Raw genomic sequence first — 221841 nt, 5'->3', positions numbered from 1 at the left:
CCTTGTCGGCGTATCGGTGCAGCAACCGGCATCGCGTTTGCGGCCGTGGATCGTCGATGTCGCCGCGCGCGGCGCCGAGGTGCTCGGCATTTCCACCCGCCTTGCCGAGAACGATTTCGACATGATCGAGATGACCGGCCCCGGCTATGGCGTGCCGTCGCCCGAATCCATCGCCGCCGTGCGCCTTGCGGGCCGCACGCAAGGGCTGGTGCTCGATCCGGTCTATAGCGGCAAGGCGCTGGCGGGCTTGATCGCCGGTCTCGCCGACGGGCGCATTCCGAAAACCGCCGACGCGCTGTTCCTGCATTCGGGCGGCGCACCCGGCTTGTTCGTTCACGCCGGCGTGTTCGAAGGTGACGCATGAGCGGCCCCGCCGAACTCGATATCCCGCTGGAACGGCTCGGCCGGGTTTTCGGCGCCATGCGTTTGCCGTGGTCGCACGACGAATCCGCCTATGGCCAGATCGTCATTCCGGTGATCGTGATCAATGGCGCCCCCGGGCCCACGGTGCTGGCGACGGCGGGCGTGCATGGCGACGAATACGAAGGCCAGGTGGCGCTGTCCGACCTCGCGCGCGATATCGAGCCGTCGTCCTTGCGCGGGCGCCTGATCATCGTGCCGGCGGCGAACGCGCCCGCCGCCGCGATCGGGCGGCGCACCTCGCCGGTCGATGGCGGCAATCTCGCGCGCGTGTTTCCGGGCAAGGGCGACGGCACGCCGACCGCGCAAATCGCCGAAGGCATCACGCGGCTGCTGCTGCCGCTCGCCGACTACGTGCTCGACTTGCATTCGGGCGGGCGCACGCTGGAATACATGCCCTGCGCCTGGGCGCGGCTGCCGGCGGACAAGGATTTACGCGCGCGCACGCTCGACGCGTTGATCGCCTTCGGCGCCCCCGATGCGGGCGTGGTGGCCAAGCCCCAAGCCATCGGCACGTTTTTGTCGGCGGCGCAATCGGCGGGCAAGGTCGCGATCTCGGCGGAGCTGGGCGGGGCGGGCAGCTTGACGCCCTATTCGTTGAGCGTGGCGCGCGACGGCGTTTCGCGCTTCCTCGCTTTCGCGGGCGTCACGGTGCCCAAGCCTTTGGTCAAGCCCGTGCGGCTTCTGGCGGTCGAGCCGCGTCATTTCGTGCGCTCGCCCGGGCGGGGCTTGTTCGAGCCCGCGACGTCGCTGGGCCAAAGCGTGGCGGCGGGCGATATCGCGGGGCGCTTGCACGATATCGAGCGGCCGGACCGGGCCCCCGAAACGATCCGTTTCGAAGCGCCCGGCATCGTGATGTGCCGCCGCGTGCCGGCGCGGACCGAGGCGGGCGACGTCGTCGCCCATCTCGGCGCGCCCAGCACGCGCGACGCGCTGCTTTAGCCCTGCAACAGGCGCTGCGTGCGCCGCGTCAGGTCGTCCATCGCCGCGCGCGGCGTCTTCATGCCCAGGATGGCGGCTTCCGCCTCCTCCTTGAACAGATCGGCCGCCCGTTGCGCGTTGTCGAAGGCGGGCATCGGCACGCGCGCGACGCGCAGGACTTTGCGCTCCTCCTCGGCGAAGGGCAGTTTTTCCTTGATGCGCGCATCGTCGTAGGTCGAGTTGCGCACCGGGCCGTTGCCGTTCAGCGCGGCCTTCAGCGTCGACTCCTTCGACAGCATCTGGCGCATCAGGCCCCAGGCCAGTTCCTTGTTCTTGGTGTTCTTGGGGATCGCCATGCCCCAGAACTCGACCTTCGCGGGCGCCACTTCGAACTTGTTGGCGAATTCGCGCGAGATCGGGATCGTCGTCGTCTTGAACTTGCCGGGGAACTGCGAGCGCGCGGGATCGTTGTAGATCGAGTTGCGGCCCATCGAGTTGATGACCATCGCCGCACGGCCCGTCTGCATCCACACATTCACGTCCTCGGTGCTGATCGAGGCGAAATTGCGCGGGAAGGCGCCGGCGACGAACAGATCGCGCAGCAGCGTGATGGCGTTGACCATCGGCGCTTCGTTGGCGACGACGCGCATGTCCGGCGTGATGAACTCGCCGTCCCAAGCGCGCGCGATGTCGATGACGTTGGGGTAGGTCACGCCCGGCAGCACCAGGCCGACGACCGGCTGGTTGTTGCGCGTCCAACTCGTGCGCTTGGCGAATTCGGCCAGGTCTTCGATCGTCTTGGGCGCGCCCGACAGGCCGCGCTCCTGGAAGAATTCCTCGTTGTAGTGCATGCCCGACGACGCGTGGCGGAAGGGCAAGCCGTAGAGCTTGTCCTGTACCGTCAGGCCCGACAGCATGCCGGGGAACACGTCGGCCTTATCTTCGATCGGCGCCTGACGCATGAAATCGTCCAGCGGCTCGAACAGGCTCGCGATGCGCGGTGTCGCCTGGGTGTTCAGGATGAAACCGACATCGACGGCGCCTTCGGCGAGCGAGGCTTCGCGGAACAGGCGTTCCTGCAAGGGGCCGGTGTCGAACGTCACCCATTCGACGTCGACGCGGTTTTCCTTGGCCCACGCCTCGATGATGTCGCCGCCTTGGCCGGCGGTGACGGTCTTGTGGACGCGATGCCCGAACACGTTCAGGCGGCGCGTGGCTTGGGCGTGAACGGCGGGGGCGGCCAAAACGGCGGCCGTCCCGGCGAGCAGCGTGCGGCGGGTGATACGCATGGCGGTCACTCCTTCAGGGTCAAGGTGAGAAGCATTTTGGCCGACGCGCCCTTCGGCATGTCGGCGACGACGCGCAGGAAATTGCCGAAATTCGTCAGGCGCGCATGCGCGATGGCGCCTTCCTTGGCAGGAAATTTGAGCTTCGTGCCTTCGTCGATCCAACGCATGCCGTCGGGCGAGATCTGCACGCGGGCTTTTGCCGTGCCGGGCTTGCCTTTGACCGCACCCAGGCAGCGCAGCCACACGATGGCTTCGCCCGCCCAGCCGCATTCATAGGGCTCGCTCGCCGCTTTGCCCGACCACACTTCGTTGCGCGAAACGATGGCGGTGACGCATTGGCGCATCATGCGAATTCTCCCGAAAGGCAGACGGAGTCGAGATAGAAGAGGGCGCGCTTGTCGGTATCCGCTTCGGCGAAGAAGCAGATATTCAGCATGCACCACAGATTCCGCATCGCCGGGATCACGATCGGATCGACGCCCGACATGTCCCATTGGCGGTCGTTGCACTGAAGCGAGATCGCCCGCATCGTGCGCAGATCGAAATCGTAGCGCACATAGTGCCAATTCACCTTGGTCGGGATCTCGTTGTAGCAGAGCTTCTGCTCGCCGTTCTTGAGATCCTCCCAATCCGTCGGCGACAGATGGTAATGCGTGACGGTCTTTCCTTCCGTGCCCAGCGGCAGCATCGCGGTGGTGCGCGACTTGGTCTGCCATTTCTGCAAATGCTCGCCGTCGAGCGCGTTAAGGAAGCGCACATGCGGCATGACGCGCGTCCCGCCCTTCTCGAAACCGGTTTGCAGATCGTAGAGGAAGCCGATCGAGCGCACGTCGGTTTCGGATAGGCGCAGCTCGTTCGCCTCGGGCTTGAAGGTGAAATAGAATTCAAGGCGGATCGGGCCGGGCTCGCGGAAGGTGAGGCGCTTCAGCGCCACATTCTGCGCGCCGCGCTTGGGGCGCGTCTGGATTTTCAGCGCGTAATTGCCGTCGAAGGATCCGTGCGTGCCGGAATCCCAATTCGCCAGGTTGGAGAGCTGCGGATGCGTGTGCTGGGCGTAGCCCGCCAGCATCGAATCCAGCGTGTGCTCGTAATTGCCGACGAGCTGGGTGTAGCCGCAGAAACCGTCGTCGAAATCGTCGAACGCGATGATTCGGCTCATCGGCGAGAAGCGCGAGAGCTTGGGATTCGCCAGACGAAGTGCTGTCAGCGTGTCCATAACCTATCCTTTCGTGGCGCCGGCGGTGAGGCCGGCGATGAGGTATTTTTGGGCGAGCAGGACGAAGATCAGCACGGGCACGAGCTGCACCGTGGTGGCGGCGAACAACACGCCCCATTCCACGCCGTCGACCGCGCCGGTCATTTCCGACAGCACCAGCGGTGCGGTTTTGGCGGCGGAGGTCGTGAAGATGAAGGCGAACAGGAACTCGTTCCACGCATAGACGAAGACGAACACGCCGACCGCGATCATTCCTTGCGCGGACAAGGGCAGGATCACGCGCCAGAACACCGACCACACACCGGCCCCGTCGACCATCGCGGCTTCGTCCAACTCGCGCGGGATCTGGTCGACGAAGGCTTTCAGGATCATCGTGCCCATCGACACGAAGAACGTGGCGTAGAGGATCACGAGGATCAGATGCGTGTCGTTGAGGCGCAGCGCGTTGACCAGCGGGAACAGCGGCAGCGTCACCACGATCGGCGGGAACAGTCGCACGAAGATCATGAAGAAGGCCGAGCCCGCCAGATACGGGTTGCGCTTGCGCGAATAGACGTAGCCCGCCATCGCGCTGACGATCACCGCGAGCGCCGTGGCGCCCAGCGTCACGATCAGCGAATTCCCCAGCGTGCGGAAGAAATCGGGCCAGCGCAGCCACAGCCCCGCATAATTCGCGAAAGTGGGCGTAAACGCCCAAGTCGGCGGAAAGACGAAAATATCGCGCGCCGGCTTGAACGACGACAGCACGACCAGCGCGATCGGGAACGCCGACCAGAAGGCGATGGCGAGCAGCGCGAGGCCGCGCAGGGCCTTGATGTAAAGCGGCCTACGCATCGGTCAGGGTCCGCTTATAGAGCGAGCGCAGATAGGGAATGGCGAGCAGGATCGAACCCGCCACCATCAACCACCCGGTCGCCGAGGCGATGCCGAATTCGTTGTAGCGGAATGCTTCTTGATAGAGATAAACGGCCAGCACTTCAGTCGAGCGCGCCGGGCCGCCGCCGGTGACGAGCCACACTTCGGAGAACATGCGGAAGGCGAAGATGTAGCGGAACAGCACCGCGACCAGGATCGCGGGCATCAGCACCGGCACGGTGATGTGGACGAACTGCTTCCAGGGCGACGCGCCGTCGATGCGCGCGGCCTCGTATAGATCGGCGGGAATGGCAAGGCGGGCGGCGTACAGGATCAGGAAGGTGAAGGGCAGATGCAGCCACACCGACAGCGCGCAGACGACAGCCAGACCGTGGGCGGGGACGACCGACCATTCGATGGTCGGCAGGCCGAGGGCCGTGAGGGTTTGGCTGACCATGCCGATCGACGGATCGAGCATGAAGCGCCACATCACCACCGCCGCGACTTCCGAAATCGCGTAGGGGGCAAGGACGATGGAGATCATCGTCTTGCGGAAGGGAATGCCGGTCGCGAAGAGCAGCGCCATCGCCATGCCCAGCGCCAATTCGACATAGACGACGATGTTGATGACGATCGCCGTGTTGACGAAAGCGCGCCAGAAATAGGGATCGCTCAGCACTTCGACATAGTTGCGAAGCCCGACGAATTTGGGCGCCACGCCGAAGCTCGATTCGTTCAGCGACAGCCAGAACACGTATATCGACGGCAGGAAGATCGTCGCGATCAGCAACGCCTGCACCGGCACGATCATCGCCAGATGCATCGGATGCAGGCGGTTGGGATTGCCGGGCGCGTTCATAGTCCGAGCCCCCCATCGACGGGGATTTCCGCACCGTTGATATAGGCGCACGCATCGCCGCACAAAACGACCGCGATGCCGGCGCAATCCTCCGGCTGCCCCAAGCGCCCTGCCGGAATGCGCGCGATGATATTCGCGCGGAACGCCGGATCGGCGAGCTTGGCGGCGTTGCGCTCCGTTTCGATGGCGCCGGGGCGCAGCGTATTGAACGTGACACCATTGCGCGCCGCGTGGCGCGCCAGCGTGCGCATCATCGAGGTCTGCGCCGCTTTGGTCGCGGTGTAGACGATCGCGTCTGGATTGGGATGGATCTCCTGCACCGAGCCGATGGCGATGACGCGGCCCCAGCCTTGCGCTTCCATCGGCGGCACGGCCAGCGTCAGCAACCGCAAACTCGCGGCGATATTCACGTCGAGCTGCGTTTGCGCCGCCGCGTCGGTGAGGGTGGCATGCGTCTCGCGGATCTCGGCGGAGGCGCACAGGATCAAGATGTCGATCCCGCCCATCTTTTGGCGCGCGGCGTCGAATAGCGCATCGGCCGCCCCCGCTTGGCCCAGATCGTTGGCGAGGAATCCGGCGAAGCCGACACCCATTTCGGCTTCGACCGAAGGGGCGGGGGCAAGCCCGTGCAGAAACACCTTCGCCCCCGCCGAAGAAAGTGCACGCGCGATCGCCCGGCCGATCCCTTGGGTCGAGCCGGTGATCAACGCGCGTTTGCCGCGCAAACTGGCGGCCGTGTCGCTCACAGCAGCGCGCGTACGCGCCGGGCGGCATCGGCCATCGCGCGCTCGGCGGGCTTCATGCCCAGCACCGCGGCTTGGCTTTCCTCGACGAACACGTCGTGGGCGCGGGCTTGGTTGTCGAAAGCGGGCAAATGGATGCGCGCGGTTTTGAGCGCCACCGCTTCCGCCGCCGCGTAAGGCAACATCGAGGCGAAGGCGGAATCGGCATAGGTCGACACGCGCACCGGCCCGTTGCCGTTGCGCGCCTGGGCGAGCGTGCCCGCCTTCGACGACAGCGCGCGGATCAAATCCCACGCCGCGCGCTTGTTCTTGGAATTGCGCGGAATGGCGAAGGACCAATATTCGGTGGTCGACGCGTAGGGCGTTTTGCCCGCCAGCGCCGCCGTCATCGGCATGACCGAGGCTTTGATCTTGCCCGGATAGCGCGACAGCGCGGGGTCGTTGTAGCTGACGAGACGCGCATAGGGGTTGATCGTCATCGCGGCCCGGCCTTGCTGCATCCAGGTCGTGATTTCCTCGTTGTTCACGGTGGCGAAATTGCGCGGAATGGCGCCGGCCTTGAACAACTCGGCCAAAGCCTCCATCGGCTTGACCATCGACGGCAGGTCGCACGTCACCTTCATGTCGCCGGTCATGTAGTCGCCGTCGAAGGCGCGCGCGACCGACAGGAAGTTCGACGCGAACACGGCCGTGAAGGCGAGGCCATAGACTTGCGTGCCGTCGGGGCGCGTGAAGGTCAGCTTCTTCGCCGCGTCGACGAATTCCTCGAAATTGGCGGGAACTTTGACCCCGCGTTCTTCGAACAAGGCTTCGTTATAGACCAGCGCGTTGGTCGCGTGGCGCATCGGGATCGCGTGCAAGGCGCCATCCAGGCGCATCGGTGCGACCAGCCCCGCCGAGATATCGTCGAAATCCTCGATCGGCGCTTCGCGCTGGAACGCATCCAGCGGTTCGAAGAGCCGCAGATTGCGCGGCACCGCGCGGCCGTTGAGCAGATAGGCGAGGTCGAACGCCGTTTCCGGCAGCGTCAATTCGCGCAGCAAACGCTCGTTGATCGCGTTGACGTCGCCCAGCGTCACCCAATTGATGTCGAAGCCGGAGGCTTGACGCCACGCCGCCGTGGCGTCGCCGCCGGGGCCTGTCGTGGCGACATTCTGATGCACGCGATGGCCGAAAGCGGTCAGCGTTTTGGCTTGGGCGATGGCGGGCAGGGCGGCGCTGCCGATGATCGCCGCACTTCCGGCAAGGAAGGCGCGGCGGCGAAGGACTGGAGCGACGGCGTTCATATGCATTTCCTCCCGAGATATTTTTTTTGGGTTAGCTTGCGCGATATTTGGCGAGCATTTTGCGGTCGACTTCGACGCCGAGGCCCGGCGCGGTTGGTACGTCGAGCATGCCGTCCTTCAACATCGTGCGCTCGCCGACGATCGGATGCGTCAGCGCATCGCGCAGCGGATTGTCGAACACCATGCATTCGTAGATGCGGAAGGCCGGCATGGCGCTGGCGAGATGCATGCTGGCGGCGGCGCACACCGCCCCCGACCAGCCGACATGCGGCGCGTAGCCCACGTTATGCGCGAAAGCGAGTTCGGCGATGCGGCGCGTTTCGGTGATGCCGCCGGCGCGCGCGACGTCGGGCTGGATCAGATCGACGAGGCGTTCGGCGACCAGATCGCGCGCCTGCCACACGGTGAAATCGCTTTCGCCCGCCGCCATCGGGCAATAGCCGAGGGAACGCAGGCGGCGATAACCGGCGATATCCTCCGGCACGATCGGTTCTTCGAACCAGCGATAGCCGTTGTCGCGCAAGGCGGCCGCGACTTCGATCGCCTCGTCGACCGTGTAGGCCCAGTTCGAATCGACGAACAGCGCCGCACGGCCGTTGGCGACATTCGCAAGCTGGGCGATGCGCGCCTTGGCGCGCGCGACCGGCGCGCCGATCTTGACCTTGATCGTCTTGAAGCCATGCGCGATGGCGGCTTCGGTTTCCTCCGCCGCCCCCTTGTCGTCGGTCCAATTGATCGACGAGGCATAGGCTTCGATGCGCGGGCGCGACATGCCCCCCAGCAGGCGGAACACCGGTTCGCCCGCGCGCTTGCCCGCGATATCCCACAGCGCGATATCCACGCCCGCGATCGCTTCCAGCAGCATGCCGCCGGAACGTCCCGTGAGGATGCGGCGCATTTTTGCGTGCAAGCCAGCGATGTCGCGCGAGTCTTGGCCGATCAGCAGCGGGGCCAGCAATTTCTCGACGATCGCGGCATAGGCGGGCGAGCCCGTACGGCCCAAGCATTCGCCCCAGCCGACGATGCCGTCGGCGGTTTCGACCTCGACGATGACGAGTTCGATTTCCGGGAAGGCGCGCTGGCCGGTGGTCTGCGTCTTGGGCAGCACGCATTTCAGCGGATGCGCGACGACGCGCGCGATGGCGTTCGAAGCCAAGATGACGATCCCTCCCTGCGGGGCCTTCGAAAGGCGTAGTTTTCCCGATTATGGAGGGCGGTTTTTCGATTGGCTACGTAGTTTTACGAACATGGCGGCGTTTGCGCGTAGTGCGCGGGCGCGGCCCTTCATGCATGCGCTGCTCGGCCAGGCTGTCTTTCACCCGGCGCAGTTTCTCGTGCAGCGGCTCGCCCATGGCGAGGCCGACACCGGTCACCAGAATGTCGATGACCAGATTATGCGCGATGCGGCTGACCATCGGGGCGGTCAGCTCGGTGTTTTCCTGCGCCGCGACATGCACGACGACATGGGCGTGCCGGGCGAGCGGGCTGTCGCGCCGCGTGATCGCGATGACTTGCGCGCCGGCTTGGAACGCGACTTCCGCCGTGCGCACGATGTCTTTCACGGCACCGGTATGTGAAAAACAGAGCGCGACGGTGCCCGGGCCGGTCGCCGCCGCCGACATGGTTTGCAGATGCCCGTCGAGATAGGCGATCGCCGGAATGCCGTAGCGCATGAATTTCTGTTGCGCGTCGAAGGCCAAGCCGTTGGCGGGCCCCACGCCATAGCAATCCAGGCGCTTGGCTTTGGCGATGATGTCGATCGCGCGGCGGATGGCGCCGGCATCGAGCGTGGCGCGCAGCTCGTTGATCGCGAAGACGGTCGAATCCAGCACCTTGGTGGCGACGACATCCAGCGCGTCACCGGGTGCAATCTCGCGATGCAGATAGGGCAAGCCGCGCACCAGGCTTTGCGCGACGCGCAGCTTGAACTCGGGATAGCCCCGCAGGCCCAAGGCCCGCACGACGCGCAAAACCGTGGGCTCGCTGACCTTGGCGGCGGCGGCCAGCGTCTTCATCGGCATACGGGTGATGTCGTCGGGATGGTCGAGCGTGCGGTCGGCCACCCGGCGTTCGGCCGGGGCCAAACGGTCGCGCAATCCCGCCAGCCGTTCCAGAATATTGTCCATCGTCGGCGCGAGCTTACACCAATCGCATCGCTTAAAGATTGGACAGGGCGGTGCCCGGATGGTGTGCGGGCACCGCCGCGGCCGGTTACCGGTCCCGCGCGACAGGGCTCTTGCGGAAAGTTTCCGGGCCGGTCACAAATTTGCAACGGAGGCGCCATAACCTCCCCCGCGCGTTCCGGCTCTGCCGGAGGCGTGAGGAGACCCATCAATAAACCGGCGAGGCGGACACATGAACGACACCTTCCATCGCGGCTTCCGGCCGCTCGCGATCGCGGCGACGGCCATCACGGCCCTGCTCGCGGGCGCTTCGGCGGACGCGCAGACGCGCACGCGCATCACGGTCTACACCGCGATCGAGAACGAACAGCTCCAGCCGTTCAAGGAAGCGTTCGAAAAGGCCAACCCGGACGTCGAACTCGCCTGGGTGCGCGATTCGACCGGTACGATCACCGCGCGCTTCCTGGCCGAGAAGGACAATCCCCGCGCCGACGCCATCTGGGGCTTGGCGGTTTCGTCGATCCTGAATTTCGAAAAGCAAGGGCTGCTGGCCGAGTACACCTCGCCCGCCGCCGCCGCGTTGAAGCCGGCGTTCAAGGATTCGGCCGCGCCGATCACTTGGCACGGGATGGACGCGTTCGCCGCCGCCGTTTGCTACAACAGCGCGATCGCCAAGCAGCGCAATCTGCCGGCGATCACCAAGTGGGACGATCTGCTGAACCCCGCCTTCAAGGGCGCGTTGGTCATGCCGAACCCGGCTTCGTCGGGGACCGGCTATCTGACTGTCTCGTCCTGGATCGCGATCATGGGCGAAGCCAAGGCTTGGGACTACATGACCAAGCTGCACGAGAACGTCGCCGTCTATACGCATTCGGGCTCTGCCCCGTGCGTACAGGCCGCGCGCGGCGAAGCGGTGATCGGCATCTCGTTCGACATGCGCGCCGCCCAGGAAAAGACCAAGGGCGCCCCGCTCGACATCGTCGTCGCGACGGACGGCGTGGGCTGGGAAATGGAAGCCTCGGCCATCGTGAAGGGCACGCGCAATATGGCCGCTGCCCAGAAGCTGATGGATTTCTCGGCCAGCAAGGCCGCGAACGAGGTCTATTCGAAGTACTACAACATCGTCGCCCATCCGGACGTGAAGGGTGCGGCGCCGAACTATCCGGCCGAAACCGAAAGCCGCCTGATCAAGGCGGATTTCGCAGCGATCGCCGAAATGCGCGATCGCGTTCTGGCCGAATGGACCAAGCGCTTCGACAGCAAATCCGCGCCGCGCTAAGCGCGAAAGCGGAATGATCGGCCGGGGTGGCGGAGGGAACTCCGCCACCCCGCTTCGTTGAAAAGAGTCCGGTATTCGAAATGGCCCATCTGGCGGTCGACAAGCTCAGCAAGTCCTTCGGCGCCTTCCATGCGGTGCGCGAAGCGAGTTTCACGGTGGCGCAAGGCGAGTTCGTCTGCCTTCTCGGCCCCTCGGGCTGCGGCAAGACCACGCTGCTGCGCATGATCGCCGGGCTTGAAACCGCCACATCGGGCCGCATCGTTCAGAACGGCGTCGACATCACGAATTTCCCGCCGTCCAAGCGCGATTTCGGCATCGTTTTCCAAAGCTACGCGCTGTTCCCGAACCTGACCGTGTTCGACAACGTCGCCTACGGGCTGCGTTCCAAAGGTTCCTTGCGCGCCGATACGCGCGCGCGGGTCGAGGAATTGCTGACCCTCGTCGGCCTGCCCGGCGAGACCAAGAAATATCCGGCCCAGTTGTCCGGCGGCCAGCAGCAGCGCGTGGCGCTCGCCCGCGCGCTCGCCATCCAGCCGGGTTTGCTTCTGCTTGACGAGCCGCTGTCGGCGCTCGACGCGCGCGTGCGCCAGCATCTGCGCCACGAAATCCGCTCGCTGCAACGCCGCCTCGGCGTGACCACGATCATGGTCACCCACGATCAGGAAGAAGGCCTGACCATGGCCGATCGGATCGCGGTGATGAATGCGGGCGAGATCGAGCAATTCGCCGCCCCGCACGAGTTGTACGCGCGGCCCGCCACGCCGTTCGTGGCGGATTTCGTCGGCACGACCAATTTCATGCCCGCGACCTTCGTGGCGCCGGGCAAGGTCGCCGCGGGCGGGCGCGAATTGGCCGCCGATACGCCCGGCGGGCTTGTCGCCGGCGCCAAACTGCGTATCTGCGTGCGCCCCGAAGACATTCTGGTGCGCAACGTCGCCGAGAGTGCGGCCAACCGCATCGACGTGTCGGTCGACGAACTGATCTTCATGGGCGCCTTCAGCCGCGCGAAATTGGGTGTGGCGGGCGGTGTGGCTTTGCAGGCCGATTTCTCGGCCAATCTGCTGCGCGACGTGGGCGTGCGCGAAGGCTCGCGCCTGACCGTCGCCTTGCCGCCCGATCGTTTGCGCGTTTTCGCGGACTGACATTCCTTTGCGCACCCGTCTCGACACCGACGCGCTTTTGCAACGCCTCGCCCTGCTGGGCGTGGTCGCGTATCTCGCCGTTTTCCTGGCGCTGCCGCTCGGCACGCTGTTCGAAAAAAGCTTCCGCGACCAGAACGGCGCCTGGGTCGGCCTCGCCAACTGGCTGCGTTATATGGAAACGCCGTCGCTGGTCGCGTCGCTGTGGAACACGATTTGGGTGTCGCTGCTTGCGACCGCGATCGTCGTGCCGCTCGCTTTCATCTACGCCTATGCGCTGACGCGCACGACGATGCGCTTTCGCGGCACATTCCGCGCGATCGGCTTGCTGCCGATTCTCGCCCCCTCGCTGCTGTCGGCGATTTCGTTGATCTATCTGTTCGGCAATCAGGGCTTGGCGCGCTGGGTGCTGATGGGCAACAGCGTCTACGGGCCCATCGGCATCGTGATCGCGCAGGTCTTCTACTGCTTCCCGCACGCGTTCCTGATTTTGGCGACGGCCTTGTCGATCGCCGACAAGCGCCATTACGAAGCGGCGGAAGTGCTGGGCGCTTCCAACGCGCGCATCTTCCTGACCGTCACGCTGCCCGGCGTGAAATACGGCCTGGTCAGCGCGTTCTTCGTCGTGTTCACGATGGTCGCGACGGATTTCGGCATTCCCAAGGTGATCGGCGGGCGCTTCAACGTTTTGGCGACCGATATCTACAAGCAGGTCGTCGGCCAGCAGAATTTCGAAATGGGCGCCGTGGTCGGCATGGTGCTGTTGCTGCCCGCGTGCCTGGCCTTCGCCGCCGACCGCTGGGTCGCGCGCCGCCAAGTGGCGCTGCTGACCGCGCGCGCGGTGCCGTTCACGCCGCAAGCCAACGCGATGCGCGACTGGCTGCTGTTCGCCTTCTGCACGGCGATCGCGCTGTGCATCCTGACGCTGCTGGGCATCGCGGCCTGGGCCAGTTTCATCCAGTACTGGCCCTGGAACATGACGCTGACCTGGCGGCACTACATCTTCTCCAATGCCGACGCCTCGGGCTGGAGCGCCTATTTCAACACGCTGCAAATGGCGGCGTTGGTCGCGACCTTCGGCACCTTCATCATCGCTTTCGGCGCGTGGCTGGTGGAGAAGACCAAGGGTGCCGAGATCCTGCGCGGCGTCGTGCAGTTTTTGGCGATGATCCCGCTGGCCGTGCCCGGCCTCGTGCTCGGCATCGCCTATATTTTCTTCTTCAACAAGCCCGGCAATCCGCTCGGCTTTCTTTACGGCACGATCGGCATCCTCGCGCTCAACACGATCACCCATTTCTACACCGTCGCCCATCTGACGGCGCTGCAAGCGCTGAAGCAGATGGACCCGGAGTTCGAAAGCGTCTCGGCGTCGCTGAAGGTCTCGGTCTGGCGCACGGCGTGGAAGGTGACGCTGCCGGTCGTCTCGCCCGCCATGCTCGACGTGTGGTTCTACATGTTCGTCAACGCGATGACGACCGTGTCCGCCGTCGTATTCCTCTACGGCCCGTTCTCCAAACTCGCCTCGGTCTCGATCATCAACATGGACGAGGCCGGCTTCACCGCCTCCGCCGCCGGCATGGGCATCGTGATCGTATTGACCTCGGGCTTCGCGAAGATCCTCCAATCGCTGCTGGCCGCGCATTTGGCCAAGCGCACCCAGGCGTGGCGCACGCGATGAGCGTGCTGCCCGCGAAGACCAAAGCCGTCCTGTTCGACAAGGACGGCACGCTGGTCGATTTCGACCGCACTTGGGCGGGCACGATGATGGCGGGGGCACTGCATTTCGCCGACGGCGACCGCGCCAAGGCCGAAATGCTGTGCGAGGCGGTGGGCTGGGACAAGGCGAAGGGCACGTTCGCGCCCGACGCGTTTTTCGCCAACAACCCCAACGCCGCGATTGCCGAACGCTGGGCGGCGTTGCTGGGCCGCAAAAGCTCGGCGCACGACGCTGGGCGCCTCGACGCGATCTTCGCCAAGGCGATCCTCGCTTCCGTCTCGCCGCTCGGCGATTTGAAGGGCGTGGTCGGCCGCTTGCGCGCGCGCGGATTGAAGCTCGGCGTCGCCACCAACGATTCCCGCGTCTCGACCGAGCAGCAATTGATGGCGCTGGGCGTGGGCGATTGTTTCCAATTCGTCTCGGGCTATGACGGGCCGTGCGCGCCCAAGCCGAATCCCGAAGCGGTGTTCGAATTCGCGCGTCTCGCGCGCTGCAAGCCCGACGAGATCGTCGTCGTCGGCGATTCCGACAACGACATGAATCTCGCCCGTGCCGGCGGGGCCTACGCCATCGCCGTGGCCGCCGATGCCGAACACCGCGCGCTGCTGGCGCGCCGCGCCGACGCCACGATCGCCTCGATCGACGAGCTTAACTGATCACTCGGCGGCGTATTTCTTCTCGGCGTCCCAATAGGCGGGGAAGCCGACCGCTTCCTGCAATTCGGGGAAAGTGATCGCTTGCGGCAGTTTCGTATCGTCGCCCGCCTTCAACGCGCCGAACGTCGCGCGCATCGTTTGGATGATCGCGGCGAGGGCGATGACGGGATAGACCGCCAAGCGATAGCCGATCGCCTCCAGCTCCTTGGGCGGCAGAACCGGCGTCTTGCCCTGATGCACCATATTGGCAAGGCAGGGGCGCGGGATCGACGCGCAGAATTTCTTCATCTCGTCGATGTTTTCGGGCGCTTCCAGGAAGATGATGTCCGCCCCTTCGTCGACGAAATCCTTGCAGCGGGCGAGGGCGTCGTCGAAACCGTTGACCGCGCGCGCGTCGGTGCGCGCCAGGATCAGAATGTCGCCGGCCCCCGTGCTGCGTAGCGCGTCGCGCGTTTCGCAGGCCGCGCGGATTTTCATTTTCGCTTCGTTGCGGCTCACGACCTGCTTGCCCTTGGTGTGGCCGCATTTCTTGGGGCTGACCTGATCTTCCAGCATGATCGCGGCGGCCCCGGCGCGCGCGTATTCCTCGACCGTGCGGCGCACGTTCAATGCGTTGCCCCAGCCCGTGTCGCCGTCGCCCAGCACCGGCACCGCGCCGGCGGCGGCTACGCAGGCGCGCAGCGTGTCGAGCATTTCGGACATCGAGATCAGCCCGGTGTCGGGCTGGCCCAGGCGCGCGGCCGACACCGCGAAGCCCGACATGAACATGACCTCGTGCCCGGCTTCGCGTACTAGCTTGGCCGACAGCCCGTCGAACACGCCGGGCATCACCGCCAGGCGCTTTTCGGCCAAACGCGCGCGCAGAACGTCGGCCTTGTTGATCAATGTCGTGGGCATGACGTGCCTCCCCGAAAAACCCTATTTCGGGTGGGAACTTAGCGCCGGTCATGGACGCAAGCCAGCCTTGCGGGCGCTTGACCCCGGGCCCGGCCTCGCCTACCTAAACGCCTATGGCGATACGCGAAATCCTGGTCGCTCCCGACCCCAAGCTGAAGATCAAGGCCCGCCGCGTCGAGACCTTCGACGACGAGTTGCGCAAGCTGCTCGACGACATGGTCGAGACGATGTACGCGGCCAAGGGTATCGGCTTGGCCGCACCGCAGATCGGCGTGCCGCTGCGCGCCATCGTCATGGATTTGGCGCGCGACGAGGAAGACGCGGCCCCGCGCAAATTCTTGAATCCCGAGATCGTCTGGGAATCGGACGACGAAGTGCCGTGCGAGGAAGGCTGCCTCTCGGTGCCCGGCCAATACGCCGAAGTGACGCGCCCCGCGCAATGCCGCGTGCGCTATCAGGACGAGAACGGTGTGCGGCACGAGATCGATTGCGACGGCTTGCTCGCCGTGTGCATCCAGCACGAGATGGACCATCTCGAAGGCGTGTTGTTCGTCGACCATCTGTCGACGCTCAAACGCAATATGATCCTGCGCAAGGTCTCCAAGGCCCGCCGCCAGCAGGCGTCCTAAGCGGTGACCAAGCTGCGCCTCGCCTTCATGGGCACGCCCGATTTCGCGGTGGGCGCGCTCGACGCATTGGCCAAGGCCGACCACGAGATCGTCGCGGTCTACACCCAGCCCCCGCGCCCCGCCGGGCGGGGCCAGCGCGAGCAACGCTCGCCCGTGCACGAGAAGGCATTGGCGCTCGGCATTCAAGTGCGTCATCCGGCCTCGCTCAAATCGCCGGACGAGCAAGCGGCCTTCGCCGGTTTGGCGCTCGATATCGCCGTGGTCGCGGCTTACGGGCTGATTTTGCCCAAAGCGATCCTCGAAGCGCCGCGCCTTGGCTGTCTCAATATCCACGCCTCGCTGCTGCCGCGCTGGCGCGGGGCGGCCCCCATCCAGCGCGCGATCGAAGCGGGCGATGTGGCGACCGGCATCACCATCATGCAGATGGATGCCGGGCTCGATACCGGCGCCATGCTGCTGAAGGCGCAAATCCCGATCGGGCCCGACACGACCGGCGGCAAATTGCACGACGAACTCGCGGCGATCGGCGCCAAGGCGATCGTCGATGCGCTTGCGCGGCTCGACGATCTGCGCCCGGAAGCTCAGCCCGAAGCGGGCGTCACCTACGCCAAGAAACTCGACAAGGCGGAGGCGAAGCTCGATTGGTCGCTGTCGGCCGACGAACTCGACCGGCGTATCCGCGCCTTCGATCCGTTTCCGGGCACGTGGTTCGAGGCGAAGGGCGAGCGCATCAAGGTGCTCGCCGCCAAGAAGGTCGACGGCAAGGGCGCGCCCGGCACGGTGCTGAGCTCGCCGCCGGTCGTGGCGTGCGGCGACGGCGCGTTGGCGCTCACACGGCTTCAGCGCGCGGGCGGCAAGCCGATGAACGCGGCCGCCTTCGCCAACGGATTCGACCTGCCGCCCGGCACGGTGCTGTAGCGATGCCGCGCTACAAGCTGATCCTCGAATACGACGGCGGCGGTTTCGTCGGCTGGCAGCGCCAGCCCAACGGGCCGTCGGTGCAGGAAGCGCTGGAAGCCGCGTTCCCGAAATTCTGCGGCCATGCGGTGGACGTCGCGGCCGCCGGGCGCACCGATGCGGGCGTGCATGCGCTGGGGCAAGTGGCGCATGTCGATCTCGAGCGCGACTGGGACCCGCTCAAAATTCGCGACGCGCTGAATTGGCATTTGCAGCCCGCCGGCGTCGCGGCGATCGACGTGGCGGAAGTGCCGCCCGATTTTCATGCGCGGTTTTCGGCGGTGAAACGCGCTTATCTCTATCGCATCTCGGATCGCCGCGCGCGGCCGGTGCTGGAGGCGGGCCGCGTCTGGCATGTGCCCCATCGCCTGGACGCCGAAGCGATGCATGTCGCCGCGCAAGTGCTGGTCGGCCATCACGATTTCACGTCCTTCCGCGCAACCGAATGCCAGGCCAAAAGCCCGGAGAAGACGCTCGACCGTCTGGACGTGCGCCGCGTGGGCGACGAAATCGAGATCACGACCGAGGCGCGCTCGTTCCTCCACCACCAAGTCCGCAACATGGCGGGGACGCTCAAAATGGTGGGCGAAGGCAAATGGTCGGCGCAGGACGTTGCCGACGCGCTGGCGGCGCGCGACCGTTCCGCCGCCGGGCCGACCGCGCCGGCCGAAGGCCTCTATCTCGTGCGCGTGGGGTACTAGACGCGGCCGATCGCCGCGACCGGGCCGCCGCCATCGGGGCCTTGATGTTCCGCGCCGCCCGACACGAATAGCCGCGTATCGCCGACCGCCCCCGCCAGCACGCCGCCGACCAAAGCGCGCGCATGGCGCGTGGCGTTGATGTCGCTGTCGTCCCACATGATATGGCGCCGCCCGCGGATATTGCCGGTGCGTGGCGGCTCGGCCTTCGCCAATACGGCGACGAGGCGTTTGCGCGCGGCTTCGTCCAACTGCCCTTTGCCCTCGATGCCGAGATCGGCGAGCGCCGCCCACAAGGCGGGCGCGTCGATGCCGTCCTTCATCACCCGATGCGAAATCGCGAGGTCGCCCGACCAAGCGTCCGAGTTGCCCAGCACCATGATTTCGTTGCGCAGCAACTCGATCCCGGCGGACGTGCTGGCGACCCCCGAATGCAGCGCCCAGTCGCGGCACACGGCATCGTCGGCCGGCGGGGCGGCGATCTCGCCCAGCGCGAGCGCGACGCCCAGCGCCGAGGCGCCGCGCGAATAGCCCATCGATTCGTAGGTGTCGTGGGTGACGACATCCGCACCCGCGATGCGTTCAGCGGTCAGCAGCGGGCATTTGATCTGGACGTAATGCACGTCCTTGGCGCCCGAAATACCCGCTTGCTTCATCGCGTCGCGCACCGCTTGCGCGGTCGCTTCGATCTGCGCGCGCCGCCCCAGTTCCGTCGCGGCGAAATCGCGCGTGAAGCCAGTGCCCATCGCGAGGCGTTTGGCGCCCGGCTTCGGCGGCGTGGCGTCGTCCGCCGTCGCGAACACCAGCATATGCGGATTGAGCCCGCCTTCCGTGCCGCCGGACATGACCAGCGCTACGCGTTTGCCGACCTGCTCGGGCGTTTCGCCGGTCGCCGCCGCGATGGCGAGTTTCATGCCGAGTGTGGCGTAGCCGCGCGTGAAATCGTTCACGCAGCCATTGCCCTCGGTCTTGCCCAGAATCGCGACGATGCGTTTGGGATCGAGCGATCCGTCGGCGAAGGCGGCGGACAGCGCCGCGCAATCCTCGGGCCCGCGCATCGAAAAATCCCGGACGATCGCGCGCATGGTGCTTCCTTTCAGGTGTAGAGCCGTTCGACAATCCGCGATTGGGTCAGGCTCAACGCCAGATCCATCGCGACCAGAACCAGTGCCGGCAACGGATCGACGCGCAACGCCACCCGCGCGATCCGGAAATGAATCGCGATCGCGAGCGACACGACCGCGACGGACACGACGAAAAGCAAACCGGGTGCCAGATCGAGTTCGTAGAGGACGGCCGCGGGAAAATAGAGGCCCATCTGCAGCACGTTCGCCCAGTTATACGCGGCGATGTAGTCGTACCAGTCGCGCGTATGGCCCAAACGTTGGCAATAGAAATGCGAGGCGACCGGGAACAACGTCCAGCCGACGATATAGGCGAGCGGCTCGATCAACAGCATTTGGGCGGGGTCGGGATCGATCCCCATCGAGTCGAAACGCTGGCCGGTCAGATAGGCGTAAGGGGCGAGGACCAGCAGCGCCGGGATCACGAAGGACGCGATCAGCCCGGCATTGGTCGCGTGGCCGAGTTTCGCGACCCCGCCGCGATCGCCCCGCAGGATGTCGGCGACACCCGACAGCGGCGCGATCAGGGCGGGCAGGGCCATCGCGTCAGGCCCAGCGCGAGGCGGGGGCGGCGAAAAACGCGTCGAGCATGCGTTCGTAGATCGCGGCGAGCTTGCGGATGTCGTCGACCGCGCAACGCTCGTCGGTCTTGTGCATCGTGCGCCCGACCAGACCGAACTCGATCACCTTCCAATGGCGCGAGATGAAGCGCGCGTCGGAGGTGCCGCCGGTCGTGGACAAGGCGGGCTTGCGGCCGAGCACGGCCTGGATCGCATCCGACACGAGATCGGAAAGCGGGCCCGGCGGCGTGATGAAGGATTCGCCCGATACGCGGTACGTGCGGTCGATCTTGCCGCCCAACGCCGCGATGCGGGCGTCGAGCCACTCGATCAGCGATTTCGACGAATGGATGTCGTTGAAGCGGATATTGATCCGCGCCTTGGCCTGTTGCGGGATCAGGTTTTCGGTCGGATTGCCGACATCGATCGTCGTCACTTGCAGCGACGACGGCTGGAAATGTGCGTTGCCCGCGTCCAGCGGCTTGGCGGTGAGGTCGGCCAGCAGCGCGATCAGCGGGTGGATGGGATTGTCGGCGAGATGCGGGTACGCGACATGGCCTTGCTGGCCGTGTGCGAGCAGATTGATGTTCACCGAGCCGCGCCGGCCGATCTTGGCCATGTCGCCGAGCGTCGTTTCGTTCGTCGGCTCGCCGACGAGGCAGATATCGGCCTTCTCGCCCTTGGACTTCATCCAATCGAGCATCTTGACCGTACCGTTGATCGCCGGGCCTTCCTCGTCGCCCGTGATCAGGAACGAGATCGAGCCGGGGATCTTGCCGCCGTTCTTGGCGGCGAAGGACGCGGCGGCACAGGCGAACGCGGCGATGGCGCTTTTCATATCCACCGCACCACGGCCGTAGAGATAGCCGTCGATGATCTCCGCGCCGAACGGATCGACCGTCCAGCCCTTCAATTCGCCGGTCGGCACCACATCCGTGTGACCGGCGAATTGGAAATGCGGACCGCCGGTGCCGATGCGCGCATAGAGATTGTCGATATCCGGCGTGCCGGCATCGCTGAATTTCAGCCGATGGCAGTCATAGCCGAGCGGCTTCAGGAACGCTTCGAGCGTGCCGAGCGCGCCGTCGTCGGCGGGCGTCACCGATTGGCGGCGGATCAGCGCCTGGGCGAATTCGACGGGGTCCTGCGCCGCCATCGTCAGTCGCGCAGCAACTGGTTGATGGCGGTCTTGGCGCGCGTCTGCGCGTCCACGCGCTTGACGATCACCGCGCAATAGGTCGACGGGCCCGGCGTGCCGTCGGGCAGCGGCTTGCCGGGCAGATTGCCGGGCACCACGACCGAATAGGCGGGCACGCGGCCGATGAAGACTTCGCCCGTTGCGCGGTCGACGATCTTGGTCGACGCGCCGATGAACACGCCCATCGACAACACCGCGCCTTCTTCGACGACCACGCCTTCGACGACTTCGGAGCGCGCGCCGATGAAGCAATTGTCTTCGATGATGACGGGGCCGGCCTGCAACGGCTCGAGCACGCCGCCGATGCCGACGCCGCCGGAGAGATGCACGTTCTTGCCGATCTGCGCGCAGGAACCGACGGTCGCCCAGGTATCGACCATCGTGCCGCTATCGACATAGGCGCCGATATTGACGAAGGACGGCATCAGCACCACGCCCGACGCGATGAACGCGGCGCGGCGCACGGTGCAATTCGGCACGGCGCGGAAACCGGCCTTGCGGAACTTGGCTTCGTCCCAGCCGTCGAATTTGCTGGGCACCTTGTCCCACCACACACCGTTCGAGCCGGGGCCATGGGCGATCAGCGTGTTGTCGTTCAGGCGGAACGACAGCAGCACCGCCTTCTTCAGCCATTGATTGACGACCCAGTTACCGCCGGTCTTTTCGGCCACGCGGTACGACCCCGAATCGAGACCCGCCAAAGCGGTTTCCACCGCGTCGCGCACCGCGCCCTTGGTCGTGAAACCAAGTGTATCGCGGTCGTCCCAAGCCTTGTCGATGGTCGCGGCGAGATCGGCGGTCATGGTCGATTTTCCGTCGTTTTGAGGGCTCTAAAACCGGGCGGAAGATGCGGGTGCGGCGCCGCGCTGTCAATGTTTGCGGTCGAGCCGTTCCGCGCTAATGTCGCGGCCTTCGAGGAGCGAAGTTTTGAGCGCCAACGCCAAGGAAAACGGGAGAGTTCCGCCGATCGCGGCCGAGTCGACCCCGGCGATGGCCTCGCCCTACGACCGCTTGGTCGCGCATTGGCCGGGCCCGGCCGCGCGGCTGGCGCAAAACGGCGCCGTGCTGGGGGCGAATGCCGCCGCCAAGGCGATGCTGAGCGAGTTTTCGGCGCGCACCGGCGATCTTTCCGCGTTGGCCGCCGAGATTTCCGGTGGCGGTGCCTCGCGCCTGGATACGGTTGTCGTCCCCGGCGCGGCCGCGCCTGTAACACTCGATGTGAGCTTGGTCCCGGCCGGCGATACGGTGCTGATCCTGGCACGCGATGTCAGCCTCGCCGCCAATATGCGCAATGCGCTGGCGGACTCGCGCAAGCGCTACAAGGATATCGTCGAAATCTCCTCCGATTTCGCGTGGGAGACGGATGCCGACGGCGCTTTCGCCTTCGTCTCGCCGCAAGGGGCGCTGGGCTGGCGCGCGGACGATCTGCTGGGCCGCAAGCCCACGGTCTTCGCGCATATGGAAGGCGACAACTCGGTCGCCGAGCCGTTCCTCACCCAAGTGCCGATCGAGCAGACGGAATTGTGGCTGCGCCGCGCCGACGGGTCGGACGCGTGCGTGCAGATTTCGGCGTTGCCCTTGTTCGCGCCCGACGGACGCTGGAAGGGTGCACGCGGTCTCGCCCGCGACGTGACCGAGGCGCGCGAGCGCGAGGCCGAACTCGCCGAGGCGCGCAATCGCGAACGCCTGATCGCGCATGTCGTGCGCGCGGTGCGCGACGAGGTCGAGGCCAAGGCGCTGCTGACCGCCGCCGCGACCGAAACCGCGCGCGCCTTGGGGGCGGGCTGCGCCATCTGGCGTGTCGTCGACGACATGGACGGCATTTCGCAATTCGTGTCCGGCGCGCAATTCGGCGGCAAGTTCCCCGAGGATATGGATATCGAACGGCGCTTCGCGGCCAAATTGCGCCTCGACCGGCCGGATACCGAAGGGGCGGATGCGCTGGTCGAGTTGCGCTCCAAAGGCGGGCGCGCGCTCGTGGCGCCGACCGCGTTCCGCCGGCGCATCAACGGGCTGGTCGCGTTGTTCCGCGATCCCTTCGCCGACGATTGGACGGAAGGCGAGCGCGACGTGCTGGCGGAGATCGCCGCGCAACTCGGCATCGCGCATGCCCAGCTCGACCATATCGAAGCGCTCGACCGCCAAGCCTCGACCGACGCGTTGACCGGCTTGCTCAATCGGCGCCGCTTCGTGTCGGAATTGGAAGCGCGCATCGCCGCGTGCAAGCGCAGCGGCACCCAAGGCGCCTTGATCTATGTCGATCTCGACAATTTCAAGGCGGTGAACGACATCCTGGGCCACCAAGCCGGCGATACGGCTTTGAAGCAGGTCGCGCGCACCTTGCGCAAGGCGACGCGCATCAACGATCTGGTCGCGCGCTTGGGCGGCGACGAATTCGCGCTGTGGCTCGACCAGACCGATCTCGACGGCGCGATCGCCAAGGCCAAACACATCCTCGATATGCGCGGCGAATTGCTGGGCGTGTCGGCGAGCCCCGAAAAGCCGCTCGGCTTCTCCGCCGGCGTGGCGCTGCACGATCCCGCGAAGCCTGAAACCGTGGACGAGTTGCTCGTGCGCGGCGACGGCGCGATGTACGAAGTCAAACGCAAAGGCAAGGGGACGTATGCGGTGGCGCTGGATGCAGCACCCGCGTTGCCCCCGAAGAACTGATCCGAACATGGACCAATCCGAATACGAATCCGCGAAACGCATGCTGAACGATCCGGATATTTTCGTCCGGACGAATTTGGCCAAGCGCACCGATTTGCGGCCCGAGCTGCTGTATTACCTGACCGACGATAACGCGCCGGAAGTGCGCCAGGCGCTCGCCGACAATTCGGCTCTGCCTTGGCAAGCGGATATGAAGCTCGCCGGCGACCGCAGCGAAGACGTGCGCGTGGGCCTCGCGGGCAAGGTCCAGCGCGTTCTGCCGGGCCTGAAGCCGGGCGAGCAGGACGCCGCGCGCCAGCACATCATGCAGACGCTGGAAGTGCTGGCGAAGGACACGGCCGCGCGCGTGCGCGGCGTGGTCGCCGATACGCTGAAAGACGTCGCCGACGCGCCGCCCGAACTCGTCAAGAAGCTCGCGCGGGACGCGGAGCTCGCCGTCGCCGCCCCGGTCCTGCAGTTCTCGCCGCTGCTGACCGAAGAAGATCTGATCGAGATCGTCAAAGGCCGCTTCGCCGAAGGTGCGACCGCCATCGTCGCGCGGCGCGAAGGCGTCACCGAGCGCCTCTCCGACGCGATCGTGGCGAGCGACGATACCGATGCGGTGGCGACGTTGCTTGCCAACAATTCCGCGCAGATCCGCGAGGAAACGCTCGACCTCGTGCTCGAAAAAGCGCCGTCGCGCCCGTCCTGGCACGGGCCTCTGGTCGATCGGCCCAAACTGCCGAATCGCATGGCGCTGAAGATCGCGGCCTTCGTCGCGGAAGCTTTCGCGCAGCGTTTAGCCGCACGCCCCGATCTCGATCCCGCGACGCGCGAGGCGGTCACGGCCGAAGTGCGCAAGCGCATCGCCGAAGCGGCCGACGCGGGCGAAGAAGGCGGCGGCGGTCCGGCGACGCGCAAGCGCCCGGTCGCCGATCCCGATTGGGCCAAAGGCGGCGAGGGCGAAGAACCGGGTGAAACCGTCGGCGACAAGGTCAAACGCCTGCGCCGGGAAAAGAAGCTCGACGACGCGGCGATCACCGCGGCGGCGCAAGGCGGGGAAAAGCTGTTCGTCAAATTGGCGCTGGCCGAACTCGCCGCGATCCGCGCCGATGCGGTCGACAAGATTTTGACCGCGCGCTCGGCCAAGGGCGTGATCGCCTTGTGCTGGAAGGCGAAGCTCAAGCTCGCCACCGCCGTCGCGATCCAGCAGCGCACGCTGTCGCTGCCGCCCAAGAACGTGCTCAACCAGCCCAAATGGGACGGCTGGCCGCTGACGGAAGAAGAGCTGAAATGGCAGCTCGAATTCTTCGGGGCGTGATTTTGAGGCAGCCGACCGGCGTGATATAGTCGGTCTATGAGTGCTGTGAGCCTCGAAACGCTGATCGTTACCGATCCCGAACGCATGGGCGGTGCCCCTTGTTTTCGCGGGACACGCGTGCCCGTTTCGGTCGTATTCGACAATCTTGCCGACGGCATGACCGTCGATGAAATCCTGGTGAATTGGCCGACACTCGATCGCGCCGATCTGATCGCGGTTCTTCGCTAACCCGCATCATGGTTCGACAGGCTCACCATGAGGCGGATTAAGTTCGCCTCATCCTGAGCTTGTCGAAGGATGAGGCTGCGGTTTAGCGCAGAAATTCGAACCAGACAATCAGCGCGACGATGAGTGCCGCGATCGTCCAGCCCAAGGCACTCGCGTAGCGGCGGAACCAGCGCTCCAGCACCGAGCCCTGGTGTTTCAAGAGCCACGCCATCGCGTAGAACTGAATGCCGCGCGCGAAGACCGACGCGATGAAGAAGGGTAGCAGCGGATATTGCGCAAGGCCCGCGCCGATCGTGACGATCTTGAACGGGATGGGTGTGAGGCCCTTGCCCGCGATCAGCCAGAAGCCCCATTCGGCGAACATCTCGCGGAACGCGTCGAGGTGATGGGCGTAGCCGTATTTCTCGACCAGCCACATCCCCACCGTCTCGAACAGCAGATCGCCGATCGCGTAGCCTAGAAACGCGCCGATCACCGAGGCGACGGTGCACAACGTCGCGAACCAATAGGCGCGCGTGCGGTCGGCCATGATCAGCGCCGCCAGGAACGGGTGCGGCGGGATCGGGAAGAACGAGGAATCGGCGAAGGAGATCGCCGCCATCACCGCGGGGGCTTGGCGCGTGCGCGCGGCGGCGATCGTCCAGTCGTAGAGGCGTTCGAGCAAATCGGCCGGCGTTCGGTTACGCGTCGCCGACGATCATCGTGCCGACACCCTTGTCCGTGAAGACTTCGAGCAGGATCGAATGGCGCACGCGGCCGTCCATGATGATCGCCCCCTTCACGCCGCGATCGACCGCCAGCAGGCAGGTCTCGACCTTCGGGATCATGCCGCCGGAGATCGTGCCGTCGGCGATCAGCGCGCGGACCTTCGCGGCCGACAGACCCGTCAGCAGGTTCTTTTCCTTGTCGAGCACGCCCTTCACGTCGGTCAGCAGCAACAGGCGTTCGGCCTTCATCGCGCCCGCGATGGCGCCGGCCACCGTGTCGGCGTTGATATTGAACGTCTCGCCGTTCTCGCCGACGCCGATCGGGGCGACGACCGGGATGATGTCCGACTTCGCGAAATTATGCAGGAAATCCGCGTCGATCTTGTAGGGATCGCCGACGAAGCCGAGATCGAGCACGCGCTCGATATTCGAATCCGGATCCTTCTTGGTGCGCGTCACTTTGCGCGCGACCATGAAATTGGCGTCCTTGCCGGACAGCCCCACCGCCTTGCCGCCCGCGCGATTGATCGTGGCGACGATTTCCTTGTTGATGGCGCCCGACAGCACCATCTCGACGATTTCCACTGTGGCGGCGTCGGTCACGCGCAGACCGTCGATGAATTCGCTTTTGACCTTCAGGCGTTCGAGCATCTTGGCGATCTGCGGGCCGCCGCCATGCACGACGATCGGGTTGACGCCGACCTGCTTCAGCAGCACCACGTCGCGCGCGAAATCGGCCGCGACCTTCTCGTCGCCCATCGCGTGGCCGCCGTATTTCACGACGATCGTCTGCCCGGCATAGCGCTTCATATAGGGCAGCGCTTCGGACAGCATGCGCGCGGTCATATGCGGATCGGCTGGGGTCGTTTCCATGGTCTTTTCCGTACGTTTTTGGCGCGGGGTCTTATATCTCGTTCAAACGGGCTTCGCGAGGGAGGCCAATTCGCAGCGCAATTGCTCGATCCCGATATTCTTCTCCGACGATGTCGGAACGATGACGGGATGCGCGGCCGGGCGCTTGGCGATTTCGGCCGCGCATTCGGCGATTCGCTGTTTGAGGCCGGAAGTCCCCAGCGCGTCGCATTTGGTCAGCACGAGCTGCCAATTGACCGCCGCGGTATCGAGCAGCTTGAAGACTTCGCGGTCGCTTTCCTTGATGCCGTGGCGCGCATCGACCAGCACGAGCGCGCGGCGCAAGGTCGGCCGGCCTTTGAGGTAGCGGCCGATCAACTCGCTCCACAGGATTTTGGTGCCCTTGGACACGGCCGCGTAGCCATAGCCGGGCATATCGACCAGCGACAGCCGGTTCGACAGGCTGAAGAAATTGAGCTGCTGCGTGCGGCCGGGATGCTTCGAGACGCGCGCGGTGTTGCCGCGATTCGTCAGCGCGTTGATGAGGCTCGATTTGCCCACGTTCGAGCGGCCCGCCAGCGCCACTTCGGGCAGCACCGGGCCGGGAACGGCGTCAAGCGTCGCGGCCCCGGCGAGAAACTCGCAAGGGCCGACGAACAGCTTACGCGCTGCCTCGATCGCTTCGGGGGTCAGGCTTTCGCCTTGCCCGGCGGGGCCAGCGGCGTCCCCTCCAGGCGTTTCATGATCAGCCATTGTTGCGCGATCGAAAGGGTGTTGTTGACGGCCCAGTAGATCACCAGACCCGCCGGGAACGAGGCCAGCATGACCGTGAAGATGAACGGCAGGGCCAGGAAGATCTTCGCCTGGATGGGGTCGACGGGCTGCGGATTCAGCTTCTGCTGCAGGAACATCGTGATGCCCATGATGATGGGCCACACGCCGATATGCAGAACCTGCGGCACCGCGTAGGGCAGCAGGCCGAACAGATTGAACAGCGAGGTCGGGTCCTGCGCCGACAGATCGTGGATCCAGCCGTAGAAGGGCGCGTGACGCATTTCGATCGTCACGAACAGCACCTTGTACAGCGCGAAGAACACCGGGATCTGAATCAGGATCGGCAAGCAGCCCGACAGCGGATTGGCGCCGGCGCGCTTGTAGAGCTGCATCATCTCCTGGCTCATGCGCTGGCGATCTTCGCCGTACTTCTCCTTCAGCTTCTCCATCTCGGGCTGGAGCAGCTTCATCTTCGCCATCGAGCGGTACGACTTGTTGGCGAGCGGGAAGAACAGGATCTTGATCGCCACCGTGAACAGGATGATCGCGACGCCGAAATTGCCGATGAAGCGATAGAGGATGTCCAGCGCCAGGAACATCGGCTTGGTCATGAAGTAGAACCAGCCGAAATCGATCGCGCGGTCGAACAGCGGAATGGCGTGACGCTCGGCGTAGCTGTCGAGCAGATGCACTTCCTTGGCGCCGGCGAACAGGCGCGACGTCGATTCCGCCGTCTGGCCCGGCGCCACGGTGGCCGCCGGCCCCAGATAGTCGACCTGATAGCGGTCCGCACCGCCCGCCAGCGTGTGGGTGAAGCGCGCCTTCACGTCGGCCTTCTGATCGGGGATCAGCGAGACCAGCCAGTATTTGTCGACGATGCCGAGCCAGCCGCCGCGGCTGTCATAGGCGATCGCTTTCTTGTCGCGCAGATCGGAATAGCTCGGCTCCTGGAGCTTCTCGTTGAATACCCCGATCGGGCCTTCGTGCAGAATGTAGTAGCCGCCCAGAATCGGCGTGCCGAAGCGGCTGGCGAGCGAGAAGGGGTGCAAGCTGACGGGGGCGGCACCGTTATTGGTCACGCGCTCGTCGATGCGGAACAGATAGGTGTCGTCGATCGAGATCTTGCGCTCGAAGCGCAAGCCCTGGCCGTTGTCCCAGCTGAGCGTGACGGGTGTCGCCGGCGTCAGCTTGTCGCGATCGGCGGTCCAGCGCGTATCGGCACCGGGCAAAGCGGGCGTGCCGCCGGCCGCGACCCAGCCGAATTCGGCGAAATAGGTGTCGGCCGCGCCGCGCGGCGACAGCAGCACGACGGGCGGCGAATCCCTCTCGACCGTCTGACGGTAATTGACGAGCTTCAGATCGTCGATGACGCCGCCTTGCAGCAGGATCGAGCCCGACACGCCGGGACCTTCGATCGTCACGCGCGGGCCTTGCGCGATCACACTGGCGCGATCGGGGTTCGGCGCGTTGGCGAGGCCGGCGATGACCGAGCCGGGGACGGGGGCCGCACCCGGGGCGGACGGCGCGTTCGAACCTTGGACGGTTTCCGCGCTGGCCAGGCGTTCGGCTTCCGCCGCGCGCTGCTTTTGGATGCGCGGCTGATTCCACAGCATCTCGAAGCCGAGCACGATGGCGATCGACACGATGATCGCGACCCAAAGGTTTTTGTTGTCCAGCTGCATGGGCGGGGATGCGTCCTAGAAATTCGGCGGCGACGAGGAACGAGGGGGGACGGGATCGAACCCGAACCCGCCCCAGGGATGGCAACGGCAAATGCGGCGCGCGGCGAGATAGGAACCGCGCAGCGCGCCGTGCTCGGCCAGCGCTTGGCGCGCATAGTCCGAGCAGCTCGGCAGATAACGGCAATTTGCGCCCAAAATCGGGCGCAGCGTCCATTGATAGACGACGACGAGCGCGTCGAGAAGCCGCGCGATCATGGCGTCTTCCTCTGCGGGCCGGCGGCGAGCTTGGCGAGTGCGCGCTCGAAATCCGCGATCAGGCGCGGGAAGGGCAAATCGCCCGTTTCCGCGCGCGCGATGGCGACGTAATCCCAGCCCGCTTGGCCCTTGTTGGCGAGGGCGATCCGCGCGGCTTCCTTCAAGCGGCGGCGCGCGCGGTTGCGCACGACCGCGCCGCCGATCTTGCGCGTGGCGGTGAAGCCGAGGCCGATGACGGGGTCGTCGTCGCCGCGCTTCATCCCTTGCAGGACCAAGCCGTCGACGGCGTATTTACGACGCGCACCCGCCACCGCAAGGAATTGCGGGCGGGTTTTCAGGCGTCGAGAAGGAAGATTCGCCGGCGTTTGGGACATAGGAACGCGTACCCCACGCCGGATCGGGAAACCGGCCGTGCGGCCGGGCGGCCCCCTTAGGCCGACAGGCGCTTACGGCCCTTGGTGCGGCGACGCTGCAAAACCTTGCGGCCGCCAACCGTGGCCATACGCGAACGGAAACCGTGCCGGCGCTTGCGGACGAGCTTGCTGGGCTGATAAGTGCGCTTCACGGGTCGAACTCCAAAGGTAATCCGGTCGAAATCGAGGGGGCGTTATACGGGACCACCCGCCCCTCGTCAATCGACCGATTGCATCCCTGGAAATCCAGAAATTAACAACCGTTTCCAGGTGTTTAGGGGTAACTTGGGCGTCCCGAACCGCGAATTAGCCGGGAATGACGCCGCTGTCCAGCCCGAACCCCACGCCGCTCTGGCGCCGACTCTTGCCCCTGGCGGTCTTGCTGGCGGCCGGCGCGCTGGTTTTCGCTTTGGGCCTCGACCGGTATTTGAGCTTCGACGTGCTGGCCGAGAATCGCGCGCGACTGCTCGCTTGGACGGCCGAACATGGCGTGCTGGCCATCGCGCTCTACATGCTCGTTTATATCGGCGTCGTGGCGCTGTCGCTGCCGGGCGGCGTGGTTGCCACACTGACCGGCGGGTTCCTGTTCGGCACGCTGATCGGCGGCATCGCGACCGTGTTCGCGGCGACGATCGGGGCCTGCCTGCTGTTCTTGATCGCGCGCACCGCCTTGGGCGAGCCGTTGCGCGAAAAAGCGGGGCCGACTTTGCGCAAGCTCGAAGCCGGGTTTCGCGACGACGCGCTTTCTTATTTGCTCGTGCTGCGCCTCGTGCCGCTGTTCCCGTTCTTCTTGGTGAACTTGGCGCCCGCCTTCCTGGGTGTATCGCTTCGCACCTACGCGATCGGCACGTTTTTCGGCATCATGCCCGGCACGTTCGTTTTCGCTTCGGTCGGGGCGGGGCTTGGCGCGGTGTTCGACCAAGGCGGGCGGCCGGATCTGGGAATCATCTTTGCACCCCAAGTGCTGTTGCCGTTGCTGGGCCTCGCCATTCTGGCGCTGATCCCGGTCGTCTACCGGAGAATCGGAAAGGGCCGCGCGTGAACGATTTTGACATCGGCGTGATCGGGGCGGGCTCCGGCGGACTTTCGGTCGCGGCGGGGGCGTCGCAACTCGGCCTCAACGTCGCTTTGTTCGAGGCGCATGAGATGGGCGGCGACTGCCTGAATTTCGGCTGCGTGCCGTCGAAAGCGCTGATCGCGGCGGCGGAAGCCGCGCAGGCCGTGCGCAAAGCCGATCGCTTCGGCATCGTCGTGCCCGGCGGCTTCACCGTCGATTACGCGAAGGTGAAGGCGCATGTGAAGGGTGCCATCGCCGCGATCGCGCCGCATGATTCGCAAGCACGGTTCGAAGGGCTGGGCGTCACCGTCATCCGCGCGCATGCGGCGTTCGTGGGGCCGCGCACCGTCGAAGCGGGCGGCACGCGTTACACCGCGCGCAAATGGGTGATCGCGACCGGCAGCCGGGCCGCGCGCCCGCCGATCCCGGGCCTTGCCGATATTCCCTATCTGACGAACGAAACGATTTTCGATCTCGACGTGGCGCCATCGCATCTCGTGGTCGTCGGCGGCGGGGCGATCGGCTGCGAAATCGCGCATGCCTATGCGCGGCTTGGGACCTGGGTCACGTTGCTGGAAGCTGGGCCGAGCATCCTGGCGAAGGAAGATCCCGAAGCCGTCGCCTATGTGCGCGACGCGTTGATCCGCGACGGCGTTTATCTGCGCGAGAATATCGGCGTCGTGGGTGCGGAAGCGCCCGGCACGCTGATCCTGGCCGACGGCAACCGCATCCAGGCGAGCCATGTGCTAGTCGCCGCCGGCCGCGTGCCGAATATCGACGGGCTTGGCCTCGACGCCGCCGGCATCGTGCATACGCCGAAAGGCATCGCCATCGATGCGCGTTTGCGTACCTCGAACCGCGACGTGCTGGCGATCGGCGACTGTGCGGGCGGGCCGCAATTTACCCATGTCGCCGGATGGCAGGCCGGGATCGCGATCAAGAATCTGTGTTTCCGGATTCCGGCGAAGGCGGATTTCCGCGCCATTCCGCGCGCGACTTTCACCGATCCCGAATTGGCCCAAGTCGGCATGACCGAAGCGGAAGCGAAGGCGGCGGGGATCGATTTCCGCCTCGCGCGCTGGTCGTTCCATGAAAACGATCGCGCCACGGCGCAAGGCGGAGCGCAGGGCATGGCGAAAATCGTCGCCGACAAAAAGGGCCGCGTGATCGGTGCCACGATCGTCGGGCCGCAGGCCGGCGAATTGATCCACGCCTGGACGATCGCGGTCGAAAAGCGCCTAACGCTCGCGTCGATGGCGGGCACGGTCGTGCCTTATCCCGTGCTGGGCGAAGTCGGCAAACGCGCGGCGGGCTCGTCCTTCGCGCCGAAGCTGTTCGCTCCGCGCACGCGCAAGCTGGTGCGCTTCCTGTTCCGCTTGCCGATTTAATCGAGCGCCAGCGCCATTGCTTTGAGATAGGCGCTTTCCGGCAAATGCGGGTGCAGCGGATGGTCGGCGGCGGCACCGGCCACGCGCAGGATGCGCGCGTTGCGCCCGGCTTCCGAAACGCCGCGCGCCACTTCCTCGGCGAAGGGCCCCGGCTCGATATTATGCGAGCAGGACGCGACGAACAGAATGCCGCCGGGGGCCACCAGCTTGGCGGCGGCGCGCGCGAGCTTGCGATAGCCCTTCAGCGCCATCGGCACGTCCTTACGCGACTTGGCGAAGGCCGGCGGATCGGCCGAGACGACGTCGTAGACCACGCCTGCGCGCGCTTGCGATTCCAAAAATTCGAACGCGTCGGCCTTCTCGAAGACGCATTGCGCGGTCACGCCATTCGCGTCGGCCGCCAGCTTGGCGAGATCAAGCGCCGTCTGCGAACGATCGACAAGCTTCACGGCGGTGGCGCCGCGCTTGGCCGCCAGCACGCCGAACCCGCCCGCGTAGCAATAGACGTCGAGCACGCGCTTGCCAGCACACAGATTGGCGAGGAAGGCGCGGTTGTCGCGCTGATCGAAGAACCAGCCGGTCTTCTGGCCTTCGCGCGGATCGGCGAAGAAAACGGCGCCGCTTTCTTGAATTTGCAGCGGCGCGTCCAACGCGGCGCCGCGCACCGATTCCGAAGCACCCAAGCCTTCGAGCTGGCGTGCCGCGGAGTCGTCGCGCACGACGATGCGGACCGGCGCGAGTTCCTTCTCCAGCGCTTCGAACAGCGCGTCGCCCAGTTTCTCGATCCCGGCGGCGTTGCGCTGCACGACCAGCGTGTCGCCGTAACGATCGACGATCAGGCCCGGCAGGCCGTCGGCTTCGGCATGGATCAGGCGGTAATTTCCGCCCGGATAAAGCCGTTCGCGCAGATCGCGCGCGCGCGCGATGTGGCGCGCGATCCACGCGGCGTCGATCGTCGCGGTCGCATCGCGATCGATGATGCGCGCGGCGATCAGCGTGTGCGGATTGAACATCGCCACGCCAAGCGCTTCGCCGTGCGAGGCTTCCAGGCGCACGAGGCTGCCGCGCGCCAGCGCCTTGGCGGTGTTGTCCATCTGGATCTCGTTGGAGAACGCCCAGGGATGGCCCATGCGCAAGCGCTTGTGGCGCTGCGGCTGCAGGCGCACGACGGGAAGGTCGGTCATGTGAACTTTCGAGTGCGGATCAGGCGTCGCGCTTGCGCGTCGGGAACGTCGACGATTGCGGCCAGATCATTTCCAAGCCGATCGGCTGATCGGTCGGCAGTTTGCGCAAGATGGCCTTGAGGCCGATCGCGTCGGCGTAACGCTCGGCCTCCGAATCCGCATGGACGCGGATGCGCTTGCGCGTCGCCCCCGGCAGGCGATCGAACGCCGTGCGCGCGAGTTCGAAGTTGAACGCGTTCTCGTCGTCGGCCGCCGTGCGCACCGCGCGCGCGACGTGATGGTCGGGCCCGAGCAATTCCGACACCGACTTCGACAGAATGAAAATCGCGCGCACACGGGCCTGATCGCGGCCGCGGGGGTTCGCGGAAAAACGGGGCTCGGCCATCTGTCGTCGTCGCCTTCCTGCGGGACGGGTTTCCCCGTCAGTGGAGTTCGGCGCGGAGCTTCTGACGCAGCGTGTCGATCGGCACTTTGCGACCGTCGAGATTGACGCACCAGAACGTCCAGCCGTTGCAGGCGGGCGCCCCCATGACGGCGGCCCCCACCCGGTGGATCGATCCGCGGTGATCGCCGGTGGCGCTGGAGGAGACCAGCGTCCCGTCGGCCTTCACGCGGGCGGTCCAACGGCCGCTAATGTCGCTTAGGACTTCGCCCGACCGCAAGAGGCCGCGTTCGACCAGCCAGCCGAAGGGGATGCGCGGCTCCTCGCGCTTGGGCGTGGAGGCGAGGAAGTCCGGATCGTCCGGAATCACGTCCCGAATGCGCTTTTCCGCGGCTTGGACGTAGGTCCGGTCGCGTTCCAGGCCGATGAATTTCCGGCCCAAACGCTTGGCCACGGCCCCGGTCGTGCCGGTGCCGAAGAAGGGGTCCAAAATCGTGTCGCCGGGGCGCGAGGACGACAAAACCGCCCGGTAGACCAGGGACTCGGGCTTCTGGGTCGGGTGGGCCTTCTTGCCGTCGGCCCCCTTCAGGCGTTCCGACCCGCTGCAAATCGGCAGCAGCCAATCCGAGCGCATCTGAAGTTCCTCGTTCAGCGCCTTCATGGCTTCGTAGTTGAAGACGTATTTGGATTTTTCCGATTTGGCCGCCCAGATCATCGTCTCGTGCGCGTTGGTGAAGCGCCGGCCGCGGAAATTCGGCATCGGATTGGTCTTGCGCCAGACGACGTCGTTCAGGATCCAGAACCCCATATCCTGCAACGTGGCGCCGACGCGGAAGATGTTGTGATAGCTGCCGATGACCCAGATCGCGCCATCGGGCTTCAGCGCGCGGCGCACGCCGGCAAGCCAGGCGCGGCTGAATTCGTCATAGGCGCGGAAATCGCCGATCTTGTCCCAATCGTCGTCGACGGCGTCGACCTTGGTGTTGTTGGGACGAACGAGTTCGCCCTTCAACATCAGGTTATAGGGCGGGTCGGCGAAGACCATATCGACCGAGGCTTCCGGCAGCGCCTTCAGCAGTTCGATGCAATCGCCAATGGCGATATGACCTTCGGGGAATTCGATGCGGGGCGTGTGTTTCGACATGGGGCGCATCCTGATTCGGCCCGAGTCGAACGGTCAACAGATAAACGAATCAAAGGCTTAAGCGGCCTTGGGCAAGGGGTGCGAAACTCAATCGGTGGTGGGGTGTGGGCCCCTGGGCCACAATAGATTCGATATGCGTCGCGGAACCGTAACCCTTGTTCGACGCCCAGCCGTAGTCGGGATAGCGGATCGCCAACAAGTTCATGATCCGATCTCGTACGACTTTGGCGCAGATCGATGCGGCGGCGATCGAGAGACTCTTGGCGTCGCCGCCGATCACGCATTCATGCGGCAACGTCAGCGTTTTGGGCGCGCGGTTGCCGTCGATCAACGCGGCGTCGGGCCGGGTTTTGAGGCGGGCAAGCGCGCGCAGCATCGCCAGATGCGTCGCCGCCAGAATATTGATGCGGTCGATCTCATGCACGCTGGCCGCCCCCAGCGCGAAGTCGAGCGTGCCGACCAAACGCTGGGCGCGGATTTCGGCGAAGGCTTTGTCGCGCGCGGCGGCACTCAGCTTTTTGGAATCATCGATCAGGCCGGACAGCGCGCGCGGCAATTTGTCGGTTCGGAAGATGAGGGCGGCCGCGACCACGGGGCCGGCGAGGGGGCCGCGCCCCGCCTCGTCCACCCCAGCCACAAGGCCGCCGATCCGCCGCTCCCGGCTCAAATCCGGCATCTCATCATCCTGTAAAACAAAGCGATTCAGGAATTCTTTCTAGCATTTTGACCGCCGCCCGCGCGCCCTATATAAGAAGCGCCATTCGGACAATCCGGGATGGTTCCGATGTTTCCCTACCCAAAGGGAAACAGCCTGATACGCGCGCGCGTATCGGCCGGAACGCAGATGAGATGGAGAGAGTGATGTCGCTGTTGATGCCCAAGGCCACCGCCGTGTGGCTGGTCGAGAACACCGCGCTGAGCTTCGAGCAGATCGCCGATTTCTGCGGCATGCACGCGCTCGAAATCCAGGGCATCGCGGACGGCGAAGTCGCGGTGGGCATCGTCGGTCTCGACCCGATCGCCAATAACCAGGTCACGCGCGAAGAGATCGAGCGCTGCGAAAAGGACCCGGAAGCGCGCCTGGTCATGCTCAAGATCGATCTGCCCACGCCCGTGCAGCGCACCAAGGGTGCGCGCTATACGCCGGTCTCGAAGCGCCAGGATCGCCCGGCGGCGATCGCGTGGCTGCTGCGCCACCATCCCGAACTCGCGGACGCGCAGGTCGGCCGCTTGGTCGGCACGACCAAGCCGACGATCCAAAAGATCCGCGACCGCACGCATTTCGATATGGCGAACATCAAGCCGACCAATCCGGTCGTGCTGGGCCTGTGCAGCCAAGACGCGCTCGACGAAGCGCTCGCCCGTGCGGCGCGCACCGCCGAACGCGCGCGCAAGGAGCAGGAACGCGCCGCGCGCCGCGCCGCGAAGGCGGCCGCCGCCCCGGCGGAAGCCGCCGCCGACAGCGACGCCGAGCAGGACGCGTAAGCTCCCGGCCGGTTATCGGATCGTCACCCCGGGCGCGCGCAAGCGCGACCCGGGGTCTTTATTTTTCAGATCTGATTTTTAGATCCCGGGTCGCGACGGCACGCAATTCGTGCCGTCTTGCCCGGGATGACGGCGCCATCGTCAGCTCTTCACCGGCACCGTGTAATTCAGCGGCATGCGCCCACCGTCGATATAGACGATCTGGCCGGTCATGTAGCTGGCACGCTTCGAGGCGAGGAACAGCGCGAGGTCCGCGACTTCCTCGGGCTCGCCCAAGCGGCCCATCGGCGTGCGGCTCATGATCTTTTCCTTGGCCGCGGGCGACGACAGCACAGCTTTGCGCGCCAGTTCCGTCGCGATCGTGCCGGGGCCGATCGCGTTGACGCGAATGCCGTGGCCCACGAGTTCCAGCGCCATCACGCGGGTCAGCTGATTGATGCCGCCTTTGGACACGTTGTAGGCGGCAAGCCCCGGGATCGCGAGCACGGCGTTGACCGAGCTCATATTCACGATGGCACCCTTGGTCTTCGCTTTGACCATCAGCTTGGCGGCCTCTTGCGCGACCAGGAACGAACCCTTCAGGTTCACGCGGATCACGCGGTCGAAATCGTTCTCGGTCATGTCGAGGAACGGCACCGACGGCGCGATCCCCGCATTGTTGATCAGCACGTCTAAACGTTTGTGTTTGCGCGCGACCGCATCGACCAAGGCGGCGGCTTGCATCGCGTCGCCCACGTCGCAGGCGACGAATTCGGCCTTCAGCTTGCGCGCGGCTTTGGCGCCCGCATCGGCATTCGCATCGGCGATCCACACCTTGGCGCCGTCTTTGGCGAAGGCGGCGGCGCAGGCATAACCGATGCCGTTGGCGCCGCCGGTGACGAGGACGATCTTGTTCTTGAACTCGGACATGAATCTCACAACGTTCCTTGGGAAGACGCGTCCTTGGCGTAGCCGAGCGGCTTCAGCGAGTCCAGGATTTCACCCAGGATCGTCGGATCGTCGATCGTCGCGGGTTGTTTGAACGCTTGGCTGTCGGCAATTTTCTGCATCGTGCCGCGCAGAATTTTGCCCGAGCGCGTCTTGGGCAGGCGTTTGACCACGACCGCCTGCTTGAACGCCGCGACCGGGCCGATCTTGTCGCGCACGAGGGCGACGATCTCGGTCACGATTTCCGAATCCGGCCGGTTGACGCCCGCCTTCAGCACGACGAAGCCGAGCGGCACTTGGCCCTTCAACTCGTCGGCGACGCCGATCACCGCGCATTCGGCAACATCCCTGTGGCCGGCGAGAACCTCTTCCATCTGGCCGGTCGACAGGCGATGACCCGCGACGTTGATCACGTCGTCGACGCGCGTCATCACATAGACATAGCCGTCGTCGTCGATATAGCCCGCGTCGCCGGTTTTGTAATAGCCGGGATACTCGGCGAGATAGGAATCGACATAACGCTTCTCCGCGTTCCACAAGGTGGGAAACGTGCCGGGCGGCAGCGGCAGCTTGCCGGCGAGCGCGCCGATTTCGCCGGACTTCATCGGATGGCCGTCCGCGCCCAACACCTGGATGTCCCAGCCCGGCGTCGCTTTGGTGGGCGAGCCGGGCTTGATCGGAAAACGCTCCAGCCCCAGCGGATTGGCGCAGATCGCCCAGCCGGTTTCGGTCTGCCACCAATGATCGACCGTCGGGCGATTCAGTTTCGCCATCGCCCATTCCAACGTGGGTGGATCGCAGCGCTCGCCCGCCAGGAACAGATACTGGAATTTCGACAAATCGTATTTGCCGATCAACGCGCCCTCGGGATCTTCCTTGCGGATCGCGCGAAAGGCGGTCGGGGCGGTGAACAGCGTCTTCACGCCGTGCTGCTGGATGATGCGCCAATAGACGCCGGCATCCGGCGTGCCCACGGGCTTGCCTTCGAACAGCACGCTCGTGCAGCCCTGCAGCAGCGGGCCGTAGCAGATATAGGAATGGCCGACGACCCAGCCCACATCCGACGCCGCCCAGAACACTTCGCCCGGCGCGGTGTCGTAGATGGCGCTCATCGAATATTTGAGCGCGACCGCATGGCCGCCATTGTCGCGCACCACGCCCTTGGGCTGGCCGGTCGTGCCCGACGTATAGAGGATATAAAGCGGATCGGTCGCGAGGACCGGTACGCAATCGGCAGGCGTGGCTGCGCTCTCCGCTTCCATCCAATCCTGGTCGCGACCCGGCACCAGATCGCAGGCGAGCTGCGGGCGCTGGAAGATCAAGCACGCGGCGGGTTTGTGCCGCGCGATCGCGATGGCGCCGTCGAGCAGCGGCTTGTAGGGCAGGGTCTTCGCGCCCTCGATGCCGCAGGACGCGCTGACGATCACCTTGGGTGTGCAATCGTCGATGCGCACGGCCAATTCGTTGGCGGCGAACCCGCCGAACACGACCGAATGCACCGCGCCCAATCGCGCGCAGGCGAGCATCGCGATCAGCGCTTCGGGGATCATCGGCATATAGACGATGACCCGGTCGCCGCGCGTCACACCCTTGGTCTTGAGCGCGCCCGCAAAAGCCGCGACGCGCTTTTGCATCTCGGCATAGGTGAAGCTGCGGATCGTGTTGGTGACGGGCGAATCATAGATCACCGCGACGCGGCCGCCATGCCCGGCGGCGACATGCCGGTCGATCGCGTTCCAGCACGTGTTCATCTCGCCGCCCGCGAACCAGCGCTGAACCGGCCGGGAATCGTCGAGCACGCGGTCCCATTTTTTGGACCAGTCGATGCCTTGCGCGATTTCGGCCCAGAAGCCTTCCGGGTCCTTGCGCGAACGGGCGTGAATCTCGGCGTAGGTCGGCATGGCACTCCCTGTCTCTTTATTGACGGGAAATGTGCCCCCCTTGGCGCCGCTTTGGAAGGGCCGCCATGCGGCCGCACCTGCGGCACTTCGTCCGGCGATTCAGGACAAGGCGGCCCGCAACGCGTCCAATCGGACCGGCTTGGGCAGGATTTCGGTGCGCACGCCCTTGACCGCCGCCAGCCGCGCGGCCGCGGTCATGTAGTTGGGATCGTAGCCGCTGCTCAGCAGCACTCGCCCGGAAAAGCCCGCCGCCGCGACCGCGTGCAGCACCTCGATCCCGTCCATCTTCGGCATGACGATGTCGAGCACCAGGATTTCCGGCGCGAAGTCGCGCACCAGATCGGCGCAAGCCGTCGGGTCGCCGGTCTCGCGCACCTCGAAGCCCATCGATTCCGCGGCGCGGCGGATATAGGCGCGGAATTCCGGCTCGTCGTCGCACACGATAAGGCGGCGCGCGGCCGTCATGGGTTGCGCCCGCGCGGATCGAGGGCGCCGGCGATCGCGTCGGCGAGTTGGGCCTTGGAGAATGGCTTTTGCAAGAAGGCGGCGCCATCGGCGACGATCCGGTCGCGCGACTCGCCGCCTTCGGCGTAGCCCGACATATAGACGACGGGCAGCGCCGGATGCCGTTTGCGCGCTTCGGCCGCGATCGCGGTGCCATCCATGTTGCCGGGCATCATGATGTCGGTCAGCAGCGCCGCCGGTGTCGGTCCCTCGGCGAGCCGCGCCAAGGCCTGGGGGCCGTCGCTCGCGACCTGCACGTCGTAGCCCAGCGACCGCAGCTGCGTGGCGACCAGCTTGCAAATATCGGAATTGTCGTCGACGACGAGAATGCTTTGGCCGGTTCCCCGCGCGCGCACTTCGGCCGGCGTTGTGCCGGCGGCACTGCGCTGATCGACCTGATGGCGGGGCAGATAGATCGTCACCGTCGTCCCCCGGCCGGGCTCGCTGTAGATCGTCGCGTGGCCGCCCGATTGCTTGGCGAAACCATAGACCATGCTGAGGCCGAGCCCGCTGCCCTTGCCGATGCCTTTGGTCGTGAAGAAGGGCTCGAACGCCCGCTCGGCGATCTCCGGCGGCATGCCGACCCCCGTATCGGTGACGGAAATCGCTTCGTAGACGCCCGGCATCACGTCGGCGCGCAGATTGGCGTAGTCGGCGTCGAGTTCGACGCGTCGCGTCGCGACCGTCAGGCGTCCGCCGCCCGGCATCGCGTCGCGCGCGTTGACGGCGAGGTTCAGCAGCGCGCTTTCGAGCTGGGCGGGGTCCACGATCACGCCGCCGACATCGGCGGACAAGCGGACATCGACTTCGATATTGGCGCCGAGCGTGCGCTTGAACAGCGTCGTTAGGTTGTCGATCAGCGCGTTGGGATCGACGTGGCGCGGCTGCAGCGTCTGGCGGCGCGAAAAGGCGAGCAATCGCCGCGTCAGCTCGGCCCCGCGATTGGCGGCGTGGATCGCGGTGTCGAGCATTTCCGTCGCGTCTTCGGTTTTGCCCGCGCGCAACAGATCCAGATTGCCGATGATCACGGCCAGAAGATTGTTGAAATCGTGGGCGATGCCGCCGGTCAACTGGCCGACCGCTTCCATCTTCTGCGCCTGGGCAAGCTGGCTTTGCGATTCCAAAAGCTTCGCTTCGTCGGCCTTGCGTTGGGTGACGTCGCGCGCGGTGACGACGGCGCCGACGATCGCGTCGTCGCGGTCGCGGATCGGCGCGATGTTGTAATTGCCGATCCAAGTCTTGCCGGTATCGATGCGGCGGACGCGATGCTCGATGTCCGAAGCGGTTTCGCCGGCCAGCGCGCGTCCCATCGGGCGGCGTTCGGGGGGCAGCGGTTTGCCGTCTTCGTCCAGCACTTCGACGAGCGTGACGAACTCCGATTGCCGGGGCGGGCAAGCCAGCCTTTCGTCGATGCTGTGGAAGCGCAGGAACGCGTTGTTGAAATGGACGAAGTGGCCGCCGGCGTCGGCGATGCAGATCGATTCCGTCATCGCGCCCAGGGCCGCTTCAAGCTGGGCGCGGACATTCTGCGCATCGACGCGCGCGGCGTCGGATTTGCGCATCTCCGCGCGCAATGCCTGTTCGGCGTTATGTTGACGCGTTTGGTCGCGCGCGACCAGGACGGCGCCGATGATAGCGCCGGCCGCATCGCGGATCGGGGCGGCGCTGATATTGGCGAACCAGTTGGGCCGCCCGTCGGTGTGACGAACTTCGAGATCGAGATCGACGCTAGTTTCGCCGCGCAAAGCGCGCCGGATCGGCCAGTCCTCGCGCCGCAGCTTTTCGCCGCGGGGGGTATAAAGATCGCGCCCGTCCGGCAGCATGTCGATGTGCGGCGGGCAAAGTTCGCTTCGGGCAAAGCCTTGCGACATGGCGAAGGCTTTGTTGACGTGAACGAAATTGCCCTTGGCGTCGATGACGGCGACGGGGTCGGTCATCGCGCCCAGCGCCGCGGCCAATGTCTGGCGCGCCGCGTCCGACCGTGCGGCTTCCTCGAGCAGAGCCTTTTCCGCGCGCTTGCGCTCGGTGATATCGGTGAAGCTCGCCAGAATGCCGCTTTCCATCGGCATCGCCGACAGCAGCATCTCGTGCCGCGTGCCGTCCCTGCTCAGGATCGTGATTTCCTCGGGCTCGGCGAAGCCGTTGCGCCGCGCTTCCTCCATATGCGCGGCCATGCGCGCCGTGATGTCCGCGCGGTCGGCCTCCGGCGGATAGGCTCGCCGGCGCCATTCGTCGAGCGTCGCGATTTCGTCGCGCGCATAGCCGAAGAGCCTGGTGAACGTCCGGTTCAATGCGAGCACGTTGCCTTGCGTATCGATAAGCGCCATGGGCAGCGGCGACAGGGCGAACAAGCGGCGGAATCGCTCCTCGCTGTCGCGCAGCGATACGACCGTCAGATAGCGCTGGCGCAACGACCAAATCGCGGCGGTGCTGGTCGCCGTCATCAACAGGATCGCCCCGGTGAGCACGATCTCGAATATCCAGTCCTGGTTGGCGGCGAGTTCGTCGACTGCGCGAAGTTTATCGGCGTCGATGCGCGCCAAGCGGTCGTCGAGGGCTTGATACGCCGCGCGCATGTCGGCCAGCACGCGCGGATCGTCGCCCTCGGTCAATGTCCGGCTCAAGGCGGCGATGAAACTCGCGAACTCGATGTCGAACGCTTGCGCGTCGGCCGGGTCCACCGCATGGATGGCGTCGAAATCGCGCTTCGCCTGTTGAAGCTGGGCGAGCGCTTGCTCGCGCCGCCCGATCTCGGGCGACAGCATGGATATGCGCAGATCCACCGTGCCGCGGATCAGGTTGAGGCGCGCCTCGCGCAGATCGCTGACGACTTCCGCCGACTCGCGCAAGGCCGCCTGATTGGCCAAATGCATCGCCACGACCGCAGCGCAGATCAGCAACGACGAGACGATCGTCGCGGCGATCCAAGCGCCGACGGATGTCCAGGACGGAACGGGGCGGGCGTTGCCGGAGATCATCGCGCGGCCTGACGGAAGGCGAGAGGGACGGTGACTTATCGATAGCTGGATTATACAGTCGGCCTTCGAATGAGGATTACTTCTTTTCACGTGACGAAACGTCGCTGTCTTCCCTGCTTACCGGCGGCATGTGCCGGAAGATCTGCCTTGATTCTTAAAACTCGTTGCCAAGACGTCGGCCGGGATCGAAGAATCCCGGCCCCAAAGGGATGAGGAGTCGGCAATGGCGGCGAAAAAGAAAAAAGCGGTGGCGAAGGCGAAGCCGTCCAAATGGGAAGCCGATCTCGGCCGCAACGCCGCGAATTACGAGCCGTTGTCGCCGGTCACGTTTCTGTCGCGCGCCGCCGCGACCTGGCCCAAGCGCTTGGCCGTCGCCCACGGCAAGATTCGCCGCAATTGGGCCGAAACCCATGCGCGCTGCCGGCGCTTGGCGTCCGCTTTATCGAAAGCCGGGATCAAACGCGGCGATACGGTCGCGTTGATGGCGCCGAATATTCCCGCCGCCTACGAAGCCGCGTTCGGCGTGCCGATGGCGGGGGCCGTGCTCAACGCGATGAATATCCGCCTCGACGCCGACACGATCGCCTTCATGCTCGATCATGGCGAGACGAAGCTGATCCTGACCGACACGGAATTCGCCCCCACGATCGAAAAGGCGCTGACCAAGACCAAGCGCAAGATCATCGTCGTCGATATCGACGATCCCGAAGGGCCCGGCGGCAAGAGCTTGGGCAAAATCGAGTACGAGGCGTTCGTCGCCGGCGGCGATATCGATTTCAAACCGCTCAAACCGCGCGACGAGTGGGACGCGCTGGCGTTGAATTACACCTCGGGCACCACCGGCAACCCCAAGGGTGTGGTCTATCACCATCGCGGCGCCTATCTGAACGCGGTCGGCAACGTGATGGTCTGGAATCTGGCGCATCATCCGGTCTATCTGTGGACGCTGCCGATGTTCCATTGCAACGGCTGGTGCTTCCCCTGGACCATCGCGGCGATGGCCGGCACGAATGTGTGCCTGCGCCGGATCGATGCGCCGCATATTTTCGGCGCGATCAAGAACGAGGGGGTGACGCATATGTGCGGGGCGCCCATCGTGATGAATATGCTGATCAACGCGCCCGAGGAAATGCGCGGCGGTGCGACGCATACGGTGGCGATCATGACCGCCGCCGCCCCGCCGCCGCCGACCGTGATCGCGAAGATGGAGCGCATGGGTTTCCACATCACCCATGTCTACGGCCTGACCGAAGTCTATGGCCCCGCCGTCGTCTGCGCCTGGCACGAGGAATGGGACGCGCTGCCGGCGGACGACAAGGCGGTGATGAAATCCCGCCAGGGCGTGCGCTACCCGGTGCTGGAAGGCCTGATGGTCGCCGACGAGAAGACGCTGAAGCCCGTTCCGTCGGACGGCACGACGATGGGCGAAGTGTTCATGCGCGGCAATATCGTCATGAAGGGCTATCTCAAAAATCCCGACGCGACGGCCAAGTCGTTCAAAGGCGGCTGGTTCCACACCGGCGATCTCGGCGTGATGCACCCCAACGGCTATATCGAGCTTAAAGACCGCTCGAAGGACATCATCATTTCGGGCGGCGAGAACATCTCGACGATCGAGGTGGAGGGCGCCCTCTACAAGCATCCCGACGTGCTGGAAGCGGCGGTGGTCGCGCGGCCCGATGAAAAATGGGGCGAAACGCCCTGCGCTTTCGTCACGTTACGTGACGGTTCGAAGGCGACCGCCGAAGAATTGATCGCCTTCGCCAAAAGACATCTCGCCGGCTACAAGGCGCCGCGCACGATCGTGTTCGGCCCGCTGCCCAAGACGAGCACGGGAAAAATTCAAAAGTTCGTGCTGCGCGAGAAAGCGAAGGCGCTATAGTTGGCCATGGCCGACCAACTCCGAAAATACGCGACGAATTCTATGGTTTTCCGCGAAGGCGAGACCGGCGACTACGCCTGCCTCGTCCGGTCGGGACAGTTCGAGTTGTTCAAGGGGGCGGGCGAGGAAAAGACCGTTCTCGCCACAACCGGGCCGGGTACCGTCTTCGGCGAACTCGCCTTGATCGACAAGGGCCATCGCATGGCGTCGGCGCGCTGCGTCGAATCGGGCGAGTTGATGCTGATCGACCGCGCGCGGTTCCTGACCAAGATCGCGGCATTGTCGCCCGGTCAACGCGGCGTCTACAACGAATTGCTGAATTTCGTGCGCGAAACGCCGGTCTATACGCCGCCGCGCTACGGCGATCCGGAACCGGCCTTGTCCGACAAGGCCAAGCGCGTGCAGACCGTGTTGCCGCAAATCGAAACGGCGAAGCTGCTCGAGACGGGCGACAATTTCCTCGACGTGCTGACCAAGATGCTCGTCCATTATGCGAAGCGGCGTTTGCCGCCGGCGGGCTGAACGCCGGCCCCGCACGCGATGGATCAGCTGCGCAAATATCAGATGGGGGCGATCGTCTTCCGCGAAGGCGAATCCGCCGACTATGCCTGCCTCGTGCGGACCGGCAAATTCGAGATCTACAGAATGGACGGGCTGGGCGAGGAGCATATCGCCCATACGGTCCAAGGTGCGGTGTTCGGCGAATTGGCGCTGATCGACGGCGGCAAGCGCATGGCCAATGCGCGCTGCGTCGAGGAAGGGCATCTGGCGCTGATCGATCGCCAGCGCTTCCTCGCCAAGCTGAAGGCGCTCACACCCTTGCAGCGCAAATTGTTCGACGAGTTGCTCGCCTTCGTGCGCGAGGCGCCGATCTGGACGCCGGACGTGCTGGCCAGCGACCGGATGACGCGGATCATCGGCCTGGTGCCGCAGATCGAGGAACGCAAAGCGCTGGCGACGGGCGACACGTTCCTCGACGTGCTCGCCAAAATGCTGGTGCATTACGCCAAGCGCCGTCTGCCGCCATCGGGTTGAGCGCCGGCCCGAAAAACGAAACGGCGCCCGGGAAACCCGAGCGCCGCTTGTGAAGATCGCCGATAGACTCTTACGCGGAAGCTTCCAAACCGGCTCAGTGATCGAGCCGGTTGAGCTCGTCCTTGATTCGAAGTTTCTCCTTTTTCATCTGGGCGATGGTCATAGCGCTGGGCAGCGGGCGGGATTCCTCCCGGCCGAGATCTTCGTCGAGCTTGGCGTGTTTGGCTTGCAGCGATCGAATGCGTTCGGATATCGGCATTGCCTTTACCTCCTGCATCTAGGACGCGACCTTCACGCCAAGAATCCTACGCCCATCGATTCGAAGCGACAAGCGCAAGCGCGTCCGAAAAATTGTCGCAGCGTCGACGAATTTTTTACGTATTCCGCGAACGCGTTGATGCGGCGGACATCTTGCGCATCTCGGCAAGAATCTTGCGCGTTTGCCGCGTCGCAAAAGCGCTACCCAATAACGTCGAAAGTGGTGCCATCATGTCGCGATTGGGATCGGAATCCGGCGAACCCGTTTTCGATGTCGCCGCCAGCGAATCGAGTTGGGCTTTCTCTGCCGCCAGTTCCAGGCGTTTGATCCCTTCGCGTATTTCTTCCCAGCCTTCGCGGCCTTTCATCGCGCGGCGCAGATCGCGCAACGGCACGACCGCGTCGCGCTGCCAGGCTTTGGATAGAAGCCGCCATTTGCCAAGCGGGGCGGGGCCATAGCCGCGAAGCCCGTGCCACAGCACGGCCAGAAGCAACGGTATATCGGCGCCATGGCGGTCTTGGAGCGCAAGGCAAGCCGGGGCGACGCCCGGCCGCGCATAGAGGGTCAGGCAAAACGCCCATAAATCGGATTTTCTCGTTTTCCGTCCCGGCTTTGCTATATTTCGAGTCATATGGACGACCCGGTCTTCGAAGACATTCGCCGCCAGATCGCGGAGTTGCGCGTCGAGCACCGCGACTTGGACGACGTGATCGCCCGCGTGCTGGAACATCCGCCGGTCGACATGCTGCAAGTCCAGCGGCTGAAGAAGCGCAAATTGTCGCTGAAGGACCAAATCACGCGGCTGGAAAGCCGGCTGCTGCCCGACATCATCGCCTGAGCGTTCGCGCTCAAGGCGTGCGCGCCGCTTTCTTGCGCGCGTACATTTCCCTGTCGGCACTTTCCAGCAATCGCGCGATGTCGTCGCCGCCGCGGAACGTATAGACGCCCCACGCGACCGAGGCCTGGATCTTGGCGCCACGCCAATCGAGCGGCGTGTCTTGCACCACGCCCGCGAGATGCTGGGCTTTTTCTTCGGCCTGGGGCTGGTCGGTATAGACCAGGATCACGCCGAATTCGTCGCCGCCCAAGCGGCCGACGATGTCGGTGTCGCGCACGTTCTGCATCAGCAGCCGCGCGATATGGGCGAGGAGTGCATCGCCCGCCGCGTGGCCGTGCGTGTCGTTGACGCCCTTCAAGCCGTTGGCGTCGAAATAGACGAGGCTGGAGGCTTGGTCGTAGCGCTCGGCGAAGCTTTGCATCCGGCCGAGCTCGCGCACGAAAGCGCGGCGGTTGAACACCGGCACGAGGCTGTCCTGGTCGGCGAGGCGTTCGAGATGTGCCGCGCGTGCACTGGCCTGGACCAGTTCCTTGCGCAGCTTGTCGACCTCGCCCATCAGCTTGACGATCGCGTCGCGGACCTTGGGCGTGAATTCTGCCTCGGGGATGCCCATCACCAGGGCGATATCCTTGGGGTCGCGCGTGCGCGCCACACCGGCGGCGGCACCGGCGGCGTTCGTCTTGCCTGGTGCTTCCGCCCGTCGGATCGGGGTGGTGCCCGTGATGGCACCGCTGCGTGTCGGGTCCGTGATCTTCATGTCCCGGGGCCTGCTTAACACGAATCGGCCCGGCGGTGCAGGCGCTTGGCGCAAGGGAGGTGCGTCTTTATACTGCGCCGCTTTCCGGCGTTGAGGAGCGAAGCGGTTATGGCCAGAAAGCCTGCGGTCGGCGTCATCATGGGCAGCCAATCGGATTGGGAGACGATGCGCCACGCGGTCGACGCGTTGACCGCGCTGGGCGTGTCGCACGAGGTGCGGATCGTCTCCGCCCATCGCACCCCGGATCGGCTCGTCGCCTACGCCAAAACCGCCGCCGGGCGCGGCTTGCAATGCATCATCGCCGGGGCCGGCGGGGCCGCCCATCTGCCGGGTATGGCCGCCGCGATGACCCGCCTGCCGGTCTTCGGCGTGCCGGTCGAATCGCGCACGCTGCAAGGCCTCGATTCGCTGCTGTCGATCGCCCAGATGCCCGCCGGCATTCCGGTCGGCACGCTCGCCATCGGCAAGGCCGGGGCAACCAATGCGGGCTTGCTCGCCGCCGCCGTGATCGCGTTGCAGGAGCCGAAAGTCGCCAAGGCGCTCGACGCCTATCGCGGCGCCCAGACCGCCAAGGTCGGCAAGGCGCCGGTTGATGTCGCCCCCGCCCCCAAGAAGGCGAAGAAGCGCAAATGAGCCGTCCTCTGCCGCCGGGTTCCACGCTCGGCATTCTGGGCAACGGCCAGCTCGGCCGGATGACGGCGCAGGCCGCGTCGCGCCTGGGCTATCGCACCCATTGCTTCGGGCCGGAGAAGAACAGCCCGGCCGAACAGGTCTGCACTGTTTCGACGATCGGCGATTATCGCGACGAAGCGGCGTTGGCGAAATTCTTCGCCGCCTGTGACGCCGTGACCTATGAATTCGAGAATATCCCGGTCGCAGCGCTCGCGCGCGTCGCCAAGAAGGCGAAGGGCAAACTCCGCCCGTCGGTCGAGATCCTGTCGATCTGCCAAGACCGCATCGCGGAGAAAAGCTTCCTCAATTCGATCGGCATCGCCACGGCGCCGTGGCACGCGGTCGAATCCGCCGACGAATTGGTCGTGGCGTTGGCCGCCGTGGGCACGCCTTCGATCCTCAAAACCGCGCGCATGGGTTACGACGGCAAGGGCCAGCGCAAAGTGCTGAAGCCGGCCGACGCCGCCAAAGCCTTCGCCGATTTCGGCGGGGCAGAATGCGTGCTCGAAGGCTTCGTGAAATTCGAGCGCGAGATTTCCGTCGTTGTCGCGCGCGATCTGTCCGGCAAGGTCCGCACCTATGTGCCCGTCGAGAACGAGCACAAACATCATATCTTGGATGTGACCATCGCGCCCGCGCGCATTCCCGCATCCGTCGCCAAGAAGGCGGTGGCGATCGCGGCGAAGATCGCGCGCAAGCTCGATCTCGTCGGCGTGCTGGCGGTGGAGATGTTCCTGTCGAAAGGCGGCGAGATCCGCGTCAACGAACTCGCCCCGCGCCCGCATAATTCCGGGCATTGGACGATCGACGCCTGCGTCACCTCGCAATTCGAACAGGCCGCGCGCGCGGCGTTGGGTTTGCCGCTGGGCGATCCCGAACGCCATTCGGACGCGAAGATGAAGAACCTGATCGGCCCGGAAGCGAACGCCTGGGCCAAGATCGCGGCTGATCCCCAGGCCAAGCTCCATCTTTACGGCAAGGCCGAGGCGCGCCCGGGCCGTAAAATGGGCCACGTCACCTGGATTTATCCGAAGAAGGGAAAGTGAGCGTCAGCTCGCCTTCTTGAACCGCGCGAAGAACGGCTTCAGCGGCGCGGCGGCGGCTTCGAGCTTCGTTTTGATGCCGCCGAACGCCTTGGGCAGCGCCATCACATTGTCGATGCGCCGGGCCATGAATTCCCAGGTATCGGTCTGGAATTCCGACTTGTCTTCGAGCCAGTAGAGCAGCGTGGCGGAGTAGACGCCGCCTGCCAGCGCACGCTTGGTGTAGTAGTTGAAATCGGTGGCGCGATCGCCGGCCGCGTACCAGATCGCGTCGACCGTTGCCCAGCCGGTGCGCAAGGAAACCGGCACGTTCTGCGGCATGGCGAGCAAGGCCAGCGCCCGGCGCACCGCTTCGCGATGACCGGCAAGCGGTTCCAAGCGCAAACGGATCGCGCGCGCGATCTTGTCGCGGATTTTGAGGCTGCGGAACGCGTCGTCCTCGGCCGCGATCGCGGCGAGCATCGCCTGATCGGCCATCGCGGTCCAATGCGCGATCGCATCGACGGCGCCGCCGGGGAACACGCGCAACGCCGTGGCGTCAGGATAGCCGGCTTCGGTCGCGGCCGTCGCCAGCACGGCGGCGGTCCAGCCGTCGAACGGCACATGCGGCAACGCGGCTTCGACGATACGGTCGCGGGCTTCGTTACGGTCGAAGGGCATTGGGGCCTCCTTCACGAAATCTGGCGTTTGCGCATTTCTTCGACGAAGCCGAGTTCGCCGAGATCGTCCATGCGCTGGGGATAGAGAATACCATCGAGATGGTCGCATTCGTGCTGCACGACGCGGGCGTGGAATCCCGCCGCCTCGCGCTCGAAGCGATTTCCGTCGAGATCGTAGCCCGCATAGCGCAGGCGACGATAGCGCGGCACGTTGCCGGTCATCCCCGGCACCGACAGGCAGCCTTCGAAGCCCTTGTCCATCTCGTCGCCAAGCGGCGTCAGTTCCGGGTTGATCAGCACGGTGAGGTCCACGGGCGCGTCGCCCGGGATATCGGTGCAGCGTTCCTTGCGCACCAGGAACACGACGATGCGCAGCGGGATATGCACCTGCGGGGCGGCAAGGCCGGTCCCCGGCGCGTCGATCATGGTTTCGACCATGTCTTCGACGATCGCGCGGATTTCGGGCGCCGTCGGGTCGGCAACGGGCTCGGCGGGGCGGGCGAGGACCGGATGCCCCATGCGCGCGATCTTCAAAATGGCCATGCGGGAGAGGATAGGCGGCCGGCGGCCCCTCGAAAAGCCCGCTAAATCGGGTATTTGCGTGGGAAGAAGGTTCGTGTTATATCCGCGCCCTCGAATGGAAAACCCGATTCCGGGGCGACCGTTCGTTCGGCTCAACCCTTTGATTTGATTAAGAAAGGAGCCAGGGGCTCCCCGTGCAAGTTATCGTCCGCGACAACAATGTCGATCAGGCCCTCCGCGCGCTCAAGAAGAAGATGCAGCGCGAAGGCATTTTCCGCGAGATGAAGCTGCGCCGTCACTTCGAGAAGCCCTCGGAGAAGAAGGCGCGCGAAAAGGCGGAGGCGGTGCGCCGTCTGCGCAAGCTGCAGCGTAAGCGCTTGGAGCGCGAAGGCTACTAAGCCTTCTGCTGCGGGTTCGAGCCGAACCTGACACGAGATTAAACCGCCGTGAGGGCTTTCCCTCGCGGCGGTTTTTCTTTGCGTTAAGCTCTCCCCAAAACGGGGGAGTCGCGAAGCGCATGGACGAACAAATCGCCGATATCGTCGTGGTCGGGGGCGGCTCGGCGGGGTGCGTGGCGGCCGCGCGCCTGTCCGACGATCCCACGCTGTCGGTCGTGCTGCTCGAAGCGGGGCCGCGCGACAACGACCCGATGATCGCGATCCCCGCCGGTTACGCGCGCATTTTCGTCGACGGGCGTTACGAGCCGGGCTTCGCGACGCAGCCCGAACCCCATCTCGACAATCGCGAAATCTTCTGGCCGCGCGGGCGCGTGCTCGGCGGATCGGGCTCGGTCAACGGCCTCGTCTATCTGCGCGGGTCGCCCCACGATTACGATCGCTGGGCGCAAGCGGGTGCGCGCGGTTGGAGCTACGCGGACGTCGCCCCGATCTTCAAAGGTCTGGAGGCTTGGCAGGGCGATCCGTCCGAGGCGCGGGGGCTTGACGGCCCGATCGAGATACGCGAACCGCGCAAACTCTCGGCCGCGTGCCAAGCCTTCATCGACAGCGCGGTGAAGGCGGGCTTGCCGCGCTTCGGCGACGTCAACGATGGCGGCCCCATCGAAGGCGTGGGCCCCGTGCAGATGAATATCGCGGGGCGTTTCCGCGCTTCGCCCGCGCGCGCGTTTTTGAAACCGCTGCGCCATCGCCCGAATTTGCGCGTCGTCACGGGGGCACGCGCCTTGCGCGTGGTGTTCGAGGGCAAGCGCGCCGTCGCGGTCGAAACGCCGCGCGGGTTCTTCCGTGCGCGCAAAGAGATCGTGATTTCGGCGGGGGCGATCGAAACGCCGCAGCTATTGATGCTGTCGGGCATCGGCGACGCGGCACATCTCGCGCAACACGGCATCGCCAGCATGGCGCATGCGCCCGAGGTCGGGCGGAATTTGCAGGATCATCTGATCGGCAAATTCATCTTCCGCGTCAAACCTTGCGGCACGCTGAACGAGTTGCTCGCGAGCCCCTTTGGCTGGCTCAAAATGGGCTGGGATTGGCTCGCCCATGCCTCGGGCCCGTTGACTGTCAGTGCGGGCGAAGCGACGGCGTTCCTCAAAACCTCGCCCGATCTGGAGGAGCCCGACGCGCAATTGCTGTTCGTCAATTTCGCGACGTTCAAATTCGCCGACGGCTTGCTGCCGGTCCCGTCGGTCATGGTGAATTACGGCCCGTGCCGGTCGGAAAGCCGGGGCCATATCGAACTCGCCGGCACCGATCCTTATGCGCGGCCGGTGATCCGCGCGAATTACCTGTCCGACGCGCGCGATATGGACACGATGGTCGGGGCCGCGCGTTTCTGCCGGCGGATCTTCGAGCATGCACCCTTCCGCGATCTGCTCGAAGAAGAACTGCGCCCCGGCAAGCTCGGCGACGACGCGATCCGCGAAAGCATCGCGAAGACCGCGAGCACGGTCTATCACCCCTGCGGCACGGCGCGGATGGGATCGGACGAGCGCGCGGTGGTCGATCCCGAACTGCGCGTGCGCGGCGTCGAGGCTTTACGCGTCGCCGATGCCAGCGTGTTCCCGCTGATCCCGTCGTCCAACATCCAGCCCGCCGCGTTGATGGTCGGCGCGCGGGTGGCGGAATTCATCAAGCGGGAAGTTCGCTGACGATCCGCGCGTCATGGCCCGCCGCGCGGGCTTTGCGCGCGAAACCTTCGTCGGCGGTGACCAGCGGCACTTTCGCGGCCATCGCGGCGGCGAGATAGCGGCAATCTTGCGCCGAATGATCCAGCGCGATCGCCAGATCGAGCGTGAGATGCGCTTCCGCTTCGGTCTCAGGGAGGATCTCGACGAGATCAAGTATTCGCGTCAGGGCGCGACGCGCTTCGGCATGCGTCGCCTTCTTGGATTTCACGACACGGCGCAACACGTTTGCCGCTTCGACACGCAACAAGGCCGGCGCGCCGGTTGTCGTGCTCGAGAAAAACCTAATGACGATCGCGCTTTCGGGTTCTTCGATCACGACTTTGATCAGGGCGCTCGCGTCGGCGACGTAGGCGATCATCGCGAATCGCGGTCTTCGCGGATCATCTGCAGGGTGGAGGGGCCTTCCCACTTGCCGATCGACTTGCGGATCTCGGCGAGTTCGGCCAAGGCCTTGCGCTTGCGTTCGGCGCGCGCTTGATCGTCCAGCGCGTCGCGCACGGTTTCGTTCAGCGACTTGCCGGTCTTTTCGGCCTGGTGCTTGAACGCGGCGATCGTTTCTTCCGAAACGCCCCGAATATGAAGATTGGCCATGGCGTTCCCTTTCGGTGATATCACTTTATGATATCAAAAATGATATCACTTTCAAGCCCCTGATCTAAAAATGAAAACCGCCGCCGGAGAGACCCCGGCGGCGGCTATATTCGTCAGCGATTTGCGGCGCTTAGTGCGATCCGCCGCCCGCCGCTTTGACGATGTCCTCGACCACCTTTTTGGCGTCGCCGAACAGCATCATCGTGTTGTCGCGGAAGAACAGCTCGTTCTCCACGCCCGCATAGCCCGAGGCCATCGAGCGCTTGATGAACAGCACCGTCTTCGCCTTTTCGACGTCCAGGATCGGCATGCCGTAGATCGGGCTTTTCGGATCGGTCTTGGCCGCCGGGTTGGTCACGTCGTTGGCGCCGATGACGAACGCGACGTCGGCTTGCGCGAAATCGCGGTTGATGTCGTCCAGTTCGAACACCTCGTCATAAGGCACGTTGGCTTCGGCCAGCAGCACGTTCATATGGCCGGGCATACGGCCCGCGACGGGATGGATCGCGTAGCGGACGGACACGCCTTCCTTCTTCAGCGTGTCGGCCATTTCGCGCAGCGCGTGCTGCGCCTGCGCGACCGCCATGCCGTAGCCGGGGACGATGATGACCGAGCTCGCGTTCTTCATGATGAACACGGCGTCGTCGGCCGAGCCCTGCTTGACCGGACGCTGTTCCTTGACCGCCCCGCCGCCGGCGGAAGTGCTGGCCGCGTCGGTGCCGAAGCCGCCGAGGATCACGTTGAAGATCGAGCGGTTCATCCCCTTGCACATGACGTAGGAGAGGATGGCGCCGGACGAGCCGACCAGCGCGCCCGTGACGATCAACAGCGAGTTCTGCAGCGTGAAGCCGATGCCGCACGCCGCCCAGCCCGAATAGGAGTTGAGCATCGAGACGACGACGGGCATGTCCGCACCGCCGATCGGCAGGATCAACAGGAAGCCCAGCGCCAGCGACAAGGCCACCAGCGTCCAGAACGCGACCGGGCTGCCGGTCATCGACAGCCACACGATATTGGCGACGATCAGGATGCCGAGCAGCGCGTTGAACTGGTGCTGCATCGGGAACTGGAGCGGCGCGCCCGAAACGAGACCCTGAAGCTTCGCGAAGGCGACGATCGAACCCGTGAAGGTGATGGCACCGATCGCTGTGCCCAGCGCCATTTCGATCAGCGACGCGGCTTTGATGGCACCCGGCACGCCGATGCCGAAGCTTTGCGGCGAATAGAGGGTGGCGGCGGCCACGAACACGGCCGCGAGACCGACCAGCGAGTGGAACGCGGCCACGAGCTGGGGCAGGGCGGTCATCTGGATACGCATCGCCACGAAGGTGCCGATGGCGCCGCCGATCAGGATGCCCGCCCCGATGACGGCGTAGTTGCCCATGCCGGGGGCGGCGAGGGTCGTGGCGATGGCGATGGCCATGCCGACGATGCCCCAAAGGTTACCGCCGCGCGCGGTCTCGGGGCTGGCGAGGCCGCGCAAGCTCATGATGAAGCAGATCGACGCGGCGAGATAAAGAAGCGAGGAGAGTGTGGCGGTCATGGCTGTTTCCTTCCGCTCACTTCTGCTTCTTCTTGAACTTGCCCAGCATACGCTGGGACACGACGAACCCGCCGAAGATGTTGACCGAGGCGAGCACGACCGCGAGGAAACCCATCGTCTGGCTGAACCCGACGGCCGAAGCGCCGGCGGCGAGCAAGGCGCCGACGATGATGACGGAGGAGATCGCGTTGGTCACCGCCATCAGCGGCGAGTGCAAGGCGGGGGTCACGCGCCAGACGACGTAGTAGCCGACGAAAGTCGCGAGGACGAGGACGGTCAAGCCCATCGTCAGCGCATCGACGCCGGCCGCTTGCGGCTGGGCTTGCGTGGCGGCGGTGAAGGCCAGCTCCTTGGCGCGCAGCGCCAGAGCGGCTGCGTCGTTGGCGAGCTGGTTGGCGAGGGTCGCGGGATCGGACATGTTTCTGTCTCCCGTTGGATTACTGCGCGGCCGCGGGTGCCGGCGCGAAAGCGGCGTGAACGATCTGGCCGTCCTGGGTCAGCAGGCTGCCTTTGACGATCTCGTCCTCGCGGTCGAGCTTCAGCGTGCCGTCCTTTTGGACGATCAGCTTGAGATACTCCGCGAGATTGCGCGCATAGAGCGACGAAGCGTCGACGGCGAGGCGCGAGGGCACGTTGGCGTAGCCGACGATCTTCACGCCGTGCTTGACGACGATCTTCGCGACTTCCGAGCCTTCGCAATTGCCGCCGGTTTCGACCGCGAGGTCGACGACGATCGAGCCCGGCTTCATCGATGCGACCATCGCGTCGGTTACGAGGCGCGGGGCAGGACGGCCGGGGATCTGCGCGGTGCAGATCACGACGTCCATCTTCTTGATCGTTTCGGCGATCAAGGCCGCCTGCTTGGCTTTATACGCGTCCGACATTTCCTTGGCGTAGCCGCCCGAGGTTTCGGCCTGGCGCGCTTCCTCGTCGTCGACGAAGACGAAAGTGGCGCCCAAGCTTTCGACCTGTTCCTTGGCGGCCAAGCGAACGTCGGTCGCGGAGACGACGGCGCCGAGGCGGCGCGCGGTCGCGATGGCTTGCAAGCCCGCCACACCCGCGCCCATGACCATGACCTTGGCCGGGGCGACCGTGCCCGCGGCGGTCATCATCATCGGGAAGGCGCGGCCGAATTGCTCGGCGGCATCGATCACGGCCTTGTAGCCGGCGAGGTTCGCTTGGCTCGACAACACGTCCATCGACTGCGCGCGGGTGATGCGCGGCACCAATTCCATCGCCACGGCGACGATGCCGCGCTTGGCGTAATCGGCGACCTGCTCGCGATTGCGATAGGGGTCGAGCTGCGAGATCAGCACCGTGCCGGACTTCATCGCGGCGAGTTCGTCCGTGCCTTCGGCGGCCGTCAGCGGCCGCGCGACTTTCAGCACGATATCGGCCTGGGCCAGCAGGGCGGCGTTGTCCGATACGATCTCGGCGCCCGCATCGACGAAAGCCTGATCGGGGATCGCGGCCGTCAAGCCCGCGCCGGCCTCGACCAGAAAGGTCAGGCCCAGCGGTTTCATGCGTTTGATCGCATCGGGGGTCGTGGCGACGCGCGCTTCGTAGGCGCGGCGCTCTTTCGGGATCGCGACTTTCATTTCCGGCTCCGGGGCATGACGGGCTCCGTGGGCATTCCTGCCCCTTTGTGTCGTGTTAATTCCCCCGGGGGGAGGGGGGTACGGAAGAGGGGGCGACAATGCCAACCGACCTTGGCTTTGCCAAGTCCCGAATTCGCATGGCCGATCCGCAACTTAAGGCCGATCCGGCGAGTCGGACCGCCGCCCGGCGATACCGCCGCCGCAACTGTTGCCGGATCGGACGCGGCGTGGCAATCTGCGGGTGTAGCCAGAATGGCTGCGCGTAGGACCCGAGAATCATGTCCAACTCCGTGAACACCAATCTTGGGGCGGTAACCGCCCTGGCGTCGCTGCGCGCCACGCAAGCGCATATCGCCGTCAGCTCGAAGCTCCTGCAGACCGGCTATCGTGTCGCCGACGCGATGGACAACGCCTCGACGTTTTCGGTCGCGCAAGGAATCCGCGGCAACCTTCAGGCGTTTCGCGCGGTTCAATCGTCGCTCGCCAACGGGTTGGGCTTGGCCGATGTCACGCGCACCGCGCTCGAATTGATGACCGACGTGGTCAATCAGATCCGCACCAAGGCGATCCAACTCGCCGACGGGTCGGTCACCGGCACCGCCCGCACAACCTATTTCAACGATTTCGGCCAAGTCGCGGACCAGATCCAGCGCTATATCGGCCAGGCGAATTTCAACGGCGTCAATTTGCTGTCGTCGGGTTCGGCGACGCGCACCTTCATCGCGGATACCGAACTGGGCCAGTTGCAGCTGAGCAGCCAATCCGCCGTCTGGACCGCGTGGACGACCTTCCAGGCCAACGTCAATGTCGGCGACTCGGCCCTGGCCACGGGATCGCTGTCGGTCATCGATACGCTGGGGGCGGCGGTTACCTCCGCCTTGGCGACGATCGCGTCCCAGTCGCGGCAATTGCGCCTGCAATCGGCCTATGTCGGCGATTTGGTGGACGCGAATTCACAAGGTTTGGGTGCGCTGGTCGACGCCGATATCGGCAAGGCGGCGGCCGCATCCCAGGCCCAGTCGGTCCGCCAGCAATTGGCGATCAATGCGTTCTCCATGGCCAATACGGAGCCTCGGATGATCCTCGGATTGCTGAATTAACCCAAATCCATTCGCCCACGAACGATTACCAATTGGCGATTGACGGCGTCCCGCCGGGCTGGCTAAGAATCACGCCAAGCTGCGAGTTGAACAGGGACGCGCTGCTAAGTCTTGAACCGCCCGTGAAACGCCGAAGACGCGTTCCGGGCGGTTCTTCATTTCGGGGGGCTGTTCCCGCTTATGGCCGACGATCGCTTTCCGAGATTCGATACGCTGTCGCTGCATGGCGGCCAACAACCGGACCCGGCGACGGGTGCCCGCGCTGTACCCATCTATCAGACCACGTCCTACGTGTTCCGCGACGTCGACCACGCCGCGTCGCTGTTCAACCTGGAACGCGCCGGGCATATCTACAGCCGCATCTCCAACCCGACCGTCGCGGTGTTCGAAGAGCGCGTCGCCGCCCTGGAAGGCGGGGTCGCGGCCATCGCCACCGCCTCGGGCCAGGCCGCGTTGCACCTTGCCATCGCCACGCTGATGGGGGCGGGCGGGCATATCGTCTCGTCCGCCTCGATCTATGGCGGCTCGCATAATCTGTTCACGCATACGCTGCCGCGCTTCGGCATCACGACCAGTTTCGTCGATGTGCGCGACCCCGCCGCGTTCGCGGCCGCGATCCGCCCCGAAACGCGATTGGTGTTCGGCGAGGTCGTCGGCAATCCCGGCCTCGAAGTCATGGATGTGCCGGCGGTCGCCGCCGTCGCCCATAAACACGGCCTGCCGCTGATGCTCGATGCGACTTTCTGCACGCCCTATTTGTTCCGGGGCTTCGACCACGGCGCCGATCTGGTCATGCACTCCGCGACCAAATGGATCGGCGGGCATGGCGTGGCGATCGGCGGCGTGCTGGTCGATTCGGGCAAGTTCGATTGGGAAGCGTCGGCCAAGTTCCCGACGCTGACCGAGCCCTATGCCGGCTATCACGGCCTGGACTTCGCCGAGGAATTCGGCCCTGCTGCGTTTGCCATGCGCGCGCGCGCCGAAGGCTTGCGCGATTTCGGCGCCTCGATGTCGCCGACCAACGCGTTCCATTTGCTGCAAGGCTTGGAAACGCTGCCGCTGCGCATGGAACGCCATGTGGCCAACGCGCGCAAAGTGGCGGCGTTCCTGGCGGGGCACGACGCGGTCGCCTGGGTGAATTACCCGGAACTCGACAGCCACCACGATAAGGCGTTGGCGGCGAAGCTGCTGCCCAAGGGGCCGGGCTCGATCATTTCGTTCGGCGTGAAAGGCGGGCGCGCGGCCGGGCGGCGCTTCATCGAAGCGCTGAAGCTGTTCAGCCACCTCGCCAATGTCGGCGACGCGAAATCGCTGGTCATCCATCCCGCCTCGACCACGCACCAGCAGATGGATGGCGAGTCGCTGAAGAAGGCGGGAATCGGCGAGGAGATGGTGCGCCTGTCGGTGGGCCTGGAAGATCCCGCCGATATTCTCGACGATCTCGCCGCCGGTTTGCGCGCGGCGGCGAAGGGCTGACGCGATGAAGCTCAACGTCGAAGGCCGCGAGATCTTCGCCGCGACGGGCGGCAAGGATTTCGATCCTGCGAAGCCCAGCGTCGCATTCCTGCACGGGGCGGGCATGGACCATACGGTCTGGATGCTCCAGGCGCGCTGGTTCGCCCATCACGGGCGCAACGTGCTGGCCTTCGATCTGCCGGGCCATGGCCGTTCGCAAGGCCCCGGCCTTACCTCGATCGAAGCGATGGCCGATTTCGTCGCGGCGGCGTTGAAGGTCGCGGGCGCACCGGACGCCGCCCTCGCCGGGCATTCGATGGGCGCGTTAGTGGCGCTGGAATTCGCATCGCGCGGCGCTGCGCGCGCTCTTGCTCTATTGGGCGCGGCCGAATCGATGCCCGTTCATCCCAAGCTGCTGGGTGCGGCGCGGGGCGGCGATCACGCCGCGATCGACATGATCGCCGATTGGGGATTCGGGCGCGGCGCGCAACTCGGCGGGGCGCAAAGCCCGGGGACGTGGGTGGTCGGCGGCGGCGTGCGTTTGCTCGAAACCGCGAAGGGCCCGGCGCTGGGCGACGATCTGGCGGCTTGCGACGCATATAAGGGGGCGCCGGAAGCGGCGGCGAAAGTGAAATGCCCGGCGCTGATCGTCATCGGCACGGCCGATCGCATGACGCCGCCATCGGGCGCGCGTGCGCTCGCCGCGAAAATTCCGGGTGCGAGAACGGTCGACATCGCCGGCTCGGGCCATATGATGATGGTCGAGAAGCCCGACGCTACGCTCGACGCACTTGCCGGAGTTCTATGACACGCGAACCGCCCGGACGCCGATCCGATTATCGGCATTTCCTCGCCATCCCCACGCGCTGGATGGACAACGACATCTACGGTCACGTCAACAACGTCGTCTATTACAGCTATTTCGATACGGTAATTAACCGCTTCCTGATCGAACGCGGGGGGCTGGATATCCACGAAGCCGCGATCATCGGCGTGGCGGCGGAATCGGGCTGCCGTTTCCGCGAATCCTTCGCCTATCCCGAAACGATCGACGCGGGACTCCGCGCCGGGCATCTGGGGAATTCCTCGGTTCGGTATGAAATCGGACTGTTCCGCGAAGGCAAGGACGAAGCCGCCGCCGAAGGCCATTTCGTTCATGTTTTCGTCGAGCGCGGCGTGCAAAAAGCCGTACCTATTCCGGCCGCAATCCGTGCGGCGCTGGAATCGATCCGACGTTAACCTCCACGTAACGCGCCCGGTCCTATAGCATCGGGCGATGCATTGTATTACCCCCACCGAAGCGCTGTCGGACGCCGCCCGCGCCTTGCTGTTCCAGGTCGCGCGCAGCTATTGCGAAGGTGCGCGCATCACGGTCACCGAGCTTGTCTTCGATCCGCGCGAGCAGAAGCGTCTGCTGAACGCCGGCACGAATTTCCAGGAATTCGTCCAGCGCGTCGCGATCCTGCAAGGCCGGACGTTGAAAACGCCGGTGACGGAACGCGTGCGCGATCTGCTGGCGATCGTCGATGGCGCTTCGAAACTCGTCGACGCCGCCGCCAAGAAAATCCCCGAAGGCTCGACGCCCGACGCCCACGCGCTCGACGCGGCGGGCGATCCGGTTTTTGCCGGTGCGCTGCTGGCGCATTGGCTGTCGGCGGCGCGCGAATGGCCGGCCAAGGCGGAAATCTGCGTGCGCCTGCTGGCCCAGGCGCGCGATGCGAACGCGCAAGCACTGCTCGAGCGCACGCTCGCCGAATTGCTGTCGATGGAGCCGGCGGCCGCGGCACTGGGCGTGGGTTTCGACAACGCGCCCGCCACGGTGCGCATGGCGCTGGCTTTCGCGGGCGACCGGGCCGCGTTGCAGGAAAGCGTTTCGGTCGTGCGCGCGGTCGTCGGCGCCAAGGGCGAACGGCAATCCGCGGCGCTCGAACAAGTCGCGCGCGACCGTCTGCGCGCGGCCTTGGCCTCGCCCGCGTCGCTGGCCAAGCGCGACCCGAGCGGCGAGATGAAAATGGCGCGCGGCCTTCGCGTCAGCATCGCCAATCTGCCGGTGTTGGCGGGCGACGCGGAGATCGCGAACGAACTTTCGCGCCGCTTCGGGCGCATGGTGGCGCCCGAAAGCCTCGACCCGCTGCTGCAACGCGAATCGGGTGTCGCCCGCAAATTGCTGCTGCTGTTGCAGCTGCATACCGAGTTCGACGACGCGCATGCGCGCCGCAGCCTGGAAGGCGCCATCGGCAATTGGCTGCATTATCGCGATTTGAAGGACGAATTCTTCGGCGTGGGCCTCGCCACGGACGAGAAGGCGGCGCTGCTCGCCGAGGCCGCCAAAGCGATGAACGCCGCCCTGATCGACCCGAATTTGAAGCAGCGCTTCAAAGAAGTCGTCGCGGTCAATTTCCCGTCGGTACAGGCCGGCGGTAGCGACCGGCGCATTTCGCCGCGCATGGTCGCAGGGCCGGAGGACAAGGTTCAAGTCATGGGCCAGCGCGCGCAGCTGCGCAATTGGAGCGAGACGGGGCTGTTGTTCGGCCCGGCGTCCAATCTGCGCCAGGATCAGCGCCTCAACGGCACGATCATTTTGCGCAACGCCTTTCTCAATCTCGTCTTCGACGCCGAACTGCATATCGTGCGCGTGGGCGACGGCGGGTTGATCGGCGCGCGCTACACCTGCCTCGATCCCAATGCGCGCATGCGCATCAAGGCGCATTTCGCCGGGCATTGAGACGCGAAAACGAAACCGCCCGCCGGAGGGGTTCCGGCGGGCGGGGCTTCGCGCTATCGCGAAAGTTAGGCGGCCTTGGATCCGAAGCCGGGCGCCTCGATCGCGGTGGCGCCGGTCGTCGCGTTGGCGACCGGGATGCGGCGCGGCTTCATCGCCTCGGGCACTTCGCGCACGAGATCGACATAGAGCAGACCGTTCTCGAGCTTGGCGCCGGTCACGCGGATGAAATCCGCGAGGTTGAAGCGGCGCTCGAACGCGCGCGCGGCGATGCCGCGATGCAGGAAGTTGACGTTCTGGTCGCTCTCGGCTTTGCGGCCGGCGATGATCAGCACGTTTTCCTGCTGGGTAAGTTCGAGCTCGGACTCGGCGAAGCCCGCGACCGCCATGGCGATGCGGTAGGAGTCGTTGCCGGTCTTCTCGATATTGTAGGGCGGGTAGGCGGGCGCCTCGACGCCGCGCAGGCCTTCATCGATCAGGCGCGACAGACGGTCGAAGCCGATGGTCGAGCGGAAAAGGGGCGAAAAGTCGAACTGATTCATGATCCTATCCTCCATTGAGCGATCGGACGATCGTGGACCCGCCGATCTCGGCCGGGCCCGGGGTTGAGTTCGCGACCCCGAATGGGCGCCGCGGACGCCATGCCATTTAGGCGTCCGAAAATCGGGTTCAAGCCCCCCGAAAACGCGTTTGCGTTTTACCGCGCGGGCTCCGAGACTATTGGCATGACGACGCTGCCGCATGCGGTGCCGGGCCCCAGCCCGTTCCTTTGCCGCGCCTATGACGAGACGATGGGGCTGCTGCTCTCGGCACGGCATTACTGCGCGGCCGTCCAGCCGCGCGAGGCCGCCCCCAGCGATCCCAACGACCGTCTGCATTTGAATTGCGAAGCGATGCGCCTGACCACGCGCCTCGCCCAGGTCATGGCGTGGCTCTTGGCCCAGCGTGCGGTCGCCGAGGGCGAATTGTCGGCCGAGAAAGCGCGCACGTCCGATTATCGCTTGGGCGCGCACGAAATCTGTCTGGCCGACACGACGGCGCAAGTGAACGAATTGTCGCCGCGTCTGGCCGATCTGATGGCGCGCAGCTTGACCCTGTTCGAGCGCATCGCGCGGCTCGATTCCCAATTCGACGCGCACGCCTAATCGGGCCCCAAACGAAACGGGCGCCCGTTTGTGGCGGGCGCCCGTGAATTCGTTGCGACGGGAAGAAGCTTACTTCTTCTTCTTCGCTTCGGCCTTGGGGGCCGCAGCGGCGGCGGCCGGGGCCGCTTCCTTCTTCGGCTTGGGCGGCGGGGCGTCGCCCATGGGCTTGGCCTTGACCGCGCCGATGCCGGCGAAGCGCTTGTTGAACTTCGCGACCTGACCGCCCTGGTCCATGATGCGCTGCTGGCCCGTCCAGGCCGGATGCGTCTTCGGATCGATGTCCAGACGCAGCGTCTCGCCGGGCTTGCCGTAGGTCGAGCGCGTCTTGAACGTGGACCCGTCGGTCATGATCACGTTGATTTCGTGGTATTCGGGGTGCACGCCGGGCTTCATGGCCAGCTCCGTAATCCTGTCGAATAAAAGGGCGCCGCAATCAAGGGCGCCCCTTCGCGAGGCGCGGTTTATAGAGGAAACGGCCGGGGGGCGCAAGAAGTCGCATGCGCTATCCTCGACCTTGGGTCCGGCCCGTGCTAAACCCTCGGGCCGAAAAGCATTTTCCGGATATTGTCGATGGACGCCAACGACTTCGATACGGCCGCCGATACCTTGCTGGCCCGATTGCAGACCCGGATCGAGAGCGACCTTGCCGACGCCGATATCGACGCGGAGCTGCGCGGCGGCATCCTGACGGTCGAATTCGACGACGGGCGCCAGTTCGTCATCAACAAACACGGCCCCACGAAACAGATCTGGGTGTCCTCGCCGCTGACCGGGGCGGCGCATTACGCCTGGGACGAAGGCGCCAAGGTTTGGCGCTCGACGCGTTCCGACGCCACGCTCGAAGCCGCCCTCGCCAAGGATTTGGCCGAGGCGAGCGGCCTGAAGGTCGCTTTCTGATCATGGTGGATTCGAAGAACGACCGGGCCCCGTCGCGCGATTTGCGCGTGCTGCGCCGCCTGTTCGGTTTGCTCAAACCCTATCGCGGGTGCGTGGCGCTCGCGGGTATTTCGCTCACCCTCGCGGCCGGCGCGGTGCTGGGGCTTGGCACCGCCTTGCGCTGGCTGGTCGATGCGGGCTTCGCGGCGGGCAACGCCGATCTGCTCGACCATGCGCTGCTCGGGCTGTTCGCCTTCGTGCTGCTGCTGGCGGGGGCGACCTATGCGCGTTCCTATCTCGTCACGTGGCTGGGCGAGCGCGTCACCGCCGATATCCGCCGCCTGGTGTTCGAACGCGCATTGACGCTGTCGCCCGCCTATTACGAAACGACGCGCACGGGCGAGGTCGTCTCGCGCCTGACCGCCGATACCGCGACGGTGCAAACGATCGTCGGCTCCTCCGCGTCGATGGCGCTGCGCAACGTGCTGCTGTTTGCGGGCGGTGTCGCGATGATGGCGATCGCTTCGCCCAAGCTCACGGCCGTGGCGCTGCTGGTGGTGCCGCTAGTCGTCGGCCCGCTGATCTTCTTCGGCCGTAAGGTCCGCGCGCTGAGCCGCGAAAGCCAGGATCGTTTGGGCGATGTCGGTGCGGATATCGAAGAATCGCTCGCCGCGATCCGCACCGTGCAGGCCTTCAACCGCGAACGCGCCGACGGCGAACGCTTCGGTGCCCGCGTCGAGGACGCGTTCGGCGCCAATGTGCGCCGCGCCAAAGCGCGCTCCGCGCTGATCGCGATGGTGATGCTGTGCGTGTTCGGCGCGGTCGGTTTCGTGCTGTGGATCGGCGGGCGCGACGCGATCGCGGGCCAGATCACCGCCGGCCAATTGTCGGCCTTCGTGTTCTACGCCGTCGTCGTCGCGGCGTCGGTCGGCGCCATCAGCGAATTCGCGGCCGATCTGCAACGCGCGGCCGGGGCGTGCGAACGGCTGTTCGAACTCGCCGACGCGATCCCGGAAATCCGCGCACCTTCGTCGCCCGTGGCGATGCCCAAGCCCGCCCAAGGCCGCGTCGAATTCCGCGACGTGACCTTCCGCTACCCGGCGGCACCGGACCGTACGGCGCTGGCGGATTTGTCGTTCAAGGTGGAGCCGGGCGAAACGGTCGCCATCGTCGGCCCGTCGGGGGCGGGCAAGACGACCGTGTTCCAATTGCTGCTGCGTTTCTACGATCCGCAAAGCGGTGCCATCACGATCGACGGCGTGAAGCTCGCCGACGCCGATCCCGCCGATTTGCGCGCGCGTATCGGCTTGGTGGCGCAGGAGCCGACGATCTTCGCCGCCGACGTGCTGGAGAATATCCGCTACGGCAACGGGGCCGCGTCCGACGAAGCGGTGATGAAGGCCGCGCGCGCCGCCCATGTCGACGAATTCGCCGAGCGTTTGCCCGACGGCTGGAAAACCTATCTGGGCGAGCGCGGCGTGCGTTTGTCCGGCGGCCAGCGCCAGCGTATCGCCATCGCGCGCGCGCTTGTGCGCGATCCCGCCGTGCTGTTGCTCGACGAAGCGACCAGCGCGCTCGACGCCGAAAGCGAACGCTACGTGCAAGCCGCGTTCGAATCGCTCGGCAAAGGCCGCACCGTGCTCGTGATCGCGCATCGCCTGGCGACCGTGGCGCGCGCCGACCGCTTGCTGGTGCTCGATCGCGGACGGTTGGTCGCGGCCGGTTCCCATGCCAAACTGATCGCCGAAGGCGGGCTTTACGCGCGCCTCGCCGCCTTGCAGTTCAAGGCGCCCGACGCGCCCGATGTGGAGAATAAGCGCGCATGATCCGCAAGTTCATCCTTCTCGCCGCCTGTCTGGGCACGCTCGCCGCTTGCGGCGGCGGCGATCCGGTTTTGCGCGGGCCGTCGCCCGCCCAATTGCGCGCGGTCGAGCGTTTGTCGGACCAGGATTTCGCCGTCCCCGTGCCGGGCGGCCAGGCGTTGTTGATGCCGGTCTTCGCCGACAAGAAATTGATCGACCCGCATCCGGGCATCGAGCGCGTCGTGATCGGCGTACAAGACCCGGCGCGCAACGCGGGTCTCGAATTCGATCGGCTGACGCGCCTGTTCGCGGATTCGTCGTCGACGATGACGATCGTGCCGCAATTCCTGGCGGCGCAAGACACCGACCGCCATCGCCTCGGTCCCGATTTCGCGCGCTGGACGCTCGACGGCTGGAAGGACGGCGGCAATTCGCGCCCCGCGGCCTTCGCCGATCAAGGCGCGCTTGCCTCGTCGTTCGAAGCGATCGACGCGCTGCTGCTGTTCCTCGCCGACCGGCAAAGCTTTCCCGATCTGAAGCAGGTGGCGCTGGTCGGTTTCGGCCAGACCGCGCGCTTCGTGCAGCTTTACGCCGCGACCGCGCAAGGTCTGGCGGCCCCCCAGCGGGCGGGCATCGCCGTGCGCTTCGTCGTGGCCGCCGCCGACACCTATGTCTATTTCGACGAGGAGCGGCCGTCGCGCGACGATGCGACCGGCTTCGCCGAATTCGACCGCCGCCAATGCAACGCCTTCAACTACTGGCCCTATGGCTTCGTGCTGCCCGCCCCTTACGCGTCGGCGAGCGGCACGTTGCCGCGCGATCAAGCGCGGGTCTATGCGCAGCGCGATGTCGTCTACCTGATCGGCGAACGCGATTCCGAAACGGGCGAGCGCGGCTGCGAAGCGCGCGCGCAAGGCCGCGACCGGGCCGAGCGCTTGACCAATTATCTGCGCTATCTCGCCAAGCTCAATGGCGCGCCGGCCGAAACCCATCGCCGCTTCGCGGCCCCCGGTGTGGGCAACGATCCCGTGGCGCTTTATGCGAGCCCCTGCGGGCGCGCCGCGCTGTCGGGTGCGGATAAGTGCTGAGCATTCAACGCGGGGCCGCTAGCACCAGCGCCCAATAATCCTGCCCGTCGGGGCTGCGAATACGCGCAAGGCCGTGACGCGTGACCTCGGCGTTCAGGAGATTGGCGCGGTGGGGCGGGCTGTCGAGCCAGAGCTTCACCACGATGGCGCCGTCTTGTGTGCCCATCGCCAAATTCTCCGCCGCCGCGCGAAAAGGATAAAGCCCCAGGCGCGCGCGTAGATCGTTGCCTTGCCCATCGCGATGGTCGAGGACGCGGCGCGCGGCGTTGTCTTGCGCGATCTGCGCCGCGATCTGCGTCAGCAGCGCGTCGGGCGACGTCGCGGGCAAGCCCGCCGCGATACGCGCTTGCGCCATCGCCGCTTCGGCCGCGCGTTCGTCGGCAAACGCCAGGACGGGAAACGCCGCGACGATCAGCGCGGCGAGCAGCGCGCGCATTAGCGGTTGGTGAAGCGGATCTCGATGCGCCGGTTGCGCCGCCAGCCGACTTCGTCGTCGCGGTCGTCGATCGGCTGGAATTCGGCCATGCCCGCCGCTTGCAAGCGGTCCGACGGCACGCCGTTGGCCATCAACAGGCGCACGACCGAGATCGACCGCGCGGTGGAGAGTTCCCAATTCGACGGGAATTCGCGGGTCGAAATCGGCCGGCGATCGGTGTGGCCGGTGATCTGCACCACCCAATCGACTTCCTTGGGGATGCGCGGGGCGATCTCCTTGATGACGTTGCCGAGCTGCATGAGCTGACGGCCGCCTTCGCTTTCGATCGTCGCCGAGCCGGGCGCGAACAGGATTTCCGACTGGAACACGAAACGATCGCCGACCACGCGCATGTCGGCGCGGTCGCCCAGCACGGCGCGCAAGCGGCCGTAGAATTCGGAGCGGAAACGCACCAATTCGTCCACGCGGCTGGCGAGCGCCAAATTCAACCGCCTTCCGAGATCGACGATCTGCGCCTGCTGCTCGGAGGTTTTGCGCTCCGAATCCGACAGCAGCGCTTCCAAGCGGCGCAATTGTTCGCGCAATTCGGCGGTCTGGCGGTTGAGCGACGCGACCTGCGCCTGGGCTTCCGCCGACAGGCGCCGATCCTCGGTCGACTGCGTTTCGGCGGTTCGCGCCTGCGCTTCGGCCGACGCCGCGCGCCTCTCCAACGCTTCGCGCATCGCGGCCAAAGCTTCGAGTTCGCGCAATTGCATCTCGATCTTTTCGCGATCGGCCGCCATCGATTGGTTGGCGAGTTCGATCTGCTCGGCCTGGGCGCGGCTGAGATTGCGCAGATTGTCGCGCTCGCCCAACGACGCCGAAAGTTCGTTCTGCAGGCTTTGCAGGCGCGAACGCAGATCGTCGGTCGCGCGTTTTTCCAGCGCCAGCGTCTCGGCCAATTGGGCGAGCTGGGCGGAAGCGCGGCTCAACTGATCGTCGCGCCCGGCGATGATGTCCTTCAGATGGAACTGGAAGACGGTGAACACCATCACGACGAACACGATCGAGATGACCAGCGTCGCCAGCGCGTCGACGAAGCCGGGCCAAACGTCGACCGTGCGGGTCGTGCGGCGGCCGGACCCGCGCATCAGTTGCGCGGCTCTTCGGCCAGCGCCGCGATCGTGCGCGCCAGCAGGCGGATCTCGTTGCGCAGATCCTGGGTCATCTGGGCGCGGCCGGTGGACGCGTCCTCGATCAGGCGATTGAGCGCGATATCCATGTTGCGGATATGGCCGCGCGTCGCGTCGTCCACGCCGCCGCCGCCCGCGTTGCGGGGCGCATCGGCCAAGCGCGTGAGGACGGCGCGCAATTCGACCTGGCCTTCGGCGAGCTTCAGCAGCAATTGCTGCTCGGCCTTCATCTGGTCGGCGAGCTGGCCCAAACGTTCGGCGAGCAGGGCGTTGCCTTGCGCGGCCGTGGCGCGGCCTTCCTCGCCGCGCGCCATCGTGCGCTGCAAGGCTTCGAGATTGTCGGCCGTGGTTTCGAGCAGCGCTTGGATATAGGCGGGCACGGTCGCGTCGCCGCCGTCGCCCGAACCGAGCGCGCCCGAGGACACGCGCGTTTGCGACGCCAGCATTTCCTCGAGCTCGTTATAGAAACGGTTCTGCGCTTGGCCCGCTTGCAGATCGCAGAAGCCGAGCACGATGGAGCTGGCGAGGCCGAACAGCGACGTGCCGAAGGCGGTGCCCATGCCGCCCAACGGCGCTTGCAGCCCGGCCTGGAGTTCCTTGAACAGCGAGCTCGTGTCGGTCGCCGCCGACAGCGTGCCGATCACGCCGCCCACGGCCGCGACGGTCTGCAACAGCCCCCAGAACGTGCCGAGCAGGCCCAAGAAGATCAGCAAGCCCACGAGATAGCGCGACAGGTCGCGGCTTTCGTCGAGGCGCGAGGCGACGGAATCGAGCAGCGAGCGCGTGGCGATCGGCGACAGGCTGAAGCGGCCCGTGCGTTCGCCCAGCATCTTCACCATCGGCGCCAGCAGGCGCGGCGTGGCGCCCGACAACGCTTGGCGCCCGGCGCGGAAACTCTCGATCCAGTCGATTTCGCGGTTCAGGCCGAAGATCTGGCGCAGGTTGAAAACGATGCCCAGCGCCAGCACGCCCATGATCAGGCCGTTGAGCGCCATATGGTGCGAGAAGGCTTCGACGATGCCGTCGAACAGCGCCCATACCACGCCGCCGACCGCGATCAGGAAGATCAGCGTGCGGATCAGGAACCGCGTGGGCCGTGACATCGATCCGTCCATCCCCACGACCTCCTTCGGCTGCGGCTTAAGGCTTAGCGGCGGACGAGCAGGATATCGACGCGGTCCGGCGGACCGTCATTGGTGCGGCCCAAGGCGCGCACATCCATGCGCGTGGCCGCGATTCCCTGCTCGATCAATTGGCCGCGCACGGCCAACGCGCGCGACAGCGACAAGCGCCGCGCTTGACCGCCCTGGTCGTCGCCGCCCGAGGCGAAGGCCTGAATTTGCAGACGTGCCGCGCTATCCGATTTCAGCGTTTCGATCACGGGACCCAGGGCCGCCTTGCCTTGGTCGTTGAGTTCGGGCGAACCGGCCGCGAAGGCGATCGTCGCCAACGCGCCGCCGGTGGCGCGTGCCGCAGGAACGGCGGCGGTTTGCGCGGGCGCCGCCGCCGGGGCTTGCGCGGCCGTGACGGGCGGTGCCGGTGCGGGCGCCGGCGCCGCGACAGGGGCGGGCGCCGGCGCCGCGACAGGGGCGGGCGGCGGCGGGGCGGGTGTGGCGACCGCCGCCGGGGGCGGCGGGGGCGGCGGCGGGGCGACCGCCGCTGCGGGGGCGGCCGGGGCCGGCGGCGTCACGGGAGTCGGGGCGGCGGCCGGGGCCGGTGCCACGGGAACTGGTGCCGTCGAAGCCACGGCGCTGGGCGCCACAGGACTGGGCGGCGGGGGCGGCGTCAGCGGGGCCGAGGCGACCGGCGACGGCGGAACCGGCGGCGGCACGAAAGCGGGCGGGGGCGGCGGGGCCGTGAAGCTGCCGGCCTGCTGGCCCAAACGTGTACCTGTCGGCGTGCCGGCTTGGCGCGCGACGGAAGCGGGCGGCACGGGCTGGCTGGTCGCGGCGGCGCGTGCGGGCGGCGGTGCCACTTGCGCCGGTGTATTTTGGGTAAGCCCGCGCGGCGGGCGCAGCGTGACCGGGCCGGCGGGGGCGGGGCCGCCCAGCTCGTCCAGCACCGTCCAATCGACTTCGACGCTGGGGCGCGCCTGGCGCAGTTGCTGCTGCGCGAACACTTGCGTGCTCGCGAAGAGTGCGAAAGCCGAAACGGCGGTGAGGAGCGGACGCGTCATATCGAGTCCGACCTTAACCTTACGCCACCCGCCCAAGCAACCGCTTCAAGCGGTTTTTCCCGAGCCGCCCAGTTCGCGCAGGAATCCGCGCAACGGATCGAAAAGTTTGGCGTTTCCGGTCACGATATTGCCGGTTTGCATCGGATCGGCCGCGCCGTCCATGTCGCCGACGAAGCCGCCGGCCTCGCGGATCATCAGAATACCTGCGGCGATATCCCATTTGTTCAGGCCGATTTCGAAGAACCCGTCGAATCGGCCCGCCGCGACGTAAGCGAGATCCAGCGCCGCCGCACCCGGCCGGCGCAAACCGGCGGTGCGCGCCATCGTGGCGCCGAGCAGTTTCAGATAATGCTGATGGTCTTCTTCCGTGCCGCGCCCGCGGAACGGAATGCCCGTGCCGATCAGGGACTCGCCCAGATCGCGCCGGCCCGACACGCGCAGGCGCCGGTCGTTGAGATAGGCGCCCTTGCCCTTTTCGGCCCAGTAAAGCTCGTCGACCGCGGGGTTGTAGATCATGCCCGCGAGCAATTCGCCCTTATGCTCGAGCGCCACCGAGATCGCGAAATGCGGAATCCCGTGCAGGAAATTCGTCGTCCCGTCGAGCGGATCGACGATCCAGACATGGTCGCGATCGGTGCCGCGCGTCGAACCCGATTCCTCCATCAGGAAGGAATAGCCCGGGCGCGCCTTCTCGAGCTCGGCCTTCAGCGTGCGCTCGGACGCGTGATCGGCGGTGGAGACGAAATCGCTCGGCCCCTTGACCGAGACCTGGAGATGTTCGACTTCGCCGAAATCGCGGACGAGCTGCTTGCCCGCTTTGCGCACCGCGCGCTCCATCACCGTATAGAGCGCTGACCTGTAGGCTTGGGGCACTGTGGTTTAGTCCTTGGCGCGCTCGACGTAGGCGCGCTCCTTGATGTTCACGACCACGCGTTCGCCGTTGGCGATGAAGGGCGGCACGCCGATCTTCACGCCGTTGTCCAGGACCGCGGGCTTGTAGGACGAAGCGGCCGTCTGGCCCTTCACCACCGCGTCGGCCTCGACGATCGTGCAGATCGTGGTGGTCGGCAATTCGACGCCGACGGGCGAGCCGTCGACGAACTCGACCGAGACGTCCATGTTGTCGGCCAGGAAATCGGCCTGCTCGCCGAACAGATCGCCGCCGACGATCATCTGGTCGTAGCTTTCCTTGTCCATCAGCGTGAACTGGTCGCCGTCGCGGAACAGGAACTGCATCACCTTTTCCTCGACGCGCAGCAGCTCGCAGGTCTCGTCCGACCGGAACTTCATGTTCGACTTGGTGCCGGTCTTGATGTCGCGGATTTCGATCTGGTTGAACGCGCCGCCCTTACCGGGCGACACGATGTTGTGCTTGATGACGCGCCAGATGCGGCCGTCCACTTCGATGACGTTGCCTTGGCGGATGGCGCTGCCGATGATCTTCATGAGCCGAAATCCCGAATCCCGAGAACGAAAGGGCGGCCCCGTCGGCCGCCCCGTAAAATCGCGCGGGAACCTAGCAGCCCGGGCCGCCCCTGGCAATCGAAGCTAAGCGGCGGATTTGACCGCGTTTTCGAACGCCGCGAGGGCGGCTTCGGGCCCGTCTTTGTGATTCCACACCGCGCCGGCGACGGCGAGGAAATCGGCGCCCGCCGCGACCAGGGGCCCGCAATTCTCGGGCGTGATGCCGCCGATGGCCACGCACGGCACGGTCACGAAGCTCGCCCATGCCTCGATCAACGCGACATCCGCGTGGGATTTGGGCGCCGTCTTGGTCGTCGAGGGGAAGAAGGCGCCGAAGGCGACGTAGTCGGCCCCGGCTTCGGCCGCATCGAACGCCAAATCTTTCGAGTCATGGCAGGTCACGCCGACGATGCGGTCGGCGCCGACAAGCGCGCGGGCCTCGGCATAGGGCGTGTCCTCTTGGCCGACATGCACGCCGTCGCAATCGTATTTCGCGGCGAGGTCGGGCCGGTCGTTGAGGATGAAGGCGACGTCGTATCGATGCGCGACCGGCATCAGCGTTTCGATCGCCGCACCGATCTTGGAATCGTCGACATCCTTCAAGCGCAATTGCAGGCTGGCGACGATGCCCGATTTGGCGCCGGCAGCGAGCGTTTTGTCGAGCACAGGCGAAAACGCCGCCGGATCGAGATCCGGCGGCGTGATCAGATAAAGGCGCGATTTGAGTTTCGGGCGCGCCATGTCGTTCAGTCGTTGCTCTTGTAGATCGCGATGATCTTTTCGAGGAGTGCGAGCGCTTCCTCGCGCGGGCGCTGGAACGCGTTGCGCCCGACGATCGAGCCCGAGGCGCCGCCGTCGCGCAGGCCCTTGATCTCGGCCAGCAGCGAAGCTTCATCCTTCGCTTCGCCGCCCGAGAACACGACCAAGCGGCGGCCATCGAACGCCGTCTGCATGATATGGGCGATGCGCTTGTCGAGGGTCGAGCCGTCGATCTTGCGCGCCTCGTAGACCTTCTTGGCTTCCTCTTGCCATAGCACGGCCGACGGCGGCTTCACCTTGATGATGTGCGCACCGGCGAGGGCCGCGAGATGGCAGGCATAGGCGCACACGTCGAACGCCGTTTCGCCCGCCTTGTCGAGCTTGCCGCCGCGCGGATAGCTCCACAGCACAACCGCGAGGCCGACCGACTTGGCTTCGGCCGTCAATTCGCGGATTTCCTCGATCATCTCGTATTGATCTTCCGAGCCCGGATAGATCGTGAAGCCGATGGCCGAGCAGCCCAGGCGCAGCGCGTCCTTGACCGAGCCATGGACCGCCTGGTCCTTGTTGGTCGACAGCGAGTTCGCCGAGTTGACCTTCAGAATGGTCGGGATGGCGCCCGCGAACGTGTCGGCACCCGCTTCGATCATGCCGAGCGGGGCGGCGTAGGCGTTGCAGCCCGCGTCGATCGCCAGCTGGAAATGATAATGCGGATCGTAGGCCGGCGGGTTCGGCGCGAAGGACCGCGCGGGGCCGTGCTCGAAACCCTGATCGACCGGCAGGATCACCATTTTGCCGGTCCCGCCCAGCTTGCCGTGCATCAGGATGCGGGCGAGATTCGCCTTCGTGCCGGGATTGTCGCTTTCGTAATTGGCGAGGATCTTTTTGACCTTCTGGGTGACTTTCACGGATCGACGCTCCTGGATTCGCTGAAGGGGCGGAAAACGGGGTGCTTCTAGCCGCCCGACGCCCCCTTGTCGAGACCCCGGCGGCGGGTCCATAACATGCGGAAACCACGAAGGAATTCCCCATGCTGTTGCATCTTCAAACTTGGCAAGAAGTCGAAGCCTATCTCGCCAAATCCACGGCGATCATCATTCCCATCGGCTCGACCGAGCAGCACGGCCCCAACGGCCTGATCGGCACCGACGCGATCTGCGGCGAAGCCGTGGGCCGCAAACTGGGCGAGACGACGGGCACGCTGGTCGCCCCCACCATCGCCGTGGGCATGGCGCAGCATCATCTCGCGTTTCCCGGCTCGATGACGTTGCGTCCCTCGACGCTGATCGCCGTGGTGAAGGACAATGTCGAAAGCCTCGCGCGCCATGGCTTCACCCATTTCTATTTCGTCAACGGCCATGGCGGGAATGTGGCGCCGTTCTCCTCGGCGTTTTCGGAGCTCTATGCCGAATCCTCGCTGTCGCGGCCGGGCAATCGGCCGCCGATCCGCTGCGTGCTGCGCAACTGGTACGAAACGCCGAAGGTGAAAGCGATTTCGCGCGAGCTTTACGCGGATCAGGAAGGCAGCCACGCCACACCGTCGGAAGTGTCGCTCACCTGGGCGGTCTATCCGCAAACGGTGAAGCACATGAAGATGGAGCCGAAAGTGGCGCCGCGCGGCACGTTCACCGACGCGGCCGATTACCGGCGCAACTTCCCCGACGGGCGCATCGGCTCCAACCCCGATCTCGCCTCGATCGAAGCGGGCCAGCGTTTGTGGGATGCGGCGGTTGCCGACCTCGCCGAAGACCTCGCTTCCTTCGTGAAGCTGAAGGCGTAGCAACGATGGCGTTGCTCGGGTCCGGTGCGCTGGCGATGTGGTGGGACATCGCGCCGGAGATGCGCGCCGAATTCGAGGATTGGCACACGCACGAGCATTTTCCCGAGCGGATGTGTGTCCCCGGCTTCCGGCGCGGGTCGCGCTGGGCCGATGCCGATGGCGGCGAAGGTTTCTTTATTCTCTACGAAATGGAAAGCTACGCCACGCTGACATCGCCCGAATATCGCGCCCATCTCAACGCGCCCACGCCGTGGTCCACGAAGATGATGCCGCATCACCGCAACATGGTGCGCAGCCAATGCCATGTGCTGGAGAGCGTGGGCGGCGCCTTGTCGCGCTTCATGCTGACGGTCCGTTTGTCGCCCGCCGACGAAAGCGCGCTGCGGCCAGCGTTGCGCGATTTCGCCGCGACGATCGCGAATAGGCGCGGCATCGCGTCGGGACATTTGCTGCGCACCGAGACGCCCGCGCTTGCGCAGACGACCGAGCAGAAAATCCGCGGCGGCGATGCGGCCGCCGATTGGATTTTCCTTAGTGCGGGCTATGACCGCGACGCGCTGGAAGACTTGGCGCGGAATGAACTCGGCGAGGCCGCGTTGATCGCTTCGGGCGCCAAGCCGGGCGCGCTGCGCGGGCTCTACACGCTGTCGCACACGAATGCGGCGGCGGAGTTTACGCCGAAGGCTTGAGCGGGCTGATCGGCGCGCCCGTTTCGTCGAACCAGTCGGGGCCGACCGGAATTTTCCCCGCACCGCCGGGGATATCGAGCACGTAAGTCGGTTGCGCGAGACCCGACAGGCGCCCGCGCAATTCCCGCATCAGGCTTTGGCCTTCCGCGAGTGTGGTGCGGAAATGCGACGTGCCCGGCGCGAGATCGCCCTGGTGCAGGTAGTAAGGCTTGATCCGGTTTTTGGTCAGCGCGCGAAAAAGTTCGTCCAGCGTGTCGGCGCTGTCGTTGACGCCCTTCAGCAGCACGGTTTGGCCGATCAGCGGAATCCCTGCATCGGCAAGCCTCGCGCAAGCCGTCAGCGCCTCCGGCGTCAGCTCACGCGCGTGATTCACATGAACGGCGACCCATAGCGTCTTGCCCGCTTTCAACGCGGCGACGAGATCGTTGGTGACGCGCGACGGATCGGCGACGGGGATGCGCGTATGCACGCGCAGCCAATCGAGATGATCGATGGCGGAAAGCCGTTCGACCAGATCGCGCAGGCGGCGCGCCGACAGCACCAGCGGATCGCCGCCGGTCAGGATCGCTTCGCGGATCGCGGGCGTGGCCGCGATATAGGCGACGGCGGCGTCGAGCTCTTCCTTGTCCAGCGCGGCACCGCCGGGCCCGACCATTTCGCGGCGGAAGCAGAAGCGGCAATAGACCGCGCAAGCATGCGTGGGCTTCAGCAGCACGCGATCGGGATAGCGATGGACGATGCCTTTGACCGGCGAATGCGTCTCGTCGCCGATGGGATCGACGCGCTCTTCGTCGGTCGTGATCGTCTCGCGTGCATCGGGCACGTATTGGCGCGCGATGGGATCGGCGACGTCCGCGCGGTCGATCAAATCCATCACGTCCGGCGTGATGGCGATCGCGTAGCGTTCGGCGACGCGTTCGATATCGGCGCGCGCTTCGGGCGCGATCAGTTTCTCGGCCGCCAGGGCGGCGGCGTCGCGCAAAACCGGGCGGCGATTGCCGTCCATTACGGCGCCCCCGGATCTTCGAAGCCGGCGAGGGCGACCGGCGCCCAGATCACGTCTTCGATATGCGTGGCCCCCGCCATCAACATGACGAGGCGATCGAAGCCGAGCGCGATGCCCGCCGATTCCGGCAAGCCATGCGTCAACGCCGCCATGAATTCTTCGTCGATCGGATAGCGCTCGCGATAGAGCTGCATCTTCAACGCCTGATCGGCTTCGAAACGCGCGCGCTGTTCGGCGGCGTCGGTGAGTTCCCCGAACGCATTGGCGAGTTCCAAGCCGCAGATATAAAGCTCGAAGCGTTCGGCAAGCCGCGGATCGCCCGGTTTGGGCCGCGACAACGCGGCCATGTGAACGGGGTAATCGTAAAGGATCGTCGGCCGGTCGCTGCCCAGGCGCCCTTCGATATGTTCGAAGAACAGCCGGAAGAAGAAGTCGTCCCAGCGGTCGCCCGTATGCGGCACCAACTTCAAGGGCCGTGCGGCGGCGGCGAGGCGATCCAGCGCCTTGGCTTCGCCGGCGGGATCGGAAGCGTCGGGCGTGCAGGCCAGAAGATCGAAGCCGCAATAGCGCGCGAAGGCTTCGGCGACGCTCAAGCGCTCGAACGGGCTCGTCGGGTTGCAGAACTTGCCGCCCCAGGCGACGCGCTCCACGTTGCACGCTTGCGCCACACCGCGAATCAGCTTTTCGCAATCGGCCATCAAATCGGTGTAGCTCGCCCCCACGCGATACCATTCCAGCATCGAGAATTCGGGATGATGCGTCGCCGAGCGTTCGGAATTGCGATAGCAGCGTGCGAGCTGCCAGATTTTCGGCACGCCCGCCGCCAGCAGCTTCTTCATCGCGAATTCGGGGCTGGTGTGCAGGTAAAGCCGTCGCGCGAGCCGCACACCGGGATCGCGCAGCACGGTTTGGAACGCCATCAGATGCGGCTCCAAGCCGGGCGAGACCTGCAAGGCAGGCGTTTCGACCTCGTCGAACTCGGCCGCTTCGAAAAACGCGCGCGTCGCGCGCAGCGCCTTCTGCCGCACGGCGAGATTTTCGCGTTTGCGCGCGAAGCGATCGGGCCGCCACCAGGGAATGGCGGCGACGGGCGGCAACCCGTCAGCCATGGGCGATCCGCAATCCCAAGGCTTCGAGCTTGGCGCGCTGTTCTTGCGTGCCGTCGAAGCCGATATCGGCGAGCCCCATGCGCTGCGCGGCGAGCGCGAGGCCGGCGGAATTGCCGCAATCGGCGCGCATATGGTCGAGCGTTTCGGGAAATTCGTCTTTCAGGATTCGCGCGATCTCGGCAAGCCAGGCCGGGCCGCCGCCGCCGATCTCGGCTTCCAGCACGGCACGCGCGCCGGCCGCTTTCGCGGCGGTCAGGGCGCGGCGCGCGTCGTCCAGGCCTTCGATCCGGATCGGTTCCATGGCCGGAACCTATTCCGGATTTCCCGTGGGAGCAATCAGGCGCCGGCGAGCATCCGGCGCAAGGTGTTGTCGCGCAGTACGTAGTGGTGCAGCAGGGCCGCTGCCGCGTGCAACGCCGCCAAAATCAGCAGTGCGTTGGCGAACAGCTCGTGCACTTCCTTGGTCGAGCGCGAAAAGGCCCGATCACGAAGCCAGGGCGATGCGATGTCCCACAGCCCGAACAGGCTGAGCGTCTCACCGCGCGCGAACAGCGTGACGATCCCGGCGACGGGGGCCGCGACCAGCAGCGCGTACAGTGCGATATGGCCGGCCTTGGCGGCGTAGCCGAGCCACGGATCGAACGCGGAAGGCTCGGCCGGCGGCGGCGGGTCGAGATAACGCCACGCCAGGCGCACGGCCAGCAGCGCCAGTGCGGCGAGCCCCGCTTCGATATGGGCGAAGACGACCGCCGCTTCGGCCGATTTGCCGAATGCGTCGTCCATTTGGCCGCCGCTCCACGCGATGATGACGGCGGCGGCACTCGCCCAATGCACGAAGCGCGCGAGCGCGCCGTAGCTTTCGGTCGAGTTGCGAATATTCATGTCGAGCCCCTCTCTCCCGCGCGATATGCGCGCGAAGCGGGGCGTCAACAAGGCGACGAAACGCCGCGTAACGAAAAGGGCCGATCTCTTGCGATACCGGCCCCGTTCGATCCCGCGAATGTTTCGCGTTATCAGATCAGCTTGGCCATCAACGCGGCCGTGTCCGACATGCGATTCGAGAAGCCCCACTCGTTGTCGTACCAGCTGAGCACGCGCACGAGATTGCCGTCGATCACCTGCGTCTGCTTGAGGTCGATCGTCGAGCTTGCCGGGTTGTGGTTGAAGTCGCTCGACACGAGTTCTTCGTCGGTCGTCTCCAGAATGCCTTTGAGCGAACCGGACGCGGCGGCGGCGAGCATCGCCTTGTTGATTTCGTCGACCGTCGTGTTGCGCTTGGCGACGAATTTGAAGTCGATCATCGACACGTTCGGCGTGGGCACGCGGATCGACGTGCCGTCGAGCTTGCCGGCGAGTTCGGGCAGCACCAGGCCCACGGCCTTGGCGGCTCCCGTCGAGGTCGGGATCATCGACAAAGCGGCCGCGCGCGCCCGGCGCAAATCCTTGTGCAGCGTATCGACGGTCGACTGGTCGCCCGTATAGGCGTGGATCGTCGTCATATAGCCCTTCTCGATGCCGACGGCTTCGTGGGCGACCTTGGCGACGGGCGCGAGGCAGTTGGTCGTGCAGCTCGCGTTCGAGACGACGATATGATCCTTCGTCAGCTTCGCGTGGTTGACGCCGTAGACGACCGTCAGGTCGACGCCGTCGGCGGGGGCGGAGACGAGCACGCGCTTGGCGCCCGCTTCGAGGTGCTTGGCCGCCTGTTCGCGCTTCGTGAAGATTCCGGTGCATTCCATCACGATGTCCACACCCAGTTCCTTCCAGGGGAGCTTGGCGGGATCGCGCTCGGCCGTGACCTTGATCTTGCCCGAACCGATATCCATCCAATCGTCGCCGGTCGAGACGGGCTTGGGGAACAAGCCATGCACCGAATCGTGCTTCAGCAGATGGGCGTTCGACTTCACGGGGCCCAGATCGTTGATGCCCACGACCTGAAGATCGCTGCGCCCCGCTTCGGCGAGGGCGCGCAGGACGAGGCGCCCGATGCGCCCGAAACCGTTGATCGCGACTTTGGCGGCCATGTGTCGTTTCTCCTTCACGCTGCTTTCGTTGTTGGGGCCGAGCCGTACTCGGCCTGGAGACGCGCGATCAGCCAGGGATCGGCGAAATGGGGAACCGCACCGACGGCACCTTCCGCCATCAGCACGTCCTTGGAAAGCCCGGTCGTCATGCCGACCGTGTCGATGCCGGCGGCGGCCGCGGATTTGACGCCGGAGCGCGAATCCTCGAACGCCATCGCTTGGCCGGGCGCTGCACCAAAGCGTTCCAGCGCGGTCGCGTAGGGCAAGGGATCGGGCTTGCCGCGCGGAAGTTCATCACCGATCACGACGAACGCCATGCGCCTGTCGAGCTTCAGCGCCTTCAGCGTCATCTCGGCATTCGCGCGCGGCGCGTTGGTGACGGCGGCGAATTTGATGCGCTTGGCTTCGGCCCAATCGATCAGTGCCATCAAACCGGTCGCCGGCACGATCGACGTCGCCGCCAATTCGCGGAACAACGCTTCCTTCGCGTCGGAAAACGCGCGGCGTGCCGGGATATCCGCTTCCGGCATCATCCAGGCCATGATGTTCTCGTTCGTATGGCCCATCACGCGCGACATATAGGTCGCGTGATCGATCGTCTTGCCGTGCCCGGCGAGCAGGCGCCGATACGCTTCGAAGTGAAGCGCATCGGTGTCGGCGAGCGTGCCGTCGATATCGAACAGCAGGACGTCGCGCATCTGCCTTACAGCGCTTTTTTCGCGGCTTCGGCGACGGCTTCGGCGGTGATACCGAAATGCTTGTAGAGGTCGGGGGCCGGGGCCGAAGCGCCGAAGCCCTTCATGCCCACGAAGGCGCCCTTGCCGTCGATGTACTTCTCCCAGCCGAATTCGATCGCCGCTTCCACGACGATGCGGGGTACCCGCGACGGGCCCATCACCGTTTTGCGGTACTTGGCCGTTTGCATGTCGAAGGCTTGCGAGCACGGCATCGAGACGACGGCGGCGCGGATCCCTTCGGCGGCGAGCAGCTTGCGCGCCTCGACCGCGATGGCGACTTCGGAGCCGGTGGCGATCAACGTGGCTTGGCGTTCCCCGCCTTCGGCTTCGAGCAGCACATAGCCGCCCTTGGCGGACAGGTTCTCGGGGAAATTCTCGGTGCGCAATGTCGGCAGATTCTGGCGGGTGAGCGCCAGCACGCTGGGTCCGTCGGTGCGCGCGAGCGCCATCTGCCAGGCTTCCAGCGTTTCGACCGCATCGGCCGGGCGCAGCGTCCACAGATTGGGGATCGCGCGCAGCGAGGCGAGCGTTTCCACCGGCTGGTGCGTCGGCCCATCTTCGCCCAAGCCGATCGAGTCATGGGTGAAGACGTAGACCACGCGCTGCTGCATCAGCGCCGACAGGCGGATCGACGGGCGGCAGTAATCCGCGAAGACCAGGAACGTGCCGCCGTAAGGGATCAAACCCTTATGCAGCGCGATGCCGTTCATCGCCGCGGCCATGCCGTGCTCGCGCACGCCGTAATGGATATAAGCACCGCCGAACGCGCCCGGCTTCACCGGGGCTTGCGCCTTCGCCTTGGTGTTGTTCGAACCGGTGAGGTCGGCGGAACCGCCCGCGAGTTCGGGCACGGCGGCGAACAGAACGTCCAGCGCGTTCTGCGACGCGACGCGCGTGGCGATCGACGGCTTGTCGGACGACAGCTTCGCCTTGTATGCGGCGCAAGCGTCGAGCCAGCCCTTGGGCAGCTTGCCTTCCGACGTGCGGCGGAATTCCGCGCGCTTCTCGGCGTCGAGCTTGCCCAGGCGGCGTTCCCACGCGGCGCGCGTGGCCGCCCCCTTGGCGCCGTAGCCGCGCCACGTGTCGAGGATGTCGGCCGGAATTTCGAAGGGCGCATGTTCCCAGCCCAGACGCTTGCGCGTCTCGGCGATTTCGCCAGCCCCCAGCGGCGAACCGTGGCTCGCGGCCGTACCCGCCTTCGTCGGCGCGCCGTAGCCGATCGTCGTCTTGCAGGCGATCAGCGTGGGCTTGTCCGACGACTTCGCCTGCGTGATCGCGGCGTCGATCGCGGCGGGATCGTGCCCGTCGATCGCGATGGCGTTCCAGCCGCAGGCTTGGAAGCGCGCGACTTGATCGTCGCCGACCGACAGATTGGTCGGGCCGTCGATCGAGATTTCGTTGTCGTCCCACAGCACGATCAACTTGGCGAGCTTGAGATGCCCCGCCATCGAGATCGCCTCGTGGCTGACACCTTCCATCAAGCAGCCGTCGCCGGCGATCACATAGGTGTAGTGATCGACGACATTGTCGCCATAGCGCGCGGCGAGCATGCGCTCGGCCAGCGCCATGCCGACGGCGGTGGCCAGGCCCTGGCCCAGCGGACCGGTGGTCGTTTCCACACCCGGGGCGTGGCCGTATTCGGGATGGCCCGCGGTGATCGAGCCGAGCTGGCGGAAATTCTTGATCTGCTCGATCGTCATTTCCGGATAGCCGGTCAGATAGAGCAGCGAATAGAGCAGCATCGAGCCGTGGCCGGCCGACAGCACGAAGCGGTCGCGATCGGGCCATTCCGGCGCGCTCGGATCGAATTTCAGATGGTTGGCGTAAAGCACCGTCGCCACATCGGCCATGCCCATCGGCATGCCGGGATGGCCGGACTTGGCCTTTTCCACCGCGTCCATCGACAGCGCGCGGATCGCATTGGCGAGGCGCCGATGCTCGGGCGACTGCTTGTCCGAGAGGGGCTTGGGGGCGGAGACGGGAAGGGGTTCGGTGACGGCGCTCATATCCCTACGGCTTCTGAAGACTCGGTTGCGCGCGAAATCGCGAAAACGCGCGGAACATGACGCCCGATCCGCCCCCGGTCAACCCTGGGGAACGGAACGGAATCGTCCTTGATTCACAAGGGCCTTGGCACGACTCGCCCGAGTCGTTTACGATTCGTCAATCCATTTCACCCGCTCGCGAGTACCGCCACAAGATGTCGACTCCAACACCCGTTGAACGCCTGAACGCCGCCGTCCAGCGTCTCGAAGCCGCCTTGGAGGCGCGCGACAAGACCGAAACCGTCCTGAAGGGCGAAATCGACGCGGCCGTGAAGCGGGCGGAGAAGGCGGAAGCCGAACTCGCGACCCTGAAAACCGACTACGCCGCGCTCTCGGCGATCGCCGACCAAGTCGAAAAGCGTCTCGACAAGGCGATCGAACGCCTCAAGAGCGCGGTCTAACGAGCGAAGGAACGCCACGCATGGGTCAGATCCTCGTCAAGGTCAACGGCCGCGACTATCCCATCGCTTGCGATGACGGCGGCGAAGATCGCGTGCGCGCGATCGGCGCCTATGTCGACGAGAAAGTGCGCGAGATGGTGGGTATGGTGGGCCAAGCGGGCGATGCGCGCCTGATGCTGCTCGCCGCGCTCAATCTCGGCGACGAACTCGCCAACGCCTATGACGAGATCGAGCGCATGCGCGCGGCACCGCCGCGCGAAGTGATCGATCCCGCCTTGGTCGCCGCCAACGAAGCGGCGTTGCGCGACAAGGCGGAAGCGCAAGCCTTGGCCGCGCGCGAGATGGAAGCGGCGGAAGTCGCACGGCGCGACGCCAAGCTCGCCGACAACGCGCGCGCGCGTTCGGAAGCGGCGGCGCAAGCCTGGATCAGCAAATGCGAGGAACTCGCCAAGCGCCTCGCCGAGTTCGAGGCGATCGCCGGGGCCGCGCAAAGCGAAACGGCGCTGGCCAATCAGCGCGCGACCGCGTTGCAGGCGGAAACCGATGCGGCGACGCAAGAAGCCGCTGCGTCCGATTCCAAAGCGGCCGATGCGCTGGCGCGCATCGAAAAGCTCGAAGCCGAACTCGCCGCGTCGAAGGCGCGGCTTGCCGATCTCGAGCCCAAGCTCGTGAAGGCCGAACGCCGTGCACTCGAAGCCGAAGCGCAAGCGACGGCGTCGACCGTGCGTGCGGGCGAACTCGGCCGGCGCCTGGACGAGTTCCGCACGCGCTCGGACGAGGAATATCGCCAGCGCGAATTGCTCTCGCCGCTGCTCGCGCGCATCGAACGCCTCGCCGAACACGCCAACCACGCGGCGTAGAATTCTCGTCCCTCGGGTTGCCGTGACGGGTTGAAGCGCCTACATTGCCCCTCGGACGGAGCTGCGGGGCAGGTCAGGTAGCATTATCCCCGGGGCCGATACTCACTCCTTGGGAACTGTCCCTATTGGTGCCCTGGCATCAGTACACGGTGCCCACCTGCTGTAAGCGGGTCCTGGAGGAAAGCAAAGCCAACGGCTTCTGCGGCTCCGTCCACCCTCTCCAATATGGACGCGTGATGGCCGTATCGCCCTCCCACGAGGAAATCGACGAGGAAAAGACCGCGTTGCGCGTGATCGCGCGCGAACGGCGCGAGGAATTCCATGCCCGCGAAGGCATCGGTGCGGCGTTGCGCGTGCGCGACCGTTTCTTGGCGCGTGTGCCCATCGCCCCGCACGCCATCGTCTCGGCCTATTGGCCGTTCGGCGCCGAACTCGACCCGCGCCCGCTGATGGAGGCGTTGCATCGGCGCGGCCATTCTTTGGCGTTGCCGGTCGCCGAGCGGCGCGGCACGCCGCTCATCTTCCGCCGCTGGAAGCCGGGCGATCAAATGTCGCAGCATCGCTTCGGCATGTCGGAGCCGTTGAACGACAGTCCGCGCGTCGATCCCGACGTGATGCTGATTCCGTTGATCGCGTTCGACGGGCAAGGCAACCGCCTGGGCTATGGCGGCGGGTTCTACGACCGCACGCTGACCGTCCAGCGCAAGATCAAGAAGACGCTCGCGGTGGGCGTGGCCTACGAGGTGCAACGCGTGGAACGCATTCCGGTCGATATCCACGACCAAAAGCTCGACTGGATCGTGACCGAAGCGATGGCATTGGAAACGCGCACGGGCGCCAAGAAGAACTGGTGGTGGCCGTGGTGAAGTTGTTGTTCTTGGGCGACATCATCGGCCGGTCGGGCCGGGAAGCGGTTCAAAAACATCTGCCGGGTTTGCGCTCCTCGCTGGGGCTCGATTTCGTCGTCGCGAACGGCGAGAACGCGGCCGGCGGTTTCGGCATCACCGACAAGATCGCCGCCGAGCTTTACGCGGCGGGCGTCGATTGCATCACCACCGGCAATCACGTTTGGGATCAGCGCGAACTGATCCTGACCATCGATCGCGATCCCAAATTGCTGCGGCCGCTCAACTTCCCCAAGGGCACGCCCGGCAAAGGCGTGGGCGTCTATCGCCTGAAGAACGGTGCGAATATCGTCGTCGCCAATCTGATGACGCGCTTGTTCATGGACCCGCTCGACGATCCGTTTGCGGCCCTCGAAACGTTGCTCGGCCAGCATCGCTTGGGCGGTGGGACGGCTGCAATCCTGATCGATCTGCACGGCGAAGCGACCAGCGAGAAAATGGCGCTGGGCCATTTGTCGGATGGGCGCGCGTCGCTGATCGTCGGCTCGCATTCCCATGTGCCGACGGCCGACGCGCAGATTTTCCCCGGCGGGACCGGCTATCAGACCGATGCGGGGATGTGCGGCGATTACGATTCCGTCATCGGCATGAAGAAGGAACCGGCGATCGCGCGCTTCGTGCGCAAAATGCCGGGCGAGCGCCTGACCCCGGCCGAGGGCGAGGGCACGATGTGCGGCATCTACGCCGAAATCGGCGCGAACGGCCTGTGCACGCGCATCCATCCCGTGCGCGCGGGCGGCCGGCTCATTCCGGCGCTGCCGAGCTAACAATAGCAGTAAATTATTTTATTAGTTGAAAAGTAATTCTTTTTGTTAAATCCCAGAATAAGCCAACATCGTCTACATTGATCGATACCCCGTGGCTTAGTTCTTTCTCTGGATGAATATAATTTCTGTAGTCACGTAGGACTGAAGCGACATCTTTACCGGGCTTCGATATCCATCCGATCTCTCCAGCGACTTCGATATAATCCCTAAGCGTCCATTGCCATAAAGGCAATGTGCTGCCTTTCGCCGCATCCTTCGGGGCTTTGCTTGCAGTGAAAATCAGCTTTTTGTCTTGAAGCTGATTTACCTTGGCTAGGAATAGTGTTTCCAAAAAGCCGCCCATCATCACCGTGGCGGCTAAGTAGGCTTCTGCCGAGATGCACTTCTGGCACTCATTCCATCTTTTTTGCAAGATGGCCTGCATTTGATCAGATGGCGCGAGCGCCATAAAATTTGGAGCTGCATCCGTTGACGCAAGCGCTTTAGGCCGAACACCTAAAGTGGCGGTTCTGATCTCCGCTAGGGCGTTTTTTGCTTCTTCTAAAGCTGATACATATGTGTTTCTTGACGATGATCGTGCAGTGGCGCGTGTAATTTTTGCGAATGAATCATCAACTTTGGCCAGTAATGATTTATCCGTTAATGCTTCCTCAATTTCCGGCCGAAACGTCCTATGCCAAGCGTGACAAAGAGACATCAAATAATCGATCTCGTCCGTATTTCGTACTTGAGGAGACTTTGCGGCAGAAGTCCGTCGTTTTCCTGCGCTGACAAGAGAAAATGCTTTGTCTGCGGCAGCGAATTCCGGTGACACATTCAGCTCCCGACAAATCTAATTCTTTTTGCTTCGGGGCTTGGGTTTTGTATTCCTTTTTGGAGTACGGTCGGCAGAGTTTGGCAGTGTCATGGCAACTAGGTTCTCTCCAACGGTGTTGATTTTGAACTCACCGCGAGACACAGAATCTAGATAGCCCTGTTTTTTTGCATTGTTGAGAGTTTGCTTCGGACTTTTTAGACGCTCTCTGCCGCAGAGTCGCGTCGCCTCTTGAAGCAGAGTAGGAGTAATTGCGTTCTTACGATCACTCATGATCGCTTCAAATTGGTAGAAGTACGCTACGACCGTAGCAAACTGAATGTCCGATTTTGGAGCTTTTGACTCAACGAAAGACCGGATGTTTGTGCTGCTAGCAGACCGAGCCGCTTGATGCGTTGGTGCAATATGTTGCTGATCCACTGCCGTAGTGGTCGAAGTCACTTGGAGATCTAGCTGCGAAGGAGGGAGTTCTAAACTTTCTGCTACCCAGCGGAGGATGCGCGTGCGCCGGGCATCATCAATTTTTTCGAGCAATGATGAAATGTTCTTTGCAATATCAAAATCCGAGTTTGCGTCAGGCATACCGTCCTCCCGTTGATCTATCCTTCATTAGGTAAGCCGTCTTTTTCGCGCCGCGAATCTGCCGATTTCTATTATCTACTTCAGTGTACATTCAAAATATTATCAATTTAACTTACTTTTTTGGTGAATGAAGTTGTAGGCAAGGTCGGCTTGTGTGTGCTTCGTTGGAAATCCCCCATTGACCTACCGGGAACAAAACGTGACGTTCGGCTAGGTTTGGTATAGGTTTTTCGGGGATTCCCGTATATCTAGCCGATTCGCGACCGAACTTTCCGGATTTGAGGACGATGGCCGGCCATTCCCAGTTCAAAAACATCATGCACCGCAAAGGCAAGCAGGACGCCAAGCGGGGCAAGCTGTTCACCAAAATCATCCGCGAGATCACCGTTTCGGCCAAAACCGGCCTGCCCGATCCCGCCGCCAATCCGCGCTTGCGCGCCGCCGTGATCGCCGCGCGCGAAGCCAATATGCCCAAGGACACGGTCGACAAGGCCATCCGCCGCGGTGCGGGCCAGGAAGACGGCGTGATCTACGACGAAGTCCGTTATGAAGGCTACGGCCCGGGCGGTGTCGCGTTGATCATCGAAGCGCTGACCGATAATCGCAATCGCACGGCATCGGATGTGCGCTCGATCTTGACCAAGAACGGCGGCGCCTTGGGCGAAACGAATTCCGTCGCGTTCAATTTTCAGCGTTTGGGCCTGATCGCCTTCAAGGCGGACAAAGCCTCGGCCGACGCGATGCTCGAAGCCGCGATCGAAGCGGGGGCCGATAATTGCGAGAGCAATGCCGAGCGCCACGAGATCACTTGCGCGCCCGACGATTTCGGGGCTGTGCGCGCGGCGCTGGAAGCGAAATTCGGCGAGCCCGTGCAGGCCGCGTTGGTGTTCCGCCCCAGCGTCACCGTGCCGCTCGACGAAGAAGCCGCGCGCGCCACGCTCGATTTGGTCGAAGCGCTGGAGGACAACGACGACGTCCAGACCGTCACCGCGAATTTCGAAGTATCCGACGCGGTCATGGCCAAGCTGTCGGCCGCCTGATGCGCGTGCTCGGCATCGATCCGGGGCTTCGCCATACCGGCTGGGGCGTGATCGAGATGGCCGGCAACCGCCTGACCCATGTCGCGAACGGACGTATTTCCAGCGATGGCGATTTGACGACCGCCGAGCGCCTGACGCAGCTGCATGACGGCTTGATGCGCGCGATCGAAGCCTGGGCGCCGCTGGAGGCCGCGATCGAAGAAACCTTCGTCAACCAGAATCCGGCTTCGACATTGAAGCTGGGCCAAGCGCGCGGTGTCGCGATGCTCGCACCCGCGCGCGCCAATCTGCCCGTCGCCGAATACGCCGCCAACGCGATCAAGAAATCGGTCGTGGGGGCGGGCCATGCCGACAAGGCGCAGATCCAGATGATGGTGCAGCGCCTGTTGCCCGGCGTGAAATTCGAAAGCCCCGACGCGGCCGACGCGCTCGCCGTCGCGATCTGCCATGCGCATCATATGCAGTCGCGTGCCGCCTGGTCGCGCGGCACGGTCATGGCGGGGGCGGCGTCTTGATCTCCAAGCTCAAAGGCAAGGTCGACGAGCGCGGCAAGGATTCCGCGACGATCGACGTGAACGGGGTCGGCTATCTCGTGCGCGCGTCGGCGCGCACCCTCGCCGCGATCGGCGGGGAAGGGGAGGTGTGCGCCGTCCATGTCGAAACCGTCGTGCGCGAAGACGCGATCGAATTGTTCGGCTTCGCGACGCGCGAGGAGCGCGATTGCTTCCGCCTGCTGACGAGCGTGCAGGGCGTGGGGCCGAAAGCGGGCCTCGCCTTGCTGTCGGCCTTGGCGCCGGGCGAAATCGCCGCCGCCATTTTGGCGGAAGACAAATCGATGCTGACGCGCGCCGATGGCGTGGGCCCCAAGCTCGCGCAACGCATTGCGTCCGAACTCAAAGACAAGGTCGCGGCACTGGGCATCGCCCTCGCGACGGGCAAGCCTTCCGCCGCACCTGCCGCCTTGCCGGGGGCGGCCCCGGCCACCGATCAAGCGGCGGATGCGGTCTCGGCGCTGGTCAATCTCGGCTACAAGCGCGCCGAAGCGGTCGCCGCGACCAACAAGGCGGTGAAGCGCCTGGGCGAAGATGCGGGCGTGCAAGCGCTGATCCCCGAAGCGTTGCGTGAGCTCGCGTGACCGCCGCCGCCGAAGATAAACCGCTGCGCGACGTGTCGCGCGAGGCGCTGCCCGACGACGGGCCGGACCGGCATATCAGGCCGCTCGCACTCGACGAATTCGTCGGCCAGAAACAGATCCGGGAAAACTTACGCGTCTTCGTCGAAGCGGCGCGCGCGCGCGGCGAAGCGCTCGATCACGTGCTGCTGCACGGGCCGCCGGGGCTGGGCAAAACCACGCTCGCGCAAATCGTCGCCAAGGAACTCGGCGTCGGCTTTCGCGCGACATCGGGCCCGGTCATCGCCAAGGCCGGCGATCTGGCCGCACTGCTGACGAATTTGCAGCCGCGCGACGTGCTGTTCATCGACGAAATCCATCGCTTGTCGCCGGCGGTCGAGGAAATCCTTTATCCCGCGATGGAGGATTTCCAGCTCGACCTCATCATCGGCGAAGGCCCGGCCGCGCGCTCGGTGCGCATCGATCTGCCGCCCTTCACGCTGGTCGGCGCCACCACGCGCTCGGGCCTTGTCACAACGCCGCTGCGCGACCGCTTCGGCATTCCGCTGCGGCTGATTTTCTATTCGCCCGCCGAATTGGAAATGATCGTCTTGCGCGCCGCGCGCGTGCTGGGTTTTGCAATCGCCGCCGACGGGGCCAAGGAAATCGCGCGCCGCTGCCGGGGCACGCCGCGCATTGCCGGGCGGCTGCTGCGCCGCGTGCGCGATTTCGCGTCGGTCGCGGGAACCTCGGTCATCGATCGCAAGGCGGCGGACGCGGCGCTGCGCCGTCTCGAAGTCGATGCGATCGGACTCGACGCGATGGACCGACGCTATATGACGTGTATCGCCGAGAATTACGGCGGCGGGCCGGTCGGCGTGGAAACGCTCGCGGCGGCACTGGCCGAACAGCGCGACACCATCGAAGACGTGATCGAGCCTTATCTTATTCAGGAAGGTCTGTTGCTGCGCACGCCGCGCGGCCGCGTGTTGGGCGACAAGGGCTGGGCGCATCTGGGCTTGCGGGCGCCGGCGGGTTCGCAAGCGGCGCTCGACCTGCCGCGCGAGGACGAGTCCGAATGACCGTCCATCGTCTCGATATGAAGGTTTACTACGAGGATACCGACGCCGCCGGTATCGTCTATTACGCCAATTACCTGAAATTCGCCGAGCGGGCGCGCACCGAGATCCTGCGCGAGGCCGGCATCTCCCAACAGAAAATCGCCGCCGATGACGGTATCGCGTTTCCCGTGCGCGCCGTGTCGGTCGAGTATTTGCGGCCCGCGCGGCTGGACGACGTATTGACGGTCGAAAGCGAATTGGTTGCGCTGGGCGGGGTTTCCGCCGAGGCGCGCCAGACCGTCAAACGCGCCGCCGACGGGGCCGTTCTCGCCGTGCTCGACGTCCGTTTGGCCTGTGTGGGCTTGGCGGACGGTAAACCGACCCGCTGGCCGGCCCCCGTGAAAGCGGCCCTGTCGCGCCACATTCTGGTCACGAAACCCTGAGACAAACCCCATTCCGCAACGGGAATAGAAGACATGGACAACACCGTCGATACGCTTTCGGCCGCCAGTTCGGGCATTCCCGACTTCACACCGTGGGCGTTGTTCCTGCACGCCGATCTGGTCGGTAAGTTCGTCGTCCTCGTTCTCGTGATCGCCTCGTTCTGGACCTGGGCGATCGTCATCGACAAGCTGCTGCGCTTGCGCAAGCTGCAGAACGCCGCGAACCAGTTCGAAGACCAGTTCTGGTCGGGCGGTTCGCTCGAAGATCTTTACGATCGCGTCGGCGCCCAGCCCGCCGATCCGATGACCGCGATGTTCGGCGCGGCGATGCGCGAATGGCGTCGTTCGGCCGCCAAGGGCCTCGTCGCCGCCGGTCAGATGCGCGCCTCGCTGCAAGCGCGGATCGAGCGCGTGATGCAGGTCACGCTGTCGCGCGAGATGGATCGCCTGGAAAAGCAGATGACGTTCCTCGCCTCGGTCGGCTCGACGGCGCCGTTCATCGGGCTGTTCGGCACGGTGTGGGGCATCATGCGGTCCTTCCACACGATCGGCATCACCAAGAACACCTCGATCGCGTCGGTCGCCCCCGGCCTCGCCGAAGCGTTGTTCGCGACGGCGCTCGGCCTGATCGCCGCGATCCCGGCGGTCATCGCCTATAACAAGATCTCGTCGGAGCTGAACCGCTACGCGGGCCGCCTCGAAACCTTCTCCTCCGAATTCGGCGCGATCCTGTCGCGTCAGCTCGAAGAGAAGCAATAATGGCGGGCCCCCTCGTCAATCGCGGGCGGCGCGGTGCGGGCGGCGGACGCCGCCGCGGGGCCGGCATGGTCGCCGAGATCAACGTCACGCCTTTTGTGGACGTGATGCTCGTGCTGCTGGTGATCTTCATGATCACCGCCCCGCTGCTCACCTCGACCGTGCCGGTCGATCTGCCCCAAACCCAAGCCGCGCGCGCCACGGGCCAGGACGAACCGCTGGTCGTCTCGGTCAATAACGGCGGCAAGGTCTATCTGCAGGATACCGAGCTGGAGCTCGACGCGCTGGTCGAACGCTTGCGCGCCATCACCAACAACAACAACGACGCGCGCATCTTCGTGCGCGGCGACAAGGCCATCAATTACGGCCGCGTGTTGGAAGTGATGGGCGCCATCTCGGCGGCCGGCTTCAACAAGGTGGCGCTGGTGGCCGAAGTGCCCGCCGGCGGCCGTCCGGCGCCGCAGCGACGCTGAACCGATGAACGCGATCGCCGATACGGAAGATATGCCCAGCGAGCGGATGGCGGCCGGTATGGTCGTCTCCGCCGTGCTGCATGTTGCCGTGTTGGCGATTCCGTTCCTGCCGTTCGACTTCTTCTCGCGCGAGATCAAGACCGAAGAATCACCGCTGGTGTTCGAGGTGCTGCCGATTTCGGCGATCACCAACGTGCCGCCGCCGCGTCCCGAACCGCCGACACCCGCCCCGCAGGCGCAAGCGCCCAAGCCGGTCGAAACGCCGGCCCCGGCACCCACGCCGCCGCCGCAACCGGCCCCGCCCGCACCGCCGCCGCCCCCGCCGCCGCCGGCACCGCCGCCGCCCGCACCCGCACCGCCGGCACCCACGCCGCCAGCCCCGCCGCCGCCGGCGCCAACGCCCGCACCGCGCCCGGAGCCTGCGCCTGCGCCGACACCGGCACCGCCCGCACCGGCCCCGCGTCCGGCACCGCCGGTCGCCGCACCCGCGCCGCCCGCACCGCCCGCACCGCGTCCGCGCGCGCAGAATTTCGATCTCGACAACGTGCTGCGCGATTTGACGCGCCCGCGCCCGCAAGCGCAGCCCCAGCCGCAACAACAAGCGGCGGCCCAGCCCGCCCCGCAAGCGGCGGCCGCACGCCCGTCGAACGCGCCCAGCAATCCCAATCTGCCGCTGTCGATGACCGAGATGGACGCGATCCGTCAGCGCGTCTCGCAATTCTGGAATATCGATCCGGGTGCCCGCGGCGTGGAAACCTTCGCGGTCGAATTGCGCGTGTGGGTGGACCGCGACGGCACGGTGCGCGACGTGCGCGTGGTGAACGTGCAGGGCGAGGCGGGCGGCTTCCGCGACGCCTTCGCCGATGGCGCGCGCCGCGCGGTGCTGCGCGCATCGCCCTTGCCGATGCCCGCCGACAAATCTTCGCAGATGCTCGACGGCAACTTGATTCTCGCCTTCAATGCCCGCGAGATGCTGGGTGCGAGACGTTAGCGCCAAATCCGGTTAGGGAGATCGACCTATGATCCATGATTCATTCCCCCTGAAGCGCCGCGCGTTGCTCGCCGGCGCCGCCGCATCCCTGGCGCTGCCCTCGGTCGCGCAATCCCAGGTTCGCATCGACATCACGCGCGGGCGCGTCGATCCGCTGCCCACGGCCGTGTCCCCGTTCCACGGCGACGGGCGCGATGCCGCGACCGGGGCCGAGATCGCGAAGGTCATCTCCAACAATCTCGAACGCTCGGGCCTGTTCCGGCCGATCGATCCGCGCGCCTTCACGAACACCCCGGCGCAGCTCGCCGCCGCCGCCCCGCAATTCACGACCTGGCGCCAGATCAACGCCGCCGTGCTGATCCACGGCAACGTGGCGACGCTGCCGGACGGCCGTTTGCGCGTCGAATTCCGGTTGTGGGACGTGTTCGGCGAAGCGCAGATGGAAGGCCGCGTCTACACGACGGCGGCGTCCAACTGGCGGCGCATCGCGCATATCGTATCGGACCAAGTCTATAAGCGCGTCACCGGCGAAGACGGTTATTTCGATACGCGCGTCGTCTACGTGTCGGAATCGGGGCCGGGGCAGCGGCGCATCAAGCGCCTGGCGCTGATGGATCAGGACGGCGCCAATCACCGCTTCCTGACCGACGGGCGCGAACTCGTGCTCACGCCGCGCTTCTCGCCGACCGCGCAGGAGATCACGTATCTCGCCTATGTGCAGACCGGCAACAATCCCAACATGCTGCGTCCGCGCGTTTATCTTTTGAACATCGATACGGGCCAGCGCGAAGTCGTCGGCGATTTCCCCGGCATGACCTTCGCGCCGCGATTCTCGCCCGACGGCAATCGCGTGATCATGTCGATGGCGCAATCGGGCACGACCGACGTCTACACGATGGATCTGCGCACGCGTCAGCAAGCGCGCATCACGAATCACAACTCGATCAATACGTCGCCGTCCTATTCGCCCGACGGGCGGCAGATCGTGTTCAATTCCGATCGCGGCGGCTCGCAGCAGATCTATACGATGAGCGCGAGCGGCGACAACGTGCAGCGGATTTCCTTCGCGCGCGGCCTTTACGGCACGCCCGTGTGGAGCCCGCGCGGCGATTTGATCGCCTTCACCAAACAGACCGAGGGCGAATTCTTCATCGGCGTGATGCGCCCGGACGGTTCGGGCGAAAGATTGCTGACCCGCGCCTTCCTCGTGGAAGCCCCGACCTGGGCGCCGAACGGCCGCGTTTTGATGTATTTCCGCCAGGGTGCGTCCGATAGTCGCGGTAACGGCGGCAACCCACGGCTCTATAGCATTGATTTGACTGGCTATAACGAGCGGGAAATTTTGACGCCGGCGGACGGATCGGACCCGGCATGGTCGCCGCTACTGCCTTGATTTCGCTGGATTGACTTGATTCCCCAACATTCGCTCTTTATATTCCGCGCGATTTTGACGAGGCGGGGCTCGCTGCAGTGCGGTTAGTCCCGCTTTTTCCGTCGGACCATGTGGGATCGGCGGCTGAGAGAGAGGGATGGGCCTTCTCGATCGGGAGAAATTCCGCGTAAGTGTGGCGCCCGAGCAATAGTCAGCGGCAACACTTCGCGGTAAGGTCAAAGAAGAGAAGAAAGAGGAGTTTCCTTCTATGCGCTTCAAGCTCTTGAGCACGCTCGCCGCGGTTGCCCTGCTCGCCGCTTGCGAATCCGCCCCGACCCAGCAGGCCGCCACGGGCGGTTCCGGCGCCGCCGCGCCGGCCCCGGCCGCCGCACCGGCCCCCGCCGCTGCGGGCATCCGCCCCGGCTCGCAGGAAGACCTGGTCCAGAATGTCGGCGACCGCGTGTTCTACGACTTCGACAAGTCGGAACTGCGTCCCGAAGCGCGCCGCACGATCGAGCGTTGGGCCGCTTGGATGAAGCAGCACGGCAACGTGACGATCACGATCGAAGGTCACGCCGACGAGCGCGGCACGCGCGAATACAACATCGCGCTGGGCGAACGTCGTGCGACGGCCGCCCGCAACTACCTCGTCTCGCAGGGCATCGACGCCCGTCGCGTCGCGACGATCTCGTACGGCAAGGAACGCCCGGCGGTCCTCGGCTCGAACGAGGGCGCGTGGCGCCAGAACCGTCGCGGCGTCGCGGTGGTCAACTAATAAATCCTTCTGGATTTGTTGGATCGGAAGCGCCCGCCGGTTTTCACCGGCGGGCGTTTTCTTTTCCGGCGGGTTCGTTTTATATGTCGAGTGCCATGCGCCGTCTGATCCTCGCTTTCGCCGTTTCGCTGCTCGCCGCTTGCGCCCAAGGGCCCGCGACGACGCCGTCTTCAGAACCGATCGCCGCCGTCTCGGTGTTTTTCGACACCGACTCGGCCGAGCTGACGCTGGTCGCGTCGTCGGCGTTGGAACGCGCGGCCGAGCGCATGAAGGCCGAACCGCGTTTGCTCGGCCGGATCGAGGGCTACGCCGATCCGCGTGGCGCGGCGGCCGCGAATATCGCGCTCTCGGCCAAGCGTGCCGCCACGGTGCGCGACTTTTTGGTCGCGTGGGGCATCGCCGACAATCGCCTGACGGTTGTGGCGCTGGGGGCGGAGCGTTCGGCTTTCGGCGCCGAAGCGCTCGAACGGCGCGTCGTGCTGCGCCTCGAATAACGCGCGCGCACTGCCTTAATTTTTCCATTTCTTCGCCCTGCCGCCTTCACGAATAAGGCGGAGGGTTGATTTGGCCTCGATTCGCGCGGCAATAACCCGCGTAGGGCCTGCCATATCGGCCCATCTACAGGAGCCCCAAAATAATGCGCGTCAAGTTCCTCGCCGCCGCCGCGGCTCTCGTCCTCCTCGCCGCTTGCGATTCCGGCACGTCCGGCTCGGGCGGTATCACCGGGTCGGGCAGCGCGCCCGTTCTCGCCAATCCGCCGGGTTCCGGCGTGGGGCAGGGCGGCGTGAACTCGGGCGCGCTGGGTGCGGGCGGTGTCCGCGCCGGCAGCCAGGAAGATCTGAACCAAAGCGTCGGCGACCGTATTTTCTACGGCTCCGACCGATCGGATATCAGCCCGGAAGCGCGCCGCACCGTCGAAGGCTGGGCGCAGTGGCTGCGCCAGAACCCCGGCGTGCAGGCGACGATCGAAGGCCATGCCGATGAACGCGGGACGCGCGAATACAACCTGGCGCTGGGCGAACGGCGCGCCGCCGCCGCGCGCAACGCGCTGATTTCGATGGGCATCGATCCGCGCCGCGTGTCGACCGTGTCCTACGGCAAGGAACGCCCGCAGGTGCTGGGCTCGACCGAGCAGGCCTGGGCGCAGAACCGCCGCGGCGTGCTGCTCGTCAACTGAGCCTAAGTTCCGGTTAAATTACCGAAAATCGAGGCGGGGTGCGCTTGCGCGCCCCGCCTTTATTTTGCCCATTCGGCCCCGTATCTTGGGCGCCATGATCCGCCGATTCGCCATTGCCGCGGCGCTTGCCGCGGGCCTCGCGGGCGCGGCCCAACCGGCCCTCGCCCAAACCGACACGCGCGCCTTGATGGAGCGCATGGACCGTCTGCAACGCGACATGGATGTCATGCAGCGCAATCTCGCGCGCGGCACCGTGGGCGGCAGCAGTGTCGCGCCGTCGGTCACGCCATCGGCCCCGCCGCCGCCCGCCGGCGTGGCAAGCTCCGCCTTCGTCGAGCAAACCGAAACGCGCGTCGGGCGTCTCGAAGAACAGATGCGCGATCTGACCGGGAAGCTGGAGGAAGCGAATTATCGCGCCGCCCAAATCCAGCAGCGTCTGGACAAGCTGGTCGGCGACGTCGATTTCCGCCTGACGCAGCTCGAACGCGGCGGTGCCGCGCCCGCGCAAACCGGCGATGCCGCTCCGGCGACCGCCGCACCCGTCGCACCCACCGCGTCGAACGTGCAAGCCCCGCGCGCCGGCACCAACGTGGCGCCCGGCGAAGCGCGCGTGCTTCTGGTTCCCGGCGCGCCGCCCGCCGCGCCGCAATCGGCGGCGGCCCCGGCCGCTGCCGCCGCCCAGTCGGCGATTTCGCTGCCATCGGGCCCGCCCGAAACGCAGTACGAATTCGCCTACGGCCTCTATCAGCAAGCCGTGCAGGATCGCGGCGATTTTGGCCGCGCGGAAACCGCTTTGCGCCAATTCATCGGCGCGCATGGCCAGCATCGTCTGGCGGGCGACGCGCAATATTGGCTGGGCGAAACCTTCTATGCCCGGCGCGACTGGACGTCCGCCGCGCGCGAATTCGCCGCGCAGTTCCGCACCTATCCGCAAAACGCCAAGGCGCCCGACAGCCTGTTGCGCCTGGGCCAGTCGCTGGGCCAGCTCAACCGCAAGGACGACGCTTGCGGCACGCTCGCCGAACTCGATCGCCGTTATCCCAACTCCTCGCAGACGATAAAGATCGCGGCCACCCGCGAGCGCCAGCGTCTGCAGTGCCGGGCCTAAGCCCGCAGGGCTTCGCCGCGTCGATCGAAAGGCTCGGCCCTTTCGAACCCCATCCCGTGATTGCCGTCGCCTGGTCGGGCGGCGGGGATTCCACCGCCTTGCTGCTGCTGGCGCGCGACTGGGCGCGGATGCGCGGCGGGCGCGTCGTCGCCCTGCATGTCGATCACGGCTTGCGCGCGGAATCGGCGGCTGAAGCCGCGATGCTCGAAGCGCGCGCAAGCGAATGGGGCATCGACTTCGTCGCTTTGCGCTGGGACGGGCCCAAGCCGCGCACCGGCATTCTGGAGGCCGCGCGCGAGGCGCGCTACGCGTTGCTCGAAGCCGAATGCGCCCGGCGCGCGATCTTGCATCTGTTGGTCGCGCATAACGCCGACGATCAGGCCGAGACGATCGCTTTACGGACCGAACGGCATTCGGGCGCCGTGGGCCTTGCCGGCATGTCGGCGATCGTCGAACGCGCGCAGATCCGCATTCTTCGCCCGGTGCTGGGCGTCACGCACGAAACCTTGCTCGCGACATGCCGCGCTTACGGTGTGACGTGGATCGAGGATCCGTCCAACGCCAATCCGGCGACCGCACGCGGGCGCTTGCGTGAAAGCGATTTGCCCAAGCCCGATCCGCAAGCCGCGAACGCGCGCCGGATGCGCGAACGCGATCTCGCGCATCGCTTGGCGCTTGCCGTGTCGGTGGCGCCGGAAGGCTTCGCGCGGTTGAATTTGCCGGCGTTGGGCGAGGGCGAATTGGCGGTCGAGGCGTTGGGCCGCATCGCGCGGGCGATCGGCGGCGGCGAATACACGCCGCGCCGCGTGCGCGCGACGGGCGTGTTCGCCGCGTTGATGCGCGGAAGCGCTGCGACCTTGGGGCGTTGTCGCTTCGCGCCCGCGCGCGATGGACGCATCGTCGTGGCGCGCGAAGCCGCCCCCGCGCCGCCGGAAATTCCGATCCCGCCCGGTGAAATCGTCGCCTGGGACGGGCGTTTCGCGCTGCAACTTCATGGCGGTCCGCCCGGTTTAACCGTGGGCGCTCTGGGCGACGAAGGCTGGGCCGCTTTGCCGCAGCCCGAGCGTGCCGCCGCAAGGGCGCGCATCCCCTTGATCGCACGCGCTGTTTTACCGGCGTTACGGGACCTTGACGGGGTGCTCGCCGTTCCCCACCTCTTGTATGGACGCAACGCGCAAGCGCTTGATACGCTGGCCAAGTTGGACGTCCGGTTCCGTCCGCGCCTGGCTATGGCGCCGGCGGAATTCGTGTGACGCTTTTTCCGGTCTCGAAAGGCTGCGCCTTGAACAATTTCGGCAAGAACCTGGTTCTTTGGGTGATCATCGGCTTGTTGCTGATCGCCCTGTTCAACATGTTCCAGGGCTCGGGCCCGCGCGGCAACGCGCAGCCGATGCCGTATTCCGAATTCATCGCCAATGTCGATCGCCAGCAGGTGCGCGACGTGACGATCCAAGGCCCCAATCTGCGCGGCTCGCTGACCGACGGGCGCCAATTCGCGACCTATGCGCCCAGCGACCCGGGGCTGGTCGATCGTCTTCAGCGCAACAACGTCAATTTCTCGGCCCAGCCGCTCGAGGAGCAGATCCATCCGCTGCTCTCCATCCTGCTGTCCTACGCGCCGTTCCTGATCATGATCGGCTTGTGGATCTTCTTTATGCGCCAGATGCAGGGCGGCGGCGGCCGGGCCATGGGCTTCGGCAAAAGCCGCGCGCGTCTGCTGACCGAGAAGGTCGGCCGCGTGACTTTCGACGACGTCGCGGGCATCGACGAAGCCAAGGGCGAGCTCGAGGAAATCGTGGAATTCCTGCGCGACCCGCAGAAATTCCAGCGTTTGGGCGGCAAGATCCCCAAGGGCGTGCTGCTCGTCGGCCCGCCGGGTACGGGTAAGACTCTGCTGGCGCGCGCCATCGCGGGCGAAGCCAATGTGCCGTTCTTCACGATCTCGGGCTCCGACTTCGTCGAAATGTTCGTCGGCGTGGGCGCTTCGCGCGTGCGCGACATGTTCGAGCAGGGCAAGAAGAACGCGCCGTGCTTGATCTTCATCGACGAAATCGACGCGGTCGGCCGCCATCGCGGTGCGGGCCTGGGCGGCGGCAACGACGAGCGCGAGCAGACGCTCAACCAGTTGCTGGTTGAGATGGACGGCTTCGAAGCGAACGAAGGCGTCATCCTGATCGCCGCGACCAACCGTCCCGACGTGCTCGACCCCGCCTTGCTGCGTCCCGGCCGCTTCGACCGTCAGGTCGTGGTGCCGAACCCCGACGTCGCGGGCCGCGAGAAGATCCTCAAGGTCCATCTGCGCAAGGTGCCGTTGTCGCCCGACGTGGACGCCAAGGTCATCGCGCGCGGCACGCCGGGCTTCTCGGGTGCCGATCTCGCCAATCTCGTCAACGAAGCCGCGTTGCTGGCGGCACGCCGCGCCAAGCGCTTCGTGACGATGTCGGAACTGGAAGACGCCAAGGACAAGGTCATGATGGGCACCGAGCGCCGCTCGATGGTCATGACCGAGAAGGAGAAGGAGCTGACCGCCTATCATGAAGCCGGTCACGCGCTCGTCTCGATCTCCGTCCCCGGCAACGATCCCTTGCATAAGGTGACGATCATCCCGCGCGGCCGCGCGCTGGGCCTCACCATGATGCTGCCCGAGCGCGACAAGCTCTCGATCTCGAAATACGAGATGGAGGCGAAGCTCGCGATGGCGTTCGGCGGCCGCGTGGCCGAAGAACTGATCTTCGGGCCGGAGAACGTGACGACGGGTGCGGCGGGCGACATCCAGATGGCGACCGCGATGGCGCGGCGCATGGTCACCGAGTTCGGCATGTCCGATAAGCTCGGCCGCGTGCGCTACAACGCCAACGAACAGGAAGTGTTCCTGGGCCATTCGGTGACGCAGACGCAGAACATTTCCGAGCAGACCGCGAACCTGATCGATAGCGAAGTGCGCCGAATCGTCGAAGGCGGCGAGGTGAAGGCGCGCGAAGTGCTCAACACCCGCATCGACGATCTGCACAAGCTCGCCAAGGGGCTGCTCGAATACGAAACCCTGTCGGGCGACGAGGTGCAGACCTTGCTGCGCGGCGAAACGATCGAACGGCCGGATGCCGATGCGCCCCCGCCGACCGCCAAGACCGGCGGGCGTCGCGGCTCGGTGCCGACCTCCGGCTCCAAGCCCGCGACGGATCCGGGTGCGGCCCCCGCATAACGCCCAAGAAGACGAAGTTGCGACGAACGGCCCCGCCCCAAAGCGGGGCCGTTTTCGTTTGGGGTCGCGCGCGGACATGCTAATTCTGCGCGCGCCATGACACGCCGCTTCGACCGTTTTGTCCTCGACCGTCCGCTGGTGATGGGCATCGTCAACACGACGCCGGACTCGTTCTCCGACGGCGGTGACCATTTCGACCGCGACGCGGCGATCGCGCGCGGCCTCGAACAGATGGCGGACGGCGCTGACATCCTCGATATCGGCGGCGAGTCGACGCGCCCCGGCTCGGCCCCCGTGCCGCCGATTGAGGAACGCCGCCGCGTGGTACCCGTGATCGAGGCTTTGGCGAAAGCCGGCGCGGTCGTGTCGATCGACACGCGCCATGCCGAGACGATGAAGGCCGCCCTCGACGCGGGCGCATCGATCGTCAACGACATCACGGCGCTGACCGGCCCCGGCTCTCTCGACCTCGTCGCCGCGCGCGGCGTGTCGGCGGTGCTGATGCATATGCAGGGCGAGCCCAAGACGATGCAGGCGAACCCGCATTACGACAACGCGCCGCGCGAGATCGCGGATTATCTGGCCGCCCGCATCGCCGCTTGCGAAGCAGCGGGAATCCCGCGCGCGAAGCTCAGCGTCGATCCGGGAATCGGCTTCGGCAAATCGGTCGCGCATAACGCGCAAATCCTGGCGCGGATCGATGTGCTGCGGGCGTTGGACGTTGCCGTGCTGATCGGCGTGTCGCGCAAAAGCTTTCTCGGCGCCTTGTCGAAGGGCGAGAAGCCGAAGGATCGTTTGCCGGGATCGCTGGCGGCGGGGCTCGCCGCCATCGCGCGCGGGGCGGATATCCTGCGCGTCCACGACGTGGCGCCGACAATCCAGGCCTTGAAGGTCTGGCGCGCCATCGAATCCGCGCAATAAACCGCAATAACCCGTGTCTTTACGGGGTCTCTTCCGCCGCCTATAAGCGCCGACATGCGCAAGCTATTCGGAACCGACGGGATTCGCGGCCTCGCCAATGTGGCGCCGATGACGGCCGAAACCGCCATGGCGGTGGCCATCGCGGCGGGAAAGGTGCTGCGCCGCAGCCATCACCGCCCGCGCGTGCTGATCGGCAAGGACACGCGCCTCTCGGGCTATATGTTCGAGAACGCGCTGACCGCCGGCTTCCTGTCGATCGGCATGGACGTGCTGCTGCTCGGGCCCATGCCCACGCCCGCCGTCGCGATGCTCACGCGGTCCTTGCGCGCCGATCTGGGCGTGATGATCTCCGCCTCGCACAATCCGCATCACGACAACGGCATCAAATTGTTCGGCGCCGACGGCTACAAGCTGTCGGACGAATTGGAGGCCGAGATCGAGCGCCATATCGGCGACGATTCCGGCCGCGTGGCGCCCGAAAAACTCGGGCGCGCGCGCCGCATCGACGACGCGCCCGGCCGCTATATCGAATTCGCCAAGGCGACCTTCCCGAAGGGCTTGAGCCTCGACGGACTCAAAGTCGTCGTCGATTGCGCCAACGGGGCCGCCTATCGCGTGGCGCCGACGGTGTTGTGGGAACTCGGCGCCGAGATCGTGCCGCTCGCCATCGATCCCGACGGCTTCAACATCAACAAGGATTGCGGCGCCACGCATGTCGAAACGCTGCAACAGGCCGTCGTCGCACACGGTGCGCAAGTCGGGCTGGCGCTCGACGGCGACGCCGACCGTTTGCAATTGGTCGACGAGAAAGGCCGCCTGATCGACGGCGACCAAGTTCTCGCCGCCATCGCGCGCGCGTGGAAGGCCGACGGCAAATTGCGCAAAGGCACGGTCGTCGCGACCGTCATGTCCAATCTGGGTTTGGAGCGTTGGCTGGAAGGCGAAGGCCTGACGCTGACGCGCACCAAAGTCGGCGACCGCTATGTGCTGGAAACGATGCGCGAGCTCGACGCCAATCTCGGCGGCGAGCAATCGGGCCATGTCATCCTGTCGGATTACGCGACGACCGGCGACGGTTTGATCGCCGGTCTGCAAATGCTCGCTTCCATCGTGCAGTCGGGCAAAAACACGAGCGACGTGGCGCATGTGTTCGAAGCGCTGCCGCAACTTCTGGAAAACGTGCGCTTCGCCGCCACCCCGCCGCTCGACGACGCCAAGGTCAAAGCCGCGATCGCGGCGGCGGAAAAGAAGCTCGGCCGCAACGGCCGCGTGCTGATCCGCAAATCGGGTACCGAGCCGCTGGTGCGCGTCATGGCCGAAGGGCCGACCGACGACGCGGTGCGCGACGCGGTCGGCGGCATCGTGTCGGCGTTGATCGACGCGGGCGGCACCAAGGCCGGCGGCACGAAAGCCTCGGCCCCGGCGGCGAAGCCCGCCCCCAAAGCCGACGCGACGGCGGCGGGCGGGCCCGGGCGGCGCGCCAAGCCGCAGCGCGGGGCGGCGGAGTAGGCGATGCGCGGACGGGTACTGATCGTCGCCGGTTCGGATTCCGGCGGCGGGGCGGGGATCCAGGCCGATATCAAGGCCGTGACCGCGAATAACGGCTACGCGATGACGGCGATCACGGCGCTCACCGCGCAGGATACGCATGGCGTGCACGGCGTGCATGTCGTGCCGGTCGATTTCATCGCCCAGCAGATGCGCCTCTGCCTGCGCGATATCGGTGCGGACGCGATCAAAACCGGCATGCTGCACGACAGCGCCACGATCGACGCGGTCGCGGACACGCTGGAAGCGGAAGCCAAGGGCATCAAACTCGTCGTCGATCCGGTGATGTACGCCAAAGGCGGCCATCCGTTGTTGCTGCCCGAAGCGGTCACGACGCTGAAGCGCCGCATGATGGTGCTGGCGACGGTTTTGACGCCGAATCTGCCCGAAGCCGAAGCCTTGTCGGGCATGACGATCCGCGACCCCCGTGATATGCGCCACGCGGCGCAAGCGATGATCACGTTGGGCTGCCAGGCCGTGCTGCTCAAAGGCGGCCATCTCGACTCAGACGCGATCGTCGATATCCTCGCCACGCAGGGCGGCGTGAAGGTTTTCGAATCGGCGCGCATCAAGACGAAGGCGACGCACGGGACGGGCTGCACGCTGGCTTCCGCCATCGCGACCGGCCTTGCGCAAAATCTCGATCTCGAAACCGCCGTCGGCCGGGCACGCGATTATGTGCGCCGTGCGATGGAAACCGCCCCCGGTTACGGCGGCGGTCACGGGCCGCTCAACCACGCGCACCCGTTCGATCGTTAGGCGCGCGGAACGCTCGAATAGAGCGAGACGAACAGGAAACGCTTCTGCGATTCCTCGATCGGGTAATCGTCGTCCATCCAGTTCATCACGTTCGGCGCGAATTCGCGGAAATCGCGCCATGCGCCTTGGCGGCGCAGATAAAGCTGCGTGGCGCGCAACGCGACTTGATCGAGCGTCCAGGCCGCTTGGCGCGATTCCAAAAAATGGCGGCAATAGCCCGCGACTTTGGTTGCGAAGTCGCGGCCCGTTTTCGTATCGCCGACATAGATCATCGTCGCCAGCAGATGATTGGCGAAATCGTAGCGGATTTTGACGTTGCCGCCCGCGTCCGCCGCCGCCAGCTCGTCGAGCCAAGGCCGCGGATCGCGCGTCGGCGCCATATCGATGTCGCACACCAAAATCGGCCGGCGATAGCGCGCGAGCAAAGCGGGCAGGGCCAGAAACCGCGCGCAAGTGTAATAGGTCTTCGCCGGCATATGCCCGTCGGGCCCGTCGAAACGCGCGAGATCGGTCGTCTCGCGCGTCACCGCGAAATCGAGATGGCCTTGCGTCAAATCCTTGACGCGCGATAGGCGTTCTTCGCTTTCCGCGGTCGGATTGACGACATGCAGATGCAGCGCGATGCCGGGCGCGCGTGCGGCGAGATTGCCCGACAGCAATTCCGCGAAACGCGCGGCGTAGCCCGCATCGGCGGCGGCGAAGATCAACGGCGCATCGCCCCCGGCATAGTCGCCCTCGGGCGCCATCGCGGGCGGCGGCGGCAAGGCGGCGAAGAAATCGTCGTCCAACGCGATCTGGCGCGCGATGGCCTTGATATTGAGATGCGCATCGGCCCCCGCCGGGCCGGGGCATTGGCCCCATTTGGCGAAGGCGTCGCGCGCCCCCGATACGTCGTCGAGCTCGGCCAGCGCCGTGCCCAGCCCGTACCACGACCCGGCCGAGAAGGGCGATCGGGTCAGCGCCGCGCGATAGGCGTCGGCGGCATCGCTCGCGCGTTGCAGATCCATCAACAGATTGCCGCGCCGCCGTTCGAAATCGGGGCCGGACTCGCCCAGCGCCTTGGCCGCCTCGAACGCGGCGGCGGCTTGCGCCAAATCGCCCGTCGCATGCGCCGCACGCCCCAACAACGCGTGGGCGGGCCCCATCGCCGGCACGAGATCCACGGCGCGCGCCAGCGCGTCGCGCGCAGCCACGAAGGCGCGCCGGCGCAACAGCGCCTCGCCCTCGCGCAGCAGCGTGGAGGCGTCGGCGGTCACGCTTTGCTTGCCTCCAGAATTGCGCGCAGCAACACGTTGCAGCCCGCTTCGAGATGTTCGGGCTTCGCGTCCTCGATCTCGTTATGGCTGATGCCGTCCTTGCACGGCACGAAGATCATCGTCGTCGGGCAGACCTTGGCCATATAGACCGCGTCGTGGCCCGCACCGGAGATGATGTTCATCGCCGAATAGCCGAACGCGGCGGCCCCGTCGCGCACGCGCTCGATCAAATGGGGGGCGAAGGGCGTGGGCGGAAAATACCAAAAATCCTTGATCTCCAATTCCAGACCCGTCTGATCGGCGATCACAGCGCATTGCGCCTTCAACGCCGCATCCATCGACGACAAGCGTTCGTCGTCCGGGTGGCGGAAATCGACGGTGAAGAAGACGCGCCCCGGAATCGTGTTGCGGCTGTTGGGGAAACTTTGGATGAAGCCGACGGTCGCGCAGGCGTAAGGCTGATGGTCGTGGCCGATCTTGTTCACGGCGTCGATCATCCGTGCCGCCCCCACCAGCGCGTCGCGCCGGCGGCGCATCGGCGTGGGGCCGGCATGCGCTTCCTGGCCCACGACGGTCACTTCGTACCAGCGTTGGCCTTGGGCACCCGTGACGACGCCGATGGTTTTGTCTTCGGCTTCCAGGATCGGGCCTTGCTCGATATGCGCTTCGAAATAGGCGCCGATATTGCGCCCGCCCACGGCCGCGTCGCCGCGATAGCCGATCTTGGCCAGTTCCGCGTCGAAGCGCTTGCCGTCCACGTCGGTCTTCGCTTCGACCTCGTCGACTGCGAACACGCCCGCATAGGCGCCCGAGCCCATCATCGCGGGCGAGAAGCGCGAGCCTTCCTCGTTCGTCCAGACGACGACTTCGATGGCGCGATCGGTTTGGATCTTCGCGTCGTGCAGCGTGCGCAGCACTTCGAGACCCGCGAGCACGCCGTAAACGCCGTCGAACTTGCCGCCGGTGGGCTGGGTGTCGAGATGGCTGCCGGTCGCGATCGCGGGCAATTCGGGCCGCGCGCCTTCGCGGCGCAGGAACATGTTACCGACCCGATCCACGGTCGCCGTGCAACCGATTGTCTTTGCCCAGCGAACGAGCAGATCGCGGCCCTGGCGGTCGAGATCGGTCAGCGCCAGCCGCGCGCAACCGCCTTTGGGCGTGGCGCCGATCGCGCCCATTTCCATCAGCGCGGCCCAGAGGCGACTTCCATCGATACGCAAATTATCCATCGAATCTCGCCGGAAAAGTTGATTGCCGAACCCGAAACGTCGCATTCTCCCGGCCAAGCGTGCAAGTGGCCATGGCCACAGTCGGAGGGAGCGTTATGAGTCGCAAGAAGCCGGAAGAACTGCGCAGTCATCGTTGGTACGGCGTCCAGGATATGCGGTCCTTCGGGCATCGCTCGCGGACCAAGCAGATGGGCTTCGACGCCGAGGATTACGCGGGCAAGCCGGTGATCGCGATCATCAACACGTTCAGCGACGCCAATCCCTGCCATCACCATTTCAAAAGCCGCGTCGACGACGTGAAGCGCGGCGTGCTCCAGGCGGGCGGTTTCCCGCTGGAAATGCCCGCCATGTCGCTGGGCGAGCCGTTCATGAAGCCGACGACGATGATCTACCGCAATCTGCTGTCGATCGACGTCGAGGAATTGCTGCGCGCCAATCCGGTCGACGGCGTCGTCCTGATGGGCGGCTGCGACAAGACCGTGCCCGCCATGCTGATGGGGGCCGCGTCGATGAACATTCCGGCGATCTTCCTGCCGGCGGGGCCGATGCTGCGCGGCCATTGGCACGGCAAGACGCTGGGCTCGGGCTCCGACGTTTGGAAATATTGGGCCGAGAAGCGTGCGGGCAATATCGACGACAAGGCCTGGGTCGAAATCGAAGACGGGATCGCGCGCAGCTTCGGCACCTGCATGACGATGGGCACGGCCTCGACCATGGCGTCGGCTGCCGAAGCCTTGGGCATGACGCTGCCGGGTGCGTCGTCGATTCCGGCGGCGGATTCGGGCCATGTGCGCATGGCCGCCGCGTGCGGCCGGCGCATCGTCGATATGGTGTGGGACGATTTGAAGCCCAGCGACGTGATGACGACCGAAGCGTTCGAGAACGCGGTGCTTGCCGTGCTGGCGTTGGCGGGTTCGACCAACGCGGTCATCCATCTGATCGCGATGGCCGGGCGTCTCGACGCCAAGCTCGATCTCGATCGTTTCGACGCGCTGTCGCGCAAGGTGCCGATGCTCGGCAATATCCGCCCGTCGGGCAAATACCTGATGGAGGATTTCTTCTACGCGGGCGGCTTGCCGGGCCTGCTCAACCGCATCGCGGGCGATCTGCATTTGAACTGCGTCACCGTCAACGGCAAGACGCTGGGCGAGAACATCAAGGGCGCGGAAGTCTACGACGACGACGTCATCCGCAAGCGCGACAACCCGGTGAAGGGCGAGGGCGGTCTCGCTGTGTTGCGCGGCAATCTCTGCCCCGACGGTGCGGTCATCAAGCCGCCGGCGGCCGAGCCGCATCTTCTCGTCCATCGCGGGCCGGCTTGCGTGTTCAACAATTACGACGACATGGCCGCGCGCATCGACGATCCGAATTTGAAGGTCACGAAGGATTCGGTGCTGGTGCTGCGCTCGGCGGGCCCGTTGGGCGCCCCCGGCATGCCCGAATGGGGCCAATTGCCGATTCCGAAGAAGCTGCTGCAGGAAGGCGTGCGCGACATGGTGCGCATCTCCGACGCGCGTATGTCGGGCACCAGCTACGGCGCTTGCGTGTTGCACGTGGCGCCTGAATCGGCGCTGGGCGGGCCGCTCGCGCTGGTGCGCGACGGCGATATCATTTCGCTGGATGTGCCCGGCCGCAAGCTGACGCTGGAGATTTCTGACGCCGAGATGGCCAAGCGCAAGGCGGAATGGAAGGCGCCGAAACCGCATTATCCGCGCGGCTTCGGCATGATCCATTTGAAGCATGTCACGCAGGCGAACGAAGGCTGCGACTTCGACTTCCTGCGCGGGACGGCCCCGATTCCGGAGCCGGAAATCCACTAGAGGGAAAGCGGCGGATCATGCTCTAATCTCCGTCGAAGAGCCCCGATCCGAGGGCTCCGATAAAATGGGAGGTAAGCATGATCCGTCGGCTTTTGCCGGCTGTGGTGGGTTTGGCCGTTTTGGCCGCCGTCGCCCCGGCCCACGCGCAAGGCGCCAACAACTACCGCCTCATGACCGGCCCGCAGGGCGGCGTTTGGGTGCCGCTGGGCGGTGCGCTCAAGAACATCTGGGAAAAGGCGATCCCGGGCCTGTCGGTGCAGACATTGCCCGGCGCGGGCATCGCCAATGTGCGCGGCGTGGACGAAGACCGCGCCGAAATCGGCTTCGGCAACTCGATCTCGACCGTCGACGGCGTCAACGGTGTGGATCCGTTCCCGCGCAAGGCGGCGAATGTCTGCCAGATGGCCTCGCTCTACCCGCAGTATTTCCAGATCGTCGTGAACGAGGATTCGGGCATCAATTCGGTGCGCGATCTGAAGGGCAAGGCGATCGCGGTGCAGACGCGCGGCAACACGGCCGAAGTCATCACCCAGCACATTCTGAAGACGGTCGGCATGTCGTACACCGACATGAAGGTCAATTTCCTGCCGTCCTATAACGACGCGGTGTCGCTGCTGAAGGACGGCCACGCCCAGGCCTTTACGCTCGGCACGACCATTCCCGCGTCGTCGGTGATGGATCTCGCCACGTCGCGGCGCATCCGCGTGCTCGACCTCAAGGACTCGGTCGACCCGATGAAGAAGATCAATTCGGGCTATGTCGCGGTCTCGCTGCCGGCCAACACCTATCCCAACCAGCCGGCGGCGGTGACGAAGATCGGTTATGCCGCGCATCTGATCGTGTCGTGCAAACTGCCCGAGGACCGCGTCTACACGATGATGCGCGCGATCCAGGACAATATGCGCGATCTGGTCGCGGTGAACAAAGCGATGGACGGCATCACCCCCGCCGCGATGGGCGAGGATATCGGCGTGCCGTTCCATCCGGGCGCCAAGAAGTTCTATGTCGAACGCGGCGTGAAGATGTAAGACGCGACGGGGCCGGCGGCGCAAGATCGCCGGCCCTTTCCGTTTCGGGGACGGGGCTTCGTACGACATGACGTATACGCGCGCGATCGCTTGGCTGATCGGCATCATCGGTGCCGTCATGTCGCTCTGGCATATGTGGGTGATCGCGGCCGCACCGCCCGAGGCGCTGTTCTTCCGCGGCGGGCATTTGCTGTTCGCGATGGTGCTCGTCTTCTTGATCTACCCGTTCCGGGGCGAGACGCGCGGCGCGCCGGGCATCATCGATTGGCTGTGCCTCGCCGGTTCGCTGGTCGTCGTGTTCTATCTGTTCGTCAATTACAAATACCTTATCAATCGCATTCCCTATATCGACGATCCGACGGCGCTCGATCAGATCATGGCGGTCGCCTGCATCGTGCTGGTGCTGGAGGCGACGCGCCGCGTGATCGGCTGGGCGCTGCCGATCACGGCGATCATATTTCTCGGCTACGCGCTGTTTTTCACCAACATCTCGCTGCCCTCGACGCTCGATCAGATCTACCTGACGACCGAAGGCATTTTCGGCTCGACGCTGGGCGTCTCCGCCGCGTTCGTGCTGGTCTTCGTGCTGTTCGGCTCGTTCATGGAACGCTCGGGCACGGGCCAGTTGTTCATGGATTTCGCGCTGGCGCTGACCGGCCGCCAAGCGGGCGGGCCCGGCAAGGTCGCGGTCGTGTCGTCGTCGCTGTTCGGCACGATCTCGGGCTCGGCCGTCGCCAACGTCATGGTCGACGGGCCGATCACGATTCCGCTGATGAAGCGCACGGGCTTCACCAAGCATTTCGCCGCCGGTGTGGAATCCGTCGCCTCGACCGGCGGGCAGATCATGCCGCCGATCATGGGGGCCGCCGCTTTCGTGATGGCCGAGTATCTCGCCGTCTCGTATCTCCAGGTTACGATCTGGGCGCTGATCCCGTCGCTGCTCTACTACCTCGCCTGTTTCGGCGCGGTGCATTTCGAAGCCAAGCGCGCGGGCCTCAGCGGCATGCCGGACAACGAATGTCCGAAGCTCGGCACGGTCTTGCGCGAACGCGGGCATTTGTTCATTCCCGTCGGCATCGTGCTGGGCGGGATGTTCGCGGGCTATTCGGCGCCGCTGGCGGCCCTCGCGGGCACGATCGCGTGTTTGCCGGTCGCCTTGATGCGCGCCAATACTCGCCAAGGGATCACCTGGTGGACGGTCGTGGACGCGCTGATCGACGGGGCGAAAAACGCACTCGCCGTCGCGATGGCCTGCGCGTGTGCGGGCATCGTCATCGGCGTGATCGCGCTGACCGGGATCGGCATTTCCTTCACGCAGATCGTGCTGGCCTTGGCGCAGAACACGCTGTTCCTGGCGCTGGTCGTCACCGCGATGGCGGGGATCGTGCTGGGCATGGGCATGCCGACCACGCCCGCTTACATCATCATGGTGTCGCTGCTCGTGCCTGCGATCATGAAGCTGGGCGTCGTGCAGCCCGCCGCCCATATGTTCGCGTTCTACTTCGCCATCCTGTCGGCGATCACGCCGCCGGTGGCGCTGGCGGTGTTCGCCGCCGCGAGCTTGGCGGGGGCGGATCTCTGGAAGGCGGGCTGGGCCGCCGTGCGCATCGGCGCGGCGGGCTTCATCGTGCCCTTCATGTTCGTCTACCAGCCCGCGGTGCTGATGATCGGCGAATGGCCGGATATCCTGCACGCGTTGGTCACGTCGTCGATCGGCTGCGTGCTGCTCGCCGCCGGTTTGCACGGCTATCTGCTGCGCCGCAGCCGGATGTGGGAAAACGCGGCGTTGATCGGCGCCGCGTTGGCGCTGATCTTCCCCGGCTGGCAATACGATCTGTTGGGCTTCGGCTTGGCGGCGGCCGTCATCGTCGCGCAGAAAACGACGGCCGCGCCCGCGCGCGCTTAGAACGCCGTCTTCGCACCCGACAGCGCGGCGAGGCCGGCCAGCGCCACTTCGATATCCTGCTCGCCCGTGCCCGAGCCCACGCCGATCGCGCCGATGACCTTGCCGTCGACGACGATCGGGAAGCCGCCCTTCAAATTGGTCAGCTTGCCTTGCGTCGCGGCGACCAAGCGGCCTTCGAGGGCCGCGTCGGGAATGCCGCCGGTGGGCACGCGGCTCGACGCCGCCGTCTTCGCCTTCATCGTCGCGGAATCGATCGACAGCACCTTGGCGCCGTCCATGCGCGCGAAGGCGAGCATATGGCCGCCGTCGTCGGCGACGACGATGCATTGGGGTGCCCCCATCGCGTTCGCCTTGGCGACCGCCCCCGCCAGAATCTTGTTGGCGCCTTCATAGGTCAGCTTCAAATGCGGGACGGTGTCGGCCATGGCGGGTTCCATTTTTGAGAGGGTGGGGCGAAGACTTTTGCCCAAGAAAAAGGGCCGCTGCCAGAGGGCGCGGCCCAAGTTGGGGAGAAACCTGTCCGCCAACGGGAAACGGGAAGCAGGTTCCCAATCCCGGCGCGTACATGAATTTATTAATGCAGATCGCGTGCCAATCAGGCGGCGGCTTTCAGTGCGGCGTCGCGCGCGGTGTCGATCCGCGTTTGCAACTCGTCCGCCGACAGGCCCGCTTTCGCGGCGGCGGCGATGCCGATGCCTAACGTCAGGACCAAACTCGCCAGCGTCGCGGCCTTTTCCGCCGGCACAAATCGCGCGAAAGCCGCCGCCAAGCGCTGTTCGGATTCGCGCGCGAGACGAAGCGCCATATCGCGCCAGCGCGTATCGATCCCGGCCGCTTCGCCTAAAACGCAGGCGACAAGGCAACCCGGCGGGCGATTTCGCATGCAGTTATTCGTCTCGACGACACCGAAAAAGCCGCGAATTGCGGTATCCAGATCGGGTGCCGCTTCGATCGCGGCCACACCCGCCCGGCCCGGGCCGTCGGCATAGCGGGCGACGGCCTTTTCGAACAAAGCCGCCTTGTCGCCGAACGCGCCGTAAAGGCTGGGCCGGTTGATGCCCATCGCCTCGGTCAGCTGGTCCAGCGACGCGCCTTCGAAGCCGTAACGCGAAAACACGTCGATCGCGGCATCCAAGGCAGCGGTTTCGTCGAATCGGCGCGGCCGACCCATTTTTATACCTTTCAGTAAAAAACCCCCTTGTAAGGACAAGGGAGCCTCCTATTTGTACCAAACAGTAAGAAACGGTGCAATCCCGCACCGCATTCCCCAAAAGGCTTCCACCCATGTCCCGTTTGAATGGCAAGACCGCCCTCGTCACCGGCGGCACGACCGGTATCGGTCTCGAAACCGCGCGCCGCTTCCTGGCCGAAGGGGCCCGCGTCGCGATCACCGGCAACAACCCCGATAACCTCGCCGCCGCCGCGAAGGATCTGGGCGGGAACGTTCTGGCGATCCGCGCCGACAGCGCGTCGGTCGCGGCGCAGAAGGATCTCGCGGCGCAGATCGTGGCGAAGTTCGGCAAGCTCGACATTCTGTTCGCCAATGCCGGCATCGCGACGATTGGCGCGTTCGACACGTTTACTGAAGCCGAATACGACAAGCAGATCGACGTGAACGTGAAGGGACCGTTCTTCTTGACGCAGGCGCTGCTGCCGCATTTCTCGGCCAAGGCGTCGATCATCTATACGGCGTCGGTCGTCGCCAGTGTGGGCTTCGGCAATTCGGAAGCCTATTCGGCCAGCAAAGGCGCCATCCTGGCGATGAGCCGCGCACTCGCCGTCGATCTGGTCGGGCGCGGCATCCGCGTCAACACGATCAGCCCCGGTCCGGTCGCCACGCCGATCTTCGGCAAGGTCAATATGCCCGACGATCAGCGTGCCGGCATGGCGGCGCATATCCAATCGACCGTGCCGATGAAGCGCTTCGGCGAGCCGGTCGAAATCGCCAACGCGGCGGTGTTCCTGGCGTCGGACGAATCCTCGTTCGTCACGGGATCCGACTTCATCGTCGACGGCGGCGTGGTCGCCGCTTAAGCGGGCTTGAGCCAGATGGCGGTGTCGTGGAACACGGCGCCGCCCGCGGGGAAACCGGGATCGGCGGAGGTCAGCAGATTGATGCCGATCCCTTCCTCGAACGCCGCATTCGGCCAAATGCTTTCGACCACGACCGTGCCCGGCAACACGCCGTCGAACGCCTTGGCGTGCACGACCAGCGAGCCTTTCTCGTTGCCCAATCGCACGCGCGCGCCATCCGCGATCCCGAGCTTGGCGAGTGCCGCCGGGTGGATCATCGCCGTCGGGCGTTGCTCGCGTTCCTGGCTGCCCGGCGTTTCGGTGAACGTGGAGTTCAGGAACGTGCGCGCGGGTGCTGCGACCAGCCGGAACGGCTTGTCGTCCGTCGCCGCGTCGTAATTCGTCATCTGCGTGGGCAGCGACGGCATGGCTTCCCACGCGGGGCCGAGCTTCGCCCAATCGGCGTCGAAATGGAATTTGCCGTCGTCATGGCCGAAACCGTCGAGGAAATGCGCGCGCTCGAACGATTGCGCGCGATCGTGCCAGCGCCCGGCATGGACTTCGTCGGCCGACGGATAGCCCGACGCCTTTAACGTCCAATCGATGATGTCCCATTCGCTCATCGCGAAGCCGCGATGTTCTGCCCCCAGGCGCTTGGCGAGTTCGCGATGGACCCAGTGATTGGACTTGGCCTGGGCGTAGGGCTCGACCACCTTGCGCGCGACCTGCAGATAAGTGTGCCCGCCCGCTTGATAGATATCGTCGTGCTCCAGGAACGTCGTCGCGGGCAGGACGATATCGGCCATGCGCGCCGTCTCGGTCAGGAATTGCTCGTGCACGCAGACGAACAGATCGTCGCGCAGGAAGCCTGCGCGCACTTTGGTCAGGTCGGGCGCCACGTTCATCGGATTGGTGTTCTGGATGAACAACGCCGTCACCGGCGGCCCGTCGCCCAGATCGCGCTTGTCGCCGGTCAGCACCGGACCGATGCGGCTTTGATCGAGCTCGCGTACGCGCGTATCGAGCTTATCGAGGCCCTGGATCAGCGTCTTGTCGAGCGCATAGATCGACGATTGCGCGTAGAGGGCGCCGCCGCCTTCGTGCCGCCATGCGCCCGTGATCGCGGGCAGACACGACGCCGCGTGCATCGACGACGAACCGTTGCGATGGCGCGCGAAGCCGTAGCCCAGGCGCAGATAGGCGCGCTTCGTGCCGCCATAGAGACGCGCGAATTCGCGGATCGTCGCGGCCGGCACGCCGCAAATGCTCTCGGCCCATTCGGGCGTTTTGTCGGCGATATGGGTTTCGAGCGCTTCGGCACCGCGCGTGTATTGGGCCATGTAATCGCGGTCGGCAAAGCCTTCGGCGAACAGCACATGCATGACGCCCAGCGCCAAGGCGGCGTCGGTGCCCGGCTTCACCATCAAATGCAGATCGGCTTGTTGCGCGGTTCCCGTGCGATAGGGGTCGACGACGACCAGCTTCGCGCCGCGCGTTTTCTTGGCGCGCGCGATATGCGTCATGACGTTGACCTGGGTGGAGACGGGATTGCCGCCCCACATCACGATCAGATCGGATTTGGCGATCTCGCGCGCATCGACACCGCGCTTGACGCCGGCCCCCGCCAGCCAGCCGGCATCCGCCAGCGTGATGCAGATCGTCGAATACTGGCGCGAATAACCCATGACGTTGCGCAAGCGGTCGATGCCGTCGCGCTGCACCAGGCCCATCGTGCCGGCGTAGAAATAGGGCCACACGGTCTCGGGCCCGAATTTGGCCGCCGCCGCTTTCAGCTTCGCGGCGGTTTCGTCGAGCGCTTCGTCCCACGAAATCGGCGTGAAACCTTCCGGCCCGCAACCCTTGGCCCCCATGCGGCGCAACGGTACCGACAAACGGCCGGGATGGTGCTGGCGTTCGGCGTAGCGCGCCACCTTCGCGCAGATCACGCCGGCCGTGTAGTCGTTGGCGGCGGCGCCGCGCACCTTGCCGATCCGCGACTCGGACAGTTTCTCGATTTCCAGCGCGCAAACGCTGGGGCAATCATGCGGACAAACCGAGGAATGCCAATCTTTCGCGAGGGGACTTGAATCGGGCATGCCCGGACGGTAGGGGAGCATGTCGCCCGCTTCAAGCCAGAAAGCCCAACATGACCGAATCCTGGATCGTCCGCCTTCCCGCTCGCGATATCGCCGATCGCGTGCGCAGCAAGCAGCTCACCGCGACCCAAGTGCTCGAAGCGCATCTGGCCCAGATCGCGGCCGAGAACCCGAAGGTCAACGCGGTCTGCACCGTGGCGGAGGAGAAGGCGCGCTTCTGGGCGGCGGAGATCGACACCAAGGTCGCCAATGGCGAGGACCCGGGTTTGCTCGCGGGCGTGCCCGTCGGCATCAAGGACGTGCACCCGACCGCCGGCATCCGCACGACTTGGGGTTCGCCGACCAAGGCCGATTTCGTGCCCGAGGAAGACGCCGCCACCGTGCTGCGCGTGAAGGCGGCGGGGGCCGTCGTCATCGGCAAGACCAACACGCCCGAATACGCCGCCGGGGCGAACACGTTCAACGACGTGTTCGGCGCCACGCGCAACCCGTGGGATCTTTCCAAAAGCGCTTCGGGTTCGACCGGCGGCGGGGCGGCGGCATTGGCCGCGCGCATGATCGCGCTGGCCGACGGCTCGGATCTCGGCGGTTCGTTGCGCACGCCCGCGTCGTTCTGCGGCGTCGTCGGCTTGCGCCCCACGCCGGGGCTCGTGCCGTCCTATCCCACCACGCGCTATTTCGACATGCTGCCGGTCACGGGCCCGATGGCGCGTGACGTGGGCGACACGGCGCTGATGCTGCAAGCCTTGGCGGGCGAAGATCCGCGCGATCCGCGCACCTTCCCGATCGTCGGGCGCGACTTCGCCGGCGCGCCGGCGAAAAGCGTCGAAGGTTTGCGCATCGCCTATATCTCCGACTTCGCCAAGATCGGCGTGGAGCCGGAGATCGACGAGATTTGCCGCGCGGCGACGTATCAGATCGGCACGTGGGGGGCGAAGGTCGAAGAGATCGACCTCGATCTTTCCTTCGCGCGCGAGGCGTTCCTGCAATTGCGCGGGCAATTGATGGTGACGGCGCATCTCGATCGCATCGGCTTGGTCGACAAGTTCGGCCCCAATCTCGCGGGCAATATCCGTCGCGGTCTGGCGCAAGGGCCCAAGGACGTGGCGCAAGGCGAAGTCACGCGCTCGAAGCTCGTCGACGAATGGACGAAGGTGTTCGCCAAATACGACGCGGTGTGCTGCCCGTGCTCGCCGGTGGCGCCGTTCCCGGTCGAACAGAATTACCCGGAAGTTATCGCGGGCAAGAAGATGACGACCTATATCGATTGGGTCGCGGCGACGTTCCTGGTCACGATGGCGGGCTTGCCCGCGATCTCGGTGCCCGCCGGTCTCGACGCCAATCGCTTGCCGGTCGGTTTGCAGATCGTCACCCGCCGCCATCGCGAGGAACAGATGCTCGCCTTGGCCGCGAAGGTCGAGAAGATGCGCCCGATCGGCTTCGCGCCGTCACACGCCTGATCGGGCGAGTACCCAGCGCGCGTAGACGAGTTGCAGCAGGAACGGGGCGAGCAACGCGGGCCACGGCGCTTGGCCGAGCCACAGCGCCGCATTGCCCTGGATCGCCGCCATGGCCGCGAGGAACACCGCCACGCGGCCATGCGCGAACCCGGCTTGGTTCAAGCGCTGATAGAGATGCGTGCGATGCGCTTCGAGCACGTTCTCGCCCGCCAGCGCACGGCGCGCGGCGGTGAAGATCGTATCGAACAGGAAATGCAGCAGCAGCAGCGGCACCAGCCAGAAGGCGAGGCCGCTGGAATCGTCGCGCGCGGCCAGCACGCCCAGGCCTGCGAACGCGAAGCCCAGGAATTGCGAGCCGACATCGCCCATGAACACGCGCGCGGGCGGCTTGTTGACGATCAGGAAGCCGAAACACGCGGCCGCCAAGACGAAGGCGAGCTTCGCCGTGCCGTCCAAGCCCATCATCAACGCGACGAGGCCCAGGAAGATTGCCGCGACGGTGCCGGTCGCCCCGGCCAGACCGTCGAGTCCGTCCATAAAGTTGTAGGCGTTCGTCAGGCCCACGAACCACAGCAGCGTGATCGCCGTACCCGCGAGGCCGAGTTCGACGACGCCGAACACCGGCAAGGAGACGCGATCGAACACGAGCCCCGATCCCATCGCGATGAAGGCCGCCAAAAACTGCGCGCCGAATTTGACGATGGGCCCTTGGGCGCGCCGATCATCGGCAAGGCCCGCGATCGCCGCGATCGTCGCCCCGATCGCCAGCCCGATCGTTTCCGGCGTGGGGGCGACGACAATCGCCCCGCCGGCGAGGGCGCCGATCACCAGCCCGATGCCGCCGCCGCGCGGCGTGGGCAACTTGTGCGACGAGCGCGCGTTTGGCGTGTCGACCAGCACGCGATAGCGCGCCATCGCTTCGGCACCGGCATAACCGGCAAGGCCGGCCAGAAGAATCGCGATCAAACTCGGGCTCATAACGCCTTGCTAGCCCGTTTGGCGGCCGCCTCCAAGAGTCTTGGGCGTCGCCGGGCAAACAGCCCAAAAAATGGGCATAAGCATATTCACCCTCAATAAAATCAATGGGTTGATTGTATTCAGTTCCTGGAATGACGGTTGCAAGACCAGGGGTAACGATACCAACCCAGGCAGGTCCGGATCCTCATGAATCGCGACAAAATGATCGTCTACGTCACGCCGATCGCCACGGTGGTCGGGCTGTTCCTGTTCTGGGAAATGGCGTGCGTCGCCTTCAATATTCCGCCCTTCATCCTGCCGCGCCCGTCGGTGATCTGGTCGACGCTGATCCTGCGCTGGGGCCCGATCTGGAGCAATGCGGCCTTCACCCTCGCCACCACGATGGGCGGTTTCGCGCTGGCCGTCGTCGTCGGCTTGTTCCTGGGCCTGGCCATCGGCGCGTCGCGCGTGATCTATGCCGGTCTCTATCCGGTGTTGATCGGCTTCAACTCGATCCCGAAGGTCGCGGTCGTGCCCGTGCTGGTGATTTGGTTCGGTATCGGCGCCGTGCCCGCCGTGCTGACCGCGTTCATGATCGCCTTTCTGCCGATCGCGGTGAACGTCGCGACGGGGCTTGCGACGATCGAACCCGAAATGCGCGACGTGATGCGCTCCTTGGGCGCGCGCAAACTTCAAATTCTGTGGAAGGTCGGTATCCCGCGTTCGCTGCCCTATTTCTTCGCCTCGCTGAAGGTCGCGATCACGCTCGCTTTCGTGGGCTCCGTCGTCGCCGAAACGGTCGCGTCGAACGAAGGCATCGGCTACCTGATGATCGCCGCGTCGTCGCGCTTCGACGTGCCGCTGGTCTTCGCCGGGCTGATGGTCATCGCGGTGATGGGCGTCATCATGTACGGCGTCACCGTGGCGCTCGAACAGCACTTCACCGGCTGGGCGACGCGCGGCCAGGAAGGTACCTAAGTCCCTTCTTCCAAAAGGCTGGATTTCGGGGCCGCGACTTGCGAAGGTCGCGGCCCTAATCCGTTTGGGAGAACCAAGAATGACCATCCAGCGCATCAAGCCGGGCCCGCGTATGAGCCAGGCCGTCGTCCATGGCTCGACCGTCTATGTCGCGGGCCAAGTGGCCGCCGATCCCGTGCCCGACGTGAAGAAGCAGACCCAGCAGGTCCTGGCGCAGATCGACGAATTGCTCGCCGCCGCCGGCACCGACAAGACCAAGCTGCTGTCGGCGACGATTTGGCTGCCGGATATCCGCCACTTCGCCGACATGAACTCGGTGTGGGACGGCTGGGTCAGCGCCGGGAACACGCCCGCGCGCGCGACCGTGCAGGCGAGCCTCGCCGGGCCGCAATATTGGGTCGAAATCGCCGTGATCGCGGCGATCTGAACCGACGACGCGATAAAGCCGGGCGGGGAGACAAATCCCGCCCGGCTTTTTCTTTTTAGATCGCCTGGCCGCCCGAGACCTCGATCCGCTGCGCGTTGACCCAGCGATTGGCGTCCGACAACAGGCTTGCGATCATCGGCCCGATATCGTCGGGCACGCCCGCACGGCCCAACGCCGTCATGTCGGCGAAGATCTTGTTGATCTCCGGATTGTCGCGCACCGCCCCGCCGCCGAAATCGGTTTCGATGGCACCGGGCGCCACGGTGTTGACCGCGATTCCGCGCTTGCCCAATTCCTTGGCCATATAGACCGTCAGCACTTCCACGGCACCCTTCGCGGCGGCGTAGACGCCGTAGCCGGGGAAGGATTGGCGCGTCAGACCCGACGACAGGTTGACGATCCGCCCGCCATCGGCGAGCAGCGGCAGCAGCGTCTGGGTCAGAAAGAACACGCCCTTGAAATGGACGTTCACCAGGCCGTCGAACTGCGCCTCGGTCATGGTGCCGATCAGCGCGTAGTCGCCGTGGCCCGCGTTGTTGACCAGATGGTCGAAGCGGTCGCGGCCCCATTTGTCGCGCAAGGTCGTTTCCAACCGCGCCGCAAACGTGCCGAAAGCGGCAATATTTCCGGCGTCGAGCTGGATCGCCGCCGCCTTGCGGCCCAGGGCTTCGATCTCGGCCACGACTTTGCGCGCTTCGGTTTCGTTGCGCAGATAGGTGATGATCACGTCGCCGCCCGCGCGGGCGACGCTGATGGCGGCGTTGCGGCCCAAGCCGCGGCTTGCACCTGTGATGAGGGTGATCTTGGACATGGGATTTTCCTTTCGAGGTTCGGGACGAAATTGCGTCGTCCGGTGATGGGAAGATCGTCCCGAACCGGAAATCCTTGTTGCCGGATCCCCGGCGATCTTTGCCTAATCCTCCGAATTGGCGTATCTTCGCGCCATGAACGAATTGCGCGATGCCGTCCGTTTCCATGCCGAAGCCCATGCCGGGGTCGACGGCGTCAGCCCGACGCCGATCCCCGGCCTGACGACCGTGCGCGCGACGGCGCCAAGCGGCCTCGTCCACGCGATCCCGCGTCCGCTCGTGTGTCTGGTCGTCCAGGGCGCCAAGCGCGTGACGATGGGCGATCGCGATTTCGATTTCTCGGCGGGCGACACGCTGCTGATCACGGCCGACGTGCCGACGGTCAGCCAGATCACCCGCGCGAGCCGGGCGGCGCCCTATTATTCGCTGGTCGTCGAACTCGACGCGGCCTTGATCGCCGATCTGGTCACCCAAATGGGCGGCGGCAAACCCGATGCGATGGCACCGTTGCGTATCGATTCGACCGATCGCGAAACCGCCGACGCGGCGTTGCGCTTGTTGCGGCTGCTGGATCGCCCGCAAGCGGTGCCGATGCTGCACGGCGCGTTGCTGCGCGAGTTCCATTACTGGCTGCTGGCCGGAAAACTGGGACCGGCGATCCGCCGTCTGGGCTGGCCGGACGGGCAGGCGGCGCGCGTGGCGCGCGCGGTTGCCGTTTTGCGCCGCGACTTCGCCAAGCCGTTGCGCGTCGACGATCTCGCATCCGTCGCGGGCATGAGCGCTTCGTCGTTCCACCAGCATTTCCGCGCGGTCACGTCGCTGTCGCCGCTGCAATTCCAGAAGCGCTTGCGGCTGATCGAGGCGCGGCGCCTGATGCAGGCCGAAGGTGCGAACGCCGGCAACGCGGCCTTCGCCGTCGGCTATGAAAGCGTGCATCAATTCACGCGCGAATACGGGCGGATGTTCGGCCTGCCGCCGGTGCGCGACGCCAAGGCGGCGCGCGGCAAAATCCGCGTCGCGGCCTAAGCCAGAGTTTTTTCGACCTTCGCCGTCTGGCGCACGCGCAGCAACTGCGCCGCCGCCGCGATCGCGATCGCGTGCGGATGTTTGTCCGCGATTCCTGCGTCGCCGATCGGGCAGACGAGGGACGACGTGTCGATGCCCTTCGCTGCGAGCCGCGCTTCGAACCTTGCGCGCTTGCTGGCCGACCCGATCAAGCCCACGAACCTCAAATCGCCGCGCTTGAGCAGCCGTTCCACGATCGCGAGGTCGAGATCGTGGCTATGCGTCATGACCAATGCGGCGGCGCCCGGCGGCATGTCCTTCGTGGCGTCTTCGGCGAATTCTTCGACGCGGCGCGCCGCGTTTGCGGGCAGCAAGGCGGGGAACTGCTCGGGCCGCCCGTCGACCAGCGTCACCCGCCAGGGTAGTCCCGCCAAATGATGGACCAACGCCTTGCCGACATGGCCCGCCCCGAAGATCCAGACCTGGAATTCGCGCGCGGCGAATGGCTCGATCGACAATGTGACGGCACCGCCGCAACATTGGCCGAGCTTCGGCCCGAGCGCGAAACGTTCGACATGCGGGGCGCTCGCGCGCTTCTCGATCAGATCGCGCGCGATCTCGATCGCTTTCATCTCCAGATGACCGCCACCGATCGAGCCGACGGCGCCTTGGCCATCGACGAGCATCTTCGTGCCCGCTTCGCGTGGGGACGAGCCTTCGACACTCAGCACGGTCACCAGCGCGCAAGCCGTGCCCGCTTGGCGGTGGCGCGTCAACGCGCCCAGCCAATCTTCGGACGGCAGCGGCAGGAATTCGCCGGTCATGCGCCCGCCTTCGCCGCATCGATCGCGGTCAACACGCGCTCGGGTGTCGCCGGGGCGACCAGCAGCGGATAGCGGCCGGGGACGGCGGCCGCACACGCATCCTGCAACGCCAGGAACGGGGCGGCGGCAAGCGTGAGCGGCGGCTCGCCGACGGCCTTGGATTTATGGACGGTTTCCTCGACGTTTTCGGCCGGCGCCCACAAACGCGCGCGGAACTGCGTCGGCATATCGCGCGCGATCGGAATTTTATAGGTCGAGGGCGCATGGGTGCGCAGGCGGCCGGTCTTGTCGAACCAGATCTCCTCGCTCGTCACCCAGCCCATGCCTTGGATGAAGCCGCCTTCGACCTGGCCCAGATCGACCGCCGGGTTCAGCGGCCGGCCGGTGTCGTGCAGAATTTCCGCACGATCGATCTTGTATTCGCCGGTCAACGTGTCGATCGTCGCCTCGCAATAGGCGGCGCCGTAGGCGAAATAGAAGAACGGGCGACCCCACGCCTTGGCGCGGTCCCAATGGATCTTGGGCGTGGCGTAGAAGCCGGTCGCCGACAGCGACACGCGCGTGTTATAGGCGCGCCACACGGCTTCCTCGAACTTCATCGACTTGCCCGCGGCGCTGACCATGCCGTTGGCGAAGGTCACGTCGGCTTCCGACACGCCGTAGAGCCCGGCGACGAATTGCGCGAGGCGCTGCTTGATCTCGGCCGCCGCGCGCTTGGCCGCTTGGCCGTTGAGGTCGGAGCCCGCCGACGCGGCGGTGGCCGAGGTGTTCGGCACTTTGCCGGTATCGGTCGCGGTGATGCGCACGCGTTCCAGCGCCACGCCGAATTCATGGGCGACGATCTGCGCGATCTTGACGTGGAGACCCTGGCCCATTTCGGTGCCGCCATGGTTCAGCGAAATCGAGCCGTCGTTATAGACATGCACCAAGGCGCCGGCCTGGTTGAATTGGATCGCGGTGAAGGAAATGCCGAACTGGATGGCGCACAGCGCCATGCCCTTTTTCAGGATCGGGTTCGCGGCGTTGAACGCGTCGATTGCTTTGCGGCGTGCATCGTAATCCACGTCCTTCGCTAGATCGGCGACGATCTTGTCGGCGACGAAATCCTCGACCGTTTGGCCGAAATGCGTCTGCGCGCGCGGCGCAGGGCCGTAGAAATTCCGCCGCCGCACCGCCAGCGGATCGAGGCCGCGATGGCGCGCCACGCGGTCGATGATGTGTTCGGCCGCGAGAATGCCTTGCGGACCGCCGAAGCCGCGAAACGCCGTGTTGGATTGCGTATGCGTCTTGCACGGATAGCCGGTCGCGCGCACGGCCGGGATGAAATAGGTGTTGGTCGTGTGGAACAGCGCGCGGTCGACGATCGACGTCGACAGATCCGCGACATGGCCCGCGCGCGCCGCGTATTCGATATCCAGCGCCAACAGATTGCCGGCGTCGTCGAAGCCCACCTCGTAGCGCACGCGGAAATCGTGGCGTTTGCCCGAGATCATGAAATCGTCGTCGCGGTCGACGCGATACTTGACCGCGTGACCGGTGCGCCGCGCCAACAGCGATGCGATGCAGGCGAAGATCGCGGGCTGGGTTTCCTTGCCGCCGAAGCCACCGCCCATGCGGCGCATTTCGACGCTCACTTGGTTTGCGGACAGGTTCAAACAACCCGCGACCATCTTCTGCACCTCCGACGGGTGCTGCGACGACGAGAGCACGCGCATCTGCCCGTCTTCGAGCGGATAGGCGAGCGCGATATGGCCTTCGAGATAGAAATGGTCCTGGGCGCCGTTGGCGAATTCGCCCTTCAGGCGATGCGGCGCTTTGGCGAGCGCTTCGGCCACATCGCCGCGCCCCATTTTGTAGGGCGGGGCGACATAGGCTTTCTGCGCCATCGCGTCGTCGATGGTCAAGATCGCGGGCAAATCCACGTAAACGATCTTCGCCTTTTTCGCCGCCGCGCGCGCGAGCTTCACGTTCTCGGCCGCGATGGCGACGACGGGCTGGCCGATATATTCGACCACGCCGTTAGCCAAGATTGGCTCGTTCGGGAAGATCGGGCCGACATCGTTGCGGCCGGGAATGTCCTTCCAGCAGATTGCCGCATGCACGCCCGGCGAATTCAGCACGTCGCCCAGATCGATCGACACGATCTTCGCGTGGGCTTTGGGCGACAGCAGGCAATAGGTTTCGAGCCCGCCTTTGGGCATCGGCACGTCGTCGACATAGACGGCTTCGCCCGACACGTGCAGCTTGGCACTGTCATGCTTCGCCGATTTACCGATCGGGTCGAAGGTCGGTTCGGCGATCGCGGGGGCGTAACGCTCAGCCATAGCGCACCACCCGCGTCGCGGCCGTGCCGGCGGTTTCGTGCCAGAACCGCGCGATCAAATTCGCCGCGACCTTGGCGCGATAGTCGGCCGAAGCGCGCATATCGCTGAGCGGGGCGAAATCCTGCGCGATCGCCGCACCCGCCGCGGTGGCGGTTTCGAGGGTCCATTTCTTTCCGATCAACGCGGCTTCGGCCTTCGCGGCGCGTTTGGGGATCGCCGCCATGCCGCCATAGGCAAGCCGCGCGGCCTTCACGACATCGCCGTCGAGATCGAGCGCGAACACGCCGCACACGGCCGAGATATCGTCGTCGAAACGCTTCGACACCTTATAGGCCGCGAGCTTCGTCGCCGCGCTCGGCAAAGGGACGCGCAGGCCGGCGACGATCTCGCCCGGCGCCAACGCGGTCTTGCGATAATCGAGGAAGAAATCGCCCAGCGGCAAAGTCCGTTTGCCCTGCGGTCCGAACAATTCGATTTCGGCATCGAGCGCCAAGAACATCGGCGGCGAATCGCCGATGGGCGAGGCGTTGGCGATATTGCCGCCGATCGTGCCCGCATTGCGCACCGGGGGCCCCGCGAAACGGGCCAGCAACTCGTCGAGTGCCGGGAACGTCGTTACCAACGGCGCCATCGCTTGCGTCCACGTCAAGCCAGCGCCCAGTTCAAGATGCGTGGTCGTGCGCGCAATACGCTTCGACTCGGCGATTTCGTTGAGCGACACGAGCACCGGAAAATCGCGCTGCGCCTTGGTGACTTCCAAGCCTAGATCGGTGCCGCCGGACAGAAGCCGCGCATCCGGGTTCGCCGCCATCACAAGGGCGAGCTCGGCGAGATTGCGGGGCGCGAAGAATCTCCGCCCGCCGGCTTCATAGACGAAGCCGTGATCGTGTTTGAATGCGGCGAGCAGATTGGCGACATTCGCATCGCGCGGATCGGCGACGGGGGCGGTGTCGAACATTCTCACGCCCGCTTCCAGGATCGGACGATAGCCCGTGCAGCGGCACAGATTGCCGCCCAAGGCGCGGTCGAGCGTTTCACGGCTCGGCGGCAGCGGGCCCTGATAGGTGCGATGCAAATGATAAAGCGTCATCACGAAGCCGGGCGTGCAGAAGCCGCATTGCGCGCCATGCGTTTCGATCATCGCCGCCTGCACGGGGTGGAGCGCGCCGTCCGCCGCCTTCAAATCCTCGACGGTCAGCAACTGCTTGCCGTCGAGCGTAGGCAGAAACTGAATGCAGGAATTGACCGAGCGCGATTGAAGCGCGCCATCCGTGCCGCGTTCGACCAGCACCACGGTGCAGGCGCCGCAATCGCCTTCGGCGCAGCCTTCCTTGGTGCCGCAACGCCCGCCATCTCCGCGCAGCCATTCCAGCACGGTCGTGGTCGGCGCCACGCCGGACACTTCCACGGGTTTGCGGCCGAGCAGGAAACGGATCGGGTCGGTCAAACAAGGCTCCCAAGAAGGGGGTCAATACCGCCCCAGAATATGCAAGAATCGGGCGGAACGCATCCCCCGCCGCCTTATACCGATATGGAATCGCAGGATAAACCGACGGCCCAAATCCGCGCCAAGGCGCTCGAACTCGGGTTCGAGGCGGTCGGGTTCGCGCGGGCGGCGTCCAGCGAACAAGCGCGCGAGGGCTTGCGACGGTTTTTGGAAGCGGGCCATCACGGCGATATGGGCTGGATGGCGGAGACGGCCACGCGCCGCGCCGACCCGACGGCGATGTGGGAACCGGCACGCTCGGCCATCGTGCTCGGCGCCAATTACGGGCCCGACCACGATCCGCTCGACGATCTGGGCCGCGCCGAAACGGGTACGATCTCCGTCTACGCCCGCAACAAGGATTATCACGATCTGATCAAGCGCCGTTTGAAGGCGCTGGGCCGCTGGCTCGTGGAAACCCAAGGCGGCGACGCGCGGGTTTTCGTCGATACGGCCCCGCTGCTCGAAAAGCCTTTGGCGCAAGCGGCGGGATTGGGTTGGCAGGGCAAGCACACCAATCTCGTCTCGCGCGGCTTCGGCTCGTGGCTGTTCCTCGGCACGGTGCTGACGACGCTCGAACTCGAGACCGACGCGGCCGAGACCGATCATTGCGGCGGCTGTTCGCGCTGCCTGGATATCTGCCCGACCAACGCGTTTCCGGCGCCCTATCGGTTGGATGCGCGGCGTTGCATCTCGTATCTGACGATCGAGCATAAGGGCCACATCGCCGAGGAGTTCCGCGCGGCGATGGGCAATCGCATCTATGGCTGCGACGATTGCCTTTCCGTGTGCCCGTGGAACAAATTCGCCGCCGCCACGCGCCACGCCGAATTCAAATCGCGGGCCGACCTCGAAGCGCCCGCCTTGGCCGAGCTGGCGGCGCTGGACGATCCCGCGTTCCGCACGAAATTCGCCGGCTCGCCGATCAAGCGCGTGGGCCGCGACCGCTTCGTGCGCAACGTGCTGATCGCCATCGGGAACTCTCGATCCGCGTCGCTGGTCCCGGCCGCCGAGCGATTGGCGGAAGACCCGTCGCCGCTGGTCCGCGCGATGGCGGCCTGGGCGCTCAAACGCCTCGATCCCGCGAAACATTCGGCCCTTGCGCGGCGCCTCGGTTCTTGCGAAACCGACGCCGCCGTCAGGACCGAATGGGATCTGGTTTGAAGCTCAGCGACTTCGATTTCGACCTGCCGCCGGACAGGATCGCGCAAACCCCCGCGATCCCGCGCGATTCCGCGCGCCTGCTGCATGTCGGCGCCACGCTCGCCGATCGCACGATCCGGGATTTGCCCGCGCTATTGCGTACGGGCGATCTGCTGATCTTCAACGATACGCGCGTGCTGAAGGCGCGCTTGACGGGATCGCGCGGCGCCGCGCGCGTCGAGACGACGCTGCACAAAATGGAAGGCCCCGATCTGTGGCGCGCTTTCGCCAAGGGATCGAAGCGCCTGAAGATCGGCGACCGGATCGACTATGCGCCCGGCGTTTCGGCGATCGTCGAGGCGAAGGACGAGGATGTGCTGCTGCGCTTCTCGGTCGCGGGTCCTGCGCTGATGGCCGCACTGGAGAAATACGGCGCGATGCCGCTGCCGCCCTATATCAAGCGCGCGACGCCGGACGCCGACGACGAGCGCAACTATCAAACCGTATTCGCGGCCAAGGACGGCGCGGTTGCCGCCTCGACCGCCGGTTTGCATTTCACGCCCGACTTGCTCGCAGCACTCGACGCGGCGGGGATCGAGCGCGCCTCGGTCACGCTGCATATCGGGGCGGGCACGTTCCTGCCGGTAAAGGTCGAGAACGTCGAAGACCACAAGATGCACGCCGAATGGGGCGAGGTGAGCGATGCGACCGCCGCCCGCATCCGCGCGGCGAAGGCCGAAGGGCGCCGCGTCGTGGCGCTGGGCACGACGGCGCTGCGCGTGCTCGAAACCGTCGCGTCGATCCATGGCGAGGTTCGGCCCTGGGCGGGGGAAACGCGGCTTTTCTGCCTGCCGGGCTTCCAATTCCGCGTGGCCGATGCGTTGTTCACCAATTTCCATTTGCCGAAATCGACGTTGTTCATGCTGGTTTGCGCCTTCGCGGGCACGGACCGGATGAAATCGGCCTATGCGCATGCGGTCGCATCGGGGTATCGCTTCTTCAGCTACGGCGATGCGTCGCTGATCGAGAGGAATTCGTGAAGTTCGGATACCAGCTTCTGGCCAAGGATGGCCGTGCCCGGCGCGGGCGCGTGACCACGTCGCGCGGCACGATCGAAACGCCGGCCTTCATGCCGGTGGGCACGGCCGCGACGGTCAAGGCGATGCTTCCCGACAGCGTCGCCGCGACGGGGGCGGAAATCCTGCTGTGCAACACCTATCATCTGATGCTGCGCCCCGGCGCCGATCGCGTCGAGAAACTGGGCGGGTTGCATCCGTTCATGAACTGGTCGAAGCCGATCCTGACCGATTCCGGCGGCTATCAGGTTTTCTCGCTGAAGGGTCTGCGCAAGAAGATGGACGAGCACGGCGTCGTGTTCCAATCGCATCTCGACGGTTCGACGCACGAGCTCACACCCGAACGCTCGATCCAGATCCAGCACAAGCTGGATTCCGATATCACCATGGCGTTCGACGAATGCACCGACTGGCCCGCGACGCATGAAGATGCGGCGAAGTCGATGCGCCTGTCGATGCGCTGGGCCCAGCGCAGCCGCGACGCCTTCGTCGAGCGGCCGGGCTACGCGATTTTCGGCATCGTGCAGGGCTCGACCTATGCCGATCTGCGCGAGGAAAGCGCGAAAGCGCTCGCCGAGATCGGTTTCCACGGCTACGCGATCGGCGGGCTGGCGGTGGGCGAGCCCAAGAAGGACCGCGAGGAAACGCTGGCGGCGGTCGAGCCCTTCATGCCGGCCGACAAACCGCGCTACATGATGGGCGTGGGCAAGCCGCAGGATATCGTCGCGGCCGTCGGCCTCGGCGTGGACATGTTCGATTGCGTGCTGCCCACGCGGTCAGGCCGCACGGGGCAGGCCTTCACCTGCGACGGCCCGATGAATCTACGCAACGCGAAATTCGCCGAGGATACGCGGCCCATCGATGCGGCCTGCGGCTGTCCCGCTTGCCGCAATTACGGCCGCGCCTATATCCACCATTTGATCCGGGCGGGCGAAATCCTCGGGCCGATGCTGCTCACCTGGCACAATCTGCATTACTATCAGGATCTGATGCGCGACATCCGCGGCGCCATCGTCGAAAACCGTTTCGACGCGTGGCGCAAAATGTTCGAAGCGCGGATCGGTTTGGAGACGAAAGAAGATGCCTAAAGCGAAATCGATCTATGCGGGGCTCACGCAGCTCGGCAACGAAACGGCGATCCCCGCCGACCCGTCGCTGGCGAAGCTCGAGCGCGTGCCCAATCCGCATCCGGGCACGGATTATCTCGTGCGCTTCACCGCGCCCGAATTCACGTCGCTGTGCCCGATCACCGGCCAGCCCGATTTCGCGCATATCGTGATCGACTACGTGCCGCGCAAATTCCTGGTGGAATCGAAGGCGCTCAAGCTGTTCCTGCAAAGCTTCCGCAATCACGGCGCGTTCCACGAAGCCTGCACCGTCGATATCGGCAAGACGCTGGTGAAGCTGCTGTCGCCGAAATATCTGCGCATCGGCGGCTATTGGTATCCGCGCGGCGGCATGCCGATCGACGTGTTCTGGCAGACCGGCTTGCCGCCGAAAGGGCTTTGGCTGCCCGACACGGGCGTGGCGCCCTATCGCGGGCGCGGTTAGCGCCGCCGCGTTTTCGCGTAAGCCGCGGCGTCGGCGGCACGTCCGGCATGGCGCAGCGCCTGAAGGTAAAGCACCTCCAATAGGTCGCGCTGGGCGCGGCTGCCGCCGATGCGTTCATGCGTGGGCAGCAGCGGGGCGAGGGATGCGGCCGCGCTTGCGTATTCGCCCTTCGCATAGGCGCGGAAGGCTTCGCCCAAGCCAGCGACCATATCGACGGCGGGGCCGCGCAAGCCCGATTTGCGTTCGATGAACGCGTCGTCGTCGCCCGCCATACTTGCGGCGAGCAATGTGTGCACATCGACGAAGGCGATGCCCGCGCGCGGAAACTCGGCGCGGGTGTAATCGGCGACGCGTTTCCATTCGCCCGTGTCGCGGGGCGATCCCGCGAATTCCGCGCGTAACAGGAACGATGCCGCATCGGTCGCCACGTTCAGCGACGGGCCCCAAAGCGCGCCGGGCGCCACAGAGCTGCGATAGATCGCCCACGCGTCGTCGGCCTTGCCCAGATCGAGCGCCCACAACGCGCGATGCCAATCGAGATGGCAATACATCAGCGCGTCGCGCGGATAGGGCTTCATCCACTCGGCCAGCGCGGCGTAGCCCGCGCGGGCTTCGCCCAACTCGTAATGCGCATGCGCACGGATATGGGCACCATTCGCCTCGCGCGGGAATAATTCCATCGCGCGATCGACCTTCGCGGCCCCGCGCGCGACATCGCCGGTTTCAATCCGCGCGAAACCGTGCTGGACGAGGAACCACCAATCGTCGCCGAAGCCCGCTTCCAGCGTGTCGAGATAGTCGCGCAAATCCTTGTCGCGGCCCGTCCGGCCCGAGAAGCCGTAAATGCCGAACACGCCGCAAACCGGCGACAGCGCCAGCGCGTCGCGCGGGAATTCCCGCATATGCGCTTGGATGGCGGCGAGGGCCTCGGCCCCTTTGCCGTCGAGCACGAAGCCCAAACACGCGACCAGCCCGGCCTCGCGACCGGAAAATTTCGGCGCCTTCTCGCGCGCGGCGGCGATGGCGGCTTTGGCGCGCGCGCGATCGCCGTATACTTGGTGGCAACGCGCCAAGGCGGCATAAGCGGGCGCGTAATCGGGATCGGTCGCGATGGCGCGTTCGAAATCGGCGGCGGCGCCCGCATTGGCCGACAGCAGCTTATCGAGACCAGCGTTATAGGCCTCGGTCGCCTCGCGGTTCGTCGTCAGCGCGTAGCCGTTGCGATCCAGCGCCATGTCAGCCCGTCGCGATCCATTCTTCGATCAAGCGGCGCGCGATCGAATCGGCGCGCGGCAGGCGGAACTGGTCGGGGTCGTGGTCTTGGCGCAGGAATTCGCGCGTGACCCAGCGCGCGTCCATCAATTCCTCGTCGTCGCGCACAATGTCTTCGTTCAGCGCTTCGCCCCAGAAGCCGAGCATGATCGACGACGGGAACGGCCAAGGCTGCGAGGAGCGATATTCGACATCGCCCACGCGAATACCTGCTTCCTCGAACGTCTCGCGGCGCACGCAATCTTCGAGGCTTTCGCCCGGCTCGACGAAGCCCGCGAGGGTCGAATACATCGGCAGCGGAAAGCGCCGGTTGCGGCCCAGCAGGCATTTGTCGCCGCTGACGATCAGCATGATCACGGCGGGATCGGTGCGCGGGAAATGCTCGGTCGCGCAATTCGGGTTCGTGCAGCGCAGAACATGCCCGCCCGCTTCCGCGCGATTGGGCGCACCGCACACGCCGCAAAAACGATTGCGCGCGTGCCACCAGGCGAGGCCGCGCGCATAGGCGAGCAAGCCGCCTTCGTCGCGGTTCATCATCGCGCCGACACCGCGCAGATCGACGAAGGCGCCTTCCGGCGCGTGGATCGTCAGCTCGGTCTCCTCGAGATGGCTGATATCGGCGGCGAAATAAGGCACGTCGCCCCAATCGCCCAAATAGACCGGTGCCGAGACCGAAATCTGTTCGATGCGCGTGCGGGTGAGCCACACGGCTTGCGGGGCCTGGCCTTCGCGCACCAGATTGCGTGTGCGCCACACCGGCACGAACCGCGCCTCGCGATGTTCCAGGCGCGAAATCACGAACGCGTCGTCGCGGCGCAGTTCGGATTTCCGGTCGAGCGGGAGCGAAGCGTAGAAATTCGGGCGTTCCATAGGCCGACACTAGCGCGGTGTTCGAGTCGCCGCCAGCCGCCCGCTTGACGTGAAATCAAGGCCTTAAGCCGGGAACAAGGGAGTCTGGCAACCGGCGTTCCAACCCGCTATATAACCCCCGGGAGGTTGGCGGCGGACGAGTGCCTCGCCAACCCGGTCAGGTCCGGAAGGAAGCAGCCGTAACGAGTCTCCACCCGGGTCGACGTCCAGCCTCCCACCCTTTTTCTCCAGCCGCGCGTGACGATGGCCGAATCCGAGACCGCCCAATATCAGGTGCTGGCCCGGAAATACCGGCCGACGCGCCTGTCCGACTTGGTCGGGCAGGAAGCGCTGGTGCGTACCCTCGCCAACGCGATCGAAACGGGCCGCATCCATCATGCGTTCGTGCTGACCGGCGTGCGCGGCGTGGGCAAGACCACGACGGCGCGCATCGTGGCGCGCGCGCTGAACTGCATCGGCCCGGACGGCAAGGGCGGCCCGACGATCGATCCCTGCGGCGTGTGCGAGCATTGCGTGGCGATCGCGGAGGACAAGCATCTCGACGTGATCGAGATCGACGCCGCGTCGAATAACGGTGTCGGCAACGTGCGCGAGTTGATCGAGGCGGTGCGCTATCGCCCCGTTTCGGCGCGCTACAAGATCTACATCGTGGACGAAGTCCACATGCTTTCGAACCAGGCGTGGAACGCGCTCCTCAAAACGCTGGAGGAGCCGCCCGCCCACGCAAAGTTCATTTTCGCGACGACCGAAATCCGCAAAGTGCCGGTCACGGTGCTGTCGCGCTGCCAGCGTTTCGATCTGCGCCGCTTCGATCAGGCCACGCTCGCCAAGCACCTCACCAACGTCGCCGCGAAGGAAAACCGCGCGGTCGCGCAAGGGGCGGCGGCGCTGCTTGCCCGCGCGGCGGATGGTTCGGCGCGCGACGGCCTGTCGCTGCTTGACCGTGCGTTGGCGTCGGCCGACGGCGAGGTGACCGAAGAACAGGTGCGCAATCTGCTGGGCCTCGCCGATCGCGCGCAAGGCTTCGACCTGTTCGAAGAAATCATGAAGGGCGATGCGTCCGCCGCCCTCGTGCGCGTCGCCGATCTCTACGCGCGCGGGGCCGAGCCGCTGGTCGTCGTGCAGGATTTGCTCGAAATCTCGCACACGCTGACGCGGTTCAAAGTGGCGCCCGATCTTGCCAATGAATCGGGCCTGCCGGAAACCGAGCGCGTGCGCGGCCTCGCCATGGCGAAATCGCTGACCGTGCCGGTGCTCGCGCGGTCGTGGCAGGTGCTGCTGAAGGGTGTGGGCGAAGTGCAGAACGCGCCGCAGCCTTTCGCGGCGCTGGAAATGCTGATCGTGCGGCTGTGCTACGCCGCCAACTTGCCGTCGCCCGCCGATCTCGTCGATCGCCTGACCAAAGCGGGCGACGCGCCCGCCGGCCGCCCGAATGGCGGCGGGGGCGGGGGCGGGGCACGCGCGATGGCCGCGGCCGCCTTGGTCGCCAGCAATCCCGCGCCGGTGACGATGGCGCGCGCCGCGCCCAGTGCGGCGACCGAACTCGCGACCTTCGCCGAGTTGGCGCAGCTTTTCCAAGACAAGCGCGAAGGCCGGCTTTACGGCGTGCTCTACAACTCGGCGCGTGTCGTGACGTTCGAGCCGGGCAAGCTCGTATTGATGCCGATCCCGTCGGTCGACAAGAATTTCGCGCCGCAAGTCGCCGCGAAATTGCAGGAATGGACCGGCCGCGTTTGGCTCGTGTCGTTCGACGGCCAAGCGCAGGGCGAGCCCACGCTGGCCACGCGCGCCGCGCAAGCGCGCGACGCCAAGAAACAAGCGGCGACGGAAGACCCGCTGGTCGCCGCCGTGCTCGCGGCGTTTCCCGGCGCTTACGTCGAATCCGTGCGCGGTGCGGACGACGCGGCGCCCGGTTTCGTCGCCGCCCCGGTGGAAGCCGGCGATCCGGGCGATGCGCCCGAGGGCGAGGAAGCCTATATGATCCCGGACAACTACGAACTCGACGAGGATCCGTTCGCATGAAGAATCTCGGCGCCCTGATGAAGCAGGCCCAGCAGATGCAGTCGAAGATGGCCGAGATGCAGGAAAAGCTCGGCAGCTTGGAAGTGCAGGGCCGGGCGGGCGGCGGCATGGTCGAAGTGACCACGACCGCCAAGGGCGATGTGCGCCGGGTGAAGATCGATCCGGCGTTGCTCGTCCCCGCCGACGTCGAAGTGCTGGAGGATCTGATCGTCGCCGCCATGGCCGACGCCAAGGGCAAGGCCGACGCCGCCGCCGCCGATCAGATGCGCGAAGTCACGGGCGGGCTGTCGTTGCCGCCGGGCATGAAGCTGCCCTTCTGAGCCGCGCATGAACGGGCCCGAGATCGACACGCTGGTCCGGTTGCTGTCGAAGCTGCCGGGTTTGGGCCCGCGCTCGGCGCGCCGCGCGGCGTTGCAGCTTCTAAAGAAGAAAGAAGCGACGCTGCTGCCGCTGATCGACGCGCTCAGCGCCGCCGCCGAGGCGATCAAGACCTGCCAAACCTGCGGCAATCTCGACACGCGCGATCCGTGCTCGGTCTGTGCCGACGACAAGCGCGACCGGCAATTGGTCTGCGTGGTCGAGGACGTCGCCGATCTCTGGGCGATCGAACGCACGGCCGGGTTCAAGGGCGTCTATCACGTGCTCGGCGGCACGCTCTCGGCGCTGGATGGGCGCGGGCCGCAGGATTTGAACCTCGCCACGCTGGTCGAACGTTGCGCGGGCGGGCGCGTGCGCGAAGTGGTGCTGGCGCTCAACGCCACGGTCGAAGGCCAGACGACGGCGCATTACGTCGCCGACCGTTTGAGTTCGTCGGGTGCGGAAATCACGCGCCTCGCCCACGGTGTCCCGGTGGGCGGCGAGCTCGATTATCTCGACGACGGAACGCTGGTCGCGGCCTTGCGCGCGCGCCGCGCCGTGTAGCCCCGAATCGGGCTACACTCCAACCTATGGATATTCTCTATTTCGCCGCCGGGCTGGCGCTTGGCGCCATCGTCGTTTTCTTCGCCCTGCGCGCGCGCGGCGGGGAAGCTCTCGCCCGCGCCGAACGGGCCGAAGCCGAATTGCGCGGCACACGCGAACGGCTCGACGCCGCGTTGCGGTTCGAGGAACTCGCCAAGCGCGTGCCCCAGATCGAAGCCGATCTCGCCCGCGTGCAGGGCGACGCGATCGAAGTCGGGCGCGCCAAGGCGAAGCTCGAAGCCGAACTCGAATCCGAGCGCAAGGCGTTCCAGGTCGCGCGCGAACAGCTTTCCGAGCATTTCAAGGCGATCGCCAAGGACGCGCTCGACGCCGATCGCGAGCGCGCGAAGGCCGAGCAAGAAGCGCGCGAGAAGGCGATCGTCGGTCTGGTTCAGCCCTTGCGCGAAACGCTGCAGAACTTCGACAAGCGCGTCGAGGCGATGGACAAGGCGCGCGCCGAAAAGGACGGGTTGTTCAACCAGCAGATCGGCGAATTGGGCCGCGAGACGCGCGCGCTCGTCCAAGCGTTGAAGACGCCGCATGTGAAGGGCCGCTGGGGCGAACGCACGCTGCACAACACGGTCACGCTCGCCGGCATGTCGGATTATGTCGACTTCGCCGAGCAGGAGAGTGTGGGTGAGGGCGGACGCCTGCGCCCCGACATGATCGTGCGCATGCCCGCGGGCCGCGTCGTGGTGGTCGACGCCAAGGCGCCGACGGCGGCGTTCCTCGCGGCGGTCGAAGCGGCCGACGAAACCGTTCGTGCCAAATTCATGGCCGATCACGCGCGCCAAGTGCGCGACCACTTCAAGCGCCTATCGGCCAAGTCGTATTGGGAGCAATTCCCCGACGCGCCCGAGTTCGTCGTGATGTTCGTGCCGGGCGAATCCTTCTTCTCGGCGGCGGTGCAGGCCGATCCCGCTTTGCTCGACGACGCGGCCAATGATCGCGTGTTGATCGCCACGCCGACGACGCTGATCTCGCTGCTCTGGACGGTCGAGCGCGGCTGGCGGCAGGAGAAGCTCGCCGAGAATGCGCGCGCGATCTCCGACCAAGGGCGCGAGTTGTTCAAGCGCATGAGCGATATGGCGGGCCACGTCGCCGATGTGGGCTCGGGCCTCAAGCGCGCGGTCGACGCCTATAACAAATCGGTCGGCTCGCTCGAAAGCCGTGTGTTCCCGGCGGCGCGCAAGCTCAACGAGCTGGGGGCGGGCCCCGAGGATGCGAAATTCGAGGAATTGAAGCCCCTCGATACCGCCGTGCGCGAGATCGCGAAGCCCGAGTTGCTTTCGCCGCCCGAACCGGCCAAGCATTAGGGATGCGCGCTCGCCTCGCTTTGCTGTTGTCGATCCTCGCCGCGCCCGTCGCGGCGCAAGGGCAATCGCCCCAAGCTTTCGTCGCGAGCTTCGGCGTGCCGGGCCTGACCGGCATGGCGCGCGAATTCGTCGAGCAAGTGCCGCCGCTGGCCGAGGCGCCCAAGCCGAATTTCGCGTCGATCAGCTACGATCGCATCGGCTCGTCCGAGAATCGTTTGACGCTGGTCGGGCACGAGAAGGGCATCACGCGCATCGAGCAATCGCTGGGTTCGGTCGCGGGCAAGGCGGAGCGGCAATTCGCCGTGGCGCTGGACGGGTTGTTGTTCCTCGCGCGCACCGATACGGCGCAAATGCCCGCGCTTTCCGACCGCGCGACCTGGATCCTGCGGTTCGAAAGCGCCAAGGGTTCGCTGTTTCCGCTCACGACCGGCAACACGCTGACGGTCAAATACATCCTTCAGGAAGGCTGGTATTTCCCCGGCAACCGGCCGAATTTGGCGCAGCGTTTCGGGCGCTGGACGGTGGAGGAGAGTTTCGAAGTCGGCGAACCGTCGGACGATTGCCCCGGCCTGCAGATGAAGCACGGCTGCAAGGGCTATACGATCGTCACGCGCTGCAAATCCGAAGGCCGCATGGTGCAGGACGGGCGCGAAATCGCCACGCCGCCGTTGTGGTTCTGCCTGGAGCGCGCGGAGCGCAATTACTCGACCGATCTCGGCTGGTCGTGGCACCCGGCGATCGGCAATCCGCGCCAGGTCGTCGACGTCACGCGTTAGTCGATCCCGGCCGGGCGCGGACGATCATCCAGGATAGCAGCGCCACCGGCAGCAATCCGACCGCGACGATGGCGATGGCGCCGGTCGAGGCTTGTTCGATGCGCTCGTCCGAGGCGAGCTGGTAGACGCGCGCGGCCAGCGTCTCGAAGCCGAAAGGCCGCACGATCATCGTCGCGGGCAATTCCTTGAGCACGTCGACGAAGACGAGCGTGGCGGCCGTCAAAGTCGAGCCCCACATCAGGGGGGCATGCACGCGCGCGAGAATGCGCGTGGGCCCGGCGCCCAGCGTCGCCGCCGCTTCGTCCATCGTGCGCGCGATCTTGCCCATGCCCGCCTCGACCGTACCCATCGCGACTGCGAGGAAGCGCACGGAATAGGCGTAGATCAGCGCCAGCACCGTACCCGACAGCAACAGGCCGGTGGAAATGCCGAACGTCGCGCGCATGAACGCGTCGAGCGTGTTGTCGAACGCCGCGAGCGGGACCAGCACGCCCACGGCGATGACCGAGCCCGGGATCGCGTAGCCGAGCGAGGCGATGCGCACGGCACCCGATACGAACGCGCCGCGCACGCGGCGCTGCGCATAGGCGAGTGCCAGGGCGGTGCCGACGATCGCCACGACCGCGATCGCCGCGAGCGTCAGCGAGTTCACGACATAGTCGATATAGCGCGGGCCCCAGAACGGATCGCCGACCCGGATCGCCATGCGCGCCAGGATGACGAAAGGCAGCACGAAGCCGAGGAAAACGGGCGTCGCGCACACGGCGAAAGCCGCGACGGCGCGCCAGCCGGTCAGGCGGATCGGCGATAGCGGGCGATAGCGGCGCGTCGTGTGGTGATAGCGCGCGGCCCCGCGCGAGGCGCGTTCGAAAACCAGCAGCGCCAGCACGACGCCCAGCAGCGCCGTCGCCAATTGCAGCGACGCGATGCGGTTGTCCATGCCGATCCAAGTCCGGTAGATCGCGGTCGTGAAGGTTTCGACGCCGAAATACTGGACCGTGCCGAAATCGGCGAGCGCTTCCATCAACGCGAGTGCCACCCCCGCCGCGATCGCGGGACGCGCCAGCGGCAATGCCACGCGGAAAAAGGCGCCCCAGGCGTTGCGGCCGAGCATGCGGCTGGCTTCCAGCACGCAGACCGATTGTTCGAGGAATGCCGCGCGCGCCAGCAAATAGACGTAAGGATAGAAGACGATCGCCAGCATGAACGACACGCCGCCGGGGCTCTGGAATTCCGGGAACCAGTATTCGCCGCGCGACCAGCCGAACGCGGCACGCATCGCCGATTGCAGCGGCCCGGCGAATTGCAGGAAATCGTTATAGGCGTAGCCGATGATGTAGCCGGGCATCGCGAAGGGCAGCAGCAACGCGAGTTCCAGAACGCGGCTGCCGGGAAAACGGCACATCGTCACGAACCACGCGGTGGCGACGCCGGCGACGCCCGTGAGGACCGACACGTAGAACATCATCATGCCGGTATTGGCGAGGATGCGCGGCAGCGTCGTCGACCATAGATGCGCCCACGCACCGCGATCGGGCTGGAACACCGACAGCGCCACCACGACGATCGGCAACGCGATCGTCGCCGCGACGAACAACGCGACCGTGCCGGGCCAGCTCAGCCGTTTGACGGGTGATAGCCGGGCGGGCGCGTTCGAAGTGGGCAGGGCGGTATCGGTCATCGGCGCAAATGAGACTTGCTCGCAACGGGCGCCGAACCTAACCCCTTATCGCGGCTTTGGCAAAAGCGCGTTCAAGCCGATTTCGGCAGCACGATCGTGGCGCGCAGCCCGCCTTCGCGCCGGTTCTCCAGCTTTATTTCCCCGCCGTGCCCGCGGACAAGGTCGCGCGCAATGGCAAGGCCAAGCCCGGTGCCCCCGGTGTCGCGATTGCGGCTTTCCTCCAGCCGGACGAAGGGTTCGAACACGCGCTCGATCTCCGCCGCCGGCACGCCGGGGCCGGAATCGTCGATCGACAAGCGCAGTTCGCCGTCGCCGTCGGCAAGCCGCAATGTGGCGTGACCTGCATAGCGCAGCGCGTTGGCGACGAGGTTCTCGATCGCACGGCGTAAGGCATCGGGCCGGCCGCGCACGGGCGCGTGGCGCGGCCCGTGATAGACGACCTCGTCGCCGCGATCGGCATGGGCGTCGGCGATGGTCTGGGCGAGGCTGGCGAGATCGACCTTGTCGTCGGCGCCGCGCGCTTGGGCGACGGCGGAGAAGTCGCGCGTTTCGCGCGCGAGCGTTTCCAACTCGTCCACGTCGCGCGACAACTGGGCGCGTAGCTCCGGATCGGCGACGCGCTCCACGCGCAGGCGCATGCGGGTGAGCGGCGTGCGCAGATCGTGGCCGATCGCGGCGAGCATCGCGGCACGCTCGGCGATGAAGCGCGAAATGCGCTCGCGCATCGCATCGAAGCGCGTGGAGATGGCGACGATTTCGCGCGGGCCGCTACGGGGTAAGGCGGGGGGGCGCGGCAAGCCGGGCGCGTCGGGCCCGCGCCCGAAGCGCTCGGCCGCTGCGGCGAGTGCGGTCAACGGCAGCACCAAGCGCCGGAAGCCCAGCCACGCGACGGCGATCGACGCGATCAACAGCATGGCAAGCCAGCCGATCAGAAACGACAGGCCCGGCCCCAACATCAGCGGGCGCGGCGGCTCGATGCGCAGCCACGTGCCTTCGGGTTCGCGCAACACCAGGCTGAAATACGGCGTGGGACGGCAATCGTCCGGCGGCGCCGTGTCGGGTTCGAGCGCGCCGGCCCGCAGCACGCGCAGCGGTCCCGGTCCCGGCCGTCCGGGACCGCGCGGCCGGCCGATATCGAGGATGGCTCGCGTGCCGGTCTCGCGCGCCAGCCGCGCTTCGAGATCGCGCAACGCGGCGCAACTCGCGGATTGGGTGTCGATCGGCGCCGCATCGTCGCGCGCGGCGTTGAGCCATTGCGCTTCCGGCCGCGCGCGCAGCCAGCCCAAGCGTTCGCCGGGCGGCTGCGCCAGCGCACCGGCGGCGAGTTCGGGCAGATGCTCCTCCAGCCATCCGGTTTCGAACAGCGTGAAATTCGTCGGCCGCATGGCTTCGAAAATCGCAATCGAGCCGACCTGGACCACGGCCAGCAAGCCGACCGCGAACAACACGGTTTGCGGGACGATGCCGCGCGGAATCAGGCGGCCGATCAAGCCGACGGTTCCGCTGGATGCGCGGCGCCGTTCTCGACCTCCACCGCGAAGACGTAGCCGCCGTTGCGCACCGTGCGCACATAGCGCGGCTCGTCGGGCGAATGCTCGATCTTGCGGCGCAGGCGGCTCACCGCGACGTCGATCGATCGGTCGAGCGGGTGGGGCGTGCGGCCGTGCAGGATTTCCGACAATTCGTCGCGCGAAACGACGCGGCGCGCACGCTCGGCCAGCGCCACCAGCAGATCGAATTCCGCCGCCGTCAACGAAACGAGCGACGCATCGGGTGCGCGCAACTCGCGGCGCACCAAATCGACGACCCAGCCGTCGAAGCCCAGGCGGTCGTGCTTGGGTTTGGCTTGCGCCAATTCGCCGTCGCCCGTGCGGCGCAGGCGTGCGCGCACGCGCGCGACCAGTTCGCGCGGCGAGAACGGTTTGACGATGTAGTCGTCGGCGCCGATCTCCAATCCCACGACGCGGTCCGTTTCTTCCGCGCGCGCGGTCAGCATCACGATCGGAATGCGCGAGACCGCGCGGATCTTACGGCAGACGGAGAAGCCGTCTTCGCCCGGCATCATCACGTCGAGCAGCACGAGATCGAAGCGGCCGGACGCGGCGTGGCGCACGGCACCGGCGGAACCGGCGAGAGACGTCACTTTTAGGCCGGCTTCGAGAAGGAGTTGCTCGGTCAGGCGGCGAATTTCGGGATCGTCGTCGACCAGCAAAACGTGGCGTTCGGAGGGGGTCATCATCGCCGGAATGTGGCGACCAAACGCGCCGCGTGCCAAGCCGCACGGGGTAACGAAGCGTAACCGTCCGATTCGATTGCGCTTTCGCGTTTACGTTTCGTCACGTTCGGGCGGCCGCGCGCGGGCGTAAATTTCAATCGAACATCGTTCCGGCCAGAAGGGCGTATTTCATGACCTATTCCATTTCATCGAGCGGTTCGGCGCTGACGTCCTGGTATCAGATGTCCAAGACGTCGCAGGACGAACGTATCGCGCGCTATGTGAAGCAGAACCAGAAGACGATCGACGCGGCCAACGCGAATTTCGAATCGTCGGTCGCGAAACTGAAAAGCACGGACGAGCTGTTCGAGCCGAAAAATTACAAGCTGCTGAACTACATCCTGACCGCCTACGGGTTGGAATCGGAAATCGGCAATACCGGCAAGCTGCGCAAGGTCGCCGAATCCGATTTGACCGACACCAATTCGCTGGCCAACCGCATGTCGGATTCGCGCTTCCAGCAGTTGGCGCAGGCGCTGAATTTCAAAGCCGGCGGCCTTTCCAGCATCCAAAGCGATTCCTTCATCAGCGGCACCGAGGCGCGCTACGAAAAGGCGAGCTACGAGATCGATCTCGGTAATCGGAACACCGCGTTGCGCCAGGCGCAGTATTTCAAAAACAATATCGGTTCGATCAGCGACATCTACTCCGTGCTCGGCGACAACACATTGCGCGCCGTCGTCACCAAGGTCGGCAACATTCCGCTGGAGACGGCGGTGCAAAGCGTGGAGACGCAAGCCCAGGTCTTCGGCCGGCAATTCGACGTGTCGAAAGCCAAGGACGAGAAATACGTCGACCGCTACATCCAGCGTTTCCTGGCCGCCGCCGACGCGGCGGAGAACGGCGACGGATCGACGAACGTGGCCGTGCAGCTGATGCAAGCGGGCACCGGCGGCCTCGACGGCGATATCACTCAGATCAAAGGTATCGACCTGCTGATCTGACGCGGCAGATTTCCCTCGGCAGGTTTTGCCGCAAGCATCGCGCTTGCCGCGCGCGACGTAACGCTACGTAACGCCTTCTCCCGAAATCGTTCGCGGAATTCCGGCCCGTACATTTCGTTGCCGGGCACGGGCATTGAATTTCCTTCCTTTGCGGCGCGTTCGTGGCGCCGTTTTTCAACGGGAAGGATTGTTCAATGACGTCGATTTCCGGATACAGCAGCTATTCGAGCGTTTCGTCCTATTTCCAAACACGGTCTTCGAGCCCGTCGACCGAAGAGTCGAAAGCGGGTGCCAGCCTCGAGGATTTGTTCTCGTCGATCGATTCCGACGGCGATGGTTCGGTGTCCAAAACCGAACTCAAATCCTTCGCCGACAGCCTGTCGGCGCAAATGCAGTCGGCGCTGCTGGGCGCGCAGGAATCCGGCGGCGCCCAAGGCGCTTTCGGTCCGCCGCCGCGCCCGCCGGGTGAAGGCAGATCCGCCGCCGACATGATGTCGGAGATGGATACCGACGGCGACGGCGCGGTCAGCGCGGACGAGCTGAAGGCGTTCGGCGAGGCGCATGGCCCGAAATCGGGCAAGGGCGCCGAGAAGGCCGAGGAAGCCTTCGCTTCCGCCGACGCCGACGGCGACGGCAAGCTGTCGTCGGCGGAGTTCGCGACGTTCGACAAAACGATGCGCGAGAATTTCGCGAATCGCGTGCACGAGCGCATGTCGCAGGCCTACAGCCAGGCGCAGAACTTGACGCAGCCGGATTTCGCGTCGTGGTTCTCGAATTCGAACGATACGTCGTCGAATTCGGACGATCTGCAGAAGCGGCTTCTCGGCTTGTTGATGCAAGCGTAAGCGCGACCGGTCTGGGGCGCGGTTGCGGCCGCGCCTCAGATCGGTAACGTGCCGAACATCCGCTCCAGCAATTTGCTCGCGATATAGAGCAAGAACAGATCGCACATCGCCTTGGCATAGGCGGGATCGATCGGCCGATCGAGCAGTGCCAGCACGCCGCCGCGCCGCGTTTCGCGCGGGCGCGGTTTTTCGGGTTCGACCGTTTCGCGCGGCATCGCTTGCGGTCGCGGCTTGGGTTGCGGCGGCGGGGGCGGCGGTGCCGTCGCCACGCGCGGGCCGCTTGTCGCCCCGGGCACGAAGATTTCGGAAATGCGCGTGCGGCGCGGCCCGTAGATCTCGCTCCAATACATCGCCTTGCGTTCGGCGGCGGCGAGATCGCGTTCCATCGCGCGCGGCAGCCACGCATCGATCAGCAGCGTCGCCACCAAATAGCGGCGCTCGCCCAGTTCGGCCCCCTGCTGAAATGTGCTGTCCGCGGCGAAAGACACGGGATTCTCCGCAAGTCTAATCAATATTTATTAAAATACGTAGTAAATGGCCGGAGTCAATCCCCCTCCCGGAACGGGCTTGAAAATCTCAGGAATTCAAAGGCTTGAATCGGGCGGGATTGGCCAGAACGGCGCAGGCGACCAGCCGCGTCACGTCGGGATCGTAAAGGGCGCGCAGTCGCGCATGGGGCACGGACACGCCGTCGGTGACCAGTTCGGCCACTTCCCATTCATAGGTCTGCTGGCTCGCGAAGCGCATGCCGGGGCGGATATCGATGCCGTCCATGGCCCAACTTTAGGAGATCGGCGGCCGATCGCATAGAGTTGGGCGATGCGCCGCGTTTCGATCCTTGCCGCCCTCGTATTCGCCGCCGCCGCTCCGCCCGCGGCGGCGACCGATCTTTCGCGCACGCGCGACGGGCATCTGGTGCCGCCATTCGATACCGGCGTGCGGCCCAATATCGAAGCGCAGCGCATTCCCGAACAAGCGCGCCCGCGCCCCGTGCTGCTGCGCAGCCCCAAGCCGCTTTCCGAACTCGGCACTTTCGACGCGCGCGCGTCGGCCGAATGCCGCAAACGCGATTTCGGTCAGTTCGAACAGCATCGCGCGACGGTGGTACTCGCGGGCCAGACTTACGGCGCCGCGCAAGCGGGCTCGAACGATCTCGCCGATTTCCGGAATGTGTCGCGGCCGGGCACGCTCTACGTGTTCGAACACCAGAGCATGACGAATTGCCGCGTGTGGCGCGTGCGCGCCCGATAGATGCGCGTCAGGCCTTTTCGGCCGGCGCTTCCTTTTTGGCGACGTCGCCGTAGATTTTGAGGATCAGCGTTTCGACGCTGGCGCGCTCTTCGTCCTTCAGCTCGATCCCGTTGTCGAGATAATCGCGCCCGCCCGACAGCGCGCGGATGGCGCCGGCGATATAGATGTCCATCAGCTCGCGGATCGCGTGGAACGGCTTGCAGTTCACCGAGCCCATGCGCGTGTCGAAAATACCCGCGATGATGCTGATGCGATTCAGCGTGTTCTGAAGTTCCATCTTCCGCCGCTCGTCCAACTTGGCGGCGGGTGCGGGGGCGGCGGGTTTCGCGGGTTGAGCGTCGGCCATGTCCGATGTTTATGGCGCCGGGCGCGAAAGCGCAAGCGATCCCAGGAATTCGACCAGGCCCGCTTCGAATTCCGGACCGGCCATATCGCCATGGCCGCGATCGGGCAGTTCTACGAAGGTTTTCGGGGGCTTGGCGGCGTCGAAGAGGATCCGGCCATGCGCGATGGGAATAAGCGTGTCGCGTGCGCCGTGGACGACCAGCAAGGGTGCGGCGATGGTCGCGACCCGCGACGCGGAATCGAAACGGTCGGTCACCAAGCGCCGTGCGGGCAGCCAAAAGAACATCTCGCCCGCGCGTTCGGCGACGGAGATATAAGGCGATTGCAGGATCACGCCGAGCACGCGGCGCTCGTTCGCCATCTTGGTGGCGACACCGGTGCCCAGACTTTCGCCCCACAGCACGAACGGGCCGGCACCGGCGGCATCCAGCGTGGCGCGCGCATCGGCGTATAGCCCTTCCTCGGTCGGTTTGCCCGGATTGCCGCCGAAGCCGCGATAGGTCGCAAGTACGATGCCGTAGCCGTGGCGTGCGGCTTGTTCGGCGATGTCGATGCGGTGGCTCGCGTCGCCCGCATTGCCGTGGAACAGCACGATCACCGGTTTGTCCGCATCACCTTGGCGTCGCCACGCGGTCAGCGTCAGCCCCTCCGTGCTCGGCACGGCGAAGGGCGAATAGCCCGCCGCGCGCAAGGCGGCTTCGTCGGCGGGCTTGGACGACGGGTGATAAAGAAAGCCGCGCTGTCCGAAATACATATACGCGACCGCCGCCGCGTAGAGGCAAGCCGCCGCACCGATCGCCGCGAGCCAGCCCATGATGTCGCGTCAACCCGCGTGCCGTCGCATCGCCAAGCGATGCGACGCGAGCGCGCCGATCGAGCAGAGGAAGAACAGGATCGCCATCGGCAGCAGCGAGCCGTCCTGCGAATGGCCCATCACGACCGTGGCGACGGCGCCCATCGCCATTTGGGTGAAGCCGAGCAGGCCCGAGGCCGATCCCGCGAGGGCCGGGTTCACCGATACGGCCCCCGCGATCAGATTGGGCTGCGTGGCGCCGTTGGAAAAGCCGAGCAGGAAGAACGGCCCGAAAATGCCCAGCGGCGTCAGGCCTTGCGTGACGTGCAGCGCCACGAGCAGCACGCAGGGCAACATCGCGGCCAGCAATCCCCAATAAGCGAGGCGGTCGAGACCGATCCTCGCCGACCAGCGCCCGGCGACGAAATTGCCGCAGGCATAGGAGATGGCGCAGAACGCGAACCACAGCCCGTATTCGGCGGGCGGGCGGCCGAGCACGCCGACCATCAGATAGGGGGCCGTCGCGAGGAATCCGAAGAATTGGATCGAGTTGAAGCTGATCGCCAGCGTGTAGCCGAGGAAAGCGTGCGACCGCATCAACGCGATCCAGCCGCGCGTCAGCGTCGTGAAATCGATATGCGAGAGCGGCGAATGGTTGGTTTCGTAGCCGCGCGCGCGCGCGGCGAAAAAGGCGAAGCCGCCGAACGCGATCATCGCCACGAAACTCGCGCGCCAGCCATAGGTCTGGTCGAGCAAGCCGCCGATGCCGGGGGCGACCATCGGCATCATCGCCATGCCCATCGTCACGTAGCCGAGCGTGCTGGCCGATTGGTCGCGGCTGTAAAGATCGCGCACCATCGCGCGCGCGAGCACGAGACCCGAGCAACTGCCCAGCGCTTGCGCGACGCGGCCCGCCAACAGCACTTCGATCGTCGGGGCGAACAGGCACACGACGCTGCCCGCGAAGCCCAGGCCCAGCCCCGCCAACAGCACCGGCCGGCGGCCATAGCGATCGGAAAGCGGCCCGTAGATCAGCTGGCCCACCCCGATCCCGGCCAGGAACAGCGTCAAAGCGAGCTGGGCGGTGCCGTAATCGGTGGCGAACACGTCCGCCAGGCGCGGCAGCGACGGGATGAAGGCGTTCAGCGAAAACGGGCCGACGGCGCTGATCGTGATCAGCAGCCACATTGGGGGGCGCAACGTCATTTCGTCATCGTCCCCCGGTGGAATTGGCCGTCGTCCTGGAACGCGGCTTGCAGAGCCTTGCGCACGCCCGGATTCCGGGCCAACGTGCCGACAACGCGTCGCTTTTCACACCTGCGCATCCCAGGGCCGGTTCCATGACTCTCCACGTGGCGCTCCACCATCGCACGTCTTACTTCTACGACCGCCCGATCACGTTGGGGCCCCAGGTCGTGCGTTTGCGGCCCGCGGCCCATTCCCGCACGCCGGTGCTTTCCTATTCGCTTAAGATCGAGCCGTCGACCCATTTCATCAACTGGCAGCAGGACCCGCACGGCAATTGGCTGGCGCGGCTCGTGTTTCCCGAGAAGACCGACCGTTTTACCGTGTCGGTCGATCTCGTCGCCGACATGGCGGTGGTCAATCCGTTCGATTTCTTCCTCGAACCCTACGCGGAAAAATGGCCCTTCGCGTACGAGGACGGGCTGCTGGAGGATCTGGCCCCGTTCCGTAAGCCCGAACCCGCCGGCCCGCTGCTGAAAGCGTGGCTGGCCAAGGTCGACCGGACCGAACAACGCACGATCGATTTCCTGGTCGGGCTCAACCAACGCCTGCAACAGGATATCGGCTACATCATTCGCATGGAGCCGGGCGTCCAGACTTGCGAACAGACGCTGGGCAGCGCCAAGGGTTCGTGCCGCGATTCCGGCTGGCTGTTCGTCCAGATCCTGCGTCATCTGGGCTTCGCCGCGCGTTTCGTCTCGGGCTATCTGATCCAGCTCGTCGCGGACCAGAAGGCGCTCGACGGTCCGTCGGGCACCACGCATGATTTCACCGATCTGCATGCCTGGACGGAAGTCTATCTGCCCGGTGCCGGCTGGATCGGCTTCGATCCGACATCCGGCTTGATGACCGGCGAGGGCCATATTCCGCTGGCGGCCACGCCGGCCCCGCAATCGGCCGCGCCGGTCGAAGGCGCGCATGAAAAGGCCGAAGTTAAATTCGGCCATGAGATGTACGTGACGCGCATCGCCGAAAGCGCGCGTGTGACGAAGCCCTATACCGACGAAGAATGGGCGAAGATCGAAAAGCTCGGCCATGTCGTCGACGGCCATTTGGCGAAGGGCGATGTGCGCCTGACCATGGGCGGCGAGCCGACCTTCGTGTCGATCGACGACATGGACGGCGAGGAATGGAACACCGGTGCCTTGGGGCCGACGAAGCGTCGCCTCGCGGGCACGTTGTTGAAGCGCTTGCAGAAGCTGTGGTCGCCGGGCGCGTTGCTGCATTTCGGCCAGGGCAAATGGTATCCGGGCGAAAGCCTGCCGCGCTGGGCCTTGGGCTGCTGGTGGCGGCGCGACGGCGAGCCGATTTGGCGCGACCCCGCGTTGTTCGCCGATGACGGCATGAAGTCGAACGTGAATTTCGAGCATGCCGATCGCTTCGCGCGGCGCTTGTGCAAGCGCTTGGGCGTGCCCGAGGAGTTCGTGCATCGCGCGTTCGAGGATTCTTGGTACTACCTGTGGCGCGAGCAGCGTCTGCCGGTCAACGTCGATCCGCTGAAATCGAATCTCAAGGATCCCGAGGAGCGCGCGCGGCTTGCGCGCATTTTCGAAAAGGGTCTCGACGAACCGGTCGGCGTCGTGCTGCCCGTTCAGCGCAACAGGCAGAAATGGAGCTCGGGCTTCTGGTTCGTGCGCCCGCAGCACATGTTCCTGATCCCCGGCGATTCGCCGATGGGCTATCGCCTGCCGCTTGATTCGCTGCCCTGGGTGGCGCCGGTCGATTATCCCTATCATTGGGAAACCGATCCGTTCGACGAATATCCGCCGCTGCCCAAGCGCGATCCGCGCGAGCGCGCGACGCTGGTTTCCGGCGCGCCGAGCCGCGAAGGCTTCGCGCATCAAGGCGGGATGATGGCGGGCCCGCACGGCGAAGCGATTCCCGACCGCAAGCGGATCGAGGAACTGCGCCGCAACGATCGCCAAAAGCTGAAGCCGCAAGTCTCGGCATCGGGGGTGGTCCGCACGGCGTTGTGCGTCGAGCCGCGCGGCGGATTGCTGCATGTGTTCATGCCGCCGGTCCCCACGACCGAGGATTATCTCGACCTCATCGCCGCGATCGAAGATACGGCCGCCGATCTGGGCCAGCCGATCCTGATCGAAGGCTATTCGCCGCCCTCCGATCCGCGGCTCAACAGTTTCTCGGTCACCCCCGATCCGGGCGTGATCGAAGTGAACGTGCATCCGGCGGAAAGCTGGCCGGAGCTCGTCGAGCGCACGACGACGCTTTACGAAGAAGCGCGCCAAAGCCGCCTCGCGACCGAGAAATTCATGCTCGACGGCCGCCATGTCGGCACGGGCGGGGGCAATCATTTCGTGCTCGGCGGGCGTTCGGCGCCGGAATCGCCGTGGCTGCGCCGGCCCGATCTGCTCGGCTCGATGTTGCGCTTCTGGCACAATCATCCGTCGCTGTCGTATCTGTTCTCAGGGCTCTTCATCGGGCCGACGTCGCAGCATCCGCGCGCCGACGAAGCGCGCCAGGATCAGACGCACGAGCTGGAACTCGCACTCGCGCAATTGCCCGCGAAGGACACGGCGGGCATTCCGCCCTGGATGGTCGACCGCGTGCTGCGGAACATCCTGGTCGACGTGACCGGCAACACGCATCGCACGGAATTCTGCATCGACAAGCTCTACTCGCCCGATCATTCGGGCGGGCGGCGCGGTCTCGTGGAATTGCGCGGTTTCGAAATGCCGCCGCATGGCCGCATGAGCCTCGTGCAGCAATTGCTGCTGCGCTCGCTGGTCGCGCATTTCTGGGAGGAGCCCTACACGGCCAAGCTGGTCCGCTGGGGCAACGCGATCCACGACAAATTCCTGCTGCCGCATTTCGTGCGCGACGATCTGTCGGACATCGTGCAATTGCTGCGCGACGAAGGTTACGGCTTCGAGGATTCGTGGTTCGACCCGCATTGGGAATTCCGGTTCCCGAAACTGGGCGAGGCCGCCTATCGCAACGTGGGCATCGAACTGCGCCACGCGCTGGAGCCTTGGCATGTGCTGGGCGAGGAAGCGGGCGGCGGCGGCACGGTGCGCTATGTCGACTCCTCGCTCGAACGCCTGCAGGTCAAGGTCAGCAATCTGGTCGAAAGCCGCCATGTGCTGACCTGCAACGGCATCGCCGTGCCGCTGCACCCGACGGGGATCGAGGGCGAGTACGTCGCGGGCGTGCGCTTCCGCGCGTGGAACCCGGCCTCGGCGCTGCACCCGACGATCGGCGTGCATGCGCCCTTGGTGTTCGATCTGGTCGATGGCTGGTCGAATCGCTCGATGGGCGGCTGCACCTATCATGTGGCCCATCCGGGCGGGCGGAATTACGACAAGTTCCCGGTCAACGCCAACGAGGCCGAAGCGCGCCGCCGGGCCCGGTTCTTCGCTTTCGGCCATACGCCGGGTCCGATGACCCCGCGCGCGCCGAAACCGAACCCGGAATTCCCGCTGACGCTTGACCTTCGACGGGCATGACGCCGACACTCCGCCCTTCGACCGGGGGCGGAATGGACGATTCGTCGGCAATCAAGGATCCGGCGGCGATAGCGGTATCGCCGTACGACGAGATGGTCACCGGTGGCGGGCAAATCCGCTTCCACTGGCAATCCATCATGGGCGCGTTGCGCACCTTGCCGCCCGGCGCCTTGGCCGAGCGTATGGAACGCGCGCGCCGGCAATACGACGAAAACGGCGTCACCTATAACGTCTTCGCCGATGCGAACGGCGCGGCGCGGCCGTGGCAATTCGATCTGATCCCGCTGCCGATCCCGGCCGACGAATGGGACGAGATCGAAGGCGCGCTCGCCAAGCGCGCTTTGCTGCTCGAGAAAATTCTCGCCGATCTCTACGGGCCGCAGACGCTGCTCGCCGAACGCTTGCTGCCGCCCGCGTTGGTGCATGCGAACCCGAGCTTCCTGCGCCAATGTCACGGCATCGTGCCGGCGAACGGCGCGCCCTTCATCCATTTCTACGCCGCCGATCTCGCGCGCGGGATCGACGGCAAATGGCGCGTCTGCGCCGATCGCATCAACGCGCCGTCGGGGGCGGGCTACGCGCTCGAAAACCGCAACGTGCTGATGCGCACGGTGCCCGAGCTGTTCCAATCCGCGCATGTGCGCCGCTTGGCGCCGTTTTTCGAGATGTGGCAGACCGCGCTCGCCAATCTCGCCCCGCGCCATCGCGAGAACCCGCGCATCGTGCTGCTCACGCCGGGCCCCTATAGCGAAACCTATTTCGAGCATGTCTATCTCGCGCGCCAGCTCGGCTTGACGCTCGCCGAAGGTGCCGATCTCACCGTGCGCGAAGGCAAGTGCTACCTGAAGACTCTCGGCGGCTTGCAGCAGGTCGATGTCATCCTGCGCCGCATGGATGCCGATTACTGCGACCCGGTGGAACTGCGCCAGGAATCGGCGATCGGCGTCGCGGGCCTGCTCGACGCGGTGCGCGCGGGCAACGTCACGATCGCCAACGCGCTGGGGGCGGGGGCGGTCGAAACGCCGGCCTTGCTGCCGTTCCTGCCCGGCCTCTCGCGCAAGCTGCTGGGCGAGGAACTCGACATCGCCTCGATCGAGACCTGGTGGCTGGGCCAGCCCGACGTGTTCGCGAATGTCGCCAAGCGGATCGAGGATTACGTGATCCGCCCGGCTTTCGGCGGCGAAACCGAACCCGCGACCGACGCGTCCACGCTCGACGCGCGCAAGCGCCAAGCCTTGATCGCGCGCATCGCCGAACGGCCGTGGCGCTACGTGGCGCAAACGCGTTTGCAGAAATCGGCGATGCCGGTGTGGTCGCAAAACGGCTTGCAGCCGCGGCCCACGATGCTGCGCGCGTTCCTCGTGCGCCACGAGGACGGCTATGTGCCGATGCCCGGCGGCATGACGCGCGTCGCCGCCGACGACAACGGCGTCGATATTTCCATGCAACGCGGCGGGGCGTCGAAAGACACCTGGGTCGTGGTGCGCGAGCCGCAGAACTTCTCCATGGGGCCGCGCGCCAGTAGCGGACGCGAGCCGCTGCGCCGGTCCTCGGGCGAATTGCAAAGCCGCGTGGCCGACAATCTGTTCTGGCTCGGCCGCTACGCCGAACGCCTGGACGACACCGCGCGGCTGATGCGCGCGTGCTTGATGCGCGCCCCCGCCGGCGGCGTGTCGGCGCGCGAAGTCGCGGAATTCCAAGCGCTCGCGCGCATGCTGGCGTCGCGCGGCTTGATCGAACTTCGCTTCAGCGGCATGCCCGACGGCCGGGCGATGATGGAAGCGATCGCCAATGCCTGCGGCCCCGATCAGGGCGTGTCGCACCTGTTCCAGGCGATCCAGCGCATCGCGCCGACGGTGCGCGACCGCTTGTCCGGCGACATGTGGAAAGTCGTCAACGATCTGCTGAAGGACGCGCGCCTGCGGCTCGAAAGCCGCACGGGCGACGTCGATTGGCTATTCGAAGGGGTGGATCACGTCATCGGCGTGTGCGCGGCGTTCCACGGCATGGCGGCCGAGAACATGACGCGCGGCTCGGGCTGGCGTTTCCTCGATCTCGGAAGGCGCATCGAGCGCGCGGTCTACAGCACGGCGATGATCCGCGACGTGTTCGCGGCGGCGGGCAGCCAAGGCGGCGAGCCGTGGCTGCGCTTGCTGCTCGAACTCGCCGACAGCTCGATCACCTATCGCACGCGCTATATGGCGGCGATCCAGCCCGCTCCCGTCGTCGATCTCGTGCTGTGCGACGAAACGAACCCGCGCTCGGTGGCGTTCCAGTTGCGCGCCGTCGCCGAGCATCTCGACGCGTTGCCCCAGCGCGCCAGCCGGCCTTTGTCGCTGCCCGAGCAGAAGATCGCGCGCGGCGCCATCTCCGCGATCGAGTTGTTCGACGTCGAGCGCTTGGCGTCGATCATCGATCGCGACGCGGTCGCCTCGCTCGAGGAATTGACGGGCGCCACGGCGACGCGGCTGTCGGATCTGTCCGAGGCGATCACGCGCGCCTATTTCAGCCACGTCACGACGTTGCGCGCGATCGGCTACGAATCAATGGCGGGGCCGGAGGGGCAGGCGTGATCTACGACGTCGTGCACCGGACGACCTATCGCTACGCTTCGGCGGTGGACGTGTCCTATCACACGCTGCGGCTCTCCCCGCGCGAGTTGCCCTATCAGCGCGTGTTGCGCAGCGCCGTGATCGCGACACCCGCCCCTTTGCGGGTCGTCGATCGCGTCGATTGGTTCGGCAACAAGGTCAGCCACATCTCGCTGGAGGAGCCGCACGACGAATTGGTCGTCGATGCGCGCTCGGTGGTCGATGTCGCCTATCCGCCGCCGCCCGACGCGGCGAAGACGCCGTCGTGGGAAAGCGTGCGCGACGCGCTCGACGGCGGCGGTTTGCCGGTCGAATGGGCGGTGTCGGAATTCACGCGCGAATCCCCGATGGCGCTGATCGACGACACGATCCGCCAATATGCCGCCCCGTCTTTCCCGAAAGCCCGGCCGATCTTCGCCTGCGTGCTCGATTTGAATTCGCGCATCAAGCGCGACTTCGCGTTCGATCCGCGCGCCACGGGTGTGGCGACGCCGGTCGAGCAGGTGATGCGCCTGCGCCGCGGCGTGTGCCAGGATTTCGCGCATGTGATGATCGCGTGTTTGCGCGCGGTGGGCCTCGCCGCGCGCTACGTGTCGGGCTATGTGCGCACCTATCCGCCGCCGGGCCAGAAGCGGCGGATCGGCGCCGATGCGAGCCACGCCTGGGTTTCGGTGTGGGTGCCGGGTGCGGACTGGGTCGACGTCGATCCGACCAACGATCTGGTCGTGAAGGACGAGCATGTCGTGGTCGGCTGGGGCCGCGACTATTCCGATATTTCGCCGATCCGGGGCGTCATTCTGGGCGGCGGCGCGCACGAACTCGACGTCTCGGTCGATCTCGCCCCGCGCGCGCCCGAAGAAGTACCCGCTTAACCGCGCAGCTTCGTCATCGCCTTGAGGTAATCGGCCTTGGCCTGATCTTCGTGGCGATGATGGAATTCGCGCACGATCCAGTCGCCGCCGATCACCACGTCGCGCACCGGATTGGAATTCCCGGCGAACAGCCAGGAATCGATCAGATGTTCGCCGTCGCGACCGGTCAACGCCGCATGGTCGCGGTCGAGCACGACGAAATCGGCGCGCCAGCCCTTTTCCAAACGGCCGGTCTTGCGCCCGCCGGCCTGCGCGCCGCCGATCACGGCTTGGTCGAGCAGGAAGCCGCCGGTCGAGCCGCCCACCGCGCGCGACACGACGTTGCGTTGGCCGCGCGTCAAACGCAGCCCGTATTCCAGCCAGCGCAATTCTTCGACCGGGCTGGTGCAGACATTCGAATCCGTGCCCACACCGATGCGCCCGCCTTGGGCGAAGAATTCGGGCAGCGGGAAAATTCCGTCGCCGAGATTGGCTTCGGTCGTCGGGCAGATCCCGGCGACGGCTTTGCTGTTCGCGATGAGGGTCACTTCGCCCGGCGTGGCATGCGTCGCGTGAACGAGGCACCAGTTCTCGTCCACGGCGGCGTTGGCGTAGAGCCAATCGATCGGCGTTGTGCCCGACCACGCCTTGCAGTCGGCGACTTCCTTGGGCTGCTCGGAAATATGGATATGGATCGGCGCCGTCTTGTCGAATTTGCGCGCGAGTTCGATCGCGCGCGTCAAATCCGCCGGCGGCACGGCGCGCAGCGAATGCGGCGCGATGCCCACGCGCACATTGGGATCGTTGCGGTGGCGGCGGGCGAGGCGTTCGTAGAGATCGTTGAATGTGTCCTCGGGAATCGTGAAGCGCTTCTGGCCTTCGGTCGGCGGCTTGGCGCCGAAACCGCTGGTCCGATAGACGACCGGCAGAATCGTGATCCCGATCCCGGCCGCCGCGGCCGAGGCGATCAGGCGGTCGGACATCTCCGTCACCGTCTCGTAAGGCTGACCCTTCAGATCGGCGTGGACGTAATGGAATTCGGCGATCGAGGTGAAGCCATGCTTGGCGAGTTCGACGTAAAGTTGGGTCGCGACCGCTTCGAGTTCGCGGGGCCCGAGCTTGGCGAGGAAGGCGTACATCACCTCGCGCCACGACCAGAAATCGTCCTCGCCCGGCCGTGCGGTTTCGCCCAAACCCGCCATCGCGCGCTGGAAGGCGTGCGAATGCAGATCGCCCATCCCGCCGACGACGGCGCCGTTCAGCAATTCGGCATCGCCGCGCTTCATGCCCGCCTGAACATTCGTGAGGTATCCGGCCTCGTCGACGTCGAAAACCACGTCGTCGGCCCAGCCTTGGGGCAAGCGGGCGCGGGGGGCGAAAAATGTCGGCATGGGCATCGTTCCTGGGGCTATTCTTGGCGCCGTTTATAGGAGCATAAACGCGGCATGGCGACACTTTACGAAAACGCGAATTTCGCGACACTCGCGGGCCCCGAATACGGCACGATTTCCGATGGCGCGATGCTGGTCGAGAAGGGCCGCATTGCCTGGATCGGCAAGCGCGACGAGGCGCCCGACGCCGAAACGCGCGTCGATTTGGGCGGCGGCTGGGTGCTGCCGGGCTTCGTCGATTGCCATACGCATCTGGTGTTCGGCGGCGATCGCGCGGACGAATTCGAGAAGCGCCTCAACGGCGTGTCGTACGAGGAAATTGCGCGGGCGGGCGGCGGTATCCGCTCGACCGTCGCCAAGACGCGCGCCGCGAGTTTCGACGAGTTGTTCGAAAGTGCCGCGCGCCGGCTCGACTATATGGCCGATCGCGGCGTCACGACCGTCGAGATCAAATCGGGCTACGGGCTCGATCTCGAAAACGAGATGAAACAGCTTGCCGTCGCGCGGGCGCTGGGCGAACGTTTGGGCGTGCGGGTGCGCACGACGTTTTTGGGATTGCATGCCGTCCCGCCCGAATATGCCGGCCGACAAGCCGAATACGCGAAGCTAGTCGTCGGCATGATCCCGGAAATCGCGCGTTCGGGCCTCGCCGATGCGGTCGATGCGTTCGCGGAATCGATCGGCTTCACCAACGACGAAACGCGTGCCGTGTTCGACGCGGCCAAAGCGCACGGCCTGCCGGTCAAACTGCATGCCGAACAGCTCACCAACCAGCATGGTGCCGCGTTGGTCGCGTCCTATGCCGGGTTGTCGGCCGATCATCTCGAACATCTCGACGACGCTGGGATCGCGACCATGGCGATGGCGGGCACGGTCGCCGTGCTGCTGCCGGCCGCCTATTACTTCCTGCGCGACACCAAGCTGCCGCCGATCGACGCGATCCGCAAAGGCGGGGTGCGGATGGCTCTCGCGAGCGATTGCAATCCCGGCACAGCACCCGCTTTCGATCCGCGCGTGGTGCTGAATATGGGCTGCACCGTGTTCCGCATGACGCCGGAGGAAGCGATCGCCGGCTATACGCGCGAAGGGGCGCGGGCGCTGGGTCTGCAAAACGAATGCGGCACGCTGGAAGCGGGCAAGGCCGCGGATTTCTGCGTGTGGGATATCGAACGCCCGGCCGATCTGGTCTATTGGATCGGCGGGCCCGGCCCGCAACGCGTGTTCAGGAACGGCGAAGAATGAGCGAGATTTTCGACTTCACGCCGGGCAAATCGCCCGTGCTGGTCAGCGTGCCCCATGCCGGCACGCATATCCCGGAAGCGCTGGCCAAGCGCATGACCGATCATGCGCTGACGCTGCCCGACACCGATTGGCATGTCGAAAAACTTTACGCCGCCGCCCCTTCGCTGGGGGCGGGGCTGATCGTCGCGCGCCAATCGCGCTACGTGATCGATTTGAACCGCGATCCGACCGGCACGCCGCTTTATCCGGGGGCGGACAATACCGAGCTATGCCCGCTCAGTTCCTTCGGCAAGGCCCCGGTCTACAAGCCGGGCCAGGAACCCGACGCGGCCGAAATCCAAGAACGCGTCGCGCGCGATTGGAAGCCCTATCACGACGCGCTGGAAAACGAGCTTGCGCGCCTCAAAGCCAAATTCGGCTACGCGATTTTGTGGGACGGGCATTCGATCCCGTCGCTGGTGCCGCGCTTCTTCGAAGGGCGCTTGCCCGATCTCAATCTCGGCACCGCGTCGGGCGCTTCGGCCGATGCGGGATTGACCGAAGCCGCGCGCGCGGCACTGGATGGTCCGGGTATGAGCCTCGTGCTCAACGGGCGTTTCAAGGGCGGCTATATCACCCGCCGCCACGGCCGCCCGGCCGAAGGCTTCCATGCGCTGCAACTTGAAAAAGCGCAGATCGCCTATATGGACGAGGATCCGCCCTATCGCTGGGACGCTTCGCGCGGGGCCGCGATGATTGAGCGCGTCGGCCGCACGCTGAAGGCGCTGCTCGCCTGGAAGTCCGAATAAGCTAACGGCAGCGCGACGCGGGGAAGCGCACCGTCGCGGTCGTGCCGCGATTGGGGGCACTTTCGATCGACAACGTGCCGCCGTGAAGCTCGACAAGCTTGCGGCTGAGCGGCAGGCCGAGGCCCGTGCCTTCGAAGCGGCGCGCCAGCACGCTGTCGATCTGCCCGAACGGTTCCAGCGCGCGCGGAATGTCCTGCGGGCGCATCCCGATGCCGGTATCGACGATGCTGACGGCCACGCCCGCATCGGCTTCCATCGTCGCGATGATTCGCACGCGCCCGCCGGGCGGGGTGAATTTCACCGCGTTCGACAGCAGGTTCAGCACGATCTGACGCACGCGCTGCTCGTCGGCGGTCAGCAGCGGCACGTCCGGCGCGACATCGACGGTGACGCGCACTTGGGCGGCTTGCGCGCGCGGATCGATCAATCGCGCGCAGGACGCCAGCGTGCCGTTGAGGTCGATCTGCATCTCGCGCAGTTCGACTTTGCCGGCTTCCGCCTTCGAAATGTCGAGGATGTCGTTGATGACCTGCAAGAGATGCGTGCCGGAGGAATGGATATCCCTGGCGTAGTCGACGTAGCGCTGTTCGCCGATCGGGCCGAAAAGCTGGTTATGGATGATCTCGGAAAAGCCGATCACGGCGTTGAGCGGCGTGCGCAACTCGTGGCTCATATTGGCCAGGAACTCCGACTTCGTGCGGCTGGCGATTTCGGCGATTTCCTTGGCGTCGCGCAACGCGTCTTCGGCGTGTTTGCGCTCGGTCAAATCGGTGAACAACGTGACCCAGCCGCCGCCGGGCAACGCGGTGCGCCTTGTGACGATATAGCGCCCGTTCGGCCGCCAGCCTTCGTCGGAATAGGGTTCGGGCCGGGTCACCCGCGCGACGCGGCGCGCGATCTCGGCATCTTCGTCGGCGATCGGGCCGAAATCGCCGCGCCGGATTTGGAAGCGGATCGAATCGTCGAAGGTCAGGCCCACGCGCATGCCTTCGGGGGGCGCATCGAGCAATTGGCGCGCGCGATCGTTCCAGGCGATCAGCACGCGGTTATGGTCGTAGACGACGATGCCTTCGTCGATCGATTCGAACGTGCTCGCCAGGATCTGCGCCTGGCGGTCGATCTCGGTCTGGCGCGCGCGGGCCTGGGTCACGTCGTTCAGCGTGATGGCGAAGCCGCCATCGGGAAGGCGCTGGTCGCGGATCTGCAGCATGCGCCCGCCGCCGATGCGCGTTTCGAAAATCTTGTCGCCGGGCATGCGATGTTCGGCCAGGCGCGCGTCGAGCCAGGCGTTGCGCGGCAACCCGCCCAGAAACGCGACGCCGTTTTCGATCTGCGCTTCCAGCACGTCGCGGAACGTGGCGCCCACGCCGATATGCGCGGGCAGTTCGATCAAACGGCGATAGGCGGCGTTGTGCAGGATCAACCGGTCGTCGGGATCGTAGATGCCCACCCCCGTCGACAAGCCGTCGATCGCGCGCAGCAGGCGTTCTTCGTCTTCGCGCCGGTTCCAATCGCGGGCGAGCGCAGTACCTTGCGCCTCGGCCTCCGTCACGTCGTGATACATGACGATCTGCCCGCCATCGGGCAGCGGGCGTGCGGCGACTTCGATCAAACGGCCGTGATGGAAACGGCGGCGATAGGTGAAGCCGTTGCGCGCCTCCATCATCGCCATGCGCGATTTGATCGCCGCTTCGCGCGCGGCCGGATCCGGTTCCGATAGCGCGGCCAGATGCGCGATCGCGTCGGCGATGGAGTCGCCCGGCTTGCTGAACCCGTCGGGCAGGCCCAGCAGCCGGTGATAGGCGGTGTTGACCGCGACGATCTTGAGATCGTCGTCGAGGATCATCAAGGCGGCGGGCAGCGCGTCGAGGATTTTGTCCATCGCTCGACCGCTCCCCCGTTCGGTCAGTAACGGACCAAGGATTCGAAAGCCACGGGCAGGCGCTTGCGCCCTTCGAGGAATGTGAGCTCGATCAGGCAGGCGGAACCACGCACGTCGGCCCCTGTTTTTTGCAGCAACGAGATCGCCGCCGCAAGCGTGCCGCCGGTCGCCAACACGTCGTCCAATACGACGACGCGCGCCCCCTTCGGCACGGCGTTGTCCTGTACCTCGATCGTGTCCTCGCCGTATTCCAGCGCGTAGGTGTGCGGCACGGTGGGGCCCGGCAACTTGCCGCGCTTGCGCACCATCAGGAACCCGACCCCCAGGCGCAGCGCCAGCGGGGCGGTCACCAGAAAGCCCCGGCTTTCGATCCCGGCGAGAAATTGCGGCTTATGGGGGGCGACGATATCGGCCAAGCGGTCGATCGTCGCTTTCCAGGCGCCGGCATCGGCCAGAAGCGGGGAAATGTCGCGGAACAGGATGCCGGGCTTGGGGAAGTCGGGCACGTCGCGGATATGGGCTTTGAGATCCATTCGGGGCGTTCTCGTTGCGAGGTTGAATAAGCCAAATACGGGGCAAAAGCCGGGCCGTCCATCCCAAAATCGCCGATACCTTGTCGCACGGACCTTGCTAATCTGGCGCCAACAAAACAGGACGGGGGCTCCATGGCAGAGGCGGTTCCGGCTTCGGCGCGCGCGGTTATCGTGGGCGGCGGCATTGCCGGTTGTTCGGTTGCGTATCATTTGGCGAAACTCGGCTGGAAGGACATCGTCCTGGTCGAGCGCGCCCGCCTCACCGCCGGGACGACGTGGCACGCCGCGGGGCTGGTTGGCGCGATGCGCCCCAACCGCGCGCTGACGGCGATGAGCAAATACGGCATCGACCTTTATTCGAAGCTCGAGGCCGAAACCGGCCAGGCGACGGGCTGGAAGAACTGCGGATCGGTCAATGTCGCGCGCACGCCCGAGCGCGTCGTCGCGTTCAAACGCCAAGTGGCGCTGGCCAAAGGCTTCGGCGTCGATATCCAGGAAATCAGCCCGGACGACGCCGGCAAACTCTGGCCGCTGATGCGCACCGACGATTTGCAAGGAGCGATCTGGCTGCCGGGCGACGGCAAGGCCAATCCCGCCGATCTGTGCATGGCGCTGGCCAAGGGTGCGCGCCAAATGGGCGCCAAGCTGTTCGAGGGCGTGGCGGTCACGGGCTTCGAGCGCGCGAACGGTTCGATCGTCGCCGTGCAGACCGATAAGGGCCGGATCGCGGCCGACGTCGTCGTGCTCGCGTGCGGGCAATGGACGCGCCAAGTGGGCGAGCAACTCGGCGTCGCGGTGCCGCTGCATTCGGCCGAACACTTTTACATCGTCACCAAGAAGATCGCCGGCGTGACGCCCGATCTGCCGGTGATGCGCGATCCCGACGGCTATATCTATTACAAGGAAGAAGTCGGCGGGTTGGTGATGGGCGGGTTCGAGCCGGTCGCCAAGCCTTGGGGCATGGATGGCGTGCCCGAGGATTTCGCCTTCCAGCTTCTGCCCGAGGATTGGGACCAGTTCCAAATCCTGATGGAGAACGCGCTCCACCGCACGCCGTGCCTGGAAACGGCCGAAGTGCGCCAGTTGCTGAACGGGCCCGAGAGCTTCACGCCCGACGGCAATTTCATTCTGGGCGAGGCGCCCGCCTTGCGCGGGCTTTATGTCTGCGCCGGTTTCAACTCGGCGGGTATTGCCAATGCGGGCGGGGCGGGGCGGTTGACCGCCGAATGGATCGCGGGCGGCGAGGCGCCAATGGACCTCGCCGACGTCGATATCCGCCGCTTCGCCGATTTCCAGGCCAATGGCCGCTTCTTGCGCGAGCGCACGGTCGAGAGCCTCGGCCTGCACTACGTGATGCGCTGGCCGCGCATGGAATTGGAAAGTGCGCGGCCGCTGCGCCGCTCGCCGCTATACGATCGCCTTGCCGCCAATGGGGCCCGCTTCGGATCGAAGATGGGCTGGGAACGCGCGAATTACTTCGCCCCCCTCGACGCGAAGATTCCCTACGCCTGGACGCCCAATTGGCTGCCTTATACGCGCAAAGAACAAGAAGCGGCGCGCAACGGCGTGGGCATCATCGATCAGGCGAGCTTCGCCAAAATTCTGATCCAGGGCCGCGATGCGGCCGCGTATCTGCAACGCATCTGCGCCAACGATATCGACGTGGCGCCCGGCCGTTCGGTCTATACGGCGTTGCTGAACGAGCGCGGCGGTTTCGAAAGCGACGTGACGATCGCAAGGCTCGCGGAGGACAAGTTCCTGTACGTCACCGGCTCGGCGCAGTTGACCCGCGATCTCGATTGGCTGGGCCGCCAGATCGGCGATCAATTCGTGACGCTGACCGACGCGACGGTGACGTGGACGACGCTGTCGCTGATCGGACCGGGGGCGGAAGCGGCCCTTGCGAAGATCAGCCCGCGCTTGCCCAAGCTCGCGAATGGCGAGGTCCGCATGATCGATGTCGGCCTCGCGCGCGTGCTGGCGACACCGATGAGTTATGTCGGGGCACCCGGCATGGAAATGCTCGTGCCCACCGAATACGCGGCCGGCGTCTATGACGAGCTGAAAGCCGCGACGCCCGCGATCGCCGATATCGGCTATTACGCGCTCGACGCCATGCGCATCGAAGCGGGGCGGCGCGCCTTCGGGCCCGAATTGGGCCCGGACGAAACGCCGGTCGAGGCGGGCTTGCTGCACGCCGTCGCTTTCGACAAGCCGGGCGGGTTCCTGGGCCGCGAAGCCTTGCTCGCCAAGCGCGAAGCGGGCGTCGCCAAGCGCCTGTGCCTGTTCGCGTTGGAAGACGCGGGCGATTGGTGCTGGGGCGGGGAAGGCATTCTCGCGAATGGGCGCCCGGCGGGCGAGATCTCCTCGGCGGGGTGGAGCACCGTGCTCGGGCGCTGCGTCGCCATGGGCTATGTCCGCGCACCCGAGAATTTCGATCGCGCCACGATGCTGTCGTGGAATTACGAGATCGACATCGCGGGCAAAATCGTCAAAGCGAAGGCGTTGCCGCGCGCACCCTATCCGCCCAAATGAAAAAGGCGGGTGCCGCGGCACCCGCCTTTGATCTTCGCTCTCGGGCGTCCGCTTAGCGGACGAAGAGATGCACTTCGTTGGCCTGCGCCTGGTTCGACGTGGTCGAGGACAACGTCACGCGCTGCGCGGGCAGGCCCATATCGGCGAGGCTGCGCATCACCGTTTCCGCCTGGCGGCGCGCGGTGGTGGCGGCCAGCGCCGCTTGGCTTTGACCGCCGCGCGACGGCGCGACGGCGACGAGGTCGAAATTCGCGGCCGGGCTGCGTTCCAAGGCACGGCTGACGGCGGTGTAGAGCGCTTGCTCGTAAGCCGGGTTGGCGCGATCGAAGCGGATCACCATCAGCGGACGGCGGCCGGCGGCGGCTTGCGCGGGGTTGCCGGCCTGCGGGGCCGCACCGGGTGCTACGCCCAGGATCGCCGGGCTGCCGTCGGGCGGCGTCACGTTGGTAAAGGCGCGGTTGTTGAGGCCCGTGCCGAACAATTCGCCGTTGCGGATGGCGAGCGACAGCGCGGTCAGGTTCGAACGCTCGCGGCCGATATAGGTCGACTGGCGGCCGATATCCTCGTTGAGCTCGTTCAGCAGACGGTCGATCGAGACGACGGTGCGGTTCACCTCGTCCTCGACCAGCGCCAGCTGGCGGTGATCGTCCTCGACGGCGCCCGACAGCGAATAGGCGGCACGGGTCGAATCGAGCAGGAAGGCGGCCATCGCCGCGTCGGCCGAAACTTGGCTCGACATCTGCGACATGCGGCCGATTTCGGCCGACATGCGGTCGAGCTCGGCGGCGGCGGTGTTCCACTGGCTTTGCAGGATGGGGTTGCCCGGCGTCGTGCCGACCTGCAGGCGCGCGTTTACGCCCGCGACGGTCGAAAAATAACGCTGCGACGTGGCGATCGCATCGCCGCGCATCTGCTGGATCGCGGCGGCGCGCTGTTGAACCGCACCCTGGAGATTCTGGACTTCGCCGCGCAATTGCTGCGCGCGCTGGCCGACGGCGGTGGATTGGCCCGCCGGCAGGCGGCCCGTATCGGGCGTCGCCGCGATGGCGGCGCTGCTCGTCGTGGTCATCGCGCGCTGCTCGGCGGCCGAGGGCGGAATTTCCTGGCGCACGATGGGGCCGTCGCTCGACCGCGCGGGTTCGGACCCGCCCATCGAGGGCCACAGCGCCTCGGTCATGTAGTTGCAGCCGCTGAGCCCCAAGGCGAGCGTGCCCACGGCAAGAAGGCGGGCAGGAGTGGCGAGGGGCGAGCGCATAACGGTCATGGCCGATATAATCGTTAGTTAGATGCGATCCGCCACGCGTTGGAAGCGCCACGGAACCAGTTAAGCCTCTACGGCGCCTTGCGAACGCGATGCCATTTCACAATGGCCGCCTCGCACGCAAACGCCGCCGCGCGGATTCTTGGGACCGGACATCCCAAGTCACCGGCGGGGGATCGTAACCAAGCGTCAAGACGCGCACAAGTTTGAATTTATAACGGTTTTCCACAGGCTTGGCCGCGTTTCGGGCGCGTTTTCGACGATGGCCGCCGCACCGTCGTTTAGCGCTTGCGATAGGGGGGCGAATCACCTAGTGTCCCGGCCCGTTTCCCAGGGGATACCCCGTCGGAACGACAGCGCGGCCGTAGCTCAACTGGATAGAGCATCTGACTACGGATCAGAAGGTTAGGGGTTCGAATCCCTTCGGCCGCGCCATTTATCTCCCCCCCAAAACCACCACGTAATTTCCGATCCTTTCGCGCGCCGCTGGGCGCCCGCTAGCGTTTGGCCATCGACAAACGCGAAGAAAGGAGACCGGCCATGGGTCGCGGTATTCTGCTTTGGCTGTTGGGCGTTCCGATCCCCGTCATTCTGCTGATCCTGCTGTTCTGGCGCTAAAGCGCTTGCGCGGGGGCCGCGTCGCGCGGCAAGGTCGCGCCGTTCTCAGGGCGGGGTGAAATTCCCCACCGGCGGTATGCGGGGCGAAAGCCCCGCGAGCCCGCGAGCGCCTTCCACCGGAAGGGTCAGCAGATCAGGTGCGATGCCTGAGCCGACGGTATAGTCCGGATGAAAGAGAACGGACGCGCGGCCTCCAGATCGGGGGCCGTGTTCGTGCGTGATCGTCCTGGGTGAAGTGTCGCACCGGAAGGAGATCACATGACACCCACCCGCCACACCACCGCACTGCCGCGCTTCGCGTTCGTCAAAGCCAGTTGGCACGCCGACATCGTGTCCAAGGCGCTCGACGGATTCCGCGAACTCATCCCGTCCGATCGCGTCGACGTGTTCGACGTGCCGGGCGCTTTCGAATTGCCGTTGATGGCGCGCGACCTCGCCCGCACCGGCCGCTATGCGGCCGTCGCGGCGGCGGCCCTCGTCGTCGATGGCGGGATCTACCGCCACGAATTCGTCGCGTCCGCCGTCGTCGACGGATTGATGCGCGCCGGTCTCGAAACCGGCGTGCCGATCCTGTCGGTGTCGTTGACGCCGCATCACTTCCAAGAAACGCCGCATCACAGCGGCATCTTCGCCGCCCATTTCGTCGAGAAGGGGCGCGAAGCGGCGCGTGCGGCGTTGGGCATCGTCGAAACGCGCGCCAAACTGGCGGCGTAACCGGAAACGCGGAATCGGCCCTGCGCCGGTTCCGCTATTCGGGCTTCGTATCGGCCCAGGTCAGCAGCGCATCGAGAACGGGGCAGAGTTCCTGGCCCCATTCGGTCAGCGCGTATTCGACCTTCGGCGGCACTTGCGGATAGACGACGCGCCGCACGAGCCCGTCCGTCTCCAACGCGCGCAATTGCTGGGCCAGCATTTTCTGCGACACGGAAGGAATCGCGCGCTCCAATTCGGAGAAGCGTTTCACCTTTCCGTCGAACAGATGGAACAGGATTACCAGCTTCCAGCGCCCTTCCAATTTGCCGAGCGCGTTCGCAACACCCGCGGCGCCCGCATCGGGCGTGGGATAGCGCACCGAACTTTCCGGTAAGTCTCTTACTTTTTCGTTGGTTCTTGTCATCGCGGCAGCCTACGCCCAGCTTCCGGGTCTCACAAGCGAGGGACCTATGGAACGCGAATTCAAGATCGACCCGGCGGAGTTCAAAAACAAGCGCGCGGCCGTCACCGGCGGCACGCAAGGCGCAGGCGCGGCGATCGTCGCACGCCTCCTGGCGGGCGGCGCAAGTGTCGCGACATGTGCACGCAAACCGCCGGCGGACGGCGACACGAAAGGCGCCTTCTTCGCGATCGCCGATATGGCCACACCGGACGGCGTGGCCGCCTTCGCCGAGGCGGTGAAGGCCGAGTTCGGCGGCGTGGATATTCTGGTGCATTGCGTGGGCGGCTCGTCGACGCCCGGCGGCGGCTTCCGCGCGGCGGACGAGGAATTCTGGCAGAACGATCTCGCTCTCAATCTGATGGCGCCCGTGCGGCTCGACCGCTTGCTCGTGCCCGGCATGATCGAGCGTAAGTCCGGCGCGATCGTCCATATCGCGTCGATCCAGCGCCGCTTGCCGCTCTACGATTCGACCACGCCCTACGCGGCCGCCAAAGCCGCCTTGGCGAGCTATAGCAAATCGCTATCGAAGGAATTGGGGCCGCTGGGCGTGCGCGTGAACACGGTTTCGCCCGGCTGGATCATGACCGACGCGTCGGAGCGCTTCGTGCAACGCGTCGCCGCCAGCGGCGGTACGGACGAAGCGGCCGCGCGCCAAGGCATCATGAATGCGCTGGGCGGCATTCCGATCGGCCGGCCGGCCTGGCCCGAGGAAGTGGCCGAGCTTGTCGCGTTCCTCGTCTCGGCGCGCGCCAAATCGATTCATGGTGCCGAATATGTCATCGACGGCGGGACGATTCCGACCGTGTGACGGGCGCTTCCGGAATTGATTGACTAGGAAACCAATTCGATATAGTTTCCTAGTCAATCACCGGAGCCGCCATGTCCAAACAAGCCGAAATTTCCGCGCTGGAAGCCCATTACGGCTTCCATTTGCGCGTCGTTTCCAACGCCGTGTCGCACGAATTCGCGCGCAAAGTGGCGGCGCAAGGCGTGACCGTCGCCGAATGGGCATGCTTGCGCGTGCTCTACGACGCCGCACCCTCGGCGCCCTCCGCTCTTGCCGCGCGCATGGGCATGACCAAGGGGGCGATCACGAAGCTCGCCCAGCGTTTGATCGCAAAGAATCTAATCGCGCGCGCCGCCGATCCCGCGGACGGGCGCGCGCAATTCCTGACGATGACGGCGAAGGGCCGCGACCTCGTGCCCAAGCTCGCCGAACTCGCCGACGCCAACGACGCGGCGTTTTTCGGCGTGCTGGCCGCCGCCGAACGAGAAGCCCTCGGCCGTCTTTTGAAGAAACTGGCCGATCGTCACGCGCTGAAGGGCGTGGCGACGGAATGATGGAGCGATAATTTGGATACGCAGCAGAAAGCCCTGGCCGAAAAATGCCTCGCCGCCGCCTACGACAAGTCGATGGCGTTTCCGCAAATCGTCGGCGCCTTGATCGGTGCGGGGTTCGACGGCTACGCGATCGATTATCGCGCCGGCACCGCGACCTATTATTTGCCCGACGGCGATTGCGTGGCGGTGAGGCTGCCGCATGGCGGCGCGCCGGTCGCGGCCGCGTTCGATGCGGCGGGCGTGGCCGCGCAAATCAAATGGGCGCAGGCCAATCCGCCCGACTATTCCTACGCCGCGTTCTGCAAAAACGTCACGGTGAAAGGCTGTGCGGGCTATCTCGTCTCGTTCCTGGGCAAGCGCGTGCTCTATTTCGGCCGTACGGGCGAAACGCATACCGAGCATTTCCCGAAATAAGATCGAAGGCGCGCCGGCCGCCATGCGCCAAATCGTCGGCGCAAGGCGCGACGCCTTTCACATGATCTTCTCGAATAGAAATCCTTCCCCGAAAGAACCGTCGGCAGCGGGGTGATTCGGGTCGGGATGGCGATCGTTGAAAAACTGAATGATCTTGAACCCGCATTTGTTGACGTAGAAGTGGATGTTTCGTTTCTCGAAATACGGGGTGTAGGTCCGCCACGCGCGGGTCTTCGGATATCGTTTTTCGATGGCGCACCAAGCCTTGTGACCGAAACCGCCGCCCTCCTGGCCACGTTTCAGGAAAAATAGATCGAGCGTGTTGCGGTGGGTCTTTTCATCGATGGTAAGCACCGCGCCGCCGATCTTTTCATCGCCGCGCAGGACATGAAGCGTGACGGCGCCGACGGCGTTTATCGACGCGTCGAGATCATCGTCCGACGGAATGGGCCCGTCCGGGGTTTCTTCAAGCTCTTTGATGGCCGCAACGGCGAAGGCGTCTTGCAGGTCCTTTTTGAAATTCGCGATATCGCGCGCATCGGCTATCGCCAGGCTGATCGTCGTGTCGGTCATGTCGTTCTCATGGAAATGTGCCGTATGTCCGCAAGGCGAATGGCGGCCCGAGCGAGTTTTCGAGCACGTATCGCTTTGGCGGGAGGCCATATAGCGAAGCCAACCACCATATGCTTCCAAAAAATCACGCGGCGCGCGCCTCGTTCGCCGCATGGGCGTCGCTCCAATGAAAAAGGCCGGTGCGGTCGCCCGCACCGGCCTTCGTCTGTTAGCGCTTAAGCAGAACGACTAGCGCGCGGCGCGGATCGTCTTGCCCCAACGATCGACTTCCGCCGCGACGAACGTGCCGAGCCACGCGCTCGTGCGCTCGTTGCCTTCGGGCAGCACGCCGCCCAGATCGAGCAGGCGCTTGCGCGAGTTGGCGTCGTCCAGCGCTTTCGACAGCGCGTCGTTCAGCCGGGCGACGATCGGGGCCGGCGTGCCCTTGGGCGCGAACAGCGCGTTCCAGGCGCTGACCTCGTATTCCGGCATGCCGGCTTCCTTGGTCGTCGGCACGTCGGGCAGGGCGGGCGAGCGCGTCGGCGTGGCGATCGCGTAGGCGCGGATGGCGCCCGCCTGGATCTGCGTGACCAGGTTGACGATCTGGTCGCACGCGTAATCGACCTTGCCGCCGACGAGGTCGTTCAGCACCGGACCCGTGCCGGTGTAGGGCACGCGCGTCGGCTTCGTGCCGAGCTGCACATGCAGCAGCGTGCAGGTCGTGTGCGAGACCGAGCCCACGCCCGCATTGGCTTCGTTGAGCTTGTCCTGGCCCGCCTTCAAACGGTCGGCGAACTCCTTCAGGTTCGCGGCCGGGAAATCCTTGCGCGCGACGATCACGATCGGCGTGCCGGCGGCCATGCCGATCGGCTCGAAATCCGTGACCGGGTTGTAGCGGATGTTGGGATAGAGGGCCGGGGCCGCGCCATGCGTGCCCATATGGCCCATCATGATCGTGTAGCCGTCATTGGCCGCTTCCTTGCCGCGCGTGATGCCGGTCGTACCGCCGGCACCCGCGATGTTTTCGATCACGAGCTGCTGGCCCAGCGTCTTCGACATGCTTTCGCCCACGATGCGGGCGATAACGTCGGTCGGGCCGCCGGCGGCGAAGGGCACGATCACGGTGATCGGCTTGGTCGGATATTGCTGGGCCGACGCGGCACCGGCCATCAAGGCCAGGGCGGCGGCGAATGCGAGAGCTTTCTTCATCTGCTTTTCCTCCTTCGATTGTGGATCCGCGCGCGGAAAATTCCGGGGGGCCCGCGCGCGGCCTTACGTCACTCGGTGAAGACTTGGTCGCGGCTCTTGCTCACCGAAGGCAGAACCGCGATGACGACCACGATCACGGCGACGGCCAGCATGCCCGCCGCGATCGGGTTGTAGACGAAGGTCATGAAGTCGCCGCGCGCCAGGATCATCGCCTGGCGCAGCTTCTCCTCCATCAACCGGCCGAGCACGTAGCCCAGCAGCAAGGGTGCCGGCTCGAACCCGAATTTATAGAGGACATAGCCCACGAAGCCGAAAAAGGCGGTGAACAGCACGTCCTGCGGCGAGTTGTTGATCGAGTAGATGCCGATGCAGCAGAACACCATGATCGCCGGGAACATCAGGCGATAAGGCACCTTCAGCAGGCGCACCCAAAGCCCGATCAGCGGCAGGTTGATGATCAGCAGCAGCAGATTGCCGACCCACATCGACGCGATCATGCCCCAGAACAGATCGGGGCTCTTCGACATGACGAGCGGGCCCGGGATGATGCCGTGAATGGTCATGGCGCCGACCATCAGCGCCATCACGGCGTTGGGCGGAATGCCGAGCGTGAGCAGCGGAATGAACGAGGTCTGCGCGCCCGCGTTGTTCGCACTTTCGGGACCGGCGACACCTTCGATGGCGCCGCGCCCGAAACGCGACGGGTCCTTGGCGAGCTTCTTCTCGACTGTGTAGGACGCGAACGGGCCCAGCACCGCGCCGTTGCCCGGCAGAATGCCCAGCGCCCCGCCGATCGCCGTGCCGCGCAGCACGGGGGCGATGCAGCGCTTGATGTCGTCCCAATTCGGCAACAGGCGGCCGATCGCGCCGCGCGTCACGTCGCGCGCCTCGGGATTTTCGAGGTTGCGCAGGATTTCCGCGAAGCCGAACACGCCCATCGCCAGCACGGCGAAATCGAGCCCGTCGCTGAGCGTCGAGAAGCCCAGCGTCATGCGCTCCTCGCCGGTTTCGAGGTCGGTGCCGATCGTGGCGAGCAGCAAGCCCGCCAGGATCATGCCCGCCGCCTTTAGAAGCGAGCCGCGCGCCAGCACGACGGCGAAGGCCAACCCCGCCACCATCAGCGCGAAATATTCGGCCGGGCCGAACAGCAAGGCGACCTTGGTCAGCGGCACGCCCAAGGCGGCGATGACGAGTGTCGCGACCGTGCCGGCGAAGAACGAGCCGAGCGCCGCGACGCCCAGCGCGATGCCCGCGCGGCCTTGCTTGGCCATTTGGTGGCCGTCCAGCGTGGTCACGACCGACGTCGCTTCGCCGGGAATGTTCACCAGGATCGCGGTCGTCGAGCCGCCATATTGCGCGCCGTAATAGATGCCCGCGAGCATGATGAGGGCGCCGGTCGGGTCGAGCTTGAAGGTCAGCGGCAGCAGCATCGCGATCGTCGCGATGGGGCCCACGCCCGGCAGCACGCCGATCAGCGTGCCGATCATCACGCCGGCGAAACACAGACCGATATTCTGGAACGTCAGCGCGATCGAGAAGCCGTGCGCGAGATTGCCGATCAGGTCGAACATGAAGGCGCCCTCAATACCCGATCGCCCAGGGGGCGACGGGGATCGGAAGATTGAGCATGAAGCGGAACATCGCGAGGCAGAACGCCGTCAGCACGACCGCGAAGATCGCCGCCTCGCCGAGCTTGGTTTCCGACGACGCCATCGACGACAGCACGATGGCGAGCGGGGCCGCGACCGCCATGCCGAGCGGACGCACGGTCAGACCGAACGCGACGGCCGCACCCAGAATGAAAAGCGGCCCGCGGAAGGTCCAGCGCTCCAGCTTCGGCCCGTCCCACAACATCGCGCCGATGCCGACGGCGAATCCCGCGATCACGCAGGCCCACGCCAAAATCATCGGCATCATGCCGGGGCCGAACACGCGCAACGTGCCGCGTTCGAGGCCGGCGTTCTGCCACAGCGCGAAGGCGCCCAGGCCGATAAGGAAAAGTCCCGCCGCCAAATCCTGCGGCGCGCGGATGATACGCTTCGGTACTTGCGCCAAGACGCGACCTCCCCGGAGGTTTGTTGACGGTTTCTATCGGGTCGCCCGCGCGAATTCCATACGAAACATGGTGTCTCGGCACCGTGCGGACGTTTTTTCGATGCAACCGCGCAAGCATCGGGTGGGTGCAGTGCGAAAGCCCGGTCAGGGTTCGGCACCGTCAACCTGGAGGTTACCGTGCCCTTCCGCATCACCGGCCTCGCGCCCGCCGCGTTCATTCCGCTCTACGGACTTTCCGACGCCGAACTGGCCGCGCGCGGCGTCGTCCGCAAGAAAGTCGACGCCGATCCGGGGTTTCCCGATCGGGTCGAATTGCGCGACATCCAAGTCGGCGGCCATGCGCTGCTGCTCAATTATATGCACCAGCCCGCCGACACGCCGTTCCGCGCGACGCATGCGATTTTCGTGCGCGAAGGGGCGATCGAGACCTACGACCGGACGGACGACGTGCCCGACGCGATGCGCCGGCGCTTGCTGTCGGTGCGCGCGTTCGATGCGGCGGGCATGATGATCGCCGCCGACGTGACCGAGGGCGCGGCGCTCGAAGATCTGATCGCGCGGATGTTCGCCGATCCGGCGGCCGCCTATCTGCATGCGCATTACGCGCGCCAAGGCTGCTTCGCCGCCCGGATCGACCGCGCTTGACTCTTGGATATTGGAATGTAAGTTTAAGATATGAGAGAGGCCGGCACCGACATCGACGACCGAATCGCCGCGCGCGTGCGGAATTTGCGCGCCGCCAAGGGCTTGACGCTCGACGATCTGGCCGCGTCGTCGGGGGTGAGCCGCGCGATGCTGTCGCGGATCGAGCGCGCGCAATCGAGCGCCACGGCGCAATTGCTCGTGCGTCTGTGCGGCGGCTTGGGCGTCACCTTGTCCGAACTCGTGGCCGCGGCACCCGCAACGCCCGCCCCCTTGCGCCGCGCGGGCGAGCATCCGCTGTGGCGCGATCCGGCGACCGGCTATCGCCGGCGCGAAATCGCGCCCGCCGATCTGGGGCCGCGCGCGTCGATCGTGGAGATCGAATTTCCGGCCGGCGCCCGCGTGACACTCGACAATCGCCGCTACGCGGGGCGCGGTCAGCATGTTTGGCTGCTCGAAGGCACGCTCGAAATCGAAACCGGCGGTGCCACGCATCGCTTGAACGCGGGCGACCGTATGACGATGGCGTTCGGCGCCAAGCTCGTGTTCCGCAATCCGTCGCGCAAGCGCGCGCGCTATGCCGTTATCGCCGATACGGGGGAATAAAGATGCGTATCGTGGAAGGCGGGCTCGACGATGCCCGCGTCGTCGCCTTGCTCGAACATCATATCGCGATGGGCCGCGCGAATACGGTGGAAGGCTGCGCGCACGCGCTCGACGTTTCGGGCTTGCAGCGGCCGGGCATTCGCTTCTGGTCGGTGTGGCGCGACGACAATTTGCTCGGCACCGGCGCATTGAAGCGCATCGACGATGGCCACGCGGAAGTGAAGTCGATGCACGTCGCGGCGCCCGCGCGCCGCCAAGGTGTGGGCGGCGCGATGCTCGATCACATTCTGCGCGAAGCGCGTGCGATGGGTTTCAAGCGCGTGTCGCTGGAAACCGGATCCTGGGATTACTTCGCGCCGGCGCGCGCGATGTACGCGACGCGCGGCTTCGTCGTGTGCGCGCCGTTCGAAGGCTACAAACCGGACCCCGCATCGACCTTCATGTCGCGCGAAATCTGACGGCGCGTTTATCCACATCCGCGAATCTACGGACTCCACAGAAAGCCCCATTTGGGCTATATTCCACGCATGTTCGAACGCCGCCTGCCGCGTTCGGATATCAGGCGGAAATACACGCCGCGAAGGGAGAACGGCAGGTATCGGCAGCGTGTTCACGGCGCGCATGCCATTCACGGGGAGGTGTTCGAAAACAACATGACTCCACCGAAGTTCACGTGACGGCCGGTATCGTATCCGGCGTTTGATTTTCCGGCGGTTGATTTCAGGTTCCGCTCTTCGCAGGGGCTGCGCGCGTTTCGCGCTGACGCGATGTCGTTGGCTGCCTCGCGCACGCTCGTCGGCGAAGCCGTGACTGGAAGTCGCCCGATCGGAGTTCGAATGTTCGGATCATGATCGGCCGTCCATATACGCCGCATCGTTCCCGCGCTTCGGCCCGACAGGCTTGGGCGTCCGGAAACATGACGGCGACGGAGGCTGGGCGCACCGTCCTCCCCCGTTCGAAAACCGGTCATGTGCCGGATCTCCGGCGCGCGATGGCGGTTCGAATGTCGGGCGATGCCGTTCGGCAACCACACGCCGGCGATCGATGTCCGGCGCGACCGGATCGGTTTGGAAAAGCCTCGCGTCTTGACGCGACACGCATCCGGATCGACGACGTCGCGCGCCGCCCCCGGTTTCGGCCGGAAGGCGGCCCCGCCAGGGCAGGGCGGTGACGGAAACGCGAAGAGCCGAGCATCAACGCCCGAGGCTTGAAGCCCCGGGTGGGCGGGACCGGCCCGACGCCGAACGGCAAGCGGCCGCTCCCCCAAAAAACGAAGGGCCCCGCCAAGGCTCGCGCGAACCCCTGGGTTCGGCGAGGGGCGGGGTCCGCCGTTTTTGCCAGAAAAACAGGCTGTTAGCGGCTCTTGGAGCGGCGAGGGCGCTTATGTTATTCTACGTTCGTTGGGCGAGAACGCCCGTGACGAGGGAGTTTGAGAATCATGGCCATCTCGGGGGCCCCCAGCGTGGGGGGCGATTCCAATTCGACGGCGTTCATGAGCCTGGATTATCAGGCCGGCATCATCGCGATGCTGAAGAACAATCAGCCATGGACGCCGCGCTCGTTCTTCGAAGGCCCGCGCATCAACGCGCCGGAAATCGTCGAATTCGGCCAAGGCAAGACGTACGACTTTTTCGCGTAAGCCGCGAAACGCGATCCGGGTCGTCTTATTCCGCCGCGTCGTGCGAAATATCCCGCCGCAAAAACCCGGAATAGTGCTGCGCCGTCGCGCTTTGTCCTGACGACGGCGGCGATCATGCCGCCGGTCGCAGGAGTGAAACCGATGAAGAAGACTTTGGCCGTGGCGCTCGCCGTTTCGATGATGGTCCCGGCTCTCGCCTTCGCGCAGACCGCGACCCCGGCCGTCCCCGCGACGCCCGCCAAGCCCGCGCAGACCACGCAAGCCCCCGCGAAGGCCGAAGCCGCGAAGGCGGAGAAGGCGACGAAGGCGCATGAGCGCCGCGACGCGAACAAGGTCACGACCGGTACGGCCGCCCCGGCGGCGAAGTAAGCTCTTCTCGCCAAGATCGCCCGGCATTTCGCGGACCGATGCCGGGCGATTCTTTTTATAGGGCGGGGCTGGTATCGTCGGTCGCGTGACGACCGCCGATTCGACAGCCGCCCGTGATAAAGCCCGCGCCGACATGGCGCGCGGCCGGCCCGATTTGGCCGTCCCGGTCTTGCGCGCGCTGTCGGACGCAAATCCGAACGACGCCGATCTGCTGCTCGATTACGGTGTGGCGGCAAGCCAAGCCGGCGATCAGACCGCTTCCCTCGTCGCGTTCGGCAAGGCCGCGACGCTCGATCCCAAAAATCCGCTGGTCCACGCGAATATGGGCCTCGCCTTCGAACGCGCGAATATGCTGGTCGAAGCCGAAACGGCGATGCGCGTGGCGCGCGAATTCGCGCCCGGCCATGCCGGTATCGCGTTCAACCTCGCCAATGTCGCGCGCAAACTGGGCCGCAACGCGGATGCCGAAGCGCTCTACCGCGAAGTCATCGCGGCCGAGCCGCAATCGGTGCCGCCGCGCGCCAATCTCGCAGCCCTGCTGATCGACGAATGGCGTTTGGTCGAAGCGCGCTCGCTGTTGCGCCGCGCCGCCGACATGGCGCCGCAAGATCCGCTGGCGCATTTCAACCTCGCCAATGCCGACCGCATGGCCGGCGATACGGGCGCCGCGATCGCAAGTTACGAACGCGCGCTGAAACTCGCGCCGGATTGGGCGGATGCGCATTTCAATTTGGGATTCGCGTCGTTGCTCGCGGGCGATTGGCGACGCGGCTGGGCCGAATTCGCCTGGCGCTGGAAGACGCAAGCGCAAGCGAAGTTCGCCAAGTCGTTCGACAAGCCGCGCTGGAACGGCGAAGCGGGCAACGGGCGCACGCTGTTGCTGCGCGCCGAGCAGGGCCTGGGCGACACGTTGCAGTTCGTGCGCTACGCCGCACTCGCCAAGGATCGCGGCTGGCGCGTGGTGCTGGAAGTTCAGCCCGCGTTGACGGCGCTGCTGGCGCGCACCAAGGGCATCGACGCGATCGTCGCGCAAGGCGGCGCGTTGCCCGCATTCGACGCCGAAGCGCCGCTGCTCGATCTGCCCGGCGTTTTCGGCACAATTCCTGACACGGCGCCCGCCGATATTCCTTACGTCTTCGCCGATCCGGCGAAGATCGACGCTTGGCGTGCCAAGCTGGGACCGGCGACGAAGAAGCGCGTCGGTATCGTTTGGGGCGGGAATCCGGATTTTCCCGGCGACCGCTGGCGCTCGCCAGGGTTGAAGCCGCTGTTGAAGTTGTTCGACGTGCCGGACGTCGAATGGGTCGGATTGCAGGTCGGCCCCCGCCGCGCGGACATGGATGGCTGGACCCCGCCCGCGAATTTCCGCGATTGCGGTGGTGAATTGCGCGACATGGACGATACGGCGGCCTTGGTCGCGGCGCTGGACTGCATCGTTACGCCTTGCACATCGATCGCGCATTTGGCCGGTGCGATGGGCAAGACATGTTTTATTTTATTATCGGCGGCGCCGGACTGGCGCTGGATGCTGGCGCGCGGCGACACGCCCTGGTATTCGAATTTACGATTGTACCGCCAGCACTTAGCGGGTGATTGGGCGGCACCGGTGGCGGCGATCGCGGCGGCAATAAAAGGATAGTGGTATTCCGGTAGGTCTTGTGTTCGCGCCGCAGCATTGTATCTCTTCGCCCACGATAATGCAGACATGAACCAGCGTGGCGCGGCGGCATTTTCCGTTCGCGATTTCGCGCGGGTTTCGAGGTGGGGTTTCATGCGTTTGAAGAATGGTTTGGCGGCCGCGGCGGTCGCCATGATCGGTTTTGTTTCGCCGGTTTCGGCGCAGATGGGCCCCGGCGGCCCGCCCCCGGTTTCGGTCGCCAAGCCCGTCGTCAAAGACATCGTCGAGCAGGACGAATTCATCGGCCGCTTCGACGCTTCGGAAGCCGTCGATCTGCGCGCGCGTGTTTCGGGCTATCTGGAATCGGTCGCGTTCCGCGACGGCCAGATCGTGAAGCAGGGCGATCTGCTGTTCGTCATCGACAAGCGCACCTATCAGGCGACGTATGCGCGCGCGCAAGCTGCCGTGAACGCGGCGCAAACGCGTCTCGATTTCTATCGCACCGATATGGAGCGCTACGAACGCCTCGCGCGGTCGGGCAACGCGCCCGAGCGTCAGCTCGAACAGACGCGCCAGCAATATCTCCAGGCCCAAGCCGATATCGCCGGTTTGCGCGCGGAACTGGAAAGTGCGCGCCTCAATCTCGGCTTCACGGAAGTGCGCGCGCCGATGGCCGGCCGCATCGGCCGCAAGCTCGTCTCGGAAGGCAATCTCGTCGCCGCCGATCAGACGCTGCTCGCCACGATCGTGTCGCTCGATCCGATCAAGTTCAATTTCGACATCGACGAGCGCGCCTACCTCGCCTACACGCGCACGATCCGCACGGGCAACGTGCCCAATCCGCGCGACGTGCCCAACAAGATCGAAGTCTTGATCGGCGTGGCCGACGAGAAGGACCTGACCCGCAAGGGCACGATCGATTTCGTGGATTCCCGCCTGGACACCGCCACGGGCACGATGCGCGTGCGCGCCAGCGTTCCCAATGGCGATATCTTCCTCGCCCCCGGCATGTTCGGCCGCGTGCGCGTCCCCGGCTCCAACCCCTATCGCGCCGTGCTGATCCCGGACGAAGCGATCGTCTCCGATCTCGACCGGCGCTTGGTGTGGGTCGTCGCCGCCGACGGGTCGGTGGCGCCGCGTCTCATCCGTCCGGGCCCCCGCCATGACGGCTATCGCGTCGTGCGTGAAGGTCTCGACGGTTCGGAATCCGTCGTCGTCAACGGGCTGCAGCGCGTGCGTCCGGGCGGCAAGGTCACGCCGCAGCCGGTCGAACTGCCGCCGGTCAAGGGGGCGAAGTAAGCCATGCGTTTCGCCCATTTCTTCGTCGACCGCCCGATCTTCGCGGCGGTCGTCTCGATCGTCATGGTGATTTTGGGCGCGGTCGCGTTCAAGGCGCTGCCGGTCGCCGAATATCCCGAAATCGCCCCGCCGACGATCGTCGTGCGCGCCTCCTATCCGGGGGCGGACGCCGAAACCGTCGCCGCGACGGTGGCCACACCGCTGGAGCAGGAAATCAACGGCGTCGAGGACATGCTCTATATGTCCTCCTACGCGACCGGCGACGGCTCGATGTCGCTGACGGTGACGTTCAAGCCCGGCACCAATCTCGATAACGCGCAGGTGCTGGTCCAGAACCGCGTGCAGATCGCGACCCCGCGTCTGCCCGATACGGTGCGCCAGCTTGGCGTCGTCACGCAGAAAAGCTCGCCCGACCTGATGATGGTCGTGCACATGCTGTCACCCGACGGCACTTACGACGATCTCTATATCTCGAACTACGCGATCCTGCGCGTGCGCGATCAGCTTTTGCGCATCGATGGGATCGGCGATCTGATGGTCTTCGGCGCGCGCGAATACGCGATTCGCGTGTGGCTCGATTCCGACCGTTTGGCGAGCTACGGCCTTGCGGCCAGCGACGTGGTGCGCGCCTTGCGCGAGCAGAACGTCCAGGTTTCGGGCGGTGCGCTCGGCACCGCGCCCTCGCAAGGGGCGTCGTTCCAAATCCCCATCGTGACCCAAGGCCGTTTCGAGGACCCGCGCCAATTCGGCGAGGTGATCGTGCGCGCGGGCGGCGACGGGCGCATCGTGCGCTTGCGCGACGTGGCGCGCGTCGAAATGGGCGCAAAGGAATACGTCACCAATTCCTATCTCAACGGCAAGACGGCGGTGGCGCTGGCGGTGTTCCAGCGTCCGGGTTCCAACGCGCTGGCGACGGCCGACGCGATCTTGACGCGAATGGCGGAGTTGAAGAAGGACTTCCCCGTCGGCCTCGACTACCAGGTCGTCTACAACCCGACCGAGTTCATCCAGGAATCGATCAACGAGGTTTACAAGACGCTGGCCGAAGCGATCATCTTGGTGGCGCTGGTCGTGCTGATCTTCCTGCAATCCTGGCGCGCCGCGATCATCCCGATCCTGGCGATCCCGGTGTCGCTGATCGGCACCTTCGCCGTGATGCTGATGTTCGGCTTCCATCTGAACGTGCTGACGCTGTTCGGCATGGTGCTGGCGATCGGCATCGTCGTCGACGACGCGATCGTCGTGGTCGAAAACGTCGAGCGCAACATCGCCAACGGCATGAGCCCGCGCGACGCCGCCCACGAAACGATGGACGAGGTCGGTGCCGCCGTCATCGCCATCGCGGTCGTGCTGGCCGCCGTGTTCATTCCCACGGCCTTCGTGCCGGGCCTGCAAGGGGCGTTCTACCGCCAGTTCGCCGTCACGATCGCCGTGGCGACGATTCTGTCGGCGTTCAACTCCCTGACGCTGTCGCCGGCCCTTGCCGCGATGCTGCTGAAGAAGCACGACCCGCATCACGTTCCCAAGGGCCCGCTGGGCCGCTTAGGCGCGGGGTTCGCGCGCGTGTTCAACCGCAGCTTCGACAAGATGGGCAACGGCTATGCGCGCTCGGCCGGCTGGGCCGCGCGCCGCAAGATCGTGATGCTGGGCGTCTATGCGGGGCTTGCGGCGTTGACCGTCTATGTCGGCGGATTGGTGCCGCGCGGCTTCATTCCGCTGCTCGATCGCGGCTATGCGATCGTCGCGATCCAGCTGCCCGACGGCGCCTCGCTGGAGCGTACCGACGCCGTCGTGCGCAAGGCGAGCGAGATCATCCAATCCACGCCGGGCGTGAAGGATTCGGTCGCGTTCGCGGGTTTCTCGGGCGCCACGTTCACCAACGCGCCGAACGGGGCGGTCGTGTTTGCGGGGCTGGACCCGTTCCCCGAACGCGTGGCGAAGGGCCAATCGGCCAACGCCATCGTCGGGCAGTTGTTCGGGCGGCTTCAGCAGATCGAGGAAGCCTTCGTCATCGCCGTTCCGCCGCCCGCCGTTCCCGGCATCGGCGCCTTGGGCGGGTTGAAGCTGCAGCTTCAGGACCGCACGGGCAACGATTCCCGGCGCGTGCTGACGGCCGCGCAGGAATTCATCGGGCAGCTTTATCGCGTGCCCGGCCTTGCGGGCATCTTCACCACGTTCTCGGCCGGCACGCCGCAGATCTATCTCGATATCGATCGCACCAAGGCGCAGATGCTGAACGTGCCGATCAGCAATATCTTCGAGACGCTGCAATTCAATCTCGGCACCGCCTATGTGAACGACTTCAACGCTTTCGGCCGCGTCTATCAGGTGCGCGCCCAGGCGGATCGTTCGCAGCGCGTCGACCGCGAGGATATCGCGCGGTTGAAGGTGCGATCGGCCACCGGCGATCTCGTGCCCCTGGGCACGCTGGTCGAGATCAAGGACTCGGCCGGTCCCGATCTGGTGCAGCGCTACAACGCCTATGTCTCGGTGCCGATCCAGGCCGCGGCTGCGGGCATTTCTTCGGGTCAGGCGATCGCCGCGATCGAACAGGCGGCGGCGCAACATCTGCCCGCCGGCATCGGCTTCGAATGGACCGAACTCGCGTATCAGGAAAAGAATGTCGGCAACACCGCGATCTACATATTCGCGCTGGCCGTCGTGTTCGTGTTCCTGGCGCTGGCGGCCCAGTACGAAAGCTGGGGCTTGCCGCTCGCCATCGTGCTGATCGTGCCGATGTCGGTGCTGTCGGCGCTGCTCGGCGTGATGATCCGCGGGCTCGACAACAACATCCTGGTGCAGGTCGGTCTGATCGTGCTCGTCGGCCTCGCGGCCAAGAACGCGATTTTGATCGTCGAGTTCGCGCGCCAGCTGGAAGGCGAAGGCAAGGACCCGCATGCCGCCGTCGTCGAAGCCTGCCGTCTGCGTTTGCGGCCCATCCTGATGACGGCCCTGGCCTTCATCCTGGGCGTGGTGCCGCTGGTGATTTCGACGGGACCGGGTGCCGAAATGCGCCAGTCGCTGGGCACGGCCGTGTTCTCGGGCATGATCGGGGTGACGATCTTCGGTCTGTTCCTGACGCCGGTTTTCTACGTCGTGATGCGGGGGCTTTCCCGCCGCTTCCGCAAGGCGGCCCCCGCAACTCCGGCGGCCCCCAACGCCGAATAGCAACCCTAAGTCCGGCCGCCCGTCTTGCGGGCGGCCGGGTTATGGGGTAACGCTCGAATCCGCGTTTGGCCTGTGTGGATTCGGGGCGAGGGGCAATGGCGAGCGAGTACCGGTTCGTGCTGTTTTCGTGGCGCGACGTGCGCGAAGCGCTCGTCACCTATGATCGCAAGCGCGGCCAAGCGACCCCCACCGTGCCGCCGGTAAAATTCCGCGTGAACCGCGAGGCGCTCGATTGCGAGCTGACCTTCGGCAAGGACCGGCCCAAGCGCTATCTCTACGACAAACCTTCCGTCATCGCGGCGCTGATCATGCGCTGCCGCGATCGCGGCGTGCGCCTGCCGTTGAAGGCGTCCAAGGATCTGCATCTGCTCGAAGGCCGCATGGCGATGTCGGTGCATATCGCGGGTGCCGCCGAGCCGGAGATGCTCAATCTCGAAATCCTCGGCCAATCGGTGGTGGCGTAGCCGAAATGGCGAAGAAAGCCTCCGCGCTGCCGCCGGGCATGGACGAATACCGGCTCGTTTTTTTCCGCGAAAGCGAACTCGTGCGCGCGTTGTCGAATTATCGCCGCTTGCGCAAGGATCCGCTGCCGCCGGGCCAGATCGCGCGCATCCAATGCGACGCGGACGATTTGAGCGTCAAACTGCACGTGCAGAAGGATAGCGGCGCCACGGTCCGCGTCGAATTCGAAGCGCCGGAAGTGGCGGCGGCGCTGATCGTCCATTGCAAGGACGCGCGCATTCCCTTGTCGCGCTCGGCCGAGAAGACGCTGCGCATGATCGCGGGCCGGCCCGCCTTCCTCATCAAAGAGTTCGGCGGCGCGCCGGCCGACGCCGACGACGAGGTCGAGTTCCGCTGATGGGCATTCTCGGGCTCTCCGCCCTTGCGATTACCGTCATCGGCACGTCGATCCTGTCGGGCATGTTCGGCATGGCCGGCGGCTTGGTGCTGATGGGCGCGTTGCTCGCCTTCCTGCCCGTACCCGCGGCGATGGCGCTGCACGGCGCCGCGCAGATTTCCGCCAACGGGTGGCGCGCTTATCTGTGGCGCAAACACATTCTGTGGCGGCCGACGCTGTTTTATTCGCTGGGCGGCGTCGCCGCGATGGCGGTGTGGGTGATCGTGCTGTTCGTGCCCAGCCGCCCGCTGGCGCTGATAGCACTGGGCCTTTCGCCTTACGTGCTGATGCTGGCGCCGAAATGGCTGCAAGGCGATCCCACGCGCGACGGCCACGCGGTGATCTACGGCATCGTGTGCGTGTCGTTCATGATGCTGACCGGCGTGACCGGACCGTTGCTCGATTCGTTCTTCCTGAAAGGCGGGCTCGACCGCCGGCAGATCGTATCGACCAAAGGCGTGTGCCAAGTCTTCGGGCATTTCGCCAAGATCGTCTATTTCGGCGTGCTGATCGATCCCGTCGATTTCGGCGATTGGTCGTCCTACGCCGTCGCCATCGGGGCGGCGATGATCGGCACGACGTTGGGCGGCTGGGTGTTGGCGCGGATGACCAACGCCGATTATCGCGTCTGGGCGAATCGTATCATCGCCACGGTCTGCGCGTGGTACGTGGCGCACGGGCTGTATCTCTGGCTTTTCGCGTAAGGGGAGGGAAGCATGCGTGACCCGCTCGATGCTTTGATCGCGGATATGGTGGAATGGGTCGCCGCGCGTCCGCGCGGCTACGCCGAAACGTTGGACGCGTGGCGCACCTCGTGCCCGCGCCTGCCGGTCTGGGAAACGGCGTGCGATCGCCGTTTGGTCGCGCGCGCCGCGCTGGCCGACGGAACGCCCGCCATCGTCGCCACGCAAGCGGGCCGCGCGTTCCTCGCCGCGTCGCGCGCGGCGATGTGAGCGCGCTTCCCGAGCCGTTCGCATCCTGGCTCGGCCAACGCGGCTGGCGGTTACGCGCGCATCAATCGGAGCTTCTCGCACTCGGGCGCGCGGGGAAATCCGCGCTGCTGGTGGCACCCACGGGCGCTGGCAAAACGCTGGCGGGCTTTCTGCCCAGCCTCGTCGATCTTGCCGGCGATCCGAAAGCGGGCCTGCACACGCTTTACGTTTCGCCGCTGAAGGCGCTGGCGATCGACGTGCATCGCAACGTCGAGAAGCCGATCGCGGAAATGAACCTGCCGATCCGCGCGGAAAGCCGCACGGGCGACACGCCCGCGTCCAAGCGCGCGCGCCAGCGGAAGTCGCCGCCGCATATTCTGATGACGACGCCGGAATCGCTGGCGTTGCTGCTGTCCTATCCCGACGCGCGCGACTTCTTCGCCAAATTGCGCGTCGTGATCGTCGATGAAATCCATGCGCTCGCCGGCACCAAGCGCGGCGATCTTCTGTCGCTGGGCCTCGCTAAGCTCGCCGATATCGCCCCGCAAGCGCGGCGCGTGGGACTTTCCGCCACGGTCGCCGAACCGCCCGCCTTGGCGCGGTTCCTCGCCTCCGGCCTCGACGCCGCGCCCGCGATCGTGATGGGGGCGGCCGGCGCCAAGCCGCAAGTCACCATCCTGGTGCCCGAAGCGCGCATCCCGTGGGCCGGGCATACGGCCGTGCATGCGTTGCCGGAAGTCTATCTGGCGCTGAAGGCCGCGCGCGCGGCGATCGTGTTCGTCAACACCCGCGCGCAAGCCGAGATTTGCTTTCGCGAGCTTTGGAAGCTCAACGACGACAATCTCGCCATTGGCCTGCATCACGGATCGCTCGCCCCCGAACAGCGCCGCAAGATCGAAGCGGCGATGGCGGCGGGAAAGCTCCGCGCCGTCGTCGCGACGTCGTCGCTCGATCTCGGCATCGATTGGGGCGACGTGGATCTGGTCGTGCAGATCGGGGCCCCCAAAGGGGCCGCGCGTCTGCTCCAGCGTATCGGCCGCGCCAATCATCGGCTCGACGATCCCTCGCGCGCGATTTTGGTGCCCGGCAATCGCTTCGAAATGCTCGAATGCCGCGCGGCCTTGGCGGCGTTGGACGCGCACGAGATCGACGCCGCCCCGCAGCCGCCCGGCGCGCTGGACGTGCTCGCCCAGCATTTGCTGGGGGCCGCGTGTTCGGAAGCCTTCGACGAATCCGCGATGTACGAACAAGTGCGGCGCGCGGCACCCTATGCCGATCTCGACCGCGCGACGTTCGATCGCACGCTCGGTTTCGTCGCCGATGGCGGTTACGCGCTGGCGGCCTATGAACGCTACAAGCGCCTGAAGCGCGACGAGAGCGGCAAATGGAGCGTCGCGACACCCTTGGCACAGCGGCAATATCGCTTGAACGTCGGCACGATCGTCGAAACGCCGATGCTCAATGTCGCGTTCCGGCGCGGTAAACGCCTGGGCAAGGTCGAAGAGAATTTCGTCCTCGGCCTCGAGCCCGGCGACACGTTCGGCTTCGCGGGCCAAGTGCTGCGCTACGAAGGCATGCGCGAAACGACGGTGGAGGTCAGCCGCGCCAAGGACGATCAACCGCGTATTCCGATCTATGCGGGCGCGCGTATGCCGTTCACGGCGGAGCTGGCCGCGCGCGTGCGCGGCATCCTCGCCGATCCGGCCGCGTGGCGCGATTTGCCGCGCGACGTGAAGGAATGGCTGACGCTGCAACGGCGCAAATCGGAAATGCCGGGGCGCGACGGCTTGCTGATCGAAACCTTTCCGCGCCACGGCAAATGGTTCCTGATCGCCTATTGCTTCGCGGGGCGCAACGCGCACCAAACCTTGGGCATGTTGCTGACCAAGCGGATGGAGCGCGAGGGTTTGCGCCCGCTCGGCTTCGTCGCGTCGGATTATTCGATCGCGGTGTGGTCGACGCGCCCCGTCGATCGCCCGTCGGAATTGTTCGCCGTGGACATGCTCGGCGACGATCTGGAGGAATGGCTCGCGGACTCCTCCATGCTGCGCCGGGCGTTCCGCAATGTCGCGGTGATCGCAGGCTTGATCGAACGCCGCCATCCGGGCGAGGAAAAGACCGGGCGGCAGGTCACGTTTTCGTCCGACCTGATCTACGACGTTTTGCGCAAGCACGAGCCCGATCATATTTTGCTGCGCGCGACGCGGGCCGACGCGGCGACGGGCCTGATCGACCTCTCGCGGCTTGCCGCCATGCTGCGGGCGGCGCGCGGCAAAATACGCCATCGCCGCTTGGAACGCGTCTCGCCCTTGGCCGTGCCCGTGCTGCTGGAAGTCGGCCGCGAAGCCATCTACGGTGAGGCGATCGAAGACGCGTTGGCCGATGCGGCGCAGGCCGAGGCCCTGATCGCGGATGCGATGATCGACGACGACCAAGCCGACGACAGCCAGGCCGAACTTTTCTGATGCACGCGCGAATCACGATCGAAGAAACGGCGCTTTTCGCCGATCCCGCCGGCGCCTTGTTTTGGCCCGCGACCAAAACGTTGATCGTCGCCGATTTGCATCTGGAAAAAGGTTCGGCCTTCGCGGCGAAAGGCGTGCCGCTGCCGCCTTACGACACGCGCGCGACGCTGGACGCGTTGCAGCGCCTGATCCGCCGCTACACGCCCGCGCGGGTCGTGTGTCTGGGCGATTCGTTCCACGACAAGGACGCGGGCAAGCGCATCGCGCCCAACGATCGCGACCATCTCGCCCGGATGATGAAAGGCCTCGACTGGGTTTGGGTGCTGGGCAACCACGATCCGCAAATCCCCCCCGAATTGGGCGGGCGCGTGGTGCCCGAAATCGCCGAGGGCAAGCTCGTCCTGCGCCACGAACCCGCCGGGCCCGTTTTGGCGCTGGGCGAGATCGTCGGCCATTTTCACCCCAAGGCCTGCGTCGTGACCAAAATCGGCCGGGTCGTGGCGCCGTGTTTCACGACCGACGGGCGGCGCATGGTCATGCCGGCCTTCGGCGCCTATACGGGCGGACTGGATACGCTGGATCGCGCGATTTCCGGGCTTTTCGGGCGCACGCGCTGGCGCGTTTTGATGACCGGCCGGGATAATCTGCATCTGTTCCCGGCCGGGCGGCTGGAACCGGTCGTTCGTCGCGCCCCAAAACCGGGGCAGGAGTGATCCGATCGGCGCGGGCGGGCGTAGAAATGCTGTTCGCTCTCAAACGGTTCCGGCCTTTTCGATGTCCCTCGCGCCAATTCTGGTCTGGTTCCGTCAGGATCTGCGCCTCGCCGACAATCCGGCCTTGCGCGCGGCGGTCGACAGCGGCGCCCCGGTGGTCCCCGTCTATATCCTGGACGACGAAACGCCCGGCATTTGGAAGCGCGGCGGTGCGAGCCGCTGGTGGCTGCATCATTCGCTGGAATCGCTCGCGCGCGATCTCGACAAGCGCGGGGCCAAACTCGTCCTGCGCCGGGGCGAGTCGAAAGCGGTTCTCGCCAAGCTGATCGCCGAGACGAAGGCGGGCGGCGTCTATTGGAACCGCTGCTACGAACCCTTCGCCGTCGCGCGCGATAAGGCGCTGAAGGCGGAACTCGAGGTCAAGGGCCTCGCCGCGCGCAGCTTCAACGCGAGCCTGATCTTCGAACCGCTGACCGTGTTGTCGAAATCGGGCACGCCGTTCCGCGTGTTCACGCCATTCTGGAAAGCCTGCCTCGCGGCCGAAGCGCCACCTTTGCCCACACCGGCGCCGAAGAAAATTCCCGCACCGGAAGCCTTGCCCAAAAGCGACGCGCTCGAAGCGTGGAAGCTGCTGCCGACCAAGCCCGACTGGGCGGGCGGCTTCAGCGTCTGGACGCCGGGCGAGGCGGGCGCGCAAGCGCGCTTGCTGCGCTTCGTCGGCGAAGCGCTGGACGGTTACGGCAATCTGCGCGACCGGCCGGATATAGAGGGCACGTCGCGTTTGTCGCCGCATCTGCATTTCGGCGAAATCTCGCCGCGCCAATGTTTCCACGCCGGGGCGGGCTCGCCGAAATTCCAATCGGAACTCGGCTGGCGCGAGTTTTCGTATCACCTGCTGTTCTCGCAGCCCGATTTGCCGGAGACCGCGTTGCGTCGCGAATTCGCCGATTTCCCGTGGCGCGAAAGCAAGGCCCATCTGCGCGCGTGGCAAAAGGGGCAAACCGGCTATCCCATCGTCGACGCCGGTATGCGCGAACTTTGGCAAACCGGCTGGATGCATAACCGCGTGCGCATGATCGCGGCGTCGTTCCTGGTGAAGCATCTGCTCCAGCCCTGGCGTGCGGGCGAAGATTGGTTCTGGGACACGCTCGTCGACGCCGATCTCGCCAACAACGCCGCCAGCTGGCAATGGGTTGCGGGCTGCGGCGCGGATGCCGCCCCTTATTTCCGTATCTTCAATCCCATCCTCCAAGGGGCGAAATTCGACCCGGAAGGAAAATACGTGCGCCGTTTCGTGCCCGAACTCGCCCAGCTGCCGACTGAATATCTCTACGCGCCGTGGGAAGCACCGGCGAACGTGCTGGCGCAAGCCGGGGTGACGCTCGGCAAGACCTATCCCAAGCCGATCGTCGATCACGGCGAAGCGCGCGCACGCGCGTTGGCCGCGTTCCAATCCTTGAAAGCGGCCGCCTGATGCGCCCGCTCGATGTCGCCGTTATCGGCTCGGGTATCGCTGGTTTGGGGGCGGCATGGTTGCTGTCCAAGCGCCATCGCGTGACGCTTTACGAAAAGGAAAGCCGCTTCGGCGGCCACGCGAATACCTTCATCGCGAAGGCGAAAGACAAGCGTGGCCGCACGCGCGAAGTACCGGTCGATACGGGCTTCATCGTCTATAACGAAGCCACCTATCCCAATCTGATCGCGCTATTCGACGCGCTGGGCGTGAAAAGCGAAGTCTCCAACATGTCCTTCGCGGTCTCGGTCGATCGCGGCCGCTTGGAATATTCCGGCGGCACATGGACCGGCTTGTTCGCGCAGCCGTCGAATTTTCTGCGTCCCGCGCATTGGCGCATGCTGCGCGATACGCTGCGCTTCTTCCGCGACGGGCAGGCGATCGCGTGCGCGGGCACGCACGGGCCCACGCTGGGAGAATTCCTGGCCGAGCGCGGTTACTGCCGCGGCTTCGTCGACAATCACTTGATCCCGATGGCGGCGGCGATCTGGTCTTGCCCGCCCGCCCAGATGCTGGAATTTCCGGCGCGCAGCTTCTGCGCCTTTTTCCGCAATCACGGGCTATTGCAGCTTCTCGACCGGCCGCAATGGCGCAGTGTCTCCGGCGGTTCGCGCGAATACGTGGCGAAGCTGCTGGCCGATATCGGCCGGTCGATGATCCGCGCCCCCGGTGCGGCGCGCTTGCGCGTCGAGGCGGACGGCGGCGTCATGGTCCGTGACGCGGCCGGTGGTTTGCGCCGCCATGATCGCGTGCTGCTCGCCTGCCATGCCGACGAAGCCTTGGGGCTGATCGAAAATCCGACGGCGGCGGAACGCGAGATCCTCGGCAGTTTCGCGTTCCAGCCCAATCTCGCGATCCTGCATCAGGACGAAAGCCTGATGCCGAAGCGCAAACTCGCCTGGGCCAGCTGGAATTATCTGGCCGAAAGCGGCGGCGACGCGCATGTCTCGGTCACCTATTGGATGAACAAGCTCCAGAATCTCGATCGCGACGTGCCGTTGTTCGTGTCGCTCAATCCGATCCGAGCACCCCGTCCCGAGACCGTGCTGGCCGGCTTCGAGTACATGCACCCGGCTTTCGATACGCCGACGTTGAAGGCGCAAGCGCGCCTGCACGAAATCCAGAACCGGCGCGGCCTGCTCTTCGCGGGCGCTTGGTCGGGCTACGGCTTTCACGAGGATGGTTTGCGCAGCGGCCTGGACGCGGCCGAAATGCTCGGCGTGCGCCGCCCGTGGGCGCCACGCGAAGACGCCGAGGTGCCGCCGTTCCGCGCGGCGGCGGAATAAAGGCGGGCGCGATGCCGCGAACCTGTCTTTACAACGGCCAAGTGATGCATGCGCGGCTGCGGCCGTTCCGCCATCGCTTCGCCTATCGCGTGTTTTCGATGCTCGTCGATCTCGACGAATTGCCCGAACTCGACAAGCGTTTGCGTCTGTTTTCGTATAACCGCGCGGGGTTGTTTTCGTTTCACGACCGCGATCATGGCGCGCGCGACGGCGGCCCGGCGCGCGATTGGGTGCGCGCGCGTTTGGCCGAAGCGGGGCTGGCGGAGGCGGGGGCGACGATTCACGCCCATTGCTTCCCGCGCATTTTGGGGTACGCGTTCAATCCGCTGACGATCTATTTCTGCCGCCGCGCGGACGATACGCTGGGCGCCATCCTCTACGAGGTGAAGAACACGTTCGGCGAACAGCACGGCTATCTGATCCCTGTCGATCCGGCCCGCGAACCGGGTGCGCCGGTGCTGCAAAGTGCCTCGAAAAATTTCCATGTCTCGCCCTTCATCGGCATGCGCGCGACCTATCGTTTCCGGGTCGACGAGCCCGAGGAACGGCTGGCGATCCTGATTCGTCAAAGCGTTGCGGAAGGCGAGCTTCTGGTTGCGACGCACACGGCGTCCCGCGTCCCGTTCACCGACGCGATGCTGGCGAAAAATTTCTTCGCCTACCCCCTCTTGACGCTCAAGGTCATCGTCGGGATTCATTGGGAAGCGCTCAAGCTGTGGATCAAGGGCGCCAAATACCATCCCCGGCCAGCGCCGCCCGCGACGGCGGTCGAAACGCCGGAGGGCACGCAAGGGAGCATGGGGCATGCGCGCGGATGACACCTCGCAAGCCGATTTCGTCACCCCGGGCTTCGCGCTGAAAGCGGTGATGATGGCCGCCGCGCGCATCGCGGTCGGCCGCTTGGAGATCGTGTTGCCCGGCGGCGGCCGGCGCGTGTTCGAAGGCAAGCAGCTCGGGCCCACGGCGACGCTGATCTTCAACCATCCGCGCGCCGCGCGCCGTTTGCTGTTCGGCGGCAATGTCGGTTTCGCCGAAGCATATATGGACGGCGATTGGGATTCGCCCGATCTGGCGGCATTGCTGGAACTGGCCGCGCGCAACGAAACCGCGTTCGACGAGCTGCATTACGGCAAGGCCAGCGCGCTCGCCCCCGCGCTCAATTGGGCGCGGCGCATGTGGCATGCGTTGCGCGCCAATACGCGCAGCGGTTCCAAGAAGAACATCGCCTATCACTACGATCTGGGGAACGCGTTCTATACCCAGTGGCTCGATCCGACGATGGCGTATTCCTCGGCGGTGTTCGAGCCGGGGACCGGCGATCTCGAAGCCGCGCAATACACGAAGTTCCGGCGCATGGCGGAGAAGCTGGATATAAGGCCCGGTCAGCGCGTGCTGGAAATCGGCTGCGGCTGGGGCGGCTTCGCCACGTATCTGGCGCGCGAGTTCCAGGCGAAGGTGACGGCGATCACCGTATCGAAGGAACAGCTCGCCCATACGCAAGCCAAGGTGCAGCGCGAAGGCTTGGGCGAACGCGTGGAAGCGCGCTTCGTCGATTATCGCGACGTCGACGGGCGCTTCGATCGCATCGCCTCGATCGAGATGTTCGAAGCGGTGGGCGAGAAATACTGGCCCGCTTATTTCGGCAAATTGCGCGAGGCGCTCGCACCCGGCGGGCGCGCGGCGTTGCAAATCATCACCATCGCCGACCGGTTTTTCGACAGCTACCGCTCGGGCGTGGATTTTATCCAGCGCTACATCTTCCCCGGCGGGATGTTGCCGTCGAACGAAGCCTTGGCACGCGAGTACGAACGTGCGGGATTGCGGCTCGACCGGCAGGAATTCTTCGGTCTCGACTACGCGCGCACGCTGGCCGAGTGGAACCAGCGTTTCCAGGCGCGCTGGCACGAGATCGAGAAGCTCGGCTTCGACCGGCGCTTCAAGCGCATGTGGGAATTCTATCTCGCCTATTGCGAGGCGGGGTTCCGCTCGCGCGCGACCGACGTGACGCAGATCGCCCTTGTCCGACCTTGACCTGAGGACGGGCGGGGGGCCGAGCCGGAAAATCCTGATCGCGTATGCGGCGCCCGCCTTGCCGGCGGCGACGCTGGGTTTGCCGCTGCTCGTTTATCTGCCGGCCTATTACGCGAGTGCGACGGGAATGTCGCTCGCGGCGATCGGCACCGTGCTGTTGCTTGCGCGTTTTTGGGATATCGGCGTCGATCCGGCGATCGGCTTTCTGTCCGATCGCACGCGCACGCGTTGGGGCCGGCGCAAGCCCTGGCTCGCGGCGGCACTGCCCGTCGTTCTCGTCGCGAGCTACGCGCTGTTCTTTCCGCCGCAAGATGCGGCCTTCGTCTATCTGCTGGGCGGGTTGCTCGCCGTCTATCTCGGCTGGTCGATGTTGCAGATCCCGCATCTCGCCTGGGGGGCGGAGCTTTGCGCCGAGTATCACGGCCGCAACCGCGTGGCGGCGTGGCGCGAAAGCCTGACCGTGATCGGCGTGGTGCTCGCCTCGGCCTTGCCGTCGATCCTGATTTCGGCCGACGGCCGCCCGCCGGAGGAAGCCGCCCTTCAAGCGTTGTTCTGGGTCAATCTCGTCTTATTGCCGCTGGCGGGTGTCGCGTTGCTCGCACTGGTGCCCGAGCCGCCCGCCGCCTTGCCCGCAAAGAAAACCGGCTGGCGCGAAGGTTGGGCGTTGCTGCGCGCCAATGCGCCGTTCCGCCGTTTGTTGATCGCCTATTCGATCAACGGGGTGGCGAACGCTTTGCCGCCGACCCTGTTCCTGTTGTTCGCGCAGGATGTGCTGGGGGCTGGCGGCCAGGCGGGGCTGTTCCTGGTGCTTTATTTCGTCTGCGGCTTGGCGTCGGTGCCCTTCTGGACGGCGCAGGCCAAGCGCATCGGAAAGCATCGCGCCTGGTGCCGGGCGATGATTTTGAATTGCCTGTTCTTCCTGCCCGTACCCCTGTTGGGGGCGGGCGACGGGGCGTGGTTCGCGGCGATCTGCGTGGCGACGGGCTTGTGCTACGGCGCCGATCTGGCGCTGCCCGTATCGATGCAGGCCGATGCGGTCGATGTCGACACCGCGACGGGCGGGACGGAACGGACCGGGCTGTATTTCGCCCTCTGGTCGGTCGCGACCAAGGCGGCCCTGGCGATCGGTCCGGCCTTGGCGTTCCCGGTGCTGGAGGCCGCCGGCTACCGGCGAAATTCCGGCACGGGGGACGGGCTTTTCGTCCTGGCCGCTCTATATGCTTTCGTGCCGATCGCCTTCAAAGCGGCTTCGGTGGCGGTGATTTGGAACTTTCCCCTCGACGCGGCGGCGCACGCGAAATTGCGCGCCGCGATCGACTTACGGAGGCCGGGGATATGAAGCGATTGATCGCGGGGCTGTTGCTGGCCCTATCTTTGACGGGATGCGGGGGCATGAAGATCGACGATTTCGCGGGCAAACAACCCGCGTTGAAGATCGAGGAATATTTCGCGGGGCAAACGCGGGCGTGGGGGATCTTCGAGGATCGCTTCGGCACGCTGCGCCGCGAATTCACGGTCGATATCACGGGCGCCTGGAAGGGCGACGAATTCGAACTCGACGAGCGATTCGTCTATGCCGACGGCGAGACCGACCGTCGCGTCTGGCGTTTGAAGCGCACCGGCCCCGACAGCTGGGAAGGCCGCACGGAAGATGCCGACGGCGCGGCGCTGGGCCGCGCGGCGGGCAACGCGTTCAATTTCGGCTATTACCTGAACATGAAGGTCGGCGACGGGCGCTGGCGCGTGCGTTTCGACGATTGGATGTTCCTGCAACCCGATGGCGTGTTGATCAACCGCGCTTACGTCTATCGCTGGGGCTTCCAGATCGGGTCGGTGACGATCGCGTTCAAGCGTTCGGCAGGCTGAGGCGTTTGCGCACGAGGCCGATCAGCCAGCCGAGGATCGGCAAGCGGCGATAGAATTGCTCGCCCGAATCCCAATGGTCGATATGTTCGGCCACGCGTCCGTCTTCGGCGAAGCGAACCTCGCTCATCCCGTCGATCACCCAGGCGGGCTGCGAAGCGCCATGCGGCGTCGAGGTATAGCGCCAGAGAAGATAAGCCGCCCGCTCGCCGGCCGCGCGATCCAGCACCTCGAAACGAGGCACGCCATGGCGATAGGCCAGCGCCAGGCACGCCGCCATCGCCGCCGATCCGCGCACGTCGTTGAACGGGTCCTTGAAGCGCACATCTTGCGTGACGACGCTTTCGATGTCGCGCAACGTGTCGGGCGTCATCGTTTCGTAGAACCGCACATAGCGGTCGATCGCGGCGCCGATTTCCATGCTCGTCATTTCCCGGTGGCTTTGCGGACCAACGGGAAATAAAGCCGATAGGGCAGCAGACGCAAGAATTTGAGGATCAGGGCGAAGCGGCGCGGAAACACGATCTCGAAACGATCGCTCGCCAAGCCCCGCACCAGCGCCTCGACCGCGTTGTCGACTTCCATGATGAAGGGCATCGGAAAGTTGTTCTTGTCGGTGAGCGGCGTTTTGACGAAACCCGGATCGACCAATTGCAGCTTGATGCCCAGCGCGTCGCATTCGGGCTTCAGCGCTTCGCACATATTGATGAGTGCGGCTTTGGTGGCGCCGTAGCCGGCGGCGGTGGGCAAACCCGAATAACCGGCGACGGACGCGACCACGGCGATATGCTTCGTGCGCCGGGCCAGCAGCGGGGCCAGCGCATTGACCGTACCCATCAGATTGATATCGACGAGGGCGCGGAAATCGGTGGCGCTGAAATCCGTGGCCGGGGTCGCCTTATGTGTGCCGGCGTTGAGCACGGCCAAGGCGAGGGGCCCGTGTGCGGCCTCGATTTCCGCGACCGCCTTTTCGCACGCGCCCGCATCGGTCACGTCGAGCGGCCAGGCGACGATATTGCCGTTTTCGCGCGCGAGATTGGCGAGTGCGTCGGTCGAGCGGGCGGACGCGATCACTTGCCGGCCGTCGCGCGCCAGGCGCAAGGCGAGGGCGCGGCCAATGCCGGATGAAGCGCCGGTGATCCAGACGGGGCCTTGGGTCATGTTTTCGATACGCAAGGCGGTGCTGCGTGGTTCACTGCAGCACGTAGTCGAAATCGAAGCCGCGATAGTGGAAAGCCATGCCGACAAGGCGGCCGTCGGGCGCGTACCAGGTATCGACGTCGAGCCAGGGTTTCTCTTGGCGCTCGCCGCGCTTTATCTCGAAACCCTTCATATTGTAGCGGCGCGCGGGCACCACCGCGCCGCCGACCGCGCGCGTTTCGGGGCCGCGCGCCACGACCTCGATATCGGCGAGCGATCCCCATTGCAGATCGAAAGCGCGGCTTTCGCGCATCAGCCGATAATTCCAATAGCTGAGCGGCAGCGTGCCGGGGGCGAGGTCGAGCTGCTCCGCATGCCCGTCGACGACGAGGCGCCCGTCGCGCTGCGTCGCGCTGATTTTGTATCGCGTGCCGTTGTCGTCGACATCGCTGTCGAGTGATAGAAGCGCGCCGTCGCGCCAAATCTCGCGCGTGCGCTGGGTGTAGCGATAGACGGTCACGAAGGCGAAGCGCACGCGGATATTGGCTTCGATATCGACGACCAGCGCGCCGTCGCGCTCGGCGAAGCGCACCGCGTAGTCGCCGATATCTGCCCCCGCTTTGCGCACGGTGAAATTCAGCGCGCCGCCCGGCGGCACGCCCGGGGTGCCCGGGATCGGCCCCAGGACCGGGCCCAACGCCCCGGCGGGGGCGGCCAGCACCATCAGCAACGCGGCAAAGACCAAGCGCAAGGCGGATTATCCGTCGTGTTTCAATTGGATGACCGGAAACAATTCGGCGGGCGCGGGACGTTTGGCAAGCGGCAATCGCGGCGCTAAACTGTTGGCTACGGAGAAAAGACGATGCAACACACCCGCCGTCACCTGTTGCGCAGCGTTTTGGGCCTCGCCGCCGTTCCGGCCGTGGTCACGCCCGCCGCCGCGTTGCGGATCGAGGAAATGGACGTGCCGCGCCAGCGCCTGTTGCTGTCGGCCTGCGAAACGCGCAGCGCCCATCAACAGCAATTCGATGCGTTGGTGGCCGAACTGGAAGGGCGCGGCGTGGCCGAACAACAGGCGGTCGAAATCGCCAAGGGCAGCGACTGCCCGTTTTGCGGGTGTTCGTTGAATCGCGCCGCGCTGGGCGAAATTCCGGATAATTCGGCGCCGCCGAAGTTCTAAGCCGCCGCTTCGTTGGCGACGATCTTGCCGGTGTATTCGACGGCGATCGCCGCTTCCGACGGCGTGCCCTTGATGCGGATCAGGAAGCACAGCCGATCCGCGACCAGCCGCATTTCCTTGGCCGATTTGGCGGGCAGCGGGATCTTGCGCTCGCGGCAATAGACGATCAGCGCCGCCGCGACCGACGACGGGTCGAAAGCGACCGTCGCGGATTGCCCCGCATCCTTGTCGATTTGGATCGTGACATTCAGCGAATGCCGATCGATCACGACCTTCTTCAAATTCCCGGGCGGGAATGGGGTTCTGCGCTGACGGTTATATTCGATCAGCGCACGGCACAGCTCGTTCTGGTCGAAGAAGATAAGGCGATACTCGCTGGCCATGTTGGCTCCGGGGAAAACCGACGCTTAATCATACACTTCCAGCCCGGTTCCGTAAACTTTCCGACGGAATTCTCGGACGGGACAAAGGTTACGGCGCATTGCTTGTGGGGCGGGGGCCCCAAGCGTCATACTGGATGTTCATGGCCAGAACCCGCGCGCGCCCCTATGACCGGCCTCAAATCGACCCGCACGCCCCCCCGCGGCCGTGCGACCGGCCGGGCTGCGCCAATCGGGGGGAATACCGGGCGCCGAAGGACCGCAGCCAGCTGGGCGCGTATTACTGGTTCTGCCTGGAGCATGTGCGCGAATACAACGCGAGCTGGGATTTCTACAAAGGGGCCGACGCGGCCACGTTGGAGCAAGAAAAGCGCGCCGATACGATCGGCCGACGCCCGACCTGGCCCCTGGGGCTCGGCATGGGCGGGGCCAAGCGCGCCCAGCGCATGGACCGCGCGGCGATGGAAGAAGCCCTGCGCCGCTGGTTCGATTCGGGCGACATTCCGGGCTTCGGGGCGGGGCGGGCCAAGCGGGCGGGCACCCAGGAACCGCGCAAACGCCCCCCGGCCCCGGTCGAGGAGGCTTACGCGCTGCTCGACCTCGACGTAAGTGCCAGCCCCGCCGAGATAAAGTCTCGATACAAAGAACTCGTAAAACGCCACCATCCGGACGCAAACGGGGGCGACAAAGCCGCCGAAGAGCGTCTAAAATCCATCAATCAGGCCTACACGATCCTGAAGGCACAGGGGGCGAAACCGGCGGCCGATCTCTGAAAAGGGAACGGCGCGTGCCGGATTTCGCTCTTCGCCAAGACGGTTCGCATGGGGCCCGTCCGTTCGATTACGTGCCGGAGTTTTCTCGATCATGGCCCTCGCGTCCGCCCCTGAAGCCGCTACCGCCGAACTCGCGTCCAAGATGCCCGATATCAAGGTTAAGGTCCGCCAGACCTTCGGTATCGATTCGGATCTCGAAGTTCCGGCCTTCAGCAAGGCGCCGACCGACCACGTGCCGGATATCGACAACAATTACCGTTTCGACCGCGACACGACGCTCGCCATTCTGGCGGGCTTCGCGTTCAACCGCCGCGTGATGGTCCAGGGCTATCACGGCACGGGCAAGTCGACGCATATCGAACAGGTCGCAGCACGCCTCAACTGGCCCTGCATCCGCATCAATCTCGACTCCCATGTCAGCCGCATCGATCTGGTCGGCCGCGACGCGATCGTCGTGCGCGACGGCAAGCAGGTGACGGAATTCCGTGAAGGTCTGCTGCCCTGGGCGTTGCAGCATCCGGTGGCCCTCGTATTCGACGAATACGACGCCGGCCGCGCCGACGTGATGTTCGTCATCCAGCGCGTGCTGGAAGTCGACGGCAAGCTCACGCTGCTCGATCAGAACCGCGTCATCCGCCCGCACAAGGCGTTCCGCCTGTTCTCCACCGCCAACACAGTGGGCTTGGGCGATACGACTGGCCTCTATCACGGCACGCAGCAGATCAACCAGGGTCAGATGGACCGCTGGAACGTCGTCACGACGCTGAACTATCTGCCGCATGACGAGGAAACCAAGATCGTCGGCGCCAAAGTTTCGGGCTACGACACCAAGGAAGGCCGCGAGATCGTCGCGGCGATGGTGGCGCTGGCCGATCTCACGCGCGCGGGCTTCATGGCGGGCGATATCTCCACGGTGATGAGCCCGCGTACGGTCATCACCTGGGCCGAGAACGCGAAGATCTTCGGCGATATCGGCCTCGCCTTCCGCCTGACCTTCCTGAACAAGTGCGACGAGGTCGAGCGTACGACCGTGGCCGAATACTACCAGCGCTGCTTCGGCGCCGAATTGGCCGGCGGCGTGTCGGTCGCGGTGCGCAAGGCGGGATAAGCGTCAGCGATGCCGCCGCGCGACAAGGATGGGCCGGTCGAACAATTCCGGCAGGTGACGGCGGCCGCGATGCGCGCGGTTTCGCATAAGCCCGATTTGACGGTCGCCTTCGCGCCCGAAGGCGCGTTGCTGCGCGGCACCGAAGCGCGCTTGCCCGCACCGGGGCGCGACTTGCCGGCGGGCGAAGTCGCCATCGTGCGCGGCGAGGCCGACGCGATTTCGCTGAAGCTGCGCCATCACGACGAGAAGATCCACGCCAAGCGTGCGCCCAACGGGCAGATCGGCCGCGCGATCTACGACGCGGTCGAACAGGCGCGTTGCGAAGCGCTGGGTTCGAAGCGCATGTCGGGTGTCGCGCGCAATCTGGGTGCGGCGTTGGACGAACGCTGCCGCCAAGCGGGCTATGCGCGTATCGCCGATCGCGAGCAGGCACCCCTGGTCGATGCGGTGGCGATGTTGGCGCGCGAGGCCTTTACGGGCCAAAAGCCGCCCGAAGCCGCCAAGCGCATGGTCGATTTGTGGCGGCCGTGGGTCGAATCGCGCGCGGGCGGGGATCTCAGCGATCTCGCCAAGGCGCTCAACGATCAAGCGACCTTCGCCGAAACCGCGCGCCAGTTGATCCAAGATTTGGAGCTGGGCGAGGAGCAGGGCGAGTCGACCGAGGCCGACGAGGATTCGAACGAGAACGACGATTCGGGCGACGATTCGAGCCAGCAGGGCGAGTCCGAAGATACGGGCGAGCAGGCATCGTCCGAAGCGATGATGGGTTCCGAAACGCGCGAAGCGGCCGGCGAAGACGGCGGCGAGGGCGACGGCGAGGAACACGAGGGCGAAGACGCCGACGGCATGGGCGAAGACGGGCCCGAGCGCCCCGGCAAACGCTGGCGCCCGCCCAACGATCTGCGCAATTCCGTCGACGAGAAAGCCTATCGCGCCTTCACGACCGAATTCGACGAGATCGTCGAAGCGGACGATCTGTGCGACGCGGACGAATTGTCGCGCTTGCGCAACCATCTCGACCAGCAGCTTCAAAGCCTGCAAGGGGTGATCGGGCGTCTCGCCAACCGTTTGCAGCGCCGTCTGCTCGCGCACCAGAACCGTGCGTGGGAATTCGACCTCGAGGAAGGCACGCTCGACGCTGCGCGTTTGGCCCGCGTCGTCGCCAACCCGACCGTGCCGCTTTCGTATAAACGCGAGCGCGACACGGTGTTCCGCGACACGGTCGTGTCGCTGCTGATCGACAATTCGGGTTCGATGCGCGGCCGGCCAATTACGGTCGCCGCGATGTCGGCCGATATCCTGGCCCGCACGCTGGAGCGCTGCGGCGTGAAGGTCGAAATCCTCGGCTTCACCACGCGCGCCTGGAAGGGCGGGCAAAGCCGCGAGCGTTGGCTGGCGGCGGGCAAGCCCGCCAATCCCGGCCGCCTCAACGATCTTCGTCACATCATCTACAAAAGCGCGGACGCGCCCTGGCGGCGCGCGCGCAAGTCGTTGGGCTTGATGCTGCGCGAAGGTCTGCTCAAGGAAAACATCGACGGCGAAGCGCTGCTCTGGGCGCATCAACGTCTGCTGCCGCGCCCCGAACAGCGCAAGATCATGATGGTGATCTCGGACGGCGCGCCGGTCGACGATTCGACGCTGTCGGTCAATCCGGGCAACTACCTCGAAACCCATCTGCGCGAGGCGATCGAGTACATCGAAACGCGCTCGCCGGTGGAGTTGATGGCGATCGGTATCGGCCACGACGTGACGCGCTATTATCGGCGCGCGGTCACGCTGGTGGACGCCGAGCAGTTGGGCGGCACGGTGATGGAAAAGCTCGCCGAGTTGTTCGAGGAAGACGCGCGCGAATCGGCCGCCCCGGCGCGGCGGCGTTCCGGCACCCGGTAACGCGTCCAGCCCTTTCTTGGACAATTGGGGCCTGCTAGGCTCCGCCTCCGCACATATAAACGGAGGCTTCTAATGCGGCTGATTCGTCTGGGGATCGTCGGGTTCGTTCTGGCGCTGTTGGCGGCTTGCGCGCCGCCCGAGCCGCTGAAGCTCACTATCCTGCACAACAACGACGTCCATTCGCGCCTTCAGCCGGTCACGTCGCAGAACAACACCTGCAGCGCCCAACAGGCGGCGCAGAACCAGTGCTTCGGCGGCATGGCGCGCGTCGCGGCACTGATCGACCGCGAGAAAGCCGCCGCGACCGCCGCCGGGCGCCAGGTGCTTACGCTCGACGCCGGCGACCAGTTCCAGGGCTCGCTGTTCTATTCCCACTATAAAGGTGCGGCCGAAGCCGAGGTGATGAACCTCATGAGCTACGACGCGATGGCGCTGGGCAATCACGAATTCGACGATGGCCCCGAAGTGCTCGCGCGCTTCCTGCGCACGGTGAAGGTGCCCGTCCTCAGCGCCAACGTCGATTCCACGGCCGAGCCCGCGATCCGCGGCCTCTATCGCACGCATATCGTCGTCTCGCGCGGCGGCCATCGCGTCGCGATCATCGGCGCCACGACCGAGGATACGCCCGCGATCGCTTCGCCCGGCCCGCGCCTGCGCTTCCCGCCGGCGGAGGAAAAACTGCGGCCGCTGATCGCCGATCTGCGCGCGCAAGGCGTGTCGCATATCGTGCTGCTGTCGCATCTCGGCCTGTCGCGCGACCGCGAAGTCGCCGCCGCCGTCGACGGCATCGACGTGATCGTCGGCGGCCATTCGCACACGCTGCTGTCGAACAGCGCCCAGGGTGCCGAAGGTCCGTATCCCGTGCGCGTGCGCGGGCCCGCGGGCCGCGACGTGCCGATCGTCCAAGCCTTCGCCTATTCGCGCTTCGTCGGCCGTCTCGACATCGATTTCGACGCGGCGGGCAATATCGTGCGCGCCGAAGGCGATACGATCCCGGTCGTCCAGTCGATTCCGCCGGTCGCGGCGATCCAGGCGGCGATCGACCGTCTCGACGCGCCGCTGGTCGAAGTGCGCGCGCGCCCCGTGGGCGTGTCGGGCGCGGAATTCCCGCTCGACGGCTGCCGCGCCCGCGAATGCGCGCTCGGCAATCTCGTGTCGGAAGCGATCCTCGTGGCGACGCGCGCCAGCGGCACGCAGATCGCGCTTCAGAACGGCGGCGGTCTGCGCGCGGGCATTCCGTCGGGCAACATCACGCTGGGCCAGGTGCTGACGACGCTGCCGTTCCAGAACGCGGTCGCGACGTTGAAGCTGCGCGGCAGCGACTTCGTCGCGGCGCTGGAAAACGGCTTGTCGCAGGTCGACCAGAACGGCGGCCGCTTCCCGCAGGTCGCAGGCGTGCGCTACACCTGGGACAAGGCACGCCCGGTGGGCAGCCGTGTCGTTTCGGTCGAGCTTCGCCGCGCGGACGGCAGCTACGGCCCGTTCGATCCCAACGCCGTCTACACGATCGCCACGAACGACTTCATGCGCCGCGGCGGCGACGGCTACACCGTGCTGCGCGACAAGGCGATCGATCCCTACGATTTCGGCCCCGGCCTCGACGACGCCTTGGTCGAGTATTTCCGCGCCAACAACCCCGTGCGCGTCGGGTTGGACGGTCGTATCGTGACGCGCTGATCCCCCCGCAAAAACAGGAAACAACCCAAATGGCTCCAGACGATCTCGTTCCCGTCGCCTTGCGCGACGAGCGCAAGGCCCTGCAACCCGACGCGCTGCCGGTCGGCCGCCGCGGCTTCATGGCGGGCGCTTCGCTCGCCACCGGCTACGCGCTCGCCGCCGGGCCGGTCGCGGCGCAAACCGCGATCACGACGGACACGCAAGGCCTTGCCGCCGGCATGGCCAATGTGCGCACCGCCGACGGCAAGCAAATGCCGGTCTATTACGCGCGTCCCGCCCAAGGTCAGAAATTCGCGACCGTGATCGTGGTGCAGGAAATCTTCGGCGTTCACGAATACATCAAGGATACCTGCCGCCGCTTGGCGAAGGCCGGGTATCTCGCCATCGCACCGGAACTTTATTTCCGCCAGGGCGACGCGTCGAAAGTGTCCGATATCCAAGTGCTGTTGCGCGACATCGTCGGCAAAGTGCCGGATGCGCAAGTCATGTCCGACATCGACGCGACCGTGGCCTGGGCCGGCGGCAGCGTGGGCAAGGGCGAAACCGCGCGCTTGGGCATCACCGGCTTCTGCTGGGGCGGGCGCGCCGTGTGGCTTTACGCCGCGCATAACCAGAACGTCCGCGCGGGCGTCGCTTGGTACGGCGTGCTGACCGGGCCGACGAACGAGTTCCGCACCCGTCACCCGCTCGACCTCGTCGCGAATATCAACGCGCCGATCCTCGGGCTCTACGGCGCCGCCGATCAAGGCATTCCGAACGACACGGTCGACCGGATGCGCGACGCGCTGCGCGCGGCGGGTAAAAAGTCGGAAATCGTCCTCTATCCCGACACGCCGCACGCGTTCCACGCGGATTACCGGCCGAGCTATCGCGCGGCGCAGGCGCAGGATGGCTGGCGCCGTTTGGAAGTTTGGTTCTCGCGGAATCTGGTCTGATTCCGCACACGACAACACGCCGTCACGCGCTCGCCCTGCTTGCCGGGGCGGGCGCGTCGCTTTTCGGGCGACCCGCGCGCGCCCAGAAGAACGCGTGGAAGCCGTTTGCCGTGCGCGCGTCGCGCATTCCCCTCGACGAGAAGGATGCGGCGCGCAGCCGCGTCGATCGCCTGATCTGGCGCGGCGGCTTGCAACTCGGTGCCGACGACGATCGCTTCGGCGGCTGGTCGGATCTGCGCGTCGATCCCGATAACAAACGCGCGACGCTGATTTCCGATCGCGGCGGGGCGATGGGACTCGGCCTCGATTTCGACGGCACGCTGACGGGGGTGGGCCCCGCGCGCATCGGCGATCTGATCGGGCCGAACGGGCGCGCCTTCGACGACAATCGCAATGCCGATGCGGAAGGATTGGCGCGTCTGTCCGATGGCGGCTTCGCGGTCTCGCTCGAACGCCGACATCGGATTTTGATCTATCCGCAATCCGATCCGCCGTTCACGCGCAGCCCCCGCACGCTTGCCGCACCGCCGGGCTTCAACGACGTGCCGAACAACGGTGGCATGGAAGCGATCGCCGCCTTGCCCGACGGGCGCTTGCTCGTGTTCGTCGAGGATCGCCCTTGGGGGTTCGTCGGCGGCGACAAAGGCTGGATCAAGTTCGAGTATCGCGCGGGCGACGGATTCAAGCCGGTCGGTGCTTGCGTCGTCGGCGACGCGGCGATCGTGCTCGAACGCAGCTTCGGCTGGGCGGGGTTCGCCTCGCGCATCGTGCGCGTGCCCTTGGTCGCGTTTCGCGAAGGCGCCAGTGTCGCGGGCGAGGAATTGGCGCGATTGCGCGCCCCGCTCGCGATCGACAATTTCGAAGGTATCGACGCGACCAAGGATGCGTCGGGCCGCGATCTGCTCTGGCTGATCGCCGACGACAATTTCAGCTTCCTGCAGCGCACGCTGCTGGTGTGCTTCGAAATCGCCTAAAGAAAAAGCCCGCCGGTGAAGGCGGGCTTTGAAGTTCCTTGGATCGGAAACAAGGAGTCGTATTGTTGTTATCGCGTACCCCCTGGCTTTTAGCTTTGGGGGAAACTTAGGCGGCGCGCTTCTCCAGCGCCTTTTCGATGCGCGCCTTGAAGCGGCGCAGATCCTTGTCGAGCTTGGCGGCCGGCGTCTTCGCGAGCCACGCGTCCAGACCGCCGGCGTGTTCGACCGTCTTCAGACCGCGCGTCGACAGACGAACGCTGATGCCCTGGCCCAACACGTCCGACAGCAGCGTCGCGTTCTGCAGGTTCGGCAGGAAGCGGCGCTTCGTCTTGTTGTTGGCGTGGGAAACGTTGTTCCCGACCAAGGCGCCCTTACCGGTGACAATGCAACGACGCGACATCGCTCAAACCCTCTAATCTGGCGGGCGGGGCCCAAACGGCCGCACCCCACGTAAATCCGACCCGCGAAAGGCGGGGAGGCAGGGTTTTAGGGCCAGGGGACGGGAAGGTCAACTCCCGGGTTTGGCCAGCGCGTCGACGACAAGACGGGCGGCCTGGGCTGGACCGATAAGTCCTTGGGAAATATCGATTTCTAGGCGTTCCAACAGCCCCTGGAGTGTGCCCCTGGCGGCCAGCCGCCCGCGCACTTCTTCCTCGATTTCCCGCCAAAGAACGGCCCGGGCTTGGCCCGCCCGCTTGGCCGCGAGTCCGGCGGCGCCGAGTGCCGCGCGATGGGCCAGGATCTGGCCCCAGACCGCTTCCATACCTATCCGGTTCAAAGCGGAGACGCGCAAGACCGGTGGATGCCAAGCCGACGACGCGGGCCGCAACATATGCAGCGCCGCCCCGTATTCGGCCGCCGTGCGGCCGGCGGCGGGGGCGAGATCGCCGTCGTCCTTGTTGATGACGACCAGATCGGCGAGCTCGACGATGCCCTTCTTGATGCCTTGCAGTTCGTCGCCGCCGGCGGGCGGCAGCAACAACATGAACAGATCGACCATCTCGGCGACGGCGGTTTCCGACTGACCCACGCCGACGGTTTCGATCAGCAGCGTGTCGAACCCGGCGGCTTCGCACACCAGTGCCGCCTCGCGCGTGCGCCGCGCGACCCCGCCCAGCGTGCCGCCTGACGGCGACGGGCGGATGAAGGCGCGCTCGTCGCGCGCGAGATATTCCATGCGCGTCTTGTCGCCGAGGATCGAACCGCCCGACACGGGGCTCGACGGATCGACCGCGAGCACGGCGGGTTTGCGGCCCGCTTCCAGCAGATGCAAACCGAAAGCTTCGATGAAGGTCGATTTGCCCGCCCCCGGCGGGCCGGAAATGCCCACGCGAATCGCGCGGCCCGTATCGGGCAGCAACGCCGCGACGAGAGTCTCGGCCGTTTCGCGATGATCGGCACGCGTCGATTCGACCAGCGTGATGGCGCGCGCGAGCGCCCGGCGATCGCCGCCGCGAACCTGGCCGGCGAGGATGGCCGCGTCGCTTTTGGCGTCGGCGGCCATGATCGCCTCAGAGGCCCTTGCGGCCCATTTCGACGAATTTCTCGCGCCGGCGCGCGCGCAACGCCGCCCCGTCATGGCCGACGAGTTCGCCCAGCGACGCGTCCAGCGCATCGCCCAGCGCGTTGATCGCGGCTTGCGGATCGCGATGCGCCCCGCCCATCGGTTCGGGCACGATGCGGTCGATGATTCCGAGCTTCAGCAGGTCCTGCGCCGTCAGCTTCAAGGCTTCGGCGGCGGTCTGCGCGTGTTCGGCCGAACGCCACAGGATGGACGCGCAGCCTTCGGGCGAGATCACCGAATAGATCGCGTGTTCCATCATCAGCACGCGGTTGGCGGCGGCGATGGCGATGGCGCCGCCCGATCCGCCTTCGCCGATCACGGCGGCGACCAGCGGCACTTTGATTTTGAGGCAGATCTCGATCGCACGCGCGATCGCTTCGGCCTGGCCGCGCGCTTCGGCGTCGATGCCGGGATAAGCACCCGCCGTATCGACCAGCGCGACGACCGGCAGCTTGAAGCGCTCGGCCAGCTGCATCAGGCGCTGCGCCTTGCGATAGCCTTCCGGGCGCGCCATGCCGAAATTGTGACGGATGCGGCTTTCGGTATCCGCACCCTTTTCATGGCCCATGACGACGACCGAGCGGCCGCGGAAACGGCCGATGCCGCCCAGGATCGCCTTGTCGTCGGCGTAAAGCCGGTCGCCGGCCAGCGGCATGTAATCCTCGATCAGCGCCTTGGCGTAATCGACGTAATGCGGCCGTTCGGGATGGCGCGCGACCTGGACCTTCTGCCACGCGGTCAGCTTGGCGTAGGCGGCGCGCAACTGCTTGTCGACCTTGCCTTGCAGCTTGGCGACTTCGTCGGCGATGTTGAGATTGGCGTCGCCGGTCAGGCGCTTGAGCTCTTCGATCTTGCCTTCGAGCTCGGCGATCGGCTTCTCGAATTCGAGGTAATGCGTCATGGCCCTGGGTCTATAGCATGCTCGGGCGGGATGTCACGCCTTCGGATTTCGACGTTAAATCAAAGTATTTACGCCCATTGCCGCAGGCGGTCGGCCTTGGCGACGAGCGCGCGCGCCTGGCGGATCGACGCGATATCGACCAAGCGGCCCTCGTAGGTCGCGGCCCCCTGGCCGCGCGTCGCCGCTTCTTCCAGCGCCAGCAGAATGCCCTTGGCGCGCTCGATCTCCATCGGATCGGGCGTGAAGGCCTCGTTGACGGCCAGAATCTGCGAGGGATGGATGACCATCTTGCCTTCGCAGCCCAGCGCCGCGGCGCGTGCGGCCGATTCCTTCAAGCCCATCGGGTCGTTGAAATCGGCATAGGGCCCGTCGATCGGCCGCTTGCCGGCGGCCCGCGCGGCGACGACGAGGCGCGCGAGCGCGTAGTGCCAGATATCGCTCATCCTTCCGTCGATCGTGTAGGCGGGCGACAGGCCGCCGATATTGGTCGTGCGCATGCCCATCGACGCGGCGAGATCGCCCGAGCCCAGGATCAGCGCTTCGACGCGCGGACAGGAAGCGGCGATGGCTTCGACCTGCGCGAGGCCTTGCGCGGTCTCGATCAGCAATTCCAAGCCGATCGGCGTGACGATGCCCTTGGCGCGCTCGATTTGGCCGAGCCACATATCCAGCGCGATCACGTCTTCCGGCCGGTTGACCTTGGGCACCATCAGAAGATCGAGCCGCGCGCCTGCTTTTTCCACGACGTCGATCACGTCGCGATACATCCATTCCGTATCGCCGCCGTTGACGCGCACCGAAATGGTTTTGCCCACGCCGCGCCAATCGATGTCGTTGAGGCCGTCGATCGCGTTCTTGCGCGCCTTGGCCTTGTCCGACGGCGCCACCGCGTCCTCCAGATCGAGGAAGACGTGATCGGCGGCGGAGCGTGCCGCCTTGGCGAACAACTCGGGCCGGCTGGCGGGGACCGCCAACGCCGTGCGGTTCAAACGGGCGGGAACGCTATCGGGCATCGAACGGTCTCCGTCGTTATGCCGCGCGGCGGGGTAGCTTGGCGATTCGCGCGCCGTTGGCGCGCTCGGCAAGGCGCAGCTCGTAGATCTTTTGCAAATTGAGCCAGTAATCGGCGCTGGAACCGAACCAATGGCCCAGGCGCAGCGCCGTGTCGGCGGTGATCGCGCGCTTGCCGTTCAGAATACCGGTGACGCGGTTGACGGGGACCGCAATCTGGCGTGCGAACGCCGCCGCCGAAAGGCCCAGATCGTTCAGCGCTTCGGCCAAATGTTCGCCGGGATGGATGGGGGTGCGCATGACCAAGTCCTCAATGATAATCCACGATTTCGACGTCGACGGGACCGGGTGATAGCTCCGGCCATGCAAAGCAGATGCGCCATTGGTCGTTGATGCGGATGCTGTAAAGCCCTTTCCGATCGCTGCGCAAAGCTTCCAGCCGATTACCGGGGAACGCCATCAAATCGCGCAGGTCGCGGGCCGCATCCAGCCGATCGAGCCGCATTTCCGCTTGGCGCGCGAAGCCGGAAAACGCCTTGACCGTTTCGCCCCGCGCGAACGCCGCCGTTCGTTTGTCGCGGAAGCTTACGATCATGATTCAAGCTATCAAATATTACGTATGACGTAAAGCATAATGACGGCGCCAAAGAAAAAGGGCGGATGGCCACGCCATCCGCCCTTCGTCATGTATCGCCTCAGCCGATCTTCGCCTCGTTCGCGACGACCCAGTCATAGGCGGGCAGCGTCAGGAAGTCGGGGAACTTCTCGGCGTCGATCATCTCCAGGAACATCTTCGACGCTTCCTTGTAGCGGCCCTTGGCGTAGCGATCGGCACCCTGGGCCTTCTTGATCTTCTCGAGTTCCTCGTCGACGATCTTGCGCACGAGCGGCTTGTCGACCTCGCGCCCGTCGTCGAGCGTGGCGCCGTGATGGACTTGCTGCCACACCTGGGCGCGCGAGATTTCGGCGGTCGCCGCGTCCTCCATCAGATTGTAGAGCGGCACGCAGCCGATCCCGCGCAGCCACGCTTCCAGATAGCCGATACCCACGGCGATGTTCTGGCGCAGGCCGCCTTCGGTCATCGTGCCGGCGGCGGGTTGCAGCAGATCGGCCGCCGTGACGTGCACGTCCTGGCGCTTGCGCGCGATCTGGTTGGCGTCCTTCATCTTCTCGTCGAACACCGCCTTGGCGATGGGGACGAGACCCGGATGCGCCACCCACGTGCCGTCATGGCCGTCATTGGCTTCGCGTTCCTTGTCGGCGCGCACCTTGGCCATCGCGGCATCATTGGCGACGGGATCGTCCTTGATGGGGATCTGTGCGGCCATGCCGCCCATCGCGTGGACGTTGCGCTTGTGGCAGGTCTTGATGACGAGCTGCGAATACGAGCGCATGAAATGCGAGGTCATCGTGACTTGCCCGCGATCGGGCAGCATCTTCTGCGGATCTTCGGCGAGCTTCTTGATGTAGGAGAAGATGTAGTCCCAGCGGCCGCAATTGAGACCGGCCGAGTGCTCGCGCAACTCGTACAGGATCTCGTCCATCTCGAAGCTCGCCAGCAGCGTTTCGATCAGCACGGTCGCTTTGATCGAGCCGCGCTTGATGCCGAGCTTGTCCTGCGCGTGGACGAAGATGTCGTTCCACAGCCGCGCTTCGAGATGGCTTTCCATCTTCGGCAGATAGAAATACGGGCCCGAGCCCTTCTTCTGCAGGGTCTTTACGTTATGGAAGAAGTAGAGGCCGAAATCGAAGATCGAGCCCGACATCGGGCGGCCGTCGACGATCACGTGCTTCTCGGGCAGCGCCCAGCCGCGCGGGCGGACGAACAGCACGGCGTGTTTCGGATTCAGCTTGTAGTGCTTGCCCGATTTCGGATCGTCGAACTCGATCGTGCCGAGATTGGCGTCGCGAAGGTTCACGTGACCTTCGATCAGATTGTTCCAGGTCGGCGTCGAGGCGTCCTCGAAATCGGCCATGAACACGTTGGCGCCGCAGTTCAGCGCGTTGATCACCATCTTGCGGTCGACGGGCCCGGTGATTTCGACGCGGCGATCGAGAATATCCTTGGGCAGCGGCGCCACGGTCCAATCGCCTTCGCGGATCGAGCGCGTCTGCGGCAGGAAGTCGGGCTTCTCGCCCGCGTCGAGACGCGCTTGGCGGTCGGCGCGCGCCTTCAGCAGATCCAAGCGACGCTGGCCGAATTTGCGCTCCATCTCCACCACGAAGGCGATCGCTTCGGGCGTGAGGATTTGCAGATGGTCGGGCTTCACGCTCGCCTCGAGCTTCACGCCAGCGGGCAGGATCGTGCCGCCGGGGCCCTTCACCGTGGTCGGCGCGGGCGGCGGCGGCGGGGGCGCCTTGGGCGCGGGGGCGGCGGCCTTGACCGGGGCGGGCTTGGCGACCGGCGCGGGGGCCGGTTTCGCGACGGGCTTCGCGACCGGCGCCGGCTTGGCGGCGGCTTTGACCGGTGCCGGGGCGGGTTTCTTGGCCGGGGCGGCGGCTTTTTTCACCGGCGCCGGGGTTTTCTTGGCCGGCGGGGCTTTTTTGGCGGGGGCCGGCTTCTTGGCGGGCGCCTTTTTCGGAACGGGCTTCTTGGCCGGGGCGGCCTTCTTCGCCGGCGCCGCTTTCTTCGCGGGCTTGGCGGGGGCTTTCTTGGCGGGTTTCTTCTTCGCGGCCATGGCTCGTTCCTTATTTCCGACGGAAGCTCGTTAGCAGGCTATCAACGGTGTACCGGGCCGCAAAGGGGCGATCAAGGCGCCTTGCGGCGGGCCAAAGGATGATGCGAATGGACCAGCCGTTTCAACCTTTCGCCGCCGACATGCGTGTAAATCTGGGTCGTGGCGATATCGGCATGGCCCAGCATCGCCTGGACCGCGCGTAAATCCGCCCCGCGATCGACCAAATGGCTGGCGAAAGCGTGGCGCAGCACGTGCGGCGACAGGCGCGCGGGCTCGATTCCCGCCGCCGGTGCCAATTCCTTAAGCGCCTGATAGAAGCGCGCCTCGGTCATATGCCCGGCCTCGGCGCGGCTGGGGAACAGATAGGGCGAGTTCTTGAATTTCTTGTCGTCGCGGACCAAGCGCCAAGCGGCGATCGCGTCGCGCGCGGGCCCCGACAACGGAACAAGTCTTTCCTTATCGCCCTTGCCGCGCACGATCAGGAATCGCCCGTCGCGCGACAGCGCCGACAGCTTCAAGCCCGCGAGTTCGGAAATCCGCAAGCCCGAGCCGTAAAGGATTTCGAGTGCGCAGACGAGGCGGGGATCGTCTTTTTTCCGGGCCTCGTCGATCAGCGCCCGCGTTTCGTCTTCCGACAAAATCTTGGGCAGCGGGCGGCCGATCTTGGGCGCATCGACGCTGGCGAAAGGGTCGGTTTGCGAACGCCGTTCGCTGACCAGAAAGCGATGGAATTGGCGCAAGGCCGATAGGCGCCTTGCGGTCGAACGCGGGCTCAAGCCGCGCCGCGCCAGATCGGCCATATAGGTCTTGGCGTGATCGGGGGTCGCCGAAATCGCGTCGGCGTTTTTGCGCGCCAGAAATTCCTCGTAATGCGCCACGTCGCCGCGATAGGCGCGCTGCGTGTGTTCCGACGCGTTGCGCTCCGCGACCAGCATTTCGAGGAACGCGTCGCCGTGGATCGAGACCGCGTCGGGGGCCGTTTTGGGGCGGCCCATGGCGTCAGAGCCCCGAGGCGATCGCCGCTTCGACGGCCAAGGCGCGCGCGGCCGGTTCCTGGCCCACGGCGCGCAGCGCGTCGAGCAACGCGAGCAGCGTTTGCGGGGCGGCACCCGCCGGTCCTTCCATGCCCAACACTTGCGCGGCCAGCGCGATCGTTTCCGCCGTGCGGCCTTGGACGGCCGCCTGATGCAACGCCGTCCACACCGCCGCGTTGGGCAGATTGCTCTGCGACAGCGGCGGCGTTTTTTCCGGGAAAGCGGCGAAGGCGGCCCCCGGCGGCAACTGGCCCAATCCGGCAAGCAATGTCGTCGCCAAGGCGACGCGCGCGGGGGCGGCTTGCGCGTCGAGTTTCACGGTCGCATCGCGCCACGCCAGAAACGCGCGGCCGTCATTGGTATCTTCCCAAGGCTGGCCCGCGATCGTCACCAGCGCCCACAACGCGGCGTAGCGATCCTGCGCCGCACCGGCCTCGGCGCCGAGACGCGCCACGCGCGCGAAGCGCAGCCATTCGCGCGCATCGTCGGGGAACCCCGCCAGCAGGAAAGCGCGCACCGCGTCGCCCGCATAAGCGGCGAGGTCGGGCGAGGCCGGCACTTCGGCCAAAAGATCGACGCTGGCGCGCACCAGCGTGGCGTAGCCGCCGCGCTCGCGCCCATAGCGCCACAGGTTTTGCAGTGCTGCAAGGCGCGCTTGGCCGCTTGCCGCTTTCGCCGCTTGGTAAAGGGCGGCGCGCCCGCGCGGGCCGCCATCGGTCCGCGCGAAGGCGGCGGGATCGGCGGTTTGCGCGGGCGTGAGTTCGACGGCCGCGTAGGCCTTGGCGAGTTCGGAAGACGGCAACGCGCCATAGGTTTCCGCGCGCTCGGCGGCGGCCAACCGGATTTCGGGCGTGGCGGCATCGTAAGCGGCCAGCGCCCGCAACAAGCCGGGATCGTCGCTGCGCGCCAATTCGGCGGGCGGCGCGACTTTGGCCGCGCGCATCATCGCGAAGCCGAGCGGCGTGAGCTTCGCCGCGTTGTCGATCTTCACGCCGCGTCCGTCGCCGCCTTGGGCGAAGAGCAGCGTGATGAAGGTCGCGTCTTCGGGCACGCCTTGGTCGCGCAGCAGCGTCAGGCCCAATTCGGCGCGTTGACGATCGCCTTCCAGCGCCTGGCAGAACAAAAGCCCGCGCCGCACGTCGGGCGCCTTGGATTTGTCGAGCAGATCGCGCGTCAAACCGCAGGCGGCCTTGTCGTCGCCCGAAAGCCAGGCGTTGTCGAGGCGTGCCGCCAGCACGTCGCCGTCGATCTCGCGCTGGGGAATGCGCTGCGCCATTTTCTCGGCCGCGTCGAAGGCGCCGAGATCGAGGAGCTTGCGCGTGCGCAACGCGACCAGACCGGTCTTGCCCTCGCCCGACGGCGTGGTCGTCGTGGAAATCAGCAAACGGATCGCCATGTCGCGCGCGGGCGTGGAGGCGACCGGGGCGGGTAACTCGCCGATCAAGCGTTCGGCGATCGGCCGCGCCGTGCCGTTCCACGCGGTTGCGGACAAACCGCCTTGCGCGCCGTCGATCAAGCCGACGGCTTCCAGATCCATCGGGCGGATGCTTTCGACCTCGAACCCCGCCGGTGCCGAGGGCGGCGTGGGGGCGGGCGTCAATGGCGCCGACGGTGTCGATTGAACCTCCGGCGTCGTCCGCTGCGGGGGCATCAGCAATTGGGCGGCGGCGGGCGAAACCGCCGCCAAGCCCAGAACCAGGCCGAGGGCCAGGCGATCAGCGCGGCAGGCGATCATTGGGAATGACTTTCTCGACCCGCGCCGAGGGGGCGGGGATGTCCCAGGTGGCCAGGAAGCCGACCACACCGGCCGTTCCCAGGACAAGAATGGCCAGAAGCACAAGGAGCGTGCGACGCATTGGGCGTTTCGTTCCGTAAGTCTTGGTGAAGGAAGTCTAAGTATTTGCCACGATTATGGAAAAATCGTGACGACTCGTGAAGATGCAGGCCGTGAAGCCGTTTGCTACACTGCCACTATGTTGCGCATGCGCAAGAGGAAAGGCGACGCCGGGACCGCGAAATTCGCGTATGTCCCTGGTGCTGAACGTTAACCGGGATGGACGGCGAACCGATCGGCGCGCCGCCGGACCCGGCGGCGACGCAAACCATGAGCGTTAGCCAAGATATCCGCGCCCGGCTCGACCGGACCTTGGTCATGGTCGGGCTGATGGGGGCCGGGAAATCGGCCATCGGCAAGCGGCTGGCGCAGGCGCTGTCCTTGCCCTTCGTCGACGCGGACAAGGAGATCGAGGAAGCCGCCGGCTGCACGATCCCCGAGATCTTCGCGCGCTTCGGCGAACCCGCCTTCCGCGACGGCGAGCGCCGGGTCATCACCCGCCTGCTCGACGGCCCGCCTTGCGTGCTGGCGACCGGCGGCGGCGCCTTCATGGACGACACGACGCGCGCCAAGATCAAGCAATCGGGCCTGTCGATCTGGCTGCGCGCCGAACTCGACACGCTGGTCCGCCGCACCGCGCGGCGCAACAACCGGCCGCTGCTGAACGCGGGCGATCCGCGCGAGATTTTGGCGAAGCTGATGGCCGTGCGTTATCCGGTCTACGCCGAAGCCGATCTCGCGGTCGATTCGGCCGACGCGCCGCCCGAAATCACCACCCAGCGCGTGATCGACGCGCTCGCCAAATATCTCGCCGGACCACGAACGCAATGACCCAAACCGTCCGCGTGGCGCTCGATGCCCGCGCCTACGACATCCATATCGGCGAAAAGCTGCTCGAACGCGCGGGCGAGCTCATCCTGGGCGTGCGCAAGGTGAAGCGCGTTTTCGTCGTCGCCGATGCCAACGTCGTCGCCACGCATCTGCCGCGCTTGGAAAAGGGCCTCGCCGCCGCCGGCATCCACTCGCATGTCTTCGTCCAGCAAGCGGGCGACGCGGCGAAATCCTGGGACAATCTCGGCCGCTTGCTCGACGCGATCCTCGATCAGCGCCCGGAACGCGCCGATCTGCTCGTCGCCCTCGGTGGTGGGGTGGTCGGCGACATGACCGGGGTGGCCGCATCGCTGCTGCTGCGCGGGCTCGATTTCGTGCAGATCCCGACGACGCTGCTGGCGCAAGTCGACAGCTCCGTCGGCGGCAAAACCGGCGTCAACACTCGCCAAGGCAAAAACCTGATCGGTGCCTTCCACCAGCCGCGTCTGGTGCTGTGCGATCTCGACGTGCTCGACACGCTGGGGCCGCGCGAACTGCGCGCAGGGTATGCCGAAGTGTTCAAATACGGGCTGATCGATATGCCCGAATTCTTCGAGTGGTGCGAAGCCAACGGCGCCAAATTGTTGGCGGGCGACCGCGCCGCGCAAGCCTATGCCGTGCGCGTGTCGTGCGAAGCCAAGGCGCGCATCGTGACCGAGGACGAGCGCGAAACCGGCGTGCGTGCACTGCTCAATCTCGGCCACACTTTCGGCCACGCGCTCGAAGCCGAGCTCGGCTATGGCCCCGAATTGCTGCATGGGGAAGCGGTGGCGATCGGCATGCGCCAAGCCTTCGACTTCTCGGTGCGCGCGGGGCTGTGCCCGGCCGACGATGCCAAGCGCGTGCGCGCCCATATCCGGGCCTGCGACATGGCGGCCGATCTGCCGCGCCAACACCGCTGGAATGCCGACGCGTTGATCGCCCATATGGGCCACGACAAGAAGGCCAGCGGCGGCAAGATCACCTTCATCCTGGCGCGCGGCATCGGCAAATCCTTCATCGCGCGCGACGCCGATATCGGCGCGGTGCGCGCGATGCTGGCGGCGGAGTGCGCCGCATGAATTGGGCGGCGTTCGGCTGGGACGATTGGCTGGCGTTGATCGCGCTGGCCGTTCTGTTGACCGCCAGCGCCTTGCTCAATGCCGCCGAGTCGGCGATCGGTGCGGCGTCGCGCGCGCGGCTTCAAGCGCTGGAACGCAAAGGCAGCAAACGCGCCGCACTCGTTCTTTATCTCAAGACCAAGACCGACGCGCTCGCCTCGGCCGTGCGCTTCGGCAATATCGCGGCCCTCGTGCTGGCGACGGCGCTGGTCGCCTGCGCCTTCACCTATGATTTCGGCTTCGCCGGGCCGATCTACGCCGCGATTTTGGTCGCCGGGCTGTTCGCCGTGTTCGGCGAAGCCTTCGCGCGCATCTGGGCGCTCAACAACGCCGATCGGGCGGCGTTGACGTTCGTGCCCGTCGCGCGGTTCTGGCTCGGATTTTTGACGCCGCCGGCACGGATCACGCGCAAGGCGGCGCTGGGGATTTTGCGCGCCTTCGGCTGGAAGCCAAAAGAACGGCCCGCCGAAGCGGCCGAAGAACAGTTGAAGGGTGCCATCGATCTGCACGGCGCGGCGGCGCCGGATTCCGAGACGCGCAAGGAGCGGCAGATGATGCGCTCCATCCTCGATCTCGCCGACGTGACGGTAGCGGCGATCCTCGTCCATCGCCGGCAGGTTTTCGCGATCGACATCGAACAGCCGGCCGAAGCGATCCTCGATCAGGCGTTGTCGAGCCCGTATTCGCGCATTCCGCTGTGGCGCGGCGTGCCCGACAATATCGTCGGCGTGCTGCACGCCAAGGCGTTGCTGCAAGCGGTGCGCGGCCAGGGCGGCGACGCGGGCAAGGTCGATGTGCCGTCGATCGCCGCGCGGCCCTGGTTCATCCCGGACACGACGACGCTGCTCGACCAGCTCGAAGCCTTCCGCCGCCGGCGCGAACATTTCGCGCTGGTCGTCGACGAATACGGCGCGCTGCTCGGCGTCGTGACGCTCGAAGATATCCTCGAGGAAATCGTCGGCGACATCGCCGAGCGGCACGAATTCAACGTGCCCGGCGTGCGCCCGCAATCGGACGGCAGCTACGTGATCGACGGGCATGTGACGATCCGCGATCTCAACCGCCAATTCGATTGGCGCCTGCCCGACGAGTCCGCCGCGACGATCGCGGGGCTGGTGCTGTACGAAGCGCGCCGCATTCCCGACGTCGGACAGGTTTACGTCTTTCACGGCTTGCGGTTCGAGATTGTGCGCCGCAAACGCCATCAAATCGCGACGCTGCGCGTGGCCGTGGCCGACGATGCGGCGACGGCGAAGGCCGCGAAAATTCCTGCCTCGGGCGAACGCGCGGCCTGAATTTTCGGGACTTGCCAAGGGGCATCGGCCGGGCGCTTAATTCAAACCAGGACGGCGTCCGAACCTTGCGAACGGGAAATCCCGCGCAAGGCGCTTTCACGATCAACACCGGACGACCGGGCACAGATCGGAGGAAACATGCATCGCCGTATTGTTCCCGACGTGATCTCCGGCAGCCAGGAATTGGCGACCGCTTCCGGCAATATGACCGTGCGCGAAGCCTGCGTGACGATGGCCAAGCGGCGCATCGGCGCGCTGATGATCGTCGAAGGCGGTCATCTGGCGGGCATCTTCACCGAGCGCGACGCGATGACCAAGATCGTCGGTCAGCATCGCGATCCCGACAAGGTGACGCTGGGCGAAGCGATGACCCGCAATCCCGACACGATCGGTCCCGACGCCCCGCCGCGCGAGGCGTTGGAGATGATGCGCCGCTACGGCTACCGGCATTTGCCGGTGGTCGAGGGCGGCAAGCTGATCGGCATGGTGTCGGTGCGCGATCTTTACGCGGCGGCCTTGGGCGAACTCGAGGAAAACCTCAAGGAACGCGAAGCCTTCATCGCGGGCGGGGCGGGCTACGGCCTGAACTGATTTTCTTGGCCTGAAAGGCCGGGCGGGCGATCATCCGGGACGTCACGTCCCGGAGATCGCTTCGCTATGCCCGCGCCAATCCAGCCGACACCGCACGCCGAGCTTCCGCAAGCCGCCGCACGCGAGCCGATCCATACGCGCCGGATCGTCTGCAACGGTTATCGCCGCGCGGATGGCTTGTGGGACATCGAAGGCGAGCTGACCGACGTCAAATCCTATCCTTTCGACAACCGGTTTCGCGGACCCATTCCGCCCGGCACGCCGCTGCACGGGATGAAGCTGCGTTTGACCATCGACGACGACATGATCGTGCGCGAAGCGCATGCGGCGAGCTACGCCACCCCTTACGAAACATGTCCGGATGTGGCGCCCGATTTCAGCGCGCTGGTGGGGTTGCGCATCGGGCGCGGCTGGCGCAAGGCGGTGCTCGAACGGCTGGGCGGGGTCAAGGGTTGCACGCATCTGGTCGAGCTTGCGATCAACGCGCTGGGCACGACCGCGTTCCAGACCGTATTCCCGCTGCGCAAAACCAAGGGCGAGGGGCGGCCCGCCCATCTCGACACGTGCCACGCGCTGGCGTTGGACGGCGAAATCGTGCGCCGCGACTACCCCGAATTCCACGTCGAACGGCGCTGAATTTTGGCGCGTGCCGGCGGCCGGGTCCGGGGCAAGCGGAAATAGGCGAGCACGTAAACGCGGATCGCGGAGGACAGATTTCCCCGATGGGGCGATTTGGCCACGCGCTCGAACACCTGATCGACCGCCAATCCTTCGCGCGTCGCGATCTCGTCGATCGCGTCCCAGAAGCCGGGCTCCAGGCGCATCGACGTGCGCTTGCCCCGGATCGTGACGTTGCGCGGGCGCTCGGAAGGAACGGGCAATACCGGCTCCTAGAATAATTCAGAAATTAATAGCAAATCGGTTGTAAAGACGCAAACGGCTTCGCTGCCATGGGACGGCGCGCGGGCGGTCAGGCCTTCGCGGCTTCGTCGGGCGTGCGGGTCTCCAGCGCCAGGGCGTGGACGCGCTCGGCAAGCTCGCTCGCCAGCACGGCATAGACGCGCCGCTGGCGTTCCACGCGGCCCATCCCGGCGAACGCGGCCGACACGATGCGCACGCGGAAATGGGTTTCGCCGCCGGGGGCGGCTCCCGCATGCCCCGCATGGCGCGCGGATTCGTCCTCGATATCCAGCGCGGCGGGCGCGAATTCGGCGGTCAGTTTCGTGCGGATACGGTCGGCATAGATCGGCATGAAACCTTCCTTCAACGCCGGCGGCGCGGCTGGCCGGCGCGCAAGGTCCATTCGACGATCTTGCGCATGGCGCTGCCCAGCGCCGCGTCGAAGGCTTGCGAGACGGCGGACAGATCGCCTTGCGCGGCGCGCACGCGTTCGTCGGCGACGAAGCCGGCTTCGATCACGCGGTCGGGCAAGCGCACCAGCCGCACGCCCAAGCGCACATGCGCATGGGGCAAGGCGCCGTCGAAATACTCGGCCTGGAATTCGCGTAGATCGACCTTCAGCAAATAATCGGGGCGCAACGCCGCCGAATCGCGGCTGACGCCGACGATCTTGCCGGTCGCCTCGAAACTTTCGATCAACAGCGCCTGCACCATGCGCGGCGCCGTGTCGGTCCATGCCGCGCGGGCGTAGAAATCGAGCGTGAAGGGCGTGCGTTGAAGGGCGATACGCGCGGTGTCGAGCCCGCCCGAGGCGATCGGCAATTCGATTGCGAGCTGCCAATCGGCTTGCGGCAGGTCGGCGGCGAAGGTCGATTTGGGCGTGAGCGTATAAAGCTGCGGCGGATCGCCGCCGCCGGGCAGGGCGCAAGCGCCGAGCGTCGCGACCGAACCGCCGACCAGTACCGCGCGACGGGTGATTTTCGTCGTCGTCATTTCGCCTCCACGCCGCGCTGCTGATCGCCGAACAGGAACCGTGCGGGATCGCGTTCGAAATTCGCGATCACGCGGTTGAGGGTCATCATCAGCGTGCGGCCCTCGATCATGAATTGCTGCAGATCGTAGACGCCTTGCTGGCCGAAATCCTCCAGGCCGGGCCGCGTCGTGGCGACCAAACGCTCCATCTCCTCCGCCACGCGCCCGAAGCCGCCCAGCGTGTTGCGCAGATCGGCGATCGCGGCCTGCGCTTGCGGGCCCAAGGGCCGCGCGTCGCGCGCCGCCGCCTGGATCTCGTTCAGCAGCGATTGGGCTTGGCCGCTGACGCGCTCGATCGATCCGCGCGATTCCGCGATCAGTTTGTCGGCGCCGGCGAGCGACCGATCGACGTTCTTCAGCGTGCCGCCCGCGTCGCTGGCCAGCTTCTCCACCTGCACCAAAGTGGCGGCAAGGCTGCCCATCGCGGTGGCGCCGTCGTCGATGATGCGGTTGATGTTGCGCAGATTGTCGTCGTTGAGGATCTGGCTGATGCGCTCGACCAGCACGCCCACGCGCGCCATCGCCTCGGGCGCGTCGGTCAGCAATTGCTCGATCGGCGAGGGGCGCGACGGAATGACCGGCGCCGTGGCGCCCGGCTGGATGCGTAATGGGGCGGCTTCCTGCGTGCCGCCGGTCAATTGCACGAAAGACAGCCCCGTAATGCCCTGCGGCTGGAGCGAGGCGACCGTGTCGGTCTTGACCGGCGTGCCCGGGCGCAAGCCGAGCACGACCAGAATGCGTTCGACGTTGTCGGGGTCGATGCGGATGTCGGAAACCGTGCCGACCGGCACGCCGCGATAGCGCACGGTCGAGCCGATCGACAGGCCGGTGACCGAGCCGCGGAACAGCGTGTGATAGGTCGTCTGCGCTTCGCCCAGATTGGCGCGCGCGAACCACAGCCCCGCGAACGCCAGCAGCGCCGTCAGCGACAGCACGAAGATCCCGACCAGAAAATGGTTGGCGCGCGTTTCCACCGGTCAAGTCCCCCGAGATTCCAAAGCGGCGCGGCCGCGCGGACCCGAAAAATACTCCTGGATCCAAGGATGCGGGTGCGCGCGGATTTCGTCCAGCGTCCCGACGACGATCTTTTTGTCGATCAGCACGGCGACGCGATCGGCGATGGCGCCCAGCGTGTCGACGTCGTGGGTGATCATCACGACGCTGAGCGCCAGGCTGCGTTGCAGGTCGCGGATCAGCGCGTCGAATTTCGCCGCGCCGATGGGATCGAGGCCGGCCGTGGGCTCGTCGAGGAACAGCAAATCCGGATCGAGCGCGATGGCGCGCGCGAGGCCCGCGCGCTTGCGCATGCCGCCCGACAGCTCCGACGGAAACTTGGCGCCCGCATCCTGCGGCAGCCCGACCATCGAGAGCTTCACGCGGATCAACTGGCCGACGAGTTTGGGATCGAGCTTCATATGCTCGTTGAACGGCAGGCGGATATTCTGCGCGACGGTCAGCGCGCTGAACAAGGCGCCGTCCTGGAACAGCACGCCCATGCGCTTCAGCACCGGTGCCCGCGCCATGGAATCGAGCTTGTCGAGCTGTTCGCCCAGCACTTCGACCGTGCCGCCGTCGGGGTGTTTGAGGCCGAGGATCGTGCGCAGCAGCACCGATTTGCCCGTGCCCGAGCCGCCGACGATCGCCAGGATCTCGCCGCGCTTCACGTCGAGATCGAGCCCGTCATGGATCGGCGGGCTCGAACCGAAGCGCGTGACCAGGCCGCGCACGCGGATGACGGGATCGTCGCTCATATGCCCAGATACGAAAATACGATGGAGAACGCGGCGTCCGCGAGGATCACCAGGAAGATCGATTTGACGACCGAGCGCGTCGTGTGGATGCCCACGCTTTCGGCCGAGCCCGAGACCTTCAAGCCTTCGTAGCACGCGACCAGGCCGATCAGCACCGCGAAGACCGGCGCCTTGATCAAGCCGATCACATAGGTGCTGAGCGATACGGCCGTCGACAGCTGCTCGAGGAATTGTTCGAGCGACAGGCCGAGGCTGAGGAGCGACAGCGTCATGCCGCCGATCAGCGCCATCGTATTGGCGTAGAAGACGAGCAGCGGCAGCGCGATCGCCAACGCGATCAAGCGCGGCAGCACCAGCGTTTCCATCGGGTCGAGGCCGATGGTGCGCATCGCGTCGATTTCCTGGTTCACCTTCATCGTGCCGATTTCGGCGGTGAAGGCGCTGCCCGTGCGGCCCGCGACCAGGATCGAGGTGATCAGCACGCCGATCTCGCGCAGGATCGACACGCCGAGCAGATTCACCGTGAAGACTTCCGCGCCGTAAGCGCGCAATTGGTCCGCCCCCTGGAAGGCGAGCACGATGCCGATCAGGAAGGACAGCAAGCCCAGGATCGGCAGCGCATCGATGCCGATGCGTTCGATATGATGGACGATGCTGGTCAGCCGCACGCGTTGCGGGCGATACCACGACAGGCTCCAGGTCGAAGCGACCGCGCCCAGGAACGCGAGCAGCGCGTAAGCCTCGCGCAGCAATGCGATCGTATTCTCGCCCGCGCGTTCGGCGAGTGCCCGGAACGCGCCCTCGAACGGCCTTGCGAGGGGTTTGCGTTCTTCCTCGGCCGCTTCCATGCGCTCGAGCAAGGCGGCTTGCGCGTCCGAAGCACCCGCGAGCTCGATATCGATCCCGGCTTCGCGCCAGCGGCGGAATTGCCGGTGGATGAGCCAAGCGCCGCCCGAATCCAGCGCTTCGACAGCGGCGATATCGACCCGCACGTTGCGGGCCCCCTTCACGTCGATTTTGGCCAGTGCGGCTTCGAGATCGGGCACGAAGGCGAGCGTCCAGCGCCCGCCGAGCGTCGCCACGCCGGCGGCGCCGTCATGCCCGCTTTGGGCCCATCCCGGTGCGCGCCGAAGTTCCGCCATGCCCCATCTTGGCGAGTCCGGACCCGTCGGGGCAAGTTAAGCGGCACCCCGTATCGGGGTAAGGGTGTCGTTATCAGAATGGCAAATAGTCAGATTTTCCAAGGAATTGGAGAATTTGCGTCTGCGGCAAAAAATTCTCGTGCCCCTGCGACGACTTAACGCTTGATTTTTGCAGCGCACAAACTATCTTGTGCATTGCGACATCTGATGTCGCAACTTGAAACGGCCTCCGGGTCGTTTCTTGGGCGTTTCCTCCCTAAACTTGGGCCGTGCTGCAAAGCGCGGCCCTTTTCTTTTTCGGGGATCGCCGAAATGCCCGTTCGCCGGCTAATTACCGTGTTATTCCTGGTATTTATCGCGTCGGCCGCCGCCGCCCAGCAGGTTACGCCAGTGACCGGCGACAGCGCCGAGGGCCGCGTGTTGATCGAGCGGTTGCGCGCGGGCGGGCTGGTGCTGTTCTTCCGTCACGCCGTCACGTTGGGCATGAAGTGCGATCGGACTTTCCGCATCGGTGATCGCGACGGTCAGCGCAATATCTCCGCCGCCGGTCGGGACCAATCGCGCCGGATCGGCGAAGAATTGCGCGCCCGAGACATTCGCATCGCATTGCCGGTTCTCGCCGGACCGGTTTTCCGCGCGCGCGATACGGCGGAACTCGCGTTCGGCGAAAGCAATGTGCGTGTGACCGACGATTTGATCGCCGACGATTACGCGGGCGGCAGATTGGACGCCGTGCTCGAAGCGCATGCGCGCTTGTTTTCGGCGCCCGTGGCACCCGGTGCCAACCGCGTGCTGGTCGGGCACCGCACGCCCGCGATCATGGTGCTGGGCGAGAGCGTGGCGCAGCGCGCCTTTCCCGAAGGGGCGGCGCTGGTGTTGGAGCCTGTCCCCCCGCGCGGTCGGCTGCTTGGCATCTGGATGCCAGCCCCGATCGAGGGCGCGGGGTTTCATAGCTGCTAACGCTTCACGCGTTCCTTGCGGATGACGATGAACGCGAAGATCAGCAGTGACGCGAAGGCGCCCAGCGAACCGGCCGCCGCAAGCGGTTCGGCGGCTTCCGCGCCCGCATAGAGAAACCACAGCCCGATCGTCATCACCAGCACGCTGCCCAGCGCCACGCGCGCTTGCCATATCGCGAGCTTCGTCGGATCGATCTCCGGGTTCAGCCGGTAATAGACGCCGTAGAGGAACAGCGAGACCCAGCCGAGCAGGTTCACATGCGCGTGGGCGGGTTTCTGCAAATGCTCGCCCGAAATCGCCATTTGCAATCCCATCGCCATGCCGATGATCGCGCACAAAACGCCCGCGACGAAGCAGAACGACGACGCTTTCATGGGTCGCTCCCTGGTTCTTTTTCCTTACCGCCCGAGCGCGGCTTTCGCATCCTTGTGATCGGGGTCGAGGCTGAGCGCCTTTTCGTAGGCGGCGACCGCATCCGCCTTGCGGTCCAGCGCTTCCAGCACGCGGCCGCGCCAATAATGGCCGCGCGCGTTTTTGCCCGCGGCTTCGGCCATCAATTCGAGATCGGCGAGCGCGTCCTTCGCGTTGCCGATGGTGAGTTTGGCGATCGCGACATTGACCAGAATATCGGGCTGGCCCGGCAACAACGCGCGCGCCTGGCCGAAGGCGCCCAGCGCTTCCATCGGCCGTTCCTGCGCCATGCGCACGAGGCCGAGATTATTGGCCGCCAAGCCGTTGGACGGATCGAGTTCCAGCGCCTTCAAAAAGCAATCGGCGGCGGCGTCGAACTCGCCTTCCAAGCGGAGCACCGCGCCCAAATTGGCGTGCGCGTCGGCGAATTCGGGCAGCAGCTTCACCGCGCGTTCGAGCCGCACGCGCGCCGCATCGCGCTTGCCCAGCGCATGAAGGGCGAGGCCGCCGAGATTGAGCGCGTCCACGTCGTCCGGCCGGTCGACGAGGATCGCGGCGTAGATCGCTTCGGCTTCCGCCAAGCGGCCTTTCGTATGCGCGTCCAGTGCGGCTTGCAGGCGCGTATCGGCTTCGCTCATCGTCCCGCCGGCGGGAGCGTATCCCGGCCGTCCCCTAAAGCGCGTTGCATGATCACGACGTCGACCCAGCGTCCATGCTTGAAACCGACGGCGTGCATGATGCCGCCATGTTCGAACCCGAGCGATTTGTGCACGCCGATCGATCCCGCATTGCCCGAATCGCCGATCACCGCCAGCATCTGCCGCGCCCCCCAGGCTTGGCAACGGGCGATCAACTCGGCGAGAAGTTTTTTGCCGACACCTTTGCGTGCCGCGCCGGGCGCGACATAGATCGAATCCTCGACCGCGAAGCGATAGGCCGAGCGCGGCCGGAACGGTCCGGCATAGGCGTAGCCGAGGATAACGCCGTTCGTGTCGGTCGCGACCAACCATGGCAAGCCTTTGTCGACGATCGCGGCACGCCGGCCGCGCATCTCATCGAGCGTGGGCGGCGCTTCCTCGAACGTGCCAAGCCCGTTGGCGACGTGATGGGCGTAGATCGCGTGGATGGCGGGCAGGTCGGTGTCGGCGGCGTCGCGAATGATCATTCTTGGGGTCCGGGAAGTGTCGGGGCGATGGAAGCGAGAACTGCGGTCAGCGCCGTCAGCGCGTTGCGCAACTTGTCGAAGCCGGGTGCGGGCGCGATGCGCGCTTCGTCCATATAAAGGCCGCGGTTGATTTCGATCTGAAGCGCGTGATGGCCGTTGGCGGGTTGCCCGTAATGGCGCGTGATATAGCCGCCCGCGTAAGGCTCGTTGCGCGCGACGGCGTAGCCCGCGTCGCGCAGATGCCGCTCGGCCGCGTCGATCAAGCTGGGGGCGCAAGCCCGGCCGTGACAATCGCCGAGCACGAAATCGGCGCGGCGCTTGCCGGGGTCGCGGTCCATCGGGCCGCCGATCGAGGGCATCGAGTGGCAATCGATCAGCGCGACGCGGCCGAATTTCGCGGTGCCGCGCGCGAGAAGATCGGCGAGTGCGGCGTGATAGGGCGCGTAGAGCGTTTCGACGCGCCTTCGCGCTTCGGAAAACGACAATTTGCCGCGATAGATATCGGTGCCGTTGGCGACGACGCGCGCGAGCGTGCCCAAGCCCCCGCCCACGCGCGGCGAGCGCGTGTTGACGAAATCGGGCAGCTTCCCGTCGAACATCGCGGGGTCGAGCTCCCACTTCTCGCGGTTGACGTCGACATAGGCGCGCGGGAACAGCGCGTTCAACAAAGGCGCGCCGGCGGCCGCGGCCCCGCGCGCGAACAATTCGTCGACGAAGGCGTCCTCGGACCGGCGCAAGGACACGGGGTCGAGCTTGGAACTCGCCTGAAAGGCCGAGGTGTAGATGCTGCCCGAATGGGGCGACGAAAAAACCAGCGGCACGCGCCATGCGGCCGGTGCGTCGCCGGCCAGCGCGAAGGGGGGATCGGGATCGAGGATTTCGGCGGTGCTGGACGTCATATACGAATCGGCGCGACGACGAAGGGCGGGGCGGCGGACGAACCGCCTTCGCGCGCCCGCGAACGCGGTCGGCGAAGAGACGGACCCCCTTGAAAACGCCCGAAAATCGGGCTTTGCGCAGGCCGGCGGCGGAACTTCGAAAGGGATTGCGACGGGCACTTGCCAAACCCGGGCTTCCCTGTCTATATCGCCGCCTTCCTGGCCGGATGGGCGCTTAGCTCAGCGGGAGAGCACTACCTTGACATGGTAGGGGTCACAGGTTCAATCCCTGTAGCGCCCACCATCCGGTTCCTCAATAAAATCCAGCATTTCCTGGGTTTCTCGCGGATCAGCATCGTGAGAACGAACCCCGTCCGTAGCCCGCAATTCGGCACACAACGGCACAGAACGGAATAGGAAGTGGTGCAAATTCGGTGCAGCCCCCGAACGTCGCGTTCGCGGATGTTCCCGGCACCCTGAAACGCAAAAAGCCCGCCCCCGGGTGACCGGAGACGGGGCCTATTGCTGAGAGGTCAGGTCGGGCGCGTTAGGGGCAGGCGCGGCTCACGAACTGCGAATTACGCTTTTGCCCACCGTATTTTTCGTTGGCCTCGGTCCTGCGCTGAAACTGGAAATCGATCGGCAGGCCGGTTCGCGCGGCGAGGTAAGACGAGATGGCCGCATTCAAGAACGCCAACCGCGCGCACGTCCCGACGCTCGGATCATAGCCGGGAAACAGCGCGTCGAATTCGGCGTCGTCCATCATCAAGCGCAGGTCGACATCGCGAAAATCGGCCCGCTCTAAGCACGACCCGACCAGCATGGGCGGCGTGCCGAACGATTCGAGGATGGATCGGCAAGCGTGGCGCAGCACATACTGTTGCGTCACGTCGAGATAGTAGGGGCGTTGCTTGGTCATCGTTTCGCCTGTTCAAGCTGGGTGCGGCCGCGCATCCAAGACGCCACGCCAAGGATTGCGCCGGGGATCGAGAACAGCAGCGCCATCGCCGTGATGATGTCGGGGAGCGCGCGGATCATCTCGACATCGCGTTTCGCGACCGCGTAGATCGCCAAGCCGATGATACCGGTCGCGCAGATATTGAACTGCACGGCGGCAGCGAACCCCCAGAACGGACGCCAGCGGCGTTGCCACGGGTCGACCGAGGTCG

The 221841-nt window shown here is 65.7% G+C and carries 231 protein-coding genes, 2 tRNA genes, 2 other RNA genes and 1 riboswitch (2 of these 236 cut by a window edge); of the genes, 122 read left to right on the top strand and 113 right to left on the bottom strand.

The genetic code is table 11. From position 1 onward, the window contains the following. Both J0H39_15190 and J0H39_15185 read left to right on the top strand, forming a co-directional pair. A protein-coding gene (locus J0H39_15190) for a pyridoxal-phosphate dependent enzyme (protein MBN9498099.1) crosses the window boundary here: on the top strand, positions 1 to 364 show its end. 638 nt of this gene lie to the left of the window's left edge; only the last 364 of its 1002 coding nucleotides appear in the window; its start codon lies off the left edge, out of view; the stop codon is at positions 362 to 364. Next, positions 361 to 1362, top strand: a complete 1002-nt coding sequence (locus tag J0H39_15185) for a succinylglutamate desuccinylase/aspartoacylase family protein (protein ID MBN9498098.1) — start codon at positions 361 to 363, stop codon at positions 1360 to 1362. The genes J0H39_15190 and J0H39_15185 overlap by 4 nt, the downstream gene beginning before the upstream one ends. On the opposite strand, the gene J0H39_15180 is transcribed toward J0H39_15185, so the two are convergent. The 9 genes from J0H39_15180 to J0H39_15140 form a co-directional block, all read right to left on the bottom strand. Beyond that, positions 1359 to 2630 carry an extracellular solute-binding protein gene (locus tag J0H39_15180; protein ID MBN9498097.1) on the bottom strand — a complete coding sequence of 424 codons (1272 nt, stop codon included), beginning with the start codon at positions 2628 to 2630 and terminating at the stop codon, positions 1359 to 1361. The two genes, J0H39_15185 and J0H39_15180, sit on opposite strands and share 4 nt — an antisense overlap. A 5-nt stretch (positions 2631 to 2635) precedes the next feature. After that, positions 2636 to 2977 carry a hypothetical protein gene (locus tag J0H39_15175; GenBank protein ID MBN9498096.1) on the bottom strand — a complete coding sequence of 114 codons (342 nt, stop codon included), beginning with the start codon at positions 2975 to 2977 and terminating at the stop codon, positions 2636 to 2638. Continuing rightward, the gene (locus tag J0H39_15170; protein MBN9498095.1) at positions 2974 to 3846 is read right to left on the bottom strand and encodes a hypothetical protein; all 873 of its coding nucleotides are present in this window, start codon (positions 3844 to 3846) and stop codon (positions 2974 to 2976) included. The genes J0H39_15175 and J0H39_15170 overlap by 4 nt, the downstream gene beginning before the upstream one ends. Before the next feature lie 3 nt (positions 3847 to 3849). Next, complete coding sequence (locus tag J0H39_15165) at positions 3850 to 4680, bottom strand: carbohydrate ABC transporter permease (protein MBN9498094.1); 831 nt, start codon at positions 4678 to 4680, stop codon at positions 3850 to 3852. Continuing rightward, complete coding sequence (locus J0H39_15160) at positions 4673 to 5560, bottom strand: sugar ABC transporter permease (GenBank protein MBN9498093.1); 888 nt, start codon at positions 5558 to 5560, stop codon at positions 4673 to 4675. The genes J0H39_15165 and J0H39_15160 overlap by 8 nt, the downstream gene beginning before the upstream one ends. After that, entirely contained in the window at positions 5557 to 6306 is a 750-nt protein-coding gene (locus J0H39_15155; GenBank protein ID MBN9498092.1) for an SDR family oxidoreductase, read from the bottom strand. The genes J0H39_15160 and J0H39_15155 overlap by 4 nt, the downstream gene beginning before the upstream one ends. After that, positions 6303 to 7589 carry an extracellular solute-binding protein gene (locus tag J0H39_15150; GenBank protein ID MBN9498091.1) on the bottom strand — a complete coding sequence of 429 codons (1287 nt, stop codon included), beginning with the start codon at positions 7587 to 7589 and terminating at the stop codon, positions 6303 to 6305. Before J0H39_15150 ends, J0H39_15155 begins: the two co-directional genes overlap by 4 nt. Before the next feature lie 31 nt (positions 7590 to 7620). After that, positions 7621 to 8754, bottom strand: a complete 1134-nt coding sequence (locus J0H39_15145; protein ID MBN9498090.1) for a mandelate racemase/muconate lactonizing enzyme family protein — start codon at positions 8752 to 8754, stop codon at positions 7621 to 7623. 64 nt (positions 8755 to 8818) lie between these two features. Further along, positions 8819 to 9715, bottom strand: coding sequence for an SIS domain-containing protein (locus J0H39_15140; protein ID MBN9498089.1), 897 nt, complete (start codon positions 9713 to 9715; stop codon positions 8819 to 8821). Positions 9716 to 9944: 229 nt separating this feature from the next. Here J0H39_15140 and J0H39_15135 point away from each other — a divergent pair, with 229 nt between their 5' ends. From J0H39_15135 to J0H39_15120, 4 genes are all read left to right on the top strand, one after another. After that, positions 9945 to 10991: a putative 2-aminoethylphosphonate ABC transporter substrate-binding protein gene (locus tag J0H39_15135; protein MBN9498088.1), complete on the top strand. Its 1047-nt coding sequence runs from the start codon at positions 9945 to 9947 to the stop codon at positions 10989 to 10991. An 80-nt stretch (positions 10992 to 11071) separates the two neighbouring features. Next, on the top strand, positions 11072 to 12133 hold the full coding sequence (locus J0H39_15130; protein ID MBN9498087.1) for a putative 2-aminoethylphosphonate ABC transporter ATP-binding protein: 1062 nt from the start codon (positions 11072 to 11074) through the stop codon (positions 12131 to 12133). A gap of 1 nt (position 12134) precedes the next feature. After that, the gene (locus J0H39_15125) at positions 12135 to 13808 is read left to right on the top strand and encodes a putative 2-aminoethylphosphonate ABC transporter permease subunit (GenBank protein ID MBN9498086.1); all 1674 of its coding nucleotides are present in this window, start codon (positions 12135 to 12137) and stop codon (positions 13806 to 13808) included. After that, positions 13805 to 14503, top strand: a complete 699-nt coding sequence (locus J0H39_15120) for an HAD family hydrolase (GenBank protein ID MBN9498085.1) — start codon at positions 13805 to 13807, stop codon at positions 14501 to 14503. The genes J0H39_15125 and J0H39_15120 overlap by 4 nt, the downstream gene beginning before the upstream one ends. On the opposite strand, the gene J0H39_15115 is transcribed toward J0H39_15120, so the two are convergent. Further along, positions 14504 to 15400 carry an isocitrate lyase/PEP mutase family protein gene (locus J0H39_15115; GenBank protein ID MBN9498084.1) on the bottom strand — a complete coding sequence of 299 codons (897 nt, stop codon included), beginning with the start codon at positions 15398 to 15400 and terminating at the stop codon, positions 14504 to 14506. It lies immediately after the preceding gene. Between the two features lie 113 nt (positions 15401 to 15513). On the opposite strand from J0H39_15115, the gene J0H39_15110 reads away from it, so the two are divergent. The 3 genes from J0H39_15110 to truA are packed head-to-tail and all read left to right on the top strand — an operon-like array spanning position 15514 to position 17687. After that, positions 15514 to 16029, top strand: a complete 516-nt coding sequence (locus tag J0H39_15110) for a peptide deformylase (protein MBN9498083.1) — start codon at positions 15514 to 15516, stop codon at positions 16027 to 16029. Positions 16030 to 16041: 12 nt separating this feature from the next. Beyond that, positions 16042 to 16947, top strand: a complete 906-nt coding sequence (locus J0H39_15105) for a methionyl-tRNA formyltransferase (GenBank protein ID MBN9498082.1) — start codon at positions 16042 to 16044, stop codon at positions 16945 to 16947. Positions 16948 to 16949: 2 nt separating this feature from the next. Next, positions 16950 to 17687 (top strand): tRNA pseudouridine(38-40) synthase TruA, encoded by a 738-nt coding sequence (truA, locus tag J0H39_15100; protein ID MBN9498081.1) that lies wholly within the window; start codon positions 16950 to 16952, stop codon positions 17685 to 17687. Here the strand turns inward: truA and J0H39_15095 are convergent. The 4 genes from J0H39_15095 to dapD are packed head-to-tail and all read right to left on the bottom strand — an operon-like array spanning position 17684 to position 21369. Continuing rightward, entirely contained in the window at positions 17684 to 18769 is a 1086-nt protein-coding gene (locus J0H39_15095) for a ring-opening amidohydrolase (protein ID MBN9498080.1), read from the bottom strand. The two genes, truA and J0H39_15095, sit on opposite strands and share 4 nt — an antisense overlap. An 11-nt stretch (positions 18770 to 18780) precedes the next feature. Then, a complete protein-coding gene (locus J0H39_15090; GenBank protein ID MBN9498079.1) occupies positions 18781 to 19350 on the bottom strand; it encodes a hypothetical protein in 570 nt (189 codons plus the stop codon). A 4-nt stretch (positions 19351 to 19354) separates the two neighbouring features. After that, positions 19355 to 20524, bottom strand: coding sequence for a succinyl-diaminopimelate desuccinylase (gene dapE / locus J0H39_15085; GenBank protein MBN9498078.1), 1170 nt, complete (start codon positions 20522 to 20524; stop codon positions 19355 to 19357). 2 nt (positions 20525 to 20526) lie between these two features. Continuing rightward, positions 20527 to 21369, bottom strand: coding sequence for a 2,3,4,5-tetrahydropyridine-2,6-dicarboxylate N-succinyltransferase (dapD, locus tag J0H39_15080; GenBank protein MBN9498077.1), 843 nt, complete (start codon positions 21367 to 21369; stop codon positions 20527 to 20529). A 124-nt stretch (positions 21370 to 21493) separates the two neighbouring features. On the opposite strand from dapD, the gene J0H39_15075 reads away from it, so the two are divergent. Genes J0H39_15075 through J0H39_15065 form a run of 3 tightly spaced genes read left to right on the top strand, consistent with a single transcriptional unit; the run spans position 21494 to position 24764 of the window. Continuing rightward, on the top strand, positions 21494 to 23236 hold the full coding sequence (locus J0H39_15075) for a diguanylate cyclase (protein MBN9498076.1): 1743 nt from the start codon (positions 21494 to 21496) through the stop codon (positions 23234 to 23236). A 7-nt stretch (positions 23237 to 23243) separates the two neighbouring features. Continuing rightward, positions 23244 to 24536 carry a DUF2336 domain-containing protein gene (locus J0H39_15070; protein ID MBN9498075.1) on the top strand — a complete coding sequence of 431 codons (1293 nt, stop codon included), beginning with the start codon at positions 23244 to 23246 and terminating at the stop codon, positions 24534 to 24536. Positions 24537 to 24572: 36 nt separating this feature from the next. After that, on the top strand, positions 24573 to 24764 hold the full coding sequence (locus J0H39_15065) for a DUF433 domain-containing protein (GenBank protein MBN9498074.1): 192 nt from the start codon (positions 24573 to 24575) through the stop codon (positions 24762 to 24764). Positions 24765 to 24846: 82 nt separating this feature from the next. On the opposite strand, the gene J0H39_15060 is transcribed toward J0H39_15065, so the two are convergent. Genes J0H39_15060 through rpmH form a run of 7 tightly spaced genes read right to left on the bottom strand, consistent with a single transcriptional unit; the run spans position 24847 to position 29599 of the window. Further along, positions 24847 to 25428 (bottom strand): DedA family protein, encoded by a 582-nt coding sequence (locus J0H39_15060; GenBank protein ID MBN9498073.1) that lies wholly within the window; start codon positions 25426 to 25428, stop codon positions 24847 to 24849. Between the two features lie 16 nt (positions 25429 to 25444). Continuing rightward, on the bottom strand, positions 25445 to 26344 hold the full coding sequence (gene argB / locus J0H39_15055; protein ID MBN9498072.1) for an acetylglutamate kinase: 900 nt from the start codon (positions 26342 to 26344) through the stop codon (positions 25445 to 25447). Positions 26345 to 26386: 42 nt separating this feature from the next. Continuing rightward, positions 26387 to 27076, bottom strand: coding sequence for a YihA family ribosome biogenesis GTP-binding protein (locus J0H39_15050; protein ID MBN9498071.1), 690 nt, complete (start codon positions 27074 to 27076; stop codon positions 26387 to 26389). Further along, positions 27013 to 28779: a membrane protein insertase YidC gene (gene yidC / locus J0H39_15045; protein ID MBN9498070.1), complete on the bottom strand. Its 1767-nt coding sequence runs from the start codon at positions 28777 to 28779 to the stop codon at positions 27013 to 27015. Before yidC ends, J0H39_15050 begins: the two co-directional genes overlap by 64 nt. A 15-nt stretch (positions 28780 to 28794) precedes the next feature. Further along, complete coding sequence (gene yidD, locus J0H39_15040) at positions 28795 to 29034, bottom strand: membrane protein insertion efficiency factor YidD (GenBank protein ID MBN9498069.1); 240 nt, start codon at positions 29032 to 29034, stop codon at positions 28795 to 28797. Then, the gene (rnpA, locus tag J0H39_15035; protein ID MBN9498068.1) at positions 29031 to 29408 is read right to left on the bottom strand and encodes a ribonuclease P protein component; all 378 of its coding nucleotides are present in this window, start codon (positions 29406 to 29408) and stop codon (positions 29031 to 29033) included. The genes yidD and rnpA overlap by 4 nt, the downstream gene beginning before the upstream one ends. Positions 29409 to 29464: 56 nt before the next feature. After that, the gene (rpmH, locus tag J0H39_15030; protein MBN9498067.1) at positions 29465 to 29599 is read right to left on the bottom strand and encodes a 50S ribosomal protein L34; all 135 of its coding nucleotides are present in this window, start codon (positions 29597 to 29599) and stop codon (positions 29465 to 29467) included. A 164-nt stretch (positions 29600 to 29763) separates the two neighbouring features. Here rpmH and J0H39_15025 point away from each other — a divergent pair, with 164 nt between their 5' ends. Further along, positions 29764 to 30489, top strand: a complete 726-nt coding sequence (locus J0H39_15025) for a TVP38/TMEM64 family protein (GenBank protein MBN9498066.1) — start codon at positions 29764 to 29766, stop codon at positions 30487 to 30489. Next, positions 30486 to 31892: an FAD-dependent oxidoreductase gene (locus tag J0H39_15020; GenBank protein MBN9498065.1), complete on the top strand. Its 1407-nt coding sequence runs from the start codon at positions 30486 to 30488 to the stop codon at positions 31890 to 31892. The genes J0H39_15025 and J0H39_15020 overlap by 4 nt, the downstream gene beginning before the upstream one ends. On the opposite strand, the gene J0H39_15015 is transcribed toward J0H39_15020, so the two are convergent. The 4 genes from J0H39_15015 to J0H39_15000 form a co-directional block, all read right to left on the bottom strand. Further along, complete coding sequence (locus J0H39_15015) at positions 31889 to 33076, bottom strand: class I SAM-dependent rRNA methyltransferase (protein MBN9498064.1); 1188 nt, start codon at positions 33074 to 33076, stop codon at positions 31889 to 31891. The two genes, J0H39_15020 and J0H39_15015, sit on opposite strands and share 4 nt — an antisense overlap. 19 nt (positions 33077 to 33095) lie before the next feature. Further along, positions 33096 to 33410 carry a hypothetical protein gene (locus J0H39_15010; protein MBN9498063.1) on the bottom strand — a complete coding sequence of 105 codons (315 nt, stop codon included), beginning with the start codon at positions 33408 to 33410 and terminating at the stop codon, positions 33096 to 33098. 88 nt (positions 33411 to 33498) lie between these two features. Beyond that, complete coding sequence (locus tag J0H39_15005) at positions 33499 to 34602, bottom strand: site-specific DNA-methyltransferase (protein MBN9498062.1); 1104 nt, start codon at positions 34600 to 34602, stop codon at positions 33499 to 33501. A gap of 49 nt (positions 34603 to 34651) precedes the next feature. Continuing rightward, positions 34652 to 35278: a ribonuclease HII gene (locus J0H39_15000; GenBank protein ID MBN9498061.1), complete on the bottom strand. Its 627-nt coding sequence runs from the start codon at positions 35276 to 35278 to the stop codon at positions 34652 to 34654. Between the two features lie 185 nt (positions 35279 to 35463). Between J0H39_15000 and J0H39_14995 the strand changes: the two genes are divergently transcribed. Continuing rightward, complete coding sequence (locus J0H39_14995) at positions 35464 to 36087, top strand: DUF1013 domain-containing protein (GenBank protein ID MBN9498060.1); 624 nt, start codon at positions 35464 to 35466, stop codon at positions 36085 to 36087. 141 nt (positions 36088 to 36228) lie between these two features. Here the strand turns inward: J0H39_14995 and J0H39_14990 are convergent, their stop codons facing one another. From J0H39_14990 to J0H39_14975, 4 genes are all read right to left on the bottom strand, one after another. Then, complete coding sequence (locus tag J0H39_14990; protein ID MBN9498059.1) at positions 36229 to 36996, bottom strand: SDR family oxidoreductase; 768 nt, start codon at positions 36994 to 36996, stop codon at positions 36229 to 36231. A gap of 5 nt (positions 36997 to 37001) precedes the next feature. Continuing rightward, positions 37002 to 38915, bottom strand: coding sequence for a propionyl-CoA synthetase (locus J0H39_14985; protein MBN9498058.1), 1914 nt, complete (start codon positions 38913 to 38915; stop codon positions 37002 to 37004). 99 nt (positions 38916 to 39014) lie between these two features. After that, positions 39015 to 39380, bottom strand: a complete 366-nt coding sequence (locus J0H39_14980; GenBank protein MBN9498057.1) for a response regulator — start codon at positions 39378 to 39380, stop codon at positions 39015 to 39017. Next, positions 39377 to 42397: a PAS domain S-box protein gene (locus J0H39_14975; GenBank protein MBN9498056.1), complete on the bottom strand. Its 3021-nt coding sequence runs from the start codon at positions 42395 to 42397 to the stop codon at positions 39377 to 39379. Before J0H39_14975 ends, J0H39_14980 begins: the two co-directional genes overlap by 4 nt. 223 nt (positions 42398 to 42620) lie before the next feature. On the opposite strand from J0H39_14975, the gene J0H39_14970 reads away from it, so the two are divergent. Genes J0H39_14970 through J0H39_14960 form a run of 3 tightly spaced genes read left to right on the top strand, consistent with a single transcriptional unit; the run spans position 42621 to position 45314 of the window. Continuing rightward, complete coding sequence (locus J0H39_14970) at positions 42621 to 44279, top strand: acyl-CoA synthetase (protein ID MBN9498055.1); 1659 nt, start codon at positions 42621 to 42623, stop codon at positions 44277 to 44279. A 6-nt stretch (positions 44280 to 44285) separates the two neighbouring features. Next, positions 44286 to 44801, top strand: coding sequence for a cyclic nucleotide-binding domain-containing protein (locus J0H39_14965; GenBank protein ID MBN9498054.1), 516 nt, complete (start codon positions 44286 to 44288; stop codon positions 44799 to 44801). An 18-nt stretch (positions 44802 to 44819) separates the two neighbouring features. Next, entirely contained in the window at positions 44820 to 45314 is a 495-nt protein-coding gene (locus J0H39_14960; protein MBN9498053.1) for a cyclic nucleotide-binding domain-containing protein, read from the top strand. A gap of 94 nt (positions 45315 to 45408) precedes the next feature. Here J0H39_14960 and J0H39_14955 read toward each other — a convergent pair whose 3' ends face one another. Both J0H39_14955 and J0H39_14950 read right to left on the bottom strand, forming a co-directional pair. Further along, the gene (locus tag J0H39_14955) at positions 45409 to 45573 is read right to left on the bottom strand and encodes a YdcH family protein (protein MBN9498052.1); all 165 of its coding nucleotides are present in this window, start codon (positions 45571 to 45573) and stop codon (positions 45409 to 45411) included. Between the two features lie 115 nt (positions 45574 to 45688). Beyond that, entirely contained in the window at positions 45689 to 46204 is a 516-nt protein-coding gene (locus J0H39_14950) for a TIGR02444 family protein (GenBank protein MBN9498051.1), read from the bottom strand. Here J0H39_14950 and J0H39_14945 point away from each other — a divergent pair, their 5' ends adjacent. After that, positions 46205 to 46411, top strand: a complete 207-nt coding sequence (locus tag J0H39_14945) for a DUF465 domain-containing protein (GenBank protein MBN9498050.1) — start codon at positions 46205 to 46207, stop codon at positions 46409 to 46411. It begins immediately after the preceding gene. A 10-nt stretch (positions 46412 to 46421) separates the two neighbouring features. Here J0H39_14945 and J0H39_14940 read toward each other — a convergent pair whose 3' ends face one another. Then, complete coding sequence (locus J0H39_14940) at positions 46422 to 47168, bottom strand: GGDEF domain-containing protein (GenBank protein ID MBN9498049.1); 747 nt, start codon at positions 47166 to 47168, stop codon at positions 46422 to 46424. 108 nt (positions 47169 to 47276) lie between these two features. On the opposite strand from J0H39_14940, the gene purE reads away from it, so the two are divergent. Then, complete coding sequence (purE, locus tag J0H39_14935) at positions 47277 to 47801, top strand: 5-(carboxyamino)imidazole ribonucleotide mutase (GenBank protein ID MBN9498048.1); 525 nt, start codon at positions 47277 to 47279, stop codon at positions 47799 to 47801. After that, entirely contained in the window at positions 47798 to 48886 is a 1089-nt protein-coding gene (locus J0H39_14930) for a 5-(carboxyamino)imidazole ribonucleotide synthase (protein ID MBN9498047.1), read from the top strand. The genes purE and J0H39_14930 overlap by 4 nt, the downstream gene beginning before the upstream one ends. A 3-nt stretch (positions 48887 to 48889) precedes the next feature. On the opposite strand, the gene J0H39_14925 is transcribed toward J0H39_14930, so the two are convergent. Together J0H39_14925 and def are read right to left on the bottom strand one after the other, a co-directional pair. After that, on the bottom strand, positions 48890 to 49543 hold the full coding sequence (locus J0H39_14925; GenBank protein ID MBN9498046.1) for a COQ9 family protein: 654 nt from the start codon (positions 49541 to 49543) through the stop codon (positions 48890 to 48892). An 11-nt stretch (positions 49544 to 49554) separates the two neighbouring features. Further along, positions 49555 to 50085, bottom strand: a complete 531-nt coding sequence (def, locus tag J0H39_14920; GenBank protein ID MBN9498045.1) for a peptide deformylase — start codon at positions 50083 to 50085, stop codon at positions 49555 to 49557. Positions 50086 to 50258: 173 nt separating this feature from the next. Between def and J0H39_14915 the strand changes: the two genes are divergently transcribed. Further along, a complete protein-coding gene (locus tag J0H39_14915; GenBank protein ID MBN9498044.1) occupies positions 50259 to 50462 on the top strand; it encodes a 30S ribosomal protein S21 in 204 nt (67 codons plus the stop codon). 119 nt (positions 50463 to 50581) lie between these two features. Next, on the top strand, positions 50582 to 52168 hold the full coding sequence (locus J0H39_14910) for a GMC family oxidoreductase N-terminal domain-containing protein (GenBank protein MBN9498043.1): 1587 nt from the start codon (positions 50582 to 50584) through the stop codon (positions 52166 to 52168). On the opposite strand, the gene J0H39_14905 is transcribed toward J0H39_14910, so the two are convergent. The 5 genes from J0H39_14905 to J0H39_14885 form a co-directional block, all read right to left on the bottom strand. Then, positions 52149 to 52565: a type II toxin-antitoxin system VapC family toxin gene (locus J0H39_14905; protein ID MBN9498042.1), complete on the bottom strand. Its 417-nt coding sequence runs from the start codon at positions 52563 to 52565 to the stop codon at positions 52149 to 52151. The genes J0H39_14910 and J0H39_14905 overlap by 20 nt on opposite strands. After that, positions 52562 to 52798, bottom strand: a complete 237-nt coding sequence (locus J0H39_14900) for a hypothetical protein (protein MBN9498041.1) — start codon at positions 52796 to 52798, stop codon at positions 52562 to 52564. Before J0H39_14900 ends, J0H39_14905 begins: the two co-directional genes overlap by 4 nt. A 130-nt stretch (positions 52799 to 52928) precedes the next feature. Next, positions 52929 to 54341: an NAD(P)(+) transhydrogenase (Re/Si-specific) subunit beta gene (locus J0H39_14895; protein MBN9498040.1), complete on the bottom strand. Its 1413-nt coding sequence runs from the start codon at positions 54339 to 54341 to the stop codon at positions 52929 to 52931. Positions 54342 to 54357: 16 nt separating this feature from the next. After that, the gene (locus J0H39_14890; protein MBN9498039.1) at positions 54358 to 54759 is read right to left on the bottom strand and encodes an NAD(P) transhydrogenase subunit alpha; all 402 of its coding nucleotides are present in this window, start codon (positions 54757 to 54759) and stop codon (positions 54358 to 54360) included. Between the two features lie 19 nt (positions 54760 to 54778). Continuing rightward, positions 54779 to 55939 carry a Re/Si-specific NAD(P)(+) transhydrogenase subunit alpha gene (locus J0H39_14885; protein MBN9498038.1) on the bottom strand — a complete coding sequence of 387 codons (1161 nt, stop codon included), beginning with the start codon at positions 55937 to 55939 and terminating at the stop codon, positions 54779 to 54781. Positions 55940 to 56217: 278 nt separating this feature from the next. On the opposite strand from J0H39_14885, the gene J0H39_14880 reads away from it, so the two are divergent. The 5 genes from J0H39_14880 (at position 56218) to J0H39_14860 (ending at position 61219) form a co-directional block, all read left to right on the top strand. Beyond that, the gene (locus tag J0H39_14880; GenBank protein MBN9498037.1) at positions 56218 to 57039 is read left to right on the top strand and encodes a hypothetical protein; all 822 of its coding nucleotides are present in this window, start codon (positions 56218 to 56220) and stop codon (positions 57037 to 57039) included. 180 nt (positions 57040 to 57219) lie between these two features. Then, entirely contained in the window at positions 57220 to 58515 is a 1296-nt protein-coding gene (locus J0H39_14875) for an O-acetylhomoserine aminocarboxypropyltransferase (GenBank protein ID MBN9498036.1), read from the top strand. A gap of 4 nt (positions 58516 to 58519) precedes the next feature. Beyond that, the gene (locus J0H39_14870) at positions 58520 to 59302 is read left to right on the top strand and encodes an alpha/beta hydrolase (protein ID MBN9498035.1); all 783 of its coding nucleotides are present in this window, start codon (positions 58520 to 58522) and stop codon (positions 59300 to 59302) included. Continuing rightward, positions 59299 to 59733 carry an acyl-CoA thioesterase gene (locus J0H39_14865; GenBank protein ID MBN9498034.1) on the top strand — a complete coding sequence of 145 codons (435 nt, stop codon included), beginning with the start codon at positions 59299 to 59301 and terminating at the stop codon, positions 59731 to 59733. Before J0H39_14870 ends, J0H39_14865 begins: the two co-directional genes overlap by 4 nt. A gap of 37 nt (positions 59734 to 59770) precedes the next feature. Continuing rightward, on the top strand, positions 59771 to 61219 hold the full coding sequence (locus tag J0H39_14860; protein MBN9498033.1) for a hypothetical protein: 1449 nt from the start codon (positions 59771 to 59773) through the stop codon (positions 61217 to 61219). A gap of 65 nt (positions 61220 to 61284) precedes the next feature. Here the strand turns inward: J0H39_14860 and J0H39_14855 are convergent, their stop codons facing one another. Beyond that, the gene (locus J0H39_14855) at positions 61285 to 61758 is read right to left on the bottom strand and encodes an Hsp20 family protein (protein ID MBN9498032.1); all 474 of its coding nucleotides are present in this window, start codon (positions 61756 to 61758) and stop codon (positions 61285 to 61287) included. Positions 61759 to 61941: 183 nt separating this feature from the next. Here J0H39_14855 and J0H39_14850 point away from each other — a divergent pair, with 183 nt between their 5' ends. Next, positions 61942 to 62361 carry a DUF1465 family protein gene (locus tag J0H39_14850; GenBank protein ID MBN9498031.1) on the top strand — a complete coding sequence of 140 codons (420 nt, stop codon included), beginning with the start codon at positions 61942 to 61944 and terminating at the stop codon, positions 62359 to 62361. A 69-nt stretch (positions 62362 to 62430) separates the two neighbouring features. Here J0H39_14850 and rpmE read toward each other — a convergent pair whose 3' ends face one another. Next, positions 62431 to 62754 (bottom strand): 50S ribosomal protein L31, encoded by a 324-nt coding sequence (gene rpmE / locus J0H39_14845; protein MBN9498030.1) that lies wholly within the window; start codon positions 62752 to 62754, stop codon positions 62431 to 62433. A gap of 177 nt (positions 62755 to 62931) precedes the next feature. Here rpmE and cyaY point away from each other — a divergent pair, with 177 nt between their 5' ends. From cyaY to J0H39_14830, 3 genes are read left to right on the top strand one after another with little or no spacing between them, the layout of a single operon-like run. Further along, positions 62932 to 63258 (top strand): iron donor protein CyaY, encoded by a 327-nt coding sequence (cyaY, locus tag J0H39_14840; protein MBN9498029.1) that lies wholly within the window; start codon positions 62932 to 62934, stop codon positions 63256 to 63258. Positions 63259 to 63260: 2 nt separating this feature from the next. Further along, entirely contained in the window at positions 63261 to 65063 is a 1803-nt protein-coding gene (locus J0H39_14835; protein MBN9498028.1) for an ATP-binding cassette domain-containing protein, read from the top strand. Further along, entirely contained in the window at positions 65060 to 66127 is a 1068-nt protein-coding gene (locus tag J0H39_14830) for a hypothetical protein (protein ID MBN9498027.1), read from the top strand. The genes J0H39_14835 and J0H39_14830 overlap by 4 nt, the downstream gene beginning before the upstream one ends. Positions 66128 to 66131: 4 nt before the next feature. Here J0H39_14830 and J0H39_14825 read toward each other — a convergent pair whose 3' ends face one another. The 8 genes from J0H39_14825 to J0H39_14790 all read right to left on the bottom strand — a co-directional run bounded on the left by J0H39_14825 (position 66132) and on the right by J0H39_14790 (position 73042). Continuing rightward, complete coding sequence (locus tag J0H39_14825; GenBank protein ID MBN9498026.1) at positions 66132 to 66563, bottom strand: CAP domain-containing protein; 432 nt, start codon at positions 66561 to 66563, stop codon at positions 66132 to 66134. Further along, positions 66563 to 67693, bottom strand: a complete 1131-nt coding sequence (locus tag J0H39_14820; GenBank protein ID MBN9498025.1) for a peptidoglycan -binding protein — start codon at positions 67691 to 67693, stop codon at positions 66563 to 66565. The genes J0H39_14825 and J0H39_14820 overlap by 1 nt, the downstream gene beginning before the upstream one ends. Next, complete coding sequence (locus J0H39_14815) at positions 67693 to 68838, bottom strand: flagellar motor protein MotA (protein MBN9498024.1); 1146 nt, start codon at positions 68836 to 68838, stop codon at positions 67693 to 67695. The genes J0H39_14820 and J0H39_14815 overlap by 1 nt, the downstream gene beginning before the upstream one ends. 44 nt (positions 68839 to 68882) lie before the next feature. Then, positions 68883 to 69911 carry an OmpA family protein gene (locus tag J0H39_14810; GenBank protein MBN9498023.1) on the bottom strand — a complete coding sequence of 343 codons (1029 nt, stop codon included), beginning with the start codon at positions 69909 to 69911 and terminating at the stop codon, positions 68883 to 68885. Between the two features lie 45 nt (positions 69912 to 69956). Then, entirely contained in the window at positions 69957 to 70748 is a 792-nt protein-coding gene (locus tag J0H39_14805) for an inositol monophosphatase (GenBank protein ID MBN9498022.1), read from the bottom strand. 42 nt (positions 70749 to 70790) lie between these two features. After that, a complete protein-coding gene (efp, locus tag J0H39_14800; GenBank protein MBN9498021.1) occupies positions 70791 to 71357 on the bottom strand; it encodes an elongation factor P in 567 nt (188 codons plus the stop codon). A gap of 102 nt (positions 71358 to 71459) precedes the next feature. After that, entirely contained in the window at positions 71460 to 72116 is a 657-nt protein-coding gene (gene thiE, locus J0H39_14795; GenBank protein MBN9498020.1) for a thiamine phosphate synthase, read from the bottom strand. Positions 72117 to 72121: 5 nt separating this feature from the next. Continuing rightward, entirely contained in the window at positions 72122 to 73042 is a 921-nt protein-coding gene (locus tag J0H39_14790; GenBank protein ID MBN9498019.1) for a class I fructose-bisphosphate aldolase, read from the bottom strand. Between the two features lie 122 nt (positions 73043 to 73164). Here J0H39_14790 and J0H39_14785 point away from each other — a divergent pair, with 122 nt between their 5' ends. Together J0H39_14785 and J0H39_14780 are read left to right on the top strand one after the other, a co-directional pair. Then, on the top strand, positions 73165 to 73914 hold the full coding sequence (locus tag J0H39_14785; protein MBN9498018.1) for a creatininase family protein: 750 nt from the start codon (positions 73165 to 73167) through the stop codon (positions 73912 to 73914). A gap of 5 nt (positions 73915 to 73919) precedes the next feature. Beyond that, positions 73920 to 74603, top strand: a complete 684-nt coding sequence (locus tag J0H39_14780; GenBank protein ID MBN9498017.1) for a hypothetical protein — start codon at positions 73920 to 73922, stop codon at positions 74601 to 74603. Here the strand turns inward: J0H39_14780 and J0H39_14775 are convergent. The 7 genes from J0H39_14775 to tkt all read right to left on the bottom strand — a co-directional run bounded on the left by J0H39_14775 (position 74587) and on the right by tkt (position 81485). Next, entirely contained in the window at positions 74587 to 75609 is a 1023-nt protein-coding gene (locus J0H39_14775) for a lysine-2,3-aminomutase-like protein (GenBank protein ID MBN9498016.1), read from the bottom strand. The two genes, J0H39_14780 and J0H39_14775, sit on opposite strands and share 17 nt — an antisense overlap. After that, positions 75609 to 76718 carry an EF-P lysine aminoacylase GenX gene (gene genX / locus J0H39_14770; GenBank protein ID MBN9498015.1) on the bottom strand — a complete coding sequence of 370 codons (1110 nt, stop codon included), beginning with the start codon at positions 76716 to 76718 and terminating at the stop codon, positions 75609 to 75611. The genes J0H39_14775 and genX overlap by 1 nt, the downstream gene beginning before the upstream one ends. After that, entirely contained in the window at positions 76711 to 77019 is a 309-nt protein-coding gene (locus J0H39_14765; GenBank protein MBN9498014.1) for a hypothetical protein, read from the bottom strand. The genes genX and J0H39_14765 overlap by 8 nt, the downstream gene beginning before the upstream one ends. A gap of 35 nt (positions 77020 to 77054) precedes the next feature. Then, entirely contained in the window at positions 77055 to 77600 is a 546-nt protein-coding gene (locus J0H39_14760; protein ID MBN9498013.1) for a cytochrome b/b6 domain-containing protein, read from the bottom strand. A gap of 131 nt (positions 77601 to 77731) precedes the next feature. Then, complete coding sequence (gap, locus tag J0H39_14755; protein ID MBN9498012.1) at positions 77732 to 78742, bottom strand: type I glyceraldehyde-3-phosphate dehydrogenase; 1011 nt, start codon at positions 78740 to 78742, stop codon at positions 77732 to 77734. 14 nt (positions 78743 to 78756) lie between these two features. Further along, a complete protein-coding gene (locus J0H39_14750) occupies positions 78757 to 79440 on the bottom strand; it encodes an HAD-IA family hydrolase (protein ID MBN9498011.1) in 684 nt (227 codons plus the stop codon). Positions 79441 to 79445: 5 nt separating this feature from the next. After that, a complete protein-coding gene (gene tkt / locus J0H39_14745) occupies positions 79446 to 81485 on the bottom strand; it encodes a transketolase (GenBank protein ID MBN9498010.1) in 2040 nt (679 codons plus the stop codon). A 56-nt stretch (positions 81486 to 81541) separates the two neighbouring features. Between tkt and J0H39_14740 the strand changes: the two genes are divergently transcribed. The 5 genes from J0H39_14740 (at position 81542) to J0H39_14720 (ending at position 84457) form a co-directional block, all read left to right on the top strand. Continuing rightward, complete coding sequence (locus J0H39_14740; GenBank protein MBN9498009.1) at positions 81542 to 81925, top strand: hypothetical protein; 384 nt, start codon at positions 81542 to 81544, stop codon at positions 81923 to 81925. Positions 81926 to 81945: 20 nt separating this feature from the next. Continuing rightward, on the top strand, positions 81946 to 82785 hold the full coding sequence (zapA, locus tag J0H39_14735; GenBank protein ID MBN9498008.1) for a cell division protein ZapA: 840 nt from the start codon (positions 81946 to 81948) through the stop codon (positions 82783 to 82785). A 55-nt stretch (positions 82786 to 82840) separates the two neighbouring features. Then, positions 82841 to 82997: non-coding RNA, 6S RNA (gene ssrS / locus J0H39_14730), on the top strand. A gap of 24 nt (positions 82998 to 83021) precedes the next feature. Further along, positions 83022 to 83651 carry a 5-formyltetrahydrofolate cyclo-ligase gene (locus tag J0H39_14725; GenBank protein ID MBN9498007.1) on the top strand — a complete coding sequence of 210 codons (630 nt, stop codon included), beginning with the start codon at positions 83022 to 83024 and terminating at the stop codon, positions 83649 to 83651. Next, entirely contained in the window at positions 83648 to 84457 is an 810-nt protein-coding gene (locus J0H39_14720; protein MBN9498006.1) for a YmdB family metallophosphoesterase, read from the top strand. The genes J0H39_14725 and J0H39_14720 overlap by 4 nt, the downstream gene beginning before the upstream one ends. Before the next feature lie 13 nt (positions 84458 to 84470). Here the strand turns inward: J0H39_14720 and J0H39_14715 are convergent, their stop codons facing one another. Beyond that, on the bottom strand, positions 84471 to 85271 hold the full coding sequence (locus J0H39_14715; GenBank protein ID MBN9498005.1) for a hypothetical protein: 801 nt from the start codon (positions 85269 to 85271) through the stop codon (positions 84471 to 84473). Between the two features lie 18 nt (positions 85272 to 85289). Continuing rightward, positions 85290 to 85853 carry a hypothetical protein gene (locus J0H39_14710; protein ID MBN9498004.1) on the bottom strand — a complete coding sequence of 188 codons (564 nt, stop codon included), beginning with the start codon at positions 85851 to 85853 and terminating at the stop codon, positions 85290 to 85292. Positions 85854 to 86140: 287 nt separating this feature from the next. Here J0H39_14710 and J0H39_14705 point away from each other — a divergent pair, with 287 nt between their 5' ends. The 18 genes from J0H39_14705 to thiD all read left to right on the top strand — a co-directional run bounded on the left by J0H39_14705 (position 86141) and on the right by thiD (position 102590). After that, entirely contained in the window at positions 86141 to 86893 is a 753-nt protein-coding gene (locus tag J0H39_14705; protein ID MBN9498003.1) for a YebC/PmpR family DNA-binding transcriptional regulator, read from the top strand. Further along, positions 86893 to 87408 (top strand): crossover junction endodeoxyribonuclease RuvC, encoded by a 516-nt coding sequence (ruvC, locus tag J0H39_14700; GenBank protein MBN9498002.1) that lies wholly within the window; start codon positions 86893 to 86895, stop codon positions 87406 to 87408. Before J0H39_14705 ends, ruvC begins: the two co-directional genes overlap by 1 nt. Beyond that, a complete protein-coding gene (ruvA, locus tag J0H39_14695; protein MBN9498001.1) occupies positions 87405 to 88028 on the top strand; it encodes a Holliday junction branch migration protein RuvA in 624 nt (207 codons plus the stop codon). The genes ruvC and ruvA overlap by 4 nt, the downstream gene beginning before the upstream one ends. A gap of 23 nt (positions 88029 to 88051) precedes the next feature. Beyond that, the gene (gene ruvB, locus J0H39_14690; GenBank protein ID MBN9498000.1) at positions 88052 to 89086 is read left to right on the top strand and encodes a Holliday junction branch migration DNA helicase RuvB; all 1035 of its coding nucleotides are present in this window, start codon (positions 88052 to 88054) and stop codon (positions 89084 to 89086) included. Further along, a complete protein-coding gene (gene ybgC, locus J0H39_14685) occupies positions 89083 to 89508 on the top strand; it encodes a tol-pal system-associated acyl-CoA thioesterase (protein MBN9497999.1) in 426 nt (141 codons plus the stop codon). The genes ruvB and ybgC overlap by 4 nt, the downstream gene beginning before the upstream one ends. A gap of 33 nt (positions 89509 to 89541) precedes the next feature. Continuing rightward, entirely contained in the window at positions 89542 to 90267 is a 726-nt protein-coding gene (tolQ, locus tag J0H39_14680; GenBank protein ID MBN9497998.1) for a protein TolQ, read from the top strand. Beyond that, positions 90267 to 90737, top strand: a complete 471-nt coding sequence (gene tolR / locus J0H39_14675) for a protein TolR (GenBank protein MBN9497997.1) — start codon at positions 90267 to 90269, stop codon at positions 90735 to 90737. The genes tolQ and tolR overlap by 1 nt, the downstream gene beginning before the upstream one ends. A 4-nt stretch (positions 90738 to 90741) precedes the next feature. Beyond that, positions 90742 to 91728: a TonB C-terminal domain-containing protein gene (locus tag J0H39_14670; protein MBN9497996.1), complete on the top strand. Its 987-nt coding sequence runs from the start codon at positions 90742 to 90744 to the stop codon at positions 91726 to 91728. Positions 91729 to 91756: 28 nt separating this feature from the next. Next, a complete protein-coding gene (gene tolB, locus J0H39_14665) occupies positions 91757 to 93121 on the top strand; it encodes a Tol-Pal system protein TolB (protein MBN9497995.1) in 1365 nt (454 codons plus the stop codon). Between the two features lie 247 nt (positions 93122 to 93368). Then, entirely contained in the window at positions 93369 to 93875 is a 507-nt protein-coding gene (gene pal / locus J0H39_14660; protein MBN9497994.1) for a peptidoglycan-associated lipoprotein Pal, read from the top strand. 95 nt (positions 93876 to 93970) lie between these two features. Further along, entirely contained in the window at positions 93971 to 94369 is a 399-nt protein-coding gene (locus tag J0H39_14655) for an OmpA family protein (GenBank protein ID MBN9497993.1), read from the top strand. Positions 94370 to 94512: 143 nt separating this feature from the next. Beyond that, positions 94513 to 95052 (top strand): peptidoglycan-associated lipoprotein Pal, encoded by a 540-nt coding sequence (gene pal / locus J0H39_14650; GenBank protein MBN9497992.1) that lies wholly within the window; start codon positions 94513 to 94515, stop codon positions 95050 to 95052. 94 nt (positions 95053 to 95146) lie between these two features. Next, positions 95147 to 96160 (top strand): tol-pal system protein YbgF, encoded by a 1014-nt coding sequence (gene ybgF / locus J0H39_14645; protein MBN9497991.1) that lies wholly within the window; start codon positions 95147 to 95149, stop codon positions 96158 to 96160. Positions 96161 to 96216: 56 nt separating this feature from the next. Beyond that, positions 96217 to 97413 carry a tRNA lysidine(34) synthetase TilS gene (tilS, locus tag J0H39_14640; protein MBN9497990.1) on the top strand — a complete coding sequence of 399 codons (1197 nt, stop codon included), beginning with the start codon at positions 96217 to 96219 and terminating at the stop codon, positions 97411 to 97413. A gap of 29 nt (positions 97414 to 97442) precedes the next feature. Beyond that, positions 97443 to 99362, top strand: coding sequence for an ATP-dependent zinc metalloprotease FtsH (gene ftsH / locus J0H39_14635; GenBank protein MBN9497989.1), 1920 nt, complete (start codon positions 97443 to 97445; stop codon positions 99360 to 99362). 96 nt (positions 99363 to 99458) lie between these two features. Continuing rightward, the gene (folP, locus tag J0H39_14630; GenBank protein MBN9497988.1) at positions 99459 to 100283 is read left to right on the top strand and encodes a dihydropteroate synthase; all 825 of its coding nucleotides are present in this window, start codon (positions 99459 to 99461) and stop codon (positions 100281 to 100283) included. Between the two features lie 54 nt (positions 100284 to 100337). Continuing rightward, complete coding sequence (locus tag J0H39_14625; GenBank protein ID MBN9497987.1) at positions 100338 to 101792, top strand: phosphoglucosamine mutase; 1455 nt, start codon at positions 100338 to 100340, stop codon at positions 101790 to 101792. A gap of 3 nt (positions 101793 to 101795) precedes the next feature. Further along, positions 101796 to 102590 (top strand): bifunctional hydroxymethylpyrimidine kinase/phosphomethylpyrimidine kinase, encoded by a 795-nt coding sequence (thiD, locus tag J0H39_14620; GenBank protein ID MBN9497986.1) that lies wholly within the window; start codon positions 101796 to 101798, stop codon positions 102588 to 102590. Here thiD and J0H39_14615 read toward each other — a convergent pair. Both J0H39_14615 and J0H39_14610 read right to left on the bottom strand, forming a co-directional pair. After that, a complete protein-coding gene (locus J0H39_14615) occupies positions 102587 to 103846 on the bottom strand; it encodes a tetratricopeptide repeat protein (protein ID MBN9497985.1) in 1260 nt (419 codons plus the stop codon). The two genes, thiD and J0H39_14615, sit on opposite strands and share 4 nt — an antisense overlap. Continuing rightward, positions 103843 to 105075: a Zn-dependent hydrolase gene (locus J0H39_14610; GenBank protein ID MBN9497984.1), complete on the bottom strand. Its 1233-nt coding sequence runs from the start codon at positions 105073 to 105075 to the stop codon at positions 103843 to 103845. Before J0H39_14610 ends, J0H39_14615 begins: the two co-directional genes overlap by 4 nt. 95 nt (positions 105076 to 105170) lie before the next feature. On the opposite strand from J0H39_14610, the gene J0H39_14605 reads away from it, so the two are divergent. The 3 genes from J0H39_14605 (at position 105171) to J0H39_14595 (ending at position 109829) form a co-directional block, all read left to right on the top strand. Continuing rightward, positions 105171 to 106895, top strand: coding sequence for a dihydroxy-acid dehydratase (locus J0H39_14605; GenBank protein MBN9497983.1), 1725 nt, complete (start codon positions 105171 to 105173; stop codon positions 106893 to 106895). Positions 106896 to 106999: 104 nt separating this feature from the next. Continuing rightward, entirely contained in the window at positions 107000 to 107923 is a 924-nt protein-coding gene (locus J0H39_14600; GenBank protein ID MBN9497982.1) for a TAXI family TRAP transporter solute-binding subunit, read from the top strand. 67 nt (positions 107924 to 107990) lie between these two features. Then, positions 107991 to 109829 carry a TRAP transporter permease gene (locus tag J0H39_14595; GenBank protein ID MBN9497981.1) on the top strand — a complete coding sequence of 613 codons (1839 nt, stop codon included), beginning with the start codon at positions 107991 to 107993 and terminating at the stop codon, positions 109827 to 109829. Here J0H39_14595 and J0H39_14590 read toward each other — a convergent pair. Next, positions 109826 to 110254 (bottom strand): heme-binding protein, encoded by a 429-nt coding sequence (locus J0H39_14590; protein ID MBN9497980.1) that lies wholly within the window; start codon positions 110252 to 110254, stop codon positions 109826 to 109828. The genes J0H39_14595 and J0H39_14590 overlap by 4 nt on opposite strands. Positions 110255 to 110424: 170 nt before the next feature. Then, positions 110425 to 110964 (bottom strand): helix-turn-helix transcriptional regulator, encoded by a 540-nt coding sequence (locus tag J0H39_14585; GenBank protein ID MBN9497979.1) that lies wholly within the window; start codon positions 110962 to 110964, stop codon positions 110425 to 110427. Between the two features lie 149 nt (positions 110965 to 111113). Between J0H39_14585 and J0H39_14580 the strand changes: the two genes are divergently transcribed. Beyond that, on the top strand, positions 111114 to 111863 hold the full coding sequence (locus J0H39_14580; protein ID MBN9497978.1) for an SDR family oxidoreductase: 750 nt from the start codon (positions 111114 to 111116) through the stop codon (positions 111861 to 111863). Here J0H39_14580 and J0H39_14575 read toward each other — a convergent pair. Further along, entirely contained in the window at positions 111860 to 113938 is a 2079-nt protein-coding gene (locus tag J0H39_14575) for a molybdopterin oxidoreductase family protein (GenBank protein ID MBN9497977.1), read from the bottom strand. The two genes, J0H39_14580 and J0H39_14575, sit on opposite strands and share 4 nt — an antisense overlap. 50 nt (positions 113939 to 113988) lie before the next feature. Here J0H39_14575 and J0H39_14570 point away from each other — a divergent pair, with 50 nt between their 5' ends. Then, positions 113989 to 115398: an amidase gene (locus J0H39_14570; protein ID MBN9497976.1), complete on the top strand. Its 1410-nt coding sequence runs from the start codon at positions 113989 to 113991 to the stop codon at positions 115396 to 115398. On the opposite strand, the gene J0H39_14565 is transcribed toward J0H39_14570, so the two are convergent. Beyond that, positions 115387 to 116376, bottom strand: a complete 990-nt coding sequence (locus tag J0H39_14565; GenBank protein MBN9497975.1) for a glycosyltransferase family 4 protein — start codon at positions 116374 to 116376, stop codon at positions 115387 to 115389. The genes J0H39_14570 and J0H39_14565 overlap by 12 nt on opposite strands. Positions 116377 to 116562: 186 nt before the next feature. Between J0H39_14565 and J0H39_14560 the strand changes: the two genes are divergently transcribed. Together J0H39_14560 and J0H39_14555 are read left to right on the top strand one after the other, a co-directional pair. Next, positions 116563 to 117333, top strand: coding sequence for an ABC transporter permease (locus J0H39_14560; protein MBN9497974.1), 771 nt, complete (start codon positions 116563 to 116565; stop codon positions 117331 to 117333). A 79-nt stretch (positions 117334 to 117412) separates the two neighbouring features. Continuing rightward, the gene (locus J0H39_14555) at positions 117413 to 117760 is read left to right on the top strand and encodes a RidA family protein (GenBank protein ID MBN9497973.1); all 348 of its coding nucleotides are present in this window, start codon (positions 117413 to 117415) and stop codon (positions 117758 to 117760) included. Between the two features lie 55 nt (positions 117761 to 117815). Here the strand turns inward: J0H39_14555 and J0H39_14550 are convergent, their stop codons facing one another. Further along, complete coding sequence (locus tag J0H39_14550) at positions 117816 to 118571, bottom strand: SDR family oxidoreductase (GenBank protein MBN9497972.1); 756 nt, start codon at positions 118569 to 118571, stop codon at positions 117816 to 117818. Between the two features lie 133 nt (positions 118572 to 118704). Here J0H39_14550 and J0H39_14545 point away from each other — a divergent pair, with 133 nt between their 5' ends. Then, a complete protein-coding gene (locus tag J0H39_14545) occupies positions 118705 to 119595 on the top strand; it encodes an AraC family transcriptional regulator (GenBank protein MBN9497971.1) in 891 nt (296 codons plus the stop codon). Here J0H39_14545 and xdhC read toward each other — a convergent pair. The 3 genes from xdhC to xdhA are packed head-to-tail and all read right to left on the bottom strand — an operon-like array spanning position 119592 to position 124169. Then, on the bottom strand, positions 119592 to 120398 hold the full coding sequence (xdhC, locus tag J0H39_14540) for a xanthine dehydrogenase accessory protein XdhC (GenBank protein MBN9497970.1): 807 nt from the start codon (positions 120396 to 120398) through the stop codon (positions 119592 to 119594). The two genes, J0H39_14545 and xdhC, sit on opposite strands and share 4 nt — an antisense overlap. Beyond that, positions 120395 to 122722, bottom strand: a complete 2328-nt coding sequence (gene xdhB / locus J0H39_14535; GenBank protein ID MBN9497969.1) for a xanthine dehydrogenase molybdopterin binding subunit — start codon at positions 122720 to 122722, stop codon at positions 120395 to 120397. The genes xdhC and xdhB overlap by 4 nt, the downstream gene beginning before the upstream one ends. Then, positions 122715 to 124169, bottom strand: a complete 1455-nt coding sequence (gene xdhA / locus J0H39_14530) for a xanthine dehydrogenase small subunit (GenBank protein ID MBN9497968.1) — start codon at positions 124167 to 124169, stop codon at positions 122715 to 122717. Before xdhA ends, xdhB begins: the two co-directional genes overlap by 8 nt. Before the next feature lie 84 nt (positions 124170 to 124253). Here xdhA and queG point away from each other — a divergent pair, with 84 nt between their 5' ends. From queG to queF, 3 genes are all read left to right on the top strand, one after another. Further along, the gene (gene queG / locus J0H39_14525) at positions 124254 to 125372 is read left to right on the top strand and encodes a tRNA epoxyqueuosine(34) reductase QueG (protein ID MBN9497967.1); all 1119 of its coding nucleotides are present in this window, start codon (positions 124254 to 124256) and stop codon (positions 125370 to 125372) included. 664 nt (positions 125373 to 126036) lie between these two features. Beyond that, positions 126037 to 127515, top strand: coding sequence for a tRNA guanosine(34) transglycosylase Tgt (tgt, locus tag J0H39_14520; GenBank protein MBN9497966.1), 1479 nt, complete (start codon positions 126037 to 126039; stop codon positions 127513 to 127515). Continuing rightward, the gene (queF, locus tag J0H39_14515) at positions 127508 to 127978 is read left to right on the top strand and encodes an NADPH-dependent 7-cyano-7-deazaguanine reductase QueF (GenBank protein ID MBN9497965.1); all 471 of its coding nucleotides are present in this window, start codon (positions 127508 to 127510) and stop codon (positions 127976 to 127978) included. The genes tgt and queF overlap by 8 nt, the downstream gene beginning before the upstream one ends. Here queF and J0H39_14510 read toward each other — a convergent pair. Both J0H39_14510 and nudC read right to left on the bottom strand, forming a co-directional pair. After that, positions 127975 to 129213, bottom strand: a complete 1239-nt coding sequence (locus J0H39_14510) for a tetratricopeptide repeat protein (protein ID MBN9497964.1) — start codon at positions 129211 to 129213, stop codon at positions 127975 to 127977. The genes queF and J0H39_14510 overlap by 4 nt on opposite strands. Position 129214: 1 nt before the next feature. Then, positions 129215 to 130120: an NAD(+) diphosphatase gene (nudC, locus tag J0H39_14505; GenBank protein MBN9497963.1), complete on the bottom strand. Its 906-nt coding sequence runs from the start codon at positions 130118 to 130120 to the stop codon at positions 129215 to 129217. 120 nt (positions 130121 to 130240) lie between these two features. Here nudC and ffs point away from each other — a divergent pair. From ffs to J0H39_14475, 6 genes are all read left to right on the top strand, one after another. Beyond that, positions 130241 to 130339: signal recognition particle sRNA small type (ffs, locus tag J0H39_14500), an RNA gene on the top strand. 24 nt (positions 130340 to 130363) lie between these two features. Then, positions 130364 to 132142 (top strand): DNA polymerase III subunit gamma/tau, encoded by a 1779-nt coding sequence (locus tag J0H39_14495; GenBank protein MBN9497962.1) that lies wholly within the window; start codon positions 130364 to 130366, stop codon positions 132140 to 132142. Next, positions 132139 to 132462, top strand: a complete 324-nt coding sequence (locus J0H39_14490; GenBank protein ID MBN9497961.1) for a YbaB/EbfC family nucleoid-associated protein — start codon at positions 132139 to 132141, stop codon at positions 132460 to 132462. Before J0H39_14495 ends, J0H39_14490 begins: the two co-directional genes overlap by 4 nt. A 7-nt stretch (positions 132463 to 132469) precedes the next feature. Further along, a complete protein-coding gene (gene recR / locus J0H39_14485) occupies positions 132470 to 133063 on the top strand; it encodes a recombination protein RecR (GenBank protein MBN9497960.1) in 594 nt (197 codons plus the stop codon). A 26-nt stretch (positions 133064 to 133089) separates the two neighbouring features. Next, entirely contained in the window at positions 133090 to 134418 is a 1329-nt protein-coding gene (gene rmuC / locus J0H39_14480) for a DNA recombination protein RmuC (GenBank protein MBN9497959.1), read from the top strand. Between the two features lie 2 nt (positions 134419 to 134420). Then, positions 134421 to 135194 carry a hypothetical protein gene (locus J0H39_14475; protein MBN9497958.1) on the top strand — a complete coding sequence of 258 codons (774 nt, stop codon included), beginning with the start codon at positions 134421 to 134423 and terminating at the stop codon, positions 135192 to 135194. Here the strand turns inward: J0H39_14475 and J0H39_14470 are convergent. The 3 genes from J0H39_14470 to J0H39_14460 all read right to left on the bottom strand — a co-directional run bounded on the left by J0H39_14470 (position 135184) and on the right by J0H39_14460 (position 139111). Next, positions 135184 to 136815 carry an iron ABC transporter permease gene (locus J0H39_14470; GenBank protein MBN9497957.1) on the bottom strand — a complete coding sequence of 544 codons (1632 nt, stop codon included), beginning with the start codon at positions 136813 to 136815 and terminating at the stop codon, positions 135184 to 135186. The genes J0H39_14475 and J0H39_14470 overlap by 11 nt on opposite strands. A 131-nt stretch (positions 136816 to 136946) precedes the next feature. Then, on the bottom strand, positions 136947 to 138365 hold the full coding sequence (locus tag J0H39_14465) for a two-component sensor histidine kinase (GenBank protein MBN9497956.1): 1419 nt from the start codon (positions 138363 to 138365) through the stop codon (positions 136947 to 136949). Then, positions 138362 to 139111: a response regulator transcription factor gene (locus J0H39_14460; GenBank protein ID MBN9497955.1), complete on the bottom strand. Its 750-nt coding sequence runs from the start codon at positions 139109 to 139111 to the stop codon at positions 138362 to 138364. The genes J0H39_14465 and J0H39_14460 overlap by 4 nt, the downstream gene beginning before the upstream one ends. A 170-nt stretch (positions 139112 to 139281) precedes the next feature. Here J0H39_14460 and J0H39_14455 point away from each other — a divergent pair, with 170 nt between their 5' ends. After that, positions 139282 to 140094, top strand: coding sequence for a DUF1217 domain-containing protein (locus tag J0H39_14455; protein MBN9497954.1), 813 nt, complete (start codon positions 139282 to 139284; stop codon positions 140092 to 140094). Positions 140095 to 140288: 194 nt separating this feature from the next. Further along, positions 140289 to 140939, top strand: a complete 651-nt coding sequence (locus J0H39_14450) for an EF-hand domain-containing protein (GenBank protein ID MBN9497953.1) — start codon at positions 140289 to 140291, stop codon at positions 140937 to 140939. Between the two features lie 35 nt (positions 140940 to 140974). Here the strand turns inward: J0H39_14450 and J0H39_14445 are convergent, their stop codons facing one another. Continuing rightward, the gene (locus tag J0H39_14445; protein ID MBN9497952.1) at positions 140975 to 141427 is read right to left on the bottom strand and encodes a hypothetical protein; all 453 of its coding nucleotides are present in this window, start codon (positions 141425 to 141427) and stop codon (positions 140975 to 140977) included. Between the two features lie 88 nt (positions 141428 to 141515). Beyond that, a complete protein-coding gene (locus J0H39_14440; GenBank protein MBN9497951.1) occupies positions 141516 to 141713 on the bottom strand; it encodes a hypothetical protein in 198 nt (65 codons plus the stop codon). A 45-nt stretch (positions 141714 to 141758) separates the two neighbouring features. On the opposite strand from J0H39_14440, the gene J0H39_14435 reads away from it, so the two are divergent. Then, positions 141759 to 142190: a hypothetical protein gene (locus tag J0H39_14435; GenBank protein ID MBN9497950.1), complete on the top strand. Its 432-nt coding sequence runs from the start codon at positions 141759 to 141761 to the stop codon at positions 142188 to 142190. A 7-nt stretch (positions 142191 to 142197) separates the two neighbouring features. Here the strand turns inward: J0H39_14435 and J0H39_14430 are convergent, their stop codons facing one another. Genes J0H39_14430 through J0H39_14420 form a run of 3 tightly spaced genes read right to left on the bottom strand, consistent with a single transcriptional unit; the run spans position 142198 to position 144534 of the window. Then, positions 142198 to 142536, bottom strand: a complete 339-nt coding sequence (locus tag J0H39_14430; GenBank protein ID MBN9497949.1) for a hypothetical protein — start codon at positions 142534 to 142536, stop codon at positions 142198 to 142200. 9 nt (positions 142537 to 142545) lie between these two features. After that, a complete protein-coding gene (locus J0H39_14425; GenBank protein MBN9497948.1) occupies positions 142546 to 143349 on the bottom strand; it encodes an alpha/beta hydrolase in 804 nt (267 codons plus the stop codon). A 9-nt stretch (positions 143350 to 143358) separates the two neighbouring features. Further along, complete coding sequence (locus J0H39_14420) at positions 143359 to 144534, bottom strand: multidrug effflux MFS transporter (GenBank protein MBN9497947.1); 1176 nt, start codon at positions 144532 to 144534, stop codon at positions 143359 to 143361. Between the two features lie 134 nt (positions 144535 to 144668). On the opposite strand from J0H39_14420, the gene J0H39_14415 reads away from it, so the two are divergent. Genes J0H39_14415 through J0H39_14405 form a run of 3 tightly spaced genes read left to right on the top strand, consistent with a single transcriptional unit; the run spans position 144669 to position 151500 of the window. After that, the gene (locus J0H39_14415) at positions 144669 to 148037 is read left to right on the top strand and encodes a transglutaminase family protein (GenBank protein MBN9497946.1); all 3369 of its coding nucleotides are present in this window, start codon (positions 144669 to 144671) and stop codon (positions 148035 to 148037) included. 32 nt (positions 148038 to 148069) lie between these two features. Then, positions 148070 to 150610, top strand: a complete 2541-nt coding sequence (locus J0H39_14410) for a circularly permuted type 2 ATP-grasp protein (protein MBN9497945.1) — start codon at positions 148070 to 148072, stop codon at positions 150608 to 150610. Then, positions 150607 to 151500 (top strand): transglutaminase family protein, encoded by an 894-nt coding sequence (locus J0H39_14405; GenBank protein MBN9497944.1) that lies wholly within the window; start codon positions 150607 to 150609, stop codon positions 151498 to 151500. Before J0H39_14410 ends, J0H39_14405 begins: the two co-directional genes overlap by 4 nt. On the opposite strand, the gene J0H39_14400 is transcribed toward J0H39_14405, so the two are convergent. Further along, on the bottom strand, positions 151497 to 152870 hold the full coding sequence (locus tag J0H39_14400) for a formimidoylglutamate deiminase (GenBank protein ID MBN9497943.1): 1374 nt from the start codon (positions 152868 to 152870) through the stop codon (positions 151497 to 151499). The genes J0H39_14405 and J0H39_14400 overlap by 4 nt on opposite strands. 54 nt (positions 152871 to 152924) lie before the next feature. Between J0H39_14400 and J0H39_14395 the strand changes: the two genes are divergently transcribed. Both J0H39_14395 and hutG read left to right on the top strand, forming a co-directional pair. Further along, complete coding sequence (locus tag J0H39_14395) at positions 152925 to 154112, top strand: imidazolonepropionase (GenBank protein MBN9497942.1); 1188 nt, start codon at positions 152925 to 152927, stop codon at positions 154110 to 154112. Continuing rightward, positions 154109 to 154900, top strand: coding sequence for an N-formylglutamate deformylase (gene hutG, locus J0H39_14390; protein ID MBN9497941.1), 792 nt, complete (start codon positions 154109 to 154111; stop codon positions 154898 to 154900). The genes J0H39_14395 and hutG overlap by 4 nt, the downstream gene beginning before the upstream one ends. A 1-nt stretch (position 154901) precedes the next feature. Here the strand turns inward: hutG and J0H39_14385 are convergent, their stop codons facing one another. Together J0H39_14385 and J0H39_14380 are read right to left on the bottom strand one after the other, a co-directional pair. Beyond that, a complete protein-coding gene (locus J0H39_14385; protein MBN9497940.1) occupies positions 154902 to 156782 on the bottom strand; it encodes a PAS-domain containing protein in 1881 nt (626 codons plus the stop codon). A 23-nt stretch (positions 156783 to 156805) separates the two neighbouring features. Then, positions 156806 to 157315, bottom strand: coding sequence for an adenine phosphoribosyltransferase (locus J0H39_14380; GenBank protein ID MBN9497939.1), 510 nt, complete (start codon positions 157313 to 157315; stop codon positions 156806 to 156808). A 132-nt stretch (positions 157316 to 157447) separates the two neighbouring features. On the opposite strand from J0H39_14380, the gene J0H39_14375 reads away from it, so the two are divergent. Further along, entirely contained in the window at positions 157448 to 159850 is a 2403-nt protein-coding gene (locus J0H39_14375) for a GcvT family protein (GenBank protein ID MBN9497938.1), read from the top strand. Between the two features lie 52 nt (positions 159851 to 159902). Here J0H39_14375 and J0H39_14370 read toward each other — a convergent pair whose 3' ends face one another. Beyond that, on the bottom strand, positions 159903 to 161105 hold the full coding sequence (locus J0H39_14370; GenBank protein ID MBN9497937.1) for a hypothetical protein: 1203 nt from the start codon (positions 161103 to 161105) through the stop codon (positions 159903 to 159905). A 364-nt stretch (positions 161106 to 161469) separates the two neighbouring features. Here J0H39_14370 and J0H39_14365 point away from each other — a divergent pair. Continuing rightward, positions 161470 to 161546: transfer RNA gene (locus J0H39_14365), tRNA-Arg, on the top strand. Between the two features lie 220 nt (positions 161547 to 161766). Continuing rightward, a riboswitch (FMN riboswitch) is annotated at positions 161767 to 161913 on the top strand. Positions 161914 to 161987: 74 nt separating this feature from the next. Further along, a complete protein-coding gene (locus J0H39_14360; GenBank protein ID MBN9497936.1) occupies positions 161988 to 162443 on the top strand; it encodes a 6,7-dimethyl-8-ribityllumazine synthase in 456 nt (151 codons plus the stop codon). A gap of 34 nt (positions 162444 to 162477) precedes the next feature. Here J0H39_14360 and J0H39_14355 read toward each other — a convergent pair whose 3' ends face one another. Beyond that, a complete protein-coding gene (locus J0H39_14355; GenBank protein ID MBN9497935.1) occupies positions 162478 to 162846 on the bottom strand; it encodes a winged helix-turn-helix transcriptional regulator in 369 nt (122 codons plus the stop codon). A gap of 46 nt (positions 162847 to 162892) precedes the next feature. Between J0H39_14355 and J0H39_14350 the strand changes: the two genes are divergently transcribed. The 3 genes from J0H39_14350 (at position 162893) to J0H39_14340 (ending at position 164640) form a co-directional block, all read left to right on the top strand. Then, the gene (locus J0H39_14350) at positions 162893 to 163693 is read left to right on the top strand and encodes an SDR family oxidoreductase (protein ID MBN9497934.1); all 801 of its coding nucleotides are present in this window, start codon (positions 162893 to 162895) and stop codon (positions 163691 to 163693) included. A gap of 71 nt (positions 163694 to 163764) precedes the next feature. After that, the gene (locus tag J0H39_14345) at positions 163765 to 164226 is read left to right on the top strand and encodes a MarR family transcriptional regulator (GenBank protein ID MBN9497933.1); all 462 of its coding nucleotides are present in this window, start codon (positions 163765 to 163767) and stop codon (positions 164224 to 164226) included. Positions 164227 to 164238: 12 nt separating this feature from the next. Further along, the gene (locus J0H39_14340) at positions 164239 to 164640 is read left to right on the top strand and encodes a DUF1398 domain-containing protein (GenBank protein MBN9497932.1); all 402 of its coding nucleotides are present in this window, start codon (positions 164239 to 164241) and stop codon (positions 164638 to 164640) included. Positions 164641 to 164697: 57 nt separating this feature from the next. Here J0H39_14340 and J0H39_14335 read toward each other — a convergent pair whose 3' ends face one another. The 4 genes from J0H39_14335 to J0H39_14320 all read right to left on the bottom strand — a co-directional run bounded on the left by J0H39_14335 (position 164698) and on the right by J0H39_14320 (position 168456). After that, on the bottom strand, positions 164698 to 165213 hold the full coding sequence (locus J0H39_14335) for an N-acetyltransferase (GenBank protein MBN9497931.1): 516 nt from the start codon (positions 165211 to 165213) through the stop codon (positions 164698 to 164700). 228 nt (positions 165214 to 165441) lie between these two features. Continuing rightward, positions 165442 to 166401 (bottom strand): tripartite tricarboxylate transporter substrate binding protein BugD, encoded by a 960-nt coding sequence (locus J0H39_14330; protein ID MBN9497930.1) that lies wholly within the window; start codon positions 166399 to 166401, stop codon positions 165442 to 165444. Positions 166402 to 166469: 68 nt separating this feature from the next. Next, positions 166470 to 167972, bottom strand: coding sequence for a tripartite tricarboxylate transporter permease (locus J0H39_14325; protein ID MBN9497929.1), 1503 nt, complete (start codon positions 167970 to 167972; stop codon positions 166470 to 166472). A gap of 10 nt (positions 167973 to 167982) precedes the next feature. Next, positions 167983 to 168456 carry a tripartite tricarboxylate transporter TctB family protein gene (locus tag J0H39_14320; GenBank protein MBN9497928.1) on the bottom strand — a complete coding sequence of 158 codons (474 nt, stop codon included), beginning with the start codon at positions 168454 to 168456 and terminating at the stop codon, positions 167983 to 167985. A gap of 177 nt (positions 168457 to 168633) precedes the next feature. On the opposite strand from J0H39_14320, the gene J0H39_14315 reads away from it, so the two are divergent. The 20 genes from J0H39_14315 to J0H39_14220 all read left to right on the top strand — a co-directional run bounded on the left by J0H39_14315 (position 168634) and on the right by J0H39_14220 (position 189501). Then, positions 168634 to 169101, top strand: coding sequence for a DUF1203 domain-containing protein (locus J0H39_14315; protein MBN9497927.1), 468 nt, complete (start codon positions 168634 to 168636; stop codon positions 169099 to 169101). Between the two features lie 30 nt (positions 169102 to 169131). Then, positions 169132 to 169704 (top strand): helix-turn-helix domain-containing protein, encoded by a 573-nt coding sequence (locus J0H39_14310; GenBank protein MBN9497926.1) that lies wholly within the window; start codon positions 169132 to 169134, stop codon positions 169702 to 169704. Between the two features lie 2 nt (positions 169705 to 169706). Continuing rightward, a complete protein-coding gene (locus J0H39_14305) occupies positions 169707 to 170162 on the top strand; it encodes a GNAT family N-acetyltransferase (protein ID MBN9497925.1) in 456 nt (151 codons plus the stop codon). A gap of 980 nt (positions 170163 to 171142) precedes the next feature. Next, positions 171143 to 171343, top strand: a complete 201-nt coding sequence (locus tag J0H39_14300) for a hypothetical protein (GenBank protein ID MBN9497924.1) — start codon at positions 171143 to 171145, stop codon at positions 171341 to 171343. A 141-nt stretch (positions 171344 to 171484) separates the two neighbouring features. Beyond that, positions 171485 to 171712 carry a hypothetical protein gene (locus tag J0H39_14295; GenBank protein ID MBN9497923.1) on the top strand — a complete coding sequence of 76 codons (228 nt, stop codon included), beginning with the start codon at positions 171485 to 171487 and terminating at the stop codon, positions 171710 to 171712. Between the two features lie 85 nt (positions 171713 to 171797). Continuing rightward, positions 171798 to 173351 carry a tetratricopeptide repeat protein gene (locus J0H39_14290; protein MBN9497922.1) on the top strand — a complete coding sequence of 518 codons (1554 nt, stop codon included), beginning with the start codon at positions 171798 to 171800 and terminating at the stop codon, positions 173349 to 173351. A 132-nt stretch (positions 173352 to 173483) separates the two neighbouring features. Further along, positions 173484 to 174629 (top strand): efflux RND transporter periplasmic adaptor subunit, encoded by a 1146-nt coding sequence (locus tag J0H39_14285; protein ID MBN9497921.1) that lies wholly within the window; start codon positions 173484 to 173486, stop codon positions 174627 to 174629. 3 nt (positions 174630 to 174632) lie between these two features. Further along, positions 174633 to 177797, top strand: a complete 3165-nt coding sequence (locus J0H39_14280; GenBank protein MBN9497920.1) for an efflux RND transporter permease subunit — start codon at positions 174633 to 174635, stop codon at positions 177795 to 177797. A gap of 95 nt (positions 177798 to 177892) precedes the next feature. Then, positions 177893 to 178261, top strand: coding sequence for a hypothetical protein (locus J0H39_14275; GenBank protein ID MBN9497919.1), 369 nt, complete (start codon positions 177893 to 177895; stop codon positions 178259 to 178261). A 5-nt stretch (positions 178262 to 178266) separates the two neighbouring features. Next, positions 178267 to 178656 carry a hypothetical protein gene (locus tag J0H39_14270; protein ID MBN9497918.1) on the top strand — a complete coding sequence of 130 codons (390 nt, stop codon included), beginning with the start codon at positions 178267 to 178269 and terminating at the stop codon, positions 178654 to 178656. Next, positions 178656 to 179399, top strand: coding sequence for a sulfite exporter TauE/SafE family protein (locus J0H39_14265; GenBank protein MBN9497917.1), 744 nt, complete (start codon positions 178656 to 178658; stop codon positions 179397 to 179399). Before J0H39_14270 ends, J0H39_14265 begins: the two co-directional genes overlap by 1 nt. Positions 179400 to 179411: 12 nt before the next feature. Continuing rightward, a complete protein-coding gene (locus tag J0H39_14260) occupies positions 179412 to 179648 on the top strand; it encodes a hypothetical protein (protein ID MBN9497916.1) in 237 nt (78 codons plus the stop codon). Continuing rightward, the gene (locus tag J0H39_14255; protein ID MBN9497915.1) at positions 179645 to 182092 is read left to right on the top strand and encodes a ligase-associated DNA damage response DEXH box helicase; all 2448 of its coding nucleotides are present in this window, start codon (positions 179645 to 179647) and stop codon (positions 182090 to 182092) included. The genes J0H39_14260 and J0H39_14255 overlap by 4 nt, the downstream gene beginning before the upstream one ends. Next, positions 182092 to 182805 (top strand): ligase-associated DNA damage response endonuclease PdeM, encoded by a 714-nt coding sequence (gene pdeM, locus J0H39_14250; GenBank protein ID MBN9497914.1) that lies wholly within the window; start codon positions 182092 to 182094, stop codon positions 182803 to 182805. Before J0H39_14255 ends, pdeM begins: the two co-directional genes overlap by 1 nt. A gap of 61 nt (positions 182806 to 182866) precedes the next feature. Then, positions 182867 to 184279 carry a deoxyribodipyrimidine photo-lyase gene (locus tag J0H39_14245; protein ID MBN9497913.1) on the top strand — a complete coding sequence of 471 codons (1413 nt, stop codon included), beginning with the start codon at positions 182867 to 182869 and terminating at the stop codon, positions 184277 to 184279. Further along, entirely contained in the window at positions 184279 to 185604 is a 1326-nt protein-coding gene (locus J0H39_14240) for an FAD-dependent oxidoreductase (GenBank protein ID MBN9497912.1), read from the top strand. The genes J0H39_14245 and J0H39_14240 overlap by 1 nt, the downstream gene beginning before the upstream one ends. Before the next feature lie 11 nt (positions 185605 to 185615). Further along, on the top strand, positions 185616 to 186422 hold the full coding sequence (locus J0H39_14235; protein MBN9497911.1) for a DUF1365 domain-containing protein: 807 nt from the start codon (positions 185616 to 185618) through the stop codon (positions 186420 to 186422). Positions 186423 to 186489: 67 nt separating this feature from the next. Next, on the top strand, positions 186490 to 187635 hold the full coding sequence (locus J0H39_14230; GenBank protein ID MBN9497910.1) for a class I SAM-dependent methyltransferase: 1146 nt from the start codon (positions 186490 to 186492) through the stop codon (positions 187633 to 187635). Between the two features lies 1 nt (position 187636). Then, positions 187637 to 188974 (top strand): MFS transporter, encoded by a 1338-nt coding sequence (locus J0H39_14225; protein MBN9497909.1) that lies wholly within the window; start codon positions 187637 to 187639, stop codon positions 188972 to 188974. Next, positions 188971 to 189501, top strand: coding sequence for a DUF3833 domain-containing protein (locus J0H39_14220; protein MBN9497908.1), 531 nt, complete (start codon positions 188971 to 188973; stop codon positions 189499 to 189501). Before J0H39_14225 ends, J0H39_14220 begins: the two co-directional genes overlap by 4 nt. Here the strand turns inward: J0H39_14220 and J0H39_14215 are convergent. From J0H39_14215 to J0H39_14205, 3 genes are read right to left on the bottom strand one after another with little or no spacing between them, the layout of a single operon-like run. Continuing rightward, entirely contained in the window at positions 189482 to 189919 is a 438-nt protein-coding gene (locus J0H39_14215; protein ID MBN9497907.1) for a nuclear transport factor 2 family protein, read from the bottom strand. The two genes, J0H39_14220 and J0H39_14215, sit on opposite strands and share 20 nt — an antisense overlap. 5 nt (positions 189920 to 189924) lie before the next feature. Then, positions 189925 to 190659: an SDR family NAD(P)-dependent oxidoreductase gene (locus tag J0H39_14210; GenBank protein MBN9497906.1), complete on the bottom strand. Its 735-nt coding sequence runs from the start codon at positions 190657 to 190659 to the stop codon at positions 189925 to 189927. Positions 190660 to 190690: 31 nt separating this feature from the next. Next, positions 190691 to 191389 carry a hypothetical protein gene (locus J0H39_14205; GenBank protein ID MBN9497905.1) on the bottom strand — a complete coding sequence of 233 codons (699 nt, stop codon included), beginning with the start codon at positions 191387 to 191389 and terminating at the stop codon, positions 190691 to 190693. Positions 191390 to 191500: 111 nt separating this feature from the next. Between J0H39_14205 and J0H39_14200 the strand changes: the two genes are divergently transcribed. After that, positions 191501 to 191818, top strand: a complete 318-nt coding sequence (locus J0H39_14200; GenBank protein MBN9497904.1) for a hypothetical protein — start codon at positions 191501 to 191503, stop codon at positions 191816 to 191818. On the opposite strand, the gene J0H39_14195 is transcribed toward J0H39_14200, so the two are convergent. Next, positions 191815 to 192201, bottom strand: a complete 387-nt coding sequence (locus tag J0H39_14195) for a hypothetical protein (GenBank protein ID MBN9497903.1) — start codon at positions 192199 to 192201, stop codon at positions 191815 to 191817. The genes J0H39_14200 and J0H39_14195 overlap by 4 nt on opposite strands. Before the next feature lie 140 nt (positions 192202 to 192341). Here J0H39_14195 and J0H39_14190 point away from each other — a divergent pair, with 140 nt between their 5' ends. The 6 genes from J0H39_14190 (at position 192342) to J0H39_14165 (ending at position 199555) form a co-directional block, all read left to right on the top strand. Continuing rightward, positions 192342 to 192971 (top strand): DnaJ domain-containing protein, encoded by a 630-nt coding sequence (locus J0H39_14190; protein MBN9497902.1) that lies wholly within the window; start codon positions 192342 to 192344, stop codon positions 192969 to 192971. Between the two features lie 91 nt (positions 192972 to 193062). Then, on the top strand, positions 193063 to 194079 hold the full coding sequence (gene cobS, locus J0H39_14185) for a cobaltochelatase subunit CobS (GenBank protein ID MBN9497901.1): 1017 nt from the start codon (positions 193063 to 193065) through the stop codon (positions 194077 to 194079). A 9-nt stretch (positions 194080 to 194088) separates the two neighbouring features. Then, complete coding sequence (gene cobT, locus J0H39_14180; protein MBN9497900.1) at positions 194089 to 195969, top strand: cobaltochelatase subunit CobT; 1881 nt, start codon at positions 194089 to 194091, stop codon at positions 195967 to 195969. Between the two features lie 72 nt (positions 195970 to 196041). Continuing rightward, a complete protein-coding gene (locus tag J0H39_14175; GenBank protein ID MBN9497899.1) occupies positions 196042 to 197646 on the top strand; it encodes a 5'-nucleotidase C-terminal domain-containing protein in 1605 nt (534 codons plus the stop codon). A gap of 29 nt (positions 197647 to 197675) precedes the next feature. Next, positions 197676 to 198581 (top strand): dienelactone hydrolase family protein, encoded by a 906-nt coding sequence (locus J0H39_14170; GenBank protein ID MBN9497898.1) that lies wholly within the window; start codon positions 197676 to 197678, stop codon positions 198579 to 198581. Positions 198582 to 198691: 110 nt separating this feature from the next. Continuing rightward, positions 198692 to 199555: an esterase-like activity of phytase family protein gene (locus tag J0H39_14165; protein MBN9497897.1), complete on the top strand. Its 864-nt coding sequence runs from the start codon at positions 198692 to 198694 to the stop codon at positions 199553 to 199555. 106 nt (positions 199556 to 199661) lie between these two features. On the opposite strand, the gene rpmB is transcribed toward J0H39_14165, so the two are convergent. The 10 genes from rpmB to J0H39_14115 form a co-directional block, all read right to left on the bottom strand. Continuing rightward, positions 199662 to 199955, bottom strand: coding sequence for a 50S ribosomal protein L28 (rpmB, locus tag J0H39_14160; GenBank protein ID MBN9497896.1), 294 nt, complete (start codon positions 199953 to 199955; stop codon positions 199662 to 199664). 108 nt (positions 199956 to 200063) lie between these two features. Further along, the gene (gene meaB / locus J0H39_14155; protein ID MBN9497895.1) at positions 200064 to 201059 is read right to left on the bottom strand and encodes a methylmalonyl Co-A mutase-associated GTPase MeaB; all 996 of its coding nucleotides are present in this window, start codon (positions 201057 to 201059) and stop codon (positions 200064 to 200066) included. A 7-nt stretch (positions 201060 to 201066) separates the two neighbouring features. Further along, positions 201067 to 202020: an acetyl-CoA carboxylase carboxyltransferase subunit alpha gene (locus J0H39_14150; GenBank protein ID MBN9497894.1), complete on the bottom strand. Its 954-nt coding sequence runs from the start codon at positions 202018 to 202020 to the stop codon at positions 201067 to 201069. Positions 202021 to 202088: 68 nt separating this feature from the next. After that, positions 202089 to 203033: a CoA ester lyase gene (locus J0H39_14145; protein MBN9497893.1), complete on the bottom strand. Its 945-nt coding sequence runs from the start codon at positions 203031 to 203033 to the stop codon at positions 202089 to 202091. Positions 203034 to 203049: 16 nt separating this feature from the next. Then, positions 203050 to 203331 (bottom strand): HigA family addiction module antidote protein, encoded by a 282-nt coding sequence (locus tag J0H39_14140; GenBank protein MBN9497892.1) that lies wholly within the window; start codon positions 203329 to 203331, stop codon positions 203050 to 203052. A gap of 10 nt (positions 203332 to 203341) precedes the next feature. Next, a complete protein-coding gene (locus J0H39_14135) occupies positions 203342 to 203626 on the bottom strand; it encodes a type II toxin-antitoxin system RelE/ParE family toxin (GenBank protein ID MBN9497891.1) in 285 nt (94 codons plus the stop codon). 100 nt (positions 203627 to 203726) lie between these two features. After that, complete coding sequence (aceB, locus tag J0H39_14130) at positions 203727 to 205355, bottom strand: malate synthase A (protein ID MBN9497890.1); 1629 nt, start codon at positions 205353 to 205355, stop codon at positions 203727 to 203729. A gap of 425 nt (positions 205356 to 205780) precedes the next feature. Beyond that, positions 205781 to 206704 (bottom strand): site-specific tyrosine recombinase XerD, encoded by a 924-nt coding sequence (locus J0H39_14125; GenBank protein MBN9497889.1) that lies wholly within the window; start codon positions 206702 to 206704, stop codon positions 205781 to 205783. Positions 206705 to 206708: 4 nt separating this feature from the next. After that, positions 206709 to 208478 carry a hypothetical protein gene (locus J0H39_14120; GenBank protein ID MBN9497888.1) on the bottom strand — a complete coding sequence of 590 codons (1770 nt, stop codon included), beginning with the start codon at positions 208476 to 208478 and terminating at the stop codon, positions 206709 to 206711. Next, a complete protein-coding gene (locus J0H39_14115; GenBank protein MBN9497887.1) occupies positions 208459 to 208599 on the bottom strand; it encodes a hypothetical protein in 141 nt (46 codons plus the stop codon). The genes J0H39_14120 and J0H39_14115 overlap by 20 nt, the downstream gene beginning before the upstream one ends. 248 nt (positions 208600 to 208847) lie before the next feature. Here J0H39_14115 and J0H39_14110 point away from each other — a divergent pair, with 248 nt between their 5' ends. From J0H39_14110 to J0H39_14090, 5 genes are all read left to right on the top strand, one after another. Next, the gene (locus tag J0H39_14110) at positions 208848 to 209408 is read left to right on the top strand and encodes a shikimate kinase (GenBank protein ID MBN9497886.1); all 561 of its coding nucleotides are present in this window, start codon (positions 208848 to 208850) and stop codon (positions 209406 to 209408) included. Further along, entirely contained in the window at positions 209405 to 210508 is a 1104-nt protein-coding gene (locus tag J0H39_14105) for a 3-dehydroquinate synthase (GenBank protein MBN9497885.1), read from the top strand. The genes J0H39_14110 and J0H39_14105 overlap by 4 nt, the downstream gene beginning before the upstream one ends. Beyond that, a complete protein-coding gene (locus tag J0H39_14100) occupies positions 210505 to 211842 on the top strand; it encodes a DUF21 domain-containing protein (protein ID MBN9497884.1) in 1338 nt (445 codons plus the stop codon). The genes J0H39_14105 and J0H39_14100 overlap by 4 nt, the downstream gene beginning before the upstream one ends. 138 nt (positions 211843 to 211980) lie before the next feature. Then, complete coding sequence (locus J0H39_14095; protein MBN9497883.1) at positions 211981 to 212433, top strand: CBS domain-containing protein; 453 nt, start codon at positions 211981 to 211983, stop codon at positions 212431 to 212433. Positions 212434 to 212499: 66 nt separating this feature from the next. Next, positions 212500 to 213069 carry a DUF2889 domain-containing protein gene (locus J0H39_14090; protein MBN9497882.1) on the top strand — a complete coding sequence of 190 codons (570 nt, stop codon included), beginning with the start codon at positions 212500 to 212502 and terminating at the stop codon, positions 213067 to 213069. On the opposite strand, the gene J0H39_14085 is transcribed toward J0H39_14090, so the two are convergent. The 6 genes from J0H39_14085 to J0H39_14060 form a co-directional block, all read right to left on the bottom strand. Beyond that, on the bottom strand, positions 213039 to 213314 hold the full coding sequence (locus J0H39_14085; protein ID MBN9497881.1) for a ribbon-helix-helix domain-containing protein: 276 nt from the start codon (positions 213312 to 213314) through the stop codon (positions 213039 to 213041). The genes J0H39_14090 and J0H39_14085 overlap by 31 nt on opposite strands. A gap of 89 nt (positions 213315 to 213403) precedes the next feature. Further along, positions 213404 to 213685, bottom strand: a complete 282-nt coding sequence (locus J0H39_14080) for a BolA family transcriptional regulator (protein ID MBN9497880.1) — start codon at positions 213683 to 213685, stop codon at positions 213404 to 213406. Positions 213686 to 213696: 11 nt separating this feature from the next. Beyond that, complete coding sequence (locus J0H39_14075) at positions 213697 to 214326, bottom strand: membrane integrity-associated transporter subunit PqiC (GenBank protein MBN9497879.1); 630 nt, start codon at positions 214324 to 214326, stop codon at positions 213697 to 213699. After that, positions 214323 to 215339, bottom strand: a complete 1017-nt coding sequence (locus J0H39_14070; GenBank protein ID MBN9497878.1) for an MCE family protein — start codon at positions 215337 to 215339, stop codon at positions 214323 to 214325. The genes J0H39_14075 and J0H39_14070 overlap by 4 nt, the downstream gene beginning before the upstream one ends. A gap of 3 nt (positions 215340 to 215342) precedes the next feature. After that, positions 215343 to 216116, bottom strand: coding sequence for an ATP-binding cassette domain-containing protein (locus J0H39_14065; GenBank protein ID MBN9497877.1), 774 nt, complete (start codon positions 216114 to 216116; stop codon positions 215343 to 215345). After that, complete coding sequence (locus tag J0H39_14060; protein ID MBN9497876.1) at positions 216113 to 217258, bottom strand: MlaE family lipid ABC transporter permease subunit; 1146 nt, start codon at positions 217256 to 217258, stop codon at positions 216113 to 216115. The genes J0H39_14065 and J0H39_14060 overlap by 4 nt, the downstream gene beginning before the upstream one ends. Before the next feature lie 390 nt (positions 217259 to 217648). Between J0H39_14060 and J0H39_14055 the strand changes: the two genes are divergently transcribed. Continuing rightward, entirely contained in the window at positions 217649 to 218218 is a 570-nt protein-coding gene (locus tag J0H39_14055; protein MBN9497875.1) for a histidine phosphatase family protein, read from the top strand. Here J0H39_14055 and J0H39_14050 read toward each other — a convergent pair. The 4 genes from J0H39_14050 to J0H39_14035 are packed head-to-tail and all read right to left on the bottom strand — an operon-like array spanning position 218215 to position 220693. Next, positions 218215 to 218592: a hypothetical protein gene (locus tag J0H39_14050; GenBank protein MBN9497874.1), complete on the bottom strand. Its 378-nt coding sequence runs from the start codon at positions 218590 to 218592 to the stop codon at positions 218215 to 218217. The two genes, J0H39_14055 and J0H39_14050, sit on opposite strands and share 4 nt — an antisense overlap. A gap of 24 nt (positions 218593 to 218616) precedes the next feature. After that, entirely contained in the window at positions 218617 to 219267 is a 651-nt protein-coding gene (locus tag J0H39_14045; protein MBN9497873.1) for a tetratricopeptide repeat protein, read from the bottom strand. After that, positions 219264 to 219794, bottom strand: a complete 531-nt coding sequence (locus tag J0H39_14040) for an N-acetyltransferase (protein ID MBN9497872.1) — start codon at positions 219792 to 219794, stop codon at positions 219264 to 219266. Before J0H39_14040 ends, J0H39_14045 begins: the two co-directional genes overlap by 4 nt. Then, positions 219791 to 220693 carry an N-formylglutamate amidohydrolase gene (locus J0H39_14035; protein MBN9497871.1) on the bottom strand — a complete coding sequence of 301 codons (903 nt, stop codon included), beginning with the start codon at positions 220691 to 220693 and terminating at the stop codon, positions 219791 to 219793. The genes J0H39_14040 and J0H39_14035 overlap by 4 nt, the downstream gene beginning before the upstream one ends. Positions 220694 to 220901: 208 nt before the next feature. Here J0H39_14035 and J0H39_14030 point away from each other — a divergent pair. Then, a tRNA-Val gene (locus J0H39_14030) sits at positions 220902 to 220976 on the top strand. Positions 220977 to 221219: 243 nt separating this feature from the next. Here J0H39_14030 and J0H39_14025 read toward each other — a convergent pair. Both J0H39_14025 and J0H39_14020 read right to left on the bottom strand, forming a co-directional pair. Continuing rightward, positions 221220 to 221591 carry a hypothetical protein gene (locus J0H39_14025; GenBank protein MBN9497870.1) on the bottom strand — a complete coding sequence of 124 codons (372 nt, stop codon included), beginning with the start codon at positions 221589 to 221591 and terminating at the stop codon, positions 221220 to 221222. After that, on the bottom strand, positions 221588 to 221841 hold the end of the coding sequence (locus J0H39_14020; GenBank protein MBN9497869.1) for a hypothetical protein. 286 nt of this gene lie beyond the right edge of the window; 254 of the gene's 540 nt are visible here — the last part of the coding sequence; the start codon falls outside the window, past its right edge; the stop codon is at positions 221588 to 221590. Before J0H39_14020 ends, J0H39_14025 begins: the two co-directional genes overlap by 4 nt.

The sequence above is a fragment of the Alphaproteobacteria bacterium genome (assembly GCA_017308135.1).
In the GTDB taxonomy this organism is placed as follows: domain Bacteria; phylum Pseudomonadota; class Alphaproteobacteria; order CACIAM-22H2; family CACIAM-22H2; genus Tagaea.
Note: the sequence above shows the minus strand (reverse complement) of the source record. Positions and strands in the feature narration are given on the sequence as shown.

What these genes read in the sequence shown, in the direction of transcription:
- J0H39_14440 (MBN9497951.1), bottom strand. Translation starts at nt 141,713, where the DNA reads ATGGACGGCATCGATATCCGCCCCGGCATGCGCTTCGCGAGCCAGCAG.
- J0H39_14235 (MBN9497911.1), top strand. Translation starts at nt 185,616, where the DNA reads ATGCCGCGAACCTGTCTTTACAACGGCCAAGTGATGCATGCGCGGCTG.
- tolQ (MBN9497998.1), top strand. Translation starts at nt 89,542, where the DNA reads ATGGACAACACCGTCGATACGCTTTCGGCCGCCAGTTCGGGCATTCCC.
- J0H39_14435 (MBN9497950.1), top strand. Translation starts at nt 141,759, where the DNA reads ATGCGCCGCGTTTCGATCCTTGCCGCCCTCGTATTCGCCGCCGCCGCT.
- J0H39_14895 (MBN9498040.1), bottom strand. Translation starts at nt 54,341, where the DNA reads ATGACCGCCACACTCTCCTCGCTTCTTTATCTCGCCGCGTCGATCTGC.
- J0H39_14110 (MBN9497886.1), top strand. Translation starts at nt 208,848, where the DNA reads ATGAGCGTTAGCCAAGATATCCGCGCCCGGCTCGACCGGACCTTGGTC.
- J0H39_14325 (MBN9497929.1), bottom strand. Translation starts at nt 167,972, where the DNA reads ATGTTCGACCTGATCGGCAATCTCGCGCACGGCTTCTCGATCGCGCTG.
- recR (MBN9497960.1), top strand. Translation starts at nt 132,470, where the DNA reads ATGAACGGGCCCGAGATCGACACGCTGGTCCGGTTGCTGTCGAAGCTG.
- J0H39_14625 (MBN9497987.1), top strand. Translation starts at nt 100,338, where the DNA reads ATGCGCAAGCTATTCGGAACCGACGGGATTCGCGGCCTCGCCAATGTG.
- tkt (MBN9498010.1), bottom strand. Translation starts at nt 81,485, where the DNA reads ATGAGCGCCGTCACCGAACCCCTTCCCGTCTCCGCCCCCAAGCCCCTC.
- J0H39_14430 (MBN9497949.1), bottom strand. Translation starts at nt 142,536, where the DNA reads ATGGCCGACGCTCAACCCGCGAAACCCGCCGCCCCCGCACCCGCCGCC.
- J0H39_14210 (MBN9497906.1), bottom strand. Translation starts at nt 190,659, where the DNA reads ATGACCCAAGGCCCCGTCTGGATCACCGGCGCTTCATCCGGCATTGGC.
- J0H39_14810 (MBN9498023.1), bottom strand. Translation starts at nt 69,911, where the DNA reads ATGACGCGTCCGCTCCTCACCGCCGTTTCGGCTTTCGCACTCTTCGCG.
- J0H39_14960 (MBN9498053.1), top strand. Translation starts at nt 44,820, where the DNA reads ATGGATCAGCTGCGCAAATATCAGATGGGGGCGATCGTCTTCCGCGAA.
- cobS (MBN9497901.1), top strand. Translation starts at nt 193,063, where the DNA reads ATGGCCCTCGCGTCCGCCCCTGAAGCCGCTACCGCCGAACTCGCGTCC.
- J0H39_14975 (MBN9498056.1), bottom strand. Translation starts at nt 42,397, where the DNA reads ATGATCTCCGGCAACGCCCGCCCCGTTCCGTCCTGGACATCCGTCGGC.
- J0H39_15135 (MBN9498088.1), top strand. Translation starts at nt 9,945, where the DNA reads ATGAACGACACCTTCCATCGCGGCTTCCGGCCGCTCGCGATCGCGGCG.
- J0H39_14955 (MBN9498052.1), bottom strand. Translation starts at nt 45,573, where the DNA reads ATGCCGATATCCGAACGCATTCGATCGCTGCAAGCCAAACACGCCAAG.
- J0H39_14805 (MBN9498022.1), bottom strand. Translation starts at nt 70,748, where the DNA reads ATGGAGCGCGCGGTGCGCAAAGCGGGCAAGCAGCTCGTCCGCGATTTC.
- J0H39_15095 (MBN9498080.1), bottom strand. Translation starts at nt 18,769, where the DNA reads ATGCGCGCGATCGTCCGGGATTTTTCGATGCGCGGGCCCGAGGATTGC.
- J0H39_14330 (MBN9497930.1), bottom strand. Translation starts at nt 166,401, where the DNA reads ATGAAGAAAGCTCTCGCATTCGCCGCCGCCCTGGCCTTGATGGCCGGT.
- J0H39_14825 (MBN9498026.1), bottom strand. Translation starts at nt 66,563, where the DNA reads ATGCGCGCGCTGCTCGCCGCGCTGATCGTCGCGGCGTTTCCCGTCCTG.
- J0H39_15065 (MBN9498074.1), top strand. Translation starts at nt 24,573, where the DNA reads ATGAGTGCTGTGAGCCTCGAAACGCTGATCGTTACCGATCCCGAACGC.
- J0H39_15170 (MBN9498095.1), bottom strand. Translation starts at nt 3,846, where the DNA reads ATGGACACGCTGACAGCACTTCGTCTGGCGAATCCCAAGCTCTCGCGC.
- J0H39_14145 (MBN9497893.1), bottom strand. Translation starts at nt 203,033, where the DNA reads ATGCCCGATAGCGTTCCCGCCCGTTTGAACCGCACGGCGTTGGCGGTC.
- tolB (MBN9497995.1), top strand. Translation starts at nt 91,757, where the DNA reads ATGATCCATGATTCATTCCCCCTGAAGCGCCGCGCGTTGCTCGCCGGC.
- J0H39_14345 (MBN9497933.1), top strand. Translation starts at nt 163,765, where the DNA reads ATGTCCAAACAAGCCGAAATTTCCGCGCTGGAAGCCCATTACGGCTTC.
- J0H39_14075 (MBN9497879.1), bottom strand. Translation starts at nt 214,326, where the DNA reads ATGACGACGACGAAAATCACCCGTCGCGCGGTACTGGTCGGCGGTTCG.
- J0H39_14970 (MBN9498055.1), top strand. Translation starts at nt 42,621, where the DNA reads ATGGCGGCGAAAAAGAAAAAAGCGGTGGCGAAGGCGAAGCCGTCCAAA.
- J0H39_14415 (MBN9497946.1), top strand. Translation starts at nt 144,669, where the DNA reads ATGACTCTCCACGTGGCGCTCCACCATCGCACGTCTTACTTCTACGAC.
- ybgF (MBN9497991.1), top strand. Translation starts at nt 95,147, where the DNA reads ATGATCCGCCGATTCGCCATTGCCGCGGCGCTTGCCGCGGGCCTCGCG.
- J0H39_14860 (MBN9498033.1), top strand. Translation starts at nt 59,771, where the DNA reads ATGCATTGTATTACCCCCACCGAAGCGCTGTCGGACGCCGCCCGCGCC.
- J0H39_14740 (MBN9498009.1), top strand. Translation starts at nt 81,542, where the DNA reads ATGACGCCCGATCCGCCCCCGGTCAACCCTGGGGAACGGAACGGAATC.
- J0H39_14425 (MBN9497948.1), bottom strand. Translation starts at nt 143,349, where the DNA reads ATGGGCTGGCTCGCGGCGATCGGTGCGGCGGCTTGCCTCTACGCGGCG.
- pal (MBN9497992.1), top strand. Translation starts at nt 94,513, where the DNA reads ATGCGCGTCAAGTTCCTCGCCGCCGCCGCGGCTCTCGTCCTCCTCGCC.
- truA (MBN9498081.1), top strand. Translation starts at nt 16,950, where the DNA reads ATGCCGCGCTACAAGCTGATCCTCGAATACGACGGCGGCGGTTTCGTC.
- zapA (MBN9498008.1), top strand. Translation starts at nt 81,946, where the DNA reads ATGGGTCAGATCCTCGTCAAGGTCAACGGCCGCGACTATCCCATCGCT.
- tolR (MBN9497997.1), top strand. Translation starts at nt 90,267, where the DNA reads ATGGCGGGCCCCCTCGTCAATCGCGGGCGGCGCGGTGCGGGCGGCGGA.
- J0H39_14385 (MBN9497940.1), bottom strand. Translation starts at nt 156,782, where the DNA reads ATGGACAAAATCCTCGACGCGCTGCCCGCCGCCTTGATGATCCTCGAC.
- J0H39_14510 (MBN9497964.1), bottom strand. Translation starts at nt 129,213, where the DNA reads ATGGCGCTGGATCGCAACGGCTACGCGCTGACGACGAACCGCGAGGCG.
- J0H39_15000 (MBN9498061.1), bottom strand. Translation starts at nt 35,278, where the DNA reads ATGCCGGATTTGAGCCGGGAGCGGCGGATCGGCGGCCTTGTGGCTGGG.
- J0H39_15150 (MBN9498091.1), bottom strand. Translation starts at nt 7,589, where the DNA reads ATGAACGCCGTCGCTCCAGTCCTTCGCCGCCGCGCCTTCCTTGCCGGA.
- efp (MBN9498021.1), bottom strand. Translation starts at nt 71,357, where the DNA reads ATGAAGATCATCGGCAGCGCCATCCGCCAAGGCAACGTCATCGAAGTG.
- J0H39_14925 (MBN9498046.1), bottom strand. Translation starts at nt 49,543, where the DNA reads ATGCCCTTCGACCGTAACGAAGCCCGCGACCGTATCGTCGAAGCCGCG.
- J0H39_14605 (MBN9497983.1), top strand. Translation starts at nt 105,171, where the DNA reads ATGAGTCGCAAGAAGCCGGAAGAACTGCGCAGTCATCGTTGGTACGGC.
- J0H39_14815 (MBN9498024.1), bottom strand. Translation starts at nt 68,838, where the DNA reads ATGTCACGGCCCACGCGGTTCCTGATCCGCACGCTGATCTTCCTGATC.
- J0H39_14090 (MBN9497882.1), top strand. Translation starts at nt 212,500, where the DNA reads ATGCCCGCGCCAATCCAGCCGACACCGCACGCCGAGCTTCCGCAAGCC.
- J0H39_15090 (MBN9498079.1), bottom strand. Translation starts at nt 19,350, where the DNA reads ATGGCCCTGCCCGCCCTGATCGCGCCGCTGTCGGGTGTCGCCGACATC.
- J0H39_14285 (MBN9497921.1), top strand. Translation starts at nt 173,484, where the DNA reads ATGCGTTTGAAGAATGGTTTGGCGGCCGCGGCGGTCGCCATGATCGGT.
- J0H39_14370 (MBN9497937.1), bottom strand. Translation starts at nt 161,105, where the DNA reads ATGCGCTCGCCCCTCGCCACTCCTGCCCGCCTTCTTGCCGTGGGCACG.
- J0H39_14885 (MBN9498038.1), bottom strand. Translation starts at nt 55,939, where the DNA reads ATGAAAGTCGCGATCCCGAAAGAGCGCCGCGCCTACGAAGCGCGCGTC.
- ruvC (MBN9498002.1), top strand. Translation starts at nt 86,893, where the DNA reads ATGCGCGTGCTCGGCATCGATCCGGGGCTTCGCCATACCGGCTGGGGC.
- J0H39_14905 (MBN9498042.1), bottom strand. Translation starts at nt 52,565, where the DNA reads ATGATCGCCTACGTCGCCGACGCGAGCGCCCTGATCAAAGTCGTGATC.
- J0H39_14200 (MBN9497904.1), top strand. Translation starts at nt 191,501, where the DNA reads ATGCAACACACCCGCCGTCACCTGTTGCGCAGCGTTTTGGGCCTCGCC.
- J0H39_14380 (MBN9497939.1), bottom strand. Translation starts at nt 157,315, where the DNA reads ATGGATCTCAAAGCCCATATCCGCGACGTGCCCGACTTCCCCAAGCCC.
- J0H39_14450 (MBN9497953.1), top strand. Translation starts at nt 140,289, where the DNA reads ATGACGTCGATTTCCGGATACAGCAGCTATTCGAGCGTTTCGTCCTAT.
- J0H39_15160 (MBN9498093.1), bottom strand. Translation starts at nt 5,560, where the DNA reads ATGAACGCGCCCGGCAATCCCAACCGCCTGCATCCGATGCATCTGGCG.
- J0H39_14565 (MBN9497975.1), bottom strand. Translation starts at nt 116,376, where the DNA reads ATGAGCCCGAGTTTGATCGCGATTCTTCTGGCCGGCCTTGCCGGTTAT.
- J0H39_14765 (MBN9498014.1), bottom strand. Translation starts at nt 77,019, where the DNA reads ATGGAACCGATCCGGATCGAAGGCCTGGACGACGCGCGCCGCGCCCTG.
- J0H39_14580 (MBN9497978.1), top strand. Translation starts at nt 111,114, where the DNA reads ATGTCCCGTTTGAATGGCAAGACCGCCCTCGTCACCGGCGGCACGACC.
- J0H39_14595 (MBN9497981.1), top strand. Translation starts at nt 107,991, where the DNA reads ATGACGTATACGCGCGCGATCGCTTGGCTGATCGGCATCATCGGTGCC.
- J0H39_14780 (MBN9498017.1), top strand. Translation starts at nt 73,920, where the DNA reads ATGGCGTTGCTCGGGTCCGGTGCGCTGGCGATGTGGTGGGACATCGCG.
- J0H39_14260 (MBN9497916.1), top strand. Translation starts at nt 179,412, where the DNA reads ATGCGTGACCCGCTCGATGCTTTGATCGCGGATATGGTGGAATGGGTC.
- J0H39_15120 (MBN9498085.1), top strand. Translation starts at nt 13,805, where the DNA reads ATGAGCGTGCTGCCCGCGAAGACCAAAGCCGTCCTGTTCGACAAGGAC.
- J0H39_14890 (MBN9498039.1), bottom strand. Translation starts at nt 54,759, where the DNA reads ATGTCCGATCCCGCGACCCTCGCCAACCAGCTCGCCAACGACGCAGCC.
- J0H39_14945 (MBN9498050.1), top strand. Translation starts at nt 46,205, where the DNA reads ATGGACGACCCGGTCTTCGAAGACATTCGCCGCCAGATCGCGGAGTTG.
- J0H39_15175 (MBN9498096.1), bottom strand. Translation starts at nt 2,977, where the DNA reads ATGATGCGCCAATGCGTCACCGCCATCGTTTCGCGCAACGAAGTGTGG.
- genX (MBN9498015.1), bottom strand. Translation starts at nt 76,718, where the DNA reads ATGGCTGACGGGTTGCCGCCCGTCGCCGCCATTCCCTGGTGGCGGCCC.
- J0H39_14295 (MBN9497923.1), top strand. Translation starts at nt 171,485, where the DNA reads ATGAAGAAGACTTTGGCCGTGGCGCTCGCCGTTTCGATGATGGTCCCG.
- rmuC (MBN9497959.1), top strand. Translation starts at nt 133,090, where the DNA reads ATGGATATTCTCTATTTCGCCGCCGGGCTGGCGCTTGGCGCCATCGTC.
- rnpA (MBN9498068.1), bottom strand. Translation starts at nt 29,408, where the DNA reads ATGTCCCAAACGCCGGCGAATCTTCCTTCTCGACGCCTGAAAACCCGC.
- queG (MBN9497967.1), top strand. Translation starts at nt 124,254, where the DNA reads ATGGAATCGCAGGATAAACCGACGGCCCAAATCCGCGCCAAGGCGCTC.
- J0H39_14555 (MBN9497973.1), top strand. Translation starts at nt 117,413, where the DNA reads ATGACCATCCAGCGCATCAAGCCGGGCCCGCGTATGAGCCAGGCCGTC.
- J0H39_15140 (MBN9498089.1), bottom strand. Translation starts at nt 9,715, where the DNA reads ATGGACAATATTCTGGAACGGCTGGCGGGATTGCGCGACCGTTTGGCC.
- J0H39_14475 (MBN9497958.1), top strand. Translation starts at nt 134,421, where the DNA reads ATGCGCGCTCGCCTCGCTTTGCTGTTGTCGATCCTCGCCGCGCCCGTC.
- gap (MBN9498012.1), bottom strand. Translation starts at nt 78,742, where the DNA reads ATGGCCGCCAAAGTCGCGATCAACGGTTTCGGGCGCATCGGGCGCCTC.
- J0H39_14965 (MBN9498054.1), top strand. Translation starts at nt 44,286, where the DNA reads ATGGCCGACCAACTCCGAAAATACGCGACGAATTCTATGGTTTTCCGC.
- J0H39_15180 (MBN9498097.1), bottom strand. Translation starts at nt 2,630, where the DNA reads ATGCGTATCACCCGCCGCACGCTGCTCGCCGGGACGGCCGCCGTTTTG.
- J0H39_14170 (MBN9497898.1), top strand. Translation starts at nt 197,676, where the DNA reads ATGGCTCCAGACGATCTCGTTCCCGTCGCCTTGCGCGACGAGCGCAAG.
- meaB (MBN9497895.1), bottom strand. Translation starts at nt 201,059, where the DNA reads ATGGCCGCCGACGCCAAAAGCGACGCGGCCATCCTCGCCGGCCAGGTT.
- J0H39_14995 (MBN9498060.1), top strand. Translation starts at nt 35,464, where the DNA reads ATGTCGCTGTTGATGCCCAAGGCCACCGCCGTGTGGCTGGTCGAGAAC.
- J0H39_14570 (MBN9497976.1), top strand. Translation starts at nt 113,989, where the DNA reads ATGACCGAATCCTGGATCGTCCGCCTTCCCGCTCGCGATATCGCCGAT.
- folP (MBN9497988.1), top strand. Translation starts at nt 99,459, where the DNA reads ATGACACGCCGCTTCGACCGTTTTGTCCTCGACCGTCCGCTGGTGATG.
- nudC (MBN9497963.1), bottom strand. Translation starts at nt 130,120, where the DNA reads ATGGAACGCCCGAATTTCTACGCTTCGCTCCCGCTCGACCGGAAATCC.
- J0H39_14865 (MBN9498034.1), top strand. Translation starts at nt 59,299, where the DNA reads ATGACACGCGAACCGCCCGGACGCCGATCCGATTATCGGCATTTCCTC.
- J0H39_14910 (MBN9498043.1), top strand. Translation starts at nt 50,582, where the DNA reads ATGGACGAACAAATCGCCGATATCGTCGTGGTCGGGGGCGGCTCGGCG.
- purE (MBN9498048.1), top strand. Translation starts at nt 47,277, where the DNA reads ATGGCCAGAAAGCCTGCGGTCGGCGTCATCATGGGCAGCCAATCGGAT.
- J0H39_15050 (MBN9498071.1), bottom strand. Translation starts at nt 27,076, where the DNA reads ATGGCTGATCATGAAACGCCTGGAGGGGACGCCGCTGGCCCCGCCGGG.
- J0H39_14220 (MBN9497908.1), top strand. Translation starts at nt 188,971, where the DNA reads ATGAAGCGATTGATCGCGGGGCTGTTGCTGGCCCTATCTTTGACGGGA.
- yidD (MBN9498069.1), bottom strand. Translation starts at nt 29,034, where the DNA reads ATGATCGCGCGGCTTCTCGACGCGCTCGTCGTCGTCTATCAATGGACG.
- J0H39_14875 (MBN9498036.1), top strand. Translation starts at nt 57,220, where the DNA reads ATGGCCGACGATCGCTTTCCGAGATTCGATACGCTGTCGCTGCATGGC.
- J0H39_14400 (MBN9497943.1), bottom strand. Translation starts at nt 152,870, where the DNA reads ATGCCGACATTTTTCGCCCCCCGCGCCCGCTTGCCCCAAGGCTGGGCC.
- J0H39_14775 (MBN9498016.1), bottom strand. Translation starts at nt 75,609, where the DNA reads ATGGACGGCAATCGCCGCCCGGTTTTGCGCGACGCCGCCGCCCTGGCG.
- J0H39_15025 (MBN9498066.1), top strand. Translation starts at nt 29,764, where the DNA reads ATGACGCCGCTGTCCAGCCCGAACCCCACGCCGCTCTGGCGCCGACTC.
- J0H39_15110 (MBN9498083.1), top strand. Translation starts at nt 15,514, where the DNA reads ATGGCGATACGCGAAATCCTGGTCGCTCCCGACCCCAAGCTGAAGATC.
- rpmB (MBN9497896.1), bottom strand. Translation starts at nt 199,955, where the DNA reads ATGTCGCGTCGTTGCATTGTCACCGGTAAGGGCGCCTTGGTCGGGAAC.
- J0H39_14830 (MBN9498027.1), top strand. Translation starts at nt 65,060, where the DNA reads ATGATCCGCAAGTTCATCCTTCTCGCCGCCTGTCTGGGCACGCTCGCC.
- J0H39_14310 (MBN9497926.1), top strand. Translation starts at nt 169,132, where the DNA reads ATGAGAGAGGCCGGCACCGACATCGACGACCGAATCGCCGCGCGCGTG.
- J0H39_14725 (MBN9498007.1), top strand. Translation starts at nt 83,022, where the DNA reads ATGGCCGTATCGCCCTCCCACGAGGAAATCGACGAGGAAAAGACCGCG.
- J0H39_14670 (MBN9497996.1), top strand. Translation starts at nt 90,742, where the DNA reads ATGAACGCGATCGCCGATACGGAAGATATGCCCAGCGAGCGGATGGCG.
- J0H39_14375 (MBN9497938.1), top strand. Translation starts at nt 157,448, where the DNA reads ATGGCAGAGGCGGTTCCGGCTTCGGCGCGCGCGGTTATCGTGGGCGGC.
- hutG (MBN9497941.1), top strand. Translation starts at nt 154,109, where the DNA reads ATGAGCGAGATTTTCGACTTCACGCCGGGCAAATCGCCCGTGCTGGTC.
- J0H39_14820 (MBN9498025.1), bottom strand. Translation starts at nt 67,693, where the DNA reads ATGCGCGGGTCCGGCCGCCGCACGACCCGCACGGTCGACGTTTGGCCC.
- J0H39_14495 (MBN9497962.1), top strand. Translation starts at nt 130,364, where the DNA reads ATGGCCGAATCCGAGACCGCCCAATATCAGGTGCTGGCCCGGAAATAC.
- J0H39_14120 (MBN9497888.1), bottom strand. Translation starts at nt 208,478, where the DNA reads ATGATCGCCTGCCGCGCTGATCGCCTGGCCCTCGGCCTGGTTCTGGGC.
- J0H39_14900 (MBN9498041.1), bottom strand. Translation starts at nt 52,798, where the DNA reads ATGGCCAATCTTCATATTCGGGGCGTTTCGGAAGAAACGATCGCCGCG.
- J0H39_14490 (MBN9497961.1), top strand. Translation starts at nt 132,139, where the DNA reads ATGAAGAATCTCGGCGCCCTGATGAAGCAGGCCCAGCAGATGCAGTCG.
- J0H39_14035 (MBN9497871.1), bottom strand. Translation starts at nt 220,693, where the DNA reads ATGACGTCCAGCACCGCCGAAATCCTCGATCCCGATCCCCCCTTCGCG.
- J0H39_14045 (MBN9497873.1), bottom strand. Translation starts at nt 219,267, where the DNA reads ATGAGCGAAGCCGATACGCGCCTGCAAGCCGCACTGGACGCGCATACG.
- J0H39_14410 (MBN9497945.1), top strand. Translation starts at nt 148,070, where the DNA reads ATGGACGATTCGTCGGCAATCAAGGATCCGGCGGCGATAGCGGTATCG.
- J0H39_14050 (MBN9497874.1), bottom strand. Translation starts at nt 218,592, where the DNA reads ATGAAAGCGTCGTCGTTCTGCTTCGTCGCGGGCGTTTTGTGCGCGATC.
- J0H39_14270 (MBN9497918.1), top strand. Translation starts at nt 178,267, where the DNA reads ATGGCGAAGAAAGCCTCCGCGCTGCCGCCGGGCATGGACGAATACCGG.
- J0H39_14355 (MBN9497935.1), bottom strand. Translation starts at nt 162,846, where the DNA reads ATGACAAGAACCAACGAAAAAGTAAGAGACTTACCGGAAAGTTCGGTG.
- J0H39_14835 (MBN9498028.1), top strand. Translation starts at nt 63,261, where the DNA reads ATGGTGGATTCGAAGAACGACCGGGCCCCGTCGCGCGATTTGCGCGTG.
- J0H39_14990 (MBN9498059.1), bottom strand. Translation starts at nt 36,996, where the DNA reads ATGTCCGAGTTCAAGAACAAGATCGTCCTCGTCACCGGCGGCGCCAAC.
- J0H39_14080 (MBN9497880.1), bottom strand. Translation starts at nt 213,685, where the DNA reads ATGCCGATCTATGCCGACCGTATCCGCACGAAACTGACCGCCGAATTC.
- J0H39_14335 (MBN9497931.1), bottom strand. Translation starts at nt 165,213, where the DNA reads ATGACCGACACGACGATCAGCCTGGCGATAGCCGATGCGCGCGATATC.
- queF (MBN9497965.1), top strand. Translation starts at nt 127,508, where the DNA reads ATGCCTAAAGCGAAATCGATCTATGCGGGGCTCACGCAGCTCGGCAAC.
- J0H39_14245 (MBN9497913.1), top strand. Translation starts at nt 182,867, where the DNA reads ATGTCCCTCGCGCCAATTCTGGTCTGGTTCCGTCAGGATCTGCGCCTC.
- J0H39_14040 (MBN9497872.1), bottom strand. Translation starts at nt 219,794, where the DNA reads ATGATCATTCGCGACGCCGCCGACACCGACCTGCCCGCCATCCACGCG.
- J0H39_15115 (MBN9498084.1), bottom strand. Translation starts at nt 15,400, where the DNA reads ATGCCCACGACATTGATCAACAAGGCCGACGTTCTGCGCGCGCGTTTG.
- J0H39_14460 (MBN9497955.1), bottom strand. Translation starts at nt 139,111, where the DNA reads ATGACCCCCTCCGAACGCCACGTTTTGCTGGTCGACGACGATCCCGAA.
- yidC (MBN9498070.1), bottom strand. Translation starts at nt 28,779, where the DNA reads ATGCAGCTGGACAACAAAAACCTTTGGGTCGCGATCATCGTGTCGATC.
- thiE (MBN9498020.1), bottom strand. Translation starts at nt 72,116, where the DNA reads ATGGCGCGCCCGAAACTCAAATCGCGCCTTTATCTGATCACGCCGCCG.
- J0H39_14575 (MBN9497977.1), bottom strand. Translation starts at nt 113,938, where the DNA reads ATGCCCGATTCAAGTCCCCTCGCGAAAGATTGGCATTCCTCGGTTTGT.
- ybgC (MBN9497999.1), top strand. Translation starts at nt 89,083, where the DNA reads ATGACCGTCCATCGTCTCGATATGAAGGTTTACTACGAGGATACCGAC.
- J0H39_14215 (MBN9497907.1), bottom strand. Translation starts at nt 189,919, where the DNA reads ATGGAAATCGGCGCCGCGATCGACCGCTATGTGCGGTTCTACGAAACG.
- J0H39_14950 (MBN9498051.1), bottom strand. Translation starts at nt 46,204, where the DNA reads ATGACTCGAAATATAGCAAAGCCGGGACGGAAAACGAGAAAATCCGAT.
- J0H39_14850 (MBN9498031.1), top strand. Translation starts at nt 61,942, where the DNA reads ATGACGACGCTGCCGCATGCGGTGCCGGGCCCCAGCCCGTTCCTTTGC.
- J0H39_14350 (MBN9497934.1), top strand. Translation starts at nt 162,893, where the DNA reads ATGGAACGCGAATTCAAGATCGACCCGGCGGAGTTCAAAAACAAGCGC.
- J0H39_15185 (MBN9498098.1), top strand. Translation starts at nt 361, where the DNA reads ATGAGCGGCCCCGCCGAACTCGATATCCCGCTGGAACGGCTCGGCCGG.
- dapE (MBN9498078.1), bottom strand. Translation starts at nt 20,524, where the DNA reads ATGGCGGCGCAGGACCCCGTCGAATTCGCCCAGGCGCTGATCCGCCGC.
- def (MBN9498045.1), bottom strand. Translation starts at nt 50,085, where the DNA reads ATGGCCATTTTGAAGATCGCGCGCATGGGGCATCCGGTCCTCGCCCGC.
- rpmE (MBN9498030.1), bottom strand. Translation starts at nt 62,754, where the DNA reads ATGAAGCCCGGCGTGCACCCCGAATACCACGAAATCAACGTGATCATG.
- J0H39_14545 (MBN9497971.1), top strand. Translation starts at nt 118,705, where the DNA reads ATGAACGAATTGCGCGATGCCGTCCGTTTCCATGCCGAAGCCCATGCC.
- J0H39_14140 (MBN9497892.1), bottom strand. Translation starts at nt 203,331, where the DNA reads ATGCGCACCCCCATCCATCCCGGCGAACATTTGGCCGAAGCGCTGAAC.
- pdeM (MBN9497914.1), top strand. Translation starts at nt 182,092, where the DNA reads ATGCACGCGCGAATCACGATCGAAGAAACGGCGCTTTTCGCCGATCCC.
- J0H39_15015 (MBN9498064.1), bottom strand. Translation starts at nt 33,076, where the DNA reads ATGACCGACCTTCCCGTCGTGCGCCTGCAGCCGCAGCGCCACAAGCGC.
- J0H39_14455 (MBN9497954.1), top strand. Translation starts at nt 139,282, where the DNA reads ATGACCTATTCCATTTCATCGAGCGGTTCGGCGCTGACGTCCTGGTAT.
- J0H39_14980 (MBN9498057.1), bottom strand. Translation starts at nt 39,380, where the DNA reads ATGACGGCCGCGCGCCGCCTTATCGTGTGCGACGACGAGCCGGAATTC.
- argB (MBN9498072.1), bottom strand. Translation starts at nt 26,344, where the DNA reads ATGGAAACGACCCCAGCCGATCCGCATATGACCGCGCGCATGCTGTCC.
- cobT (MBN9497900.1), top strand. Translation starts at nt 194,089, where the DNA reads ATGCCGCCGCGCGACAAGGATGGGCCGGTCGAACAATTCCGGCAGGTG.
- J0H39_14100 (MBN9497884.1), top strand. Translation starts at nt 210,505, where the DNA reads ATGAATTGGGCGGCGTTCGGCTGGGACGATTGGCTGGCGTTGATCGCG.
- J0H39_14065 (MBN9497877.1), bottom strand. Translation starts at nt 216,116, where the DNA reads ATGAGCGACGATCCCGTCATCCGCGTGCGCGGCCTGGTCACGCGCTTC.
- J0H39_14880 (MBN9498037.1), top strand. Translation starts at nt 56,218, where the DNA reads ATGTCCAACTCCGTGAACACCAATCTTGGGGCGGTAACCGCCCTGGCG.
- J0H39_14560 (MBN9497974.1), top strand. Translation starts at nt 116,563, where the DNA reads ATGAATCGCGACAAAATGATCGTCTACGTCACGCCGATCGCCACGGTG.
- tgt (MBN9497966.1), top strand. Translation starts at nt 126,037, where the DNA reads ATGGGGCGAGGTGAGCGATGCGACCGCCGCCCGCATCCGCGCGGCGAA.
- J0H39_14930 (MBN9498047.1), top strand. Translation starts at nt 47,798, where the DNA reads ATGAGCCGTCCTCTGCCGCCGGGTTCCACGCTCGGCATTCTGGGCAAC.
- J0H39_14060 (MBN9497876.1), bottom strand. Translation starts at nt 217,258, where the DNA reads ATGGCGGAACTTCGGCGCGCACCGGGATGGGCCCAAAGCGGGCATGAC.
- J0H39_15070 (MBN9498075.1), top strand. Translation starts at nt 23,244, where the DNA reads ATGGACCAATCCGAATACGAATCCGCGAAACGCATGCTGAACGATCCG.
- J0H39_15165 (MBN9498094.1), bottom strand. Translation starts at nt 4,680, where the DNA reads ATGCGTAGGCCGCTTTACATCAAGGCCCTGCGCGGCCTCGCGCTGCTC.
- J0H39_14125 (MBN9497889.1), bottom strand. Translation starts at nt 206,704, where the DNA reads ATGGGCCGCCCCAAAACGGCCCCCGACGCGGTCTCGATCCACGGCGAC.
- thiD (MBN9497986.1), top strand. Translation starts at nt 101,796, where the DNA reads ATGCGCGGACGGGTACTGATCGTCGCCGGTTCGGATTCCGGCGGCGGG.
- J0H39_14115 (MBN9497887.1), bottom strand. Translation starts at nt 208,599, where the DNA reads ATGCGTCGCACGCTCCTTGTGCTTCTGGCCATTCTTGTCCTGGGAACG.
- cyaY (MBN9498029.1), top strand. Translation starts at nt 62,932, where the DNA reads ATGGACGCCAACGACTTCGATACGGCCGCCGATACCTTGCTGGCCCGA.
- J0H39_14280 (MBN9497920.1), top strand. Translation starts at nt 174,633, where the DNA reads ATGCGTTTCGCCCATTTCTTCGTCGACCGCCCGATCTTCGCGGCGGTC.
- J0H39_14655 (MBN9497993.1), top strand. Translation starts at nt 93,971, where the DNA reads ATGCGCCGTCTGATCCTCGCTTTCGCCGTTTCGCTGCTCGCCGCTTGC.
- xdhB (MBN9497969.1), bottom strand. Translation starts at nt 122,722, where the DNA reads ATGGCTGAGCGTTACGCCCCCGCGATCGCCGAACCGACCTTCGACCCG.
- J0H39_14240 (MBN9497912.1), top strand. Translation starts at nt 184,279, where the DNA reads ATGCGCCCGCTCGATGTCGCCGTTATCGGCTCGGGTATCGCTGGTTTG.
- J0H39_14710 (MBN9498004.1), bottom strand. Translation starts at nt 85,853, where the DNA reads ATGCCTGACGCAAACTCGGATTTTGATATTGCAAAGAACATTTCATCA.
- J0H39_14750 (MBN9498011.1), bottom strand. Translation starts at nt 79,440, where the DNA reads ATGCGCGACGTCCTGCTGTTCGATATCGACGGCACGCTCGCCGACACC.
- J0H39_15130 (MBN9498087.1), top strand. Translation starts at nt 11,072, where the DNA reads ATGGCCCATCTGGCGGTCGACAAGCTCAGCAAGTCCTTCGGCGCCTTC.
- J0H39_14870 (MBN9498035.1), top strand. Translation starts at nt 58,520, where the DNA reads ATGAAGCTCAACGTCGAAGGCCGCGAGATCTTCGCCGCGACGGGCGGC.
- J0H39_14940 (MBN9498049.1), bottom strand. Translation starts at nt 47,168, where the DNA reads ATGAAGATCACGGACCCGACACGCAGCGGTGCCATCACGGGCACCACC.
- pal (MBN9497994.1), top strand. Translation starts at nt 93,369, where the DNA reads ATGCGCTTCAAGCTCTTGAGCACGCTCGCCGCGGTTGCCCTGCTCGCC.
- J0H39_14760 (MBN9498013.1), bottom strand. Translation starts at nt 77,600, where the DNA reads ATGAATATTCGCAACTCGACCGAAAGCTACGGCGCGCTCGCGCGCTTC.
- J0H39_14275 (MBN9497919.1), top strand. Translation starts at nt 177,893, where the DNA reads ATGGCGAGCGAGTACCGGTTCGTGCTGTTTTCGTGGCGCGACGTGCGC.
- J0H39_15005 (MBN9498062.1), bottom strand. Translation starts at nt 34,602, where the DNA reads ATGTCGAAACACACGCCCCGCATCGAATTCCCCGAAGGTCATATCGCC.
- J0H39_14420 (MBN9497947.1), bottom strand. Translation starts at nt 144,534, where the DNA reads ATGACGTTGCGCCCCCCAATGTGGCTGCTGATCACGATCAGCGCCGTC.
- J0H39_14190 (MBN9497902.1), top strand. Translation starts at nt 192,342, where the DNA reads ATGGCCAGAACCCGCGCGCGCCCCTATGACCGGCCTCAAATCGACCCG.
- J0H39_14855 (MBN9498032.1), bottom strand. Translation starts at nt 61,758, where the DNA reads ATGAATCAGTTCGACTTTTCGCCCCTTTTCCGCTCGACCATCGGCTTC.
- J0H39_14550 (MBN9497972.1), bottom strand. Translation starts at nt 118,571, where the DNA reads ATGTCCAAGATCACCCTCATCACAGGTGCAAGCCGCGGCTTGGGCCGC.
- J0H39_14785 (MBN9498018.1), top strand. Translation starts at nt 73,165, where the DNA reads ATGCTGTTGCATCTTCAAACTTGGCAAGAAGTCGAAGCCTATCTCGCC.
- J0H39_14175 (MBN9497899.1), top strand. Translation starts at nt 196,042, where the DNA reads ATGCGGCTGATTCGTCTGGGGATCGTCGGGTTCGTTCTGGCGCTGTTG.
- J0H39_14395 (MBN9497942.1), top strand. Translation starts at nt 152,925, where the DNA reads ATGGCGACACTTTACGAAAACGCGAATTTCGCGACACTCGCGGGCCCC.
- xdhC (MBN9497970.1), bottom strand. Translation starts at nt 120,398, where the DNA reads ATGACCGGCGAATTCCTGCCGCTGCCGTCCGAAGATTGGCTGGGCGCG.
- J0H39_14590 (MBN9497980.1), bottom strand. Translation starts at nt 110,254, where the DNA reads ATGGCCGACACCGTCCCGCATTTGAAGCTGACCTATGAAGGCGCCAAC.
- J0H39_14985 (MBN9498058.1), bottom strand. Translation starts at nt 38,915, where the DNA reads ATGCCGACCTACGCCGAGATTCACGCCCGTTCGCGCAAGGACCCGGAA.
- J0H39_14135 (MBN9497891.1), bottom strand. Translation starts at nt 203,626, where the DNA reads ATGATCGTAAGCTTCCGCGACAAACGAACGGCGGCGTTCGCGCGGGGC.
- J0H39_14360 (MBN9497936.1), top strand. Translation starts at nt 161,988, where the DNA reads ATGACACCCACCCGCCACACCACCGCACTGCCGCGCTTCGCGTTCGTC.
- J0H39_14150 (MBN9497894.1), bottom strand. Translation starts at nt 202,020, where the DNA reads ATGACGCATTACCTCGAATTCGAGAAGCCGATCGCCGAGCTCGAAGGC.
- J0H39_14105 (MBN9497885.1), top strand. Translation starts at nt 209,405, where the DNA reads ATGACCCAAACCGTCCGCGTGGCGCTCGATGCCCGCGCCTACGACATC.
- J0H39_14265 (MBN9497917.1), top strand. Translation starts at nt 178,656, where the DNA reads ATGGGCATTCTCGGGCTCTCCGCCCTTGCGATTACCGTCATCGGCACG.
- J0H39_14025 (MBN9497870.1), bottom strand. Translation starts at nt 221,591, where the DNA reads ATGACCAAGCAACGCCCCTACTATCTCGACGTGACGCAACAGTATGTG.
- J0H39_14610 (MBN9497984.1), bottom strand. Translation starts at nt 105,075, where the DNA reads ATGGATAATTTGCGTATCGATGGAAGTCGCCTCTGGGCCGCGCTGATG.
- dapD (MBN9498077.1), bottom strand. Translation starts at nt 21,369, where the DNA reads ATGACCGCCGATCTCGCCGCGACCATCGACAAGGCTTGGGACGACCGC.
- J0H39_14095 (MBN9497883.1), top strand. Translation starts at nt 211,981, where the DNA reads ATGCATCGCCGTATTGTTCCCGACGTGATCTCCGGCAGCCAGGAATTG.
- J0H39_14305 (MBN9497925.1), top strand. Translation starts at nt 169,707, where the DNA reads ATGCGTATCGTGGAAGGCGGGCTCGACGATGCCCGCGTCGTCGCCTTG.
- J0H39_14300 (MBN9497924.1), top strand. Translation starts at nt 171,143, where the DNA reads ATGGCCATCTCGGGGGCCCCCAGCGTGGGGGGCGATTCCAATTCGACG.
- J0H39_14195 (MBN9497903.1), bottom strand. Translation starts at nt 192,201, where the DNA reads ATGGCCAGCGAGTATCGCCTTATCTTCTTCGACCAGAACGAGCTGTGC.
- J0H39_14705 (MBN9498003.1), top strand. Translation starts at nt 86,141, where the DNA reads ATGGCCGGCCATTCCCAGTTCAAAAACATCATGCACCGCAAAGGCAAG.